The 227,189-nt window shown below is 47.9% G+C and carries 235 protein-coding genes, 7 pseudogenes and 2 riboswitches (2 of these 244 cut by a window edge); of the genes and pseudogenes, 111 read left to right on the forward strand and 131 right to left on the reverse strand.

Going from position 1 to position 227,189, the window contains the following annotated elements; translation table 11 throughout:
• A protein-coding gene (locus D6M16_RS11400; protein ID WP_120512032.1) for a DUF2813 domain-containing protein crosses the window boundary here: on the forward strand, positions 1-1,381 show its 3' portion. The gene continues 275 nt to the left of window position 1, outside the view; 1,381 of the gene's 1,656 nt are visible here — the last part of the coding sequence; its start codon lies beyond the left edge, outside the window; it ends in the stop codon at positions 1,379-1,381.
• 32 nt (positions 1,382-1,413) lie between these two features.
• On the opposite strand, the gene D6M16_RS11405 is transcribed toward D6M16_RS11400, so the two are convergent.
• From D6M16_RS11405 to ycaC, 17 genes are all read right to left on the reverse strand, one after another.
• Complete coding sequence (locus D6M16_RS11405) at positions 1,414-1,971, reverse strand: DUF3833 domain-containing protein (protein ID WP_120512033.1); 558 nt, start codon at positions 1,969-1,971, stop codon at positions 1,414-1,416.
• Positions 1,972-1,988: 17 nt separating this feature from the next.
• Positions 1,989-2,492, reverse strand: a complete 504-nt coding sequence (locus tag D6M16_RS11410; RefSeq protein ID WP_120512034.1) for a chalcone isomerase family protein — start codon at positions 2,490-2,492, stop codon at positions 1,989-1,991.
• A gap of 1 nt (position 2,493) precedes the next feature.
• Entirely contained in the window at positions 2,494-3,012 is a 519-nt protein-coding gene (locus D6M16_RS11415; RefSeq protein WP_120512035.1) for a DUF2878 domain-containing protein, read from the reverse strand.
• Positions 3,013-3,045: 33 nt separating this feature from the next.
• On the reverse strand, positions 3,046-4,281 hold the full coding sequence (locus tag D6M16_RS11420; protein WP_120512036.1) for an SAM-dependent methyltransferase: 1,236 nt from the start codon (positions 4,279-4,281) through the stop codon (positions 3,046-3,048).
• A gap of 8 nt (positions 4,282-4,289) precedes the next feature.
• Positions 4,290-5,123: a DUF1365 domain-containing protein gene (locus D6M16_RS11425; RefSeq protein ID WP_240435599.1), complete on the reverse strand. Its 834-nt coding sequence runs from the start codon at positions 5,121-5,123 to the stop codon at positions 4,290-4,292.
• The gene (locus tag D6M16_RS11430; protein ID WP_120512037.1) at positions 5,120-6,406 is read right to left on the reverse strand and encodes an NAD(P)/FAD-dependent oxidoreductase; all 1,287 of its coding nucleotides are present in this window, start codon (positions 6,404-6,406) and stop codon (positions 5,120-5,122) included. The genes D6M16_RS11425 and D6M16_RS11430 overlap by 4 nt, the downstream gene beginning before the upstream one ends.
• Complete coding sequence (locus D6M16_RS11435) at positions 6,403-7,134, reverse strand: SDR family NAD(P)-dependent oxidoreductase (RefSeq protein ID WP_120513135.1); 732 nt, start codon at positions 7,132-7,134, stop codon at positions 6,403-6,405. Before D6M16_RS11435 ends, D6M16_RS11430 begins: the two co-directional genes overlap by 4 nt.
• A 2-nt stretch (positions 7,135-7,136) precedes the next feature.
• The gene (locus D6M16_RS11440) at positions 7,137-7,544 is read right to left on the reverse strand and encodes a nuclear transport factor 2 family protein (protein ID WP_120513136.1); all 408 of its coding nucleotides are present in this window, start codon (positions 7,542-7,544) and stop codon (positions 7,137-7,139) included.
• Positions 7,545-7,646: 102 nt separating this feature from the next.
• On the reverse strand, positions 7,647-9,116 hold the full coding sequence (gene phrB / locus D6M16_RS11445; protein ID WP_120512038.1) for a deoxyribodipyrimidine photo-lyase: 1,470 nt from the start codon (positions 9,114-9,116) through the stop codon (positions 7,647-7,649).
• A gap of 4 nt (positions 9,117-9,120) precedes the next feature.
• Positions 9,121-9,936 (reverse strand): MerR family transcriptional regulator, encoded by an 816-nt coding sequence (locus D6M16_RS11450; protein ID WP_205576879.1) that lies wholly within the window; start codon positions 9,934-9,936, stop codon positions 9,121-9,123.
• 4 nt (positions 9,937-9,940) lie between these two features.
• Complete coding sequence (locus D6M16_RS11455) at positions 9,941-10,885, reverse strand: YbgA family protein (RefSeq protein ID WP_120512040.1); 945 nt, start codon at positions 10,883-10,885, stop codon at positions 9,941-9,943.
• 163 nt (positions 10,886-11,048) lie between these two features.
• Positions 11,049-11,480, reverse strand: a complete 432-nt coding sequence (locus D6M16_RS11460) for a YkvA family protein (RefSeq protein ID WP_120512041.1) — start codon at positions 11,478-11,480, stop codon at positions 11,049-11,051.
• Positions 11,481-11,699: 219 nt separating this feature from the next.
• The gene (locus tag D6M16_RS11465) at positions 11,700-11,960 is read right to left on the reverse strand and encodes a Rho-binding antiterminator (RefSeq protein WP_120512042.1); all 261 of its coding nucleotides are present in this window, start codon (positions 11,958-11,960) and stop codon (positions 11,700-11,702) included.
• A 55-nt stretch (positions 11,961-12,015) separates the two neighbouring features.
• Positions 12,016-12,414 (reverse strand): GNAT family N-acetyltransferase, encoded by a 399-nt coding sequence (locus D6M16_RS11470; protein ID WP_120512043.1) that lies wholly within the window; start codon positions 12,412-12,414, stop codon positions 12,016-12,018.
• A 220-nt stretch (positions 12,415-12,634) separates the two neighbouring features.
• On the reverse strand, positions 12,635-13,552 hold the full coding sequence (gene yddG / locus D6M16_RS11475) for an aromatic amino acid DMT transporter YddG (protein ID WP_120512044.1): 918 nt from the start codon (positions 13,550-13,552) through the stop codon (positions 12,635-12,637).
• Between the two features lie 80 nt (positions 13,553-13,632).
• Positions 13,633-14,187, reverse strand: coding sequence for a dihydrofolate reductase family protein (locus D6M16_RS11480; protein WP_162940997.1), 555 nt, complete (start codon positions 14,185-14,187; stop codon positions 13,633-13,635).
• Between the two features lie 292 nt (positions 14,188-14,479).
• Complete coding sequence (ycaC, locus tag D6M16_RS11485; protein ID WP_120512046.1) at positions 14,480-15,106, reverse strand: isochorismate family cysteine hydrolase YcaC; 627 nt, start codon at positions 15,104-15,106, stop codon at positions 14,480-14,482.
• 407 nt (positions 15,107-15,513) lie between these two features.
• On the opposite strand from ycaC, the gene D6M16_RS11490 reads away from it, so the two are divergent.
• The 3 genes from D6M16_RS11490 to D6M16_RS22235 all read left to right on the forward strand — a co-directional run bounded on the left by D6M16_RS11490 (position 15,514) and on the right by D6M16_RS22235 (position 17,740).
• Positions 15,514-16,827, forward strand: coding sequence for a molybdopterin-dependent oxidoreductase (locus tag D6M16_RS11490; RefSeq protein WP_120512047.1), 1,314 nt, complete (start codon positions 15,514-15,516; stop codon positions 16,825-16,827).
• Between the two features lie 4 nt (positions 16,828-16,831).
• Entirely contained in the window at positions 16,832-17,491 is a 660-nt protein-coding gene (locus D6M16_RS11495) for a c-type cytochrome (protein WP_120512048.1), read from the forward strand.
• 93 nt (positions 17,492-17,584) lie between these two features.
• A complete protein-coding gene (locus D6M16_RS22235) occupies positions 17,585-17,740 on the forward strand; it encodes a hypothetical protein (protein WP_162940998.1) in 156 nt (51 codons plus the stop codon).
• Between the two features lie 24 nt (positions 17,741-17,764).
• On the opposite strand, the gene D6M16_RS11500 is transcribed toward D6M16_RS22235, so the two are convergent.
• Positions 17,765-18,214, reverse strand: coding sequence for a hypothetical protein (locus D6M16_RS11500; RefSeq protein WP_162940999.1), 450 nt, complete (start codon positions 18,212-18,214; stop codon positions 17,765-17,767).
• A 349-nt stretch (positions 18,215-18,563) separates the two neighbouring features.
• The gene (locus D6M16_RS11505) at positions 18,564-18,953 is read right to left on the reverse strand and encodes a lysozyme inhibitor LprI family protein (RefSeq protein ID WP_120513137.1); all 390 of its coding nucleotides are present in this window, start codon (positions 18,951-18,953) and stop codon (positions 18,564-18,566) included.
• A 258-nt stretch (positions 18,954-19,211) separates the two neighbouring features.
• Between D6M16_RS11505 and D6M16_RS11510 the strand changes: the two are divergent.
• Positions 19,212-19,337: pseudogene (locus D6M16_RS11510) on the forward strand (IS110 family transposase); the annotation flags it as partial.
• Positions 19,338-19,443: 106 nt separating this feature from the next.
• Here D6M16_RS11510 and D6M16_RS11515 read toward each other — a convergent pair.
• Both D6M16_RS11515 and D6M16_RS11520 read right to left on the reverse strand, forming a co-directional pair.
• A complete protein-coding gene (locus D6M16_RS11515; RefSeq protein ID WP_120512050.1) occupies positions 19,444-19,959 on the reverse strand; it encodes a hypothetical protein in 516 nt (171 codons plus the stop codon).
• Positions 19,960-20,100: 141 nt separating this feature from the next.
• Entirely contained in the window at positions 20,101-20,415 is a 315-nt protein-coding gene (locus tag D6M16_RS11520; protein ID WP_120512051.1) for a hypothetical protein, read from the reverse strand.
• Positions 20,416-20,508: 93 nt separating this feature from the next.
• Between D6M16_RS11520 and D6M16_RS11525 the strand changes: the two genes are divergently transcribed.
• On the forward strand, positions 20,509-20,721 hold the full coding sequence (locus tag D6M16_RS11525; RefSeq protein ID WP_205576881.1) for a hypothetical protein: 213 nt from the start codon (positions 20,509-20,511) through the stop codon (positions 20,719-20,721).
• A gap of 286 nt (positions 20,722-21,007) precedes the next feature.
• Here D6M16_RS11525 and D6M16_RS11535 read toward each other — a convergent pair whose 3' ends face one another.
• Positions 21,008-21,571 carry a hypothetical protein gene (locus D6M16_RS11535; protein ID WP_162941000.1) on the reverse strand — a complete coding sequence of 188 codons (564 nt, stop codon included), beginning with the start codon at positions 21,569-21,571 and terminating at the stop codon, positions 21,008-21,010.
• Positions 21,572-21,818: 247 nt separating this feature from the next.
• Here D6M16_RS11535 and D6M16_RS11545 point away from each other — a divergent pair.
• Positions 21,819-21,944: pseudogene (locus D6M16_RS11545) on the forward strand (IS110 family transposase); the annotation flags it as partial.
• Positions 21,945-21,972: 28 nt separating this feature from the next.
• Here D6M16_RS11545 and D6M16_RS11550 read toward each other — a convergent pair.
• Positions 21,973-22,779 (reverse strand): hypothetical protein, encoded by an 807-nt coding sequence (locus D6M16_RS11550; RefSeq protein WP_120512054.1) that lies wholly within the window; start codon positions 22,777-22,779, stop codon positions 21,973-21,975.
• Between the two features lie 242 nt (positions 22,780-23,021).
• Between D6M16_RS11550 and D6M16_RS11555 the strand changes: the two are divergent.
• Positions 23,022-23,153 (forward strand): annotated as a pseudogene (locus D6M16_RS11555) (IS110 family transposase); the annotation flags it as partial.
• Between the two features lie 22 nt (positions 23,154-23,175).
• Here D6M16_RS11555 and D6M16_RS11560 read toward each other — a convergent pair.
• Both D6M16_RS11560 and D6M16_RS11570 read right to left on the reverse strand, forming a co-directional pair.
• Positions 23,176-23,712, reverse strand: coding sequence for a nucleotidyltransferase family protein (locus D6M16_RS11560; protein WP_120512055.1), 537 nt, complete (start codon positions 23,710-23,712; stop codon positions 23,176-23,178).
• Positions 23,713-23,843: 131 nt separating this feature from the next.
• Complete coding sequence (locus D6M16_RS11570; protein WP_120512056.1) at positions 23,844-24,314, reverse strand: GNAT family N-acetyltransferase; 471 nt, start codon at positions 24,312-24,314, stop codon at positions 23,844-23,846.
• Between the two features lie 140 nt (positions 24,315-24,454).
• Here D6M16_RS11570 and D6M16_RS22535 point away from each other — a divergent pair.
• A pseudogene (locus D6M16_RS22535) lies at positions 24,455-24,818 on the forward strand (IS4 family transposase); the annotation flags it as partial.
• A pseudogene (locus D6M16_RS11580) lies at positions 24,818-25,693 on the forward strand (IS110 family RNA-guided transposase); the annotation flags it as partial. The pseudogenes D6M16_RS22535 and D6M16_RS11580, both read left to right, overlap by 1 nt.
• Positions 25,694-25,810: 117 nt before the next feature.
• On the opposite strand, the gene D6M16_RS11585 reads toward D6M16_RS11580, so the two are convergent.
• The 4 genes from D6M16_RS11585 to D6M16_RS11605 form a co-directional block, all read right to left on the reverse strand.
• Entirely contained in the window at positions 25,811-26,569 is a 759-nt protein-coding gene (locus D6M16_RS11585; RefSeq protein WP_120512057.1) for a hypothetical protein, read from the reverse strand.
• Positions 26,570-26,673: 104 nt separating this feature from the next.
• Positions 26,674-27,567, reverse strand: coding sequence for a hypothetical protein (locus D6M16_RS11590; RefSeq protein ID WP_120512058.1), 894 nt, complete (start codon positions 27,565-27,567; stop codon positions 26,674-26,676).
• Between the two features lie 1,148 nt (positions 27,568-28,715).
• Positions 28,716-28,997, reverse strand: a complete 282-nt coding sequence (ppiC, locus tag D6M16_RS11600) for a peptidylprolyl isomerase PpiC (RefSeq protein ID WP_027251162.1) — start codon at positions 28,995-28,997, stop codon at positions 28,716-28,718.
• 106 nt (positions 28,998-29,103) lie between these two features.
• Positions 29,104-29,340 carry a hypothetical protein gene (locus D6M16_RS11605; RefSeq protein WP_240435600.1) on the reverse strand — a complete coding sequence of 79 codons (237 nt, stop codon included), beginning with the start codon at positions 29,338-29,340 and terminating at the stop codon, positions 29,104-29,106.
• A gap of 188 nt (positions 29,341-29,528) precedes the next feature.
• Between D6M16_RS11605 and D6M16_RS11610 the strand changes: the two genes are divergently transcribed.
• Positions 29,529-31,175: an ABC-ATPase domain-containing protein gene (locus D6M16_RS11610; RefSeq protein ID WP_120512060.1), complete on the forward strand. Its 1,647-nt coding sequence runs from the start codon at positions 29,529-29,531 to the stop codon at positions 31,173-31,175.
• A gap of 73 nt (positions 31,176-31,248) precedes the next feature.
• Here D6M16_RS11610 and gabT read toward each other — a convergent pair whose 3' ends face one another.
• Genes gabT through D6M16_RS11650 form a run of 8 tightly spaced genes read right to left on the reverse strand, consistent with a single transcriptional unit; the run spans position 31,249 to position 40,129 of the window.
• Entirely contained in the window at positions 31,249-32,520 is a 1,272-nt protein-coding gene (gene gabT, locus D6M16_RS11615; protein WP_120512061.1) for a 4-aminobutyrate--2-oxoglutarate transaminase, read from the reverse strand.
• A 12-nt stretch (positions 32,521-32,532) separates the two neighbouring features.
• Positions 32,533-33,966 carry an NAD-dependent succinate-semialdehyde dehydrogenase gene (locus D6M16_RS11620; protein WP_120513140.1) on the reverse strand — a complete coding sequence of 478 codons (1,434 nt, stop codon included), beginning with the start codon at positions 33,964-33,966 and terminating at the stop codon, positions 32,533-32,535.
• 28 nt (positions 33,967-33,994) lie between these two features.
• A complete protein-coding gene (aguA, locus tag D6M16_RS11625) occupies positions 33,995-35,098 on the reverse strand; it encodes an agmatine deiminase (RefSeq protein ID WP_120512062.1) in 1,104 nt (367 codons plus the stop codon).
• 28 nt (positions 35,099-35,126) lie between these two features.
• Positions 35,127-35,996, reverse strand: a complete 870-nt coding sequence (gene aguB / locus D6M16_RS11630; RefSeq protein WP_120512063.1) for an N-carbamoylputrescine amidase — start codon at positions 35,994-35,996, stop codon at positions 35,127-35,129.
• 22 nt (positions 35,997-36,018) lie between these two features.
• Entirely contained in the window at positions 36,019-37,296 is a 1,278-nt protein-coding gene (locus tag D6M16_RS11635; RefSeq protein WP_120512064.1) for an NAD(P)/FAD-dependent oxidoreductase, read from the reverse strand.
• A 12-nt stretch (positions 37,297-37,308) separates the two neighbouring features.
• A complete protein-coding gene (locus D6M16_RS11640; protein WP_120512065.1) occupies positions 37,309-38,796 on the reverse strand; it encodes an aldehyde dehydrogenase in 1,488 nt (495 codons plus the stop codon).
• Positions 38,797-38,820: 24 nt separating this feature from the next.
• Positions 38,821-39,375: an HTH-type transcriptional regulator PuuR gene (gene puuR / locus D6M16_RS11645; protein WP_120513141.1), complete on the reverse strand. Its 555-nt coding sequence runs from the start codon at positions 39,373-39,375 to the stop codon at positions 38,821-38,823.
• The gene (locus D6M16_RS11650) at positions 39,365-40,129 is read right to left on the reverse strand and encodes a gamma-glutamyl-gamma-aminobutyrate hydrolase family protein (RefSeq protein ID WP_120512066.1); all 765 of its coding nucleotides are present in this window, start codon (positions 40,127-40,129) and stop codon (positions 39,365-39,367) included. Before D6M16_RS11650 ends, puuR begins: the two co-directional genes overlap by 11 nt.
• Positions 40,130-40,330: 201 nt before the next feature.
• Between D6M16_RS11650 and D6M16_RS11655 the strand changes: the two genes are divergently transcribed.
• Positions 40,331-41,677 carry a glutamine synthetase family protein gene (locus tag D6M16_RS11655; RefSeq protein ID WP_120512067.1) on the forward strand — a complete coding sequence of 449 codons (1,347 nt, stop codon included), beginning with the start codon at positions 40,331-40,333 and terminating at the stop codon, positions 41,675-41,677.
• Positions 41,678-41,703: 26 nt separating this feature from the next.
• Complete coding sequence (locus tag D6M16_RS11660; RefSeq protein WP_120512068.1) at positions 41,704-43,179, forward strand: Na+/H+ antiporter NhaC family protein; 1,476 nt, start codon at positions 41,704-41,706, stop codon at positions 43,177-43,179.
• A gap of 127 nt (positions 43,180-43,306) precedes the next feature.
• On the opposite strand, the gene D6M16_RS11665 is transcribed toward D6M16_RS11660, so the two are convergent.
• The gene (locus D6M16_RS11665; protein WP_120512069.1) at positions 43,307-46,486 is read right to left on the reverse strand and encodes an efflux RND transporter permease subunit; all 3,180 of its coding nucleotides are present in this window, start codon (positions 46,484-46,486) and stop codon (positions 43,307-43,309) included.
• 2 nt (positions 46,487-46,488) lie between these two features.
• Complete coding sequence (locus D6M16_RS11670) at positions 46,489-47,607, reverse strand: efflux RND transporter periplasmic adaptor subunit (RefSeq protein ID WP_162941001.1); 1,119 nt, start codon at positions 47,605-47,607, stop codon at positions 46,489-46,491.
• 550 nt (positions 47,608-48,157) lie between these two features.
• Here D6M16_RS11670 and D6M16_RS11675 point away from each other — a divergent pair.
• The 4 genes from D6M16_RS11675 (at position 48,158) to D6M16_RS11690 (ending at position 51,591) form a co-directional block, all read left to right on the forward strand.
• On the forward strand, positions 48,158-48,838 hold the full coding sequence (locus D6M16_RS11675) for a DUF4336 domain-containing protein (RefSeq protein ID WP_120512071.1): 681 nt from the start codon (positions 48,158-48,160) through the stop codon (positions 48,836-48,838).
• Between the two features lie 159 nt (positions 48,839-48,997).
• Positions 48,998-50,050, forward strand: a complete 1,053-nt coding sequence (locus D6M16_RS11680) for a M14 family zinc carboxypeptidase (RefSeq protein ID WP_162941002.1) — start codon at positions 48,998-49,000, stop codon at positions 50,048-50,050.
• Positions 50,047-50,835, forward strand: a complete 789-nt coding sequence (locus D6M16_RS11685; protein ID WP_120512072.1) for an alpha/beta fold hydrolase — start codon at positions 50,047-50,049, stop codon at positions 50,833-50,835. The genes D6M16_RS11680 and D6M16_RS11685 overlap by 4 nt, the downstream gene beginning before the upstream one ends.
• A 201-nt stretch (positions 50,836-51,036) precedes the next feature.
• Positions 51,037-51,591, forward strand: coding sequence for a hypothetical protein (locus D6M16_RS11690; RefSeq protein WP_120512073.1), 555 nt, complete (start codon positions 51,037-51,039; stop codon positions 51,589-51,591).
• A 66-nt stretch (positions 51,592-51,657) separates the two neighbouring features.
• Here D6M16_RS11690 and D6M16_RS11695 read toward each other — a convergent pair whose 3' ends face one another.
• The 6 genes from D6M16_RS11695 to D6M16_RS11720 all read right to left on the reverse strand — a co-directional run bounded on the left by D6M16_RS11695 (position 51,658) and on the right by D6M16_RS11720 (position 56,959).
• Positions 51,658-52,332 carry a CAP domain-containing protein gene (locus D6M16_RS11695; protein WP_120512074.1) on the reverse strand — a complete coding sequence of 225 codons (675 nt, stop codon included), beginning with the start codon at positions 52,330-52,332 and terminating at the stop codon, positions 51,658-51,660.
• Positions 52,333-52,747: 415 nt separating this feature from the next.
• Positions 52,748-53,833: a molybdenum ABC transporter ATP-binding protein ModC gene (gene modC, locus D6M16_RS11700; protein WP_120512075.1), complete on the reverse strand. Its 1,086-nt coding sequence runs from the start codon at positions 53,831-53,833 to the stop codon at positions 52,748-52,750.
• Positions 53,833-54,531 carry a molybdate ABC transporter permease subunit gene (gene modB, locus D6M16_RS11705; protein WP_120512076.1) on the reverse strand — a complete coding sequence of 233 codons (699 nt, stop codon included), beginning with the start codon at positions 54,529-54,531 and terminating at the stop codon, positions 53,833-53,835. Before modB ends, modC begins: the two co-directional genes overlap by 1 nt.
• Before the next feature lie 32 nt (positions 54,532-54,563).
• On the reverse strand, positions 54,564-55,325 hold the full coding sequence (modA, locus tag D6M16_RS11710; RefSeq protein WP_120512077.1) for a molybdate ABC transporter substrate-binding protein: 762 nt from the start codon (positions 55,323-55,325) through the stop codon (positions 54,564-54,566).
• A 128-nt stretch (positions 55,326-55,453) separates the two neighbouring features.
• Entirely contained in the window at positions 55,454-55,669 is a 216-nt protein-coding gene (locus D6M16_RS11715) for an alternative ribosome-rescue factor A (protein ID WP_120512078.1), read from the reverse strand.
• Positions 55,670-55,789: 120 nt separating this feature from the next.
• Positions 55,790-56,959: a serine hydrolase domain-containing protein gene (locus tag D6M16_RS11720; protein WP_338048221.1), complete on the reverse strand. Its 1,170-nt coding sequence runs from the start codon at positions 56,957-56,959 to the stop codon at positions 55,790-55,792.
• Positions 56,960-57,386: 427 nt separating this feature from the next.
• On the opposite strand from D6M16_RS11720, the gene D6M16_RS11725 reads away from it, so the two are divergent.
• On the forward strand, positions 57,387-58,055 hold the full coding sequence (locus D6M16_RS11725) for a MaoC family dehydratase (RefSeq protein WP_120512080.1): 669 nt from the start codon (positions 57,387-57,389) through the stop codon (positions 58,053-58,055).
• A gap of 311 nt (positions 58,056-58,366) precedes the next feature.
• The gene (locus tag D6M16_RS11730) at positions 58,367-58,843 is read left to right on the forward strand and encodes a hypothetical protein (protein ID WP_120512081.1); all 477 of its coding nucleotides are present in this window, start codon (positions 58,367-58,369) and stop codon (positions 58,841-58,843) included.
• A gap of 46 nt (positions 58,844-58,889) precedes the next feature.
• On the opposite strand, the gene D6M16_RS11735 is transcribed toward D6M16_RS11730, so the two are convergent.
• The 7 genes from D6M16_RS11735 to D6M16_RS11765 all read right to left on the reverse strand — a co-directional run bounded on the left by D6M16_RS11735 (position 58,890) and on the right by D6M16_RS11765 (position 64,248).
• On the reverse strand, positions 58,890-59,144 hold the full coding sequence (locus D6M16_RS11735) for a hypothetical protein (RefSeq protein WP_205576882.1): 255 nt from the start codon (positions 59,142-59,144) through the stop codon (positions 58,890-58,892).
• 277 nt (positions 59,145-59,421) lie between these two features.
• Complete coding sequence (locus D6M16_RS11740; protein WP_120512083.1) at positions 59,422-60,582, reverse strand: tetratricopeptide repeat protein; 1,161 nt, start codon at positions 60,580-60,582, stop codon at positions 59,422-59,424.
• Positions 60,582-61,202, reverse strand: coding sequence for an energy transducer TonB (locus D6M16_RS11745; protein WP_120512084.1), 621 nt, complete (start codon positions 61,200-61,202; stop codon positions 60,582-60,584). Before D6M16_RS11745 ends, D6M16_RS11740 begins: the two co-directional genes overlap by 1 nt.
• On the reverse strand, positions 61,202-61,606 hold the full coding sequence (locus D6M16_RS11750; protein ID WP_120512085.1) for an ExbD/TolR family protein: 405 nt from the start codon (positions 61,604-61,606) through the stop codon (positions 61,202-61,204). Before D6M16_RS11750 ends, D6M16_RS11745 begins: the two co-directional genes overlap by 1 nt.
• Positions 61,603-62,151 (reverse strand): MotA/TolQ/ExbB proton channel family protein, encoded by a 549-nt coding sequence (locus D6M16_RS11755; protein ID WP_120512086.1) that lies wholly within the window; start codon positions 62,149-62,151, stop codon positions 61,603-61,605. The genes D6M16_RS11750 and D6M16_RS11755 overlap by 4 nt, the downstream gene beginning before the upstream one ends.
• Positions 62,151-63,482: a MotA/TolQ/ExbB proton channel family protein gene (locus tag D6M16_RS11760; RefSeq protein WP_120512087.1), complete on the reverse strand. Its 1,332-nt coding sequence runs from the start codon at positions 63,480-63,482 to the stop codon at positions 62,151-62,153. Before D6M16_RS11760 ends, D6M16_RS11755 begins: the two co-directional genes overlap by 1 nt.
• Position 63,483: 1 nt before the next feature.
• Positions 63,484-64,248, reverse strand: coding sequence for a DUF3450 domain-containing protein (locus D6M16_RS11765; protein ID WP_120512088.1), 765 nt, complete (start codon positions 64,246-64,248; stop codon positions 63,484-63,486).
• 249 nt (positions 64,249-64,497) lie between these two features.
• On the opposite strand from D6M16_RS11765, the gene D6M16_RS11770 reads away from it, so the two are divergent.
• Positions 64,498-64,959, forward strand: coding sequence for a hypothetical protein (locus tag D6M16_RS11770; RefSeq protein WP_240435602.1), 462 nt, complete (start codon positions 64,498-64,500; stop codon positions 64,957-64,959).
• Between the two features lie 238 nt (positions 64,960-65,197).
• Positions 65,198-65,839: a hypothetical protein gene (locus tag D6M16_RS11775; protein ID WP_120512089.1), complete on the forward strand. Its 642-nt coding sequence runs from the start codon at positions 65,198-65,200 to the stop codon at positions 65,837-65,839.
• Positions 65,840-66,134: 295 nt separating this feature from the next.
• Here the strand turns inward: D6M16_RS11775 and D6M16_RS11780 are convergent, their stop codons facing one another.
• Positions 66,135-66,623, reverse strand: a complete 489-nt coding sequence (locus tag D6M16_RS11780) for a hypothetical protein (RefSeq protein WP_120512090.1) — start codon at positions 66,621-66,623, stop codon at positions 66,135-66,137.
• 605 nt (positions 66,624-67,228) lie between these two features.
• Between D6M16_RS11780 and D6M16_RS11785 the strand changes: the two genes are divergently transcribed.
• Positions 67,229-69,817 (forward strand): family 20 glycosylhydrolase, encoded by a 2,589-nt coding sequence (locus tag D6M16_RS11785; protein WP_120512091.1) that lies wholly within the window; start codon positions 67,229-67,231, stop codon positions 69,815-69,817.
• Positions 69,818-69,889: 72 nt separating this feature from the next.
• On the opposite strand, the gene D6M16_RS11790 is transcribed toward D6M16_RS11785, so the two are convergent.
• A complete protein-coding gene (locus D6M16_RS11790; protein WP_120512092.1) occupies positions 69,890-70,240 on the reverse strand; it encodes a VOC family protein in 351 nt (116 codons plus the stop codon).
• 195 nt (positions 70,241-70,435) lie between these two features.
• Positions 70,436-70,533, forward strand: a riboswitch (TPP riboswitch).
• A gap of 99 nt (positions 70,534-70,632) precedes the next feature.
• Here D6M16_RS11790 and thiD point away from each other — a divergent pair.
• The 7 genes and pseudogenes from thiD to D6M16_RS11825 all read left to right on the forward strand — a co-directional run bounded on the left by thiD (position 70,633) and on the right by D6M16_RS11825 (position 77,010).
• Positions 70,633-71,517 carry a bifunctional hydroxymethylpyrimidine kinase/phosphomethylpyrimidine kinase gene (gene thiD / locus D6M16_RS11795; protein WP_120512093.1) on the forward strand — a complete coding sequence of 295 codons (885 nt, stop codon included), beginning with the start codon at positions 70,633-70,635 and terminating at the stop codon, positions 71,515-71,517.
• Positions 71,514-72,326: an ABC transporter ATP-binding protein gene (locus D6M16_RS11800; protein WP_120512094.1), complete on the forward strand. Its 813-nt coding sequence runs from the start codon at positions 71,514-71,516 to the stop codon at positions 72,324-72,326. Before thiD ends, D6M16_RS11800 begins: the two co-directional genes overlap by 4 nt.
• Positions 72,327-72,393: 67 nt before the next feature.
• A pseudogene (locus D6M16_RS11805) lies at positions 72,394-73,134 on the forward strand (ABC transporter permease); the annotation flags it as partial.
• Between the two features lie 28 nt (positions 73,135-73,162).
• Positions 73,163-74,104: an ABC transporter substrate-binding protein gene (locus tag D6M16_RS11810; protein WP_120512096.1), complete on the forward strand. Its 942-nt coding sequence runs from the start codon at positions 73,163-73,165 to the stop codon at positions 74,102-74,104.
• Between the two features lie 40 nt (positions 74,105-74,144).
• Entirely contained in the window at positions 74,145-74,807 is a 663-nt protein-coding gene (gene tenA, locus D6M16_RS11815; RefSeq protein ID WP_120512097.1) for a thiaminase II, read from the forward strand.
• A gap of 176 nt (positions 74,808-74,983) precedes the next feature.
• Entirely contained in the window at positions 74,984-75,646 is a 663-nt protein-coding gene (locus D6M16_RS11820) for a potassium channel family protein (protein WP_120513144.1), read from the forward strand.
• On the forward strand, positions 75,643-77,010 hold the full coding sequence (locus tag D6M16_RS11825) for a TrkH family potassium uptake protein (protein ID WP_120512098.1): 1,368 nt from the start codon (positions 75,643-75,645) through the stop codon (positions 77,008-77,010). Before D6M16_RS11820 ends, D6M16_RS11825 begins: the two co-directional genes overlap by 4 nt.
• Here D6M16_RS11825 and D6M16_RS11830 read toward each other — a convergent pair.
• The gene (locus D6M16_RS11830) at positions 77,007-77,609 is read right to left on the reverse strand and encodes a TetR/AcrR family transcriptional regulator (protein ID WP_120512099.1); all 603 of its coding nucleotides are present in this window, start codon (positions 77,607-77,609) and stop codon (positions 77,007-77,009) included. The genes D6M16_RS11825 and D6M16_RS11830 overlap by 4 nt on opposite strands.
• 104 nt (positions 77,610-77,713) lie before the next feature.
• On the opposite strand from D6M16_RS11830, the gene D6M16_RS11835 reads away from it, so the two are divergent.
• A complete protein-coding gene (locus D6M16_RS11835; protein WP_120512100.1) occupies positions 77,714-78,325 on the forward strand; it encodes a glutathione S-transferase in 612 nt (203 codons plus the stop codon).
• A gap of 152 nt (positions 78,326-78,477) precedes the next feature.
• On the opposite strand, the gene D6M16_RS11840 is transcribed toward D6M16_RS11835, so the two are convergent.
• The 5 genes from D6M16_RS11840 to D6M16_RS11860 form a co-directional block, all read right to left on the reverse strand.
• Positions 78,478-79,023 (reverse strand): YaeQ family protein, encoded by a 546-nt coding sequence (locus D6M16_RS11840; protein ID WP_120512101.1) that lies wholly within the window; start codon positions 79,021-79,023, stop codon positions 78,478-78,480.
• 35 nt (positions 79,024-79,058) lie between these two features.
• On the reverse strand, positions 79,059-79,523 hold the full coding sequence (locus tag D6M16_RS11845) for a hypothetical protein (protein ID WP_162941003.1): 465 nt from the start codon (positions 79,521-79,523) through the stop codon (positions 79,059-79,061).
• 51 nt (positions 79,524-79,574) lie between these two features.
• Entirely contained in the window at positions 79,575-79,889 is a 315-nt protein-coding gene (locus D6M16_RS11850; RefSeq protein ID WP_240435603.1) for a GIY-YIG nuclease family protein, read from the reverse strand.
• Positions 79,882-80,556 carry a YceH family protein gene (locus D6M16_RS11855; RefSeq protein ID WP_120512104.1) on the reverse strand — a complete coding sequence of 225 codons (675 nt, stop codon included), beginning with the start codon at positions 80,554-80,556 and terminating at the stop codon, positions 79,882-79,884. The genes D6M16_RS11850 and D6M16_RS11855 overlap by 8 nt, the downstream gene beginning before the upstream one ends.
• Positions 80,557-80,705: 149 nt before the next feature.
• Complete coding sequence (locus tag D6M16_RS11860; RefSeq protein ID WP_120512105.1) at positions 80,706-81,653, reverse strand: diguanylate cyclase domain-containing protein; 948 nt, start codon at positions 81,651-81,653, stop codon at positions 80,706-80,708.
• 266 nt (positions 81,654-81,919) lie between these two features.
• Here D6M16_RS11860 and D6M16_RS11865 point away from each other — a divergent pair, with 266 nt between their 5' ends.
• The 3 genes from D6M16_RS11865 (at position 81,920) to D6M16_RS11875 (ending at position 85,912) form a co-directional block, all read left to right on the forward strand.
• Positions 81,920-82,372 carry a DUF3069 domain-containing protein gene (locus D6M16_RS11865; protein WP_120512106.1) on the forward strand — a complete coding sequence of 151 codons (453 nt, stop codon included), beginning with the start codon at positions 81,920-81,922 and terminating at the stop codon, positions 82,370-82,372.
• A 163-nt stretch (positions 82,373-82,535) separates the two neighbouring features.
• The gene (locus D6M16_RS11870; protein ID WP_120512107.1) at positions 82,536-84,932 is read left to right on the forward strand and encodes a fatty acid cis/trans isomerase; all 2,397 of its coding nucleotides are present in this window, start codon (positions 82,536-82,538) and stop codon (positions 84,930-84,932) included.
• 164 nt (positions 84,933-85,096) lie between these two features.
• Positions 85,097-85,912: a DUF2797 domain-containing protein gene (locus D6M16_RS11875; protein WP_120512108.1), complete on the forward strand. Its 816-nt coding sequence runs from the start codon at positions 85,097-85,099 to the stop codon at positions 85,910-85,912.
• A gap of 75 nt (positions 85,913-85,987) precedes the next feature.
• Here D6M16_RS11875 and D6M16_RS11880 read toward each other — a convergent pair whose 3' ends face one another.
• The 4 genes from D6M16_RS11880 to D6M16_RS11895 form a co-directional block, all read right to left on the reverse strand.
• Positions 85,988-86,626, reverse strand: coding sequence for a putative ATP-dependent zinc protease (locus D6M16_RS11880; protein ID WP_162941004.1), 639 nt, complete (start codon positions 86,624-86,626; stop codon positions 85,988-85,990).
• A gap of 58 nt (positions 86,627-86,684) precedes the next feature.
• Positions 86,685-87,590: a phosphotransferase gene (locus D6M16_RS11885; protein ID WP_120512110.1), complete on the reverse strand. Its 906-nt coding sequence runs from the start codon at positions 87,588-87,590 to the stop codon at positions 86,685-86,687.
• Between the two features lie 189 nt (positions 87,591-87,779).
• The gene (locus D6M16_RS11890; RefSeq protein ID WP_120512111.1) at positions 87,780-88,022 is read right to left on the reverse strand and encodes a DUF3389 domain-containing protein; all 243 of its coding nucleotides are present in this window, start codon (positions 88,020-88,022) and stop codon (positions 87,780-87,782) included.
• Positions 88,019-88,456 carry a hotdog fold thioesterase gene (locus D6M16_RS11895; RefSeq protein WP_120512112.1) on the reverse strand — a complete coding sequence of 146 codons (438 nt, stop codon included), beginning with the start codon at positions 88,454-88,456 and terminating at the stop codon, positions 88,019-88,021. The genes D6M16_RS11890 and D6M16_RS11895 overlap by 4 nt, the downstream gene beginning before the upstream one ends.
• 105 nt (positions 88,457-88,561) lie before the next feature.
• On the opposite strand from D6M16_RS11895, the gene D6M16_RS11900 reads away from it, so the two are divergent.
• Positions 88,562-89,359 carry a M48 family metallopeptidase gene (locus D6M16_RS11900; RefSeq protein WP_162941005.1) on the forward strand — a complete coding sequence of 266 codons (798 nt, stop codon included), beginning with the start codon at positions 88,562-88,564 and terminating at the stop codon, positions 89,357-89,359.
• Positions 89,360-89,447: 88 nt separating this feature from the next.
• Here the strand turns inward: D6M16_RS11900 and D6M16_RS11905 are convergent, their stop codons facing one another.
• Entirely contained in the window at positions 89,448-90,434 is a 987-nt protein-coding gene (locus D6M16_RS11905; RefSeq protein ID WP_120512113.1) for an OmpA family protein, read from the reverse strand.
• Positions 90,435-90,849: 415 nt separating this feature from the next.
• On the opposite strand from D6M16_RS11905, the gene D6M16_RS11910 reads away from it, so the two are divergent.
• On the forward strand, positions 90,850-92,337 hold the full coding sequence (locus D6M16_RS11910; protein WP_120513146.1) for an FAD-dependent oxidoreductase: 1,488 nt from the start codon (positions 90,850-90,852) through the stop codon (positions 92,335-92,337).
• Positions 92,338-92,400: 63 nt separating this feature from the next.
• Here the strand turns inward: D6M16_RS11910 and D6M16_RS11915 are convergent, their stop codons facing one another.
• Entirely contained in the window at positions 92,401-92,793 is a 393-nt protein-coding gene (locus D6M16_RS11915; protein ID WP_240435605.1) for a cupin domain-containing protein, read from the reverse strand.
• Entirely contained in the window at positions 92,793-93,365 is a 573-nt protein-coding gene (locus D6M16_RS11920) for a chromosome segregation ATPase (RefSeq protein WP_240435606.1), read from the reverse strand. Before D6M16_RS11920 ends, D6M16_RS11915 begins: the two co-directional genes overlap by 1 nt.
• A 408-nt stretch (positions 93,366-93,773) precedes the next feature.
• Here D6M16_RS11920 and D6M16_RS11925 point away from each other — a divergent pair, with 408 nt between their 5' ends.
• Positions 93,774-94,640 carry a DNA ligase gene (locus D6M16_RS11925; RefSeq protein WP_162941006.1) on the forward strand — a complete coding sequence of 289 codons (867 nt, stop codon included), beginning with the start codon at positions 93,774-93,776 and terminating at the stop codon, positions 94,638-94,640.
• A gap of 46 nt (positions 94,641-94,686) precedes the next feature.
• Here D6M16_RS11925 and D6M16_RS11930 read toward each other — a convergent pair whose 3' ends face one another.
• On the reverse strand, positions 94,687-95,373 hold the full coding sequence (locus D6M16_RS11930) for a VC0807 family protein (protein WP_120512115.1): 687 nt from the start codon (positions 95,371-95,373) through the stop codon (positions 94,687-94,689).
• Between the two features lie 255 nt (positions 95,374-95,628).
• On the opposite strand from D6M16_RS11930, the gene D6M16_RS11935 reads away from it, so the two are divergent.
• Together D6M16_RS11935 and nagA are read left to right on the forward strand one after the other, a co-directional pair.
• The gene (locus D6M16_RS11935; protein ID WP_120512116.1) at positions 95,629-96,168 is read left to right on the forward strand and encodes a hydrolase; all 540 of its coding nucleotides are present in this window, start codon (positions 95,629-95,631) and stop codon (positions 96,166-96,168) included.
• Positions 96,169-96,299: 131 nt separating this feature from the next.
• Positions 96,300-97,439 carry an N-acetylglucosamine-6-phosphate deacetylase gene (nagA, locus tag D6M16_RS11940; RefSeq protein WP_120512117.1) on the forward strand — a complete coding sequence of 380 codons (1,140 nt, stop codon included), beginning with the start codon at positions 96,300-96,302 and terminating at the stop codon, positions 97,437-97,439.
• A 64-nt stretch (positions 97,440-97,503) separates the two neighbouring features.
• Here nagA and D6M16_RS11945 read toward each other — a convergent pair whose 3' ends face one another.
• A complete protein-coding gene (locus D6M16_RS11945) occupies positions 97,504-97,866 on the reverse strand; it encodes an NADH:ubiquinone oxidoreductase (RefSeq protein WP_120512118.1) in 363 nt (120 codons plus the stop codon).
• Between the two features lie 569 nt (positions 97,867-98,435).
• Between D6M16_RS11945 and D6M16_RS11950 the strand changes: the two genes are divergently transcribed.
• Positions 98,436-99,386: a chemotaxis protein CheV gene (locus D6M16_RS11950; protein WP_120512119.1), complete on the forward strand. Its 951-nt coding sequence runs from the start codon at positions 98,436-98,438 to the stop codon at positions 99,384-99,386.
• A gap of 161 nt (positions 99,387-99,547) precedes the next feature.
• Here D6M16_RS11950 and D6M16_RS11955 read toward each other — a convergent pair whose 3' ends face one another.
• The gene (locus tag D6M16_RS11955; protein ID WP_120512120.1) at positions 99,548-99,733 is read right to left on the reverse strand and encodes a hypothetical protein; all 186 of its coding nucleotides are present in this window, start codon (positions 99,731-99,733) and stop codon (positions 99,548-99,550) included.
• A 9-nt stretch (positions 99,734-99,742) separates the two neighbouring features.
• Complete coding sequence (gene pdsO, locus D6M16_RS11960; RefSeq protein ID WP_240435607.1) at positions 99,743-100,501, reverse strand: sortase-associated OmpA-like protein PdsO; 759 nt, start codon at positions 100,499-100,501, stop codon at positions 99,743-99,745.
• Positions 100,502-100,742: 241 nt separating this feature from the next.
• Here pdsO and pdsR point away from each other — a divergent pair, with 241 nt between their 5' ends.
• Together pdsR and pdsS are read left to right on the forward strand one after the other, a co-directional pair.
• Complete coding sequence (gene pdsR / locus D6M16_RS11965) at positions 100,743-101,429, forward strand: proteobacterial dedicated sortase system response regulator (RefSeq protein ID WP_120512121.1); 687 nt, start codon at positions 100,743-100,745, stop codon at positions 101,427-101,429.
• Positions 101,417-103,609, forward strand: a complete 2,193-nt coding sequence (gene pdsS / locus D6M16_RS11970; protein ID WP_120512122.1) for a proteobacterial dedicated sortase system histidine kinase — start codon at positions 101,417-101,419, stop codon at positions 103,607-103,609. The genes pdsR and pdsS overlap by 13 nt, the downstream gene beginning before the upstream one ends.
• 2 nt (positions 103,610-103,611) lie before the next feature.
• On the opposite strand, the gene D6M16_RS11975 is transcribed toward pdsS, so the two are convergent.
• Positions 103,612-103,908, reverse strand: a complete 297-nt coding sequence (locus D6M16_RS11975; RefSeq protein ID WP_120512123.1) for a hypothetical protein — start codon at positions 103,906-103,908, stop codon at positions 103,612-103,614.
• A gap of 234 nt (positions 103,909-104,142) precedes the next feature.
• Here D6M16_RS11975 and D6M16_RS11980 point away from each other — a divergent pair, with 234 nt between their 5' ends.
• The 4 genes from D6M16_RS11980 to D6M16_RS11995 all read left to right on the forward strand — a co-directional run bounded on the left by D6M16_RS11980 (position 104,143) and on the right by D6M16_RS11995 (position 106,715).
• On the forward strand, positions 104,143-105,054 hold the full coding sequence (locus tag D6M16_RS11980) for a polyprenyl-phosphate transporter (protein WP_120512124.1): 912 nt from the start codon (positions 104,143-104,145) through the stop codon (positions 105,052-105,054).
• Between the two features lie 152 nt (positions 105,055-105,206).
• A complete protein-coding gene (locus D6M16_RS11985) occupies positions 105,207-105,635 on the forward strand; it encodes a hypothetical protein (RefSeq protein WP_120512125.1) in 429 nt (142 codons plus the stop codon).
• A complete protein-coding gene (locus tag D6M16_RS11990; RefSeq protein WP_120512126.1) occupies positions 105,632-106,228 on the forward strand; it encodes an SCO family protein in 597 nt (198 codons plus the stop codon). Before D6M16_RS11985 ends, D6M16_RS11990 begins: the two co-directional genes overlap by 4 nt.
• Before the next feature lie 223 nt (positions 106,229-106,451).
• Positions 106,452-106,715 carry an Lpp/OprI family alanine-zipper lipoprotein gene (locus D6M16_RS11995; RefSeq protein WP_027251090.1) on the forward strand — a complete coding sequence of 88 codons (264 nt, stop codon included), beginning with the start codon at positions 106,452-106,454 and terminating at the stop codon, positions 106,713-106,715.
• Positions 106,716-106,843: 128 nt separating this feature from the next.
• On the opposite strand, the gene D6M16_RS12000 is transcribed toward D6M16_RS11995, so the two are convergent.
• The gene (locus D6M16_RS12000; protein ID WP_120512127.1) at positions 106,844-107,785 is read right to left on the reverse strand and encodes a L,D-transpeptidase family protein; all 942 of its coding nucleotides are present in this window, start codon (positions 107,783-107,785) and stop codon (positions 106,844-106,846) included.
• 293 nt (positions 107,786-108,078) lie between these two features.
• Entirely contained in the window at positions 108,079-109,203 is a 1,125-nt protein-coding gene (locus D6M16_RS12005) for a fatty acid desaturase (RefSeq protein WP_120512128.1), read from the reverse strand.
• A gap of 257 nt (positions 109,204-109,460) precedes the next feature.
• Between D6M16_RS12005 and D6M16_RS12010 the strand changes: the two genes are divergently transcribed.
• The 4 genes from D6M16_RS12010 (at position 109,461) to D6M16_RS12030 (ending at position 112,936) form a co-directional block, all read left to right on the forward strand.
• The gene (locus D6M16_RS12010; protein WP_120512129.1) at positions 109,461-110,144 is read left to right on the forward strand and encodes a cupin domain-containing protein; all 684 of its coding nucleotides are present in this window, start codon (positions 109,461-109,463) and stop codon (positions 110,142-110,144) included.
• Between the two features lie 129 nt (positions 110,145-110,273).
• Positions 110,274-111,284, forward strand: a complete 1,011-nt coding sequence (msrP, locus tag D6M16_RS12015; protein ID WP_120512130.1) for a protein-methionine-sulfoxide reductase catalytic subunit MsrP — start codon at positions 110,274-110,276, stop codon at positions 111,282-111,284.
• Positions 111,284-111,946 carry a protein-methionine-sulfoxide reductase heme-binding subunit MsrQ gene (msrQ, locus tag D6M16_RS12020; protein ID WP_120512131.1) on the forward strand — a complete coding sequence of 221 codons (663 nt, stop codon included), beginning with the start codon at positions 111,284-111,286 and terminating at the stop codon, positions 111,944-111,946. The genes msrP and msrQ overlap by 1 nt, the downstream gene beginning before the upstream one ends.
• 468 nt (positions 111,947-112,414) lie before the next feature.
• The gene (locus D6M16_RS12030) at positions 112,415-112,936 is read left to right on the forward strand and encodes a hypothetical protein (RefSeq protein WP_240435608.1); all 522 of its coding nucleotides are present in this window, start codon (positions 112,415-112,417) and stop codon (positions 112,934-112,936) included.
• A gap of 82 nt (positions 112,937-113,018) precedes the next feature.
• Here D6M16_RS12030 and D6M16_RS12035 read toward each other — a convergent pair whose 3' ends face one another.
• Both D6M16_RS12035 and D6M16_RS12040 read right to left on the reverse strand, forming a co-directional pair.
• Positions 113,019-113,858: an isopenicillin N synthase family dioxygenase gene (locus D6M16_RS12035; RefSeq protein WP_120512134.1), complete on the reverse strand. Its 840-nt coding sequence runs from the start codon at positions 113,856-113,858 to the stop codon at positions 113,019-113,021.
• A 229-nt stretch (positions 113,859-114,087) separates the two neighbouring features.
• The gene (locus D6M16_RS12040; protein ID WP_046221147.1) at positions 114,088-114,390 is read right to left on the reverse strand and encodes a hypothetical protein; all 303 of its coding nucleotides are present in this window, start codon (positions 114,388-114,390) and stop codon (positions 114,088-114,090) included.
• Between the two features lie 583 nt (positions 114,391-114,973).
• Here D6M16_RS12040 and D6M16_RS12045 point away from each other — a divergent pair.
• Entirely contained in the window at positions 114,974-115,351 is a 378-nt protein-coding gene (locus tag D6M16_RS12045; RefSeq protein ID WP_162941008.1) for a hypothetical protein, read from the forward strand.
• On the opposite strand, the pseudogene D6M16_RS12050 reads toward D6M16_RS12045, so the two are convergent.
• Positions 115,348-116,469: pseudogene (locus D6M16_RS12050) on the reverse strand (ISAs1 family transposase). The gene D6M16_RS12045 and the pseudogene D6M16_RS12050 overlap by 4 nt on opposite strands.
• Before the next feature lie 256 nt (positions 116,470-116,725).
• Between D6M16_RS12050 and D6M16_RS12055 the strand changes: the two are divergent.
• Positions 116,726-117,676 (forward strand): Imm49 family immunity protein, encoded by a 951-nt coding sequence (locus tag D6M16_RS12055; protein ID WP_162941009.1) that lies wholly within the window; start codon positions 116,726-116,728, stop codon positions 117,674-117,676.
• Positions 117,677-117,824: 148 nt separating this feature from the next.
• Entirely contained in the window at positions 117,825-118,865 is a 1,041-nt protein-coding gene (gene ltaE, locus D6M16_RS12060) for a low-specificity L-threonine aldolase (RefSeq protein ID WP_120512137.1), read from the forward strand.
• 86 nt (positions 118,866-118,951) lie between these two features.
• Here ltaE and nhaD read toward each other — a convergent pair whose 3' ends face one another.
• Together nhaD and D6M16_RS12070 are read right to left on the reverse strand one after the other, a co-directional pair.
• Positions 118,952-120,394, reverse strand: coding sequence for a sodium:proton antiporter NhaD (nhaD, locus tag D6M16_RS12065; protein ID WP_120512138.1), 1,443 nt, complete (start codon positions 120,392-120,394; stop codon positions 118,952-118,954).
• Positions 120,395-120,576: 182 nt separating this feature from the next.
• Positions 120,577-121,884: an endonuclease gene (locus D6M16_RS12070; RefSeq protein WP_120512139.1), complete on the reverse strand. Its 1,308-nt coding sequence runs from the start codon at positions 121,882-121,884 to the stop codon at positions 120,577-120,579.
• 425 nt (positions 121,885-122,309) lie between these two features.
• Between D6M16_RS12070 and D6M16_RS12075 the strand changes: the two genes are divergently transcribed.
• On the forward strand, positions 122,310-123,542 hold the full coding sequence (locus tag D6M16_RS12075; protein WP_120512140.1) for a D-alanyl-D-alanine carboxypeptidase family protein: 1,233 nt from the start codon (positions 122,310-122,312) through the stop codon (positions 123,540-123,542).
• Between the two features lie 19 nt (positions 123,543-123,561).
• Here the strand turns inward: D6M16_RS12075 and sgrR are convergent, their stop codons facing one another.
• Both sgrR and D6M16_RS12085 read right to left on the reverse strand, forming a co-directional pair.
• Entirely contained in the window at positions 123,562-125,259 is a 1,698-nt protein-coding gene (gene sgrR, locus D6M16_RS12080) for an HTH-type transcriptional regulator SgrR (protein ID WP_120512141.1), read from the reverse strand.
• Between the two features lie 289 nt (positions 125,260-125,548).
• Positions 125,549-126,223, reverse strand: a complete 675-nt coding sequence (locus D6M16_RS12085; protein ID WP_120512142.1) for a hypothetical protein — start codon at positions 126,221-126,223, stop codon at positions 125,549-125,551.
• A 310-nt stretch (positions 126,224-126,533) separates the two neighbouring features.
• Here D6M16_RS12085 and D6M16_RS12090 point away from each other — a divergent pair, with 310 nt between their 5' ends.
• The 3 genes from D6M16_RS12090 to D6M16_RS12100 all read left to right on the forward strand — a co-directional run bounded on the left by D6M16_RS12090 (position 126,534) and on the right by D6M16_RS12100 (position 129,271).
• On the forward strand, positions 126,534-127,388 hold the full coding sequence (locus tag D6M16_RS12090) for a lipase family protein (protein WP_120512143.1): 855 nt from the start codon (positions 126,534-126,536) through the stop codon (positions 127,386-127,388).
• A 101-nt stretch (positions 127,389-127,489) separates the two neighbouring features.
• Positions 127,490-128,005, forward strand: coding sequence for a hypothetical protein (locus D6M16_RS12095; protein WP_120512144.1), 516 nt, complete (start codon positions 127,490-127,492; stop codon positions 128,003-128,005).
• Between the two features lie 267 nt (positions 128,006-128,272).
• Positions 128,273-129,271 carry a sphingomyelin phosphodiesterase gene (locus D6M16_RS12100; RefSeq protein WP_120512145.1) on the forward strand — a complete coding sequence of 333 codons (999 nt, stop codon included), beginning with the start codon at positions 128,273-128,275 and terminating at the stop codon, positions 129,269-129,271.
• Between the two features lie 108 nt (positions 129,272-129,379).
• Here D6M16_RS12100 and D6M16_RS12105 read toward each other — a convergent pair whose 3' ends face one another.
• A complete protein-coding gene (locus D6M16_RS12105) occupies positions 129,380-130,561 on the reverse strand; it encodes an amino acid aminotransferase (RefSeq protein ID WP_120512146.1) in 1,182 nt (393 codons plus the stop codon).
• A gap of 235 nt (positions 130,562-130,796) precedes the next feature.
• Between D6M16_RS12105 and D6M16_RS12110 the strand changes: the two genes are divergently transcribed.
• Together D6M16_RS12110 and D6M16_RS22240 are read left to right on the forward strand one after the other, a co-directional pair.
• On the forward strand, positions 130,797-131,108 hold the full coding sequence (locus tag D6M16_RS12110) for a DUF3081 family protein (protein ID WP_120512147.1): 312 nt from the start codon (positions 130,797-130,799) through the stop codon (positions 131,106-131,108).
• A gap of 244 nt (positions 131,109-131,352) precedes the next feature.
• Entirely contained in the window at positions 131,353-131,514 is a 162-nt protein-coding gene (locus D6M16_RS22240) for a hypothetical protein (RefSeq protein WP_162941010.1), read from the forward strand.
• 117 nt (positions 131,515-131,631) lie between these two features.
• Here D6M16_RS22240 and gcvT read toward each other — a convergent pair whose 3' ends face one another.
• Both gcvT and D6M16_RS12120 read right to left on the reverse strand, forming a co-directional pair.
• Positions 131,632-132,750 (reverse strand): glycine cleavage system aminomethyltransferase GcvT, encoded by a 1,119-nt coding sequence (gcvT, locus tag D6M16_RS12115; protein WP_120512148.1) that lies wholly within the window; start codon positions 132,748-132,750, stop codon positions 131,632-131,634.
• Positions 132,751-132,973: 223 nt separating this feature from the next.
• Positions 132,974-133,603 carry a helix-turn-helix domain-containing protein gene (locus D6M16_RS12120; protein WP_120512149.1) on the reverse strand — a complete coding sequence of 210 codons (630 nt, stop codon included), beginning with the start codon at positions 133,601-133,603 and terminating at the stop codon, positions 132,974-132,976.
• A 571-nt stretch (positions 133,604-134,174) separates the two neighbouring features.
• On the opposite strand from D6M16_RS12120, the gene D6M16_RS12130 reads away from it, so the two are divergent.
• The 3 genes from D6M16_RS12130 to gcvP all read left to right on the forward strand — a co-directional run bounded on the left by D6M16_RS12130 (position 134,175) and on the right by gcvP (position 138,935).
• Positions 134,175-135,470, forward strand: coding sequence for a serine hydroxymethyltransferase (locus D6M16_RS12130; protein WP_120512151.1), 1,296 nt, complete (start codon positions 134,175-134,177; stop codon positions 135,468-135,470).
• A 100-nt stretch (positions 135,471-135,570) separates the two neighbouring features.
• The gene (gene gcvH / locus D6M16_RS12135; RefSeq protein WP_046221130.1) at positions 135,571-135,945 is read left to right on the forward strand and encodes a glycine cleavage system protein GcvH; all 375 of its coding nucleotides are present in this window, start codon (positions 135,571-135,573) and stop codon (positions 135,943-135,945) included.
• A 107-nt stretch (positions 135,946-136,052) separates the two neighbouring features.
• Positions 136,053-138,935 carry an aminomethyl-transferring glycine dehydrogenase gene (gene gcvP / locus D6M16_RS12140; RefSeq protein ID WP_120512152.1) on the forward strand — a complete coding sequence of 961 codons (2,883 nt, stop codon included), beginning with the start codon at positions 136,053-136,055 and terminating at the stop codon, positions 138,933-138,935.
• Positions 138,936-139,035: 100 nt separating this feature from the next.
• On the opposite strand, the gene D6M16_RS12145 is transcribed toward gcvP, so the two are convergent.
• A complete protein-coding gene (locus D6M16_RS12145; protein WP_120512153.1) occupies positions 139,036-139,671 on the reverse strand; it encodes a LysE family translocator in 636 nt (211 codons plus the stop codon).
• 273 nt (positions 139,672-139,944) lie between these two features.
• On the opposite strand from D6M16_RS12145, the gene D6M16_RS12150 reads away from it, so the two are divergent.
• The gene (locus tag D6M16_RS12150; protein ID WP_120512154.1) at positions 139,945-140,871 is read left to right on the forward strand and encodes a zinc dependent phospholipase C family protein; all 927 of its coding nucleotides are present in this window, start codon (positions 139,945-139,947) and stop codon (positions 140,869-140,871) included.
• On the forward strand, positions 140,868-141,269 hold the full coding sequence (locus D6M16_RS12155) for a hypothetical protein (protein WP_120512155.1): 402 nt from the start codon (positions 140,868-140,870) through the stop codon (positions 141,267-141,269). Before D6M16_RS12150 ends, D6M16_RS12155 begins: the two co-directional genes overlap by 4 nt.
• A 110-nt stretch (positions 141,270-141,379) precedes the next feature.
• Here the strand turns inward: D6M16_RS12155 and D6M16_RS12160 are convergent, their stop codons facing one another.
• Positions 141,380-142,510, reverse strand: coding sequence for an alpha/beta hydrolase family protein (locus D6M16_RS12160; RefSeq protein WP_120512156.1), 1,131 nt, complete (start codon positions 142,508-142,510; stop codon positions 141,380-141,382).
• An 83-nt stretch (positions 142,511-142,593) separates the two neighbouring features.
• The gene (locus tag D6M16_RS12165; RefSeq protein WP_120512157.1) at positions 142,594-143,628 is read right to left on the reverse strand and encodes a helix-turn-helix transcriptional regulator; all 1,035 of its coding nucleotides are present in this window, start codon (positions 143,626-143,628) and stop codon (positions 142,594-142,596) included.
• Between the two features lie 445 nt (positions 143,629-144,073).
• Here D6M16_RS12165 and D6M16_RS12170 point away from each other — a divergent pair, with 445 nt between their 5' ends.
• The 8 genes from D6M16_RS12170 to D6M16_RS12195 all read left to right on the forward strand — a co-directional run bounded on the left by D6M16_RS12170 (position 144,074) and on the right by D6M16_RS12195 (position 149,733).
• Positions 144,074-144,583: a hypothetical protein gene (locus D6M16_RS12170; protein WP_162941011.1), complete on the forward strand. Its 510-nt coding sequence runs from the start codon at positions 144,074-144,076 to the stop codon at positions 144,581-144,583.
• A complete protein-coding gene (locus D6M16_RS12175; RefSeq protein WP_120512159.1) occupies positions 144,568-145,779 on the forward strand; it encodes an MFS transporter in 1,212 nt (403 codons plus the stop codon). The genes D6M16_RS12170 and D6M16_RS12175 overlap by 16 nt, the downstream gene beginning before the upstream one ends.
• Position 145,780: 1 nt before the next feature.
• Entirely contained in the window at positions 145,781-145,939 is a 159-nt protein-coding gene (locus D6M16_RS22245) for a hypothetical protein (protein WP_205576883.1), read from the forward strand.
• Positions 145,929-146,579: a hypothetical protein gene (locus D6M16_RS22250; RefSeq protein ID WP_162941013.1), complete on the forward strand. Its 651-nt coding sequence runs from the start codon at positions 145,929-145,931 to the stop codon at positions 146,577-146,579. The genes D6M16_RS22245 and D6M16_RS22250 overlap by 11 nt, the downstream gene beginning before the upstream one ends.
• 172 nt (positions 146,580-146,751) lie before the next feature.
• The gene (gene cobT, locus D6M16_RS12180) at positions 146,752-147,789 is read left to right on the forward strand and encodes a nicotinate-nucleotide--dimethylbenzimidazole phosphoribosyltransferase (RefSeq protein ID WP_120512160.1); all 1,038 of its coding nucleotides are present in this window, start codon (positions 146,752-146,754) and stop codon (positions 147,787-147,789) included.
• Positions 147,790-148,569, forward strand: a complete 780-nt coding sequence (locus tag D6M16_RS12185; RefSeq protein ID WP_120512161.1) for an adenosylcobinamide-GDP ribazoletransferase — start codon at positions 147,790-147,792, stop codon at positions 148,567-148,569.
• A gap of 1 nt (position 148,570) precedes the next feature.
• Positions 148,571-149,125: a bifunctional adenosylcobinamide kinase/adenosylcobinamide-phosphate guanylyltransferase gene (gene cobU, locus D6M16_RS12190; protein WP_240435609.1), complete on the forward strand. Its 555-nt coding sequence runs from the start codon at positions 148,571-148,573 to the stop codon at positions 149,123-149,125.
• Positions 149,122-149,733, forward strand: a complete 612-nt coding sequence (locus tag D6M16_RS12195; protein ID WP_120512162.1) for a histidine phosphatase family protein — start codon at positions 149,122-149,124, stop codon at positions 149,731-149,733. Before cobU ends, D6M16_RS12195 begins: the two co-directional genes overlap by 4 nt.
• Before the next feature lie 112 nt (positions 149,734-149,845).
• Here D6M16_RS12195 and D6M16_RS12200 read toward each other — a convergent pair whose 3' ends face one another.
• Entirely contained in the window at positions 149,846-151,306 is a 1,461-nt protein-coding gene (locus D6M16_RS12200; protein WP_162941014.1) for an aerolysin family beta-barrel pore-forming toxin, read from the reverse strand.
• A 419-nt stretch (positions 151,307-151,725) separates the two neighbouring features.
• On the opposite strand from D6M16_RS12200, the gene D6M16_RS22690 reads away from it, so the two are divergent.
• The 5 genes from D6M16_RS22690 to D6M16_RS12225 all read left to right on the forward strand — a co-directional run bounded on the left by D6M16_RS22690 (position 151,726) and on the right by D6M16_RS12225 (position 154,506).
• Complete coding sequence (locus D6M16_RS22690) at positions 151,726-151,980, forward strand: GlpM family protein (protein ID WP_420812253.1); 255 nt, start codon at positions 151,726-151,728, stop codon at positions 151,978-151,980.
• A 214-nt stretch (positions 151,981-152,194) separates the two neighbouring features.
• A complete protein-coding gene (locus tag D6M16_RS12210; RefSeq protein WP_120512164.1) occupies positions 152,195-152,659 on the forward strand; it encodes a DUF3291 domain-containing protein in 465 nt (154 codons plus the stop codon).
• A gap of 101 nt (positions 152,660-152,760) precedes the next feature.
• A complete protein-coding gene (locus D6M16_RS12215) occupies positions 152,761-153,153 on the forward strand; it encodes a cupin domain-containing protein (RefSeq protein WP_120512165.1) in 393 nt (130 codons plus the stop codon).
• Between the two features lie 278 nt (positions 153,154-153,431).
• On the forward strand, positions 153,432-153,860 hold the full coding sequence (locus tag D6M16_RS12220; RefSeq protein WP_120512166.1) for a DUF2000 domain-containing protein: 429 nt from the start codon (positions 153,432-153,434) through the stop codon (positions 153,858-153,860).
• A gap of 13 nt (positions 153,861-153,873) precedes the next feature.
• Positions 153,874-154,506, forward strand: a complete 633-nt coding sequence (locus D6M16_RS12225) for a LysE family translocator (RefSeq protein ID WP_120512167.1) — start codon at positions 153,874-153,876, stop codon at positions 154,504-154,506.
• A 48-nt stretch (positions 154,507-154,554) separates the two neighbouring features.
• On the opposite strand, the gene D6M16_RS12230 is transcribed toward D6M16_RS12225, so the two are convergent.
• Positions 154,555-156,984 carry a purple acid phosphatase family protein gene (locus tag D6M16_RS12230; RefSeq protein WP_120512168.1) on the reverse strand — a complete coding sequence of 810 codons (2,430 nt, stop codon included), beginning with the start codon at positions 156,982-156,984 and terminating at the stop codon, positions 154,555-154,557.
• A 296-nt stretch (positions 156,985-157,280) separates the two neighbouring features.
• On the opposite strand from D6M16_RS12230, the gene D6M16_RS12235 reads away from it, so the two are divergent.
• On the forward strand, positions 157,281-158,720 hold the full coding sequence (locus D6M16_RS12235; RefSeq protein ID WP_120513151.1) for an aminotransferase-like domain-containing protein: 1,440 nt from the start codon (positions 157,281-157,283) through the stop codon (positions 158,718-158,720).
• Positions 158,721-158,794: 74 nt separating this feature from the next.
• A complete protein-coding gene (locus tag D6M16_RS12240; protein WP_120512169.1) occupies positions 158,795-159,019 on the forward strand; it encodes a hypothetical protein in 225 nt (74 codons plus the stop codon).
• A 53-nt stretch (positions 159,020-159,072) separates the two neighbouring features.
• Here the strand turns inward: D6M16_RS12240 and D6M16_RS12245 are convergent, their stop codons facing one another.
• The gene (locus tag D6M16_RS12245) at positions 159,073-159,690 is read right to left on the reverse strand and encodes a glutathione S-transferase family protein (protein ID WP_120512170.1); all 618 of its coding nucleotides are present in this window, start codon (positions 159,688-159,690) and stop codon (positions 159,073-159,075) included.
• 89 nt (positions 159,691-159,779) lie between these two features.
• On the opposite strand from D6M16_RS12245, the gene D6M16_RS22255 reads away from it, so the two are divergent.
• Both D6M16_RS22255 and D6M16_RS12250 read left to right on the forward strand, forming a co-directional pair.
• Positions 159,780-160,124, forward strand: a complete 345-nt coding sequence (locus D6M16_RS22255) for a hypothetical protein (protein WP_162941015.1) — start codon at positions 159,780-159,782, stop codon at positions 160,122-160,124.
• 112 nt (positions 160,125-160,236) lie between these two features.
• A complete protein-coding gene (locus D6M16_RS12250) occupies positions 160,237-161,157 on the forward strand; it encodes a M14 family metallopeptidase (RefSeq protein ID WP_120512171.1) in 921 nt (306 codons plus the stop codon).
• Between the two features lie 133 nt (positions 161,158-161,290).
• Here D6M16_RS12250 and D6M16_RS12255 read toward each other — a convergent pair whose 3' ends face one another.
• A complete protein-coding gene (locus D6M16_RS12255) occupies positions 161,291-161,989 on the reverse strand; it encodes an FMN-dependent NADH-azoreductase (RefSeq protein WP_120512172.1) in 699 nt (232 codons plus the stop codon).
• A 123-nt stretch (positions 161,990-162,112) separates the two neighbouring features.
• Here D6M16_RS12255 and D6M16_RS12260 point away from each other — a divergent pair, with 123 nt between their 5' ends.
• Entirely contained in the window at positions 162,113-162,991 is an 879-nt protein-coding gene (locus tag D6M16_RS12260) for a LysR substrate-binding domain-containing protein (RefSeq protein WP_120512173.1), read from the forward strand.
• A gap of 12 nt (positions 162,992-163,003) precedes the next feature.
• Here the strand turns inward: D6M16_RS12260 and D6M16_RS12265 are convergent, their stop codons facing one another.
• Positions 163,004-163,723: a glutamine amidotransferase-related protein gene (locus tag D6M16_RS12265; RefSeq protein ID WP_120512174.1), complete on the reverse strand. Its 720-nt coding sequence runs from the start codon at positions 163,721-163,723 to the stop codon at positions 163,004-163,006.
• Between the two features lie 84 nt (positions 163,724-163,807).
• Here D6M16_RS12265 and D6M16_RS22260 point away from each other — a divergent pair, with 84 nt between their 5' ends.
• A complete protein-coding gene (locus D6M16_RS22260; RefSeq protein ID WP_162941016.1) occupies positions 163,808-164,623 on the forward strand; it encodes an AraC family transcriptional regulator in 816 nt (271 codons plus the stop codon).
• A 15-nt stretch (positions 164,624-164,638) separates the two neighbouring features.
• Here the strand turns inward: D6M16_RS22260 and D6M16_RS12280 are convergent, their stop codons facing one another.
• Positions 164,639-166,057, reverse strand: a complete 1,419-nt coding sequence (locus D6M16_RS12280) for an MATE family efflux transporter (protein ID WP_120513153.1) — start codon at positions 166,055-166,057, stop codon at positions 164,639-164,641.
• Between the two features lie 630 nt (positions 166,058-166,687).
• Here D6M16_RS12280 and D6M16_RS12290 point away from each other — a divergent pair.
• From D6M16_RS12290 to D6M16_RS22540, 3 genes are all read left to right on the forward strand, one after another.
• A complete protein-coding gene (locus tag D6M16_RS12290; RefSeq protein WP_162941017.1) occupies positions 166,688-167,386 on the forward strand; it encodes a PEP-CTERM sorting domain-containing protein in 699 nt (232 codons plus the stop codon).
• A 76-nt stretch (positions 167,387-167,462) separates the two neighbouring features.
• Positions 167,463-169,634: a cytochrome-c peroxidase gene (locus D6M16_RS12295; RefSeq protein WP_120512177.1), complete on the forward strand. Its 2,172-nt coding sequence runs from the start codon at positions 167,463-167,465 to the stop codon at positions 169,632-169,634.
• Positions 169,635-169,889: 255 nt separating this feature from the next.
• Positions 169,890-170,426, forward strand: a complete 537-nt coding sequence (locus D6M16_RS22540; protein WP_120512179.1) for a hypothetical protein — start codon at positions 169,890-169,892, stop codon at positions 170,424-170,426.
• Positions 170,427-170,472: 46 nt separating this feature from the next.
• Here D6M16_RS22540 and D6M16_RS12310 read toward each other — a convergent pair whose 3' ends face one another.
• From D6M16_RS12310 to D6M16_RS12320, 3 genes are all read right to left on the reverse strand, one after another.
• Entirely contained in the window at positions 170,473-172,029 is a 1,557-nt protein-coding gene (locus tag D6M16_RS12310; protein ID WP_120512180.1) for a cytochrome-c peroxidase, read from the reverse strand.
• A 162-nt stretch (positions 172,030-172,191) separates the two neighbouring features.
• A complete protein-coding gene (locus tag D6M16_RS12315) occupies positions 172,192-172,509 on the reverse strand; it encodes an AzlD domain-containing protein (protein WP_120512181.1) in 318 nt (105 codons plus the stop codon).
• 1 nt (position 172,510) lies between these two features.
• The gene (locus tag D6M16_RS12320; RefSeq protein WP_120512182.1) at positions 172,511-173,284 is read right to left on the reverse strand and encodes an AzlC family ABC transporter permease; all 774 of its coding nucleotides are present in this window, start codon (positions 173,282-173,284) and stop codon (positions 172,511-172,513) included.
• A gap of 280 nt (positions 173,285-173,564) precedes the next feature.
• Here D6M16_RS12320 and D6M16_RS12325 point away from each other — a divergent pair, with 280 nt between their 5' ends.
• The 6 genes from D6M16_RS12325 (at position 173,565) to D6M16_RS12350 (ending at position 180,894) form a co-directional block, all read left to right on the forward strand.
• Positions 173,565-176,489 (forward strand): MHYT domain-containing protein, encoded by a 2,925-nt coding sequence (locus D6M16_RS12325; protein WP_205576885.1) that lies wholly within the window; start codon positions 173,565-173,567, stop codon positions 176,487-176,489.
• A gap of 1 nt (position 176,490) precedes the next feature.
• Positions 176,491-177,471 (forward strand): response regulator, encoded by a 981-nt coding sequence (locus tag D6M16_RS12330; RefSeq protein ID WP_120512183.1) that lies wholly within the window; start codon positions 176,491-176,493, stop codon positions 177,469-177,471.
• 400 nt (positions 177,472-177,871) lie between these two features.
• Positions 177,872-178,348, forward strand: a complete 477-nt coding sequence (locus D6M16_RS12335) for a hypothetical protein (RefSeq protein WP_120512184.1) — start codon at positions 177,872-177,874, stop codon at positions 178,346-178,348.
• A gap of 108 nt (positions 178,349-178,456) precedes the next feature.
• The gene (gene yegD, locus D6M16_RS12340; protein ID WP_120512185.1) at positions 178,457-179,809 is read left to right on the forward strand and encodes a molecular chaperone; all 1,353 of its coding nucleotides are present in this window, start codon (positions 178,457-178,459) and stop codon (positions 179,807-179,809) included.
• A 41-nt stretch (positions 179,810-179,850) separates the two neighbouring features.
• Complete coding sequence (locus tag D6M16_RS12345; RefSeq protein WP_120512186.1) at positions 179,851-180,312, forward strand: GNAT family N-acetyltransferase; 462 nt, start codon at positions 179,851-179,853, stop codon at positions 180,310-180,312.
• Positions 180,313-180,450: 138 nt separating this feature from the next.
• A complete protein-coding gene (locus D6M16_RS12350) occupies positions 180,451-180,894 on the forward strand; it encodes a YtoQ family protein (protein ID WP_120512187.1) in 444 nt (147 codons plus the stop codon).
• 48 nt (positions 180,895-180,942) lie between these two features.
• Here the strand turns inward: D6M16_RS12350 and D6M16_RS12355 are convergent, their stop codons facing one another.
• Positions 180,943-181,350: a VOC family protein gene (locus D6M16_RS12355; protein ID WP_120512188.1), complete on the reverse strand. Its 408-nt coding sequence runs from the start codon at positions 181,348-181,350 to the stop codon at positions 180,943-180,945.
• A gap of 109 nt (positions 181,351-181,459) precedes the next feature.
• Between D6M16_RS12355 and D6M16_RS12360 the strand changes: the two genes are divergently transcribed.
• From D6M16_RS12360 to D6M16_RS12375, 4 genes are all read left to right on the forward strand, one after another.
• Positions 181,460-181,762 carry a putative quinol monooxygenase gene (locus tag D6M16_RS12360; protein ID WP_120512189.1) on the forward strand — a complete coding sequence of 101 codons (303 nt, stop codon included), beginning with the start codon at positions 181,460-181,462 and terminating at the stop codon, positions 181,760-181,762.
• A gap of 810 nt (positions 181,763-182,572) precedes the next feature.
• On the forward strand, positions 182,573-183,001 hold the full coding sequence (locus tag D6M16_RS12365) for a hypothetical protein (protein ID WP_162941018.1): 429 nt from the start codon (positions 182,573-182,575) through the stop codon (positions 182,999-183,001).
• A gap of 79 nt (positions 183,002-183,080) precedes the next feature.
• Positions 183,081-183,800 (forward strand): L,D-transpeptidase family protein, encoded by a 720-nt coding sequence (locus tag D6M16_RS12370; RefSeq protein ID WP_240435610.1) that lies wholly within the window; start codon positions 183,081-183,083, stop codon positions 183,798-183,800.
• A gap of 127 nt (positions 183,801-183,927) precedes the next feature.
• Complete coding sequence (locus tag D6M16_RS12375; RefSeq protein WP_120512191.1) at positions 183,928-185,007, forward strand: threonine aldolase family protein; 1,080 nt, start codon at positions 183,928-183,930, stop codon at positions 185,005-185,007.
• A gap of 50 nt (positions 185,008-185,057) precedes the next feature.
• Here D6M16_RS12375 and D6M16_RS12380 read toward each other — a convergent pair whose 3' ends face one another.
• Positions 185,058-186,095 carry an AraC family transcriptional regulator gene (locus D6M16_RS12380; protein WP_120512192.1) on the reverse strand — a complete coding sequence of 346 codons (1,038 nt, stop codon included), beginning with the start codon at positions 186,093-186,095 and terminating at the stop codon, positions 185,058-185,060.
• Between the two features lie 234 nt (positions 186,096-186,329).
• Here D6M16_RS12380 and D6M16_RS12385 point away from each other — a divergent pair, with 234 nt between their 5' ends.
• Both D6M16_RS12385 and D6M16_RS12390 read left to right on the forward strand, forming a co-directional pair.
• Complete coding sequence (locus D6M16_RS12385) at positions 186,330-186,845, forward strand: 2,4'-dihydroxyacetophenone dioxygenase family protein (protein ID WP_120512193.1); 516 nt, start codon at positions 186,330-186,332, stop codon at positions 186,843-186,845.
• A gap of 75 nt (positions 186,846-186,920) precedes the next feature.
• Complete coding sequence (locus D6M16_RS12390) at positions 186,921-187,727, forward strand: SDR family NAD(P)-dependent oxidoreductase (RefSeq protein ID WP_120512194.1); 807 nt, start codon at positions 186,921-186,923, stop codon at positions 187,725-187,727.
• 88 nt (positions 187,728-187,815) lie between these two features.
• Here D6M16_RS12390 and D6M16_RS12395 read toward each other — a convergent pair whose 3' ends face one another.
• A complete protein-coding gene (locus tag D6M16_RS12395) occupies positions 187,816-188,826 on the reverse strand; it encodes an adenosine deaminase (protein WP_120512195.1) in 1,011 nt (336 codons plus the stop codon).
• Between the two features lie 104 nt (positions 188,827-188,930).
• Positions 188,931-189,030: riboswitch (purine riboswitch) on the reverse strand.
• A 164-nt stretch (positions 189,031-189,194) separates the two neighbouring features.
• A complete protein-coding gene (locus tag D6M16_RS12400) occupies positions 189,195-189,695 on the reverse strand; it encodes a sll1863 family stress response protein (protein ID WP_120512196.1) in 501 nt (166 codons plus the stop codon).
• A gap of 163 nt (positions 189,696-189,858) precedes the next feature.
• Here D6M16_RS12400 and D6M16_RS12405 point away from each other — a divergent pair, with 163 nt between their 5' ends.
• Together D6M16_RS12405 and D6M16_RS12410 are read left to right on the forward strand one after the other, a co-directional pair.
• Positions 189,859-191,403, forward strand: a complete 1,545-nt coding sequence (locus D6M16_RS12405; protein ID WP_120512197.1) for a bifunctional GNAT family N-acetyltransferase/carbon-nitrogen hydrolase family protein — start codon at positions 189,859-189,861, stop codon at positions 191,401-191,403.
• Positions 191,404-191,428: 25 nt separating this feature from the next.
• On the forward strand, positions 191,429-192,406 hold the full coding sequence (locus tag D6M16_RS12410) for a DUF2860 family protein (RefSeq protein ID WP_120512198.1): 978 nt from the start codon (positions 191,429-191,431) through the stop codon (positions 192,404-192,406).
• Positions 192,407-192,458: 52 nt separating this feature from the next.
• Here D6M16_RS12410 and D6M16_RS12415 read toward each other — a convergent pair whose 3' ends face one another.
• From D6M16_RS12415 to trhO, 4 genes are all read right to left on the reverse strand, one after another.
• Entirely contained in the window at positions 192,459-193,118 is a 660-nt protein-coding gene (locus tag D6M16_RS12415) for a DsbA family protein (RefSeq protein WP_120512199.1), read from the reverse strand.
• 109 nt (positions 193,119-193,227) lie between these two features.
• Positions 193,228-194,049, reverse strand: coding sequence for an arylamine N-acetyltransferase family protein (locus D6M16_RS12420; RefSeq protein ID WP_120512200.1), 822 nt, complete (start codon positions 194,047-194,049; stop codon positions 193,228-193,230).
• Positions 194,050-194,193: 144 nt separating this feature from the next.
• Positions 194,194-194,715: a peptide-methionine (S)-S-oxide reductase gene (locus D6M16_RS12425; protein ID WP_120512201.1), complete on the reverse strand. Its 522-nt coding sequence runs from the start codon at positions 194,713-194,715 to the stop codon at positions 194,194-194,196.
• Positions 194,716-194,975: 260 nt separating this feature from the next.
• Complete coding sequence (trhO, locus tag D6M16_RS12430; protein WP_120512202.1) at positions 194,976-195,956, reverse strand: oxygen-dependent tRNA uridine(34) hydroxylase TrhO; 981 nt, start codon at positions 195,954-195,956, stop codon at positions 194,976-194,978.
• A 360-nt stretch (positions 195,957-196,316) separates the two neighbouring features.
• Between trhO and msrB the strand changes: the two genes are divergently transcribed.
• A complete protein-coding gene (msrB, locus tag D6M16_RS12435) occupies positions 196,317-196,763 on the forward strand; it encodes a peptide-methionine (R)-S-oxide reductase MsrB (protein WP_120512203.1) in 447 nt (148 codons plus the stop codon).
• A gap of 29 nt (positions 196,764-196,792) precedes the next feature.
• Here the strand turns inward: msrB and D6M16_RS12440 are convergent, their stop codons facing one another.
• Entirely contained in the window at positions 196,793-197,077 is a 285-nt protein-coding gene (locus D6M16_RS12440; RefSeq protein ID WP_120512204.1) for a sll1863 family stress response protein, read from the reverse strand.
• Positions 197,078-197,406: 329 nt separating this feature from the next.
• Here D6M16_RS12440 and def point away from each other — a divergent pair, with 329 nt between their 5' ends.
• On the forward strand, positions 197,407-197,922 hold the full coding sequence (gene def / locus D6M16_RS12445; protein WP_120512205.1) for a peptide deformylase: 516 nt from the start codon (positions 197,407-197,409) through the stop codon (positions 197,920-197,922).
• Between the two features lie 60 nt (positions 197,923-197,982).
• On the opposite strand, the gene D6M16_RS12450 is transcribed toward def, so the two are convergent.
• On the reverse strand, positions 197,983-198,879 hold the full coding sequence (locus D6M16_RS12450; protein WP_120512206.1) for a DMT family transporter: 897 nt from the start codon (positions 198,877-198,879) through the stop codon (positions 197,983-197,985).
• A 141-nt stretch (positions 198,880-199,020) separates the two neighbouring features.
• Between D6M16_RS12450 and D6M16_RS12455 the strand changes: the two genes are divergently transcribed.
• The gene (locus tag D6M16_RS12455; protein ID WP_120512207.1) at positions 199,021-199,512 is read left to right on the forward strand and encodes a MarR family winged helix-turn-helix transcriptional regulator; all 492 of its coding nucleotides are present in this window, start codon (positions 199,021-199,023) and stop codon (positions 199,510-199,512) included.
• Between the two features lie 6 nt (positions 199,513-199,518).
• Here D6M16_RS12455 and D6M16_RS12460 read toward each other — a convergent pair whose 3' ends face one another.
• From D6M16_RS12460 to hisC, 13 genes are all read right to left on the reverse strand, one after another.
• Positions 199,519-200,835: a DUF2254 domain-containing protein gene (locus tag D6M16_RS12460; protein WP_120512208.1), complete on the reverse strand. Its 1,317-nt coding sequence runs from the start codon at positions 200,833-200,835 to the stop codon at positions 199,519-199,521.
• Positions 200,836-201,031: 196 nt separating this feature from the next.
• A complete protein-coding gene (locus tag D6M16_RS12465) occupies positions 201,032-201,565 on the reverse strand; it encodes an ASCH domain-containing protein (protein ID WP_120512209.1) in 534 nt (177 codons plus the stop codon).
• A gap of 26 nt (positions 201,566-201,591) precedes the next feature.
• A complete protein-coding gene (locus tag D6M16_RS12470) occupies positions 201,592-202,422 on the reverse strand; it encodes a patatin-like phospholipase family protein (RefSeq protein ID WP_120512210.1) in 831 nt (276 codons plus the stop codon).
• A gap of 75 nt (positions 202,423-202,497) precedes the next feature.
• Positions 202,498-203,217, reverse strand: coding sequence for an SAM-dependent methyltransferase (locus D6M16_RS12475; protein WP_120512211.1), 720 nt, complete (start codon positions 203,215-203,217; stop codon positions 202,498-202,500).
• 21 nt (positions 203,218-203,238) lie between these two features.
• Positions 203,239-203,760: a GNAT family N-acetyltransferase gene (locus D6M16_RS12480; RefSeq protein ID WP_120512212.1), complete on the reverse strand. Its 522-nt coding sequence runs from the start codon at positions 203,758-203,760 to the stop codon at positions 203,239-203,241.
• A 128-nt stretch (positions 203,761-203,888) separates the two neighbouring features.
• Positions 203,889-204,407, reverse strand: coding sequence for a hypothetical protein (locus D6M16_RS12485; RefSeq protein WP_120512213.1), 519 nt, complete (start codon positions 204,405-204,407; stop codon positions 203,889-203,891).
• A 95-nt stretch (positions 204,408-204,502) separates the two neighbouring features.
• Entirely contained in the window at positions 204,503-205,540 is a 1,038-nt protein-coding gene (locus tag D6M16_RS12490; RefSeq protein WP_120512214.1) for a S66 family peptidase, read from the reverse strand.
• 189 nt (positions 205,541-205,729) lie between these two features.
• On the reverse strand, positions 205,730-206,578 hold the full coding sequence (locus tag D6M16_RS12495; protein WP_120512215.1) for an NAD-dependent epimerase/dehydratase family protein: 849 nt from the start codon (positions 206,576-206,578) through the stop codon (positions 205,730-205,732).
• Positions 206,579-206,854: 276 nt separating this feature from the next.
• Complete coding sequence (locus D6M16_RS12500) at positions 206,855-207,313, reverse strand: NTF2 fold immunity protein (protein ID WP_240435611.1); 459 nt, start codon at positions 207,311-207,313, stop codon at positions 206,855-206,857.
• Positions 207,314-207,458: 145 nt separating this feature from the next.
• Positions 207,459-207,914: a hypothetical protein gene (locus tag D6M16_RS12505; protein WP_240435612.1), complete on the reverse strand. Its 456-nt coding sequence runs from the start codon at positions 207,912-207,914 to the stop codon at positions 207,459-207,461.
• Positions 207,915-208,047: 133 nt separating this feature from the next.
• Positions 208,048-208,530: a MazG-related protein gene (locus D6M16_RS12510; protein ID WP_120512217.1), complete on the reverse strand. Its 483-nt coding sequence runs from the start codon at positions 208,528-208,530 to the stop codon at positions 208,048-208,050.
• Between the two features lie 1,184 nt (positions 208,531-209,714).
• The gene (locus D6M16_RS12525) at positions 209,715-210,500 is read right to left on the reverse strand and encodes an ABC transporter substrate-binding protein (RefSeq protein WP_120512219.1); all 786 of its coding nucleotides are present in this window, start codon (positions 210,498-210,500) and stop codon (positions 209,715-209,717) included.
• Between the two features lie 33 nt (positions 210,501-210,533).
• Positions 210,534-211,619 carry a histidinol-phosphate transaminase gene (gene hisC / locus D6M16_RS12530; RefSeq protein ID WP_120512220.1) on the reverse strand — a complete coding sequence of 362 codons (1,086 nt, stop codon included), beginning with the start codon at positions 211,617-211,619 and terminating at the stop codon, positions 210,534-210,536.
• Positions 211,620-211,801: 182 nt separating this feature from the next.
• Here hisC and D6M16_RS12535 point away from each other — a divergent pair, with 182 nt between their 5' ends.
• On the forward strand, positions 211,802-212,686 hold the full coding sequence (locus D6M16_RS12535; protein WP_120512221.1) for a LysR substrate-binding domain-containing protein: 885 nt from the start codon (positions 211,802-211,804) through the stop codon (positions 212,684-212,686).
• Here D6M16_RS12535 and D6M16_RS12540 read toward each other — a convergent pair.
• The 3 genes from D6M16_RS12540 to D6M16_RS12550 all read right to left on the reverse strand — a co-directional run bounded on the left by D6M16_RS12540 (position 212,678) and on the right by D6M16_RS12550 (position 215,442).
• A complete protein-coding gene (locus tag D6M16_RS12540) occupies positions 212,678-213,766 on the reverse strand; it encodes a hypothetical protein (RefSeq protein ID WP_205576887.1) in 1,089 nt (362 codons plus the stop codon). The two genes, D6M16_RS12535 and D6M16_RS12540, sit on opposite strands and share 9 nt — an antisense overlap.
• 49 nt (positions 213,767-213,815) lie before the next feature.
• Complete coding sequence (locus D6M16_RS12545) at positions 213,816-214,865, reverse strand: hypothetical protein (protein ID WP_120512223.1); 1,050 nt, start codon at positions 214,863-214,865, stop codon at positions 213,816-213,818.
• Positions 214,866-215,163: 298 nt separating this feature from the next.
• On the reverse strand, positions 215,164-215,442 hold the full coding sequence (locus D6M16_RS12550; protein ID WP_240435613.1) for a hypothetical protein: 279 nt from the start codon (positions 215,440-215,442) through the stop codon (positions 215,164-215,166).
• Positions 215,443-215,651: 209 nt separating this feature from the next.
• Between D6M16_RS12550 and D6M16_RS12555 the strand changes: the two genes are divergently transcribed.
• Together D6M16_RS12555 and D6M16_RS12560 are read left to right on the forward strand one after the other, a co-directional pair.
• Entirely contained in the window at positions 215,652-216,230 is a 579-nt protein-coding gene (locus tag D6M16_RS12555) for a glutathione peroxidase (protein ID WP_162941019.1), read from the forward strand.
• Positions 216,231-216,393: 163 nt separating this feature from the next.
• Positions 216,394-217,371: a hypothetical protein gene (locus D6M16_RS12560; RefSeq protein ID WP_120512224.1), complete on the forward strand. Its 978-nt coding sequence runs from the start codon at positions 216,394-216,396 to the stop codon at positions 217,369-217,371.
• A gap of 93 nt (positions 217,372-217,464) precedes the next feature.
• On the opposite strand, the gene D6M16_RS12565 is transcribed toward D6M16_RS12560, so the two are convergent.
• Positions 217,465-217,917: an AraC family transcriptional regulator gene (locus tag D6M16_RS12565; RefSeq protein ID WP_162941020.1), complete on the reverse strand. Its 453-nt coding sequence runs from the start codon at positions 217,915-217,917 to the stop codon at positions 217,465-217,467.
• A gap of 168 nt (positions 217,918-218,085) precedes the next feature.
• Between D6M16_RS12565 and D6M16_RS12570 the strand changes: the two genes are divergently transcribed.
• Positions 218,086-218,466, forward strand: a complete 381-nt coding sequence (locus D6M16_RS12570; protein ID WP_120512226.1) for a PH domain-containing protein — start codon at positions 218,086-218,088, stop codon at positions 218,464-218,466.
• 45 nt (positions 218,467-218,511) lie between these two features.
• On the opposite strand, the gene D6M16_RS12575 is transcribed toward D6M16_RS12570, so the two are convergent.
• On the reverse strand, positions 218,512-219,180 hold the full coding sequence (locus tag D6M16_RS12575; protein WP_120512227.1) for an alpha/beta hydrolase: 669 nt from the start codon (positions 219,178-219,180) through the stop codon (positions 218,512-218,514).
• Positions 219,181-219,291: 111 nt separating this feature from the next.
• On the opposite strand from D6M16_RS12575, the gene D6M16_RS12580 reads away from it, so the two are divergent.
• Genes D6M16_RS12580 through D6M16_RS12590 form a run of 3 tightly spaced genes read left to right on the forward strand, consistent with a single transcriptional unit; the run spans position 219,292 to position 221,514 of the window.
• Complete coding sequence (locus tag D6M16_RS12580) at positions 219,292-220,041, forward strand: CPBP family intramembrane glutamic endopeptidase (RefSeq protein WP_120512228.1); 750 nt, start codon at positions 219,292-219,294, stop codon at positions 220,039-220,041.
• A 28-nt stretch (positions 220,042-220,069) separates the two neighbouring features.
• Positions 220,070-220,705 carry an HAD family hydrolase gene (locus tag D6M16_RS12585; protein ID WP_120512229.1) on the forward strand — a complete coding sequence of 212 codons (636 nt, stop codon included), beginning with the start codon at positions 220,070-220,072 and terminating at the stop codon, positions 220,703-220,705.
• 44 nt (positions 220,706-220,749) lie between these two features.
• On the forward strand, positions 220,750-221,514 hold the full coding sequence (locus D6M16_RS12590) for a class I SAM-dependent methyltransferase (protein WP_120512230.1): 765 nt from the start codon (positions 220,750-220,752) through the stop codon (positions 221,512-221,514).
• A 46-nt stretch (positions 221,515-221,560) separates the two neighbouring features.
• Here the strand turns inward: D6M16_RS12590 and D6M16_RS12595 are convergent, their stop codons facing one another.
• Both D6M16_RS12595 and D6M16_RS12600 read right to left on the reverse strand, forming a co-directional pair.
• A complete protein-coding gene (locus tag D6M16_RS12595) occupies positions 221,561-221,896 on the reverse strand; it encodes a tRNA-binding protein (protein WP_120512231.1) in 336 nt (111 codons plus the stop codon).
• 102 nt (positions 221,897-221,998) lie between these two features.
• Positions 221,999-222,709 (reverse strand): AraC family transcriptional regulator, encoded by a 711-nt coding sequence (locus tag D6M16_RS12600; RefSeq protein WP_120512232.1) that lies wholly within the window; start codon positions 222,707-222,709, stop codon positions 221,999-222,001.
• A 133-nt stretch (positions 222,710-222,842) separates the two neighbouring features.
• On the opposite strand from D6M16_RS12600, the gene D6M16_RS12605 reads away from it, so the two are divergent.
• A complete protein-coding gene (locus D6M16_RS12605) occupies positions 222,843-223,484 on the forward strand; it encodes a DJ-1/PfpI family protein (protein WP_120512233.1) in 642 nt (213 codons plus the stop codon).
• A gap of 1 nt (position 223,485) precedes the next feature.
• Here D6M16_RS12605 and D6M16_RS12610 read toward each other — a convergent pair whose 3' ends face one another.
• From D6M16_RS12610 to D6M16_RS12625, 4 genes are all read right to left on the reverse strand, one after another.
• The gene (locus tag D6M16_RS12610) at positions 223,486-223,818 is read right to left on the reverse strand and encodes a DUF1840 domain-containing protein (protein ID WP_120512234.1); all 333 of its coding nucleotides are present in this window, start codon (positions 223,816-223,818) and stop codon (positions 223,486-223,488) included.
• A gap of 11 nt (positions 223,819-223,829) precedes the next feature.
• Positions 223,830-224,408, reverse strand: a complete 579-nt coding sequence (locus D6M16_RS12615) for a rhomboid family intramembrane serine protease (protein ID WP_240435614.1) — start codon at positions 224,406-224,408, stop codon at positions 223,830-223,832.
• Between the two features lie 66 nt (positions 224,409-224,474).
• Positions 224,475-225,284: a crotonase/enoyl-CoA hydratase family protein gene (locus D6M16_RS12620; RefSeq protein WP_120512235.1), complete on the reverse strand. Its 810-nt coding sequence runs from the start codon at positions 225,282-225,284 to the stop codon at positions 224,475-224,477.
• Positions 225,285-225,387: 103 nt separating this feature from the next.
• The gene (locus D6M16_RS12625; RefSeq protein ID WP_120512236.1) at positions 225,388-225,903 is read right to left on the reverse strand and encodes a hypothetical protein; all 516 of its coding nucleotides are present in this window, start codon (positions 225,901-225,903) and stop codon (positions 225,388-225,390) included.
• A 109-nt stretch (positions 225,904-226,012) separates the two neighbouring features.
• Here D6M16_RS12625 and D6M16_RS12630 point away from each other — a divergent pair, with 109 nt between their 5' ends.
• Entirely contained in the window at positions 226,013-226,552 is a 540-nt protein-coding gene (locus D6M16_RS12630) for a DUF4136 domain-containing protein (protein ID WP_120512237.1), read from the forward strand.
• A 103-nt stretch (positions 226,553-226,655) separates the two neighbouring features.
• Here D6M16_RS12630 and aroG read toward each other — a convergent pair whose 3' ends face one another.
• Positions 226,656-227,189, reverse strand: partial view of a 3-deoxy-7-phosphoheptulonate synthase AroG gene (aroG, locus tag D6M16_RS12635; RefSeq protein ID WP_120512238.1) — the 3' portion only. 522 nt of this gene lie beyond the right edge of the window; the window shows 534 of its 1,056 coding nt (coding positions 523-1,056); its start codon lies beyond the right edge, outside the window; the stop codon is at positions 226,656-226,658.

Genomic DNA, 227,189 nt, shown 5'->3' on the forward strand with positions numbered 1-227,189 from the left:
TTACCGTTCTTTCAAGCCCGTATGGGTCAGAAACGGAAAAGACGGTAAGCAATTTTACTATCAGATAACCAGCGAGCGTGAAGACGATAAAGTGATCACTGAACGTCACTTTCTCGATGCCGGCGGCAATATCATCGACTGCCCGGACAATAATAAACTTGCCAGACAATTGATGGTCTTACACCCTATCGTGCGAATCCGCGATGCAAGGCAGTTGCGGCTTGAAACAGAACAGCAAGAAGAGATCGATCAGGAACAACGAAATCTCATCAACACCCGGATAGAGCGGCGGCTCGATAATACCTGCCGCCGCCTGATGACACGCCCCGGACATGTCAGCAGCGATGAAATCAAAAGTAGTATCCGGGCATTGCGAACGCTGGTTGATCATTATTTTGCGTTTACGCCACATCATAAAGCGCCTCGCAGGGATCTCAGGCCTTTTCCTGAACGCACTCACTATTCCCCTAACCCTCTGGAAATGCTGGCCCGCCCGGAAATGACCAAACAAAACAGACTGGTACTCATGGGGCTCATCAATGCCTACATCCGCGCCCGGGGGCCGGTAGAACTAAAGCGCATATCGCGTCCCATCATGATCCTTGAAGACCCGGAAGGCCGGCTCCATCCCATCATTCTTCATCAGGCATGGGCTTTTGTCGTTAATATGCCTATGCAGAAAATTCTCACTACCAACAGCCCGGAACTGGCATCCGTTGTGCCTTTGAACAGTATAAAAAAGCTCAACAGAGAGCCGGATAAAACCCGGGTTTACAGTCTGGACAGCCATAGCCTCAGCAGGGACGAGCTACGCAGAGTTGGCTTTCATGTACGGTTACACCGCCCCGGCGCACTCTACGCCCGGGCCTGGCTGCTTGTAGAAGGGGAAACAGAAGTCTGGCTGTTAAATGAGTTTGCTTACCGGTGCGGGTATAACTTTGCTTCTGAAGGCGTCCAGGTTATTGAATTTGCACAAAGTGGCCTGAAGCCGATTATCAAAATTGCAAGATTAATGGGCATTGAATGGCATGTCGTGACAGACGGCGATGCCGCCGGCAAGAAGTACGCGGAAACGGTGCGACATATGCTTGGCAGTGAATTGGATAAACACAGGTTAACCGTATTACCTGATCTCGATATCGAGCACTTTCTGTTCAACCACGGTTATGAACCTCTTTTCCGTAAACTGGCCAGAATATCGGATGATCACCCTGCGCCACCCAAGAAGATCATACAGAAAGCGCTCAAGCATCATGCCAAACCTGATGTTGCCCTGGCCATGGTGGAATTCACAGACAGCGAGGAAATTGATCATATTCCAACCTTGCTGCGCTGGTTGCTAAAGCGCATGGTTGCTCTGGCTCGTGCTTCAACCACCTGAGCCAGAGCATACACAACACAAAGGTGACGGCATCAATTAACAGACTTTTCAAAGAAAAGCGTTACCGTGCCAACGTGAACGCCCCATTTACTCATTCTGGCAACGTTAAACATACGGACATCATCCTGGAGGAACATCCAGTCATCAAAGGCGATGTCATAGGTGGTCTCCCCGACAGGCACCCTCAGCGTGTACTGCCAGTTAAGTGCATTGCCTGACACCTTACCGGTGGCATCGCCTACCACATCTCCCGCCGTTCCGGTGTAAACACCTTCGGACTGACGCTGGATTGTCCAGATCCTCTGCTGTTTCTCTCCGTCATCGAACACAAAGTCTTCTTTGAGCGTCAGCGTATTACCCTGAACGGTTCCGATAATATCAACGGAGAAACGCCTTGTCTGCTTGCCGGATCTGTCCTGAAGCATCCCCCAGGCTTTCACATTGCCATTGAAATAACTGAACAGATCCAGTTCAGGACGGTGATATTTGTGATCATCAACGGATGCAGAACAGCCACTGATTAACAGCACCACCATCAGCCCTGTCACTTTTAGCCAGTTAGCCCACCTGGTGTTGTACCTATGTATCATCCTGTTTCTCCCTTATGTCATACCCGTCCGATGAGCCGTTTTCGCAGCTCGGGATACCGAGTCTGTGGTGATAACCAGATATCCAGAAAGGCATTAGCCATTTCCCTGTCCCGTACTTCGCCAATCACAGTGTTGTCCCGGTAAAATGTCCCTCCACCAGCGTGAATCACAAATATCAGCCGATCGCCTTTACGTACATCCGGCCAGATATTATCAAGCACAAGCCGCCATTGCTGGCGTTTGGCAGCCGTAACTCCCAGTTTCTGCCATTGGTCATCCGTCGCATCCAGTAAGTCATCTTTATCAATATCCCGCTGATACTTGATCACCAGCGCGACCGAATCCGCCATCTTTGCATTGTAACGCCCAGACGGAGTACGAAGCTGAGAGTCATAAATCACCCAAGGGCCCCATTTTAAAGTGGCCTCTCCGACAACCGGCCAACTTTGCCAGGCGCCGCTGGCCAGTGACCAGGGCGAGACTAACAGCAACACAGCAGTGAAAATCGTTAGCAGACGCATCTCATACCTCCTTTTCGATACAGATTCGTATCCACAACAAAAGAAGTCCTGAAAAAACCAGCCAGCACACTGTGACTATCAAAATGGTCAGTGTGTCGCCAGCAGGCCAGGACACAGCACCCAGTTGTTTTCCCGCCAGGTAGCTGCCTGCACCACCGAGACTGCCAGCCAGTAACACCAATGAGGCCGGATACCTTGCCAGGTTATGGCGCAGGAACCAGACAAAGGTGGCAAACCCCAGCCAAAGCAGAATGAGCCAGGCTGGCATAAAGCTACTTTCAAACCGATAAATATCCGTATAGGTCAGTAATCCATCCATCAGGCAACCTGCCAGTGCAATAACCAGCACCTGTTTTACTGAAGCCGGATAACACCACCAGACTATGACCAGGATACACGCCAGCAGCGCGATCCAGTCATTTTGTCCCAGAACCGCCAGCAGCCAGAATCCGTTAAACAACAGACCGACGGCAACTAATGCCTTGGTCGTTAAGGTTTGTGTCCCGCATGGCGTTTTCATTTGCTTTACCCTTCTCGTTAGTAAACCAGTGAGTTATTGCCACTTTGGTCTGCTGGCTATCAATTGCACTGTGCTGATCGTTTTTTCTTTAAATCCACCTTCGCAATAGCACAGGTAATAACGCCACATACGAATAAAACGTGGATCAAAGCCTTGCTTACTGAGCTGTTCGGCACTGGCATTAAACAAGCGGTGCCAGTCGGCCAGTGTGCGTGCGTAGTCCAGTCCGATATCTTTCAGATCCCGGATAACAAAATCGCTGTATTGCGTCAGACTTTGCGCCAGCAGTGTCACAGACGGCAGAAAACCACCCGGGAAAATATGCTTCTGGATAAAATCAACGCCTTTGCTGTAACTCTCAAATCGCTGATCAGCGATAGTAATTGCCTGTATCGCCAGCAGACCACCTTCTTTTAACAGCGACTGACATTGCTTGATGTAGGTCGCCAGATAACGTTTACCTACCGCTTCTACCATTTCGACGGAAACCAGTTTGTCATATTGTCCGCTCAGATCGCGATAATCTTTGCGCAACAACGTAATACGATCCGACAGGCCTTCCTGTTCTACACGTGATTTGGCGTATTCATACTGAGCATCAGAAATGGTTGTTGTGGTCACCCGGCACCCGTACTGTCTGGCAGCGTGAATAGCCAGCGCCCCCCAACCCGTACCAATTTCCAGCAAGTGATCATCAGGCTGTAAATCCAGTTGACGGCACAAACGATCCATTTTATTTAACTGTGCCTGTTCTAATGATTCTGAAGGATCATGATAGATCCCGCAGGAGTACAGCATTTGCGGGTCCAGAAACGTCCGGTAAAAGTCATTTCCCAAATCATAATGCGCCAGAATGTTTTGCTTTGAGCCGGCTTTATTGTTGCGGCGGGTAAAGTGTTGCCACCCTTCAGCCAGACGCGTCATCCAACTGGTTTTTGACTCCAGCTTATCCAGCATGGATAGATTTCTCGCCAGCACCTGGACAACAGCAGTGATATCGGGGGAATCCCACCAGCCATCCATATAAGCCTCTCCGGCAGCAATACTGCCACCTTGTAACAGTCGCTGGTAAAGCCCTGGCTCTCTGACCAGAACATGCGCCTGACAATTCGATGTTTCATCCCCGAACCGATGTGTTTCGCCCTGGCTGTCTACCAGTGTCAGGCCGGCATGGCGTAATTGCGCCAGCAAAGCAAAGACCAGACGGCGAGCCATTGTGCCTTTTTCAGCTTGAGTGCTATAGCTGCTTTTCGTTTCTGTGTTCGACATCGTCTACCTCAGCGTTCCGGTTGTTTTCTTTTAGAAGGCTTGTCAGAAGTGAAGCCCTTAACTGTTTCTGTATGGAAATGTGCGTCCTTCGGGTAACCATGAAACGGCACTTTTTTCCACCATAGCTTCATGGCCTGCCAGTAAATGCCGGCGACCACCTTGAGTGTCTGAATCGGCGTCTGCCGCAGCAGACGCCAGAGTACCTGGGTGGTGAAAGCCTGTTTACGCAGTGCCATCGTCGCATCCATGACGGTGCTGCCCGTGTCGTTGCCAATAATGTCCAAATGCACAAATACTTGACTGACAGGCGGTTTCAGCCGCCAAAGATAGTGCTGAGCCATCGGATTGAAGGGCGACACGTGAAAAGCTTTGCCCTGTAACCACTGCTTTTCATGCCAATCCGACACTGCTGGCACAGCATAGTAATGGCGCTGATTCCATGGGGTATTACTCACTTCCGCCAACAGCCAGCGCCATTCACCCTGTTCATCAAAACAGTAATAAAGATTAAGCGGGCTAAAATAGAGCCCAAAATACCGTAACTGACACAGTTGCTTCACTTTTCCTGCGAGCCTTTCGCCGGTCAGCTCAAACAGCTTGTCCTGAACCTTTTGCTTGAGGGGCCCTTCTCCCTCCGCCCTCAGATAGTCTTCCCGTCGCCACCTTGCGGGGTGATACCAGCGACAGCCAAACCCCACAACCTGCTCGCTGAGTGAGGTCACTTCATCAAGATCAATCAAGGGCATAAACATGGGATAGCTAAACGCATGTTTCACCGGGGTAAAACGACGATGCCTCACCTGACCGACACACAGGCCGCTCTGTAAATCAGACATTGTCATGAGACTAATTCCATTCGCGGCAGGCGCTTGCCATTGCCTGACGCCTCAATCGCATTCACAACATCCAGTGCACTGCGCACACCGTCTTCATGAAACCCGTTGTACCAGTAAGCACCACAGAACCAGCAACCCTGTTGGCCGTTAATCAAACCACGCTGCCCCTGTGCGGCTATGGACTGTGTATTAAACACGGGATGTGCGTAGCTGAAACGACGGAGGATGGTTTGAGGATCGATATCGTCAGTGCGGTTGAGCGTAACGCAGAATGTCTCCGGTGAATCGAACCCCTGCAGAATGTTCATGTTGTATGTCACGCTGGCCAGCTGACGCTCACGACTTGCTTCATCCGGCAGATGGTAATTCCAGGCTGCCCAGGCACGTTTGGCTTTGGGCAGCATGTTCCGATCGGTATGTAACACCACCTCATTCTGCTGATAAGGGATAGCCCCTAATACCTGAGTTTCGTTGACCGTCGGGTCAGCCAGCATGCTGAGCGCCTGATCACTGTGGCAAGCGAAGATCACCTGATCAAAATACTGCTGTCCGCGGGCGGTAGTAACTTCTACCTTAGGACCTAACCGCTGCACACTCAGAACCGGCTGATTGAGATGAATCCTGTCAGCAAAGTCATGGGTCAGGCTGCGTACATACTCTCTCGATCCGCCCGGCACCACATACCATTGAGGTCGGTTCGTCACTTCCAACAAACCATGGTGACGGAAAAAACGGACGAAGAAAGGCAACGGAAAAGCCCGCATATCTGACAAGGTGGATGACCAGATAGCAGCCCCCATGGGCAATATGTAGTTCTGACAGAAATACTCATTGAATCTGTGGGAAGTGAGAAACTCCCCTAAAGTTGTTGATGCCAGTTGATCAAGATCCGCTTCCCTTGCCAGTTTGTTGAATCTCAGGATGTCACGGATAAAGCGGTAAAATTCAGGACGAAATAAATTGCGGCGCTGGGCAAACATAGAAAGCGCATCATGACCGTTATATTCCAGTCCGATAGCGTCGTTCTGCACACTGAAGCTCATCTCAGTCGGCTGGCGGCCAATACCAATCTCTTTGAGCAAGGCTTCGAACTGCGGGTAGGTTCTGTTGTTAAAGACAATAAACCCGGTATCAATCGCATAACGACCGCTTGCAGTTTCAACATCCACCGTGGCGGTATGGCCGCCAATATACTCGTTGGCCTCAAACACAGTGATGTCATGCTGTTCGTGCAGTTTCCATGCACAGGTTAATCCAGCAATGCCGGTACCGATAATCGCAATTTTCATTCTGTTTTCCCTGTCATTTTTTTTACGATCGCCAGCTGTAACGACATAGGTAACAGCGACAGTAGTTTGAGATACCCGCTGAACAGCGGCGGAAAGTGCACTTCTGAGCGGCGCTTGGCGATACCTTTCCGGATTTTTAACGAGGCATAGTCCGTGGTCACTCTCATTGGCATCGCAAAATCGTTCTTATCGGTCAATGGTGTTTTGACAAAACCTGGCGACACCAATGTCAATGTGACACCGTCACGGGAAAGATCCATTTTCAGCGTATTGACCAGATAACTGAGCGCGGCTTTTGATGAACCGTAGGCCTCAGCCCGGGGCAAAGGCACATAGCTGGCCGTTGAACCGACAATCGCAAGATGGGTTGTTTCGGTAAACTTGGGCTGCAAGGCTTCTATACAGTTCAGTACCCCGAACAGATTGACATCAAACACACGTCTGAACAGAGCCACATCCACTTTGCCCTGTTCGATGTATTCACAGGTGCCAGCATTCAATATGATCAGGTTTGGTCGTATTGATGAGTCACCCAAGGCGTCCCAGGTGGCCTGATGGTCAGTGACATCAAAGGCAAGCGGAATGATTTTTTCGCTGAGATCAGCAAGGTGCTGCAACTTATCAAGCGAACGTCCGCACGCAATAACCTGCCAGCCATCTGCTGCATAATCTTTGGCCAGCTGAGCGCCAATGCCAGAACTGGCACCTGTAATCAGTACTGTCGACATCATCACAAACCTGCCTTAATCATTTTCACCACACGGCCGAGAATCGGTATTGCTTCGTACAACATTTCGCCCAGATCGAAATAGTCCCTGTGTTTAATCACCCGGTTATCAAGAAAAGTCAGATGCGAGCACCCTTTCACTGTGCGGTATTCGCCTTTTGATAATTTCGGATGCGCAAATGTCATGGTCCACACCAGATACCCCTGATGAGCATCACTCATGCTCTCTTCAATCGTGAAGGAACAATGTGTGACATTCGCGAACAAACGTCTGAAATACTCCTCCAGTGCCAGCCAGCCTTCCACTTTGTGGGCGGGATCTTCAAACACCACATCCGTATGGTAGAGAGATTCGAGACTGGCAAGATTGTCCTTACCTAACTCACTGTATACACGGATAAACCTTTCCATAACCGATAACTCGGTACCGGTTGAATCGTTTGGTGTCTCTCTCAGTGGTACAGGTTCGCTATCCAGCTCTTTCATAATGTGGCTTCCTTCCTGTGTTTAGCATTAACCCGCTTCCGCTGTGGCTTTTGCCTGTTTAAATGCCTCTATGGCATCTAATCTCGCCAACTTGTGATCGACCATTGGCATGGGATACTCAAGGCTGGCTGCTCCGGGCCACTCATGGGGGGTGTGAATATATTTATCGGGTACTTTTTCGAGCTCTTTTACCCATCTACGTATGAACTCGCCGTTTGGATCAAACTTTTTTCCCTGCGTGGTCGGATTAAACACCCGAAAATAAGGCTGAGCGTCGGTGCCAGTAGAAGCGGCCCATTGCCAGCCACCGTTATTAGATGCCAAATCCCCGTCGATCAGATGAGACATGAACCACTTCTCACCCGCCTGCCAGTGGATCAGCAAATCCTTGGTTAAAAAGCTGGCGGTAATCATCCGCAGTCTGTTATGCATCCAGCCTGTGGCTTTAAGCTGCCGCATAGCAGCATCAACGATCGGAAATCCGGTTTCTCCCTGTTGCCATCGTGACAGAGCAGCATTGTCTGAATGCCATAGCACTTGGTTTGTCCAGCCGATAAATGGTTGGGCCCGGCTGACCTTCGGATAGGCTTCAATAAGATGGCGGTAAAACTCGCGCCAGATAATTTCATTGAGCCAGACAAAAGGGCCATCCTCCTGCTTCTCGAGTGCCTGCGGGTGCTCATGTAAAATCGCGGAGACACATTGCCGGGCGGACAAGGCACCGATGGCCAGATAAGGTGATAACTTACTGGTGCCTTCCACAGCAGGAAAATCCCGCTGCTCACCGTAGTCCGCGACATGCTCGATACAAAAACGCATCAAGGCATCGCGTATGGCATCTTCTTCAACAGGCCAGAGGTGGCTGTCGACCAGCGGGTAATCCATCCATGACTTGCCGAGGCTGGTCTCGATCACTGAGCCAAAGCTCTCCGCACAGTCACTGGGTGATACAGGTTGCGGCACAGCTTGTGCCAGCGCCGGGCTTTGCTGGAACTGACGTAACCATTCGCGGCGAAATGGCGTATAAACTCTGAAAGGCTCGCCCTGACGGGTCAGAATCGTGCCGGCAGGCAGCACGCAAGTATCTTCCAGTACACTGAATTTGATCCCCGCTTCTGCCAGCGCATGACCGACAGCCATGTCACGTTGACGCTCATTCCATTCATACTGCTTGTTACAGAACACATGCTCGACCTGCCAATCACGAGCCAGTGTAGCCATACAGTCAGGGACCGCGTTAAAGTCAGCAACTGCTTCGATGCGCATTGGAATATTAAGCTCAGCCAGCTGAGAACGGAGCACAGCTAACCGACGGCGAATAAAATCGATCTGGATGGGAGCTACATCGTGAGCCGCCCATTGATCAGGTGTTGCAATGAACACTGCCAGCACAGACTGGTACTTTTGGCACGCCTGAATCAGGGCGGTGTTATCGACTGTTCTCAAATCTGCCCGAAACCACATCAGGCATCGATTGCTGCTATTCGTCGCGGCCATGGCTTCAGGCTCCTTTTAACTGCTGTACCCAGTCTGCATGAATAGCGGCAATACTGCCCCTGAGCGAGACCGGACAATGAAACTCAGCGTTAATACGCGCGAGCTGCTTCAAAATCGCCGCAGGAAGTTTGCTCTCTCCAATGACGACCACAGAGTCAAACTCCTGCTGCGAGACCGCTGCTTCCAGACCATGCAATTTGCCGTTAAATGGCAGATTATCTAACAGCGTGACGCTGTAACCTTCATTACTCAGTGACAAAGCAGTGAGCCAGATATAATGCGTTATGCCATCTTGTGCCGGTTCAAAGCTCAGCAGCATGGCTTTCCGACCGCTTCGCTTACGTGTTTTGGCTACCAGACTGGCGCATTGCTCAATCAGGGTGGATTGCCACAGTGCTTGCTGAATTGCCCGCAACGGATTAGCCGGATCGTTAACCTGCGTGTCTACAGGTACTACTACTTTTTCGATGAACATTGGCAACGGGTATTCTTTCATCAGCTGACTCAGAAGCTGCTCGAGTTTTCCGCGCCGACAATCTGATAAAGCACCCAGTATCGGTGAAATCGCATCACAGTTTTCTTCCTGACTGGCGGCGTCACTCACCTGACCGTCAAGTAACGGTCTTACCTTGCTGATAGCGACACCTTTCTCAAGCCAGGACAGGATCAAGCGGATCTTTTCAATATCAGCCTGAGTATATAAACGGTGTCCTTTTTCTGTGCGCTGTGGCTTGATCAGCCCGTAGCGGCGTTGCCACGCGCGTAAAGTGACGGGATTCACACCCGTCATTTCAGACACTTCTCTAATAGCGAACAACATAACTTCAGAGGCCATAACGTAATTTCAACTCCTCCGGATACGGATTAAGAAAGGTCTGCAACTGCAGATACGGATCCGGGTATTCTTTCAGGTAATGTTTAATCAAGGCCAGAGGGACTAGAATAGGCTGATGGCCCAGGCGGTAGCTTTCAATTAGGCCCAGTAGTTCCTGCTTTTGTTCGCTGGTCAGGCTGCGTTTGAAATAACCCTGCAAATGCATCAGCACATTGGTGTTGTTGCTCCGGCGGGCATGTTTGCTCAGGGCATCCATGAACTGCTGACGGTATTCAACGAAAAACGCTGCCATATCCCAGTCTTTAATACCGGCTACTAATCGCCCCATCTCTCTGTACGCTGTCGGGCTGTGTGCCATTAAGACGAATTTATAGCGCGAATGAAATTTAACAAATGCATCCATAGTCAGACTCTTACCTACGTTTTGGTAAAAATCGTGCAGGGCATAAATACGAAAGACGAAATTTTCGCGTAACACTGGATCTTGCAGTCGCCCGTCTTCTTCGACGGGCAGCCAGGGCATAGCCGCCATCAGTTGTTTGGTAAACACCCCTACTGTTCCGCCCGGTACGGTATTACCGTTCGGGATATACAGCTTCACCCTTTCCATGCCACAAGTGGGTGATTTGGCACATACCACAAAGCCACACAGAGATTGAATGCCACTGATGTGCTTATCAGCAAACGTCTTCATTTTTTCGGTGAAATCGCTCTCACCGCCTTTGCTGTCGACAAGGCGCTCACCATTTTCATGCTGTACCAGCCTTATCGTTGGCCTTGGAACAGGCAAGCCGATTGCCATTTCCGGACAAACCGGTCGGAACTGTACAAACTTTGCCAGCTCGTCCGTCACAAAACGGTTTCGTTTGTGTCCGCCATCAAAGCGTACTTTCTCGCCAAGTACACATGCACTGATACCTACCGGGATACTCATCTCACACCTGTACAATAAATTATCTTGTACAATGATGTTAGCCAAGCTTAGTGAGTTGTACAAGAAAATAAAATGTATAAGTTTGTAACTACGGCTATTTCAGACACAAAAAAAGCTGCCTGATATTCACAGGCAGCTTTTTAGACTTTGAAATAAAAGAAGATTATTCGGTTTTAGCGTCTGGTTGTTTTTTACCTGCCAAGTCATTCCCTGCTCGCCAGGCTTCATAATCATCCAGATCCTGTTGTACAAGCTTAAGGCAGACAGCCAGAATCAGTGCGTCATCCGTCAGCCCCAGAAAGGGAATCACATCCGGCAGAACATCCAATGGGTTAAACACATAGAGCAAAGCCGTAACAATAGCAGCGATGGTAAACCAGGGGATCTCCCTGTATTCTCCTTTCCAGTACGCCTTGACCAGACCATACATGGATTTCACGACATTAAAATACTTTCGCAGCGAGCCACTTTTCTGCACTTTTTCTTCAATGTCCTGCTCTTTCTCCAACACGCGCTGAATGTCTTTATCCGTGACTTTTTTAGACGAGTTTTCCAGTTTCTCTTTGGCATCCTGTTCATTCATTGACTGACTCATCCTCCGCCTCAAGTAGGCTATCTCTTCTAACGTTAACTATGGCTTTTCGCCTCTCGTTTGTCATTAAGAGGACATAGCAGTGATCAACTCCAGAAGTAAAAGCGTTAAGATTGACAATTAGATGTGTCATTAAATCATCAGCTACAGCGTTGAATTAACTCCCCGGAGCAGGCTATGTCCAATAATCATCCTTAACGAAAGCTTCAAGCAATGATGAAATTACTGCTGACCAGTTTGCGTGAAATGCACACGTTCGAAATGCGGATTCGGGCGGGTGGCTTCCATGGTGTTCAACTGGTCAAGCACAACGATTTGTAACCCGGCGGACGTTTTCAGCGACATACACTCTTGTTTGTCTTCATGTCGCACTGTGTCCTGAGCGATGCCTTCAATCTCACTGCCATCTGCCAGACACAGTTTTACTGGCAACTTATACAAGCAGGCAATTTCGATATAGTCATATTGCTGGCAAGAAATCATCTTCACCTCTCCTTCGCGGTATGTCAGGTTCGCGAAACATCACAATTATCGGCTTTTACTTTTTCACCCAGTACATACCTTCCGAGTTTGGCCTGGACAGTTTAAAACCAAACTTTTCATACAATTCTGGTACGTCAGCCATCAGCGATACATAAGAGCGGGGAAAAGCAGCCTTGTCGAGATAGGCCATGATATGTTCCATGATTTGACGCCCGAGACCTTTTCCCTGATGGTCGGGATCAACAGCAACATCCACAATGTCAAAATTGATGGCTCCGTCACCCACCACTCTCCCCATGGCCACAGGTACACCGTCATAAAGAATATGTATACCGTAAAGGCTGTTTGGCAAGCCTTTCACTGCCGCTTCATAAGAACGGGACGATAATCCAGAAATGTCGCGTAAACGTAAAAAATCATCAGGGCCAACCACTTGCTCAATAACCTGATACATCAATTTTCCTTTAAACATCAATTTAGTAACAGTAAACCCGAATCACGTAAGCCAACAAGAACACTGTCTGAGAAATTCGCGTGCATCTTACTTTAATACTCAATCAATTTTATATGTCATTAAGAAAATCGTGATCGTCTGCAATGAAAATAAAGACCGGACATTGGAATGCAAGGATAGACGAATAAAAAACCCGCAATGTAGGCGGGTTTTGTGAAGATCAGGCTTCCTTTTCCTGCATCTGAGCTGGCGCTGTTTTTTCACGGGTGATCCACCAGCAAAGGACGGAAGCAAGGCTTACCATCACGACACCTTGCCAGAAGGTTGCGGTTAATGTCAGTCCCAGTAATTGCGCAGATAAAAAGGTCGAAAACACTGGGACAAAATAAGACAGCGTTGCTAACAACACCATATTGCCGCGCAGGATCCCGATATTCCATAATGCGTAGCCTCCGCCCATGGCAAGGCCGGCCAATAGCAAGTCTCTGATCACCGGGAGATCAAACTGCATTGGCGGTTCATCGCTAAACATAAATTTCACCCAAAGCGCGACGGCTGTTGCTACAAAAAACCAGGTGATGGCATTTTTACCACTGGCCATCACCCGGGTAACATTGCAATAAATTGCCCAGATGAACGCCCCACTCAGCGCCAGTGCATAGCTGACCGGGTTACTTTGCACATTGTCGATTAACCGGGAGACAGACAATCCACTATCACCCGCTACCGTCCAGGCAACACCAAAGAAAGAGAGTATTAAGCAGGGGTACAGCAGCCAACTGACTGACCGCCCAGAGAAAATGACCGCAAACAATACCGTCAGACATGGCCAGAGATAATTGATCAGTCCCATTTCAACCGCTTGCAATCGATCATTTGCCATCCCCAGCGACAACGCCAGACACATTTCATAACTGACGAATAGCAGTCCCCCCACAAGCAGGTATTTCCGGGAAAAAGAAGACAACTTGGGCAAACCAACCGTCAATATGAGTATAAAAGCGCTGACGCTGTAAATCATGGCAGCACCACCCACAGGGCCAAGCTGCTCGGTCACATTCCGAATGAGGGCAACCACACTGCTGAAAAGACAAATTGCGCCGCACCCGGCAAGGGTAAATTGATGACTGCGTACCACGGTTGACCCTGAAAATAAACATCTGAGAATCCACAACACTGCCTGAGAATGACAGCGAAAACAACCCGAAACCCTCTTGTTTATGGCCCCGGCGCATATCTCAGCAGCATGACATCCCGATTCAGTCTTTTGGCATCCAGCAACATCAACCTTTGCCATACTTTGGCACCGTCAAAAGCTTGCTTACCCTGAGTGCTGATAAAAGGCTCCAGTAAAAACTGATATTCATTGATCAATTTTGCATCGGCCAGCGAGGCACCCAAAGCAGGACTGCCAAACAGGACAACATTGCCGTTTATTTCAGACAAAAATTGCCGGGTATTTTCGATATCCGGCCCTTTCAAAATCTCAGTATTTTGCCAGGGAAACTCAAGCGGCCTTGTTGTCACCACTCGCTTGGGAATAGACTGCAATTCCATCGCCAGATACTGCATAAATTTGGGTAAATCCTTCCTCGTTGCAGCTTCAGGCCAGAAAGCCGCGAAAAGATCATAAGTATGGCGTCCCAAAATTAAGGCTTCTGAGCCATGGAGTAATTCAAGGGCGTATTCATGATGCTCCTTATCCACCACGGCGTCTTCGTGATGGCAGTGGCCACTCAATGTCATGTTTAACGAATAAATCAGGTATGCCATGGCAAATCCTCTTTTACGTGAAACGCACGCAGATACTCTCTGCAATACTGGTTTCATGAGTATTTGCAGAGAGACCGGGATTTGCCAGTTTTCGTATCAGAAAAAGGTGTGAATACGCTTGATTATTTGTTGATAAATCAATAACTACTGTTCAGCTCGTGCTAATAACACACCCATTGAGACAAACAGAGAACCAAAGACCCGGTTCAGCGCTTTCATAGTTGATGGGCTGGCCCCGGAAATTGACCGGTACAGTGATAGCCGCTTTTCAGCGCACTATCACTGTCATGCTTTATTTTTTTTCCTGAAGCGTAAAATAACTGTTCATCAAGTTTCGGTAATCAGGAATATGGTTTGAAAAGAGCGTTCCTAAACCTTCGATATCATTTCGCCAATCCCTGTGTAACTCGCAAGCAGCGCCGAACCAGGTCATCATCTGCGCCCCCGCAGCTGACATCCTGTCCCAGGCAGCATCACGGGTCATTGCATTAAAAGTACCGGAGGCATCGGCAATAACAAACACCTCATAGCCCGCTTCTATCGCAGATAAAACCGGGAATGCGACGCAGACTTCCGTTACCACGCCGGCAACTATGAGTTGCTTTTTACCGGTTGATTCAATGGCCTTCACAAAGTCAGCATTGTCCCAGGCATTGATTTGTCCGGGTCTGGCAATGTAAGGCGCATCAGGAAACATCTCTTTCAGCTCAGGAACCAGAGGCCCGTTAGGCCCTTGCTCAAAGCTGGTGGTCAATATAGTGGGCAGCTTGAAATACAGTGCCATATCGGCCAGGGCCAACACATTGTTTTTAAATTTGTCCGGATCTATATCCCTCACCAGTGATAAAAGCCCGGTTTGATGATCAACCAAGAGCACTGCAGCATTGTCTTTATCCAGTCGAACATATTGCATACTCATCAGTGTTCTCCTCATGTTCTGAAATTAAATCATCCATGAAAAAACAATGAAATAGAAGAATTGCGTCCCCAGATGACATGTTGAACAGATAACGTGACGAATTCGCTATCCCAAAGAATATAGTCCCTTTTGATGACTACCCCCATCGTAACTTCGCTTTGATTCAGGTTGGACAAACTACCTGCTCCTCCCGACAAGTGGGTTTGAGAGAAGTATCGTTGCCAACTACACTCATCAACATAGCTGCAACCTATGAGCACAAAGAATAAGCAATGTGTGATTCAGTGCTCGAATCTCCGTCCAGAAAGTGCCTTTGTCACCATTCTGTTTCCTGTTTGCATATGACAATCACAGGGTATGTGTTGAACCGGAGGCACCGGACAATTGGCCCGATTAAGGTGCGAATTATGGCTAAAGACAAGAAAAATACTCCAAGAGGTATCTTCGAGTTTTACGAGAAAAACCCGGAATCAGCAGATAACAAGGTTTTTGGCCGGGTCAGCTTTCCGGACAGACGCGGTTTTTTGAAAGGCGCGGGCTTAGCAACAATGGCTGCTGTGCTCGGCGGCGCGATTCCTTTTCACCGTAACATGCCTGCAGGTTTAATCCCCGCCGCGTTCGCTGAAGGCCTTGATGATGTGGTGATAGAGGGAAAAGAGGGCTTAACGGTACTGAACGACAGACCGATGAACGCAGAAACCCCGCCCCATCTCCTCAATGATGACATCACGCCCACTTCGCGACATTTTATTCGCAACAACGGTATCCCACCGACGGATGTCAATCCAGACGCCTGGAAGTTAACGATTGACGGCCTGGTCGACAAGCCAATGACGTTAACTATTGCTGATCTGAAGAAAAACTTTGAGGTTGTAGAACAACAATTAGTGCTGGAGTGTGGCGGGAATGGCCGCGCCTTCTTCGAACCCAAAGCCACAGGTAATCAATGGACATACGGCGCCGTGGGTTGTTCAGCCTGGACAGGCGTACGACTCGCCGATGTACTCAAAGCAGCTGGAGTGAAAGATAATGCCGTTTACACCGCGCATTACGGCGCAGATAAAGATCTGTCCGGCAAGGAAGGTAAGATACCCATCTCCCGGGGCGTACCCATAGCCAAAGCGATGAGCAGCGAAAACCTGATTGCTTTTGCCCAGAACGGTGAGTCGCTGCACCCGATGAATGGCGCTCCATTACGGCTGGTTGTGCCCGGCTGGCCTGGCTCCTGTTCACAGAAATGGCTGACACGGATTCAGATCAGAGAGCAAATCCACGACGGCCCTAAAATGACAGGCACCTCGTACCGTGTGCCGAACCGCCCTGTTGCACCGGGTGAAAAAGTGGACGAAAAAGATTTTGAGATCATTGAACGAATGCCGGTGAAATCTCTGATTACTTCGCCACAAACCAACACTACAGTGTCTGGCAGTGAAGTATCAGTCCGGGGACATGCATGGTCAGGCGATCGCAAGATAGAGAAAGTACAGGTTTCCATCGACTTTGGTGCAACCTGGATGGATGCCGATCTTGCTGCCCCGGCCAATGAAGGTGCCTGGCAGACCTTTACTACTAAGGTGAAATTCCCGCAGCCCGGATATTATGAAATATGGGCCAAAGCCACAGACGATCAAGGTATCAGCCAACCTTTTGCCATTGCGTGGAATCCCAAAGGCTATCTCAACAACACCTTCCACCGTGTTGCTTTGGTCGTTAACGGATAACCGCATGAAATGGACAACCTTCGTTGAGCGGGGTTTCCCGCTCTCATTTCTCCTAATGTTCTGTATCAGCCTGCCACTTAACGCCGATGAAACTCTGATTGCGGCAGGCGAACAACAAGCCTTGGTCTGCAAAGCCTGCCATCAGGTCGAACCGGATGGGGTGACGGCCATCGGGCCGCCACTCTGGGGTTTAGCCGAACGCAATATCGCCAGTGCTGAAGGCTTCCAATACAGCGATGCGCTAAAGCAGCATCAGGGACTGTGGGATGCCGCAAAACTTGATGCGTTTTTGACCTCTCCTTCCGACTTCGCACCCGGCACCAAGATGGTTTTTCCCGGCGTGAAAGACCCAGGTGCACGTGCAGCCATTATTGCCTGGCTGGCAACTAAAAACCCGACACCGCCGGATTGGATCACTGAGTCGGCTGGCGATCCGGTAAAATCGCCCGGTGAAGGTATTCTGGCACCGGGAGAAAACATGGCGCTGGTGGCGTCCGCCTGTTCCGCATGCCACTCTCTTCACCTCGTTACGCAACAAGGACTCAGCAAAGAAAGGTGGGGTGAGTTACTCACATGGATGGTTGAGGAACAAGGGATGGATGAGCTGGCGCCTGACGATCGCGAAGCCATCCTTGTGTATCTGTCGACCTATTACGGGATGTAGGTGTGATTGACCCTTTGGTTTAGTTCAGTCGCGGTATGTCGGAGTTTTGTCATATGTCGCGCTTGAGTCCGGAGTTTTTTTCATGACCTCGGGATGCGCGACAGTTACGCTTTGCCGGCACAAAGCGTCACCAGAAATGCCTTTGGTTCTCTGGTGTTGCCCGGGACGGTTGTCGTCGCTCTCAGCTCCGACTACCTGAAAATTCGTCCTGAATTTTCCCTGAGGTTTTGGGCAGCGTCGATTCATTAATCGTGATTAGACAGGCAGGTTATGTCACTTTGGCTCTAACGGCTTAATGCTTCTGATTATATGTAGCCCAAACAGGTTTCTTTGAACTTTCAACAACAAAGGGGAACCTATATGTTGTGATGACCACAGTTTTTCAGAAGTACTGCAACGTAAAACACCATAGCTTTCATCCCGAATAACTAAAATATGAGTGACACCTGCTTTATGTCGACTCTGGCGCTTATCGTCAACATAACCCGTGATCTCGAAAGGCTCACCGACAACGCCATACATCGAAGTTATACCTGCCAAAATAACACCTATCGCTGCATATACAAGGGGAGACTGTCTACGCAGAATATGTCGTTCATCTTGCCCTTCGTGATAAAACTTTAAGGGGTTCTTAGGCTGATAGGCGAGTAAACCAATCAACAAACTCGCTATCGCGACGACTGCGACAAACTCAAAACCATTAAATAAGTGATCGTCAATCACGAATGCAACCAACATTGCGATTATGTATAGAGCAACTTGGGTATATGTCTTATTCACCATTAACTAATGTAGTTCTCCTGAGTGGTATAACGAATGACATTCCCCTTCTTAGCCTGGAAAGACTGAACAAACAATCGAAAGTCATAACGCCGCCAACACATGCAGTTTTGTATTACAACGACAAAGGCGTCGCTGTGTTTGGCTTGGTTAATAACATGCATCAATCTTGTTTATTGTTCCAATGCTGACACCTTACCTAAACCATTGTGCCATAAAACAAAACCAGACTAGAAGTAAGAGCGCCAAGCGTTGTGAATCACTCTTCAATTTTTTGTTAGATGTCTTCCGTTCAGCCTACATATACACCTTTGAAGTATTCAACTCGCTCCAGAGTCATTCTTAACTTACATTCTTCAACTTGAACCCCTTGCCAAGGTGAAGGAGTTGAAGAAATGCCTGCAAATTGACACTCGGCATCTCTGTATTTTAACCAAGCCCGTTGAGCTTTTCTGAATGGTGCCACCAGTTCGGTTTTTGACCACGTATTCCGCAAGAATGCTTCTTCCTCACTGATTCTATCGATTGCTTCCTGATAGGTTTTATTGAGTTCAAAATCTGCGGTTTTCATTTTCTCTGCGACACACAGATAACCGGCGGTAACTCCTCCACCTTGTACATTACAGGGGTCTTCAACACTATCAGACGCCCAAACAAACGTAGATACAAACGCCAATAGCATAAATGATTTGTTCAAATTTACCTCCAAATACCTAACGAATGACATGGCCCCCCTCATCAAGCTTTGCCACACTTGGTATGTCTGATTGCGTAATCAATGAGGGCCACCCGATCACAATCTATTTATGGTATTGATTTAGCAATACATCGCTTCAGTATCCACGGTGAAGATCACCAGGCAAGGTGCTGATTCAAAAAATAATATTAAGCTCATAAGTTCTCTCGACATTTGCCAATATCCCGCCAGCCATTATCGTACTATCAACGACTTCTGGCTGAAAGAAAACCGAAAAAAGTAGCCATCTTTGCATGCGTCAGGAAGATGGTTATCATCCTCAATTCTTTGTTACGCGATGGCGTCTTATGGAATGAAAAATCAGCATGATTTTAACGATTGACGCCATAGTCGTTTGTTAGAATTTACCTATCACCATTGTATGAGATTTCAGATTTATCCATGCCTATATCTTTACGCATTGCATTGGTCAAGGTCAGAGCTTTAAACGAATTACTTCCCATTTTACGAATTGCCCATCAAATATTAATGCAAGCAGTTGGTCAATGAATGCATCATTTGCATCCATAACTTCTTGGGGGGCTATCATAGCCAAATAGCCATATATCTTAAGCCGCTCTGTTTCGAACTGTTCTGCTTCTTCTGGTGATAATTGCTGTTTGTTTTTAATGACAATCATCTCTACCTTTGCCGACATCGTGGCAACCATGTCAATTGTGGCACGGTAGATTGCAAGCTTATCGCTATGTTCTCTGAGCTGAGTTTGCTTATAAACTTCGATTTCGCTGTGAAATTTAGCTAACTCCTCTTGGTTTACTTTATATAACTGCGTTCTCAATTCTTCTAGTTCTCGATCATGCTTGGCTTTTTCCGTCGCCATTAATCTATTAGCCCAAAGCTTTCCGAGATAATTCGCCAAACATAGGATTATTGCACCGCTGCCACCTAGCGCCGTGATAATAGTTGCACTAATTTTCAGATATTCGTCCATATTACCTCGTAAATTCTAACGCCCGCCCTCAGGGGCAGGTAACGATCTACCACGAAACTCAAACACAACAGCCATAACTACCGCGGCTCAATGGGTGAGGTCCAAGTCCCTCTTGAGGCGTTTGTTATGTGGCTTTTATAGTTACACGCTTGGAAATAGTACCCAAATAATTGTGCTAACTAAGGCTAAAAAAAGTGCAAAACCTATAATATTTATAAGCCTCTGAACTGAAAGACTTTTATTTTGATAGTTAGGGTAAAAATTCTCTAAAGCAAAGCTACTAAGAAAACCTGCTATGGATATTTTCCCAATCCATACCAACAGGCTGTTATTATCAGTACGCAACATGAAAATTTGCTTGATCGTTTGACCAGTTTCAAAAGCTTCATATGCCCAAATCAGTCCGAAAAGGACTGGAGGTGCAATTAAAAAGAAAATTGGTGCTTTAAATTTCATTTTTCTCCAGCCACATAGCGAATGATATGGACTCCCCCACATCAGGCTTTGCCACACTTGGTAAGTCTTATCTTGTAACTACCGGAGGCCACCATGTCACAATCTATCTATGGCATTGATTTAGCCAAACATAACTTCAGTATCCTCGGTGAAGATCATCAAGGCAAGGTGTTGATCCACAAAACAATAACGCGGTCAAAAGTCCTTGAGACGTTTGCTAATATCCCACCCGCAATTATCGGCATGGAAGCCTACGGTGCCTCTCACTACTGGGCTCGAGACCTGGCTAAGGTCGGTCATACGTAAAAGATCATGGCATCAAAATATGTATTGCCTTTCAGCACAGCGAATAAAACAAGGAGAATGGCAACCGCACAGAAAGCGGAAGAACGCACTACAGCCGACAAGAAATCATGTAACAAACTGAATTTATTAGCCATATGATAGCTTACGGGCTTACTGTGCCTGATAAAAACAACCCGCATCACCGCACTCCAGCGCTCAACAAAACTATTTCCATAATAATGCCGCTTCGTGCTTGTCCAATACCCGGATAAGTCGGCTGCGCGACACTTATCCTTATTTGTTAGGCTTATTTTTCATACCAAATCTGCCTAAAGTTATGCGAAAAAAAGCTTCGACCAACAGAAGGACGTAACTTTTGAGAAAAGCCACCTAAGTTCGTCATAATTTCAAATCTGTGATAAGACTCCAACATTTCACCCGGAATAGATACATATATGTCTCTAGCATTCTCCACGTACATATTTTTGTACTCTTCATCTCGATATTTAATATGAAGGTCTTCGAGGTCAATCGTTGGCCACCAGATTGCTTTATTAATTTTTTCCCACTCCTGAGCATTAAGTACCTTATTAATCCAACCTTTACTTTCAATTTCTTTAAAAACTGCAAGACCGTGTAAGATTAAGCCTATTTCTGAGGGATTAAAAACCACCAAATGTATAACGTAACGGTCATCTAACTGAGTTACTTTTACAAAGTCTAGATATATATTTCCATTACGGGATAGCTCTCTATTTATAAGGTAAGACTTCCTTGTAACGCAATGACTTTTATAGTTAAAATAAAGGGCCAAAGCCGCGACTAATAAACTTATTACACTAACTAATATTGTGAAATTTTCTTGATTCATACTAGCACCTACAAACCTGGCTATTGACATGGGCGCCCCCTCATCAGGCTTTGCCACACTAGGTAAGTCTGACTACGAAATTACCGGAGGCCACCATATCACAATCTATCTCTGGCATTGATTTAGTCAAACATAACTTTAGTATCCACGGCGAGGATCACCAAGGCAAGATGTTGATCCACAAAACAGTAACGCGCTCAAAAATCTTCGAGACGTTTGCTAATATCCCACCCGCCATTATCGTGACTATCAACGACTTCTGGCTGAAAGAAAACCCAAAAAAGTGGCGATTATCGCCTGTGTCAGAAAGATGGTTATCATCCTCAATTCTATGTTGCGCGATGGTGTCTTATGGGATGCAAAATCAGCATGATTTTAATGATTACCGCCATAGTCGTTTGTTAGCTTTGTTTTGGAAGTAATACGAACTCATACTCCCCCCTTGGCATATACTTTGCGCTACAGTTATGGCAACCAAAGATATCCAAATTTCTAATTGTTGCTTCTGGTATAAAGATATCTTTTTCACATAATTGGCATTTAATGTCATAAGTATTGCAACTCAACTGAATGTTGTTTCTAGAACTATCAATCTTGACAGTGAATAATGCACCACATCGGAAATTACTACATTTTCGAGTTTCTCCGTCTCGCACATTTCTTAATGAAAAAGCTATATCTTGCTGACATGCTGGACATTGTTTAATGTCTATATTGTTGTAGCTGATTAAAAAATTACTTTTTACATATTTCTGAAGTTGCTCCGCAATCTCAAGCAATTCGTTCTTTATATCTTTAGGCGTTGTCTCACTCGCTTTCTGAGGTTCAACCAGATGCAAAAAACTTCCAAGTTTATTGTAAGTTTTGTTCAACCACCGCACTGTAGGAAGCCTTTGCTCACCTAAACGTAGCCATCCAGATTTTGGTGGCAGAGTAGAACTAGAAAAATTTACTTCGACGACACAGTCAGAAGAAGCAAAACTGTCAAACTCTACCAACATTTTTAGTGCTTTAGTGGGCTGCCATGTATTAACTATAGTCTTTGGTAGATTCTCAATACCATGAAGCAGTTTCTGATAGACAATAGCTTCAATACAGAATCGTAACTCTAAACAAGCATAAACATGCTCAACTGAGCTCTCAGACTCAAGTAGTTGCAATGCTTGCTGTAAATGCTTGTCTTTATTGTATATATGAAACACTGACATATATCTCCTAGAAGCTAACGAATGACATGCCCCCCCTCATCAGACTTTGCCACACTTGGCAAATCTGACTACGAAATTACCGGAGGTCGCCCTATCACAATCTATTTATGGCATTGATTTAGCAAAACATAGCTTTAGTATCCACGGTGAAGATCGCCAGGCTGGGTGTTGATTCAAAAAATAATATCAAGCCCAAAAGTTCTCTCGACATTTGCCAATATCCCACCCGCCATTATCGTGACTATCAACGAATTCTGGCTGAAAGAAAACCGAAAAACGTAGCCATCATTACATGCGTCAGGAAGATGGTTATCATCCTAAATTCTATGTTGCGCGATGGCGTCTTATGGGAAGAAAAAGCGACGTTAATTTAATGATTGACGCCATAGTCGTTTGTTATGGCGCAATTCTCAAAGAAGGCCAGCTTACTAACCACCCTTTTGAATTTACACGATTTTCAAAGGTTTCTCGTAACCTTTGGGGATTATATGTGACACAGTAACTAAACAACGATTCATAGCCAAAAGCAGCTATACACTCATACTGATTTGGCCCTATTTGACGAACAGCAACCGCTGTTTCTTTTTCTGGCCAGTAACTCATTGCATCCAAAGAACTTTGATAAGGTTCATCGCCATTACGCTCATGCATCGTAGCTTGATTACGTACTTGCCAATGAAGCTTGGGCATGCAAATTTTAAGACGTGCTTCGTAATCCAAGTAGGCATTGGCGTTATATTCAGTCGGATCAAAGTAGATTACATCGACATCATTTAAAGGAGTCGGTACGTTGAAGTCATGCAATGAATCCCAAACTAAGTTTCGAACAAAACCCGCTGCAATGTAGCATTGAGGCAAACCTAATTGGGACACATGATAAAGTGCCTCGATTCTGATTGGATCTTGTTTTATTAGTTCTACGATTTGGTCCATTTTCGCCCTGCACCATAACGCCCAATTAAGTAGCCTGAAACGAAACTACCAATTTTCCGCACAACACCGTAAACCCTAAACTCAACGCAAAACGAAAATGCCACGCGTTGAGGGTCTGCTTGAATTGTTTGTTAGCAAACAGTGCCAAACATCATCGGGATATCTACCATTCCTTCCCTGTTTCTGACACCATCTATACGCCTGAAACCAAAACTTAAATAAACGCTTTCTGCATTCACAGCTGAGTTCACAGTAAAATGTCCATTATTGCCGTTTTTCAATGCGTCGTCTTTTATGACTTCCCACAACTGGCGTGAAAGCCCCTGACCTTGATTATCATCACTTACAAATAGATGGTAAAGATGCGAATAATCTCGAATTCCAGCCACACCAACAACTTTCTCATTAACATTTATCGCTACAAAATAAGCGTAGTTTGTAGACAAATAAGTTTTAATACTCTCTTCTGACATAGAGTCGAGTAATAAGCTATGAACAGATAAATCACAAGTCGGGCAAACATACTTTCTTGTCAAAGGTAATATCAAATCACTGATTGCCTTCGCATCACTCATCATTGCTTTTCTAATTAGGATACTCATTATTACTCCTGTTTGCTAACGCCGCGTTCTAACAAATCCCATCATAATTTCTTTATAAAACAATGAGTAGACGCGAGTCGCTCATTCTGATCTAATGAATTTCGCCAAAAAGACACCGGATTTAATAGGGAACCCTAACGATGCGCGACGTTCACATTCTACAACAAATTCTTGAGAGTCAATGCCCCGACATTCACAAAAAACGACTTAGATCTCTGATACTTGCCACCAAAACGGTGCTCGATGGCTCCGATCTCACCCCCACAAAAAATAGGACGCGCCCTTGATACTGGTACCACGGTTAAACATGCCATCAAACGCATCGACCGATTGCTCGGGAATCAAAATCTTCACCGAGAAAAAGATGCCATCTATAAATGGCATGCTTCGTTTATTACCCGTGCCAACCCTTTTCCTGTCGTCCACGTTGATTGGTCTGATGTTCACGAACAACTTCGCCATATGACATTGCGCGCTTCAGTTGCCGTGAAAGGACGAGCTGTCCACTCGACATCTTTTTCTCGGTATCCAACGATGATAAAGGCATCAAAAAAGCTATCAAAACAATTCAACAACATTCACCGCAACGCATCGTTGTGGAAGCCACCGGCCGGTTGGAAATGCCTTTTATTTTGGCCTGCACCGAGGCCGGTCTGCCTTACGTGATTGCCAATCCCATTCACGTAAAACGCTTTGCCGGGGCCATTGGCCAACGCGCCAAAACGGACAACCTCGATGCCAAACTCATTGCCCACTATGCTGAGGCAATCAAACCAACACTAACCCAACTCAAACCAGAGTGCATGCGGTTGATGGCGGACTTAGTGATTCGCAGAAATCAGCTGCTTACCATGCAAACCATGGAAAAGAACCGGCTTCAAATCATGCCCAAACACCTAGCGATGACCATCAAACCCATCCTGACAACATTCAAAAATCAGATCGAGAAAATAGAAAATAAGCTCATTCAACTGATCGAAAGCTGTCCCGAGTATCAGGCTAAAAATGACATATTGCAAAGCATGCCGGGGATCGGAAAAATCGCCGCCGCTTCTTTTATTAGCAACCTTCCTGAACTCGGCTATATCACCAACAAACAAGCTGCCGCGTTGGTCGGCGTGGCTCCGATGAACCGGGAAAGTGGCCGATATAAGGGGCTAAGGAAAATACAAGGTGGTCGAGCTCAGGTCAGGACCGTTTTGTATATGGCGATGATGTCGGCCATGCAATGTAACCCGGTATTCAAGAGCATCTATCAGCGACTTCTGGCTGAAGGAAAACCGAAAAAAGTAGCCATAAATGCCTGTGTCAGGAAGATGGTTGTTATCCTCAATGCGATGCTTCGCGATGGCGTCAGGTGGGAAGAAAAAACAGCATGAAATTAATTATTGACGCCATAGTCGTTTGTTATGTGCGACTTAGTGATTGCTCGCATTTCACCCAAAGAGGTAACCAACTAAAATCTGCATGCACTAAAGACGCTGAGTGACAATCGCTTACTGGTAAATGGTTAAGTGTCTTAAAATGAGTAGACCCGGATTAAATGCAAACATTAGTAAGTCAGTAATCAAGTGATCATACTTTGACATTAATTCTTCAATTTTCTTCTTATCATCACCAACAGAAAACTCATAATTGTTGCCTGCTTTTGGTAGCATCAGATGCAATACACTATCCGCTGCTGGATGTGTTAGCTGGCATAATTCGGAATAACATTCATAAAAATCTTTCCCCGTTTGCTCCTTGAGGTTATTAACATAAAAAGCTGCACTTTTTGCTTTATGAGTTTCTGGAGATTCTTCTCCTCTTTGGAGCCGACGACCGTGAGAATAGTGGATGAGTAAATCTTCTAGTTCTTTGATGCTATAAACATTATTCGCTTTTTCAGCAATGCAATCTGAAATAATTTTGTGGTTGTCAGCCAAAGTCTTTGCAACGGCAATAAGGGCTTGCGAGCTATCACCTGTTGATTCAATTAGCGAGCGAAAAGAGGAAGCAAATGGTAACAACATACCATGCTCATATGCCACTGCCATACCCTTTACCCACTCCAGATTTCGGACGAGCGACGAAGTTCCACCAAAGTGCGCTCTATAAATAAGTTCTGACATGTAAGTGCTGTTAAGCGACTGAAGCGAACTAACGTCACTTACAAATGTATACTTTACCCCTTCGCTATCATTCAACGCGTTGATAATCAGAGGCTTATAGCCTTCAACTAGATCCTTGCCAAATAAATCATAATAGGTGTCCATATCTTCTCCATAATAAGAATTTTAAATTTTCCCCAAAGCACATAACGCCTCATTCAGGTGCGCCGTAGGCGTCACCTGGAATGACTTGTTATATTATTTTGCATTTAGTGCCATGTTTTAGATTTTGAATTATAGAACCCAAAGTTTTCATCAAACCGAGCCTCTACAAGGCATAGATTATGGTGCCCTTTGAACTTTGGATCGTTATTTATTTTTTTCATTACTTGATTAAGAGTAACGCCAGCCTTGAGGTAACTAGTAACATTGGAATATTTTTCAAGTTTGTTGTTTTTCTCTATAAAATTGAAATCGAATAAATCATGTAGTGAGTTCAACGCTTTCAGCCTAAGCCATACATATTCTTTTGTAGCATCATGAGTAAATCGGCACGACCACGAATAGATATTCTTCAATTCTGAAAATGAGCATGGAGTGTTAAGAAGATCACTATGCGAAAGAAAGTTAAGTATTTTATTTACTGGAAACTCTCTCGTATTTTTAAATGTTTTCTTTTTTCCTCTCACTACCTTTGTAATATCACTATATTCAAAACCAAGCATGGACTTGAGCTTATTTTCTATAGCTAGCCTTAAAATGAAAGAGATTGAATAATAGTTAAATTCAACTTTATTCATCAATAGGTCAATATCGTTATATTTATTTTTATATTGTTGAGAGCATGCTATGTGATAGAGAGCGTTACTAGTGATAACAGATTGGCCATAACTAGCGATAATTCTGCTATTGATATTGATTGATGCCTCTGTCAAAAATTGATGCACATCTGAAATAAACTGTTCTTTTAGCAGATCCAAGTCATCAAAACCTACATCGTTAATATTTGCACTTATCAGCTTTTCACCCTGTTCTACTATAATTGGTAGGTTTTTTTCGGGGTATCGAGTCAATGTAGACAGTGTGGGAAACTTGCCATTATAAGGCTTATACATTGGGTGCTTTTTAATCTCTATTAATAGATTTTCGAGATCTTCACTCACACTCTACTTCCTCTAAATAATATAACATTTTATTCAACGACACCATGTCGTATAACGCTGTCATAAAACTCTTTCAATTAGAAATCAATTAAGCGATTGATTATATTGAACTAAATGCACTCAACCAGATAAACCTATCATTAAGATACACGACATCATCTCGTATATCTTACTCAATCATCTGATACTACCCAATTGATATTATTTACTTTTTTGTATTTCATGACTTACCGCAAAAATCAACGACATATACGCTTGTGAGAAAAGCGACATCGGTCACTTACCCAGTACGAAGAAGCCACAGAATTGCACTCGCTGCATGGATTCCTGCTTGCACAGGAATGTGCCAGAGACCATTGAATCACAATAAATTTAACCAGGTTTGACGTGCGCTTTAAAAGCAGAAATGAAAAGATCGAGGCTTGCATCTCCCCCAGGGAAAAATTCAGGACGAATTTTTAGGTTGTCGGAGCCGGGAGCGCCTACAACCGACCCGGACCACACCAAAGAACAAAAAGGCATTTCTGGGTACTCTTTTTGCCTCAAAAGAGTACCTGGCGCGCATCAAACAATGTCAAATGAGTCACAGAACCCAATGCGCGACAAACCTACCCAACAACAAGAATTGCACTTACTGTAAAGATCGACAAAGCAAACAGAAATTTGGTTCAGTACCAACCCAGGGAAAAATTCAGGACGAATTTTTAGGTTGTCGGAGCCGGGAGCGCCTACAACCGGCCCGGACCACACCAAAGAACATCAAGGCATTTCTGGGTACTCTTTTTGCCTCAAAAGAGTACCTGGCGCACATCAAACAATGTCAAATGAGTCACAGAACCCAATGCGCGACAAACCTACAAAGCCACAAGATTTGCACTTGCAGTAAAGGAATTGCACTTAATGTAAGGATCGACAAAGCAAACAGAAATTTGGGTCAGTACCAACCCAGGGAAAAATTCAGGACGAATTTTTAGGTTGTCGGCGCCGGGAGCGCCTACAACCGACCCGGACCACACCAGAGAACAAAAAGGCATTTCTGGGTAATCTTTTTGCTGGAAAAGAGTACCTGGCGCGCTGAGTACACTGCGAAGGGATGCTTCAGACTCAAGCGCGACATACAAACGAATTCAAACGTGCCAATGCACCACTTACGTGCGGTATAAAACCTTAATCACATGATACCCAAACTTGGTCTTCACCGGACCGATCGGCTCAAGCACTTTGCCGGTGAACACGGCTTTATCAAATGCTGGCACCATCATGCCTTTGCGAAATTCACCGAGATCGCCGCCGCGCTTGCCGGATGGACAAGTCGAGTATTTCTTTGCCAGCGTCTGGAACTTGGCGCCTTTCTTCAGTTGCTGCAAAATATCGTCAGCTTGTTCTTTGTGTTTTACCAGAATGTGCAATGCTGCTGCGGTAGAGGCCATAATACCCGCCTTGTTTTGTCTGAATCTTGATGGGCGGCAAGTGTGTGACAAATCACATCATCTGGCAAGTTTTCGCTTTATGCCTGCGCGCTCAGCGCCACCACGATTATGGCCAGAAAACCAGATTCACCATTCTGAGGATGATCGCCAGAATGACAGCGGCAACCCCGGAACGGTAAAACTTGAATTCGACGGCTGTCATACTGACGCGCTTGTAGAACATCGTCATGACCCCACCCCAGTTACGGGTGCGGCGTCCGTATTGCACCATACTGGTCAAGATCAGGATCACGCCACTGAGCAGCAATAGCCATTCGGCCGACTTTGATGCCATTTCCAACATACTGACTCCTTGAATAGCAGGGAAAGTCTCTTTTCTCATCACAGTGACGAAAACCCGGTACGCGAACAATTAGACTAAGGTTTGAATGCCTGATAAGCGGGAGCTGGATCACCGAATAACATGCACATAACCGTGCTTTGGTGTACACTCCTGCCCCCAATGTTTATTGCCAGTGATATCGAGTGACCATGGACTTACTAGAAGCCAGACTCAAAAAAATTGACCGTCGTAATTACCGCAGCTATTCCAGCCTGCGTGGTCAGTACAACTTTGTTGATTACGATTTCTTTATCGATATCCCTCAGTCGGATCCGTTCGCACCCGCAACCCGTGTTCGCGCCCGGCGCCAGTGGTCACTCACGGATCTGGCCTGGCTGAAAGAGCAGTCGGCAGATTATCAGCGTGCGGCACGTGATTTTATCGCCCGTCAGTTTGCCGATCTGGCCAAAGAAGTGAATGAGATTCAGATCGACCGTCCGGGACAGGCGGTACTGGATCGCACTGCTGTCGTTTTCGATGACGATGCCATTGAACTGCGTTTCCGAGTTGATCTCCCTGCAGATGGCCGCACCATCATTGCCAGGAAAGCACTCAACCTGCTGACCTTTACGCTGCCGAAAATCATTCGTCGTGCAACGATTGCACGTGAACTGCCAATGGACGATCTGCGCCGCCATTGCGAAACGGTCGAAGATCAGGTTGCACTGCGCGCGCAACTCAAAGAGAAAAACCTGATTGCCTTCGTTGCCGATAACAGTGTGTTACCACGTCTTGCCGGTAACAGCGAGCAGCCAATGCCTGACGCCGTACCTTTTATCAGCCCGGAGAGTCTGGCGGTTACATTAAACGCACCTCACGCTGGTGAACTGCGCGGTATGGGTATCCCCGCCGGTATTACCATGATTGTGGGTGGTGGCTTTCACGGAAAATCCACCCTGCTGAATGCGGTCGAGAACGCCGTCTATGATCATATCCCCGGGGATGGCCGCGAATATGTGGTTGCCGATGAGACCGCCAGTAAAATTCGTGCCGAAGATGGCCGCTGTGTCCACAGTGTCGATTTGTCGCCCTACATCAATAATCTGCCTATGGGTAAAGACACCACCTGCTTTAGCACGCAAAATGCCTCAGGTTCGACCTCGCAGGCTGCCTGGTTGCAAGAGTCGCTGGAGGCTGGTGCTCAAACGCTGTTGATTGATGAAGATACGTCCGCTTCGAACTTTATGATCCGTGACGAGCGCATGCAGGCGCTGATTGCGAAAGAAGATGAACCTATTACGCCATTGGTCGATCGCATTGCTTTGCTGCGCAATCACCTGAATGTGTCTGTCATGCTGGTAATGGGCGGCTCAGGAGACTATCTGGATGTCGCCGATACAGTGATCCAGATGCACAACTATGAAGCGGTTGATGTCACCGCGAAAGCGAAAATCATCGTGCAATCGCACCCGACACAGCGCCAGCCGGAAGGCAGCGATACCATTGAACAGCCGCGTGTTCGCCAGTTGAACCGCTCCGGTCTTCAGGCGCAGCTGGAAGAAGGCAAGTTCCGCATCCAGGTCAAAAACAAGCAGAGCCTGCGTTTTGGCCGTGAGTTTGTCGATCTGCAGGCCTTAGAACAAATTGCCGATGCCAGCCAGCTTCATACCATTGGCTGGTTGTGGTGCCTGCTGGCACAAATCAAAGGCTGGGAAAAACAGCCTGTGACTGCCTTCCACAAGATGCTGCAAGATGAGTGGTTCCGTAGCATGCCAAACTATGGGGATTTGGCCAAACCGCGCGTTGTCGATGTGATGGCCGTTTTGAACCGGATGCGCAAAGCCGAGTTCAGATAACCGACCTGACAAAACAACAAAAGGGCATACTCTGGTATGCCCTTTTTACTATCCAATAAGCAGTGATGCGAATTTACACTAATGCCGCCAGTGCTTTTTTCACTTTCTCAATGCCTTCGGCAAGGATCTCGTCTTCAATCGTCAGAGCCGGCAGGAAGCGGATCACGTTTCCTTTCACACCACAAGACAGCAGAATGACACCTTCTTCCCGTGCCTGAGCCACCAGGGATTTAGTCAGATCAGCCATTGGGGCACCGGATTGAGGATCCACAAACTCGACGGCAATCATCGCGCCCAGATTACGTACCTCGCCAATCACAGGAAAATCAGACTGCAGCGAACGGAAATGACTGGTCATGACTTCGCCGATTTTCAGCGCTTTCTCGCACAGCTGCTCTTCATCAATGATCTTCAGAACTTCCAGACCTGCTGCGCATCCCAGTGGTGAACCGGCATAGGTGCCGCCCAGGCCACCAGGGCCAGCGGCGTCCATGATATCGGCTTTACCTACCAGCGCGGAGATTGGGAAGCCACCGGCAATGCCTTTTGCCATGGTCATCATATCCGGTTCAATTCCCAGATATTCAGTGGCAAACATTTTACCGGTACGGGCAAAGCCGGTTTGAATTTCATCAGCAATCAGCAAAATACCGTGTTTGTCACACAACTCACGCAGCGCCTGAGCAAACGCCGGCGGCGCCTGATAAAAGCCACCTTCGCCCTGAACTGGCTCAAAAATAATGGCAGCCACACGCGATGGTTCGATATCACAGGCGAACAGATCGTCAATCGCCTGCAGGCTGTCTTCAATACTGATGCCGTGGAACGCATTCGGATAAGGGGCGTGATAGATCTCGCCAGGGAATGGCCCAAAGCCTGCTTTATATGGCGCCACTTTGCCGGTCAGGCCCATGGTCATATTGGTACGACCGTGGAAACCGCCTTTAAATGCAATCACACCACTGCGTTTGGTGTGCGCACGGGCTACTTTAATTGCGTTTTCAACGGCTTCTGCACCAGTGGTCAGAAAAACGGCTTTCTTGGCCGACTTGCCAGGGGCGCGGGCTGTCAGTTGTTCCGCCAGTTCCACGAAGGACGTGTACGGGGTCACCATGGCACAGGTATGGGAAAAGTTATCCAGTTGCGCTTTAACTGCTTCGACAATACGCGGGTGCGAATGGCCAGTGTTATTGACGGCGATACCTGAGCCAAAATCAATATAACGATTACCTTCGATATCCCAGATTTCAGCATTCTTTGCAGTCTGAACGTACAACGGGTTCAGATTACCCATTCCCTGTGCGATCACTTGTTGCTTTCGTGCTTGCCATGCTTGATTGCTCATAACTTCCCTTCCTTATGCTTGAATGCCGCCAAAACAGAGGTATTTAATGTCCATGTATTCATCGATGCCTTGCTTGGCACCTTCACGCCCGATACCGGATTGTTTCACCCCGCCAAACGGGGCAACTTCGGTTGAAATCATGCCTTCGTTGATCCCCACCATGCCGTATTCCAGTGCTTCTGCCACTTTCCAGATCCGGTTGATGTTCTGGCTGTAGAAGTAAGAAGCGAGGCCATAAATGGTGTCGTTTGCCATGTCGATCAGCTCATCATCAGTGCTGAAACGGATAACCGGCGCGATCGGACCAAAAATTTCTTCCTGCACGATATCCATGTCATGCGTGACATTTGCCAGAATCGTCGGCTGCACAAACAAACCGTCCAGTTGCTGTCCGCCAGTCACCAGTGTTGCTCCCTGGGCGATGGTGTGATCGGTCAGGTGCATGATCTTCTCTTTGGCCGACACGTCAATCACAGGGCCGATCGTCACGCCTCCATCAAGACCGTTGCCCACTTTGAGCTTTTCAACCTCGGCTTTGAATCTGGCCACGAATGCATCGTAAACCCCGTTCTGGACGTAGAAGCGGTTAGCACACACGCAGGTTTGGCCGGCGTTACGGAATTTAGAAGCCACCGCACCTTTAACAGCCAGATCGATATCGGCATCGTCAAACACGATGAATGGCGCATTACCGCCCAACTCCATCGACGTGCGCTTAATGCTGTCGGCACATTGCGCCATCAGCAAGCGACCGACACCGGTCGAACCGGTAAAAGACAATTTGCGGATAAGCGGGCTACCGGTGAATACCTTGCCTACCATGCTGGATGACGCATTCACCACCAGTTGAAGCGCGTCGCGCGGTATACCGGCCTGATAACCTAATTCAGCCACCGCATAAGCAGACAATGGCGTCTGATTGGCAGGTTTACAGATAAAGGTACAACCTGCCGCCAGAGCGGGTGCCGCTTTACGGGTGATCATCGCAATCGGGAAATTCCAGGGGGTGATGGCACAGGCCACACCGATGGGCTGCTTGATCGTGACGATACGTTTATCCGTAGTCGGTCCAGGAATGGAATCACCATAAGTGCGTTTGGCTTCTTCCGAAAACCACTCAATAAAACTGGCACCATAGGCCACTTCGCCTTTGGCTTCCGCCAGCGGCTTGCCTTGTTCCAGGGTCATCAGACGGCCCAGATCGTCCTGGTTTTGCATAATCAGATCAAACCAGCGACGTAGAATAACAGCACGCTCTTTAGCGCTGGTTTTCGCCCAGGTCTTTTGCGCGGTATTCGCGCGTTCAATCGCAGAGTTAATTTCCGCTTCATTCTGAGTCGGAATATGACAAAGCACTTCACCATCAGCCGGATTGGTCACAGCCAGTGAGGTGTCGGATGGCTCGCATACAAAGGCGAGCAGAGTACGGTTCTTAATTTGCTGCATAATAAAACCTTTTGATTTGACCAGGCCTTCAGCCCTGTTTACTGGCAAGTGCGTCAGGGATCTGCTGAGTAATACAGTGGATATTGCCGCCACCAAGCAGCACTTCCCGGGTCGGAATGCCGATAATCTGATAATCCGGTAATGCCGCTTGCAGAATATCTCTAGCTTGCTGATCACAAGCTGAGTCCAGCAAGGGCAAAAACACGTTTTTGTTACACATCAGGAAGTTGGCGTATGAGCCGCCTAAGCGTTCACCGGCTTCACGTTTCATTCCACCCGATGGCTCAATGCCCGCCGCTTCCTCTTGTGTTAAATATAGCGGACCCGGAATCGGCAACTTGTGTACCTTGATATGCCGTCCTTTCGCATCGGTACTGCTCTCCAGTACATCAAGCGCCCGGCGTGAAATCGCATACTGAGGATCCTCAGGATCGTCGCACCAGCTCAATACCACTTCGCCCGGCGCGATCACGTGCAGCAGATTATCGACATGGCCATTAGTCTCGTCGTTAAACAAGCCATCCGGCAGCCAGATCACCTTGTTGATTGACAGATAATCGGCCAGAAACGCTTCGATCTCTGTTTTGCTGAGATGCGGATTGCGTCCGGCAGACAGCAGACATTCTTCCGTCGTATACAGGGTGCCTTCGCCGTCTGTGTGAATGGCGCCCCCTTCCAGAACGAAAGGTGCGCGATAGTAATCCAACCCTAAGTGATCGCAGATAGTTGCAGCCACCTGATCGTCGTCATTCCAGGGGGCATAAAGGCCATCGACTTCTCCACCCCATGCATTGAACTGCCAGCTGATGCCACGACGATCACCGTGATCGTTCACCACAATCGTCGGGCCTATGTCTCTCATCCACGCATCATTCAATGGCATTTCAACGATCTCAATCCCTTCAGGTAGCATGAGTGCTGCCGTCAGATATTGATCGGGGCTGACTGCCACACAGACCTTGGTATGTTGGCTGATGGCCATCGCGACCTGAGTAAAAGCGTGCTGCGCTGGCTTCGCAGTCTCACGCCAATTATCAGGCCGCTCCGGCCATGCCAGCCAAACCTGTTCCTGCGGCGCAAACTCCGCAGGGAAATAATAGCCGTGCTCTGAAGGGGTGCCCTGTCGTTCCATGGCAGTCTTCCTTTCCTTAATCCGTGTTTTACTTGCCCGTCAGGGAGTTAATGCGTGTGTACAAATCAGGACGTCGGTCACGGAACAGACCCCAGCTGTATCGGGCTTTGGCTGTCGCTTCCAGATCAATCGTGGCATAGATGATGGTTTCTTCATCACGGCCCGCTTCGGCCAGTTTCTTGCCGGTATGATCGGTAATAAATGACGACCCATAAAAGGTGGTTTCAATGCCATCGTCGGTTTCTACACCAGTGCGGTTAGCAGCAATCACTGGCACCAGGTTAGCAGCAGAGTGTCCCTGCATGGTTCGCTGCCAGTGATCACGTGAGTCCAGCGTCGGATCCTGAGGCTCAGAGCCGATGGCCGTCGGATAGAAAATCGCTTCCGCACCCGCCAAAGCCAGGCAGCGTGCCAGTTCAGGGAACCACTGATCCCAGCAGATCCCTACGCCAAACTTGCCGAACTGGGTTTCCCAGACTTTGAATCCGGTATCGCCGGGGCTGAAATAGAATTTCTCGCTGTAACCCGGACCATCAGGAATATGTGATTTGCGGTAATTGTCCATCACAGTGCCGTCAGCATCGATCATCACCAGAGAGTTAAAAAAGCTGTTACCTGAACGCTCAAAGTAACTCACCGGAATCACGACATTGAATTCACGTGCCAGCTGGCTCATATGAGCAATTAACGGGCTGTTATCGGTTTCTTCTGCCAGATCAAAATACTTGGCAACCTGCTCTTTGCAGAAATAAGGAGCAGCAAAGAGTTCTTGCAGCACCACAACATTCGCGCCATTGTCAGCGGCTTCTTTCACCGCCTGGCTGATCTTTTTCAGGTTATTATCGATATCCCACGACATCGAAAGCTGCACTGAAGCAAAAGTCACTGTCTTTGACATTGTTCTCTTCCTTTTCCGATCCTTAGATAGCGAGCTTGTCGCGTAAGTTGTAGTAAGCGGCCCCAAGCGCCGTAAACGGCACCTGGAAATGGCGCCCGCCCGGGAAGGCGTAATGACGCAGAGACGCAAATGCATCAAAACGCTCAGCATGACCGGTTAGCGCTTCAGCCAGCAGTTTGCCGGCAAGATGCGTGCAGGTAATGCCATGGCCGCTGTATCCTTGCAGGTAGTAAATGTTGTCAGCAAAACTGCCAAATTGCGGCATACGTGAATAAGTCAGCAGGAAGTTACCGGTCCAGGCAAAGTCCAGTTTCACGCCTTTTAACTGAGGGAATACTTTTTCCATCTTGGGACGGATCAGTTTCTCTACGTTTGCCGGATCTCGTGCGCCGTACACCACACCGCCGCCAAACAGCATGCGGTTGTCGCCGGTAATGCGGAAGTAATCCAGCAGGTAATTGCAGTCTTCTACACAGTAACGTTGCGGTAACAGCTCATCGCACAGTGCATCTGACAGTTGTTCCGTTGTGACCACCTGCGTGCCGCATGGAATGGCTTTATTGCTGATATTTGGCGCCAGACCACCCAGATAAGCATTACCGGCCAGTACCATATATTGCGCTTTTACCGAGCCCTGGCCCGTATGGGCAACAGGTTTGGCACCTTTTTCGATTCGGGTAACGGCTGACTGTTCAAAAATCTGTCCGCCCATCTGAATAATGGCTTCGGCTTCACCCAGCGCCAGATTGAGCGAATGAATATGGCCACCACGCATATCCAGCAAACCGCCTTCGTAGACGTCAGTGCCCACCATAGTTTGCAGTTCAGCTTTGTCGAGCAGCGTCAGTTCCTTGTTGCCGTAACGTTCCCAGTTAGCTTTATGGTGTTTCAGTCCTTCAAACTGCTTTTTGTTTACCGCGGTGAACAAACCGCCCTGGCGGTGATCACAGTCGATGTTAAATTCTTCAATCAGGCCGCGAATGATATCGCCACCCTCAAAAATCATGCTGCACAGTGCATCTGAGGTCTTTTTGTCGTAACGTTTCTCGATGACATCCACATCGCGGCTGTAACTGTTGACGATTTGGCCGCCGTTACGGCCAGTTGCGCCAAAGCCCACTTTGGCACTTTCGAGGACCACAACTTTAAAGCCTTTTTTCGCCAGGTGCAGCGCAGATGACAGGCCACTGAAACCTGCACCAACAATACAGACATCACATTCGATATTGTCAGTGAGCGTTGGAAACTCGCGGGTATAGTTCGCCGTAGCGGCGTAGAAAGAACCGGTATGATTAATCACAGTAAACTCCTTTTAGTACGACTCAAGACGAAGCCAAGTGGTTTTCACCTCTGTGAACTTCTCCAGGGCATGCAGTGATTTATCCCGACCATTGCCGCTTTGTTTAAAGCCGCCAAACGGAACTGTCATGTCACCTTCGTTGTAGTTATTAATCCAGACCGAACCAGCCTGAAGCTGACGGGCAACCCGATGCGCACGATCCAGATCGGACGTCCACAACGCGGCACCCAGCCCATAGGGGGAATCATTGGCAATCGCAATCGCCTCTTCCTCTGTACTGAACGGAATCACGCACAACACAGGACCAAAAATTTCTTCACGGGCAACCGCCATGTCATTGCTGACATCCCCTAATACCACAGGTGCAACAAAGGCACCTTGCCCTGCTATATCGCCGCCACACAGCACCTTGGCGCCAGCTGCTTCACCTTTGGCAACATAGTCCAGCACTTTGGCTTTGTGCTCCTGGTCGATCAGTGCACCCATCGACGACGCCGGATCGAGCGGATCTTTTGGGGAAAAAGCGTGTGATGCCTCGATGACTTTCGCGACAAACGCCTCTTTTATACTTTCATGTACCAGCAACCGCGTTGCTGCAACACAGACTTCGCCCTGGTTGTAGAAGCAGCCTGCTGCGGTTTCTGCCGCGGCTTTGTCCAGATTCTTGTAATCTGCAAACACGATGTTGGCATTTTTACCGCCCGCTTCGGCCCAGACACGTTTCATGTTGGATTCACCAGAGCACACCATCAGTTGACGGGCTACCCGGGTTGAACCGGTGAAGGTTATGCAATCCACATCTTCATGGCGCGCCAGGGCATCGCCCACTTCATGGCCGAATCCAGGTAACACTTGGAATACGCCATCAGGAATACCTGCTTGTTTCGCCAGTTTGCCAAGATGAATTGCGGTTAACGGTGACTTTTCTGATGGCTTGAGAATCACGCTGTTCCCTGCCGCGAGTGCCGGCCCCAGCTTCCAGCAGGCCAGCCAGAGCGGAAAGTTCCAGGGTACGATGGCGGCTACAACACCAATGGCCTGATGCGTGATATAGGCATGGACATTGACTTCCGTGGGGGCCACTTCGCCATAGGTTTTATCTATCGCTTCGGCGTACCAGCGAATGGCCGCAGCAGCGCCGGGAATGTCGGTACTGAAACTGTGACTGATAGGTTTACCGGTATCCAGAGTTTCCAGCAGTGCCAGGATTTCCCGCTCCTGGTCGATCAGGTCGGCGAATGCCAGTAACACCTTTTTTCTCTGTGCCGGGCTTTGATCCTGCCAGTCTCCGCGGTTAAAGGCACTTCTGGCCATCTCAACAGCAATTGCTGCATCCTTTGCATCACAGCGGGCAACATCAACAAGATGCTCATCTGTCGCAGGGTTAATGACAGCAAAGGTGTTACCACTCTGGGCATGCTGGTATTTCCCATGTATGAATGCCCTGGCTTCAATTTCTATCTGCTGTTTTAGTGCTGTCCATTGCTGTTGAGTGTTCATACGCCTTCCTTTTGGGTGTGGACGTCAGAAACTTGCTGGAGTATGTGCGCTGACAATCCGGCAAAGTTTGTCCGTTCTGTTGGTAAACTTGTGAGGAATACTGGTATCAAACAGGTAACTTTCCCCTTCGTGGATAACGTAGTTTTTGTCACCCAACGTCAGTTCTATTTCCCCTTCCAATACCGTACCGCTTTCCTCACCTTCGTGTTTAATACTTATCAGTCCTGTGCTCGAATGAGGCTGGTAGACCTCAATCAAAAAGCCCATTTGTCTGTCTTTGCGGCCGTCGCAGACCAATTTCATTGAAACTTGCTCGTTGCCCATTTCAATGAGCTGATCAGGCTTAATCACCACCGGACGCTCATCAAATGCCTGATCTTGTGTAAAAAATTCAGACAAGGACATATCAAACACTTTCACTATCTTATGTAATGAACTGACGGACGGGCTCACCTTGCTGTTCTCGATTGACGAGATAGCGCTGTGAGTGATATCGGCTTTTTCTGCCAGTTCACGCTGAGACAATTTGTATTCTTTTCTTAGCTGTGCGATTTTTTTACCAATTGAGTCAGTTTCCATCATAGAGGCTCCTTCGTTTTGAAGCCGATATCATAAACTGATCAAACAAAATTCGTGAAAAATGGTTTTCAGTCGCTTGCCATTCTGGGTGCCACTGCACACCGATGAAGAATGGATGCGCTTGTAAACTAAAGGCTTCAATCAAACCATCCGGTGCAACCGCTTCCACGGTAAGACTCGGCGCCAGTTGATTAACCCCCTGTCCGTGCAGAGAGTTCACTTCAATGTTATCCAGCGGTGCCAACCACTCAGCGAAGGTGCCGTTGTCAGAAATATTTACCGGATGAGCCGGTGAATACTTGATGACCATGTCATTCAGGGGACTTTCCCTGTGGTCGTTAAAGCCTTCAACTTCATGCACTTTCGGGTGCAGTGACCCGCCAAGCGCTACATTCATCTCTTGAAATCCGCGGCAGATACCAAGGATAGGCACGTTCTCTTTGATACAGGTGTCTATCAGTACAAATGACAAGGCATCCCGGCCTTCATCTTTCTTTGGTTCGTCATGCTCTGCACCGTAACGCGCCGGTGCAACGTTTGAGTGGCTGCCGGTCAGCAGTACACCGTCGACTAAGCCAATCAGTTGCTTGATTTCTTCAGCAGTAGAACCCGCCGGAAACAGTACTGGGTTGGCACCGAACTGCTTAATCGCATGAAGATAGAACTCATTAACACTTTGAATGCCATAGCCTTCCAGTGATTTTTTGCAGCATACAACGCCAATTACCGGTCCAGCTTTTGTTGAGTTCATCATGGTCTCTCCTGCCATCAGTGTTCGATTTATTGAACAAACCTAGCTTAGAGCACTAAGGGAAATCAACCTGCAATTTACAAAATTGTTACTAAAATTTGATCAACGTTCGATATTTCGAACATTTTGAACACAATTATTGCCATTTCTCGTTCATCTGTTAAATATAAGTTACAGGATGTATCCACACGAGGTGTTTCGTGAATGAACGGATTTAAAGAAGAAGTTAAAAATTTTAAACAAAAGTGGCCAGAGATCAGGTTTGTTGATTTGCTCTTTACCGACATCAACGCCACGCCTAGAGGCAAACGTATTCCAGTCGAAGCGGTTGAAAAAATTGAGAAAGGTGTTTACTTGCCTCTCTCGACTATCTCGCTAAGCATTGAAGGGAATGTGGTTGAGGAAGCGGGACTCGGCGAGGCACTGGGTGAACCAGACCATATCTGTTACCCGGTACCAGGCACACTGACCACCACCTTTAATCCTGAAGTCGGCCAAGTCATGCTGACAATGATGGATGAATCAGGAAACCGGCCGACGGATCTTTGTATACGCTCTGTGCTGGTGAACTTGCTTGAGCAGCTTAACCAACGCGGACAGTTCCCGGTCGTTGCGATTGAGCTTGAGTTTTATCTGCTGGATAAAAATCGCGGTACACATGGGGCAATCCAGCCACCTCTGAACCCAATCCACCATGACAGAGAATACCGTTCTGACGTATACAACGTAGAAAACCTGGATGATTATTCCGCGTTTTTACGAGATCTCAATGACGCTGCGGTTGCTCAGGGATTGAATACTTCAGGCGCACTGTCGGAATCGGCACCGGGTCAGTTCGAGATCAACTTTAACCACCAGCAAGATGTCGTTAATGCCTGTGATCAGGTCATTCTAGCGAAGCGGTTGATTCGTCAGGTCGCTCAGGCCCATGATTTCGATGTGACTTTCATGGCCAAGCCCTATGCTGACGAAGCCGGTAACGGCAAACACATGCATCTGAGTGTGGTCGATAAAGACGGCAGGAACCTGTTTTCCGATCAGGAAGGCGAAGCCAGCCCGTTTTATTATCAGACACTGGCCGCCATGCTGGCCATGATGCCGGATTCCATGGCACTGCTTTGCCCGAACGTGAATTCATACCGCCGTTTCTCGGCCTCTATGTACACACCCACACATGCCAACTGGGGAGAAAACCACCGCGGGGTTGCACTCAGAATACCAATGAGTGACAGCCACAACCGCCGTATTGAACATCGTATCGCTGGAGCAGACGTCAACCCGTATGTGCTTGCTTCAGTACTCTTGGCTGGCTTGCTTGCCAGCGAACGTTTTACTTTTGATCAATGCCCACCACAACTGGCAGACAATGCGGTAGAGTTACCTCTTCGCATGCCGGACGCACTAATAAAGCTTGCATCAAGCGAGCTAATGTCGATGTACCTACCGCAATCATTTATCTCGCTTTATCTAGCATGCAAGCAACGTGAACTGGCGGACTTTGAAAAAGCCGTCACGCCACTGGAAATTGAGTGGATGCTTCATTCAGCGTAACTGAAAGATAGGAAAGGAATTCTTGTATGACAGTGAAAACACCTGCATTAGATGCGCCGCAGAAGCCAAATGCGAAGAGCATGTCGGCTATTCTGGCCATTGCTGGCATCATCGGCACTTTTGCCATGATTGGTAACACCCATGAGACCGGAACGCCTTATGGCTGGTACAGTTTATTACCGACCCTTTTTGTTCTGGCTGTGGCGTTACTGACTCACCGCACCGTCGAGGCTCTGTTCAGTGGAGCAATCGCGGGTCTGATCATGATCGATCCTCAGCAAATCGTCGGTAATGTCGTCGATATGTCGATGACAGTCATGATGGATGAAACCATTGCCTGGCTGATTCTGGTCTGTGGCTTAATGGGCGGTTTGATTACCATGCTGGAAAAAGGCGGCAGTATCCTGAGTTTCAGTGAAGCTTTGGTCACTAAAGTCAAAAGCAAACGCCAGTCAATGGTGCTGACCTTCGTTTTGGGTATTCTGGTCTTCATTGATGACTACCTGAATGCGATTGCGATTTCATCATCGATGAAGCGCATTACAGACAGCTACAAAATCTCCCGTGAGAAACTGGCTTATCTGGTCGACTCCACTGCCGCACCGGTTTGTATCCTGCTGCCGATTTCCACCTGGGCTATTTTCTTCAGCTCACTGCTGGAAGATAACGACATTGCCGAAGCCGGCAAAGGGATCACGGCCTATATGGAGGCGATTCCTTACATGGCATACGGCTGGGTAACACTGCTGGTTGTATTCTTGGTGGCGACTGGAAAGATCCCTGATTTGGGCGCGATGAAGGCCGCAGAAAAACGAGCACAGAATGGCCAGGTGCAACCTGACGGTGGCGTTGACATTGCGCTGGGTGAAGATGTGAAAGCGCATCCTAACTCAACCATTGGCGTGCTGAACTTTGCCTTGCCTATGATAGTGCTGGTTGCCGCAAGCTGGTATTTCGATATTGATTTGCTGGCTGGTGTCTTCGTTGCCATGATTTTCACCATGTTCCTGTATGGCGTACAACGCCTGATGCCGGTGAACACCATGTTTGAGGCTGTCTATGACGGTATCAAAATCATGATGCTACCTCTGGCAACCGTTATCGCCGGTTTCATGCTGAAAAACGTCAATGACCAGTTGGGCCTGACAACGTATGTCATCGAAACCGTATCGCCTTACCTGTCGGCACAAATGTTCCCTGCAATCATCTTCCTTGTGATGGCAGCCCTGGTCTTTGCGACCGCATCATCCTGGGGGCTGTTTGCAGTCGCCATGCCGATTGTATTCCCGCTGGGTGCGCATTTGGGTGTACCGGTCTCTATCACCATCGGTGCCCTGCTGTCAGCGTCTGCAGCCGGCAGTCACTCATGCTTCTTCAGTGACTCAACGGTGCTTTCTGCACAAGGCAGTGGCTGTACCGCTATGCAGCACGCACTGACTCAGATCCCTTATGCACTGATTGGTATTGTTGCAACCGCTGTGTTCTTCCTGGTTATCGCCTGATAACCATGCACGCCTGATAACAATGCAACACCCTAGCCCAAGAAAAACCGCCACCCTTAACAAGGTGGCGGTTCTTTTTATGATTCGCAGATGAGCAAATCCGATCAGTACAGAACAAGCCGGATCGTTAACTGACTTTTTCCAGCGATTTCACTTCTTCATCGTCATCTATCATTGCATCATCAATGAAATGCGGTGAGTTATTGCTGTTTGCTTTGTCTTTCCTACGCTGCTGGCGATGAACGCCCAGCGCCAGCATGCAAGGGGTGATGACCAGCGTCAAAACTGTTGCAAAGGCCAATCCTCCCGCCACCGCAGTGGCAAGCTGTGCCCACATTTGCGTGGACGGCGCGCCGAACTCCACCTTACGCTGTATCAGATCTACATTTACCATCATTACCATAGGCATCAAACCTAAAATGGTGGTGACCGTTGTCATCAAGACAGGACGCAAACGCTGGGCACCGGTGCGAAGAATCGCTTCAATCGCCTCCATACCCTGGTTTCTGAGAACGTTATAAGTATCAATCAGAACAATATTGTTATTCACCACAATCCCGGCCAGCGAGATGATACCTATCCCGGACATCACTATGCCGAACGGCTGGTTAAACACCAGCATCCCAAGCAGTACGCCAACTGTTGAGAACAACACAGCAGTCAGAATCAGAAAAGCCTGGTAGAAAGAGTTAAACTGCGTCACCAGAATAATCGCCATCACGGCCATCGCAATCAGGAAGGCTTTACTCAGGAAGGCCGAGGCTTTTTCCTGCTCTTCATTCTCCCCTCTGAGCGTAATCTGCACCCTGGGATCCAGCCCCAACTCGGGTAGTCGCGCCATGACTTCGGGAATAACTTTACTTAAGTTGTAACCGGGCGCCATGTCAGCCGTCACAGACAGCGCCTGCCGTCCATCCACTTTCTTGATGGTATCCAGTTTGTTGGCAGCCTCAAGTGTACTGAAATTACTGAGCGGAATTTGCCCCTGCGCCGTTTTCAGGCGAAGCTCTTCCAGGCGGGTAATATGCCGGTACTGTTCCGGAAAGCGCACACGAATATCCATTTCATCATCAACGTCATCAGCCCGGTATTCGCCGAGCGTTAACCCTGTTGTGACAAACTGAACATTATTACCCACCAAAGTGGCATCTGCGCCAAACCGCGCGGCATCGGCCCTATCCACTTTGATCTGCCATTCGATACCCGGTTTAGGTCCGGTATCATCAATGTTGGTAAAGGCAGGGTTGGATTCCAGCTCCTTGCGTACTTTCGCAACAGTGTCTTTGAGCAGCTCAGGAAAACGCGAGCTGATTTGCAGGTTGATATCTTTATCACCTGTCGGAGGGCCAGCCTGATCTTGTCGCACTTCAATTTCCAGCCCGGCAAGCCCGCCCGTGCGCTGCTTAATCTCTTCGATCGTTTCCGCCGCCGGACGTCTGTCCTGCCAGTCAATCAGGTTAACCCGGAGCATACCAATCTGGTCATCGCCACCCGAACGCGCATACAGGGTTTCTACCTCTGGTAAGTTCACGATCTGGCGTTCCACCTCTTGGATCAGGCGATCTTTTTCTTCAATTGAGAGATCGCCCTGAGACCGAATGACTATATTAAACCCTTCAGGTTCTACCTCAGGAAAGAATTCCGTTCCATTGCCGGCTTTACCGTAAAGTAGAATAACCGCAAACGAGAACGCCAACGCGCCGAATAATACCCGCCATGGCCGCTTGACTGCCGCTTTAAGTACCCGGACATAATGACCGGTGAAACCTGGCAGGTGCTCAATATCCCCTTCTTCAGCTTCGATCAGCTGCTGACGTTTTTCAGCAGAGATGGGGCGCGGCTTACCAAACAAGCCCCCTAATGTCGGCACAAAAATCAATGCCATCGCCAAAGAGGCAACTAAGGTCATGATCAGCGTCAATGGCAGAAACTTCATGAACTCGCCCATGATGCCTGGCCAGAAGAGTAACGGTCCAAAAGCGGCCAGCGTTGTTGCGGTGGAAGCAATGATCGGCCATGCCATACGCTTCGAGGCCTTTTTATAGGCTTCATAGCGCGGCGTGCCTTCACTCATTTCACGGTCGGCGTATTCAGTGACCACGATGGCGCCGTCTACCAGCATGCCAACAGCCATGATCAGGGCAAAGAGCACCACCATGTTGACCGTATAACCCAGCACAGCCAATGCCAGAATCCCGGTCAGGAATGAGCCGGGGATAGCAATACCCACCAGCAATGCCGTTCGTGCACCAAGAATGGCGATAATGACAATAACTACCAGTAAAATGGCAGACAGCACATTGTTTTGCAGATCATTCAACATGGTTTTGACATGTTTTGACTGATCGCCGGTGTAATCCACCGTAATGGTTGGCGGCCAGAATTCGCGTTCTTGCTCAATCAGCGCTTTCACGCCTTCGACCGTCTTAATGATATTTTCGCCCGGCCGCTTTTTGACTTCCAGCGACACCGCAGGTTTACCGTTCACGCGGGCATAGGATTCTGCGTCCTTAAATGTCCGGCGAACGGTCGCCACATCACCAAATGTAATCACTTTATCGCCAGACACTTTAACCGGCATTTCCATCACATCTTTGATATTGTCAAAGACCGATGGCAGCTTGATCGGAAACCGTCCCTGTCCGCTGTCGAGCGTACCTGCCGCCACAAGCCGATTATTACGCGATATCAGATTATAAATATCTTGTTGATCCAGATCGTAGCTTTCCATCAGCAGCGGATCGACCAGAATCTCAATCATGTCTTCCCGATCACCACCGATATCCACTTCCAGCACTTCCCGCATGCTTTCAAGCTTATCTTTCAGATCGCGGGCGATAGTAATTAGCGCCCTCTCTGGCGCTGTGCCCGACAACATGACTGTGATGGCCGGGTTTTCAGAAGCCATGGTGACTTCATTAACCGTCGGCTCGTCTGTGCCGTCCGGCAATTTCGCCTTTGCCAGACTCACTTTCTCGCGGACATCCGCTAAAGCACTGTTGGTATCGGCCCCGGCCACAAATTCCAGCAATACCGAACCATGACCTTCACTGGCAGTTGAGGTCATCTCTTTCACGCCGTCTATGCCACGCAATTCCTTTTCCATTGGCCGCAGCAACAAACGTTCAGCATCTTCCGGTGAAATACCGCTATGAGATATCGAGACGTAAATAAAGGGAATGGTAATATCCGGTTCGGCTTCTTTAGGAATACTCTGGTAACTCATATACCCGGCAACCAAAAGAAGCAGCAGAATAAGCACAACGGTACGGGTACGATGCAATGCGGCATCTATCATCCCTAGCATTATCAGTTCTCCATCCTGATTGCTTCAACACGCTCACCCGGTCGTACAAAACCCTGGCCAACGGTTATCACATCCACCATGCCTGAAAATCCACCCAGCCAGGTACCGTCACCATCACTTTTCACGACGCGCACTGGTGTAAAGACCACATGATCTTTCTCTACGGTTTTAACACCGAGATTCCCGGCCTCATCCAGTGCCAGTACGGCAGGCGTCACTTTAATGGCTTCCGTTTCTTCAATCGGTACTACCAGCTCAGCGCTGGTACCTGCCAGTAAGTGCAATTCTTCATTGTCGAAAGCCACCTCAATACGAAACGTATTCGTGGCTTCATTGGCCACTTTCGAGAGATAACGTACCTTGCCTGTGGCAGAATGATTGCCAACCAATCTTGCCTCTGCTTGCTGGCCCAAGCGAATGTGCTGAATATCCGTTTCAGTGACATCCGCTCTGACTATCAGCGGGTCGATATCAGCAATGTCACCAACCGGATCGCCTTCCTGAACATAATCCCCCACTTCCACCATACGCTCATTCAATATTCCGCTCAGTGGTGCCCGGATGGTGGTTTTTTCCAGCTTCAGTGTTAACGTCGCTATGGTCGCCTGCGCATCGACAAGGTCGGCTTCCGTTTGAGCTAACAGAACACGCCCCTGAAAGCCTTTTTCATTGAGTCGCTTCGCACCGTCGTATTCAATCTGACGCTGTTTAAGTACCGCTTTCGCGCGCTTTAATTGCTCCGGCCAGTCATCCTGAGCCAGACGAGCAATGATCTGCCCTTCTTTCACTAACGAGCCACGCTGCGCAATGACATCAATCACCCGGCCAGACACTTCGGCCTTGATTGTCGCCTGGCGGCTGGGCTCTGTTTTGCCGTAGAGCGTCAGACTACGAAATACCGGTTCGGCTTCGAAGGTGGTGATTCTGACTTTGGGTACCGGCGCCTGAGCTTGAGACTGAGCAGACAAACTGTTTTCATTACCCGACGCCTGTACGGCGGCACTGTTTTCCTGAGACTGACCACCAGACAGCATCCAGCCAAGAATCAAAACGGTAATTCCAATGGCATATATATAAGGCCTGGCCGCTAACCACCGTAACACGGTGTGTAGTCCTTTCATCATATTCTCCTTTTTTATGACGAAACGTCACCAATCGGTACAACTCTAGTCTAATGCAATTTCGCGCGATTCATTTTGTTATTGAGTAATAACATGAAATTGCGACAGTGAGATTTAACATGAAAAAGCAACGAATTAATCAAACTGAATTCTACTTATATGTATAAAAGATAAAAAGCAGAGCTTACGTGTTTTAACTTCATTGTTCTGAATATGTTAACTCTGATAAAAAACGGGATAATTAGTGTGTCTGCATTTAATGAATTCACCCATGTGTCATATACCTTATTCATAGTAGGTACACGCATATAGCAAGTCACATACCAAAAAACATTCACCATTTAATTCAATGAGATAGTTAAAGCCCCCATTCACGAAATGGCGAAGGTTGCCGATAATTGGCGAAAAACCGACTGTCTCATTCATATTTTTATGCAATTTCACCCATCAACAGATGATTGCCGTTATCTGCTGTTAACTCTGTATATCCGCTGACTTTTCTCTGATACACTCCGCCGAAAATACAGGTGATGCTTTAAGGGATAAAGCGATGATCGAATGGAGTAAAGATCGAATCTGGTATCAGGATATGCCGTGGAAGCGTTATGGCGTGCCTGTTGGTTGCCGCATGACCGTAATACGGCTCAAAAACGATAATCTTCTTATCCACTCCCCGGTTCAGCTCACCACGGGTATTCAGCTCCAGTTAGCCAAACTCGGCCGTGTCACAGCCATAGTGACGCCTAACCTGAACCATCATCTCTTTTTGTCAGAGTGGTGGCTGGCCTATTCCCAGGCGACCTTTTTTGCCCCTCCCGGGCTTCAGTTCAAGCGCACAGATCTGGTTTTTGATGATGCATTGGGTGCTGAAACACCTGCGCTGTGGCGAGGACAATTATTACAGACGCTGTTAAGAGGCAGCGACAGAGTTGAAGAAGTGGTGTTTTGCGATCCCGAATCACAAACCCTGATCCTTGGCGATGCCATGGCCTGGCTGCGAAACAGTCACCACCCTGCAACTGTCGCACTGGCATTAGCCAATGGCTGCTATTTTCACCCTGCGATGCCCCTCTACTGGCGTCAAAGCTTCCACAATAAAACCCGGTTACGCCAGTCCTTGCAGGAAATTCTGACCTGGCCATTTGACAGAATCCTGTTTGCCCATGGGCAGGTAATCCCTGAGAACGGCAAGCATATCTTTTCTCAGGCTTTTCGCTGGGCACTGGCATAGCGCAATAACACGTTCCGTTGCAATAAAGCTGTCAGCTTTTCACTCCACTATGAACCATGATAAGTGTATACCTTAACTACTTGATGATGCAGGTAGGCTGCAACACCGCTGCAGCTTCAAGTGGGACAGGTATAGTGATGATGAAAACAGGGATTCAATGTGACTATTACTGAACGTTTGCCTGAACTGATACAACTTGAAACGCTGATTGAAAGTGAAGCGAAAATCAAACACCGTATTCGCCTGCAAGCCTGTGAGTTAATCCGGTTACCCTTCCAAGACCAGCATCTTCCCATTTATGAGTGCCGTTTAGGCAACGCCACCCCTGGTCTGCCCTGCCTGTTTCTGGTTGGCGGCGTGCATGGCCTTGAGCGTATCGGAACTCAGGTTTTGCTTTCGCTGCTGACCAGCCTGTGCCAGCGTCTGGCCTGGGACAATAACCTGCAACGCACGCTTGAGAACATGCAGATAGTGGCGATTCCGCTGCTTAATCCGGTGGGCATGGCCATGCAACGCCGCTCGAACGCCAGACATGTTGATCTGATGCGCAATGCCCCTGTTGACAGCCAGGAACGCACAGCATGGCTGGTCGGTGGTCACAGAATCAGTCCCCGCCTGCCCTGGTACCGCGGCCCGGTTGGACACCCTATGGAGGCAGAAGCACAACTGCTGGTTGATCAGGTGCTAAAACAAACCCGGCAAAGCCCGTTTACTCTGGCACTGGATTGCCATTCTGGCTTTGGGCTCAGAGACAGAATCTGGTTTCCTTACGCCAAAAGTACCCGTCAGCCTGTCTCTCGGCTCGGCAGTCTTTTTCGGATACGCGAAATGTTTTTTCAGGCATACCCTCATCAGAACTATGTATTCGAACCGCAGACAAAACATTACACCTGCCACGGTGACTTGTGGGACTTTTTGTATGATGAAGCAGAAGCCCAGGGAACGACTCTGCTTCCGCTCACGCTGGAAATGGGCTCCTGGCTATGGGTGAGAAAAAATCCTTTACAACTCTGGCATCCACTGGGGTTATTTCATCCCATTAAAAAGCACAGAGTGCAACGGACCCTCCGCAAACACCTCGTTCTGTTAGACTTTCTGATAAATGCGACCGAAGCTTATACCAACTGGTTCAGCCACAACGAAGATATTGCGGACTGGCACCAGGCTATGTTGCTCTGGTATTCATCAAACCATCAGGATAACTGCTCATGACTCACTGCCAACGACCTATTATCCTTTTGCGAGGCTTACTTCGCGAGCAAAGGCACTGGGGCAATTTCACCCAACAATTAAGATCACACTTTCCTTTCCGTAAAGTGATCGCGTTGGATCTGGCCGGTAACGGTCAGCGGTTTCTTGAGACGTCCCCCTCCACCATCAGTGCCATGGTTGATGACCTCCATCAGCAGTTACATTTTTTACACGCCCGGGAACTCGAAACGGAAAATAAAATAGAAGCCGGCACCTATGATCTGCTGGCGATTTCTATGGGAGGGATGATTGCGCTTGAGTGGGCAAGATTGTACCCGGAGGAAGTAAAATCACTGGTGCTGCTCAATACCAGTGATGGCAAACAGTCCCCCTTTTATAAGCGATTACGGTGGCGGCAGTACCCCAATATCATCAGATTGCTGATGAGCAAACCTGAAGAGCAGGAAAAATACATTCTTCGTATGACCTCAAACATGTACCCCGAAGATCCTGACACACTGAAAACATGGATTCGATGGCGCAAAGAATGTCCTATCCAAAGGAGTAATCTGCTCAGGCAACTGAATGCGGCTTTGAGCTTCAGATATAAAGATGTTCCGGATAAACCCGTATTACTGCTTGCTTCGCAGCATGACGAGCTGGTCGATGTTTCTTGCAGCCGTACGCTTGCCCAGTACTGGCAATGCCCCATACACATACACCCAAGTGCCGGCCATGACTTACCCCTTGATGACCCCGACTGGGTTTGCCGTTACTCACTGTCATTCTGGCAGGGTATAAAATAAAGGAGGGTTTATCGCGAAATTGACTCAGCCACCGTTCTGGCCAGCTTATTGTAAAGTCACACACTTCTTTGTTGAGTCCAGAAGAAGTCCTTGGCGTCTCAGTGTTGATACGTCACAAACGAGACGTTACCGATATTCTCAAAGATGACATTGCATACGTTGAGATTTATGCAGATGCATAACCATCGTAGGAGAATTTTCATGTCTTACAATCGCAGTATTTTCATCACATCCTTTACTGTTCTGGGCCTGATATTACTGCAAGGCTGCAGTTCCGGTGACGATGAAACCAGCACGCAAGCCCCTACAGCCTCGCCCATCGATAAGACGATGGACATTTATTTGCCGGCAAGAACCGATAAAAAGCCCAACACCAAAAATCCGGTCTTTCAATTTACCAATGTGGCCTATTTCCGTGAAAATCTGGAATACGATAATCCAGCTCAGTTTACAATTTTTGACGATGGTACTTGGGAATATTATGCCGAGCGTATCATCAATAAGAAAATAACTGGTGGTGAGGATAATTCCGGAGGCGCTTGGATCCAGACATTTTATGTGAAGTATTACAGTGACTGGGATCAGTATAAAAAAACCTGTGCCGGTTCTATACTCCATTCCAACAACTATGATTTAGCCACAGCTAAATACAATGTTGAGCTCAGAAATTATAAGCAAAGCGGTTTTGATAATGTGCTGAAAGATAAACTTCCCCAGATCCGCTGTATTGCGGCTTACCAGCAATGGCATCAATAGCATCAGCGAAAATAGCCAAACTTTGCCCGGTAATGTCCAGGCAAGTTTGGCTTTACTCTTTGCTATTTACTTTGGTGAAGCGAACACCTGAGTCCAGTAAATACCGTAGGTACTGCCTGAATTCGTATCAGACGCAGCGCCCATCTGCGTGAAGCTGCCGTTCATGATATTTCGGCAATGCCCTTCACTTTTCAGCCAGCCCTGCATGACCGCAGAGACGGTCTTCTGGCCCGCCGCAATATTCTCACCCACAGTTTTCCAGTTGTAACCCTGTTCGGTCACACGCTGGCTAGGCGATGAACCATCCAGGCCTGTGTGGCTGAAATAGTCATAATTGGCCATATCGCTGGAGTGCAAGAATGCCGTTTGCTCTAACGTGGCATCCCATGTCAGGGGGCCAACGGCTGGCATCCAAGTGCTGCCACAAGTCTGACCTTGAGCACGTGCAGCATTCACTGCTGCCAGCATTTCATCAGCCAAGGATTGATTTGATTCGCCTGCGCCAGCTTGATCTGTGCCACCTGTATTTGAGCCAGTGCCAGTACCCGTTCCGGTCGATCCTGAACCCGAAGAACCGCCTGTCGTCTGACCGCCACCTTCAGTGGTTGGCCGCTCTGAAGAACCACCATTAGAGACTGAAGAGCCGTTATGAGAAGTCGAGTTGTTACCTGAACCACCGTCCGAACCGCCACACCCGACAAGAGCAAACGTAGATAGAATCAAAACTGTAAGAATTCGCATGGGTACATCCACTTAATAATAATAAGATCCTGATTTATAACGCAGAGGCCAGAGTAATCAGTCGCCAAGGATAAGTCTCTGCAATGTGCAACCTTTACAGCTGCAAAGATAAAATCAGCCAACAACGGGAGAGGAATATACTGACTGCGAACATCTGCTAGCAATAGCTGGCGTTTAAAAAATGCACATCCTGACAATCATTTGACACAAAAATATGCCAGTTCTTGAGCACACTGCCGAACTTAATCTTCATGAAACAAGCAGATAAACCACCCGTACATTGTTCAAAATACACACAACACAAAGTGATTGTTTTTTGTTCAATTCTAACAAAAATCGCACACAGCAAATTGGTGCAAGCAAGATAACAACAAAGGCAGTGAGAAGAAGGATAGGACACCAAGGATTTGGCCACTCAGGCTAAATCCTGCTGGCTCAGGCTTACGCCTTTGATTTGCGCATACAGGTTATCACCGACATGAAGGTTAAGTTCATCTGCCGCCCAGGGCGTAATATTGGCCGTCAGTATCGACGTGCCAACAGTTAAACGGATCACCACGATATCAGAGTGATATTTGTGCTGCTCTATGCCTTCGACGGTGACAGGCAACACATTACGTATGCTGGTCTGCACGGGTTTGATTCTGGTAACGGAAATGTCATTGGCGTGAATTCTCACCCTGACCATTTCCCCGACAGGTCGGCGCACTCTGCTGACCCACAGCGGCAGATCGGGTCCGATACAAAGCTGGGTCAACGGATAGGAAGGATGATGTTCGGTGACTTTTAGCTGCAACACTGAGCTTTGTTCTCTGGCGCTGAGCCAGGGACGCATCACAGAGGAGGCCCATACATCTGTCAGTGCGCCATTCCCAATCACCTTGCCCTGATCCAGCACCACCATGTGATCTGCCAGGCGAAGTATCTCATCCAGGCTGTGGCTGACATAAAGTACAGGAATACTGACACTTTTAGCTAACGATTCCAGATAAGGCATTAGCTCTTGCTTTCGCGGTAAATCCAACGAGGCTAAGGGCTCATCCATCAACAACATATCGGGCTTACTCAGTAACGCTCGGCCAATGGCAACACGCTGCTTCTCACCGCCAGATAAACTGGCAGGATAACGACCTAATAAATGCGATATATCCAGCAGTTGAACGACTTCACTGAAAAGTTCCGGGTCTGGCTTTCCGTGGTTTCCGTAAAGCAGATTACCTTTCACCTTATAATGCGGAAACAATCTGGCGTCCTGAAAAACATATCCGATACGGCGCTTTTCCGGAGGTAAATGAACGCCCTGCCCTGTATTACAAAGCACATGCTCGCCAAATGCGATATGACCTTCATCCGGTTTACTTAAGCCGCTGACGATATTGATAAAAGAGGTTTTACCCGCACCTGAACGACCGAAAACAGCAATAATGCCCGAAGCAGGTAAACGCAAGTCAACATCCAGTCGCATTTGTCCGAGTTGCTTGACAAAATTCAACTCTAGCATCAGTTACCCAACCTGTTTCGTGCTGTCCGGGCCAGCCATTCCGCGATCACCAGAGACAGCAAAGCAATAATAATGGCTATTATGCACAAGCGGGCAGCTTCCACTTCGGCTCCCGGTGTTTCAATGAACGAAAACATGGCCAGAGGAATAGTTTGCGTTTCGCCGGGTATATTCGAGACAAAAGTAATGGTCGCGCCGAATTCGCCCAGCGCCCGGGCGAAGGCTAATACGGTGCCGGTGAGTATGCCGGGTAACATAAGCGGTAATGTGATGGTAAAAAAGACTTTAACCGGACTGGCCCCCAGCGTGCGTGCCGCCTGCTCTAATTTGGGATCGACATTTTCCAGTGCAAGTCGTATTGCTCTTACCATTAACGGGAAAGCAACCACAGCGACAGCCAGCACAGCCCCGCGCCAGCTAAACCCAAACGTGATGCCAAACCAATCGTAGAGATAAGCGCCAATCATTCCCTGCCGCCCCATCATGACTAATAGCAGGTAACCAACAACGACAGGAGGGAGAACCAATGGCAGATGTACCAGACCATCCAGCAGGGATTTACCCCAGAACTGCCCTCTTGCCAGCAACCAGGCACAGCCAATGCCTGCCGGCAGACTGACAATCACTGCAGTGAGCGCGACTTTCAAACTCAACTGCAGCGCAGTGACTTCGTAGTCAGTTAGGGTAAAGCTATCCATGGGAATACTCAGAATGACACACTTCCCGTTGGTTAATTGACTGAAAAGCCGTAGCGCTTGAACACCTCAGCCGCATCAGAAGACCGCAGGTATTCATAAAATCCCTGTGCCGCTTGCGAGGGTGTCTGCTGGGTTAACGCAATCGGATAAGTAATTGGCTGATGGCTTTGTTCAGGAAACTGGGCAACAATCTTGACGTTTTGTGCTATCTGAGCATCTGTCTGATAAACAATACCAAACTTCGCTTCCTGCCTTTCCACCAGCAAGAGTGCAGAACGAACATTGTTCGCTCTCGCCAGCAATGGTTCGGCTTGTTGCCAAAGTCCCAGTGATGCCAGGGCCTCTTTGGCATAAATGCCCGCCGGCACATGTTTGGGATCGCCAACAGCCAGTCGGCTACCGTTTAATGCCTCAGTGATGTCCCATGAGCCTTTTAGCGGCACTGAGTCCACCGATTCAGACTGATGCGTAACCAGGACTAACCGATTATGCAGTAAATCGTTGCGTGATTTGCTATTGATCACTTGCTGCTCTGCCGCATAATCCATCCACTTTGTATTTGCTGATAAATACAAATCGGCAGGGGCTCCCTGAGCTAACTGGCGGGCAAGCGTTGACGAAGAAGCAAACGAGAGTACAACCTCATTGCCGCTGGTATTCTCATAACTCTCCGCCAACTCATTCAATGCATTAGTCAGCGAAGACGCAGCAAAAACCAACACTTTTTCCTGCGCAGAAACCTGAGAAATAGTAGACAGGCAGAGAGAAAATAACACGAACAAGAGCTTTTTCATTACCAGACTCCATTCCAATTAATGAGTCAGAGATAGTAAATCAGATGACTATACCTGACAATTATTTTCTGACCACAGAGTCAGAAAATAAAGCTTATCAAAAAGAGCCCTGGGCAATCATGCTTAGATTAAGCAGCGATTGGCCAGGACTCTCGCCCTCCGTGTTTTGCTTTACGCTGAAAACTGCCTTTGCCTTTTCGGGCTTTTTCAACTCTGCTGCGGAAGACTTTACTGGTCACGACGGCTTTAAGCGCATTGTCCATGATTGTTCCGCGACCATGATCGGTTTCAAAACCAGTATTTGTGGCCTGCTCAGTGTGCTTGCAGCACTTATTCTTTGCCATGATATGCTCCTTGGTTAATCAGTAATTACCGGCAAATTTCAAGCGAAGTGTACGCCTGACAGTTAAAAATACAAGGGATTGCCAAGATAAATTTTAGACATCAGATTTCAAAAAAGCGCTTTAATTTCCTGATGTTGCCACTTCGGAAGCGGAAACACCGGGATCAATATACCGTTTGTATAAATCCAGGAATTCTAATACCACTTCTCTTGCCACATCTGTTTCGCAATTGGTCAAAAAAACCATACCTGTCTGAGTGGCCGGGTTAAAAACCATTTCTGTTCTTATCCCTTTAACCCAGCCGCCGTGATGAACAAAGCCGGTAATCCCCTGATAATCAAATGTCCGCCACCCTAATCCGTAATACACATTACTCAGCTTCGCCCGGTATCGATACTGATTCGCCCGTATCAGCGGCTTATGCAACAACCTAAGATTGTCTTCACTGAGTACCTCAGGATATTGACCAAACTGGGCCAGCATCCACTGTGCAAGATCCTGCGCGCTGGCATTAACGCCTGCCGCTGCCGGCACATCATAATAGTAAGGAGCAGGTTTAACGGCCGCATAACCTGACTTGGTTCTGACATGCGGAACAACCCTGTCATCGGCATTCAGAAAGCTCTTCAAGCCGAAGGTAGCAGTGTGCATGTGAAGTGGAATAAAAATATGCTCTGCCACGAACTGGCTGTAATCCATGCCAGATGCCATAGAAATCATGTCAGCACTCAGGTTATAGACAATATTCTGGTATCCGTAACATTCACCGGGATCACAAACAAACTTTACTCTGTTTAATATTGAAAGAATCCGCTGATAGCTCACATCATTTTCAAGCAGATCAGAATATGCCTGAGGCACCAAGCCTGTGGTATGCGACAAGACATTTCGCAGTGTGACTACTTTACCTAAATCGGGATCACTGAATGTGACATTTTCAAGATACGGGACAACGTGGGTATCCCATTCAATCAGACCACGGTCAACTAACAGTGCCGTTGCCGCTGAAGCAAAGGTTTTAGAAATGGATGCCAGAGGAAACAAGGTCGCAGAATCAATCTTTTTATCACCTCCCACTTTAGTGACACCGTAACCACGCAATAAGCGGATCTCACCGTTCACGAGCACAGCCATTGACGCACCAGGGATTGAACTTGTCACGGCTTGATTCACAAATTTATCCAGCGCAAAAACAATTTCATCGCCAGGGGCTGCACATGCACCCCGAATGCCTAAGATGAAAATACAGCACCATAACCAGGTTCGACAGCACACAACCCCACCTGACACCCTGTCCCCTGCACAAGCAGGTAATAGGGTAGGTATAATCTAAGAAGTTAAAAACAGGTATCAATCGCACACTATTCACTTCTTTTTCCTGCGACAATCTATACTCACAGGTAGACGGAAGGGGGGGTGTTTGCCACCAGTCAGGATTGACTGTCATTGAGTGCTCTCAATCAACAACGACGACCATTAAGCCAGTTCAACCCTGGATGAATCTTCACATTACAACAGAGTGACACAGATCACACTTTAGTGTTAAAGTATGATTTGACGCACACTTTACAGTGACGACATCAATTTGATTTATAATAATGAGAACTCATCCGATGAGTTATTTGAGAGCAAGGGCACATTTTGATCCTGCTGCTGCTAAGCCAAGATTCAATATGCCGCCTCAACATACTAAGAAAAACGATAAAGGTTGGTAAGCATGAAAGTGGTCGACTTTCTCAAACAGAAAAGTGAAATTTTGGCCAAACATCCATTTGAGCTGAAAGACTGGCTGTCGCCGTCAATTCGTGACTATTGGATTGAATTCCTTAACAAGGCTCACGTCACAGGTTGGGCTAAAGCTGAGAGTATTGTCTCGAATGGCGAATCTGTACAAAAAACGGCAGCTATCGAGATTCATCCTGAAGCCGCCAAACTAATGGAAGAATTGCTCGCTTCGCTGGGTGAAGAAATTCACGTTGGTAATTGGCTGACTGTCGATCAGGATCGCATTAACCGGTTTGCCGATGTCACGGACGATCATCAGTGGATCCACACAGATCCGGAGCGCGCTGAGCAAGAGTCACCTTTTAAAACAACAATTGCGCATGGATTCCTTACGCTGTCGCTGCTCTCTGTGCTGACAGATAGTGTCGATCCCAACAACCAGAAATTTCCTACCGCAAAAATGACCGTTAATTACGGTTTAAACCAGGTACGCTTCCCCTATCCGGTTAAAGAAGGTAGTCGGGTGCGAGCCCGTACAAAAATCCAGTCTGTTACCCCTGTTAAACGTGGTCTGGAAATTGTGCAGGAAATTTCCGTAGAAATTGAAGGCTGCCGCCGTCCTGGCTGTGTAGCAGAATCCGTCGTTCGACTGTATTTCTGATCAATATCTTATGTTATACCGCTCAAACCTTGACTCAGTTTGAGCGGTAAAGCTCAGTAATTATTCCTTTCTTAGACAGCGCCAGACAGTAACAAGATCACCATACAGGTATTATCTCCCTTCTGTTATTTTCACATGCCTTTTTCGTATATTCCCTGAAAATCAGGTGCTTTTTGTTGTTCAAGATCCCAACCTTAAACTCTATCAGTTTAATTCAGGTGCCATTTCCAGTTTGATGTTCGTCGGTTTGTTAGGCCATTCACGTATGAGTGGCATCCCACATTGGGGACTGATTTTTAGGGAGAGTCACTATGATTAAATCCAACCCATTTACTGAAACTGACAATGATCGCGCTGCTATCTGGGATATGCTGGTAACGCGTGATATCAAAGCTTATTGTGAGGCCGACTGGTCGCAGGTAGCAGAAGACTTCGTTGAAGATGAGTTTTATGCCATCAATGCCAATAAGTCAGATAATCCGGCTGCATGGACATTCGCTTTCTCCTCTCTGGCGGACTATCAGGAAGAGTGGCTGCGTCAGGCAAAGGTTGCACAAGAAACAGCATACAGTGAGCCATTAGAGCTGGCGGTTCATGCTGCTACCACCTTGAGTGAAATCACCATCGAGAATGGACGTGCAATTGCCCGTAAACAATTTTGCGGCAGCATCCAACGTGCAGATGGTGGTACCGATGAACTGCTATGGCAGTCACTCTACTACCTGAAACACACAGATGCAGGCTGGAAAATCTGTGGCTTTACCGGTTATTTACCCTATTCCGCATAAATTCTCCGCCAGTGCTATAGCTGCCCGCCGTGAAGCGGGTAGCTTCTCAATGAAATACCGATAATAAAATGCAGGCGAATAAAGGAAATAGACCCGATAAAAAGAAGGTGAAACCAAAATGGTAATTTGCTTGTATTTCTCTTTGCCTGTCTGCTTCTATCTCATGATCCGACACCATAGATACGGCTTTGATGACAGCTCGGTCATCATCAAATGATTGACTCTCTTTGCCGCCATTCCAGACAATGCCGGCCATCGCCCATTGCAATGCAAACATATAAAACAGCACATCACCGCTCACACTGAATGGCTGCTCGAAAAATTTATGGCCAACCCATACGGCACCAGCGGCCAGTATATTACTCAGCAATACGTATTTCAGAAAATTCAGCATCTTCTCGTTAAATGATTCAACATGAAAAAACGGTTTTATTCGTTGCGAGCCCACTTTAAAGCCTTTGTATTATTATGCAAGTGCACTCATTAGTTTGCTTATTTGAGTTGTAATGAATGTCAGATGCTCAGCAACAAAAAACGACGCAAGGCGCCGTTTTTATCTCTGCTTGCATTTCTTGAACTTAACTTTCCATATCACGCAATTGATTCAGATACTTAATCCAGCTTTGTGAAGCCTTTGTCGATTGTAAATTATCCGCTTTCTTTGCATGTACAATGGCCTGTTCAAGATTTTTTAATTTGTAATAGGCGCGTACTTTAGCCAGCTCAATATCCGCTTGCTTGCCTTTTATCTCTAGTTTATCCAGTTCATTCAGCGCAAGTTGATAATAGCCTTCCTGTAGCAAGAGCGTAGAAAGCTGCCAGCGATACTGAGTATCTAACTTAACGGCTTTACGCCACGTTTCTATCGCCTGATCCCATTCTTTTGCCATTTGCCAGTAAGTCGCCTGAGAAATCAATAAATCAAGATTACTGTCACTGTTTTCCAGTGATGCAAAAACTCGAGCTGCTTTTTCAGGAATTCCTTCCTGGGCGTATAGTTGGCCCAGGGTTTTCAGATCCTGCTGAGATAAGGCAACGCCCTGCCGCTTTGCCAGCGCTAACGTTTCAATCGCTTGTTTTCTTTTCTCCAACCGCATTTCGATGCCCGCCAACTGTCGCCACCACATGACTTTTTGCGGTTCCAGCGTAATCAGGCTGCTCAAGGTTGGAAGCGCTGACTTATACTGCTGCAGCTGTAACTGAGCACCAAGCTTGAGTGATAACGGCTGCACTTCTTTTTGTTTGTGAACACGCTCATAGTGCTGAATAGCTGACAGCACAGAGCGCCATTCTTCAAGCTGATAATTAGCCTGGGCAATTCTCAGCCAGAGCTCATCGGCTTTATCAGTTGCCGGAATCGATTTACTGAGTTGATAGTAATAGCTAAGTGCTTTTTGATATTGCGCCTGGGATAGCAATATATCGGCCAGCATACGTTGTGTGGATCTCAGGTATTCATCATCAAGCTGCCCGCTCTCAATGGCTTGCGTTAACCGTTGAATCGATAACGAAGGCTTGCCGTCCTGCCAGTAATAGACTCCCAGCATGCGGTTAACAAACGCTTTATCATACGCGCGGGAAATATCCATCTCCCTGAGCAAAACAATAGCTGCGCTTACCTTGTCTTCCAGCTGAAGTTTCTGTGCCTGCTGCACTTTCCCGGCCGTGTACTGAGACAACTGCGCCGACAGCGCGATAGGCGCAAACAAGATCGCCATTATAAAAGCTAATTTTTTCATCACTTACTCAGATTAAATTCCACTTTTACTTGCTGACCATACTGGGATAGCGCTTTACCGCCTTCAATCTTTGGTTGGTATTTCCAATTCTTTAAAGCGCGGATGGCTTCACGGTCAAAGACACGATTTGGCTGAGCATCAACTATTTTGATATCGGTTGGCCTGCCCTGCGGATCGATCGTAAATGACAACACCACATACCCTTCAATATTTCTTTTCAGGGCCCGAGCTGGGTATTTGGGCTCAACGCGATAGAGTGGCATGGCCTGCTGATCCCTTCCCACATCTGAAACGGTCGGTAAACTGATAGCCAAACCTTTCACTGAAGCATCCATGGCAATTGACGGCATTGTTGGCGACACCAAGGGAGTCACGGCACTTGCCTGAGTGCTTTGGGGCATAGCCTGTGGTGGCGGCTCAGGTGTTTCCGGTTTTTCTGGCACCGTCCGCTGCCGGCGCTGCGCTTCCTGTTCTTGTTCAACCATCACCATATTAAACGCAAGCGATTCTTTTGCTTCCGGCAGTTGACGATTTCCGTCATCAACCATCCAGGCCATAAAAGTAAACAAGCCCCCCGTAATCAACACTGCTAACGGAGCGGCTAATAGGAGCCTGAGCATCAGCGTTTCTCCGCCGCCAAGGCAATGTTTTTGACTCCGGCGCCTTTGGCCGCATCCATGACCTTTACCACAGTGCCGCTATATGCGTGCTCATCAGCCTGAATAACCAAAGACGCATCCGGTTGATCAAGCAGCAAGGTTTCCAATGTCGCCTGGACGCGTTCAACATCCACTACCCGTTTATCGATATAGACGTCATTTGCCGAGGTGATCGCAACAAAAATGCCGGCATCTTTCTGACTGACCACGTTGCTGGCTTGCGGACGATTCACTTCAACGCCGGCCTCACGTACGAAAGAGCTGGTCACGATGAAAAAAATCAACATGATAAACACGATATCCAGCATAGAAGTCAGATCAATCTGAGCTTCTTCACGTGCGACAGATGGGCGACTTAACCTCATCGTTGACTCCTCATCAATTTTTCTAGTTTTTGCTCACGCATCTTGCACGCTTTTGCAAGACGAGCATGAATAAACATGCCTGCCAGTGCGGCAACCATACCCGCCATTGTTGGCAAGGTAGCAAGTGAGATACCCGAGGCCATCAGTTTTGGCTGGCTGCTGCCTTGATTGGCCATGACATCAAATACAGAGATCATACCGGTCACAGTTCCCAGCAGCCCCAGCATAGGGCATATAGCCACCAGGACTTTAATCACATTCAGATTCTGGGATAAGGCAAGCTGTGCTTCACTGAGCCAACCCGCGCGTATGGCATGCGCATACCAGGACGTTTGATCTTCTCTGGCGTACCACATAGCCAGCCACTGCTGTTTTTGCTTGGGGTAGGTAAACGTCAGATACAGCAAACGCTCAGTGACCAGCAACCAGGAGAACAGCACTACACCGGCCAGCCACCAGAGTATTTGCCCTCCCTGTTGCATGAACTGCTGCAGGGAGATCCACCAGGTTTCGGCAAATTCGCTACTGAACAGTGTCACATCCATTACGCAGTGCTTCCTGTTTTTTCTGCTTCAGCAGCGACAAGACTGATTCCCTGCTTCTCAAGAATGCTACGGATTGCATCTGCCTGCGCGCTCAGCAGGTTATGTGCAAGAAGCAGAGGCATGGCTGATATCAGACCCAATACGGTTGTCACCAGTGCCATGGAGATCCCTCCCGCCATCACTTTAGGATCGCCATTACCGAACTGAGTAATCACCTGGAAGGTTTCAATCATACCGGTTACGGTTCCGAGCAGGCCCAGCATAGGTGCCAGCGCCGCGAGAAGTTTCAGCATAGATAAACCACGTTCCAGCCCCTGCTGTTCATCGACAATGGTTTCCAGCAGCCGTAGTTCCAACGCTTCAACAGAACGTTTTTGATCGGTGTCGTAAACCTTCAGAACACGACCAAGTGGATTGTTGCCCGGGTTTTCCGGTTTCTTAAGCTGGGCATTAATTTGTTGGCGGATCCAGATCAATTTGCAACCGCGGTACAAAGCGATGATGCCGCCGATCGCCAGCAGTCCAAGAATAATTTTACCCACAACCCCACCTTGGGACAGGCGTTCTGTCAGAGAAGGGGTATGTGCCAGTTGCTCAAGCATTTTGCCGCGCGACGGGTCAACAACAGCCATTTGAAGGCCCGTTTGCTGCGATGCTATCTGACTGGCTACCGGACCATTCTCAGGCTGCTTTAAATACGGTGTCGCCACTTGGCGAATGCCATTCCAGGCCAGATAGCCCTGTTCACCTATCAAGCCAATGCTGCCAAGACGGTAAGCATCCACAGTGGATTGGTAGCCTTCCCCGTTAATATAAGAGACAGACACTTTGCGCATTTCTGAGCTGGCCGTGATTTGCTCGTTCATACCTTGCCACAGCCCGTTCAGCTGCTTAAGTGAAGGCAATGCCTTAGCATCAACGATATCGTTCACAACAGCAGCATACTGATGGCGATCGGCACCAGTGACTGATGTTTCCAGCTCCGCCTGCAAGTCTTTGGCTGTCTGGCGCACCACGCCAAACAATTCGCCCAGACTACCAGACTCAAGCCTCAATTCTTCTTCCAGCTGGGCCAGTGATTTTTCATTTTGACTAAAAGTGCTGCTCAGGTTATCGATCTGTGTATTCAGCAATTTACGCTTGGCCAACAGCGCTTCTTTTTGAGCACGTATCTCTGCTTCTGTCTGCTTAAACCCAGCTTCGCGGGCTTGATTGTGGGCTTGCTCGGATTTTTGTTCCTGTCGGGTCTTTTCAACCAGGCCATCAACAGCCAGCACAGAAGTCGGCACCGAGACCAGGGTAAGAGCGAGTGCTAACGTTTTAAGTTTCATCTCAGTTAGCCTCCAGATTCACAGAAACAGGAAGAGAAATCAGTCCGGGAGCGATTTGTTTCGAGGCCATTGCAAAGGCTTTATCCAGCTCAGCGCCAGCCTGAGGCTCCAATGACTGCCATTGATGAGCACCGTCATCCCAGGCCCAGTAGCGCTGACCGTCGAGGCTTCGCGCCACGAAAGACACACGTCCGAGATACAGCAGATCAGCCTCAATATTGTCTGTGTCACTCAAGGCCAATTTACCCTGATAGACACCCAGCTTGGTGCCATAGTCCATTTCAATCTGGTAAGCCTCCAGAATACGGCGATACTTTTCGGCATCACTGATATCGGCCTGAGCCATCATGAACTCCAGTTTGGCAATCCGTGCCAGCCGTTGATCACGTTTGATTGGTTTGTCATCTTCTACCACAGTTTTCAGGCCAGCTATCATCTTATACATCAGTGGCACGACACCCTGGCGCGTTTCCTGGATGCCTGAAATCTGTTCACTTAAACTGCTTTTTTCTGATTCCTGGCTATCAACCAGACGAGTCAGGTGATCCCGATACACAATGAGGTTTTTCACTTCTTCCTGAAGGGCTTCAATTTCAGCCTTCATTGAAAGCGTTGCATCTGCGCTTTTATCGATCTTCTTCTGGCTTTGTTCAGCAGACTGATTGATTTTGCTCTCAATATTGCGGGCCGTATCAAGTGTATTGGCCCCTGCATTTATGCTCAGACCGAGTGCGATCACGGTCAGACTGGATTTCATCATGTTCATCTTGGAGCCGTTACCTTAAGCATCCTGTTCAAAAGCCAGCCATTGCGCTAACTTCCCATAACTAGTCAATTACTCATTAAGTGAGTAACTGGTCACACATCTTAATTGAAAACAAATCTCATTTAAACTATAAAATCCGGAAATTTTGCTTCCGCCAATCCCATAGAAGCACGGTTCCGAGCAGTCCGAATCACGCATGAAGAACAATCCGAATGCAAGACAGTGACCTGACGAAACGGGGAAGATATAATGCGCGGGATTATCAGTTATTCGGAAAGTAAAGTGTCCAATCTCTCCATTGAATCAATTCAACAACAACTGTCTGACTTAGGCTTCCGCCCGGAAGGGATCAGAATCGTGACGGTTTCAGCAATGACTCCTGAGTTATTAGAAACTTGCACGACCCAGGAAAACGAATGTTTCTATAACTCTTACATGAATGTCATTTATGGTAAGGGAGAACGCTACGTACTTGGCTTTCGCTGCGAAGATCCGATCGTCGATCATGCGATCATTCGTTCGGGAGATATGTATTTCGACCCGACATTACAGGCAAATGGCGACTTCACTTCCTATCAGTTTGCGATACTCACTGAGTTTACTGTTTTCGACATGATGCTCCATGCAAAGTCTAATAAAGACTTTCCGCCAGATGTCGACTACCTCTTCAGTAAAGCAAGCAAGTTCAAAAACGTTATCGCTGCCAAATAGAATAACGCTTAGCTTATTCTGGTGCTGGCCTCGCCTGCCCTTCTTCAGCAAATATTCAGTAAAACTTTGAGCTAATGCTCAAAGTTTTATTCTTCACCTTACTTTTTACCGTTAACCCATGAGATTTTGTGCGTTGTGTGGCATAAATATGCTTTGTGGCTCAGTTTCTCTGTGTCTGCGTATTGACTAGTTTTTAGATATTTATCAACTGTTAACGATTAATAGAAAGGAATAAAGCATGAAGCCTTTGGTTTACAGTCTGATCGGTTTATCCCTGGCTGGATGTAGCAAGGGCGTCATGGTATCTATTCCTGAAAACTTACAATCGGCAGAATTACCAGATACCGGTTTTTTGGTGGGTAGCATAGGCGCATCGACCATCTGGCCATCTACGGGTGAAAACTTAAAAACAACACTGTATTTTAGTCGAGCCGACTCAGAGCAGCATATCACTGTGACTAACAGCAATGATTCCAGTGATTTTCGCAGCCCTACTACTACAAGTTCTTTGTTTTCTGTGCCCCTGCCGTCAGGAAACTACCTGCTTCATACGATCACTTTTACAGGCACTGACGGCCGAAAAACCGTCCATACCCAAACCGGTAAACAACTGGATTTATCTTTTTTTATCCAACCGGGTGAAGTCACTTATCTGGGCGAGTTCATTGCCAGCAGTAAAGTGTCCAGAAGTTCACTCTGGAACACAGATTATCCCAACGGTAAAGGGTATCTGACGCATAGCTATGCGTTAGAAAGAGATCGCAATTTTTTCTACAAGCAGCACCCTGAGCTTTCTGGAAAGCACTTCAATACTGTGACCTTAAAAGTCAGCCATTCTCAGCTATTAAAATTGCAGCCTCTATCCGACCCTGAAAGCTGACCCTTGCTTACGCTCCCTTCTTTTAAAAAACATTTAAATACAATGTCTTAAATATAAAAACTTGCTTATGTTCAGGACAAAAAATTACCACAAAAATCCCACATTGAATGCTTGACATTGGCCAAGACGATACAGGTTCTGGGGTCCGGCCATTTCCCACAGAGTTATACACAGCTTTTGTGGATAACGGCTAGCGGTTGAAACATCAAAGACTTACTGTGTGTACTTTCGAACAGAATAAACAAAAGGGCCAGACATGATGTCTGGCCCTTTTGTTTGTTCTCAGCAATTCACTTTATTCAATTGCTGAGCATTCTGCATCTTCAATGCTCAAATTCGAATTCAAGCCAAATTGATCAAGATACTGTACGGCTGTTGGGTAGAAGCCGGCATTGATTGCATCTTCAATACTGCTTAAATCAATTTTATACGTCTTCAGACCAATTTCTGTCAGCTCAGTAGGAAGACAGCTTGAAGCATCGCCTTCTTTAAAACAAACGCCCGATGTTTCCGGAATTTTTGCGCAGCCTGAGTCAGTCACAGAGCCAACGGCATTGACCAGATCATCACGAGTGCCAAAAGGCGCATTCGCAGGTAAATCCACACTGTAACTTTGCAGTTCTGCCCATGTGTGGTAGCCATCAGGCACACCAGTCAGGTTTGTCGTGCTGGCACTGTGGATCGTAAATACTTCGACCTTACCCTCAACCAAATTTTCAATTGTTTCTTCATCACAGCCAGCCAGGGCCAGTAATGAGCATAAAAGTACTGCTGCTCTTGTCATTTTTTTATCCTTTGTCGTATCAGGTTGTTGCCGGGAGAGTATCTTCTACGGATAAGCGAAAATCCACTTCTATTAACGAAACTGATAGCTGGCTGCCATTTTTGCAAAGCGATTGATTTGTTAGCTGAATGGATTTAAATGTTACCGGTAAGTTGTCGCTTCTATAAACCGCATGTTGCTGGTAGCATTGTATATAAGCGGTTCAATACATTTCTAAAAGCGTCAAATATCCCCGAATGTCACGATGCTTTTGCATAAATTTTACCTCACTTTATATACCGGAATGATTACTCTGTTGAATCAATCTCTCATCAGCTTGAGAAAAAAGTGAGCAATATTTTATAACGCGCAATAACCACTAATCACACTCGTATTTCAGTAGCTATAGATGCCCTGCCGAAACTATCACTGTTTCCCGCCACGTTTAAACTGAAATCCCTGTCACGAACATCTGTTGGTTTTATGTACAGGATGTATGCTTTTCTAGGCATAGCTGCCATTTTTACTATCTTTTTTTGAATTATTTACTGTTGCTATTTTCATCAATCAGCTCTTGTAGTTAGGCTAGATATGTTTATTTCGCTCATCAAAAAAAGGAACCTAAGATGATAAAAACGTCAGTATTAGCACTTGCATTGTCAGCGGTATTGGCTGCCCCTGCGATGGCTATTCCTGCTGCAGACCTGGACCAGCTTGGCCAGGGGTTGGATGTGACTTACACTGTTTTGGATAACACTCAGGATGACTGGGTCACTTTCCGCGCTAAAATCGATTTCACAAACCAAAGCAGTAAAACATTGCCCGCGACAGGTTGGTCAATTTACTTCAGCCATATCCGTATGATTGAAAGTGTCTTAACCGACCAGGTGAAAATCAGCCATGTCAATGGCGATATGTTTAAGATAGAGCCAACCGAAAATTTTGTACCTCTGGCTCCGGGACAGTCGCTTGCCATTGAGTTTGACGCAGCTAACTGGCAGGTAGCGAAAACTGACGTGATGCCGAACTGGTATTTCGTATCCGAAGATCAGGGTCAGACCATCACATCACTGATCACCAGTACCAGTAACCGTTTCAATGGTCAGGTCCCCACCAAGCCATCCGAAGAACTGCCTTTCGTAGCGGATTTTTCAACGCCACAACAATGGAAACGTTATGGAAGTGCTGCCATAACCGACTTTTATGATCCTTTTACCGCGCAAGACAGATACCAGCGTAATGCTGATCTCAACGTCATAAACAATGCCAGTGGCGTTATTCCTACACCTGCCCAACTAACGCTTGGCAACGGTGATGTCACACTGGATTCAACCTGGGTCATCGTTTACGGCAACGGTTACGAAGATCAGGCCATGTTCCTGGCCAATCAGTTAGGTGTGACTGCAGTGCCCTGGTCGCCCACAACGCAAAAGCGTATCAATATGGGCTGGAGCCAGGTCAACATCAATGGCGAACAAAAATGGGAAGAGGCATACCACCTTAACGTAGACGCCGCTAGCGAGATCATCACCATAGGTGCCGCAGATCCAGCCGGGGCTCTTTATGCTTCCCAGTCTTTATTGCAATTAGTGGACGGTAATAAAGTCCCTGAGGTGCAAATTACTGATGCGCCTCGTTTTGCTTACCGTGGTTTTTCCGTCGATGCTGTCCGAAATTTCCGCACTAAAGATGCGATTATCCAGTTGCTCGATCAAATGGCCGCATTCAAGCTGAACAAACTTCACTTGCGTCTGGCCGACGATGAAGGCTGGCGTATAGAAATTGCCGGAATACCTGAACTGACAGATGTTGGGGCTACTCGCTGTCATGATCCGGAAGAAAAAACCTGTCTTTTACCTTTCCTGGGGGCCGGTCCGGACGGTTCACCTGAATCCAATGGCTACTACACAGCCTCGGACTATCAGGAAATTCTTAGCCATGCCGCTGCACTGAACATTGAAGTCGTGCCAGAGATCGATATCCCGGGACACGCCCACGCTGCGATCAAGGCAATGGAAGCCCGCTATGACCACTACGCGGCACAAGGAAACATGGCGGAAGCGAACAAGTATCTCCTGACCGATTTTAATGATACCACTCAGTATCTGTCGGTTCAGATGTTTACAGACAACGCCATCAACGTGTGTATGGAATCGTCTTATAACTTTGTCGATGCAGTAGTTAGCGGCCTTGTCAGTTTGCACCAGGGCGTTCAGCCACTCAAAACGTTCCACTTCGGTGGTGACGAAATTGCTGGCGCATGGATTAACTCTCCAGCCTGTCAGGATTTTATTGCCAACAATACTGATGGTGTAAACAGCGTATCGGATCTGAGCCGTTACTTTGTAGAGCGTATTTCTGTGATCACCGCCAACTATGGTCTGGATATGGCTGGCTGGGAAGACGGACTGATGCACGATGGTCAGGTTTATCCACGCTCACAAATGGCGAACAGCCAGCTCTGGGGTAACGCATGGCAGAATATCTGGGAATGGGGTGTGGCGGATCGCGCCTACAATCTGGCCAATAACGACTATAAAGTCGTCTATAACCATGCAACCCACCTGTACTTTGACCACCCTTATGAGCCAGATCCAAATGAGCGTGGCTACTACTGGGCACCACGATTTACCGACACCCGTAAAACCTTTGGTTTTATGCCAGACGACGTCTTCGCTAATGCTGACTTCACTCGCGCTGGTGCACCGATCACCAAAGCAGAAGTGGTCGCTTCAGCAGGTGTGAAAAAACTGCTCAAACCTGAGAATGTTCTGGGGCTTCAGGGATCGCTCTGGGCAGAAACTGTTCGTACAGAAGACCAGTTTGAAGGGATGATCTTCCCTCGCGTGCTGGGTTTAGCTGAACGTGCCTGGCACACCGCTTCATGGGAAGCCAATGACAACGCAGGCATTGCCCTGGATGAAACTGGACGTAATTCCGATTACAACCATTTCGCCAACCTGCTGGGTCAGAAAGTGCTGCCTAAACTGGAACAAGCGGGTATCGCGTTTAACCTGCCGGTTCCAGGCGGTGTGATTGAAAATGGTGTGCTCCAAGCTAATTCGACCTTCCCTGGTCTGACGATTGAGTACTCAACCGATCAAGGCTCGAGCTGGCAGTCGTATGATCATCTCAACCCACCCGCTGTCGCGGCAGGTGTTCAGCTGAGAACGGTTTCCGGTCTGCGAGCCAGCCGGGTAACAACGGTTAACTAAGAGTTATCACCTACTCACAGAGCTCCTGCGGGAGCTCTGTTTCATTTCAACCCTGTCTATCTGACCATGATCTTATTCTGACCATACCGCCAGTTCATTACCGCTTGGCTCAGTAAAGTGAAAACGTCTCCCGCCAGGAAAAGAAAAAATCGGCTTCACAATCACCCCACCTGCGGCGATCACAGCCTGTTCGGTAGCCTCTAAATTGTCGCTGTAAATGACAATCAGCGCACCGCCATTCTCAACCTGAGAAGACAATGGCGCTGCATAAAATCCCCCATCCAATCCCTGTTCTGAAAATGCGGCGTATTCATCACCATAGTCCATAAATGACCAGCCAAAAACGCGTTCAAAAAATGCCTTTGTCTTTGGTATGTGACTTGCTGGGAACTCAACATAGTTGATTTTATGGTGCTTTTTCACTGACTCTGCTCCTTAATGGCTAATTCAACAGACTTCAACAACAACAACGAAATCTTAGCTGAGTTTGTATCTGTCAGCTCGCCTGTCATCAATTTAGTGTAATTCTTTTGCTTTCTGAGAAACAACAAGGTTAGAATGACCAGCGCGAAAAATTGCTTAAGTGTTTAGCTTCAGCACATCGCATCAGATTAAAAGATACGTTAGTCGGGGAGCCGTAAGGCTGAGACCACAAAGTGGGACCCGTTGAACCTGATCCAGTTAATACTGGCGTAGGGAACTAGCAGAATTGCCTGTCACCTTCTCATCCGTAACGGATGCCCGCGAAGTGTAACCCGGCGACTGTTCGTCACCCCTGCGTAATCAAACGACGATTTTGATAGCAAGGGATGCCAATGAACACGTCCACAAGAACCAAACCTTCTCAGATAAATAGTGCTGTAGGTACCCCAATTACACTGACCATTGCCGGTTCAGACAGCGGTGGCGGTGCGGGCATTCAGGCAGACATAAAAGCGATTTCAGCAACAGGCGGATATGCCTGTTCCGTTATCACTGCACTGACGGCGCAAAATACGCAGGGTGTATCAGGCATCTTCCCTGTCAGTCCAGCCTTTGTTGAACAACAATTGGATGCGGTTTTCAGTGATCTCGACATCCGGGCCGTCAAGATAGGCATGCTGAGTGATGCAGGTATCATACAAGCCGTCGCAAAGAAGCTTCGTCAGTACCAGCCTGAATTTGTCGTTCTGGATCCTGTTATGGTGGCTACCAGCGGGGATCTTTTACTAGAAGAAGACGCTATTAGTACACTGAAAAGTGAACTCATCCCTTTAGCCACTCTGATAACCCCAAATCTACCGGAAGCTGTCACACTCACCCGCACGACGGGCCTGAATATAGATCCATCAGCCCTGCAGCATACCGATGTGGAAGGGCTTATCGAGCAACTCAAAACCATTAGCAGTAGTGCTGTATTGCTGAAAGGCGGGCATTGGGAACAGGACACATTCAGTACCGATTATCTAATCACAAACAGTGACACCGTCACTATCTCAGCCAAACGTATCGCAACCCGAAACACACATGGTACAGGTTGCACCTTATCCGCCGCTATTGCCTCCTACCTTGCACAAGGCTGCCCTCTCACAGAGGCGGTTCAGAAAGGCAAAGATTATCTGACACAAGCACTGTCTCATGCCGATCAGCTCAGCATTGGTCTGGGTCACGGGCCCGTTCATCACTTCTATGCATTTCACTCGTCAAGGGAACAGGGATGAACACGTTAAAGCCCTCAGTAAGTTATCCATTGGGAGCGCCTGACAGTCAATTTCTACGGCTTGGTGTTCACGTAAAACAGCTAACATTAACCTTTGCCGGTCAAACGACCCCTTTATTCAGCCAGCTGGATTTAACGCTCCAGTCCGGGCAATGGCATTGTATTCTGGGTCAGAGCGGTTGCGGAAAAACCACCCTATTGCGTCTGCTCGCCAATCTGTTGCCCAAAGATGTGGAATGGAGTGGTGAACTGTCTGCATCTGATAACCAAAGTATCAGTGATCGCGTGGCTTACATGGCACAGCAAGATCTGCTGCTGCCCTGGTTAAATGTACTGGACAATGTCTGTTTCAGTTTCAGGCTCAAACAAGGTAAAGCCAGTGATGCCGTACAGCAACGTGCAATCCAGCTCCTGCATCGAGTCGGCTTAGGTGATAAATTGCACGCCCGTCCATCACAATTGTCAGGGGGAATGCGACAGCGCGTCGCGCTTGTGCGCACCTTGATTCAGGATAAACCGCTGGTGTTAATGGATGAGCCGTTTTCCGCCCTAGACGCCGTGACAAGGTATAAACTCCAGGATCTCGCTGCTGAGTTACTGGCTCAGCGCACTGTGCTGCTTATTACTCATGATCCTCAGGAAGCATTAAGGCTGGGTCATCACCTCTTTTTAATACAAGGCAAACCGGGCTGGTTAAAGCGCTTATCCGTTCCCGAAGGTGCTCCGCCGAGAAGCATCAATGCAGAACTGGCTGTAAAACAGCAGGTCATTATCGAGCAACTTTCCGGTCTGGGTGAGCACAATGTCTAAAGAACTCACTGAAAAACCTGCTGTAACAACGGTGAATTTCCGCCCCTTTTTTCATCATTCCATTAGCCGACTGGCGATAAGCTCGGTGTGTCTGATCTGTTTCTGGCAGGGACTTGTCAGCCTGTTTCAGCTTCCCGGTTTTATTCTGCCGGCGCCGATCGCCGTATTCCGCAAATTAATTCAGCGTCATGATGTCTTACTCAGCCATGCGGCTGTCACTATCAGCGAAATTGTCCTGGGGTTAGCCTTCGGGCTTGGCATTGGTCTTATCTGTGCGCTCTTGATGCTGCTTTTTAATCCGGTCAGGCGCTGGCTGTTACCCCTGCTGATCGCCAGTCAGGCCATTCCCGTTTTTGCTATCGCCCCTATTCTCATGCTCTGGCTTGGCTATGGCATTGCATCCAAAGTAGTGATGGCTGCCATTATCATCTTCTTTCCGGTCACGACCTGCTGTTATGACGGTTTACGACACACCCCACAGGGCTATTTAGATCTCGCAAAGACAATGAATGCCACCACATGGCAATTGTTATGGCATATCAGACTACCGGCAGCACTGCCCGCCCTGGCATCGGGGATACGGGTTGCCGTTGTGGTCGCCCCCATTGGTGCTGTTGTCGGGGAATGGGTTGGCGCCAGCGAAGGGCTTGGCTACCTGATGCTGCAAGCCAACGCCCGCATGATGATCGATGAAATGTTTGCCGCCTTGCTGATTTTAGCCGGGCTCTCTGTGTCGCTGTATTTTGCGACAGATTACCTGCTTAAACGTGCTATCCCCTGGCTGCCAGAGAATGGCCAGTCACAATAAATTTTGTATTACATAAGGAAAATAATTAATGACCAACTTACCTGCCCGAAGTGCCATTGCCCTTGCCATTGCAAGTGTTGCAAGCCAGGCTCAGGCTAAAGAAATGACCTTAATGCTGGATTGGTTTGTCAACCCGAATCACGGCCCAATCATTATTGCGCAAAAAAACGGCTTGTTTGAAGAACAAGGCTTACAGATAAAGATTCAGGAGCCGGCAGACCCTTCCATGCCAGCCAAACTGGTCGCGGCAGGAAAAGTGGATTTGGCGATCTCTTACCAAACCAGCCTGACTATTGATGTTGCAGCAGGCCTGCCGCTAATCAGAGCGTCAACCTTAATCGCAACGCCACTGAATACCCTGATGGTACTTGATAATAATAAGATCAATACCATGGCGGATTTAAAAGGTAAGACAATAGGTATCGCCATTGCCGGTAATGAAGAGGCAACCGTCGGCACCATGCTGAAAACAGCAGGTGTCAACTTCACAGATGTTAAGATTGTTAACGTCGGATGGGCGCTTTCCTCGTCACTCGCCTCCGGTAAAGTTGACGCCATATGGGGCGGATTACGCAATTTTGAATCTAACCAGCTGGCGCTGGAAGGATATAAAGCAAAATCTTTCTTTCCGGAAGAACATGGCGTGCCTCCCTACGACGAACTGGTGGTGGTAGCCAATAAAAACCAGTATAACGCCGACGATCTGAAAAAGTTTAATCTCGCCATAGAGAAAGCCACGCAGTATCTCATCAATCACCCTGATAAAGCCTGGCAAACTTTCATTTCCTATTCGCCTGACACACTGAATAACGAGCTAAACAAACTGGCCTGGCGCGATACTTTACCTCGTTTTGCCCTCCGCCCTGCTGCCGTGGATCAGGAACGCTACAACCAGTTTTCCGCGTTTATGTATAAACACAAGATTATCGACAATGCACCTGCAGCAAAAGATTTCGTGCCTACCTTTTGATCTCGGCATTTACCCCAATTTGACAGGGATGGAATAACGAATGAAACATCACGATTTAATTCATGCCTGCCGGGATGACTGGCATGCTTACACTCATCACCACTTCGTTACACAACTAGCGCAAGGGTCATTAGATTCGGCGGCCTATCTGCATTATTTGAAACAGGACTTTCTGTTCCTGAAACATTATGCCCGTGCTTATGCCCTTGCCATCTATAAAGCAACAACGCTGGAAGACATGCGCCGCCCGCTACCCAGTTTACAGGCGCTTATCGGCAGTGAAATGCATCACCATGTAACCTACTGCCAGCAGTGGGGATTAACTGAGTCTGACATGGAAGCCGAAGCTGAAGATGTAGGAACCGTGGCCTATACAAGGTATGTGCTGGACACAGGTATGGCTGGTGATCTGACTGATTTATTTACTGCCCTGGCCCCATGTGCGATAGGCTATGCCATGATCGGCGAAAGGCTGATACAGGCGTCAGACACCCGTATTCAGGGCAACCCTTACGCCAGCTGGATTCAGTTATATGGCGGTGACAGCTTCCAGCACGATGTGCAATCCAGTATCCGGCATCTGAACGAATTGCTTGAACCTGTGCCACTGGCAAGTCCTCGGGGCCAGCAGCTCATTAACATTTTCCGAACGGCTACGCGTATGGAAATTGCTTTTTGGCAACAGGGGCTGGACGCCGCTTAATCTTGCCTTCGAAAGGGGCCGCTACCGGCTCCTCTTCATACACTGGTGTGAAGAATATTCGGTTTCGTGACAATTTCTCTTTTAAATTCAGATTACAAGACGGCCGGAACCACCGTTCTGGCCTATCTTGTATACATGCTTTTTTTCCGTGAACACACTATTTGCAGGGCATCAGCATGGCAGCAGAAAGTAAGCAAGTTGCAGTCATAGGATTAGGCCGGTTTGGTATGGCGCTTTGCTATGAACTCAATCAACAAGGTGCCGAGGTTCTGGCTATCGACATTAATGAAGATCTGGTGCGTAAAGCCGCAGATCATGTCACTCAAGCTATCGTTGCCGATTGCTCTATTGAAGATACAGTGTCTGAGCTCAAACTGGATGATTATGATATCGCCATGGTGGCTATTGGCGATAATGTGAATGCCAGCATTCTGACTACTCTGATTTTAAAAGAATCAGGCGTTAAACAGGTTTGGGTGAAAGCGAAAGACAGGTATCACGCAAAAATTCTGCATAAGATTGGTGCAGATCGTGTTGTTATGCCGGAAACAGAAATGGGTCAACGCATAGCGCGTATCATGCTGGATACCCGTATTTTCCATTACCTCGAACTGGGCAGCGGACTGGCCATTGCCGAAGTTGTGGTGCTAACCACTATGATGGGACACCCGCTTTCTTCTCATCCTTGCTGTCAGGGACAACACACTCAGCTTTTGGCATTAAAACGAGGGCCAGAACTTCGGCCCCAGCCCGCAAAAGACACCAGAATGGAAATCGGCGATATTCTGATCATCGCCGGGCCGGAGTCAGAACTCAGCGAATTATTTAAACGCATATGAAAGGCTTCATTGGCAAAGGTGGAATATTTCACCTTAAAACACCGCATAAGCAATCACCCTGGTCTGAACCGAAGATCATTATTGTCAGCTTTCTTTCGATTCTCTTGCCTGCCTCGGTATTGCTGACCTTGCCCCTCTTTTCTCAGACAGGCTTAAGTTTTGTCGATGCGTTGTTTACTGCAACGTCAGCCATCAGTGTTACAGGGTTAGGTGTTGTCGATACCGGTACGCATTTCACGCACAGTGGAAAAGTGCTGCTGATGATTCTTATGCAAATTGGCGGGCTGGGACAAATGACCTTGTCGGCAGTGCTGCTTTACTTGTTCGGCGCGCGGCTCAGTCTCAAGCAGCAAGCTGTCACAAAAGGCGCTTTAGGGCAAGAAAGCTCTATCAATATTCGTCGTCTGGTCATCCTCATCATGCTGTTTACGTTAATTGCAGAAATGATAGGAACCATTATTCTGGCTATCCGCTGGGTACCTGAATTTGGTTTGTCCGAAGGACTTTTTACTGCCGTCTTTCATGCCATCTCTGCTTTTAACAATGCAGGTTTTTCTCTGTTTTCTGACAGTATGACAAGGTATCAGGATGACACCCTGCTTCTGATGACTATCTCTTTGCTGTTTATCTGCGGTGGTCTGGGCTTTACTGTAGTTGCTGACTTGTTTAAGTGGTCAAAAACACGGCATCACAAACTGCGTTTACATTCTAAACTCATGCTGGTTGCCACTCCTGTGCTGCTTTTGTCCGGTACTTTGCTGTTCTGGGTACTTGAAAAGAATAATCCCGCCACGCTTGGTCACTTACCAACCGGTTTGCAGTGGATGAATGCATTCTTTCAGTCAGCAACAGCCAGAACCGCCGGATTCAACTCTGTGGACATCGCGCAATTTTCGCAACCTGCTCTTTTGGTCATGATGGCGCTGATGTTGATTGGCGCGGGGTCGACATCAACCGGCGGGGGGATCAAAGTGTCCACTTTCGTCGTGGCTATACTGGCAACAATCACCTTTTTGCGTCAGCAAAATAATGTTGTGTTGTTTAAACGGACAATCGCCTGGAACACAGTGCTGAAATGCCTGGCGATCATTGTTGTCAGCGGCTTAATACTCATACTTGCGATGTTTTTATTAATGCTGACTGAAAAGGCTTCGTTTGATCGGGTGATGTTTGAAACAATATCAGCTTTCTCAACTGCAGGGTTAAGTGCAGGATTGAGCGCGTCACTGTCGGAACCGGGCAAGGTCATTATGGTGGTTGTGATGATAACTGGCCGTATCGGTCCGCTTACACTGGCGTATCTGCTTGCAAGACCGACAACAACCCAACTGAAATACCCGGAAGATAACGTCTATGCAGGCTAGTGATATTTATTACCCGCCTGATTCTGCAATGCCAGCAGACTAAGCAACACATCGACGCCATTATCAACCAGTTCATACTGGCGGGCTTTCCCCAGTACCCTGATACCCTGCATTTGCATCACCAGAAAATGACTGAATTGCTTCGCATCTGTGTTCATACTCCATTCACCCTGTTCCTGCGCGTTTTGAATGGCAGTCTGAAACCGCCCGGCCAGTGTGTTGAACAATACGCCGCCCGTCGCCAGTACGCTCTCATCGCAGTGCGCGCGTTCAAGTAAGGCATTCTGCATAAAGCAACCACACGTCTGCTCACGCTGCAGTGACGCAAACCGTTTCAGATAAGCCACAATGTCCTCATACCCTGCTTTTTCATGCAGCAACTTATGAAGAGGAGGAAATGACACTTTCTTCAGGTAGTAATCCAAGGCTTCACTGAACAAGCTCGCTTTATCGGTATAAGTATTGTAAAGACTGAACCTGTTAATACCCAGGCACTCAACCAGATCTGATACAGATGTATCCGCATAGCCTTTCAGCCAAAAGAGCTCCATTGCCTGAATAAGCTTTTCTTCTCTGTCAAAATTTTTGGTCCTAGCCATATTCTTATCTCTCAGGGTGCTATTTTTGCACTGCCACACTTGACGTAAAGCACTTCAATAACTTAGATTTTATTCTAACTGATCATTCCGTTAAAGAGAAAACCATGAAAATCTACCAACTAGCCCCATCTCCAAGTGCTCGTCGTGTCAGTATCTTCCTTGCTGAAATAGGCATTGACGTTGAACGGATTTCAATTGATATTCGCGGCGGTGAAAACTTATCGGATAGTTTTCAGGCTAAAAGCCAGAATGGACTCATCCCAGTTCTTGAGCTCGATGACGGGACCACGATTAGCGAGTCTATCGCCATTTGTCGTTACTTCGATGAAACTCATCCCAGCGAACACTCTTTGTTTGGTAATACGCCGCTGGAAAAAGCGCAAGTGGAGATGTGGCAAAGAATCGTGGAATTGAAAGGCTTATTCGTTGCCATGCAAGCTTTCAGAAATCTTACCGGGGTCTATAAAGACAGAGAAACCTGTGTGGAATCATGGGGAGAAGTGTCGCGTCAACGTTTAATCGCATTTCTGCCATCACTGGATAGACGACTCTCTGAATCAAGGTTTGTCGCTGGAGAAAGGTTTACCGTGGCTGACATTACCGCATACGTTATGTGTAACTTCATGAAGAATTTAGATGTAAACCTGGATGCATCCTTACCGCACCTTCAGGCTTGGTTTGAAACGGTAAGCCAGCGGCCTTCTGTTCGTCAGTAATACTCCCTTATCATAGGGGTTTGGAACACTCTCATACATAAGGGTCACGAGTGCTGCCTTAGCCGGGCAGCATGGCAATTAAAGAATGAGATTGAATCTGACCGTATAAAAAGCAATGAGTGACGAATTGCCACTCATTGCTCATCAACAGGTCATTCCCCGCGCTGCCACCATTGCGGCACGATTGTGCAATTGGCTTTTTCGCTCGACAGCCAGCAGTGCTCACCTTCGATGGTCAACTGGAGCTGCATGCTTCGCTCTACCATGCCCTCTAGGCATTCGAGCACAGCATCTTCAATAAAAACCACGGATACATTTTTTAATTGGGACGCTTTGGATTTCATCGACTGCCACCAGACAGGGGCAGCGTGATCGCCATAAGCATAAATAACAACCTGACCAGCTTTCTGCGAGGCACGGCGAAGCCTTTTCTCATCTGGCAGTCCGAGTTCCAGCCAAAATTCAATGCCGCCATGCAGGTTTTTTATCCATAGATCGGGTTCATCGGTGTCACATAAACCTTTAGTAAAAGTTAACGCCTCGTCGGCATGTAAACCCCACGCCACTAAACGCAGCATTAAACGTTGCAAGGTTTCTGAAGGATGACAGGCCAGCGTATGTGAACCGTCCAGATAACGACCTCGGTCAAGATCGGCGACATTGATATGTGCTTTGTAAATGGTGGCTTTCAGAGCCATATATGGATTTCTCAGTAAAAAATAAAACGAAATATTCAGTATCGCAATGCGGCAAAGCGTTGATTCATCGCTTCCAGTGCATTGGCAACCTGTTGACATTCCAATGTTACACGTTCATCAGAGAATTCACTAAACCCATTTACATAATATTCTTGCGAATTGGCCAGTTTCGATTGCCAGGCAATCAAATCAACTTTAGGGAGTTGCTTTTTCACCACTAATCGCCCGGCCTGAATATATTCTAAGGCAAGACGGGAATATTCAATGTATTGATGATTAACCTGCATGCGCGTTTGTTCCATGCTTCGGGTGCATGCTTGCAACACGGCGTCTTTTAACATAAAAGTCGTGTACAAGTTGATTAAACGTTGTGCATTTTCGCTCAGTGGCTGGCCAGGTACCGGATGCGCTGTGATACCCGCCGCATAAGAAGGAACAGTAATGCTTGCTGCCAGTAAACTTACGCCCAGCAATCGATGATAAATCCATGATGATTTCACGAGAATCCCCTACTTCTGCACCAGAACAATAATCTCGGTACGCTCCTTGAATCAGAGCGCACCAACAAAGTAGTCGGGGAATAACTCAGCAATGGCGATTTGTTCAGCAGCCAGCGCCTCTTTTGTCGATTTAGGCAGTTGCTTTATTTTATATTCCAGCTGCATCGCATTGCGTTTATCCCCAACACATGTACACCAGGCAAGTGCCAAAGGGCCTTTTCCTTTAAGGAAACGCGCCCCTTTCTTGCCGGATTGGTGTTCGGATAAACGACGAAAAACATCCGTCGTTACTCCACAATATAGGCGATTACAGCGTGTACGTATTAAATAGACAAACCAGATTGGTGCAGGATCACGCTTATTCACATAACTCTCTGATTTTATCTTTCAGCGCTGATACTTCTTCTCTCAGGGTGACAATTTCACTCTCCAGCAACGCCAGCCTGTCTTCCAAGGCATCACTGTATGAACTGTCTGACACATGATTAACACTCTCGGTAACATCAGAAGAGACAGCAGCGTCATCTCCGCTAAACAGATGCATGTATCGGCTATCGCGCTTCCCGGCTTCACGTGGCAGTCTGACAACGAAAGGGCCTTTATTGCCTTCAGCCAGTGCATTGAGCACATTCTCCGCTTCCTTCACATCCGCGAAATGGCATAAGCGATTAGTGCGGGTACGAATTTCTCCTGCCGTCTGCGGGCCTCGCAGCAGCAAAACACAGATAATGCCCTTTTCTTGTTCAGAGAACTGTAGTGTGCTGAATTCAGTGTTACAAAAGCGGTGCTGGTATTTAGCCACACGACTGCCAAACCCTGTAATTTCCTGAATTAAGCGCTTGGATTTCAAGCTTTCAAGCGTGTCCATGACCTCTGCCTCATTAAGCGACATGACAGGGTCACGGTTACTTTTTTGATTACAGGCAGTCGTCAGCGCATTCAGGGTTAATGGATACTGATCCGGAGTCGTGACTTCTTTTTCCAGCAAACAGCCGATCACTCGGGCTTCAATGTGGGTAAGGGACATATCCATACTTTTCGATCCTTTCTTCTTATCAATATCTGGCAACTATGCCAACAGGCATGATGTGAAGAGAGATTAGCATGGTCAAATATTCCGACAAGCGGAAAATCCCCATCAGCTCAGAAGGTGTTCGAGTCAATGTATTCCAGGTTACGTGATCAGGTAAATTCAGCGGCAATGTAACAATTTCGTCCTTGCTCTTTGGCCTGATAAAGAACCTTATCAACAATTTGATAAACGTATTCAGGCGACTCCAGTCCGGTTGGTGTCCAGGAAGCCATACCCTGGCTGACAGTGATTATTTTTGCTGTTGGAGAATACTGATGCGGGATTTCCAAACTTTCTATACATTTTTTCAGCCGTTCGCATTCTTTCAATGCCCGGGACTGCTCACAATGGCTCAATAAAACAACAAACTCTTCGCCGCCATAACGGGCAACTAATTCACCGGCCCGGCTAAAGTTGTCTTTAAGCTCTTTCGCAACTAACTGCAGACAGCGATCGCCTTCTAAATGCCCATAATGGTCGTTATACGATTTGAAGTGATCGACATCAATCATGATCATGGTAAGCGCTTGATTATTCCTGCCATGCAGTGCAATAAATTCTGCCAGTTTCTGATCCAGATACCGACGATTAGCTATCTTAGTCAGCCCGTCTTCATTGACCTGTTCAGACAGTTTCTCGTTGGCCAGCGTGAGTTGCTCAGAGGCGGTTTTCAGCTGATGACGCATGTTTGCAATACGTTGCATTGCTTTGAGTTTAGAGACCAGTACGGTTTTATCAACCGGCTTTACCAGGTAATCATCCCCCCCCATATCAATGGCTTTTGCAATCATTTCAGGTTCTTCATGGCCACTCAAAAAAATAATCGGCACCCATTCAGTATGTTGGACACGAAGTTGCCTGACCACCTCGACGCCGTCCATATCAGGCATGCTGATATCCATCAGTACCAGATCAGGTTCAAAAGCAGGATAGCGCGCAATCGCTTCTACGCCAGACCCAACGGCTTCGACGCTATGACCAAGTCTTTGCAATCGCATTGCCAACTGCAGGCGCTCGACCTTAACATCATCTACCAGCAATATCCGCATTGCATCCATCAGGTTATCCTATTGAATTTGTTTAGCATTGTCTTAACACATTTATAGCACAGAGAGTTGGCTACGTGATTTATCATTACTCAACACCGGTCACAACCTCTCAATTTATTTCCACATCTCTGCTTGTCGGTTTTGGTCTGAATATCACATTGTAAATACCTCAGTCAGTATCTCTGCATGCAACGGGAAAAAGTCATCTATATTGACTTTTGGTGCCATGTCATTAGGATTCGCTTCCTTTACTTTTTACATGCTTAGGAATTTGTATGTCTGAGATTGAAAAACAAGACCTGGATCAGGTTGAAAACACAGAATACACGCTGGACGATTGTTCACCTGAACTGCGCCAGGTTGTTGAATTCGAAAAAGTGCCTGACGAACTGCTCAACATGCTGATCAATGTGTATAAAGTCTCTGAGACGACATCACGTGAAGCATGGGATGAGCTGCCTGGCAGCGCGCAAAACATTTTAGACAACTTTGAACAATTTCATGCGCTTGTTGCATTAAGCCAAAGCTATGCCGGAGTTGACTTTCTGACCGAAATGCAAGAAACACAGCTGCCGAATCACATGAGTGAAGAAGAGCAAAGCGAATACAAAGCAGTGCTTCTCGATAAAGTACTGCGCAATTGTGTTAAAGACCTGTGCAAACAATTAAAACAGGCTCGCCGTCACCCACCGATGAAGAAAGAATTCCAGGCTATCTTCAATCAGTAACCGCCAGGGGGCTTCATGCTCCCTGTTCTTCCTGTTTCCTCACAAAGTGCAAACCTGACCGCCATCTCAACAGGCTTCTCAATCGAACATTGTTTATATGAGTTCTTGAGATAACCGACTCTTTGCTTATACTTGTTGCTTTTATGGCAGATATTTATCTCATATGACTGTTCATTTATCTAAACTGACTCAACGTCCGTTGTTACTTTTGCTGGTGTTGATCGTATCCGGTTGTGCAACGTATGCAGGATATAATCTCGATCAGATGTACGGCAATCCAGCACCGCAGACAAGAATTCTGCCCGCCGAAACAAGCCTGGCTCAACGGTATCTCAATGAAGTCAAACCCTTGGTGGAAAATCGCTGCGTTGTTTGCCACGCCTGTTACGACGCCCCCTGCCAGTTAAAAATGTCGTCCGCCGAAGGTATAGACAGAGGATCAAACAAAGAAAAAGTCTATCAGGGCACGCGTCTGGTTGCCGCCAATACCACACGTATGTTCGTGGACGCCCACAGCACTGAAGAGTGGCGTAAAAAGGGTTTCTCTGCGGTACTTAACGAAAGAGTACAAAACGCTGAAGCCAATACCCAGCTCAGCGTTATCTCAAGAATGTTAATGCTGAAACAAAATCATCCCCTGCCTGATGAAAAGGTACTTTCAGGGAACTGGGATTTTTCCCTCGACAGAAACGAACAATGCCCGACCATTGAAGAAATGTCAGCTTACGAGCAAAGTTACCCATTGTGGGGCATGCCTTACGGACTTCCTAAGCTGGCAGATAATGAAAACCAGATTCTGATGGACTGGATTGCCGCCGGTGCGCCGATGGCAACGCAATATGAGACGCCTCAAGCCGTCAAACCTCAAATAGCGGAATGGGAAAGTTTTATCAATGGTGATGATTTCAAACATCAGCTTACCGCTCGCTATCTGTATGAACACTGGTTTGTTTCACATCTTTATTTTCCTGATGCTGAGCCAGCGTCTGATCAGACCCCATTTTTCAGAATCGTACGGTCGCGCACAGCACCAGGAAAACCAGTGGATGTCATTGCCACCCGTCGTCCCTTTGATGATCCGGGTGTCAAACGGGTTTACTATCGCATTCTGCCGGTTCGGGAAACCATTGTGGACAAAACCCACATGCCCTTCGCCCTTACCAACGAGCGCATGGCTCGCCTGAAAGCACACTTTATTGAGCCAAACTATACCGTAAGCGCTCTGCCAGGCTATACCCCAGAGCTTGCCGCCAACCCTCTGCTCGCCTTTGAACAACTTCCGGTGGGTGCCCGTTACCGTTACATGATAGATAACGCCCGGCACACTATTATGGGGTTCATCAAAGGGCCTGTCTGCCGGGGCCAATTGGCACTAAATGTTATCAACGACAGATTCTGGGTTGTCTTCGTCGATCCAGACATCGCTGATTCACCGCAAGTAGCGGCCTTTTATGCTACTCAGGCCGATAATCTCCGCTTGCCGGCAGAGAAAAACAGCACCACTTTGCCACTGCATAACTGGGTAACATACTCAAAACAACAAGGACGGTTTCTGAGGGCAAAAAATGCCTATCTCAATGATGCTTTCAAAAACGGCCAGCATCTGACAACCGATTTAATCTGGGATGGCGATGGCATTAACGACAACGCTGCACTGACCATATTCCGTCATTTTGACAGTGCAACCGTCGTTAAAGGCTTGGTGGGAGAGCAACCCAAAACCGCCTGGGTACTTGATTATTCTTTGATTGAGCGAATCCACTATCTGCTTGTTGCCGGATTTGATGTGTATGGCAACTTTGGTCATCAGTTACTGACCAGGATGTATATGGATTTCCTGCGTATGGAAGGTGAGTCAAACTTTCTGTCGCTCCTCCCGCCTGAGACGCGTCGTAGCGAACTTGCCAATTGGTATCAAGATTCCAATCAGAGCCTGTTGCACTACCTTGAAGGTGATATCAACGACTTCTCACAACCGTCAGGTATTGAGTATACAACGTCGAATCCTAAAGCCGAGCTGCTGGGAATGCTGCAGTCCAAACTCAAAGATGTCGATCAGAATAACACCCGTTACTCACTGGATAATGTGCAACTGAGTAAAGCCAGTCTCAACCAGTTACGTGCTTTGGCCCGGATTCAAGGCCGTCAGGCCACGCTGTTTCCTGAACTGACCTTTATTATGATTGAACCAACGAAGCCAGATACGCCCCCCCAGTTGCTGACTCTGGTACGTAACAGTGCGCACAAGAACATTTCCAGCCTGTTTGACGAGGAAAAAAACCGACTACCGTCCAACGATAGTCTGACTCTGGTCAACGGCTTGCTGGGCAGTTATCCAAGCGCCTTCTGGTATATCAGAGAAGCTGATCTGCCGGATGTCGTTTCGCAAGCGAAGCGAATTTACAGTGAAGAAGATTACCGGGCACTGCTGGATAACGTCGCCGTTCGTCGTACCGATCCTGCCTTCTGGGCATTCAGCGACAAGTTAAATCAAATCAATCGCCAGAACAGGCCAATTGAAAGTGGCTTGCTGGACTACAACCGCCTGGAAAACCGCTAATTCATACGGTTTGATAACCGGCCCAAGTGAAGCACTCAATTGCAGATAAAGTATGCAACTGACCCACTTCATCTGGGCCGTTTTTTCTTGTTGGAGACTGAGGTGGTACACTCTCACTACAGGGACAGAGATCCCATCTAAAGCAATGTAAGCAGAGAATTATCATGCAAGGTACATTAAGTAAAATGCGTTCATCGCTTGGCGATGTCGTCAGTTATCAGCTGCTGATTGGAGATCAAACTCTCGATCTGAACCCGCTGATTGGTCATCACTTGCAGCTCACTTTCAGCGGCAATATTTTCTGTGATGCCTGCGGAAGAAAAACTAAAAAGAGCTATTCGCAAGGTCATTGCTTTCCGTGTATGAAAAAACTGGCCCGTTGTGACATGTGTGTAATGAAGCCAGAAACCTGCCACTATGCACAAGGCACATGCCGGGAACCAGAATGGGGTGATTCACACTGCATGGTGCCCCACTATGTGTATCTGTCCAATACCTCTGGCCTTAAAGTCGGGATCACCCGCCATACCCAGATTCCGACACGCTGGATTGATCAGGGTGCCACACAGGCTTTACCGATACTAAAAGTGAAAAACCGTCATCTTTCAGGGTTAGTTGAAGTTGCATTAGCTGAATTTATTGCCGATAAAACCAACTGGCGTGCAATGCTGAAAGGAGATGCAGAGTCGATCGATTTAACAGCGGAAGCAGAAAAGCTGTTGCCAGCCATTGAAGAAAAACTACAGGACTTGCTGCTGCATTTTGGAGCAGATTCCATTGAACGTCTTAGTGAGGATATTGTAGAGCTTACCTACCCGGTAAGCACGTATCCAAAGAAAATACAGTCACATAATTTCGACAAAGAGCCTGTGGTGGAAGGGACACTGCTTGGCATCAAAGGTCAATATCTGATATTCGACACTGGTGTGATTAATGTACGCAAATTCACCAGCTATGAAGTCTCAGTACAAACCAGATAAGTATAATCACACTGAGCCAGGCAGCCACAGACTGCCTGGCTCAGTGACATCAAGATGGTGTCTTACTGCGTATTTTCATTTCTTCTTTTTAGGCTGAACAAAGTCACGAGTCGAATCGACAATCGCCACGTCTTTTGTAAAATTCTCGCCAAGCACAACCTCCCTACCTTCCACCAAAGCAAAATCGGTTAATGCGTTAAGATCACCAAGAATGGTTCTTACCTGGACTACGGCTGACAAAGTATCTTCTTTTCCCGACCATCGGGCCACAGGTAATTCGAAGTCCATACCGCGAGCAGTAAATTTGACCCATTCATTGCCGTCACGCTCAAAGGGAACCTGTGATGTCACGCCCAGGGTCGATACTTTTTGTTCATGGTTAATCCGTACTTTCACGAACTGCTTTGCCGGACTCAGCCATACCCACTCGTGCTGACCCAGTATCAACTTTCCATCACGGGTTTTCACTTTTTTGGGCTTCGGCTTAACAACAGGAGGTTGAGTGTTAACTGTTTGGGGCTTGGTTTTACCAGGCGTGGCAATAACAGGGGCAGATGGAGTTGCCTTGGCTGATTCAGATTGCGTCTCCGGCACTGACGAAATGGATGAATCAGTTTGTGCCGCATCCTCATTCTGAGTTGAGGTCTGAGTCAAGGTAGAAGACACACAACCCGACAAAAGGGTTATTGCAAACAAAACGAACATTTTTTTCATATGGTTGCCACTAAAGGTCGAGAATACGCGCATATTCTAAACAATTTGACGGCATCACTCAAAATATCCTGCCTGTCCTTTTAAATAAGCCATGGTATTTCTGCAGTTTATAAATGAAGCTTTGCTCATCATACCAGCCAATGTTAGATGCATGTTTTGCATCATCCCAAAGACTTAAATACCAACGCCTTATTTCATAACCTTCAGCAAGCGGGTATTTCTCAACATAACGGGCAATGAGATCCAATTCGGGACGAATATCATTTAAATGAAACACATCAAACTCTCTGTGCTTTATACCTGCATCAGCAGGATCAAGAATTGCCGCCACTTTAAAGGTTTTTTCATCAAAAAGGACATTCGCTAAATGACAATCATCATGCACAAAAGATGGCTGTTCATTCATAGGTGCCAAAACACAATGACGCTCATCCCAAAGTTTTTCGAAATAATTTTTCAGCTCCGCCGAGAAGGGCGATTGTCCGTCTAATACGTACTGTAGAACCGGTTCCATCCATGTTTCAAATGCCGGTATTATCTGAGAGTCATACTTATTCTCTGCTATTTCAAACCCTTCATAATGACGTTGATTATGCATATTAATAAGAAGCTCTGTAAAGTCATCAGAAAATACCTTCAGCGCATAAGGTTCATTCGGCAGTTCATGCGCCGGGACACCATCAACCCACTCCATAACAATGAATTCATGTCCTTCCTCACAGCCAAAAAATAAAATTTCTGGCACTTTACAATCAATCATTGATTTTAAGCGATTAACAGAATTAATTTCCTGGCTAAGCCGGCCGGCCTGGCGACAAAATTTAATCACCACTCGTCGTTTTTCTGTAGCAAGAAATGCTACCCAACCATAGAAAGTGGATTGTAAGTTACAAAAATCGGGGCAACGGCTGAACAGCGCACGAAAAGCGTTTACCGCAATTCTGTTAAGTTGAGGCTCTTGCATAGATATCCTTTCTTATAGCTACATTAACAAATAGCTAATTTGCAAGCTCTAAAACATATCGAAAAATCAAATATAATATTTTGATTTTGTAGAAAAATGATCAGGGATAAAAGCCATTAATTTTAACTTCGCGATATATCCCTCAAAAAATGGTAGCGGAGTGCTAATTGTTATAAAAAGAAATAATCTCTAATTATGATGAGAATCAATAGCAATACCCATACAGTCCGACAGGGCTTGCAGTTGTGCGTCATCATCCAAATGTATTGACCATTGCACACCACTCCCGGTGGCGGTAATAATATTTGGCTGTCTTAATAAGCGAATATCATCCGCTCTTGCCTGCAAAGTCACTTTACCCGTCCCTTCGAGGCGAATAACCAGCTCATGCTGATTAGCAACAATCCTGCCCTGGCTAAATGTCAGAATCATGCTTCATCCTTCTTTTTATATTTCAGTACCGCCATAGTTAGCCGGCTTGTACACACAAGATTATCCCGTTCGTCGGTGATAGTAATTTGCCAGACTTGTGTCGTTGCCCCTAAGTGGAGAGGGCTGGCTGTTCCTTTCACAAAACCAGTACGAACAACACGCATATGATTGGCATTGATATCAAGGCCAACACAGTACTTATCCTCACTGACACACATGTTGGCAGCAATCGAGCCTAATGATTCAGCCAGAACAACCGATGCGCCGCCATGCAACATGCCAAAAGGCTGGTGAGTTCTTGAATCTACTGGCATTATTGCCGTTAAGCTATTGTCATCAAAGGTACTGTATTCGATGCCGAGGTGTTGAACCAGGGTGTTCACTGACGTTTGATTTAAGTCGTTAAGATCGAACTTCTTTCGCCAAATCGACATTGCAATTCCTTATAACAGGTTAGGTAATGCCAGCATAACATCTATATAAATGGCTGATAAGCGATGTACAACATGGCATATACTAAAAAGCGAGGAGTGAGAACTATGATAGCATTTCGCCATTTACCCATTACCAGTTTGCTGGCAAGCGCCTTGCTGCTGACCGCTTGCAGTAATTCACCCACGGGCCGGCAACAGGTACTGCTGTTCTCAGAACAGGACATGTCTCAACTGGGTGCGCAGTCCTTTGAAGAGATGAAAACAAAGGAAAAGATCAATACTGATCCTCAGGTTAATGCCTATGTTCAGTGTGTCACCCGTGCTTTAACTGCATCCCTTGGTCGTCAGCCAGAAGCACCTAGCTGGGAAGTGGTTGTATTCGACAGTGAACAGGTTAACGCCTTCGCGCTGCCCGGCGGAAAAATTGGCGTGTACACCGGCCTGCTGAAAGTTGCACAAAATCAGGATCAGCTGGCCACGGTTATCGGCCATGAAATTGGTCATGTGCTGGCCAAACACAGCAACGAGCGCTTGTCCCGTACTCAGTTAGCCAACCTGGGTTTACAGATCTCCAGCGTCGCTCTCGGTGGCACTGAGTATCAGGAAATGGCCATGGCCGGACTCGGGCTTGGTGTACAGTACGGCATTCTGATGCCTTATGGCCGTGCGCAGGAATCGGAGTCCGATATTATTGGGCTGCGAATGATGTCACAAGCCGGTTTCGATCCGAATCAAAGTGTGGCGCTTTGGCAAAACATGAACAAAGCCAGCGGCGGCGGGCAACCCCCTGAAATTCTGTCGACCCACCCTTCCCATGCATCGCGCATTGATGATTTACGCCGTGAAATCGGCCGTTTGCCCGTTTCAACCGCAACATCCCCCAACTGTAAAACGCCCGGCTGATAATCTCGACATGCCATTATTGATGTTATTAGCAGAAAAAGCCTCCAATCAAGGAGGCTTTGCTGAGTAAAAGGTAAAAGTGCTGAAACTACTGATTGTTAGTCGTCATTCCCGGCATATAAGCTTCTACGCGACGGTTTTTAGCGCGTCCTTCTTCCGTATTATTGGTTGCAATTGGATCACGCTCACCAAAGCCTTTGATCTCAATTCTGTCCATACCAATACTGAAGTAACCCGCCAGATAACCAGCCACTGCTGCTGCACGCTCTTCAGACAGTTTCTGATTATAAGCCGGCGACCCCGACGCATCTGTGTGCCCAATTACCTGAAGTTTACTGTCAGGATAATTAACCAGGCGATCCGCAATGGGTTTCAACCGGTCAAAATCAACTTGCGTTAACTTACTACTGTCAAAATTGAAGGGTAATGCCACGCGAATGGGCTGGATCATCGAAGCGGGTAGCGGTGCTGGCTCTGGTAACGGCTCTGCCTCTTCAACAACAGCCGCGGCCGCTGGTGCTCCCCAGTGATATACTAGGCTCAACCCGTAAAAATGAATATCTGTCTTACCAGGTTCACTGCGCCCAACCTGATTGTAATATTGATATTCTAAACGCGTTGATACGTTGGGATTCATATAAAACTCAGCCCCAACCCCTGCAGTGCCCGATGTACCACTGTCATCTGCACCATTTACTGTGTTGTCAACATTAAAGAAAAAGCCGCCCGCTTTGGCATACAGGTCAACAACATCTGTCACAGGCCATGTCAGCTTGGCAACTAAATCCAAACCATAAGCTTCAAAACCACCACTGCCTAAATCATAATCGGCTTCACCAAGGTAAGTGTAACCGCCTTCTAAACCAACCAAAGGGGAGAACTGGTAACCCAGAAAAACACCCCCACCCCAGTCATCTTGCCCGTAATCACTTTTCTGACCATCGATAGCACCATCAAAATTATTGAAATGAGTACCACCCACGCGGGCACCGAAATACCACGGATTCTCTGTCGCTGCGACAACTGAACCAGACAAAAAAATCGCCAACGGTACAATTTTGATTATTCGAATCATAAATTTTTCCTTGTTATTAGTTCACCACTACCTCTATGGGTTTAGACAGGAATAGTAATTTTGGCAAGGTAATAAGCAGGTTATAGCGCGCCAATATCTTTATTAAGACATCCAGCTGGACCGATTTTTAAGCACAATCTATTGCAGAGTCAGGAAATGGAACTTTCTTAGTCATTCAAGTCAAAAAAATACCACTGACAACAGACAGAATGGCAGGCTTCGGGTCAGTATTTTTAACAGTCAGTCTCGCAACCCAAAGGTGCAATCGGGTGCGTAATGTTTACATTGTAAATTTTCACTGACAGAAAAATGAACAATCAATGCGTTTGTTTATGTTCACTGTTTCAAACGAAGCGCCAGACAAGTAAAATGTCCGGCATGAGAACTGATTACAAAAATGTTGAATTTACCGCTGATGACGACTGAAACTGGCACAAACAGACCTTTAAGCCATCTTAAAATTGGGGTTATTGGCGGAGGAATGGCAGGTTCTACCATTGCGCTTCGGCTTGCCGAGCAAGGTTTCTCTGTCAACCTTTTCGAAGAAGGGCCTAGCCTGGTGAATGGTCCTCCTATCTGCCACCTACACGCCGGCGGCAATCTGTATCGTGATATTTCAGATGAGCAGTGTCTGCAGCTGCTGACACAGTCTGTCGATACGTTAAGAGTCTATAAACACAGCGCTAATATTCGCCCCACCGTCATTGCTGTTCCGAAACAAGATCCCGGCCATCCAGACTTATTGCTACCCCGGCTGACTTTGCTTGAAGAACACTATAAAGCGTTGGTTCAGATTGATGCGGCGAATGCGGTATTGGGCAAGCCGGATGATTATTTCCGCCTCTATTATCGAGAAGATCTGGAAAGACTGGCTCAACGTGAAATGCCTGACCATGCAACAGCTCCTGATGACTGGATGGTGCCGGTCGCAAAACACCTTGACCTTGATCACTTTAAATTCCCCATCGTACTTGTTCAGGAGTACGGAGTAAGTGTCTTTCGCTTAGCCGCTACGGTGACTCTGGGTCTGGATGCGCTTCCCAACAGCCAGGTCAGAACACACACTAAAGTCACCCATATTGAGCAGGACAGTCAGACCCGTAAATGGCAAATTACTTACCGCTCTCATAATGATGGCAGTCGCGCACATGACAACTACAAAGAGGAAGTGGATTATCTGATCAATGCGTGTGGTTACCGAACCGGCACCTTAGACGATATGGCGCACTACAAGCGTAAACGTTTGGTCGAATTTAAAGCCGCCTATGTCACCCGATGGGAAGACAGTAAAGCAGAATGGCCTGAAATTATTTTTCATGGTCAACGTGGTACCCCGCAGGGAATGGCTCAACTGACTCCCTATCCGGACGGCTACTTCCAATTACACGGCATGACAGAAGACATCACACTCTTTAAAGATGGCCTGGTCAGCAGCACAGAACAAAGCGCTCAGCCCGTATTAAATCCGCTATACAAAAATATGCTGAGAAACGGTTGGCAACCCAGTGATATAGAACAACGAACACACAGAGCTATCGCGCATATTGCCAAACATCTGCCAGCGTATAAAACAGCCAGTGTAGGTGGCCCGCCACTGTTTGGGGCGCAACAGATCCCGGGGGAAGATCCCTCCCTTCGCGCGGCCGATGTTTCATTTGATGGCCACCACTATGCCCGCACCGAGATCGTGAAAGCGTCGTCCGCATTAACTGCAGCAGAGATCATTATTAAAAAACTGGTAGAGGACGGATTGATTAGCGCAGACCAAAGTGGCCTGACATTGCCTCTGGAATCACGCTTTACAGTTACTCAGCAACTTGACGCTGCGACTATCATCAAAAAAGCCGAAGCATTGGCGAGAGCACGTCAGTTTCCAGTCGCTTTAGCTTTACCGGTTGGCTAGCCTAATGTGGCCGAACAGTGAAAATCGGACCAGAACAGCATCAGTCTCTTCTTGATGCTGGTTTTATTCAGGCAGAATTGACAAGTCGTTACTGTCAGGCGGAAAAAATACGGCCAGCCAAATGGTATTCGCACCGGGGAGCGTCCAGCTGACCCGGTGACGACAATGTGCCGGGAGGTAGAGACATTGGCCTTCACCTAAACGAACGGGCAAGCGGCCATCATCGAATACCAGTTCGGCAGCCCCCTGAATAACCATTACCCATTCATCTTCATCTTGATCGTACCACTCGCCAGGCGGCGTCTGGTGGCCGCGGGAAATAATTCGCTCAATACGTACATCAGACGTATTTATCAGAGTCTGAAACAACTCTTCCGGCAGATTATCAGGTATGTCGGAAAACACATCCTGAATGCTCAGGCTGCCAGACTGACACTGGTTGATTGTCATGAACATTACTCGTCTTTTGGCAATGTAACATTGATTTTCTCATTCAGTTCATCAAGTTCGTTCTGAAGCGCCGTCCGTTCCACTTCAGCTTCAGCCACTTTAGATAATTTTGCTTCATACCGATCACAATCGGCCTGAGAAACCCAATTCCAACTCTTACCGGATTTAAACTCGTCGCAAGGTTTTTTGAACTCTTCTGCAACACGTCGTGCTTGCTTCACTTCAGCCTCTACCTGACTGAGCTGTTTTTGCAGCGCCAGTTGCTGCTGGTATAACGCTTTAGAGTTGGACAGTACAGTCTGCTGTTTCTGGGTTGCTTCAGTCAGCGTCTCAACTTTGGTGTCTAGTTGTTTTTTGGTCACCGCCAGCTGCTTTTTCTGTTGCTTTAGGGCTGCCATTTGTTTTGCATGATCTTCTCGTACTGATGATAACTCCAGCGTTTTCTGCTCAAGTTGTTGCTGTAACTCTTTAAATTCAATTGCTTTTTGAGTTTCCATTGACGCCATCGTTTCTAAACGCGAGCTCAGACTTTGTATTTGCTCCACCTGCTCAGTGTTTATCTCACGAAGCTGATCCATTTCCGCAACCGTTGGCTGATGCTGAATGTGCCCTATTGCCGATGCCAGTAGCATTCCTGCGATTAATCCGGCAACCAGAGTCACTTTCCAGTTCGACATCAACTCCATTCCTCTCTCCTAACAAACGACCCAGTTCAATACGTGATAAAGCATCGATAAACAGTCCGATATACCCAAATGACGTTACCCTAGCGACACAGACACAAACTACCACAGCCGTTGCTGACCGATGTCAGAGCTATATCAGGCTTCATTGAGGTTTCATTCGCAAAGTCTATGATAGCGATAGAAAATTAGCTATTCCGAATCACATTCCTGCCGCACTCTTCCACTTTTCTCCTCGGAAAACAATCAGGATATGACAGTGTCCGGTTACTTTTTGCCCTAGTAGCCCCGGAGGAAATGAACATGAAGCAATCTGAGCTGGCGATAATCATCACCTTAATGCTGAGCCCAATCAGTTATGCCAAAGAAACGCAAACCATGAGAGCCACTTCTGCTGTCTGGCAGGATGACTCGTTTCTGCTCCCTATCGGGACAAAAATTACCGATTATTGGATCAGCGAAAAATTAGATGGTATCCGCGCCCATTGGAACGGTAAGCAGCTACACACCCGGACAGGGCACGCTATTCAAGCGCCACAATGGTTCACGGAAGGCTTGCCGGATGAAATGTTAGAGGGCGAATTATGGGCCGGTAGAGATGCTTTTCATCTGGTATCACAAACAGTGCTGGATTCAGCGCCAAACCCTGAACAGTGGGAAAAGATTCGATTCATGGTATTTGATGCCCCCGCACATCCTGGTTCATTTGATGAGCGTCGACGCCATGTAACCGCACTGGTCAATGCACTAAATCATCCCTACACCCACATCATAGAACAACGAAAACTGCCCTCAATCGCCATGGTAAAGAGTTGGCTGTCTGAGATAGAAGCCGATGGCGGCGAAGGAATAATGTTACACCTTGCTTCGCAGCCCTATATCGCTGGTCGGTCAGACAGCCTGGTGAAAATAAAACGCTTTGAAGATGCAGAAGCTGTCGTTGTCGGCTATGAGCCCGGCAAGGGGAAATATCAGGGGTTAATGGGGGCACTTTGGGTAAAAATGGATGCTCTGCCACCCTTTAAGATAGGTACAGGTTTTTCAGATGCAGATCGTGCCATACCCCCTGAAATCGGCAGTATTGTTACCATCCGTTATAACGGGTTTACACATAACCAGATTCCACGCTTTGCCCGGTATCTGCGTACAAGACCGTCATCCACGCTGTGATACGCAGATGAAAAAAGGGCTTACTCGGTGGTAAGCCCTTTCTGAATTACTGCATCTTGAAAATCTGGTTAGCTTCAAGATTGGTCATTCGCCGGATAGAACGCCAGACGTAATAAAAAATGCCAAACATCATCAGCATGGACGGAATCGCGATCATCGGATAACTCAGCAGTGTCATTTCACCCAGCTCTTCATTAAAGGCCTCAGAACCTGCCGGGCTAGTCACTATGGTAGTGGCTAGTACGTAATTCATGATTGAGGAAAACACAAATGTGCTGGCAAACAAATAGTTAGACTGTGCCAGACATTTATTGAATTCAGTGAGTTTACCGTTTTGTGTCAATTTCTCTTTGATCAGGGAGAGGTTCAGAACGGCATCGTTGAAAATCATTTTGGTTACAACAGGATACTTAGTGAATGTTGAAACAAACACTACAAGTCCAATCAAACCAGGAATCAGGGCTTCTTTAATTGCAAGCCATTGATTATCAAGTTCAAGTAAACCTATTCCACCGGTCAGTAATACACTGACAAAGCCCAGTAACGAAATGAAGTTAAACTTCTTGTGCTTGATCAGTTCATAGCCGCCCAGCACAATCGGGAAAGCCAGTGCCAGTATCAATGCGTTGACCGGGCCTAGTTGTTCCTGGCCACTCAGCTTCATCAGTACCACAGACGGTACGATGACATTGAAGATAAGATCAGTAAAAGGATTCGATTTTTTTTCAGTCATGGTTTTTCAGGTACGTTTCAATATCGGGTCATTGTTCCGTCATTTACCCATAATGTAAAGATGAAACAAGTTACAAGGCTTTTCGCTTTGGTCAACTTCACCAAACTATTTTAGCTTATAGGGCAGACAAAATACCAAACCGACTTGACTTTATGGTCAGATCGAACCAAGGTCAGCCCTACAAATACCGAGCAATCACCGCTAAGCTTTTCATGTAAAAGCACATAACGGTGAATTTAAGATAAGGACATTCCTATGCTGGATCGCAATAAAACCGTGCTGGTGATCGTTGATGTTCAGGGAAAACTGGCCAGCCTGATGTCAGACAGTGACACCCTCTATCATAATCTGTCAGTCATGACTCAAGGCGCAAAAGCGCTTCAATTACCCATCATATGGTTAGAGCAGTTACCCGATAAGCTTGGACCCACTATTGCTCAGGTTGCTGATCACCTCACTGATCAGACGCCAATTGCCAAAAATTGTTTCAGCGGTTGCCAGTCGGTCGCATTTATGGATGCTTTAGTGTCCACAGGTTGCAAGAACGTGCTGCTGGTCGGTATAGAAGCGCACATATGTGTCTACCAAACTGCCATGGATTTACTTCGTAAAGGCTACCATGTCGAAGTCATTTCCGATGCTGTCTCTTCGCGAAACGCGGCGAACAAAACAGTCGCCCTGAATCGTATGCAACAGGCGGGCGCGTCTGTCTCGTGCACAGAAATGGTGCTTTTTGAATTACAAGGTGTCGCTGAAGGCGAAAGCTTCAGGCAGATCTTAAACCTCATCAAATAATTCAGTCACAAAGATGACATTATTCTCAATGATAAATTGATCCCGGATTCAATGCAGGCTATCTTATTTTCATAAAAAAAATAAGATAGCCATAGGTTATTCTCCTCTTCTGCATTTTCGGAGTCCGGCCCATGTACGCCATAACCCACATCAGCGTGTTCGATGGCAGCACGATTACTGAAGATCAAGCCATTTTTATTGACAAAGACACCATCTCAGACGTCATGCCTATGTCGGAAGCTAAGTCCCGGCAATTACTCCCGGCCGACTGCCTGGATGGGACAGGGCTGCTGGCCACCGCGGGTTTCATAGACATTCAACTAAATGGTTGTGGCGGCGTCTTGCTAAACACCCAGATTGCCAAATCCACTCTGGATACCATGAATGCCACCAACCTTCGCTACGGTACCACCCAATATCTTCCCACTTTTATCACCAGCGAAGCCGAACCACTCAACGAAGTTATTGAGTTAATTGAGAGCATTGATAGCCCGGAATTGGAAGGAGTGCTGGGACTGCATTTAGAGGGCCCTTTCATCAACCCTCAGAAAAAAGGGGCCCATCAGGAACAATGTATCAGGGATCTTGATGAAGAAATGGCTGAGTACCTCGTTCGCCATGCCCGCTGCATAAAAGTCATCACACTGGCGCCTGAATCTTGTGATCAATCGGTGATCAACAAACTGACAGAGGCAAACATTGTAGTGTCTATGGGCCATACCAATGGCCGGTATAGCGATTACACAGCCAAGCACGGCATCAGTATGGCCACGCATCTGTTTAATGCGATGAGTCCTCTGGACTCTCGTGAGCCAGGTGCTGTCGGCTATATCTTTGATCACAAGCCCTATACCGGCATCATTGTTGATGGCATTCATGTGAATTACGCCTCAATCAGAATCGCTCACCAGCTTCTGAGAGAGAAACTTTTTATGGTCACAGATGCTGTGACACCTGCTGGTACTGACCTCAAAGAATACGATATGGCAGGCACCAAGGCCTATGTCACTGACGGTAAATGCCATTATGCCGATGGCACCATTGCCGGCGCGGCCATCACCATGATTCAGGGTGTCCATAACCTGATTGATCATGTGGGTGTCAGTAAAGAAGAGGCATTGCGAATGGCGAGCCTTTACCCTGCCAAAGCGCTAGGGCTGGATACACAATATGGAAGGGTCAAAACCGGATATAAAGCCAATCTGGCATTACTGACTACAGATCTGCAAGTAAAAGGCGTGGTTCAGATGGGGTTGCGGCATAACGTGTAAAGCGGCGGTATTCAGTGTTCACAGTGTAAATGACAAGGGCCACTCATCTGTGGCCCTTTCTGCATTATGCGTTGGCAAACTTGGCCGTTTCAAGCCGGGTAAGTTGATATTCGCGCAGCTTGAAGTAGCCATAAGTCGCGACAATAGAAAAGAAAAGATATGACAGAGCAAACACCAGTGGTGAGTTAATCACCTGGTTTTCCAGCCCCCACATAACGCCTGCGACAGTGACACCCATCTTAGCCATTAACCCGGTTAGCAGCAGCATGAATGCCAGTTGAGGATAACGTGTCGCCCGGAATGCCAACCAATAGGCCGTACCTACCGCCAGAGAAGCTATGCCAAAACCAGCCATAAATGAATGAAGATGTTCCCCTGAGAAAACACCGGCAGCAACCGATACAGCGAGAATGATCAAGAACTTCATAAGAACCTCACTCAAAACCCTGACGTTAATGACAGTGGGCGCCAACTCGTTCACCAAATCGCCCTTTTGTGGCTATTGTTTCAGGTTTTGCGGAGGTTTAATAGTGATCGCTCTTCTCAGCATTGTTACTAAAATGTTTCAATTTCAGCCATTTACATTCTGAAACATTATAAATACCTAACAGGAAACAACTTCGGGCAAAAAGTTACAAAACAGTTAACAAATACGCCGCTAGCAGGATATCGCTGCAAAGACCATATCTGCAAAATAAAATTCAGAATTCGAGTGCCCATATCAGGGGAGATCAATGCTATAAGGCCATTTTTATCATGAAAAGCAGCAGCTAATACTGAATTTTCACTTTAGAACTCAACAAAGCGAAAAGTGTGACAAACCTGAGCCATCAGCAGCGGCAGCGGTAAAAACGAGCTGGATGCGCTCTTCTTTCGGCACATTCATTATGAAACTGGGATGTTGCTCTTACCTTTGTAACCTTCGTTAGGATTATTGGCTTCCTCTCTCTATAATTTGCTGAAATTCAGAACAAAAACCACATTTACGGGCATTTTATGACGACCATTCTTGATGCAGTCGATCTTCGTACACAGCTTGTTGGAGAGAACCGCCTTGAATTGCTGATTTTCCGGCTTCATTCTGCTCAATTATTTGCGATTAACGTATTCAAAGTGCGTGAAATCGTCAAACAGCCGCATCTGCATTCGCTGCCAGGCAGTCATTCCAGTGTCTGTGGCGTCGCCAACATTCGCGGACAATCGATTCCCATCATTGATTTACAAAAGGCTATTGGTGTAAGAGCAACGGAAGAAAGCACTGAAACCAACCTCATCATTACTGAGTACAATCGAAGCGTTCAGGGCTTTCTCGTCGGACCGGTCATGAACATTGCCAATATGACCTGGCAGGACATTCAGCCACCACCGAGTCAGGTCGGGAAAAACAATTATCTTACCGCCATTACACGAATCAAAAGAGAGGGTGTTGAGAGGCTGGTCAGCATAGTCGATGTGGAAAAGGTACTGGCTCAGATTGTGTCATACAACACAGACATTTCTGACGATATTCTCGATCAGCATTTAGTCAGTCAGTTTCATGGGCGCAAAATTCTGATTGTCGACGATTCTTCAACCGCGAGAGCACAAATCAGGGATACATTGTCTCAGCTAGGCCTGGAAATCATTGAAGCTATCAATGGGCAAAAAGCACTGGATATTCTCAAAGGCTGGTGTGATGAAGGAAAAAACGTGAATCACGAGATCCTGATGATGTTCACCGACGCTGAAATGCCGGAAATGGATGGTTATCGCCTGACTCACGAAGTCCGCAATGATGAGCGGATGAAAGATCTGTTCATTGCGCTCAACACCTCGCTCAGCGGAAGCTTCAACCAGGCTATGGTAGATAAAGTAGGTTGTAACCGTTTCATTTCTAAATTCCAGCCGGATCTTTTGGTTGAAGTGGTTCAGGACAGGCTGAGAGAAACCCTAAAGCAGCCCGTATAGTTCACCACGGGCTTACTCACAGCGTTTGGCAGACAAGAATGAAAAGCGCGTTGTCTGTTCAGCAATACACCAAACTAAGATGCAGTAATGTCAGCTTTAGCAGTGTTACCGTTCTGAGTTCAGGGGCCAGTCCAATCCGGCTCCCCTGATACTCAGTCAAGTTACTGATTAGGTGAAATACTGTCCATATCTTGCCAGATACCGTCATTGAATCCCTTCGCCTCAATCTGATGACTGACTGAAAATGTGCTCTCGTCACTTTTTATCGCTAACTGCATCGTAAACATCACCAGAACCGCTATCGGTATTAAGCAACTGCTGAGCGTAAAATGGGCCGTTGATTCCATATCTCCCCCTTAATGCGACTGTGCTGTCTGAACCGGTCCCTGCTGGCTACGCAAGGTGACACGACGATCAAAGAAGTCATACTCCCAGCTCTCATCCATTTTGAGCGGTTCTTCTTCCCCATAAGCAATGGTGACAAGTTGCAGTGGATTCGCACCCCGTGATTCCAGGTAATCCCTGACGGCAGTAGCACGCTCTTCAGAAAGCGCCTGGTTACGTTCCGCCCCGCCACGGCGGTCTGCATAGCCTGATAATTCCCAGTTAATTTCCGGCGATTGCTTCATCAGTTCTGCTATTTCATCCAGCTGTGCCTGAAAATGGGGTTCAATCACCGCAGAACCCGTTCGGAAGTGCACATTCATGGCTAGCGCCATATCATGCTTTTGTTGTGTCTCGCGCAGGCTGGCCATTTCATGTTGCATTTCCTGATAGCTGTTCAGTACAGGCTCTAGCTCGGCATTACGCTCATTCAAAGCGACAATCGTTTTTTGTTGCTCACTCAAACGCGCAGTCTGGCTGGCGATATAATCTTCCTGGCCGACGGCTGTGCCCATAATTCCGCCAACCATTGCACCAATCACGGCACCTACCGGACCACCCACCAAACCGCCGACAGCGGCACCGGACCCCATACCAATCCATTGTTCTTGCTGAGCAACCGGCTCAGAGTGTGCTGCACTCTGCTGGCCTGCATGAACCTGAGTGCTGGCACCCAAAATGGCTGTAGCGACCAAAAGGGAAAGCGCCTGTTTTTTCATCATGTCGTTCATCTGATTTTCCTCATCATTTCTGTGTTATCCGAAAAAGCATCTGAGGCCGTGAATGCAGCTCTCGTTTGCCGATGAGAGAATTAAAACAAAGTGTTCAGGCAATAAGAGGGAGAGAAAAAGGCAATGTGCTGATCAAATGTGGCAAGATTATGGCAATTGACGTTGAAGGCTGATTTGCACTTTTTTAGCCCGCCAGTTCAGGTATAGTCAGTCATCTCCCGGGTGAATGATGAAGCAATCAATGAAACATATAGCCATTGTTGAAGACGAAGCGGCGATTCGTGAAAACTACATGGATGTGCTGAAAAAGCACGGTTACAAAGTGCAGGGCTATGCTGACCGCCAGCAGGCGCAGCAGGCATTCGATATCAAACTGCCCGATCTGGCCATCATAGATATCGGTTTAGGTCATGAGATCGACGGCGGATTCGCACTTTGTCAGTCATTACGCGCACTGTCTCCCACTGTTCCCATTATTTTTCTGACTGCCCGTGACAGCGACTTTGATACGGTTTGCGGGTTGCGAATGGGGGCGGATGACTATCTCACCAAAGACATCAGCCTGCCCCATTTAATGGCGAGAATTGCCGCTTTATTCCGGCGCAGTGAACTGATGTCTGCTCCTGCAACAGAAGAGACCCTGCTACACAGGGGAGCGTTGACCATTGACCAAAACAAAATGCAGATCTTCTGGCAGGAACAGCACATAGATTTGACTGTGACTGAGTTCTGGATGGTATACGCGCTGGCAAAACGTCCGGGCCATGTCAGAAGTCGTCAGGATTTGATGGAGGATGCCCATGTCGTTGTCGATGACAGTACCATCACCTCTCATATCAAACGGATACGCAAGAAATTTGCCCAGCATGATGCCAGCTTTGATCATATTCACACTGTCTACGGAATGGGATACCGATGGGGAGCCTGACTGCACGACTCGCCGCCGGTCTTCGCGTTAAGATCGTTATCATCGCCAGCCTGTTGCTCACCCTACCCTGGTTTGGCTATCGGTTCGTTCTCGAAATAGAAAAACTGCTCCGTCAGGGACAGGAACAAACCCTGATTGGCACGGCCAGAGCCATCGCCACTGCGTTGAACGAACGCCCTGCGCTGTTCAGCCAGCAAGCCAGTTTCCTGCCACGGGTTCAGCATGGTCGCGATTTATACGTCTACGACCTGCCTAGTTCAATTACCATTGACGGAAGCCTTGCAGACTGGCCGGAGGATCTTGATGCCAAGATGCATTACTACGGGCGTCAGTATGTCAGATTCAGCCAGCGTCCCTACCAACAGGGGCAAACCGATTTCTATCTGATCACCGGGCGGCACAACCAGCAATTTTTTGCCGCCATGAAAGTCAAGGACAGACACACGGTTTTGCGCCGCTCAAACAGTCATCAGGTCGACCGGAACGATCATCTGATATTGGCACTGACAACCCCACAGGGTGATTTCCAGCGCTATCTGATTGCACTTGAAGAAGATGGCCTGACTTCAGCCTGGATGATCACCGATGAGCTTGACGAGCCAAACCTGTTTTCTCCCACTAACCTGATTACAGCGCAATGGCAACCCAGTCAGGATGGCTATTCGCTGGAAATCAGCCTGCCCTTGCCACAACTCGGACAGCGCTTGTCCGTTTCTGTTTATGATGTCAACCATGACACCCATCGCGATGTAGAGACCATCATAGGCACAGCCAACGCCAAAACAGCCGCTGATTTGGGCACAGTGCTGCTGCCCTCACCGGAAATCGAGCACATAGTTAAAGGCATGGGACACAGCAGTTCACGTATCTGGGTGGTGGATCGTCACCAGCGCGTACTGGCGCAATCCGGCGATATTCGACATTCAGACGGAGTGTGGGCAACGTCTGTGCGCTATGATGAAGAAGAGCATGGTTTAGGCTCCTGGCTGGATCAACACCTGCTGCGCCCGCTTTATTACACCTTTCTCTTATCAGAACCCGCCCCGTTTGACGACAAACCCGCCGATCCTGCTCTCATCACAGGCGTCAATGTTGATCAAGCTTTGCAGGGGCGCGGTTACGCCCACTGGCGGCCATCGAGTGACGGCAAAGCAATGATTCTGTCCGCCGCCTACCCCATCTGGCTGGATGACAAAGTGATGGGGGCCGTGGTCGCTGAAGAATCGACCCAGGGCGTTCAAACCCTGAAGAACCGGGCTCTGGAACAACTCTTTAACGTGCTACTGGCGATTATCATCATCGCTGCCATTATTCTTTTCCTCTTTGCCTCAAGCCTCTCAGGCCGTATCCGCCGGTTACGTGATCAGGCAGAGCAGTCCATTGATGCACAGGGGCGAATTCGAGAAGCGATCACTGCGTCTACGTCAAAAGATGAAGTCGGTGATTTATCCCGCAGCCTGGCAAACATGGTCAGCCGGCTCGGACAATATAATCATTACCTGGAAAACCTGTCTTCGCGCCTGTCACATGAACTGCGTACACCCGTTGCTGTCGTGCGCTCTTCACTGGATAACCTTTCTATGTCCACCCTCAATCCTGAGGAACAGCGTTATATCGAGCGGGCACAGGAAGGTATTCGTCGGCTGAGTACCATTTTATCCAGCATGACTGAAGCCACCCGCATTGAACAAAGTCTTCAAGGGGCAGACATGGAAGAGTTTGCGCTGAATGAATTGATCAGCGGCTGTATGCAAGGTTATCAGTTCGCCTTCACAGACCAGCACTTTCAGGTGCAGGTGCCAAAAAGCCCGGTCAGAATTACCGGTGCCCCCGACTTTCTGGCTCAGTTACTGGACAAACTGATCGCTAACGCCGTTGAATTCAGCCACCCGAACAGCCAGATAGAAGTCACACTGTCACAAACTGACAAACATGCGACGCTGACTGTCAGTAATCAGGGGCCACTTTTACCGGATGATATGGCAGACCAGCTGTTGCATTCCATGGTATCTGTTCGCAGCCAGGTACATCAGGACAAACCCCATCTCGGGCTTGGCCTGTATATTGCGCGGTTGATCGTGGATTATCACGCAGGGCAGATCGCAATCAGAAACCGCCATGATTGTCTGGGTGTCACTGTCGCCGTAACTCTGCCACTGAGAACGGCAACAAATACCTGAGTTTATTCCGGTTGCTCGGTATCAGTCTCAGGTACAGAGGATTGAGGCTCTGAAGAATCTGAAGAGGGCTCAGTACCCGGCAACTGTGTCTCAGCCTGGGCTGTCACCTCTTCGTCTTTGGCATACATAGTCAGATACTGATTTTCGCAGACACTGATGGTGGCCCTGTCGGTGCCATATGTTTCGGTGCACCGCTCCATATATTCGTCATAAGACATCAGTAATCCTTCCGACTGAACACTTGCGACGAATACTCCAGAAACCGCCAGCGCTGATAACATCACACTGTTCCATTTCATCTTGCTCACCTTTGTTCAAGTATGAACCGTACAGGCCCATACTTTAGAGTTAAGCAAATTAGCAGCAAATAATGATCGAATCTTGAGACAATTTACCAATTGCTGACAGCGACAGGCCTCAGAAAGACTCATCTGCCGTTACATTTTCCCTCTGAACTCAACAAAGTGCTCATACCGTTTTGACACTAAGTCGGTATAATGCCTTCACTTTCATAACAACTATACCTGAATCAAATGAGTAACGTTTTTACATTTCTTAAGGGATTGGCTATGGGTGCGGCAGATGTCGTTCCCGGCGTTTCCGGTGGTACAATCGCTTTTATAACCGGTATTTACGATACACTGCTGGAAAGTATCAGACGCATCAACCCCAGCCTGCTATCTTTGTGGCGCCAACAGGGCATCCGCGCAGTTCTTACCCATATTAACGCGGGTTTCCTGATTGTGCTTCTCACCGGTATTCTGACCAGTATTCTGACACTGGCGCGAGTGATCACCTGGATGCTGCATACGCACCCGATCCCGCTCTGGTCCTTTTTCTTTGGCCTGATCCTGATTTCCGCTGTCCATATGTTTAAACAGGTTCAGCACTGGAGAGCGTCACGGATTCTGTGCATTATTGCCGGTACAGCCTTTGCCTACGGTATTACTGTTCTTCATCCTATTGATATGGCGCCGACCAGTATCAACATAGTGATAGCCGGATCCATTGCGATTTGTGCAATGATTTTACCGGGCATCTCCGGCAGCTTTATTCTGCTGCTGCTGGGTATGTATGGCCCTATTCTGGCGGCGGCTAAATCACTGCAACTGGGAACTCTGGGGCTGTTTGCAACAGGCTGTGTGATCGGCCTGCTGTGCTTTTCTCATATACTGTCTTGGCTGCTGCGTCATTACCGCGATCTCACGCTGACCTTCCTGACTGGCTTGATGCTCGGCACACTGAATAAAGTGTGGCCGTGGAAAGAAACCATCAGTTGGCGCACTAACTCCAGCGGTGAGCAGGTTCCCCTTCTGGAACACAATCTGTCGCCATTCAGCTTTGAACAGGTCACCGGCCAGCCAGCGCTGCTTGCCTATGCAGTGATTGCCATGCTGCTCGGTATATTACTCGTGTGGGGACTGGAAAAATTTGCAGCGGACTAAATCTTGAGTGAATGATAAGGCTGCCACTGGCGGCCTTTATTCGCAGAACTGCGACCACCACAAAAAGCGTGATACCATATCGCAGTTTATTGAACACATGATACTTACGCGAGAAACCAATGTCCGACAAGCTTCTTTCATCGTATTGGACAATGCCGATAAAGCTCATCCTGATGTTCAGCCTGGGCTTTGCTGCCCTGGAGTGGCTACCAGCATTCTTCCGCTCAGAGACGATTTATGACAGCTCGCAAGCCTGCGAACTCAGTCAGACAAACTGTAACCAGAACAATGCCAGCATCATACTGAGCGACAATATTGTTCATCCGCTGCAACCCACCACAATGACCATCCGCTGGCCTGAACTGCCGGAAGAGACAAATACCCTTCTTCTCACCCTGGAAGGCCACGAAATGATGATGGGACAATATCAGCTACAATTAACCCGGCAACCGGATGACAGCTTTTCTGGTGATCTCATGCTGCCTTTCTGTACACAGGATGCTATGACCTGGCAAGGCAAGATCACCTCAGAATCCGGTTCCCATACACCTCTCTACGTTTCCTTAAGGATGACACAGTGAAATTTCAATGGATAATTCTGGCCGTAGCCCTGATTGCTGGCCTTGCTACCCGTTACCTCGTAGACAGTCATGATGTCAGCGTTGCAGAAGCTCAACAGTCAAGTGGTCAGCTCGAGAGCGGTCAGGAGACTGTCGATCTGTTCAATACCAATGATAACCGCCTGCGTGTTGTCTACTTTGGTTTCACGCATTGTCCGGATGTCTGCCCAACGTCTCTGGCTATTTTGGGTGCCGCTTTGAAAGCCATCTCCCAGGATGAATTAAATAAGGTTTGGCCCGTTTTTATTACTTTAGATCCAGAAAGGGATACACCTGAAAAAAGTGCTCAATACGCTCAATATTTCCATAAAGATATTACAGGTATGACGGGGACGATGGAACAAACCCAATTACTGGCGAAGAAGTATGGCGTTCTCTATATGAAAACCAAGCAGGAAGATTCAGCATTGGAATATTCCGTCGATCACAGTTCGTACTTTTATCTGTTAAAACCCGACGGCACCTTGTTAGAAAAAGTGCCTCACACCTTAAATCCTAATATCCTGGTAGACGCTATTGACAGGAATGAACGTCTCTTGAATGAGAAAGCGTGAAGAAGATTTGACATATCATTCACATAGCGTGCATTGACTCAAACGGCGAAAGGCCGCATTCTTGCTGTCGTTCACGGGCTTTTTCTCGTCTTTGAGAGAATTTTTTTTGGGAAAAAAGCTTCTTGGATGAGCAATTTGAATAACATATGCCATACTAATTCTGCCGACTGATAAATTTTTACACTCGGTCTGTAGTGGCAAAAACAAAGGAGAAGAAAGAAAAATGAACCGTTCATTATCTATCCTTACTGGTATCATTCTGAGTGCAACGTTGATTGGCTGTTCAAGCTCAGATGAAGTAGATCAGATGCAACAACTAACCAATAAAGTAGACATGCTTTCTGACCAAGTAGGTGCACTGCAAAGTCAGCAAGATCAGATGGCCGGCGCCGTTAACGACGCTCGTGCTTCTGCAGATGCTGCTTACCAGGAAGCAATGCGTGCTAACCAGCGTATTGACAACATGGCTAGTTCGTATCGTAAGTAATAAAAACGACAAAAAGAGTGGAGCTATTAGCTCCACTCTTTTTTTATGTCAGATTTCTGGCTTCACTTAAACAGGGTCGTGACGACAGATATCACACAAGCTGCCTGACAGCCCGTGTGAGCCTTTTATCAATCAATGGCAATAGGTACACCTTCTTGCGATTGTAAAGCCTGAGACAAGCGCGAGATAGCTTGTTTATCACTTTCTACAGCACTCACAAGCGCACGACTTGGCTTCACGACTTTAGCCTGACCCGCTTCAGCCTCTGATTTTGACAATGGCTGATGCACTTCCACATACAGGCTGCCATCCGGCTCACGAGTTTCTTTCAGCGGCTGATTGATGACCCGCACTTTAGTGCCTTTCGGTATCTGCGGGAACAACCACTCAATATCCCACGGATTCATACGGATACACCCTGAGCTGACACGCATACCAATACCGAAGTCTTTGTTTGTACCGTGTATCAGATATTCACCACGGCTGTGAGCTAGTCGCATCGCATACTCACCCAGTGGGTTATCAGGGCCCGCCGGAATGACAGCAGGCAGTTCAATACCACGTTCTTCCCGATACTCTTTGCGAATATTCGCTGTAGGTGTCCAGGTTGGCCCCACGATTTTCTGACTGATTGACGTTGTCATCACAGGTGTTTCCCGGCCGATCCGGCCAATCCCAATAGGAAACACATAGACAGAGTCTTTATCAGGCGGGAAATAGTACAAACGCAATTCAGCAAGGTTGATCACTATGCCCTCATGCGGAGCATCAGGCAAAATGAGTCGGGTCGGAATGGTCAGCATTGTTCCCGGTTCAGGCAAAAAAGGATCAACCCCTTTATTTGCTTCCATCACAGCCAAAAAGCCCACGTCGAAGTGGTTAGCTATGTCAGCGATACTCTCTTTTTCATTCTCGGGAACCTGGTAATACTCCACTTTGCCGACGAGCTTACTGCCGTCAGAAGGGAGTTGGTATTCAATAGCATTCGCACCCATTGAAGCCAGGCCAATCAGAGTACAAAGTAATGAGCGATACACGAAAGCCTCCAGATCGATGAAGTCTGTTGACATAAGCAACTGAGAGCCAGTTGATATTCCACCCAAAAAGTTGGGCAACAGAACCTTAATTATTATGGCAAAGTTTGATCTTTACTCAGTAAGTGACGGCGATTTTCTTATATATGACACAAAATCTAGCTTTGATCACTTTCTGAATTTGACAATCAGTGTACCCAGCTCCTGCAATTACCAGGTCAGGTTTACGTCAATTAAGTGGCGGTGGGCGGTAAGCAATGGAACTCATGTAGAACTATGGATGCAAAAAAAGCGGGCATTGCCCGCTTTTCTGTTCACTCAGTCCGGACTCAGACATATTGTGCTGTCAGTAATTTCCAGTCGCGGCGCTGTTGTTCCAGGCGGGCTTTGATTTCCTGGTACTGCTTCACAATATCCAGATTGTCATACTGGTCGCGAAGCGCCTGTCTTTTCACCTCAAGTAATTGTTTTCGGGTCGCGTAGTACTCAGAAATTTTCTGCATCAGTACGTCATACTCTGCTTCCACTTTTTGCAGCACGACCCTGCTATCCGGCCCGGTGCTCAGGCGGTTCTGAATGCGTTTAAGCATCATAGTCGCCTTCGCTTTTTCAATTTTATCTTCCGGGCAAGTGCGAAGATTGCTGGCAAGACCGAACCAGGACAGACTTCTTATTAACCACTTAGTCGGATCAAACTGCCACCAGCGGATGCCGTTCCGGTAGTCATTTTCAAAGATGTGATGGTAGTTATGATAGCCCTCACCAAAGGTAAGAAAAGCCAGAAAGCCATTGTCCCGCGCCGTATTTTTATCCGTATAGGGTTGCGAACCCCAGATATGGGCCAGCGAATTGATAAAGAAGGTAGTGTGATGACTGAGTACCAGACGAACAACCCCGACTAACAGCAACGCTCCCCAGACATCTCCGTGCAAAACACCGAACAGCAGCGGGATACCCACATTCGTCGCCACTGCCAGCGGTACGTAGTACTTGTGCTGCCACATGACGATCTTGTCTTTTTGTAAATCGCGGCAGTTTGAGTAATCCGTGTAGCGGTGTGCCTGATATTCACGAAGCATCCAGCCGATGTGGCTATAGAAAAAACCACGCTTGGCGGAGTACGGATCAACATCGTTATTGTCCACATGGCGATGGTGAATCCGGTGATCAGATGACCAGTGCAAAATGCTGTTTTGCAGCGCGAATGCACCGCCAATCGCATAGATAAAACGCACGACAGCATTTGCTTCATACGCCTTATGCGACCAAAGACGGTGATAACCCGCGGTAATAGACAGACCACAGTAGCTGAAAGCTGCCAGCAGCATCAGCCCTTGCTGCCAGTCGAACCCGACAAAGTAAGCATAAAGAGGTGCACCAATCGCAGCGATGGAAAAAGTAAGGGTAAAGATAATTACGTTGAGCCAGATGATTGGCGGCTTTGGATGTGACATGTCATTCTCTGTCTTTCGGCGTACAAGTGTTCGCTAGAATAGCAAGCATGCCGCTCAGGTCAATCGTAAAAGTCTGAGATTTACTGCTTTACATCACAGCTTGACATCTTGGGGGCAAAAATATGCGTTCAAAAAAGAAGCCAATCGCCATCAGCTATCACGATACAACACTGTGACAGGTTCAGCAGACTTTCCGGCTGCAGTGAATTAACTACACTTTAGTAAGCAGCTTCAAGCTTACGCATGGAGACAAAACCATGAGTTCCACCTCTGAGGCTCCTTTTGAGCCGATTAACATGAACAGAGATAAACGTGTTGTGATCAACACCCAGGCACAACACTGGCTGGCATCCCCGGCAACAGGCGTGTGGCGTATTCCGCTGGAGCGGGAGGCAAAAGAGTCGGGTGAAGTCACCAGTATTGTCCGTTATGAACCCAACACGCACTTTTCAACCCATTATCATCCAAACGGCGAAGAGATCTTTGTCGTCAGTGGCATCTTTCAGGACGAGTTTGGCCACTACCCGGCTGGCACCTATATCCGGAACCCGGCAAACACCCGTCATGCCCCCGCCAGCGACAGCGGCTGCACCTTGTATGTCAAACTGAACATGTTCCCGGAAGGTGATAGTGAACCACTGAGAATTGATACCCATAACGCCAGATGGCAACCCGGCCATTACCCGGGGCAGTCAGTGCTCCCCCTGCATGGTTATGGCTCAGACCGCACCGTCATCATGCAATGGCGTGCAGGTTCAACGCTACCACCACAAAATTACGAAGGTGGTCTGGAAATCTATATTCTTGCTGGCAGCTTTTATGATGAGTGGGGAGAATATGGCGAAGGTTTCTGGCTGCGAACTCCGCCGGGCAGCGCTCACCAACCCGCAACCAGAGATGGCTGTCTGCTGTTAGTAAAAACGGGCCATATCACTCAATAACAGACGGCGGTTTTCACAAACAGCGGTAACCTGGCTTTCCGTCTATTTACATCCGTGCAAATGAAATTTTTCTGATTGATTCAGGTCTTTTGTAGCATCAGTCAATTTGTACCGCACATAGGGATGCACATGCGTATTAAATCAACCCCGCCCTGGCAACTGAAGGAAAGTGATGTCACACCGGAGTCGGTTTATCACCAACGCCGCGACATTCTCAAAAAACTGGGGATTACCCTGGCAACACTGCCATTAGCCACGCAAGCCCAGGCCAGTGTCTTCGATATTTTTGGCGATGATGAGAAAGCACCGGATCGCCGACGGGCGCTCAAGGCCCCCGACTCCGCGCGCTTTCATCCGGATCTGTCTTTGACACCTGAAGACAAAATTCTGAAATATAATAATTTTTATGAATTTGGTACCGACAAATCTGATCCTGCACGCCGGGCAGCAAATTTTGTTACCGATCCATGGAAAGTGGATGTAAGTGGCCTGGTTGCCCGCCCTTTCACACTTGATCATGACGACATATTTAAACGCTTCCCAATTGAAGAGCGCATTTACCGGCTGCGTTGTGTTGAAGCCTGGTCGATGAACATACCTTGGATTGGCTTTCCACTGGCCTCACTGCTGAGGTATGCACAGCCAACCAGTAACGCAAAATTTGTCGCTTTCGAAACCCTGTATGACCCGAAACAAATGCCGGGACAGGCATCTCGCCGATTGGGCGGCGGGATTGATTACCCGTATGTCGAAGGCCTGCGCCTGGACGAAGCGATGCACCCTTTAACTCTGATTGCTGTCGGCTTATACGGGAAAACGCTGGCACCGCAAAACGGTGCGCCGCTCCGATTGGTTGTACCATGGAAATACGGTTTCAAAAGCATCAAGTCCATCGTCAAAATTACCCTGACGGATAAACAACCGCCAACAACCTGGAACCTGCTTGCGCCTCAAGAATACGGTTTTTATGCCAACGTGAATCCTCAGGTGGATCACCCAAGATGGAGCCAGGCAAGTGAACGCTTTATCGGCGAGGGTAATTTATTCAGCAGCCGTCGTCAGCCAACTCTGCCTTTCAATGGTTATGCCTCTGACGTCGCAAGTCTTTATAAAGGAATGGATTTGAGGAAGTTTTATTAATGACGTCAAGTTCATCCGCGCGCCAGAAAAAATACCGTCTCAGCCCTCGTCAGATCACCACCCTCAAGGTGGTGATCCATCTGGCGTCTTTGTTTTTCTTCGCCTTACTGATACTCCAGACGCTTTCAGGCCAGCTCGGAGCCGACCCGGTTCAGGGGCTCAGCCACTTCACCGGCAAAGCCGCCCTGAATACCTTGTTCGTCACGCTGTTGATCTCCCCCCTGGCACAATGGTGGAAACAAGGGAGCCTGGTGAAAGTAAGGCGTTTACTGGGACTGTACAGTTTCTTCTGGGCTGTTTTGCATCTGCTGGTTTATATCCTGCTTGACCTGAATCTGGACTGGGCATTACTGGCAAGCGAAATCGCCGAACGGCCTTATCTCACAGTTGGCGCTGTCTGCTGGCTGATCCTGTTTGCACTTGCCGTGACCTCAACACAAAGCATGCAGCGTCGGTTAGGTAAACGCTGGCAACAACTTCACTATTGGGTGTATCTGGCCGTACTACTGGCACCAGTGCATTACTTCTGGTCGGTAAAATCCGGTGTTGTTGAACCGCTAGTCTACATAGCCGGCGCCGTGATTTTACTGAGTTTTCGAAAAAAGACCTTCAAGCGATGGATGCCCAAATTTTCTCAGCACACCCCTTCTGAAGAGAGATGACGTAATATTTATGTCTTCAGCCCCCCGGATCTGGCCGCTGCTGGCAGCCAGATCTGTTGCTTTAACCTGGAATATCATCAAAACAGCTGAGCCGATCAGACACACTCGACACAACAGAACACAGAATCGTTGCCACAACTTTTCCTGCTTCTCTTACAACCCTTCTGACTACTTCAGGCTGTTCAATGCCGAAAAACGGATATAATTTCAAACTAAACGCATAAGTTTGATACAGGTTCAGATTATTCAGGCACATAACCCTTTTCTGCTATGCGCTCTGGCAATATCATAGAGGGGTATCCCCATTATCAATGTCGAGTCCGATCTCGTGAGGTTAAGCTGTTTTTGATCAGTGAGTTAGTTGCCGTCAGTATCGAACAATTTCAGGCGGACTGTTTACAGCTGTGTACACAACATTACCCCACGGTGCATAACCGAGGTATGCGCGATCGTCATTTAGGCAGGCTAATGTGTCGGCGGATTCTGGCAACACTGGAAAAAAAAGGCATAACAGCCACGCTTGAACAGGTGGAATGCGATGATGTGATGATGCCTCCTGTTTTTCTGATACGGACCAGCGAAGCGACCCTGTGGGTGATTGCACACCGCCTTCAAAGCGCTAACCTCGCACGCCGCTCAACACTTTTCCAGTCTATCGGCCTGACTTTAAAACAACTGACTGACTCCGGTGATCATCATTTATTGTTACTGTCTGACCATTGGTTCGACCGGAGCAAAGCCAGTAAACAGCTTCCCTCATGGTGGCTTGGTCAGATGCCGGATAATATTCAGGGCTACCTGCAGGACGGCATCAAACTACTACCCAGCGAATTATCTCTGAGCGGGCAACTGCAGACTCAGTTCGAACTCAGCCAGGGTGTTACTCAACTTCACCATCCACTCAAACGACTGCACACAAATACAACCTTGCATCGCTACGCGGTGATGACAGCCTACTACCCCAACATCCATGCAATCAAAGCCGGCTGATCTTAAATTCGATTCAGTCTCAGAGGTATCTGACAAAAACGCCAGCTCACTGAGCTGGCGTTTATTGGTTAAGGCGGGCAGATTAAATCAGACCCAACTCTTTCAGGCGCTCCATCAGGTAGCTGTCAGCGGTATGACGCTCTGACAGAACAACCTCTGGCTTCGGGTGCAAAAAAAGTGGCAGAGAAATACGCGATTTCGTTTTATCTGCCCCTTCAGGGTTAATCACACGGTGAGTCGTTGACGGGAAGTAACCGCCAGACGCTTCCTGCAGCATGTCGCCAATGTTTATGATCAGGTTTCCGAACTCACACGGTACATCCAGCCACTCACCTGTTTTGGCTTTTACCTGCAATCCTGGCTCATTGGCAGCTGGCAGCACTGTCAGCAGATTAATATCTTCATGCGCACCGGCGCGGATAGCGCCCAGCTCTTCCTCACCCTTCAGAGGCGGATAATGCAAAACGCGGAGCAAGGTTTTGTCACTGTTTTCAATCATGCTCGATAAAGACTGCGAATACAGGGCTGATACCTCGGCCGGTGAGTGCTTTTCTACCCAGGACAGCAAGGTCGATGCCAGCGCATTAGCCTGGGCATAATAATCCTGCAATTGATCTTTCAGCGCGTCAGGGCACTGACCCCATGGGTAATAGTGAAAAAACTCTTTGATATCTTTCTGATTATGGCCTTTCGCCGTTTCAGAAACGTCTGGCGGGAAAAAGCCATCTTGCGTGTTGGTATTGAAACGAAAAGCGTATTTTTCTTCGGAATCAAAAAATGCTTGCCAGTTATCATAGATGGAGCTGACCAGCTCCTGCTGCAAAGGATGGTTTTTCAGAACACCAAAACCCGTTTCGCGCAGTGATTCAACGAAACGTTCTTGTGCGTCATCAGCAGTAAAGTCAATGGCTTCTAATTTCATTATGTTCTTCTTTAATACGGTAGGGCGTAGATTTATGCGTTAATTGCATCTTGTGAAACGGATTTTAGACCTTCAATTCCGCCTGAACAACCCGCAAGCCTGAGCCTGACAGAAACAGAGTGTTGATGAAACGAAACGATTGCCCAACCGATTGCGTTTGCCAAGGCAAACAGACGAAAAACCCTGCCGAAGCAGGGCTTGTTTCGCAGAATTCGATGCTGATAATTCGTCATAGATCACGCATTAGCAACTCAAACTCATCCTCAGCAAGTTCGATCAGTTTAGCGAGCTCCCGGGCATCATCGTTCGCTAAATCCACTTGCCAGCGTACACATTCACCACCGACATGATCTCGACAAACTAACTCAGTTTTTTTGCCATTTGACTGAAACGAAAGTTCTTCAAACTCGGCCAAAAACTTATCGTGTTCTTCCATGATTTCAACTTCAAGAAAACCAGTAGGTATAACTTTCACATCCAAATGGTATCCTTTACCGCCTGGTAACAGGTACTGCCGGTGTTCAGCTAACATCCTCCTTTCCTCCACTCAGTTGACTCGCAACTAAAAGTGTAGTCAAAGATCCTGTTACACGAGTAAATTTTCCCCCGAATAAGCCCCACCCTAACTTCAGGAAAAATAATGTGTTTTCTTATGCAGCCAGAAATTGAACACCTTGTATCAATCACAATAATCGGCTGAATCTGCTTATCATTTTAAGTCATCATGTGCTCACTCAATACTTTGTTATCAGGCATCAGTTACTTATTCAAAATAATGCTCAGCGGTACATCCGCCATCTTGTTGCTGTACACATTTCGATGATCGACTGTCATCGTTTCTTCATATGAGTGAAGCCTGCCTTTCATAAAACAGCTGTCTCAATGTTTGGACAAATCGGTAAAGGTAGCCTAGCGGGCAGCATCATATTTAGCTTCAGAGCAAATATAAAGGCTGCAAATAACCTGAATTCAAATGAACCTGCTTGCTTATGTGTGAAATGATAAGTATTATCGCTTTCCTTTTTATGCCATAGAGAATCTGTATAGTTTTCATGCAGTTAAGTGAAAAATCAGACTAACAAATAATAAGCAATTAGTAAGGTTATATCCGCATTATGATAAGGAAATTCAACAGCAAGTGGGCAGCTATCATGTTGCTCTCGAGCACATTGTCACTGCCAGATTTAGCATTTGCATCACTCACCTCACAGAATACGAAAATCGTCATTTCAAAGGGCGCAGAAGCAAGTGAAAGCGAAACACTCATCTTTATGAGTCGTTTAAGTACAGATGGCACCGCTCATGTACAAGTTGACACTGATGGAAGAACAGTGAAACGGCTATTACTGGTCAATAATCCCATCCTGAACAAAGGAGTAAAAAACAAGCCCGCACAGGTTACTGTTATTCACAATATGTCGGCCAAACCACTGGCTATTGGTCAGGTTGAAGTATTAGGGCCATCCAGCCAGGGCGACCGCATGAGTGCTTAGTTTTTCATCACCTGACTAAAACCAGCACTTAATACTGCCTCAAGAATTGATGTATTCATCATGCATCGCTTTTGTTTTCCGACGATGCTGAGCTTGGTTGTCTCTGCCCGAAGCATATTCAAGCTCATATGGCGCAAGCAAGACAGATTCTCTGCCCCATGAGCTTTGTATATCTGGTAGGCATCTTCATTCATACTGACATCAAGCACCCAATGCATGGACTCTATACCCCAATTCTCTCTAACGGCCGTCGCAGCTTGCTCTGCGCTAAGCTCTTTGGAGCTAATGTAGTAACGATACTCTAGGTCGATGTCTTTTCCTTTTTCAAGGCGGAAGTTTTCAACCATCACAATGCTCTTCAAGTTTTTCCAGCGAGAGAAATCACCTTCTAACTCCGTACTATCAATAACATAGCATTGCCGAGACTCTATACGCCCGTGCCCTTCTTCAAACGAGATATCACCTGCAACATTTGCTCGCTGAGAGGAGAACGCATTTTCTATCGCTTGGCGGAGTGTTCCTTGATTACTCTTAACCGCAAGTAAGTAATCTCCTCCTTGTTCTACAATGGCGCTGGCTATCTTGGTTTGACAGGCCATCGCATCAATGGTCACTAAGGCTCCCTTAATGTCGAGCATCTTTATCAGTTCAGGGATCGCGGTTATTTCATTACTTTTTTGTTCGGTTTTGAGCTGCCCTAACACGAGCTTGTTTGATGAAGCATAAGCACTGATCATAAGAATGGTGCTCGCTCTGTCTTCACGATTGTATGAGCCCCGAAGCGTTTTGCCATCAATAGCAACGACTTGACCTTCGGTAAGAGTATGTACCGATGACATCCAGTTGACGAAGCATTCATGAAACTGCTCGGGTTCAATGGTTGATATTATGCGAGCAATCGTGTCATCAACAGGAATACAGTTCAAAAAGAGAGCATTGCGCTTAAACTAGTCATGGTGACCGAGAATATATTCACGAATATCAAACCACCCCTTCGCGCCAGCAATGACGGCACACAATGCTCCGAACATAACTTCAAAGAGGCAATAGGTCACTTTAGCGCCTTGCCGCTGGTCGATGATTGGCTGAAAGTGTTCTTTGAAGTGGTCAATGTGCATGGTGCTCTCCCGAAAAAGGGAGTATATGATCACAACCAGATGTGATCGTCAAATTGATAGTGATTTTGACTAAAAAACGTTCACGATCTCACCCTGACACGCTTGATACCATTAAGGCTATGAAAGAATGGAGCTTAGGTGCTAACCGATATTCTAATACCGTCGATCCAAATGAATTGGCATTGCACAACCAAACTGAACCCAGACGGCTCGCTGAAAGCCAATGGCACAACCGTGGATTATAAGGAAGACGCTTTTGAATAACATCAATGCTCTCAGCCATCATATTCTGGATAAAGTATCTGCTGATGTGAATGTCAGCGATCGTTTAAACTCCTGGCTTGACCCTTTAATTGCGAGGGATATGCCTTCCGAAGCTTTGGAAGGAATAGCACCAGAAGGGCATCAAAATATCCTTGGCATTAAGCAAGAAACCCTTCTATGGATTCTTGGCAGACTTGTCGTGAAACAGGCACCGAAGGATCAGATCGAATGGTTTTTGAAATCATTCAGGGATCATGGTCTGGCCTATTACCGTCTGGTGTTTAATCAGGGGGACTTTGTCCCCTTCAGTATCAACCAGCACCACTACGATGGGTTTGGCAAACCAACAGACTTTCGCCTGAATCTGGACGACTGGGTGCTGGTGTTTGCCTGCTGCCTGATTTTGCAGGACTATTCAGGGGCTTATGAGTTGTGTGAATTGAATGAAGCACACATTGATCTGGATGCAAGGCAAAACGGCCCTTCAAATCGGGCATTTGATAAAGCCATGCTTAACCTGCTGAAAGGCATTCTGTACCCCGATGCAGACATGAACGCTTTACTGGTGGATTCGGCCGAGAAAATATTCAAGCCTGAATGCGTCGGCCATGAAGAGCGGCAGGAAGTAGTCAATTACAAATTTTTACCCCTGATCCCACTCATTCATGCCATGTACAGCCCGAACAGGGAAACGGCTTATCCCGAAAAGCTTCAGGCTGCACTGCAAGATCACAAAGACTATTTCAGCCAGCATCATCCCTTTGATGCGCAGAACTGGTTTGCGATGACGATCATCGGTCTGGCTGCACTCGCCTATCACCGCTGGGGCCTTGAGCCCCAGATTGAGACGCTGTATATGCCCGAGTGGATTGTCAAAGAACCCAATATTGATTCGAAACGGAAAACCTACCGGGACGTTTTTGGTGATCAATATGATGATTAAGATGGCCGTTTCACTATAAACATCAGACTCCGGGAACTCCCCGGAGTCTTTTTTTGGCAGCAAACAACTCCCCTTGCTTCGGTCCCATGCTATAGTCATTTCTTCGGAAAAACCGCTTTCTGAGCGTACAGTTAATGGAAGAAGATAAATGACCGAGAGCCTTTCCATCCCCTCCCAGCAATACCTTGATTTTCGTTCTGATACTGTCACCCGACCATCGGCTGCCATGCGTCAGGCAATGGCCAATGCGGCCGTTGGTGATGATGTTTACGGAGATGACCCCACAGTCAATGAGCTGGAACAATGGGCTGCAGAACGTCATGGCTTTGAAGCCGCGCTTTTTTGTAGTTCCGGCACACAGGCCAACCTGCTCGGGCTGATGGCACACTGCGAACGTGGTGATGAATACCTGTGCGGTCAGCAGGCCCACAACTACAAATTTGAAGGTGGCGGCGCGGCGGTGCTGGGCTCAATTCAGCCACAGCCGATCGAGAACCTGCCCGACGGAACATTGCCTTTTGATAAGCTGGCGGCTGCCATTAAACCGGACGACAGTCACTTCGCACGTACCAGGTTGCTCAGTCTGGAAAATACCATTAACGGCAAGGTGCTTCCGCTGTCTTATCTGGCTGAAGCCAGAACTTTTGTCGACCAACACGGCCTCTCGCTGCACTTAGATGGTGCCCGGGTTTACAACGCGGTGGCTGCGCTGGATGTGGATATCACCGAAATAGTCAAATACTTCGATTCGTTCACGATTTGCCTGTCGAAAGGGCTGGGCGCACCGGTGGGGTCGCTGTTGCTTGGCAATAAAGAGTTAATCAAAAAAGCCAGACGCTGGCGCAAAGTGCTGGGTGGCGGTATGCGTCAGGCCGGTATTCTGGCTGCAGCGGGTAAAATCGCCCTACAGGAAAATACGGATCGCCTGAAGGAAGACCATGAGAATGCCCGTTATTTAGCGGAGCAGTTAAACACTGTGCCGGGATTCAGCACCAAGCCAGAATTAGTAGCAACCAATATTCTGTTCGCGAAAGTGGACGGCGGTATCAATCAGGCGCAATTACTTTCAACACTGAAAGAAAAAGGGATTCTCCTGAGTCAGGGTAATCCAATGCGTTTGGTTACCCATTTAGATGTCAGCCGTGATGATATTGATCGCTTAATTGCAGAGCTGAAATCCGCACTGTAAACCTCAGCCTGCCACCACAGTGTTACTGGTGGCAGGCAAATCTTCTCAATCAGATCGTCGCCGTATCGGTCAGTGCCCTGTTTGATCTAACCAAACTCAGCCGTATTTAATACCAGATGTACCGCAATACTTAATGCATACCCCAGTGCAATAACCGGTGCCCACTTGAGGTGACCGAAAAAAGTATATTTACCATGAGCCGCCCCCATCAGAGCGACTCCGGCAGCAGAGCCAATCGACAGCAAACTGCCGCCAACTCCGGCGGTTAATGTCACCAGCAACCAGTTACCAATCGACATATCCGGGTTCATCGTCAGCACAGCAAACATAACAGGAATATTATCAATGACTGCAGAAAGAACACCGACGGTAATATTGGCCCACATAGGATCCCATTGTGTGTACATCAGATTTGAGGCCACACTCAGATAGCCCAGTAAGCTTAACCCGCCGACACACATCACCACGCCATAGAAAAACAACAAAGTATCCCACTCCGCCATCGATATCCGCCTGAATACATCAAAGGGCACCACAGAGCCAAGCCGTTCCAGCGCCGCATTGTCATTATTGGCCATAGCAATTGCTCGTTTTTTCTCCAGTGAACGCGGCAAGGTTTTTTGCAGAAAAAAGCCAAACAAAGAGAGATACGCCAGCCCCATCATCATCCCCATGACGGGCGGAAAGTGCAGATAAGCATGGAAAGCCACCGCAGTCAGTATCGTCAGCAAAAACAGGATCACGATACGCCGCGCGCCCCGTTTCAGCTCCACATACTCGCTAATCGTTTCAGGTTTAGTGCGGGGAACAAAGAAAGACATGATTAACGCCGGCACAATATAATTCACCAGTGAAGGGATAAATAACTCAAAAAACTGGGTAAACCGTACCAGACCTGCCTGCCAGACCATCAGTGTTGTGATATCACCAAACGGACTGAACGCACCGCCCGCATTGGCAGCGACTACGATATTGATACAGGCAAGGTTGATAAAACGGGTGTTATCCCCGCCCACTTTCATCACTACAGCACACATAAGTAATGCCGTAGTCAGGTTGTCGGCCACCGGGGAGATAAAAAAGGCCAGAAACCCCGTCAGCCAGAACAGCGTTCGGAAGTTAAATCCTTTACTGACCATCCAGCCTTGAAGCGCATCAAACAATCGCCGCTCTTCCATGGCGCTGATGTACGTCATTGCCACCAGCAGGAACAGCATCAGCTCGGCGTATTCCAGTAAGTTATGCTCCAGCGCCATATGTGCTGTCTCGATCGCGCCCTGCTCTTTGTAAGCAAAACCAATCATGATCCAGATGATACCTGCTGCCAGCAGCATAGGTTTTGACTTGCGAAGCTGCAGATACTCTTCTGCCATCACCAACCCATAAGCCACCACAAATATCAGAATGGCGATATAGCCAATGGTCGTCCGGGTCAGATCTAACCCCGCACCATCAGTACTGGCACTGGCTAAAAAGGGACATCCGAGCAAGATCAGAAGAAGGACAAAGTAAGACACTTTTTTACGCATTCTCTACTCCATGAGACAACACACTCAACAAACAATACACTGTTGCATTTTTTATATTGTGGTTCAGGACTGCAATAATGCGATGAAATTACTCAAAAATTTGTAGTGCTTCACTTTTCACTGAGACACTCGGCCAATGAGAAAAAGACAGGGACTCAAACTGGTCCCTGACGGCGAGATGTTTATTGACCCCATATTTCTGTTACAAATTCCGGATAATCGACAAAGGGGTTGCGATTGCCCTGGAAACTGTAGGCGTCTTCGTTGCGATCCAACTCTTTCTGACTGACCGGATCCTCCTGGTGCCATTGCAGTAACATTGCCAGGAACCAATCCTCAAACACCTGATCACTGGTTCCGTTCAACACTGCATCGCCGTGTGTATCATTCGATTCCCAGCCGGAAATCACGTTTTGGTAACGGGTAGCCATATAAAAATACGCCCGGGCAAGATCACCTTTAAAGGCATCGACCGGCTCAAACACAGTACCAGAATAACTCAGGCCGGACGCCGCTGAACCCAGCTTTGAACCATTATCAGAAGTATAAGTCGCGCTGCCAACTTCACCGTAAGGGTAACTGCTCCGTCTGCCATTCACATAACCATCTGTCGGGAACACATGGTGCACATCGGTATTCATCGGTGCAACCGCCCCGCCAAACCAGCTACGAGGGAAAGAATGCTCACGGTTGTAACAATCGCCCTCACCACTATAGGAACCACACTGGTCATTCCCGGGTGTGAAGGTATAACTATCGGTCCCCGATGGGTTCTCTGAATAAATGTCCAGAATAGAGCCGTCATTCTCATAGCTTTCATCCAGTTCATTCGCGCCGTAAAACGTCCACAGATCGCTATAGCTCTGGGCACTGTGATCCTTAATGATATTGTACAGTTCCGTTTTCAGTGTGTATCCGGTCAAGCCTTCAGCCGTCTGATAGTAACTCGACAGATCACTCAGCCCGCTTCCTTCACTGGCTCCGCCTGAAGTGCCGCCCTCGCTAGGCTCAAACCGATCCACATAAACCACTTCTGAACCATCAAACCCCGGTTGGTCATAGAAACGTAGTCCTACTTCAATATTGGTGGTACTCCCGGCTGTATAGCTATACCTGAGTTGCTGCCACTGGCCGGTATTTGCCGGGATGGAATAATCCAGATAACCATCAACATACAAGCGTGCCGCCACATTTCCCTCTGTGTGGTAAATCCAGACACTGAAATCGTATGTTTCACCACGGGTCACACTGACAGTCTGACGAAAATCCGTTGAACTTTGGGTGCCAGTATTGACGGTTATTGCCGCCGCACTGCTTCCCGAATAAACCTGACTGTTGGTTTCACTGACACTGATCCCTGAATCAAGGATTGTCCAGTGCGCCGCACTCCCATTAGTCCAGCTTTCAAAGTCACCGTTACTGAGCTGAGCGACAGCCTCGCCCTGTACCCCGAATATTAAAAGCCCCAGCAGCGTTAGTGCTCGTTTCATTTGTCATCCCGTTGTCTTTGTTAATGATCTGTTAATAAAATAAAGTTGCACACAAATCTCGGTTTTTGAACAAAATTATGAATGCCTTGTCACTTTTTTGATAACTAAGTCAAAATAACAACAGAAGATGAAATAAACATGAAAGGGGCTCATTGACAGTACAGCAAGCCAAACCGCTGAGACATCCGGTAAAAAATATCCTCAGAAACAAAGTTTTTACTAAGCTGGAAGTAGTACTAATCAGAATCTACCGATGGTCAGATTTTCCATGAGGTAAAACAGTCAATGAAAAGGCAGGAATTGCCATAACTCTTGACGCCGAATACAAATTATCCGGCACAGTCACGAGTCATCAGAGCACACAATGAGCTGCTCTTTATTTTGATAGGTATCTCTCGGCGTCATCTGAATAGGGGCACTGGACTATGATAAAAACACTGTTTAGACCCGCGTTGTTATGCTGTACAACCGGCCTGTACCTTGCTTTGGTTCCCCCCGCTTTGGCAGAAGATCCACTGATACCCAGCCCCCCAGAGATAGCCGCCGATGCCTGGGTTCTGATGAGCTACCAGTCAGGGCAAGTGATCGCAGGTAGTAATGAACACAAAGCCCATGCCCCCGCCAGCCTGGTCAAAATTATGACAAGTTATGTGGTCGGGACTGAGCTGAAAGCCGGTCATATTCACGATGATGACAAAGTGGTGATTAGCGAAAATGCCTGGAGTCAAAAATTTCCGGGCTCATCCGTCATGTTTATCAAAGTGGGCGATGAAGTCTCCGTTGACGACCTTAATCATGGCGTGATCGTGTCTTCCGGTAACGATGCCACTGTCGCACTTGCCGAGCATGTTGCCGGACATACTTCAGCATTTATCGAAATGATGAACCAACAGGCTGAAAAGCTGGGTATGAACAATACCTATTTTACCAATCCACACGGTCTGGATAACGATCAGCAAGCTACAACCGCTTATGACATGGCGCTGCTGACGCGGGCTTTTATCCATGATTTGCCTGAAATGTATGAAATGTTCAAAATCAAATCATTCACTTTCAACAACATTAAACAAGGCAACCGTAACCCGCTTCTCTGGGACACCAGCCTCAATGCTGATGGCGTGAAAACGGGATATACAAAGGATGCCGGCTATAGCCTGGTTTCTTCCGCATCCCAGGATGATTTCAGGCTGATAGCCGTGGTTTTGGGAACAGAGAACGTGAATGCCCGCCGTAATGAAAGCAAAAAGTTACTGACCTGGGGTTTTCGTTTCTATCAGGATGTTAAACCTGATTTTGACAGTAACACACTGAAAAAAGCCAGAGTCTGGTATGGGTCGCCGTCAAACGTTCAGGTTGAAGTCGGTGATGGCGGCGTGATTACCGTGCCGCGCCGCCAGCGGAAAAGCCTGGAGCATAAAGTCTTCTATAATGCCGATCTGGAAGCCCCTGTCACCAAAGGCCAGCAGGTTGGTAAAGTTGAATGGTATCTCGACAAGCATTTACTGACAGTTCAGCCGATTCTTGCTGCTGAGACTTCAGAAAAAGCGCCATGGTACAAATCTATGATAGATACCGTCTGGCGGCCGATTGGTCGCTGGTTCAGTGATCAGGACTGGGACCCGAGAACCGAAAAAGCCATCACCGAAACCACGCAATAAATGACAAAGGCCACCGGGTCTATTCCAGACCCGGTTTCAGCCAGACGGATTTGAAATCAAACCATCCCATAGAATTAGGCGCCATACCTTGTACCGGACCAGCACTGTACACCCCAAGCCAGGCATGAAATAAAGGGATCACTTGTCCTGATTTGACCAGACTTGCGCCTATGTCATGGCTGGGGCACGTCCGGCCATTCTCTGAACGCCATGCCTTAACGCGCTGATTCAGTGAATCAAATTCATTGGCAGGCATTGCCCGTGAAATATGGTCGAAGCTGTACAGCCAGGCCAGAAAAGCATCATCCCTGTGATTACTCAGGCTCATGCCATTAAGCCAGATGTCGATTTTATCCGCGTATTTCCCCATTAACACATCTGTGTTACTCAGCTCCATCACTTTCAGCCTCAGTCCGTCTTCGGCAAGAACGCTTTCTATTGCCCGGGCCAGTTCATGGTAAACAGGATGATGCTGTGGAAACGCTAACGTCACCATGCGTTTAGCAGGAATAGCAGCTTTTATCGGTAGCGGATTGAGGTCGGTCCAGCCGGGTAACAGTCCAAAGGCATTGATCAGACGAATATCACCTATCTCAGCCGGGTTCATCCTCGACAGCAATGGCATTGGCCCAAGCCGGCTCTGAAAATACGCCAGCCACTCAGGATCACTGGCAAGGCCACTGACTCTGTTGAGCAACAGATAACTGCAACCTTCATCCAGTGTCAGTTGATCGTTCACATCCTTAATCTGCTCAACCACCCTGTCTGTGCCCGGTTGCAGATAGCAGGCAGTCACACCGGTTAATATCCAGATCTCGACCACATCTATCAGTGCCCGAAAGCCAAAATAGTGATCAAACGCTTCCAGCGTCAAACGTTGCTTGTCATTTTGCGTCACTTTATAGGGCCCGGTACCCACAGGAAACAAATCCGCTTCCTTTTCACTGTCCAGTTCGGCGGGCTGAATCACTGCCATGATGTTGGCCAGCAAATCAGGCAAGCGATAATCATCGTGGCTTAGACGAATATCAACAGTATTAGGGAATGGTGAGGAAATATGACTGAGATGACAAAACAACTTATGTTCTTTCAGGCGTTCGAGACTCATTACTACATCCTGACTGTCCAGCAGACTACCATCGTGGAACCGAACGGCAGGACGAAGATAGAACCGCCAATGGCGGGCAGAGAAAGCCTCCCAGTGATGAGCCAGATCGCCTTCGGTTTCCTCTTTTTCCTCATTAATCCGTGTCAGTCCGTTAAAAATCTGCCGGACAAGGTGCTGCTCAGAGCGACGGAGAGGACGAAGCGGATTGAGATTGGTAAACGCGCGGTAGTAAGGGACGCGAACAATCTGACGCCCTTTTTGCGTGGTCAGTCCAAGCTGTTCCTGTATTAGCTGTGCCAGCTTGTTGGCGTCGTGCCCCAGCGCTTCCAGAGCCGGTTCCAGTTTGCCATCGGCCACCAGCTTGCGGGCGTGATTGTACTGCAGCTCAGTATCCGTGCTATGAAAGACTAACCGTGACTGTTTGCCGCGCCCGATCGCCGGTTCCCAGTCTATCCATCCCTTCTCGACCATCTTATTGATGACCATACGTACATTGCGACGCGTGCAAAACAGCACATCAGAAATGTCCTGCAAATTGGTGTCGCTGTCCTGACCGGAAAAATGGTTATAAAGACGCTGGAACTGCGTTTTCAGACGCTGACCACTCATAGAAAAGGGGAACCTTTTAAATTAGGATTTTCAATTTTTTGTTTCCCTATTTTAATCTACATTCTAGTTACATGAAACCGCGGTATTGCGCTTCTGCTCATTATTCTCATACAGAATGAAGCACTTAGCGGGCTGACAAGAATACGGGTTTCATTTTCTGGCAACCGGATAAAAAGAAGACCTCCCCCAGTCTTCGGTGCCTGAGTGTTTGTCCGGTTGCCTTTTCCCCGCCTGATCAAAAAAGCGCCTTTCGGCGCTTGATGTACACGGCATTCGATTGACCCGATTTTCAGGACACGTCTGATGATTTGGTTTGTGATGCTTTAGTTTGAGACGCCAGTTGGGATTGTAATTCTTTCAGTTGCTTTTTCAGCGCATCATTCTCATTTTGCAGCGTTTTCTGTCCGGCCAGCAGTTCTGTCTGCGCTTGTTTAGCCCGCTTGTTTGCTTCTGCCAATTCCGCTTTCGCGCCCTTGAGCTCTTCATTCAGCGATGCCACCTTCTCCGCGCTGGCGTCAAGATCGGTTTTCACTTTACGCTGGTTACGCTGCGCCGTTTGCTTGGCTTTTTGTGCCTTTTCACACTCTGCGGTCATAAGCGCTAACGCTTCTTCCAGCTCAGCCACTTGTTGCGAATTGTCTGCAGCGGCGCTTTCCTGACCCGTTATCGCCAGCCAACCCGACAGCATGTTCTCACTGGCTAACTGCATCATATCGAACGGAAACACCAGTCCCTGCTCTTTGGTTTGCTGCACTTTCTCATTCAATACCTTGTCTGCTTGTTCAATCTGCCTGACGGTATTGTCGTAACTGTCGTGAGTTGCCCGAGTGAACTGCTTTGCTGCAATGGCTTCCCAGGCACGGTGAACCTGTATCCAGGTTTCAACGTGAGAAAAGTACAGGCTTGGGTCAAAAACCGGTGAAGACCATTGTTGTTGCAAAGCCTTATGTAAACCATTTTCCATTAGTCATTCTCCTAAAGTTGGCTTCAATTTAGCAATTGTCCTTGTGATTCCCTTTCGGGATATGCCCTAAACAACATGGCACACTGTGCGCACAATGCCAGATGCGCATAGTTTACTCACCCAAAATGACAGCATAAAGAACAAAAAACAAGCAGAGCTATGCTTTGATTATTGAATTAATGAATGTTTAGAGAAGCTTGAGAGACACGTTACAGCAATATGTCACTGTCATACTGTCATCAATTTGCGATGTTAACCCGCTAGCCTCAGAGAACACATCACATGCAAAAAGCACCCATTTGCCAACTGTATGAAGAAACTTAAACGTTATCAGTACGAACGCTACGCTATTTTATGCCGGCAGGCTTATCCCGCAGACTTCGACCATACCCAGTATGGCTTTGATCCTGCAGGTCGGCGAGATATTACCGACCGTTGGGGACGGACCATTATCCGGGTACTCTGGGGAGAGCAGAATGAAGCCATAGTGGTGTTCAAAGGCTCTCAGAATCTGTGGGACTGGCTGCTTAATTTTGCATGTTTTCCCCAAAAACTGCCGGGAAGACAAAAGCCTTATCGTGTCCACTGGGGTTATCATTTTCTTCTGGAACAGAAAAGTAAAATAGCCACAAATCGCTACGCGGAAGCCTTTCCGTCCTTGTCGGCTTCACAAGAAATTGATTATCTGCAGGCCGCTGATGCACAGCATTTCCAGGATGAGTCGCTCTATCAGCAGATTCGCTCAACCCTGTTACCCTTAATTAAAAACGGTAAACGCATTTCTTTTACCGGCCATTCCTCGGGGGGTGCCATGGCGGTGCTGACAGTGGAAAGGCTGGGTAACGAGTTCCCTGACGCCATCAAACGGGTTGTGACGTTCGGGCAACCGGCAGCCGGTTTCTGGAGTTTCAGGCAAGCCTACAGTTACCATCACTGCACTTACCGAATATGCTGCGATCTGGACATTGTCACCTTTCTGCCAGCCATTCCTTTGATGCACTGGCATGTAGGCAAAATGCTCTGGCTGCATAACGAGAAAATTTACGACAACATTTCGACACCGGTCAGACTGTACAAATCACTGGTGAGCTGGATATTACGCCCTGTCACCTACCACTATATGCACAAATACATCAGAAATAAGGACTACTTTGATAAACACTGATTCCTCACTTACTGAGAAACAGCGGAATGGTAAAAATTTAACATACCTTCTTTTGCCCGTTTCATGTATCGTTGAGGCTGAATCCAGCAGAAAACGAAGATATGCACTCTCAAATTACACAGTTGCTCGCACAAAAAAATGTCTGGATGGCCAGTCATATTACTGACGCTGAGTTCCCCACAACACTCAGCAAACAGGGTCTCGCCCTCTATCAAACAGCGCAGAATGAGCTGACAGTCAAAGCGGTTCAACCTTCTGATTCCGATGCACCTTCAGATTTGTTGAGTGTCTACCCTGTCGATTGCCACCCTCTCACCATCCGGTTTTCTCTGGTTCATGCCAGTCAGTGGCAAGACGAAGAATCTGAAGCTGTCATGGAGTTTCTGACGCAGATCATGCTGGAAACCAACAGCCCGGCCCAGCTGTTCGTGGGTTTCTATCAAGGAAAACCTGCAGCCTGCGGTATGTTGTTTACCGACCCGGGCAATCCGAAAGACACTTTAGTCAGCGACATCTGTGCGCTTCCGCTGCCAAATCATGATGAACTTGTGGCGGCTATGACACATTGGCTCATTCAGCAAGCATCTGATAAATCAGAAAATTTGTGGTTATGCTAAGCCCATCAGTCTGTACTTTTCTTGCCGGTACAGACTGAGCCACAGCGCCATTGCTGCTTACCTGCCCCTACACCTACTTCTACCCGATTTCAGCCCGGTAATTTCTGCTGGCTAAATTTTACTTTTTCGAGTTATTTCTCAATTCTTCTTATTTTTCTGGTGGTTAGCATTAACTTTCATCTCAAAGAAACAACTCCTTAACATAAGCAACCCTATCATTTCATCGGAAGAATGCTTCTCTATTATTCATTAACAAGGACACTTTCGATGAAGAAAACGATAGGAACAACTTTATTATTGTTGTCATCCTTCACTCAGGCAGAAACACTCAGTGTCATGGCGTACAACACGCTGTTACTGTCTTTTGGCGATTGGGATCAGGCCAATCGCGCACAGCGGATACCTGCTGCAATTTCTGCTCTGGAACACATACCCGATGTGCTGATCATCAATGAAGCCTTCAACCCAGATTCCGAAGTCATGCTTAATGAACTGGCGTCGATATATCCATATCAAACACCGGTTGTGGGTGAAGATTGCAGCGGTCAGGGGTGGGATGCATTAACAGGTGATTGTTCCAACTCAGTTGTGGTGGTACGTGGCGGCGTCTCTATTTTGTCCCGTTACCCGATTGTTAGCCAGAAAGCGCATGTTTACCACGCCAGCGACAGTAGCACCTGGGATTATTATGCCAACAAAGGCTTTGCTTACGTTGAAATTGACAAAAATGGTCAGCACTTTCATCTGCTTGGTACACACCTGCAATCCAGCACCGACAATCCTGACAAGGAACACCCGGTGCGCATGGCGCAACTGACTGAAATGCAGAATTTTATTGCAGCGCAAGCTATCCCCACCTCAGAACCAGTTATCATTGCAGGCGATCTGAATGTGGAGTGGAGCCGTCAGGATCAGATTGCAGACATGCTGGCAACAACACAAAGCCATTTATTCTTCCCCGATCCGGGCATCGGCAGCTTCTCGGCCAAATACAACTGGATCACAAAATCAGGTGCATACCGAGACGGTTACTCACTCAACTACAACGATACCCTGGATTATGTACTCTGGCACCAAGACTACCTGCAGCCTTCAGTGCCGGCGGCGATGAAAGTGGTGAAGCTGCAAGCCGATGAACAATGGTACTGGCATTACCTGAAAGGCAAATGGCCGTTACCTGAAGGCGAGTACTGGCATAATGGCTACTACAGCGATCTGTCTGATCATTACCCTGTTCAGGCTGAATTTGTGTTCCCTGATCAATAAAAAAACCAATCTCTGTAAACCGCCACCGTAGTCGCGCAGGTTTAGAGGGGACAATAAAAAGGAGCACCTGAGTGCTCCTTGTGTCTGAGTGAAATGTCGATTCGCCGATCAGCGGCTGACACTCAGCAAGGCTTTTGCCAGGTAATCCAGCTTTTGCTCCTGCAAACCTGCAATGTTAATCCGGCCGTCACCCACCGCATAAATGCCGAACTCATTACGCAACTGAATAATTTGATCCTGACTTAGACCTGTGACAGAAAACATCCCTTTGTGTTTTTCAATGAAATCAAACGCCTCGGAGCCATTGTCCCGCACGGCCTGAGTTAAACCTGCACGCAGGCTTCGCAAACGCTGGTTCATTTCTGTCAGTTCGCTTTTCCAGGTAGCAGTCAGAGACGCGTCATTGAGGACAGTCGCCACCAGAGCCGCACCGTGATCAGGTGGCATAGTATAGGACGCACGCGCCAGCTGCAGAATTCTGCCTTTCGCTTTCTGGGCTTCTTTCAGAGAATCACTGATAATAATCGCCGCCCCCGTACGCTCACGGTACAAACCAAAATTCTTGGAGCAAGAGGTGGCAACAATCATTTCTTCCACATTGTCAGCCAGATGACGTAAACCGGCAGCATCTTGCTCCAGACCGTCACCAAATCCCTGATAAGCGATATCAACAAATGGCAGGAAACCATTTTTATTCGCCAGCTCAGTGATTGCTTTCCAGTCATCAAATGAGATGTCCGCGCCTGTCGGGTTATGGCAGCAACCATGCAGCAGTACCACATCTTTAGGGCCGGCTTTAGCCAGCTCTGCCAGCATAGCTTCACTGTTAACCTGCTTGGTGGAGGTGTCGAAATAAGGGTAGAACTTCACTTTCAGGCCAGCCGCTTCCATGACAGGCTTGTGATTGACATAGCTGGGATTCGAAATCCACACAGTCGTGTCCGGTTGAGCCAAATGCATCAGATCGGCCAGCATACGCAATGCGCCACTGGCACCCGGGGTCTGTACTGCGGCGGCACGGCTATAAGCTGAAGTATCCTTAATGAGTAAGTCCATCATGGCCTGATTGAAGACTTCATCGCCCGCTAATCCAACATAAGCTTTGGTTTTCTGTGTATCCAACAGACGCTGCTCAGCCTGAAATACCGCCTGCATAATTGGCGTTTCACCTTGGCTGTTGCGGTATACACCGATACCCAAATCCATCTTCTCAGAACGGGTATCCTCGCGGAACATTTGTGTCAGGGATAAAATTGGATCGAGTTGTGCTTCAGTAAGCTGCTTGAACATCTGTGAAATTCCGTTTTGTTATTGCGACTTTCCTCAAATTATCATGCACCTTATCGAAGGTCACTACCCCAGCTCAGAAATAGTCCCGCCAGTGTTTATCCAGATTAACAGCACCATGTAATGAAATTGTTACAACCTGAATTGATCTGGATTAATCAAACACCAATAAAGCTTGCAAGGGGTGGCTCAGCACCTAAATTTAAAGCATGAGGGGTACATCCAACCGGAGGCCATCATGAAAAACAGCGTTGATGTTCGCGCCTTACTAACCGCCTATGAAAAAATAAAAACACTGGGAACACCCGTCGAAAACGGCAAACAGCTTGATGATATTACCTGTACAGAGAGTTACGACGGTTACAGCGTTAGCCTGTCAGACGGTAAAGTCAGTGTTGATGTTAACTTTCATAACACCTATCACTTTCATACCCTGAATGAAGATCCAGACACAGTCATTAACCAGACAACCACCGATTTTCATCACAACAACGAAACCCAGATTCAGGCATTTTTGAATAAATTAAACGATTTAAATACACGCTATTAATGTATTACCTAAAGTCGCTCTGCCGGCTTTAGGTTTTACCTTTTCCTGACATAATCACGCCACAGCTTGATTAAGCTGGAAACATAGACACAGTTGAAAGGTCTAATTAACCGGAAAAGCTGTCACGAACTTTGTGCCCCATCCAGTAACAAAGTGCATCAGCAGCGTTTTCTGTCAATGACTCACTAACCACATGCGGCGAACGAGTCATCACTCAAAACAACAAAAAGAAAGAGAGAAAAGAATGAACGCTGAAATATTGAATAAGCAAGAGCAGGAACGTGTAATTGCAGCCCTGAATGAATGTTACCGCCGCTTGGAAGCAGCTGAACTGACCCCACAGGAAATTTCGCAAGATGGCTTCAGCCTGATGTTTACCTCGGCCTACAAAATGATTGATTGCTAAGAGTTAACGCTAAACGTCCTCAGTTTCCCCTGCTGATGTTTACTGCAACGAAAAAGGAGCGCGATGCGCTCCTTTTTCGTATTCTGCCAGCAGGTTCACCCTGTCCGGCGCCATTCATCAGCCACGGTAGTAACGCTGTGGTACAAACGGCATTTTCTCCACTGTCATTGGCAGTTTCTTACCACGCACTTCCGCAAAAATCTCAGTGCCAATCGACGAGAATTCCGTTTTGACATACGCCATAGCAACCGGGGCTTCTTTGGTTGGACCATAAGTACCGCTGGTCACAATACCGATTTCATTATCATCCGCATCAAACAGTTTACTGCCTTCACGAACCGGTGCTTTTGACTGACCAATCAGACCCACACGTTTACGGGCTACATCTTTGGTCTCAATCTGATCCAGAATCAGCTCTGCGCCCGGGAAGCCACCGGCACGCTCACCATCCGCGCGACGGGACTTACTGATACCCCATAGCAGGCTGGCTTCTACCGGTGTAGTAGTGGTATCAATGTCATGGCCATACAGACACAGGCCACACTCAAGGCGTAGCGAATCCCGTGCACCCAGACCAATCCACTCAACTTCGCCGTATGCCAGCAAGGCACGCGCCAGCTCTTCTGCTTTACCTGACGGTACAGAAATTTCGTAGCCGTCTTCACCTGTGTATCCAGAGCGGCTGACATAACATTCCGCGCCCAGCAGGTCCAGTTTAGTGGCATCCATAAACAGCATATCGCTAACGGCAGGATTCAGACGCGCCAGCACCTCAGCCGCTTTAGGGCCTTGCAGGGCAAGCAGCGCACGATCGTCGATAATTTCCAGTGTCACATCAGCAGGAAGGTGCGCCTGGATGTGCGCAATGTCTTGCTCTTTACACGCCGCATTGACCACAACAAACAAGTGATCACCAAAGTTTGTCACCATCAGGTCGTCTAAAATGCCACCGTTTTCGTTAGTAAAGAAAGCATAACGCTGCTTGCCTTCCGGCAGATCGATGATGTCGACAGGAACCAGTGCCTCCAGGGCTTTCGCTGCGTTTTCACCGTGCAGACGTAACTGGCCCATGTGGGAAACATCGAACAAACCGGCAGATTCACGGCAATGAATGTGCTCTTTACGCACCCCCAGCGCATATTGCACTGGCATATCGTAACCCGCGAACGGAACCATTTTGGCACCCATCTCAATATGAAGGGCATGCAAAGGTGTAACTAGAAGATCCTGAGACATTGATATTTACTCCATTCACCGCACAGCGGCTGTTGCATCAATTTCTGTGGCAGATTGACTTAACCTGTCACTGTGTAGATGTTGCTAGCAAGTAGATAAACTGTATCTCTGTTTCCAATAGTAGATAAAGTTTCTCATCTCTCAACCTAGCCGATCTCAAAGTGCGACAGAGGCTGTGTTTCCCCCCTCTGCCATTGTGTCCGTTGCCGCGTTTACACGACAGTTATGACGCCGTTACCCAAAGAATAAGCGCGTCTTCATCACTGACTGAAACCAGCATGTGCCCCATGGTGGCATCGTAATACACTGAATCTCCTTCACTCAGGCGCACCGGTTCATAGAACTCGGAAAAAAAGGTGATTGTCCCCGACAGCACAAGTAAAAACTCTTCGCCGTCATGTCGTATCCAGTCTGAATAATCGTCAAAATGACGGGCACGAACCCGCGACTTAAAGGGCATCATCTTCTTGTTGCGCAGCTGGGTCGCCAGCAATTCATGCTCATAGGTCGTCGTAGGATGCGGCTTACCTTCACCTTGTCGCGTAATATCTCTGCGGCCGGTTGCAACCAGCTGCTTGGGCGGTGCAAATAATTGGGGAATATCTATCTGCAATCCGGTGGCCAGTTTCTGCATCGCCTGGAAAGTCGGCGAGATTTGTTCATTCTCAATTTTAGATAAGGTAGAACGCGCCAATCCGGTACGTTTACTCGCTTCTTCCAGCGTCAGGCCATGAGCCATACGTATTTCTTTTAGCCGCTTACCTAACTGCAACGGCTCTATATTCTCTGACTCCCGTTCCCTGGCGACAGTCAGTGATGGGTACGGATCGACTTGCTGTTCATCACTACTCATTTTGGCCTCCGAGGCACGTCTTTCAGTCATTCTTACACAAGCTGTTAACAAGTGGGAAGCCAGGCAAAGGCAAAACCATGACCCACACAACATATTTGAAATAAAGTTTCCAATAGGAAACACGAGATAAAGTCTGGCGTATTTTCCTGTACCAGACCCCCAGATTTTCCACCGCCATTATCGCTATGGTGACAATGAACAAGGCAGCATAATCGGCCATCAGAGCGCATTATTACTGGCATCAGACACTAAAAAGAATTAGAGCTAACACACATTTCTGCCACATAAGCACCGAAAATTTGGTCCCTATCATAGAAATTTACATGACAAGAAGCAAACGTTTGCGTAAGATTGCGACCACTAAAGTGAACGATAATCCACTATTGGAAATTCTGGTTTGATCCGTTATCAATAGAAACGTATGTAACGCACTTGTTAGGCAAATGCACTTCTGTGCTTCGCTTAAGCCAGGGAAGCGATAACAACGAGACATAACGACATATACCGCTCTGCGTACCGATATACCGTACAGCACGAACCGGTTCAGAGCGCGAATTGAGGATAACGTGAAATGAAAGCTTCATACCAAAACCACGACTTGGAAATGTTCTTCTCAACCAACCTTGCCGAGGTTGATGGCGCAGTGAATGCCGGTATTGCCGCAGAGCTGAACCGCCAGAATCAGCAAATTGAGCTGATTGCCTCTGAGAACATCGTCTCCAAAGCCGTCATGCAAGCTCAGGGCACCTGTCTGACTAACAAATACGCCGAAGGTTACGCAGGACGCCGTTACTACGGTGGCTGTGAGCATGTTGATGAAGTTGAGCGTATTGCCATTGCGCGCGCCAGACAGCTTTTCCAGTGTGAATACGTCAACGTTCAACCGCACTCAGGTGCACAGGCAAACGGCGCTGTCATGCTGGCACTGCTGCAACCGGGCGATACGATTCTGGGCATGTCTCTGGATGCGGGTGGCCACCTGACACACGGTGCGCGCCCTGCTCTGTCGGGCAAATGGTTCAACGCCGTTCAGTACGGTGTGCGTCAGGGCAGCTGCGACATTGATTACGATCAGGTACGCGATCTGGCACATGAGCATAAACCTAAAATGATCATTGCCGGTGGTTCTGCGATTCCTCGTCAGGTCGATTTCGAGCAATTCCGTGCCATTGCCGATGAAGTCGGTGCCTATCTGATGGTCGATATGGCGCATATTGCAGGGTTGATTGCGGCCGGTGAACACCCGTCGCCTCTGCCGCACGCGCATGTTGTTACAACAACAACACACAAAACTCTGCGTGGCCCTCGTGGCGGCATGATACTGACCAACCACGAAGACATTAATAAGAAGATCAATTCTGCCGTGTTCCCAGGCCTGCAAGGCGGCCCGCTGATGCATGTCATAGCCGGTAAAGCCGTTGCCCTGGGTGAAGCGCTGGAACCCGAATTCAAGCTGTACATCAAAAATGTGATTAGCAATGCCAAGGTTCTGGCAGAAACATTACAGGCACGCGGTTGTGACATTGTCACAGGTGGCACGGATACCCATCTGATGCTGGTTGACCTGCGCCCGAAAGGCCTGAAAGGTAATCAGGTTGAAGAAGCGCTGGAACGCGCCGGTATCACCTGTAATAAGAACGGTATTCCGTTTGATCCTGAAAAGCCGATGGTGACATCAGGTATCCGCCTGGGTACACCGGCAGGCACCAGCCGCGGCTTTGGCGAAACTGAATTCAAACAGATTGGTGAATGGATCGGCGATGTGCTTGATGGCCTGGCTGCCAATCCGGACGACAACAGCGAAACAGAACAACGCGTGAAGCAGCAGGTACAGAAACTGTGCAGCCGCTTCCCGCTGTACCAGTAAATACATTTTAATGTGACAGAAAATAGTCGGCAGGCAGCTTCAATGCTCACCTGCCCTCACAAATAACAAAGATGCAGAAACATTGCGCGAGGAGATTTACATGAGCAACTTAAAGTTTACTGAAAGCCACGAGTGGGTACGCGATAACGGTGACGGTACGATCACCATGGGTATCACGGATCACGCTCAGGGCCTGCTGGGCGACGTGGTTTTCGTAGACCTGCCAGAAGTTGGCGACAGCACTGAAGCCGGTGAGTCTTTCTCTCTGGTTGAATCTGTGAAAGCGGCCTCTGATATCTATGCCCCTGTCACCGGTGAAATCGTTGAAATCAACGAAGAACTGAGCGACAGCCCGGAACTGATCAACGAAGCCCCGTTCGAAGGCGGCTGGATTGCTAAAATCAAGATTGCTGATGTTGAAGAACTGAGCAAACTGATCGATGCTGACCAATATCAGGCGACCATCGAAGAGTAATGGAACACTGCGGCTTTCAACTTGAAAGCCGTTTTTCCACCCAAGAGAATTCTCGCCATTGCCCAGACATTGACTGGCAATGTGTAGTAACTGTTCAGGAAAGAACCATGACCGACATGAACCTTTTACATGCACTCAGTGACGACAAAGCTTTTGCTGCCCGTCACAACGGCCCTAATGACGCACAGCAGGCGAAAATGCTGCAGACCATTGGCGCCGACAGCATTGACAAGTTGATTGAAGAAACTGTACCGGCTTCCATCCGACTGAAAGAAGCGATGAAGCTGGACCAGCCACAAAGCGAAGCAGACATGCTGTCTGCACTGAAGACGGTTGCCCGTAAGAACGTCATCAACCGCAGTTTCATCGGTCAGGGTTACTACAACACCTTAACGCCGAACGTGATTCTGCGTAACGTGCTGGAAAATCCAGGCTGGTACACGGCTTATACGCCGTATCAGCCAGAAATTTCTCAGGGCCGTCTGGAATCGCTGCTGAACTACCAGCAGATGATCATGGATCTGACCGGTATGGAACTGGCGAATGCTTCCCTGCTGGATGAAGCAACGGCAGCCGCAGAAGCCATGACACTGTGTCAGCGTGCCAGTAAGAGCAAGAGCAAAGCTTTTTTTGTCTCTACCGATCTGCACCCGCAAACCATTGACGTGGTTGTGACCCGTGCTGAATACATTGGTATTGAGATCATCCGTGGCAAAGCTGAAGAGCTGGACAACCACGACGTATTCGGTGCACTGGTTCAATACCCGGGCACAACAGGTGCTATTGCTGATCTGACTGACATTATTGAAAAAGCGCACGCCAAGAAAACACTGGTCGCTGTTGCTTCTGATCTGCTGGCACTGACTATCCTCAAAGCGCCGGGCGAAATGGGTGCAGACGTAGTCATCGGCAGTGCGCAACGCTTCGGCGTACCAATGGGCTTCGGTGGCCCGCATGCCGGCTTCATGGCAACCAAAGATCAGCATAAACGTACCATGCCTGGTCGTGTTATTGGTGTATCGAAAGATGCCAAAGGCAATCAGGCGCTACGTATGGCGATGCAAACGCGTGAGCAGCATATCCGCCGCGAGAAAGCGACCTCTAACATCTGTACCGCTCAGGCACTGCTGGCCAATATGGCGGCCTTCTATGCGCTGTATCACGGTCCGGAAGGCCTGCGTAAAATCGGTCGTCGCGTTCACCACCTGACCGCCATTCTGGCTGCCGGTCTGCGTAACGCTGGTCTGGAACTGGTTAACGATACCTTCTTCGATACTGTGACCATCAACTCTGGCAAGCAAACCGACGCTATCTACAAGAAAGCCCTGGCGGCCGGTATCAACCTGCGCAAATACAGCGACAAGCTGGGTGTGAGCCTGGATGAAACCACCAAAGTGGCTGACGTCGAAGAACTGCTGGAGATCTTCACTGGTCAGGCACTGAAAGCCACTGCTTTCACCGATGACATTGCCGCAGACGAATTCGCAGCGATTCCGCAAAGCTGTCGTCGCACCAGCGAGTTCCTGACTCACCCTGTGTTTAACCAGTACCACAGTGAAACGCAGATGATGCGTTACATGAAGAAACTGGAAAACAAAGACTATTCCCTGACCCACGGTATGATCCCGCTGGGCAGCTGTACCATGAAACTGAATGCCGCAGCAGAAATGATCCCTGTGACCTGGCCTGAATTCGGTGGCTTGCATCCGTTTGCGCCCGCCGATCAAACTCAGGGTTATCAGGAACTGGCAAGCAAGCTGTCTGAAATGCTGTGTGAAATCACCGGCTACGATGCTTTCTCACTGCAGCCTAACTCTGGCGCACAGGGTGAATACGCCGGTCTGATTGCGATTCAGCGCTACCACGCGGCCAATGGCGACAGCCACCGTAACGTGTGTCTGATCCCAAGCTCGGCGCACGGGACTAACCCGGCTTCTGCAGCTATGGTGTCAATGAAAGTTGTGGTGGTTGGCTGTGATGCCAACGGCAACATCGATGTCGAAGATCTGAAAGCGAAAATTGAAAAACACCGCGATAACCTGTCGTGCATCATGATCACCTACCCGTCGACGCACGGTGTGTATGAAGAAGCGGTGCGTGAAGTGTGCGATTTAGTTCATGCTGCAGGCGGTCAGGTTTATCTTGACGGCGCGAATATGAACGCACAGGTTGGCCTGACCAATCCTGGCTTCATCGGTTCAGACGTGTCTCACCTGAACCTGCACAAGACCTTCTGTATTCCACATGGTGGCGGCGGTCCGGGTATGGGGCCAATTGGTGTGAAATCGCATCTGGCACCTTTCCTGCCAGGCCACGTTGAGTCTGTTAATGCAACCGAAGGTTCTCAGTACGCGGTATCTGCAGCTGAGCTGGGTTCAGCCTCAATTCTGCCGATTTCTTACGCTTACATCGCGATGATGGGATCGGAAGGACTGACACAAGCCACAAAACTGGCGATTCTGAATGCCAACTATGTGATGGAACGTCTGCGTGACCACTACCCTGTGCTGTACCGCGGCACTCACGGCCGTATTGCGCACGAGTGTATTATCGACATCCGTCCGCTGAAAGAAGCCTCTGGTATCTCGGAAGAAGATGTTGCCAAGCGCTTGATGGACTATGGTTTCCACGCGCCGACCATGTCGTTCCCGGTCGCCGGCACCCTGATGATTGAACCGACCGAGTCAGAAGATCTGACCGAGCTGGATCGTTTCTGTGATGCCATGATTGCCATCCGTCAGGAAATCGCCCGCGTTCAGTCTGGCGAGTGGACGCTGGAAGACAACCCATTGGTCAATGCACCGCACACTCAGGTTGACCTGATGGATGCCGAATGGACGCACGCTTACAGCCGCGAGCTGGCTTGCTACCCATCCGCGCACAGCAAAGGCGCCAAATACTGGCCAACCGTCAACCGTGTCGATAACGTCTTCGGTGACCGCAACCTGGTCTGTTCTTGCCCGGGTATTGAGAACTATATCGAGGATTAATTAATCCTGATGGCAAAGTAATACAAAGCGAGGCCATGAGCCTCGCTTTTTTGTTTATACCCCACACAGCAATGATTCACGCTTCTCTGCTTCATACCGGTTAGCTTTGTGAAGTGAGTAACAACCGTATCCCAAACACCCCAAACAGGCTTGCCGTAAACCGGGATAACCATTTCTTAGTCGCGAGATCCACGGACAATCTACGGCTGAGCGACGCCGACATCCAAGCAATCAAATGGCACCACAACATGCCATTCACGTTAAAAATCAGTCCCAGCACAATAAAAGCCAATGCCTTATTTTCGCTGGATGCAGAGATGAACTGCGGCATAAATGCAAGAAAGAAAACAGCGATTTTGGGGTTAAACAGGTTAGTGATAAAACCCTGATAATAAATTCGCTTTAACGATGCCTTTGGCTTTCGCATTACCTCAGTGTTACCGTCAGCACTGCTGCTTCTGAGCATACTGATTGCCATGTAAATGAGGTAGACCCCACCCAGTATTTTGACCACAGTAAATGCAGTCGCAGAAGAAGCCAGCACAGCGGATAAACCCAATGCCGCGGCGACAATGTGAATCATTGTTCCTGTACCTATCCCAAGCGCGGCCGCCGAGCCTGCTTTAAACCCCTGCGTTGCGGCTCGCCCGGCAATCAGCAACGAGTCAGGGCCGGGAATCATATTCAGTAACAAGCCGGAGACAACAAACAACCATAAATTCTCAATACCCAACACTTTTCTTTCTCTCCTCGCTTTACACCCGGGAAACTGCTCAACTCAGCAACACAACTACTGCAACCCAATGATCCGATGTCAACATTCTCTCAGGATGACCAGAAACCCGCACACTGATTAGCCGACGCACAATATACGGAAAGAGAAACGCAGAAAGAAGCACTAAATCACACCAAATCGCGACAGAACCACACTGTCATTGTATGAATCAGATCGCATAATTATTCATTCACACAGTCTACAATCTCTCCAGCCATATGAATGGAGAAGATTATGCCTGGTGCATTTGCTCATATATCAGCAGTCAATAAAGCCTCTGAGAATACTGCGCTCAGAAAGCTGAACGTTCCGAAACACGTTAAGAAAACGCTGTCTCAATACAAAGCGTTTTTAGAATTTGGCTGTGTCAGCCCAGATTACCCCTACCTTGCAGTCGGAAATCATGCTCAGAATAAATGGGCGGATGAGATGCACTACAACGAGGTAGGTAAATTCATAGCTACCCTGATCGATCTCATCAAAAGACTGGACGAAGACAATCAGCAAAAAGCATTCGCGTGGCTGTGTGGGTTTGTGGCTCATGTGGCTGCGGACATCACCATCCACCCGGTTGTAGAGCTGAAGGTTGGCCCTTACAGTGAGAACGCAAAAGATCACCGGATCTGTGAAATGCATCAGGATACTTATATTTGGTATAAGGTCATGAATTTAGGGGACATTGGTCTCGCAGACCGGGTCAAAGAAAATATTGGCAGCTGCGTGGATGAGAACAATGACGATTCCATCGATCTCATCATTCATGATGTCTGGCAGACAGCACTGGTTGCGGTTTATCCCCAGTATGCCAAGGCGTGCCCACCGGACATTAACCGCTGGCATCACGGTTTTCAATTCGTGGTTAATAACGCAGAAGAGTCCCACAAACTTTTTGCTTGGGCTCGCCATGTCGCCTCTTCACACGGCCTGACTTACCCGCTTTCAGAAGAAGTAAATCGTGAATTTATCGCAGAATTACAAACCCCACATGGCATCCAACACTATGACGAGGTATTCGACCGGGCCGTATCGACGATCCAATTATTTTGGGAGAAAACGGCTGAGGCTGTCTTTGGAGATGGTGCCACAGATTTTTTCAAGAACTGGAACCTTGACACTGGCTATTGTGAAAGCGGTGTATTAACCGCATGGGAAACAAAATGAAACTGTTAATCAAACTCTCGTTACTCATACTATTAACTGCATGTTCCGCTCAGGCAGAATATTCCGATGAAGCCATGTACGACCTGGCGTCAATCTTAAAAGATGTCGCGCAAGCCGTAGATGGAGAGGTTAAGTTTGGCGAGATACACAATCTGGCGGACGAGCAAATCATTGCAAACGCCATGTCTTCCGCGCCCGACAAACTGGCTAAACTCAGCGAGTATCAGGTGGTTTTAGAGATTCAGGGCGATAATGCCGTTATGTTGTTGTGCGACGGTGATGTGGCACTGATGGAGGATGCCGGTTGCAACGCTGCTTTTGACAATGGTTACTGGCATCAGCCTAAGCACAACACATGTAAAATTTCGCTCAATGCCAGTTCGGTCTGCACTGAGTAGATGTCCCTGAACGGGCCCCTCCCGCGCACGACCGAAAGTGAATGCCCTTAGAAGCCGCTCAAAGATGAGCGGTTTCTGATGTTGCTTTTTTATAGCGCCGACTTCCGTGCTTATTTCACTTTAATCGTTACTGCATCAGACTCCGGCCATTTGATCTCGGTATCATTCAGATAGTGATCAAAGAAAGTCCCCACACTTTGTTTTACAATTGCGTGCATCCGATCGCCTTCAATTCCAGATTGATAGCCAACCACCCAACGATTCTGATCCATAAAATCCCGGTGAATAGTATTGGCGATTGTCAGCAGAAACGTCTCATGCCCGTTGTCTTCAAAGGCCTGAGCAAGCACTTGTTTGGGTGTTTGCAACAGCAATAATGGTTTATTGAGTGGCTGTGTACGAACATCCCCCAGCAGCAGACCATCCATGTTGACACTGGCCACACAGTCCGCCATCTGAGCACAACTATTCATGGCTGCCGATCCGCCCAGACTGTAACCCAAAGTCCCGATACGGCTTGCATCCAGCTGATCATCAAAACGATCCGGTTGTCTGGACAACCACTGATAAACAGCGGTGACGTCATGCGTGATTTGCGGTGCGACAACCTGATCAAAATACGCAAAGCCTTTATCCGTTCCCACGTCTTTCGCATCTGAGGGCACATAAGTGCCCACCGAACTGCCATCCTGAAAACTGGCAACTCCCGAAATGTAGGTATGATTGATAGACACCACAACATAACCGCGGCTGGCTAGGTCTTCCAAAAGCTCAGTGTTATCAACCTCAAATAAAAACGCACCATGAGAATAGAAGAGTATCGGCCAGCCCCTTCCTGAGGTTGCCTGTGCAATTGCTGCATTATCTTGTGACCAGGAAGTGAGTTCAGCCAGATCAAATTGGTTGGGGTGCACAGGCACGTTTTTCGGCCGGACACGGTCAAGGTAGCCGACCTGATGACCCCATTGATCGAAGTAAGACTGGTATGTGCCGCTTTTTTCCTGCGTGGGGTAATACACCCTGACGGGCAGACGACGCGTTTGATTCGGCATCGGACTCATGCTGTCTGGCCCGGCATCCAAGATATCAATGCTGGTCACCCCAACCCGATAAGGACCGCTTGGCGATGGGTAAACATGGGTATACGCCGTTTTTTTACTGTCATTGTCGTCTGAATCACAGCCGGTCAGCCCTGCTAACATCGTGATAAAGGCTATCTTGCAAAGTTGTTTTAAGATCATGGTTTTCTCCTTATTCTGAACCTCCAGAATAAGAAGATCGGAGAATGATGCGTCCGGATACGGGAATCAGACGTCCGAATCGGCTAATTCGCACCTTGAAGCCGAGTCCTGTACTGCGATGGCGTACATTGCTGATATTTTTTAAATGCCGCGTTAAATGTGGATTTTGAGTTAAAGCCCGATTCAAAAGCCAGTTCCAGCAACGCGCTCGAAGGGCGTTTCTCCATCAGCGCACAAACATGTGTGATACGTCGCTGGTTGACCAGATCATAAAACTTGATACCCATTGCCTGATTCAACACCTGTGTCAGCAAATAAGGTTTAACACCCATTTCCCCGGCCAGTGACGACAGGCTTATCTCCGGTTTCAGGTAATATTGTTTATCATCCATCAGCATCAGAACCGTCTGACTCAGAGCCATCATTATATCGTCAGTCTGGGTGTCCACTGCCTCGTCAGGCAATTCAACCATCACTTCAAAATTCATCAGCGTCGGTTGAATCAGCAGGCAACAGGTCATAACAAACAGAAGCAAAGACACCGTCAGATACGGTAAAGGGAAATGCGTCTCCAAGATAGCCTGTGGTATCACCATGACCATGGCCAAGATCAGACTGGCGCATATCCCCCACAACACCAGCAAATTCGCGTTTGATAACTTAGCCTGAAACAGTGCCTGCCGTGACTGATAGCGCCACACGAGCCGAATACTTGCCAGGCAATAGCCCAGATATAACACAATCAGCAAAATCCCAGACAGCTGGTGCCTCGCCGAGATCACTGTCTCCCCTGGCGCGACAAGCAAGTCCGCACATAACAAGCTCAGTGCTGCTAGCGGTAACAAATGAACTGTATCCCGGCGAGTCAGTGATCTTTGGGTTAAACACAAACGTATAAAAAGGAAAAACAGCACCGGATAAATCAGCGGCCACATCATATTTATGCGGGATGTCAACCAGGTCTGATGCCAGGCAAGGTTGAGCGAAAGATCCAGTGCAAAACAAACATGGATGCCCGCCAGCAACCAAAACACATGCTGCTCTTTGCTTTTCATTGCTAAATAAACGCCTAGCACAATACTCTGAATCATACCCGCCAGCAGAATCGACGCTACCATGACACTCTCACTTCACTTTTATCCGGTCTCTATATAATTTTGAATAGAATTATCAATAACCTACACGTATAAAATCAGCAGTAGAACATATGCCGATAAATAATGGTAATCACTCTGTCAACCCACTTTTACATTGGCTTTATTAACGTTGATTTATTGCATGACACTGCAAGCTGTTAATCCAGAGATAAATAACCCCAACATTAACACAGAGCGAAACCATTAGTTTCAGAGGCGCAATCCACCAGTAAACTTTGTTAATCTTCCATGTAATTCGATCATGATCACACAGTTGCATATATAAGTACCACAGTGATTCCATTTCAGCGCTGAATGGGCAACTACCCCTGCCGAGTATACAGATTGATGAACCATATAAATCTTATTTCTTGGTTATTACATCTATCTTATTACTACAAACAAAAACAATCGTATCAATAAATAGGTGTTACAACAGAGTATCGTTATGTCAGCTCTCATTTTGTCCAGTAAAAAGTTTATATTGTCAATTCAGCGCCGCATCCGGGAAACATATTTTCAGGGAGACAGCATCTTAATCACAGAACAGTTATCTGCAGAAAACAGAAGCGAACTAACATCTCAATTTGGTGTAATCATCGAATTGGATCACTATTTTTCCCACCCAGCGACTGAGCTTTTACAGCGATTAACCGATAATGGGGTGCTGCCTGCTATTGAAACTGTCATCGCCTTTTCCGAAGGAGACATACTTAGAGCAGCGCACATCCGCGAAATTCTCGATATTCCCGGACAGCGTTTTGACCAAGCCATACTGTTCAGAGATAAAATCCTGATGAAACAACACGCCGCCCGTTATGGCGTGGTCACCGCAATGCCGCAGGAAGAGATTTTCCGCGACATTGCGCAATGGGCTGCCAGCGAATTCATCTGGTCTACAGAGACTGAGGAGCTGACATCATGCATGCAGAATTAATTGCGGTGGCAAGAAATCCGAAGTACCGCCATTTCTGGCTGGCGAACATCATGAGTAACAGCGCAATTTGGATTCAGAATACAACGTCTTCAATCGCTTTAACGCATTTGTCGACCTCCCCTGCTGTCAACTCGCTGGTACAGGTCGCTGCAACCTTACCCTTCCTGTTGTTTGGCATTCTGGCGGGTCAGGTTGGCGACAGATTCAGCAAGCCTCTGGTTCTGACTGTTGCTCAGCTCAGTCTTGGCCTGGTTTCGTTAACACTTGCAGCCGCTACCTGGCAAGGGCTGCTTTCCCCGGCATTGCTGGTTGGGATTACAGCTGCATTCTCTGTCGCAACCGTCTTCCGCATGCCCGTTGCACAGGCAGGCATTGCGCTGACCGTGCCCGGCGACCAGGTCAAACATGCGGCTGTCCTCAACAATCTGGGTTTCAATATTGCCCGTGCTGTCGGCCCTGCCGTTGCAGGAACACTGCTGCTTGTACTGGCTTACCATCAGGTTTACTTAGTCACGGCGGCTATGCTGCTTGCCGTTTCAGCCTATTTTTTCCGGGGATTTTACAACGAACGGACGACCAGTACCGACCAGCCCGCTTTTGTATCCATTCGTAATGCGTGGCAACAAATATCTGCCTCCGGGCTGTTTCGCCGCTGCACATTTGATGCCTGTGTTTTGTTCTTTGCTGGCAGTGTGATCTGGTCAATGATGCCTTTTATCGCCAAGTATCACTTAAACCAAAGCACGGCCGGACAAGGCTCCTTGATGGGAGCCACAGGTCTGGGCGCACTGTTAACGGTTATCGTATTACCGGCTGTGCTGAAATTTCGCCACAATCACCAGGGTTACTGGTTGTGCTATAGCCTGATGATCTCGTCGATTGCCACCATATGGCTAAGCAGTAATCTGACTATCATTTTCGCTGCTCTCATGGTTTTTGGGCTGAGTTGGAGCATGGCAGTCACCTTGCTCAATGGTGAGATTCAATCCTCTTTTCCACGGCAAATCCTCTCGCGTGTTATCGCGATATACCTGATTGTCATGTATTTGGCTCAGGCAACCGGTTCATTCTGGGCAGGCCTTATCAGTCAGTTCTTCGAGACAGATTCGGCCTTGCTTTTCTCGGTGGCTGTTTTAGTGCTGGGGCTGGGGCTACGAAGCTTACTTTTTACTTCCACTGATGCATGTGAGGAATAGAATGATGAAACGAATCACCTTAACTCTTGTAGGCGGCGGAGCGTCATCACTGGCCTTTCTTGATGCTTTTACTCGTCACTGGAACTGTCAGCCCAATCAGGATGTTGTGATTTTTGTCGTTGAGAAAAAAAGTGTCTGGGGTGTAGGTAATGCTTACTGATTTAGCTCAGTTATTCCAGCAAGAACTCAACCACTACCGAAAACATAATGAAGACACTCTGGAATCGCTGCAGTTCCCTACACCACCCGTGACCAATTTTCACCACTTTCTCAGCACAGAAATTGAACTCGCCAACGGGCCCAGAGGCTGGCAAGCGATTCTTTACAGCGCAAATGCTGCTTTAGATATTATCTGGCGCAAGCTGATCGAGGAAGATAAACAGCGTTTCTTCACTGATAGCTGGTCTAATGCCATGGCACTACGGGTATCTATTTCGAAAGAGAATGCAGTAAAATTATTGAACGCTGTCAAGTCCGGGCAATTAAGCTATCAGGTTGGTGTCAAAACGGTACCAATGAAATTCCCATTATCGACGGCACCTCCTATGCCGAAAATAATGTCGAGTATGTCGAATGTTTACACGAAAATATTGCTATGGGTGCGGCAAACCTATTACTGGCCAACCGACGAGGGGCAGCCTGCGTTACGCGGCCTGGCATGGGTGGAAGGTGCACTTCAGACCGCCCAGCTCATGCTGGCGAAGCTTGAGGCCCAACTGAAGCGTAAGGGAATGAATCACAGGCCAGGTATAATCTGGCCTGTGATGCGAATGACTGACAAAGCAGAGCCTTCTTTTTAGAGAAGAACCGTCCCGTCCAAAAATTTGAGCTCACCTGCATATTCCATTCTCTGCTCCGGCCATTTTGAAGTCACAATATCAAACACTTTGCTTTCACTGGATAGTGGCTCCACTGGCGAGTAAACTGCAATACATTGATTATGGAAAACACTGAACCGGAGCGTTAAAAATCATGTTAGACACTCGCCACGCAGCAGTTATTCAGGAACGCATAGATAACAAAACCAAGCCTCTGGGCGCGTTGGGGCAACTCGAAACTACAGCCCACCAGCTTGCTTTATTACAAAGTCAGGGACAGAAAGAAGCGGTTTCTCAAATTTCCTTAACTCAGCCCACCATGCTGCTGTTTGCCGGCGATCACGGCATTGCCAAAGAAGGCGTCAGTATTGCCCCCAGTGAAGTGACCCAGCAAATGGTGCTCAATTTCCTTGCCGGCGGTGCGGCTATCAATCAGTTCTGCCGCATTAACAACATTGACCTGAAAGTCATTGATTGCGGCATATTGCTACCGGTTGAAACCGATCATCCTGATTTCATTGTCCAGCGTCTGGGTGCCGGAACCCATAACCTCGCCCAGAAAGCTGCCATGAGTCAGCAGCAGGTTGCCGAGGGGCTGGAATTGGGCAGTTCAATTGCAAAACAGACCATCGACGCTGGCTGTAATCTGCTGATGTTCGGAGAAATGGGCATTGCCAATACCAGCAGTTCTTCCGCCTTGCTGTCGGCGCTGAGTATGACAGACGCGGCCTATTGCGTCGGTAAAGGTACAGGGATCAATGATGCTCAACTGAGCAACAAGATCAGTCTGATTCGTCAGGGTGTGGCCAGATACAATGAAAACGGAAAACCTGATGCATTGCGAGCGCTCGCTGAGCTGGGTGGGTTTGAAATTGTTCAGATGGTCGGCGCGTTTCTGGCTGCCAGTGACCAACGCGTGCCTGTTCTGGTGGATGGCTTTATCGTTTCGATCGCCGCTTATATTGCTACATTACTCAAGCCCGAAGCGCGGGATGTGATGATTTTTGCGCACCGTTCTGAAGAACAGGGACATCAAAAGGTATTAGCCCTGCTCGAAGCCCAACCTATGCTGGATTTAGGCTTGCGGCTGGGTGAAGGCACAGGTGCCGCACTGGCCTATCCCCTGCTTCGCGCCAGCGCAGAATTTTACAATCACATGGCCAGCTTCGCCGATGCCGGAGTCACGGTGTAAATGTTCAACCTTCGTTATCAGTACCAGTTATTCTGTCTGGCGGTGTCGTTTTTCAGTCGCCTGCCCATTCCTGCATCTACGCCCTATTCCGACGAACGTATGAATCGGGCCGGGCGATACTTTGCACTGGTTGGGCTGGTACTGGGGGCCTTGTGTGCCATTATTTACAGTCTGTCAGCAGCCTGGTTACCACCACAGTTAGCCGTCTTTATCACTATGGTGTTCAGCCTGCTGCTGACGGGGGCTTTTCATGAGGATGGTCTGACCGACATGGCTGACGGCATTGGCGGGGGCATGACGACAGAGCGCCGTCTGGTTATTATGAAAGACAGTCGGATCGGCACTTACGGTGCCGCCACCCTGATCATGGCCTTGCTGGGTAAATTTATCATGCTCAGCTATCTGGCAATGCACACTGAACTGACCGCTGTCCTGATTGTCGCCTACACACTCAGCCGAACCGTGGCAGCCTCACTGATTTTCGACATGCACTATGTCAGCGACACAAATACGAGCAAAAGCAAACCTCTGGCCAGTGCCCAGACTTTGCCTGAGTTACTCTTTTTAGTGGCGACCGGTGTTCTCGTCTGTCTGGCACTGACACCTGAACTGACACTGTTGCTGATAGTAGCGGCGGTTGTGTTTCGGGCGGGTTTCAAAACCTGGCTGAATGCACGGCTTGGTGGTTTTACAGGAGACTGTCTTGGTGCTGCCCAGCAGCTCATGGAACTGTTGATTTACCTGATCCTTATCGCCTCAGTTTACAACCAATGGGGATAAAATGACGATTCAAGCGACAATGAGCCTGATACTCGGCGGTGCACGATCCGGTAAATCGCGTTTTGCCGAGCAGCAGGCCAAAGGGCAAGCAACACAGGGCAAAAGACTGCATTATGTTGCCACGGCCACACCCTTTGATGATGAAATGCGCATGCGTATCAAACACCATCAAGATCAACGCGGCAATGACTGGGCCGAACATGAATGTGCAATGGAATTGGCAAACCTGCTGACTCAGTTTACCGCAGACGATGTGGTGTTGATTGAATGTTTAACCCTCTGGCTGAATAACATTATTTTTTCACTGGGAGAGGCATGCAGCAATGAAGCTCTGGAAGCACACATTACCGAGCTGGTGCAGGCGGCAAAAAACAGTCAGGCCCGGTTGATCTTTGTCTCGAACGAAGTCGGCATGGGGGTGGTACCGCTCGGTGAAGTGAGCCGCTATTTTGTCGACAACGCCGGCCGCATGAATCAGCAGTTCGCCGCCATTGCCGATGAAGTCACTCTGGTTGCAGCCGGCTTACCGCTCCAGTTAAAAGGGGTGGCCAGGTGAAAACCTTCACCGTTACATTAATCCGCCACGGCAAAGTCAATGGTGCGCCCGCTTTGTACGGCTCAACGGATATAGGCGTTTGCCCAGAGACCAATCAGGCCATCTGTCACTTTCTCACCAACGCTGATATTAACTATACAAAGGTTATCAGCTCTCCTTTGCGTCGCTGCTTATCACTGGCTGAATTACTGGCAGGTGAACGCCCTCTGGTGTGCGAGCCAGCATTAAAAGAAATGCACTTTGGCCAGTTAGATGGCACACCGTTTGAGGCAATAACCAACGGGAGTCAAGAGTGGCAACAGCTTGAGCAATTCTGGCGCAACCCTGCCAGCTCAGGCTTACCTGATGCCGAATCACTGGAAAACTTTTGCACGCGGGTAACCGGCAGTTGGAACAGGATAGTCAGCGAACTGCAAAACGATGTATTGATCGTGACGCACGGCGGCGTGATTCGCGCCATCATTGCGGATGTGCTTGGCCTCGACTGGAAAAATCCCAGATGGTATTCCAATTTAACGATTCGCAACGGCAGCATGACTCAAATCCAGGTCACGGTGATAGAGAACCAGCCCTATTTTGCCGTGAAACAAATTGGCTCAATCTACTAACGATTTGGTCTGACTGCCGGCCCGTTCCAATCTGAAATACAGAGACTTTCGAACCGAAAAAACCGGAAACCCCATCGGGATTTCCGGTTCTTTTATACCTGGCTACTGATGATTACACGCCGGTATTAGCTTTTCTGACTGAGACCTGAACATCCTTCAAGCCAGCATCTTCAAGTTGCCCCTGAATGCTTTTTTCCATTGAGGCAGTATTTGAGTCTCCCTGAGGCAGGGCAATCTCTTCGAAATACAGCTCGCCGGTGAACTGATCTTCAGCGTAAAACTGGCCTTTGACTCGTGCTTTCTTTGGCGCCAGCACTTTACCTAACCAATAGCGGGTGTCGTAAGAACCCGCTGTCTGTGCGATCCAGTTCCAGTCCCAGGTTTTGTTCATGCCCGTAATATCACGGTGATCCCACTGAAATTCCAGACTCTTTTCATTGCCGGCGAAACGGCCAATCGCAAAGCTGGTACTAAAATCAGGCCTGTCTTCCGGGTGCCACAGCAATCCGTTGCCCGACCAGCGCATGAAACCATCAAAGCCCAGCTCATAGGATACATCCGCGTCAAAAACATAAGGATAAGAAATATCAGCCCGGTACACGTTCAACAGCACTTTCAATGCACTATTGGCCGGCACAACCGGTCTTGCCTGAATTGTCACTCTGTTACTTTCTTCACCGCCGCTGGTGCTTCCCCATGCCTGAGTGGCACCAAAAGTCACAGATATTGATTTTTCAACGCCGCCTGTCACTTCAGGGCTCTTGAAAGTACTGGAAACCGCGATACTTTCACTGAAGCTGTAATCATTACTTTGTGACCAACTGGTGGACGTGTTGTAACTGATATCAATGACATACTGCTGCTCAATACTGGTTTTATTGATCGCCGTAGAGGAGATCGTATTCACCAGCTGACTATTGGAATTCACAATCGAGCCGTCGATTTTAAACGAAGCCGGATCCATGGTGTATGCAAAATTTTTCGCCTTGATGGTGGTCATATCCTGACAGCGGTAACCGTCACACGGACCGTCATTACCCCGAATCATCCAGGCGTTTTCATTATTGTCCCACCAGACTTTCATGTCGTCGCCAACCTGGCTTCCTTTCGGGCCACCTACCCAGGCATAACCCATATGGTGAGCCAGGTATGCGGCAGGCTTTACAAAACCGTCTTGATCATTGAGTAATGTCCATTCAACCCGCTCTTTAGAACCTTCATCAATGGAAATAGCAGGGAAAGATAAAATGTTTGTGTCTGCGTTAAGAGGATAGCAAGCGGTATGGCTGGCTGTTCCCTGCTTAATTTCCCCCATATAACCGGGCCCCATAATGATCCAGCCATCGGCTAAAGTCACATAAGACCACTTTCCGATTTTGTTCATTATCGAATCTCGAAAACGCAATGCTTCTGAACGCGTTACTGGCCTGAAATCGGCTTTACAGATTTCAGGACCGAGATTGTAATGAATTTCAACTTCCTCTGGATAAAACGCACTGGTTTCCAGTGCAGCAGCGGACGTTATATGACCAAAAGAAAATAAAATTAATAAAGGCGTTATTTGTTTTTTCATTGAGACCTTCTTATAGAAATGCTGGTTTGCATAAATGCGACAACACATGTAGCCAATAACAATATCATGCTCATATGCAACGCCGTTATAGCAATCTACTTAATAGAAAGTCAATGCGTTATTTTCACATATCCTTTATTCATTCAATTAAATATCCTGTAAAAAAGCCAACCAATATATCAATAAACCGCTATATTATGAGGTATGAGAACCTCACTCCAACATATAAAAACAACCTATAAAACAAAACGATAGATGCAACATCATAAATGTAATCGATAACAATTCATCAGCATCCATTTCAGTGGTTGACTCTTATTAATAATAAAAACGTTGATTTTTCATCATTATAAAAGCGATATATTACTTCATGCCGAATGAGCCATATAGATAATAATGTAATAAAATTATCTATACATATGGCTGACCCGTTATCAAATCTGATTTGTAGAATTATCAATCAAGAAAAAATACCGTTATCAATATTTTTATTGCTATGGTATATAATCTCTTTTTTTGATGGTTCGATACCTTTGTTTTCAACTTATTCCTTAATTAGCCACTCTATTATTGGTACAAAGCGAGCCATGTCGAACTTGCGAGTGGCTGCCCTGTTCAAACTGTACTCTTTAATTCCCCGTGCGGTTTATCTGATAAGCCGTGTACTTCTTTAGCTATCGGTTTAGCCTGTTCTGGACTCTGAATTTTGCAGCCCTGCCATAGGCAGGTTTCGCTGCTTGTCTGCTGCTCGGCTGGACCCGTTTTTACACCTGTATCGCCTTATAATGCCTGGCTCATCACACCTCAACATGCTGCTTATATGATTAAATTACCAACAGTATCAAAAACCAGCACACAGTCTTGACCAACCATCATCAAGGAAGAAGCATGAAACTCGCACAACTGAACATTGCCCTTGCGAAATACCCCATGGATGCACCTGAGATCAAAGATTTTGTCGATAATCTGGATCCTGTGAATACCACTGCAGAAAACAGCGAAGGCTTCATATGGCGGCTTCAGGATGAATCCGGCGATGCAACCAGTATTCAGGCGTTCGACGACCCCAATATCATTATCAACATGTCTGTCTGGGAGTCGGTGGATACGCTTAAAAACTTTATGTTCCGAACTCATCACCGTGACTTCATGCGTCGTAAGGCTGAGTGGTTTCATCGTTCAGCGGAAGATACTTATGTGCTGTGGTGGGTGGAAGATAATCATATCCCGACCATTGCCGAAGCCAGAGAGCGCCTTGATTACCTGAGAAATAAAGGTGACACCCCGTTTGCTTTTACGTTTAAGAGCAATTTTACACCTGACGATGCGCTGGCGTTTGAACTTGAAGCCTGATGACGTCCAGGACGCGTCTCAGGCCACATCATAGATATCTGCTATCTTTTTTGCATATAACCCCACAGCTTTGATACATATGCAGCAAGAAAGGATTCAGCATGACACAAAAACAGCCGCAACACCTTGCCAGCAGTTCCATCCGGCTGAAAAACGACGCAAGTATTGAGCTTCTTGAGATGAATGACACGTTCTGGCCTCGCTTAATGGCCGGCGAGCTTGGCGATTTTCATCATGAATTTCTGGTCAGCTTGCACGATTTTACGTCTGACTGGTCTGGCAGCGAAGCGCATCCTAAAGGGGATGAGATTGTCATCCTGCTGTCTGGATCGGCGACATTTCAACTGGAAATGCCGGAAGGGATACAGGAAGTCAGGTTGGAGTCCCCTGGTTCATACGTGTTTGTCCCCAAAGGGGTATGGCACACGGCAAAAATAAATCACTCGGCACGTTTGCTGTTTATCACAGCCGGTGAAGACACCCAGCACAAATAGCATGACAACTAGAATCGCGCGAATAAAACAGGGCATTCAATACGTGCCCTGCTATTACACTTCTGCTACTTCAATATCACGTGAAAAAAAGTAAATCCAGCAGAGAGATTGCTTTCTGCATCTTCCTGTAACCGCACAGCTTTTTTCCTTCGTGACCAGTAATTGCCAGCTGTTGGCTTGACGCTTAATCAGCAGATATGCATATTGTTTTGTTTATTTTTAAACAGAAAACAGCTTAAACCTTGCAGATATATATTGAGAAAGAAGGAAACGCATCAATGCACTTGCCAGACGAAGATCAGAAGCGATTTATCGCAGTATTAAGTAAAAAAATGGATACAGGCCGAACACTGAATGTACTGGCCCATCTGAGTGCAGGACTCTCTCATCTGGTCGATCAGCAAGGGACTGAATACATTGATTATTATGATGCTGATGGCAACTGCCATCCGAGTCTGTCTCACTATCCGTTTATTGTTCTGAAGGCGGATAACTCGAACAAAATTCGCAAAGTCAGGGAGGAAGCTATCAAGCACAATATTGCCTTTACCGATTTCACGCACACCATGACAGAAGGCGGATCCAACGCCCAGCAAGCATGGACAAAGGAAACCCCGGAGAGTGAATTAGACTACCTGGGGATCTGCCTGTTCGGTGACACTGAAACCTTGAAATCCTTTACCGGAAAATTCAGCCTATACCGATAAACCGGGAGAAAAAATGCAATCGTATGTTATCCTTTTACCCATTCTGACCTTGCTGACACTGGGCGCAATGACGCCCGGCCCCTCATTCCTGTTAGTTGCTCAAACGGCCATGTCTGGTTCCAGAAGGCAGGCGTTTTCTGTCGCACTGGGAATGGGAACTGGCGCTCTTATTTTTGCCTTACTTGCGTCATTTGGCTTAGTGACGTTATTCCAAACAGTGCCTGAGCTGTATCTGACATTTAAACTACTTGGTGGGTTATACCTGTGCGTGTTGGCGGTACGTATCTGGAAACAAGGAAAGCAACCAAGCGTTCACCCCATGACGCCAGGTAAAACGAAAAGTGTACATTCATCCTTTTTCTTTGGTTTAACCACTCAGCTCAGTAACCCTAAAACAGCCATGGTTTTCAGCAGCGTATTTGCCGCTTTACTGCCCGCCGAGGTGCCTTCACTCACTCCAGTATTGTTAAGTATGGGTGTTTTCCTGACAAACTTTGGCTGGTATGCCACAGTCGCTATGCTGCTTTCCACATCACGCGCCCAAAACGTGTATCTGAAAACTAAAAAAGGAATTTGCCGTGTTGCTGGCACTCTGCTGGGTTTATTTGGTGCCAAGCTGCTTGTGTCAGCGTCAGCCGGGCAATAACGGCATCATCAAGATGCCGTTTTGTGTTATCCGAGTTTCCGAAATACGTTAAGGCGTCGTCAGTGAAAGCTGGACGTTATCAATATGCACATCGGCCATGCTGCCTGCTTTTTTCACCGCTCGCAGTGTCAGTTTCAGCTCCCGGGTTGCCACAGGTAGTAACAGAGTCGATGTATTGCTCAGCCACTGTTGCTTTTTGCTTTCTGTCTTTATCACAGTCGGCTGACCTATGGCGTTCCCATTAATATCCATAGGCTGTAGCGTGACCAGTGCATGATCACCGTCACCCCAGCCATTGCTGTTAAAACTGAATCGAACGAATGCAGACGACTGATCAATCACACTGCTGAAAGCACTGACATCCAAAGTCTGGCTCAGATCATCATAGGGCGCATTACCCGCAGCGGAATCATTCGGACGGGCACTGAAATAATAGTCACCTTCTGCGGCCGTGATATTGTCGATTTCCTGCAGGACCCGCCAATAGCCCTGCTCGAGTGTCCAGCCTGAAAGATCCTGCGCTTCCGCACCACCATTATTAATAGGTAACGCGGTTGTCATCCCGGCATCAATGGATAATGTCGCCGTGTCACTCCAGTCAGACCAGCCCAGATTGTCATTGCGCACTCTGGCACGCCAGTACCAGGTGTCTCCCGGAAATAACGTCAATACCTGCGCCGAGCTGCCGTTGAATGGGTCACGGTACGAATCATGGGAATGTTCTGACGATCGTTTCTGCCATTTGTAAGTTTCATCATTGCCCATTTTGAGCTGGCCTGAGAAATCTGCCAGATTGATTGTCGTCAGATCAACGCCCGCCTGCGTATCTGTCGGCATCCCCTGAATACTGCCATCTTGCATCGGCCAGATGTTGTGCGCCCGGGTTTGATTCCCCCAGATATCAAAAACCGCTGAATCAAACTGGCTGGCTTTGCTCAGTTGCCATTGCACTTCATAAATGGCGCCAGGATCAGGATGGCTGATTGCCAGGTTCAACTGATTGAAAGCGTGATTACCGTTACCGGCCAGAACTTGTGGCGCCTCTGGCACAGCCGGACTGGCTTTCATGGTCAGGGTATCGGACACAGTAAAGGTATCATTCAGGCTGGCAAAACCGCCGCCTTTAGCGGCAACAGTGCCACTGTAGCGGGTCAGCTGCATGGAAGGTGAACTCTCTTGATTAAACGTCAGGAGGTTAAACCCGAATTCGCTCTGACTAATGGCAAAGGTGTCATAATCGCGGGTATCAGTCTGGTAATAGTTATCATCGTTAATTTTTTCACGATAACCTGCTGCCGTTGCCGCATTGAGCCAAAGGTGCTGAGTATCCATTGATTGCCCACGGGAATAAGCATGGGTATGCCCAAACAGGTGACCCGTTAACTTGCCGCTTGATCGCGAAAAATCTTCCATTTCCGCCACCATCTCGCAACTACCGATACTTTCGCCCGACAGCCAGAGTTCTGACAGACACGGATGATGGAACATGCTCAGTACATAGTCGACGTTATTGTCTGCTTGGGTGTTGATCAACAACTCACGCAGCCACTGCCGCTGTATGCCCAGAATCTCCGCGTTAAATTTACCGTGGTTCTTGGAAATCGGATAACTGTTAAGCCCAACCAGACGTAAGTTGCCGTAATCCAGTGAGTACCATTGTTCTTCATAACCCGCCGAGCCATTTTCAGGTTGCTGGAAGAAATGGCGGTAATTAGTCAGTTCAGGATTACCATAAAAATCATGATTACCGGGAACCGCCACCAGCGGAACATAAGGGGTAATGGCTTTCATCTGGTCAAAAAAGTCACGGCGCCACTGCAACATGCTATCGCCACTGTTGACTATGTCGCCGGAAATCGTAATCGCCGCGATCTCTGACGCACATTGCTCTGGCTGGCTATGACATACCGTTGGAATAATGCCTTTGGTAATGAGATCGTTCAGCGCACCCAGGGTGCTGTTATTTTGTGTATCACTGATGGCTACCACATTAAACGGGGCAGGTGTCATCCCGGCTGTCGGATAGGTTTTGAACACATAACGCTCAGAAACAGCCGACACGCCAGACGGGCTGCCATCGCCGCTGACCACGTAATACTCATAGCGCGTATCTGTGCTTAATCCGTTGATAGCCGCGCTGTATAAATGCGTGTTGTCCACAGCAACAGGCTCAACCACAGTAAATTCATCTTGCGTCTCTGCCGGCCTGACCCAAACCGTTGGTGCCGTGTTTTCCGTTTCAAACAACACAGCCATGTGATTTGCTGCAGGCTGCTGCAGATACGGGTGAATCGTAAACGTAACCTGCGTTAATGCGGCCGGAGGCGGAATAACCAGCTCCTTGCCAATCTGGCCTACACCACCATTACCTTTGTTATCATCCTGAGCCGTTTCAGCACTCTCATTACAACCCGCTAACAGAGTGCTTGTCAGCAAGATAGCCGTAGCACTGGCTGTACGCCTGTTTTTGATCGACATGTTTAATCCTTTTTTATCTCTATTCCATGAAACCAACTGGACTAGTCCAGTTATCAGTTGATGATGCTAATGGGTCTGTGTGACAGAGAATCTAAATATGGATGACACTTATCTATCAGTTTGTTGACAATGAAATATTGATCTTAGCCTTTGCAGTGTCGCCAGCTTCATTGTCCGGATTTTTTGTTGCCGGCCTCACATTGAGCAATGTGCCTAAGCTCAGGAAACGACAAACTGGCTTGCTTTGCCGTTTTGGCATGATATGTTCTGAACTTCGACTCGGCGCAGCTAACCAAATGAATAAATATCAATCACTTGCTAATAATCTCAGGCAACAAATCCGCCAACAGATTTGGCGCTCCGGTGAAAAAATACCGTCTGTGCGGGCAAGCAGCCAGCAAACCGGCTACGGTACGGCGACTGTGTTACAGGCGTATCAATTGCTGGAAAGTGAAGGATGGCTGATTGCTAAACCGCAGTCCGGGTATTTTGTCGCCCCTAACATTCAGGCGCTGACGACTGTACCACCGCAATCCACTCAGGCGCCGGTCAGGATCAATGATTTACTGTTTGATGTCTTTCAGCGCACCAAAGACAGCGACATCGTGCCTTTCAGTTCGGCGTTTCCCGACTCTAGCCTGTTTCCTCAGCAGGAACTGGTTCGCAGCCTGTCCAGTGCGTCGCGCAAGATGGACAACAGAAGTGCATTAGCGCACCTGCCGCCCGGCAACCATGACCTGCGCCGGATCATAGCGCAAAGGTACGTACAGCAAGGGCTGCAGATTGGACCGGACGATATAGTGATCACCTCTGGCGGCTTGGATGCACTGAATCTCAGCTTACAGTTTGCCACTCAGCCCGGTGATTATGTCGCCGTTGAATCGACCACATTTTACGGGGCGCTTCAGGCAATAGAGCGTTTGAAGTTAATACCGGTAGAAATACAAGCCAGTGCTGACGGCGGCCTGGATCTGACCGACTTAACAGAAAAGTTAACCGCTTATCCGATAAAAGCCTGCTGGCTGATGACAAATGTCCAGCACCCGCTTGGCTACACTCTCAGCCAAGAGCGCAAGCAGGCACTGGTTGACATTCTGCGCCAGCATAAAGTGTTTCTGGTGGAAGACGATGTGTACGCAGAGCTGTATTTTTCAGCGGAAAAACCGGTACCGGCCAAAGTTTTCGACCGGCAGGATCAGGTGTTGCTGTGTGGTTCATTCTCCAAATGTCTGTCACCAGGGTTTCGAATTGGCTGGGTCGTGGCAGGAAAACACAGTGAAGCCATTCAGAAACAGCAATTTTTATCGACTATATCAAGCAGTGTACCTGTCCAGCTCGGGATCAGCCATTACCTGCTGCATGGCGGGTATGACAACCATTTACGAAAATTGCGCAGTACGTTGCAAGACAGAAAAAGCGCGATGATACACGCCATACGGCGCTATTTTCCGAACAGTACGGCGGTGACCGATCCCGCAGGTGGCTATTTCCTGTGGCTGACGTTTCCGGCTCCGTTCGATAGTCACGCCTTTTATGAGCAAGCCCTGGAGAAGCGCATTGCAGTGGCTCCCGGGACGCTATTTAACAGCCGGCAAGACGATCTCAGGCATATCCGGCTCAACTATTCGTACGAGATGAATGAGGAAAACCTGATTGCGCTGTCCACCCTTGGTCAGCTGGCAAAAGCATGCCTGAGTGACAGCAGTAATCAGCAAAATGACTGTTCGGTAAAATAGTGCACCAACTGTATCAACAGGAAAAACCAGGGCTGTGGTGAAATAGTGACTCTCGCTAGTGAAAGGGTCACCACATGGTAAGAACTACTAAGGTTAAAGACGAAGTCAAATTCATATACATCGCCATTCTCTGCATCTTCCTGGTCGTGTTAGGTCATTTTGTTTTGATGAAAGATGTCGCTTATTCTGCCTGGGCAGAAGCAACCGCAGCGGCTATCCCCTTTCTGCTCATCGGGTTGGGCGTGGCCGCCGTTCGACGGGCCGCATCAATTGATAAAGAAAATACCCCGGCAGAATGAGTTGCACTGTGCTCCTCCGTATCGGTACAGAGGAGCACAGTTTTTAATCCGCGTTAGCCATGCACGGCTTCAATCTCATTCGATTTCAGGTACGCAGGATGAGTCACCAGCTGCTGTGCATAGGCTGCAATGTGAGGAAAATGCGCGAGTGCACCGCTGGTATGCAGGATTTCGACAATGAACGACATCATGATATCTGCCCCAGTCAGCGAATCCCCCACCAGATAGCGCTTGCCGGCCAGCGACTGATCGACATAAGCCATGACGTTGGCAATTTCCCCTTCCGCATAACCGGCAAGAAAATTGGTCTCACAGCCGTCTTTGTCAACGAACATTTTCAATAACAAAGGAAGAATGGCCGAACTCTCGGCAAAATGCATCCATTGCTGGTAGGCAACATAATCCGCGGTGCCACGCTCAGGAGCCAGTTTACCCTCGCCATACTTGTCAATCAGGTACTCAGTAATAGCCCCGGATTCAGTGACAATCAATCCATCATCCTCAATTACCGGAGACTTACCCAATGGATGAACCGCTTTCAGCTCTGGCGGCGCAAGAAATGTTGCGCTGTCACGTTGATAGGGGACGATCTGATAGTTCACACCCAGCTCTTCCAGCAACCAGATAATCCGCTTGGATCGTGATTTATTCAGGTGATGCAATGTGATCATAATGCTGTTGCCTCATTGGTCCGATTGAACTTAATAGTTTGTTTATTAAACACTTGAACTGTAAACATCGTCCAGACTAAACCATATCTGTGTCAGTCACCATCGCTCCTTTGGGAAAATTGGCAAACCTGATTAAAGAAACACTACAGCAATATCCGACAAAGAAGATTGAAATGCGAAGAGCAGGAATTGCAGATAAGCCCATTCGATTGATCTGCATCAAGCCGCTTTTTGCCGTTCAGGCTAAAGTGGAGCTCTCCATGTTTTTGGGAAATGCATGTGTACGTTTGCCCCTGACTTGCAGGGGCTTTTTTTCACCCCAGTCCTTCCCGGCTCACACTCCTTTACTGTCTCTTGTCTCTGGTTCGGCAATGTACCGGGCTTCCAGCTATATTTATGTCAATACTGACTGTCGCAAAGCACCGGATGAATGATTTAGCTGTTGTTTTGAATGAAGAATATCTTCCGCTGCCAGATGATTGAACGCGCGCTTCAGGAGGAGTAAGCTTCTGACGCCTGAACACAAAAAATGAATTAAGGACAGCTATGAGCAGTAAGCGTACCTACCCGATTGGCACTCCGGGTCAGAAATGGACCATGAAAGAAAAAGCAGAGTGGCTGGCTCAGCTCACCATCAAGCGCTCCTATCTGGATGAAGTGGTCACTAAAATTGACGCCCTGAAAGATCGCTTTGATGTTTCTCAGTATGGCGCTCTGTCTTATGACACTGAGAAATACCCGCTGTTCGTCATCAAATCCCGTCACTGGAATGTGCAAAAGCCGACCATTCTGGTCACAGGTGGCGTGCACGGTTATGAAACCAGCGGTGTACATGGCGCCCTGCAGTTTGTCGATGAAAAAGCGCAGCATTACAGCCAGTTTTTCAACATTCTGGTGGCCCCTTGTGTCAGCCCCTGGGGTTACGAGACGATTAACCGCTGGAACCCGAATGCGATCGATCCAAACCGTTCCTTCTACGACAACAGCCCGGCGGAAGAATCGGCGGCACTGATGAAGATGGTTAAAGACCAGGGTGTGGAGATTCTGGCGCACATCGATCTGCATGAAACCACAGACACAGACGAAACCGAATTCCGTCCGGCTTTGGCGGCACGTGATGGTGTTGAGTACAAACCCGGCAGCATTCCTGACGGTTTCTACGTGGTGGGCGACACCGACAACCCGCATGATGCTTTCCAGAAAGCCATCATTGATGAAGTACGCAAAGTCACCCATATTGCCCCGCCTGATGACGAAGGGAACATTATAGGTTCACCGGTTTCTCAGGAAGGCGTGATTGATTATCCGCTGAAAAAACTCGGCCTGTGTGCAGGTCTGTCTGACTGTCAGTACAGCTCCACCACAGAAGTGTATCCGGACAGCCCGCTCGTCACGCCAAGTGAGTGTAACAATGCGCAAGTCGCTGCCATTGTGGGGGCGCTGGAGTACATTCTGAAGCAGCAATAGCATGCATTTGCTAACTGCAAGGCATGCAATCAAAGTTACCGATCAAAACATTTGATTTTCTGAGCCACCTGTTAACAGGTGGCTTTTTTCGAGTTCCAGTCAACGCGTCAGCAAAAACACACCGATTGGGCGTTCAAATGTCTGCAGCCCTATTAAAAGAATGCTCTGACTCTCGGTGTGCCAGTGACCGCGCCAGTTTTTCAGCCTCTGAATAGGCCGCTTTCAGCGATGCCTGATGGCGGCTGTCACCAAATTCCTGGTAGCCGGCACTTATTTCATACATATGTTCCACACCCAAATAGTGACTCATAACACGAATATGCGGGCCAAGGTGGTTCATCGTTTCGCGTACTCCTCCGGCTTCAAAACCAAATTCACCGCTAGAGCTGATAAGTACCAGTGTTTTGCCGGCTAAAGTCGGCGACAAAGGAAAATCACCGCGCTCCAGATCAAATGAAAACGTTTTATTAACGCGTATTACCTGATCAAACCAAGCTTTCAGCGTAGCAGGCAGACCATAATTGTACATAGGTGTCGAGATCACTATGGTGTCCGCGGCTATCACTTCTTCAATAAGTTCATCAGACAATGCCAGCACGGCCCTCTGGGCAGTGGTCCGGTTCACCTCCGGCGTAAAAGCCGCAGCAATCCAGTCCTGGCTGATGAAATCGGGCGGATTCAGACCAATATCTCTTTTAATAACAGTTGTTTGAGGTGAATTAGTCAGCCATGCATCCATAAATGAAGCCGCGATTTGTTTTGAAATTGAATTATGACTGGGTACAAGGTTGTCTGTTCTTCGTGCACTGGCATCAATATGTAGAATTGTCATACGCCTAATCCTTCTGTTCCAAAGTAAGTGATGGTCAGGGAATAGTATCTGCCTGAGTGACAGGGATGACAAAAGGGATATACTTGGCTACAGATGAATAAAACTTACCTGTAGGAATATTGAATGTTCGCCCAGCTCCCCTCACTCAGCAGCTTTCGGGCATTTGAGGCTGCCGCGCGGCTGAGAAGCTTTAAAGAAGCAGCGGCTGAACTTTATGTTACGCCTACCGCCATTTCCCATCAGATTCGGCAACTGGAAGCACAGTTGGGGACTTTGCTGTTTGAGCGTAAAACACGCGCGGTTGAGTTAACTCAGGAAGGAGAGGCATTACTGGTCGCCACACATAATGCATTGAAACAACTTCAATCAGGCGTAGATAATATACGCCGACGAGCTGGCACCATCATCGTAAGCACAACATCTGCCTTCGCCAGTTTATGGCTGGTACCAAGACTGGAACGGTTTCGACAACAGTATCCTGATCTGGATGTCGTTCTGAAAACCGGTGAAAGTAAAGAAGATGTCGAACACGACAGACGCTTTGATGTGGCTATCCGTTATGGCTATTGTCCGGTTTCGGATCCACAATCCATCCTGCTTTTAAAAGAAACATTATGTTATGTGGCCTCACCTTCTTATTGTGAGCAGGTAAAAACAGCAGCAAACGCCACTATTTTTACCACCCGATGGAAAAATGCCGATTTACCCGTCGTTGAACCTTCACTTGAAAGTTTCACTCCTGACACTGCTGCGTCTGTGAAAATCAGGTATTTTGATCAGGAAAATCATACGGTACAGGCTGCATTAGCAAGCCAGGGCGTCGCCTTCATCAGCACGTTACTGATACAGCAACCAATGAGCGAAGCATGGCTGATACCACACCCTGCCTTTGCATCATTACAACAACCAGGGCTTGAGTATTACGCTGTCATCCCAGACCGACACAGACAAACTGCCGCGGTTCAGCAGTTTGTAACCTGGCTCAGGCAGATGCTCACTTAAACGATATCAATCTCACTCATTCTGCGATTCAGCCACCAGCGCATCCAGAAAGCTGAATAATGCGCGGTTCATTTCACTGTAATCGGCATTGCGCAGTTGTTCTGCTGTCTGAATAAAGGGCTTGTTCTCATGATTGTTGAGATCGTCACCAGAGTAACGGATAAGACCTTCCACCGAGTCGCGGGTAAATTCGGGGTGGCACTGAAATCCATAGGCTAACGGGGTGTATCGCACAATCTGGCGCGGGCAGCCCAGACTCGTTGCCAGCACCTGACAGTCCGGCGTCAGCCCCGGCATGTCATTATGCCAGTGGCCTACAACCAGCTCGTGCGGAAAACCTTCAAACTTACGGTCCAGTCTTGCATGTTTGTTAAGCACGATAGGGAAGCAGCCCACTTCCGGCTCCAGACTCCGGCTATACGGCGCACCTAACGCTTCCCCGAGAAGTTGTGCCCCCAGGCAGAACCCGACTACGGGCGTTTTGCTCGCGACGGCTTTTTTAATCAATGTAATTTCTGCTGCGGCATCAAAATGCGGGCATTCATGCGTCGTTGTTGCCGGACTTTGCGGGCCACCCAAAACAATCAGCAGATCCATATCATCGCCGCGCTCTGGTAATACCTCGCCCAGATAAACACGCGAATATGACGTCGAATAATTGCGTTGGTCAATCCACTGTAATAAAGCGCCCGGCCCTTCAAACGCTTCATGCATAACAAAATGTATTTTCATTGCTTTTCCTTCGCATTTTTGTCTTTGAGTTTCGATGACACAACCCATACTATGCGCGATACGTTCCGGTCAGGTAGCGACAGTATGACAAAAAATATCGACAAAAAGACATATGCAACACCCGATGGAAATACACTCATCGCAACCCATTCGTACCAGCCTCTTCTGATCAACACTCTGAATATGGTCAAAGGATTTCACGACCAACCGCATCAGCACCCATGGCATCAGATTATTTTTCCATCCAGGGGATTATTGAAATGCAGCACAGGTACACATCACTTCTATATTCCGCATCACAGGGCATTGTTTATCCCGGCACACACCCGGCATGAGTCCAGGGCGCTGCAAGACACTACATTTATAGCCGTGTACCTGAATCCAGAGTGTTTAACGCACGTACCTGCGTTCAGCCAACCAATTGAAGTGACGCCATTTTTCCGCGAACTGATCCTAAAACTCAGGCACTCCGTATTGCGCGATCAAGCACAGCCCCCTGGCATCTTACGCCTGCTGGCGGTACTGGAGGACGAGCTAAGCGCAGAAAAAGACAGTTCACTGGAACTGCCCATGCCACAAGACCGTCGGCTTGCGCCTATAGTCGATGAGCTGCTGAGTGATCCCGGCAGCACAAAAACACTGGCGCAATGGGCCCGCCAGGCCGGTGCAACCGAGCGGACATTGTCCCGGGTGTTTCAAAAAGAAATCCAGCTGACGTTTCCGCAATGGCGGCAGCGCCTGCGGCTCATGACGGCAATGACCCTGCTTGAGCAAGGTTTACCAGTGCAGGATGTAGCCCATCAAGTCGGTTACCAGTCTGTTTCCGCTTTCATTGAAGCATTCAGGCTGGCCTTTAAACTAACCCCACAGCAGTTTAAACAGCAACGTACCCTTGAATAGTGCCACGCTGCTGATCTACTGATTGCCTTTTTCAATTAAGGCTTCATCCGTGATATGAACTATCTGTTGCTCTTCTTCAGTCAGGCGGGTCTTTTTCCATGTTCCGCGTTTAAACCAGCAAAACGCAAATATGGCGACCACCACATTGGTAACGGCAAATGACCACCAAATACCGTTATCTTGCAACGCTGTATGTTTTGACAACACATACGCAAGAGGAAATTGCACCATCCATTGCGACACCAGTGCAACCATCATGGCGTTCTGCATATTGCCTGACGCCCGAAACGCGGAAACGACGCAAAGCTGTACACCTATACCACCCCAAGTCAGGCACATAGTACGCAAAAAGTGTGCACCTTCTTTAATCACCTCAGGATCATCGGGGATAAACACAGCAATCAAATGAGGAGCAAACAGATAGAATACGATCCCAATTACCGTCAGACCAAGAAAGCCCCATAGCGTGCCCAGCAAGGTGATTTTTTCTGCACGTTCCGTCTGGTTCGCCCCTATGTTCTGCCCCACCAAGGTCGACACGGCCATCGACAGCCCCATGGCCGGAATCATGACAAACTGCAGCAAGTTCGAACCCACGCCATAAGAGGCAATCGTCACAGTGCCGAAACTCGCTACCAGAAACGACAGGATGATCATCCCCAATGCCCTTGCAGACAACTCTACCGAGCCGGGTACACCAAGGAAAAACGCTTTTTTGATATAGGCAAAATCGGGTTTGAAGTTGTGCCATTCCAGCTGTATGCCATGCCGCCCCCGCATGAAGACCGTAAGGCCAAGCATTGCAGCAATGGATTGGGTGACCAGTGTTGCCAGTGCCGCCCCCATCACACCCAGCCCATCAAAACTACCAAGGCCAAAAATAAACAAAGGGTCGAGAAAAAAGTTGAGGATCACCGTACCGAAGACAATCATCAGTGGGATTTTTATCTGCCCGATCCCCCGCATCAGAGACTGAAACATGGCGAATAAAAAAACAAAAACCACGCCGATAAACGACACGTGCATGAACTTGAGTGCATCGTCATAGACCTTTTCGTTCACGCCCAGTAACGTCAGGAAATAGGGCGAGAGCAGATAACCGGTTAGTCCCAGCACCGCCGATGTAACCGCGACCATCAGCATGGTCTGAGCGGCAACATGATTCACTTTATCCCGCCGCCCGGCCCCCATGTATTGTGCCGATAGTGTTGCACCGGCCATGGCTAAGCCCGAACCTAATGCAATCACCAGAAAGGTAACAGGCATACTGACAGACACAGCAGCCACTTCCGACGCACCTAAACGTCCCACCCAGAATGCGTCTGTCAGCTGATAGGCCGACTGAAGAATATTGGTCAGAATAATGGGAACCGCTAACGAGATTAGTGCTTTGTTGATGGGACCTTCGAGAAACCGGTTTTGTCTGCCTGTCATCGCCATGCCTTATGTTCTTATCGTTGTCAATACGTCTTGAAGATGCGGATACTTAAGTCAATATAGTTAGTCCGCCTCTATAAGTATTCGTTTTTATGGTCTTTTTGTTACTGAATAAATGCATGTCAATCTGACAACCCGTTGATGATGACTCTAAACGTCACTTACTCAGCGCTTCAGCGACCCTTCCTTTTTCTAGTGAACAGCCCACAAAATAAGAAAAGTAGTAGTAATTATTATCAACAACACAATCAAACCAATTCGAAAATAATATCAATTAACCGAGAATACATTGATGCAGTCAATATAAATTACAACAAAGAAAAACAACAAAACACTCACACGCAACTGTACGATAAACACCCCGACAGAAACAAACCAGCCCACAGTAATCCCAACCCATTGTTTATGAATGATAAAAAATTATGTACTGCAGGGATTAATCACTACCGGGACATGATAGGTATTGAACCAGACTAACTGTCGGGAATAATTACACCTCAAAAAAAACACGATAACACCAAGACAAAAACCTTTTAAAACAACACATTAATCGGCATGAAAATTCGGCATGAATTTGGCATTAATTTATCGCGAGATAATTTAATACTAATAAAGCAGGGGTATATCATGAAGATTTCGTCTAAGTTTCGAACCATCCGCACTGGCTTATATATTTCAGGTCTCTTGTTATCAACAACCTCACAGGCAGGTCTGGTCGATATATTTTCATTTTCCAGCTTCTTTTCTCCCAATGGTACAGATGTTTATGTAGACACTCCACTCGACAATTACGGTATTGGCTACAGTGATGTTCCCTACCAGTTTGTCACTTCTTTCACCTCTTCGCTTGATAGTTATAATTACGGTACATTACGGTGGGATATCAAAAATAAATCAGGCAACACTTTTACTGATATCCACATTATTGGTGTATTAGATGCAGTCATTGATTTTTACGGTGATGACGATTATGCCTATAATGCCGGCAACAGTGCCGACAGCTGGGAGATAAATGACAGCTATGATCTTGCCGGAAACTTTTACTACTACGGCTTAACTCTCAATAATTCTGTAACTCAAGCTTTCTTTTCACATGGCCTCGCGCTGGGCTTTAACATCGGTGAGTTCTCACACGGCTCTGTTTTATCCTTTACCTACACCCTTAAAGATTATGGTCCTGGGTTGCATTTAACCGACAATTATTACACCGACTTATACTTCGACGGTACGTATCAAGTTCCGGAACCCGGCTCTCTGCTTCTGTTCACTACTATTTTATTTGGAGCAGGTGTGTCACTAAGAAGACGTCTTAAAATTAACTCATAGATTCATTTAACATTAGCCAATAATAAAATCTCTGAAGTAAGCATTGATTGTTGTTTATTAATGCGAGGGAAAAATAATGGGACAAAATAAAAAAGCAATGCGCTTTGGTGCGCTCTGTAGCACCATTGCTTGTTTTAGCTTGGGGGCTGTATTTTTTGCACAATCGGAAATACCTGCCGAAGAACCTGAACCAATAGAAAGTTTGATTCCTGAAGCACTCACGAATCTTCAGGCACCGCTGCCCGATTTAACCGGTATTGTCAGAGACAAAAACATCGCCATTAAACTTGGCAAAGCCCTCTTTTGGGATCAGCAGGTCGGCAGTGACGGACAAGCCTGTGCCAGTTGTCACTTCAAAGCTGGGGCTGATGGCAGGATCACCAATATCCTTACACCCGGCCTGTTACGAGTCGATACCAACGGCAATCCCGATCCTGATACTGAATTTGGTGGCACCGTCCCCCCCAGTCCGGCGGGAACGGCAGGCTTTACCGCCAGTAACCAAGTGGCCCGAGCGAATATCACGCTCACGCCGGATGATTTTCCGTTTCATCAACTCGTTGATAAGGATGACCGCAATTCAGCAATTATATACTCCACCAATGACTCCGCTACATCACCGGGAACCTTTGATGGTTCATTCGGCACTGTCATTCCCAGGGATCTGAATGAGTATTGCGGGGATCCGGAAGGCAACATTTTCCATACTCAATCCAATTTGGCGACCCGCAAAGTCGAACCCAGAAACACGCCAACGGTCATCAATGCTGTTTTTAACTTCAGAAATTTTTGGGATGGCCGCGCCAACAATATCTTTAACGGTACTGACCCGTTCGGACGACGTAATGAGCAAGCGAGGGTGATAATCCTTAACGGCCGTACTCCCGAACTTACCCGGATCGACCTCAACAATGCCAGCCTGGCTTCTCAGGCTGTCGGGCCTGCATTAAGCGATTTTGAAATGTCCTGTGCCGGCAGACAGTTTGCCGATCTTGGTCGACGCCTTGTGAGCTTGCAGCCGCTGGCCCAGCAAGATGTCGCTAACAATGACAGCCACCTGTCCGATTTGGTTCATCCCAGCGGCAAAGGTTTGCGAACCAGCTACGCTCAGTTGATCCGGATGGCTTTTGATCCAAAGTACTGGGCAGCCCGTGGCAACTTTGTCATTGATAACAGTGGCAGTGAGCCGGTACTTGTGAATAGCAGTCAAGGCTATACCCAAACCGAGATCAATTTTTCTCTGTTCTGGGGCATTGCTATCATGCTCTACGAAGCCGAACTCATTTCCGATGATACGGCGTTTGACCGTTTCAGAGGATGCCATGAACCAGCCTGTTCACCAGCCATTGAACCCAATGACAATGCGCTCTCTGAACAGGAAAAACAAGGGCTGATGGTGTTCATTGATAAAGGGAAATGTGTGAACTGCCACAAAGGCCCTGAGTTCACCTCTGCCGCGATTCATCTGCAAGCAGAAAATCAGGAGGAGGGGCTTGTTGAGCGAATGATCATGGGTGACAACCAGATCGCACTCTATGATAACGGTTTCTACAACATTGGGGTGAGGCCAACCAATGAGGATCTGGGCGTCGGTGCTGTTGACCCCTGGGGCAACCCACTGTCTTTTACCCGCCAGTATTTTGATATTTTACTTGGTAATAATGCGCCTGATCCGTTTAACGTCGATCCCTGTACCTTTGAGGTTCCTGTACTCCCTGATCTCCCTTGCGACTCCGCGCAGCAAACCAATGCACTAAGAGATCGGGTCATCGCAGGTCTGGAACGTGATGCTGTCGACGGTGCCTTTAAAACACCCGGACTGCGGAACATTGCGTTAACAGCACCGTATTTCCATAATGGCGGTGCCGCGACGCTTGAGCAGGTTGTCGAATTCTACAACCGGGGAGGAAACCGCAGAGGCACTGAGTCAAACAATAACTCTGGCTTTGGCAGTAATGATTCAAACCTGGATCCGGACATCGGGCCGCTGGGTTTAAGCTCTCAGGAACAAGCCGATTTAGTGGCTTTCCTGAAAACCTTAACCGATGAGCGGGTACGCTGTGCACAAGCACCATTCGACCACCCGAGCTTAACGGTTTCCAATGGCCATCTCGATCAGGACATCAACAATGATAATCGTGCTGATGACATACTGATCACCCTGCCGGCTGTCGGAGCGTCCGGTTTACCCTTCAGTCAATGCTGGGCAAATTCAGGCGACTTGTTCAATCAGGGAGGGCCGCTGTAACGCTTCGGCAATCAAGTTCAATATCACCAGTCAAGGCCAATACAGTTTGGCCTTGACTGGCCTTAATAAGCACAAGCTCCGGCACAAGATTCGCGACGCAATCACACTTCCCAACATAGAACATAGCATCAAACACCACGCCGATAAGCAACATAGTCCGTGCCGCAATATGACTCACAATAATCATCTTGCTTCAGGCAGACTATACTTTACAAGCTACCTGCTCAGCACCGTCATTCGAATAAGGATAACGGTATGAAACTCATCAGATATCTTCCTCTGGCATTGTTTGTTCTTACAGGAATACCTGCTGTCACCAACGCTGACGATAAACAGGCAATGTTAGATGATGCCCTGAGTGCCGCCCCTCCGTCACTCAGAGAGAAAGTCACCGTAATGGACTGGGAGAACAATGTTTTACAAAAAGGCTCCAGTGCTTACACCTGCTTTCCAACGCCTCCTCAACTGAAAGGAACCGCTCCTATGTGCATGGATGGTCCGTGGATGGCATGGGCACAAGCCTGGATGAAAAAAGAACCCGTTGAAACGAAAACGATAGGTATTTCTTACATGCTGGCTGGTGACGGCGGCGCGAGCAATATCGACCCTTATGCAGAAGGTGAAACTGCAGATAATCAGTGGGTGGTTGAAGGGCCACATTTAATGATTATCACGCCAGATAAAACCTTACTCGACTCGCTTCCCACCGATCCCAATAATGGCGGGCCATATGTGATGTGGAAAGGTACTCCCTATGAACACATCATGGTGCCGGTTGGGCCAAGGAAATAATCAATAACAAAGAAAAAAGCGAGATAAATATCTCGCTTTTTATTGCCTATTTTTTACTTTGTTTCGGCGGATTACTGCTTGATTTATAAGGCGCCGGTGGTTCTACTGTTGTGGTATCGGTTAAGGTTTTCAGGTAAGCCACAATAGCCTCTTCCTGGTGAGCCGATAATCCCAGATCCCCCGTGACACCACCAATACTCAGGAAGGGTGCGTCGGGTATTTCAGGCGCAGGCCAGCAATTATTGGCCAGTGCATCTTTTTCGGTCACGATACTTTCTGGGCAGCGCGTAATACCGAAATCCGCGGCGGTCTGTCCGTTAACGTCTGAGGTATTGTAGAAATGTACAATACTTTCCAGGCTCTTGAACCAGCCATTGTGCGTGTAAGCTTTGGTAAAACCTGTTCCCGGACGTTTATCGACATTGCGCAATGTGGGTGTTTTATGGGCACCAATAAAGGCATTCTTAATAGTAAAAAATGGGAATGTGATATCCGGACTCAAGCCCAAATTGACCAGAGTTGGATGTAGCCCGAGGTCGGGTAGCGGTGAACCGGGTAACTCATAGTTTCGCGGCACGCCAATTGCGTGATAGCTGTCATCGGTATACCGCTCCAGAGGATGAGTACCATTGGCACCATTACTGTTATGACAAATGACGCAACCTGCTGGGCCATAGAACAGGTCATGCCCTTCATTTTCAAGATCAGTTAAACCATCCAACGGAAATTGCTGATTATCATCTTCAGCAAGTGCAATATCGCGTTTTGAGTTAAAACGATTGTTATCTTCAGACATTTGCCATGCTGCTAAAGCTACAGCAAAACGCGCAAATGCTGTGGCAGCTTCGTCTTCAGACTGACAAGATAAATCCACTCCCCATGATTGGTAATACAGCTCTTTACCCCATTTGGTCGACTCTACCTGGTTACAGACATCTTCTTTACTCTTATGGTTTTGCTCGACAGGGTTCAAAAATGGGCTTGCAAAGGCCTGATCAGCAAGGGGGCCAAGGTATTTAGAATAAAATGCAGATTTCTGTCCACTGGCGTCATTCAGATTAAAAACCAAGTTCGTGTTTTCGACAATATCTCCGTTCGCACGTCCATTCCAGAAGGCACCACCGCAAGGAAAAAATCCACATGTCCCCTGCCCTGCAAGCTGGAGTAATTTCAGCCCTTTTGCTTCACCCTCATGTATAAAACTGACGTACTGATTTGTCGGTGGTTTTAAGCCCCCGGCATTTTTTACCGTCGTTTTTTCCTGCCCATCAGCTAAGTCTTGTGGCCTTAAATGTGGTCTGGCCCCCGTGACTGCGACCTGATGTAAATTCACACCGGAGACATTATAGGTTCCGCCGGTGTTAGGCGCGTGGCAGGTCGCACAGGACATTCGATTTGGATCAGAAATATTTTCAAAAAATAATCGCTTTCCTAATTCCTCTATGGGTTGTAAATCATAGTCATTCTCATTGTCACTTTTTGCTTGTGAATTAAATGAAAGCAACGCTGCCATTATCAGAACAGATGTTCCGATTATTTTTACCGGTTCTAAAAACGTACTGATATTATCAGGCTGTATGCCTTTTGATGCTTGCATGGCCATGGTTAACCTCTTCTTTTTTTCCACGCACAAGTCAGCCACCCATTAAATCAGGCAACTGTTCGGAGGATAAGACTTGATTAACCAACTATAACTTAAGTTTATAAAACCACATTTCTCAAAAAAGAGAAAACCCTTGCAATCAACAATATAGACAACAAATTCTTATTTTAGATAAAATGATACGCAAAAAAACACTACCATGCTGACCAGCGCCGTTAATAAAACATTCTTTGTTTTCATAGCGATTAAAACGGCAATCACAGCGCCGATTAAATATGGATTGCTAAACGTGATATTTATAGTATTTTTCTCAGGCAAAAAAACAATAGGCACCCAAATAGTCGTTAATACAGCCGGGCTTGAATAACTTAAAAAACGCTGCGTCTGGGCGTTTAGTTTTACAGGCAACCGAGGGTCTAAAAATAGATAGCGACTTGTAAAAATAATCAGCGTCATTGCAAATATAGTGAGCCAAATCATCTTATTTTTCCTGCTTTCTTACATTTTCATGACAATAAATCGATTTATTTCCAATCAATCGTTCAGAAATATATCCTCCTGCCATTGCCGCTAAACTGGCTATCATCAGCCCGCCTTCTATTTCCAGAGCCGCCATTAAAACCGACATCACCAACGCAATCAGTACTGTGATTAATACCGGCCAGCGCTGAATACTGGGTACAACGATAGCGATAAAAGTAGCGGCGATGGCAAAATCCAGTCCCAGGCTGTCCAGATTGGGAATAAATTTTCCTGCGAAAATCCCTGCTAATGTGGCGATATTCCAACTGATGTAAAACCACAGCCCAGCGCCCAGAGCATACCAAGGTTGAAAACGCTGTGGGGACTGGTTACCACACAAGGCAAACAGCTCATCGGTCAGAAGAAAGCCCAATCCCAACCGCCAGCGAAGCGGAAGCGGGCTGATCACATTGCGCATTGTGATGCTGTACAACAAGTGCCTGGAAGTAATGAAAAAGGTGGTCAGTAAGATAGTCACAATACCCACCCCTGCTTTCAGTAACCCGGTTGCTACCAGCTGTGCTGCCCCGGCAAACACTATCGCTGACATAGCGACACTCTGAAACACGTCCAATCCGGCATCAATAGCAAAGGAGCCCGCAAGTAACCCCCAGGGGATAACAGCCACACATAAAGGCATCACAGCAAGCGCACCTTGCTTGAACAACCGTCGTTTTTCTTTGCCAGTCAGTACAATGGCAGACGTTTCCTTTGATATTGCTTTATCTTTCATTGCCTTACTACTACCCACACCACGAAAACAGCGACTTTACGACAAATTATTATTTCAATCTTGTACAAATTTGTCTTTTACAACCATAAGGGCGCAGATTCATAACGTCATAACTAATTATTGATATTGTGTTGATTATTAGCACTTACTAACGCCCGAGTGGTTTACTCTTAACGACCGACAGGATAATGTGAGCGCCCATTGATACAAAAATACAACACTAGATTAACTCTAACTGGTTACCTCGCCTCATAGCCGAATAACTGGTCTTTGATAAATCATGATTGCAGATCTATTTTCACGTTTTTTTATCTCCGACAGTACCGATCCAAGCCTTATGGTCACTGGTGAATATAACTATTCACTGATTGCCATTTCTTTGCTTATCTCTGTCGGTGCCTCCTTACTGGCGCTTTCTTTAGCCGAATCGGCTAAGCAAAGTCATAACTGCATGCTGCGCCGCCTCCATATTCTGACAGGCGCTGCTTCGTTAGGAGTGGGTGTATGGGCCATGCATTTTATTGGTATGTTAGCGTTCGAGCTATGTACCACAGTGAATTACGACATCAGCACTACCCTGTTTTCCGCCATACCCAGCTTTCTTGCTTCTTGGGTAACGCTCCAGTTACTGATCAAACGAACGATAAGTAATGCGCGGCTGTTGCTGTGTGGGGTGACAGTCGGGCTGGGCATCGGCTCAATGCACTACATTGGCATGGCGGCGATGGTATTGGGCCCTGCACTGAAGTATGACCCTGTTTTATTTGCACTCTCCATTTTAGTCGCCGCCTCATTAGCCACACTGGCCTTATGGATCAGTTTTGGTCTGCGCAAACATCGCTCAATGCCTGGCTATCAGATCCAGCTCATTGCCAGTGTTGTCATGGGTCTTGCCATTGCAGGCATGCATTATACCGCCATGGAAGCGACCCGTTTTGTCGGCCAGCCCGATCCGGCATTCATTCCCGGCAGCCAGCGTCATTATTTATTGGCCATTACCATTTCCATTGTCACCGTATCCCTGAGCCTGATTATTGCAGCTATCAACGCCCTGACCCGCTACCGCTCATTACTGCAGCACAGTGAAGAAACCGCTGCTGAGCTGAAAGCCACCATAGATACCGCCGTAGACGGCATTATCAAAATGTCTCACCGCGGTATTATCCTGTCATTTAATGCCTCGGCTGAACGTATTTTTGGTTATCACGAGAGTGAGGTCATTGGCAGAAACATCAGCATGCTGATGCCAGAACCCTATCAAAGCGCCCACGATTCCTATCTGGAAAATTACCGCAAAACCGGCACTGCGCGCATTATTGGCATTGGCAGGGAAGTCACTGCGCTGCACAAAAATGGTCTGATGAAGCCGATTCGATTGTCTATCGGTGAGTCTAAACTGAATGGCGTCAGCACCTTTGTCGGCGTGATCACAGACATCAGCAAGCAAAAACAAATGGAAGCTGATTTACGCCGTTCCAAAGAAGAAGCAGAAATCGCGGCTCAGGCAAAAAGTACTTTTCTGGCCAATATGAGCCATGAATTGCGAACACCAATGAATGCCATTATCGGTTTTTCCGAACTCATGCTGGACGGCAAAATGAGTACCGATCAGCAAAGACACCTTGGCATTATCCGGCATTCGGCCAAAACCCTGCTCAACCTGCTTAACGATGTACTGGATTCTGCCAAACTGGAAAGCGGTTCCACACAGCTTGAATCAAGCCATTTCTCTCTTCGCCAAATCTGTGAGCAATTGATCGCGACCCAATCTCTGTTAGCCAACAAAAAAGGCATAGAGCTGACAATGCGCTATGACCCGCAGCTCAGTGAATATTTCCAGGGTGATCCGCTCCGCGTTCAGCAAATTATCCTGAACTTACTGAGTAACGCGGTGAAGTTCACCGAGCGGGGGTATGTCAGACTGGACATCAGTTCCAGCCGCATCAAAGGTATCACCATTCTGGTCGAGGACACAGGGATAGGCATTGCGTCCGACAGGCTGGATAGCATTTTCGCTCCTTTCTCGCAGGCAGACAGTACCATGTCCCGCCGTTTTGGCGGCACCGGCCTGGGAACAACCATAGCCAAACAGCTGGTTGAACTCATGGAGGGTAAAATTACTGTCTACAGCCAGCCTGGCAAGGGCTCAACCTTCCGTGTTGATCTGCCACTGCTGGCAGGCCAGTCCGCTCAGATTGATGACAGCACAAAAAACAATGTGCATATTCCACCAATGACTATATTGGTGGCAGACGATGTCGAACAAAATCTGGAGCTGATGACTGGATTACTGAAAAGAGATAACCATCAGTTAATCATGGCCAGAACCGGAACAGAAGCCATAGAACAATATAAGTCCAGGCACATTGATATTGTTCTCATGGATGTTCAAATGCCTGAACTGAATGGTCTGGAAGCCAGTAAAGCCATCCGTGCTTACGAAAAGGAACAAAAGTTAAAAGAAGTGCCTATTATTGCATTGACGGCGAGCGTACTTGAAAAAGACAGGCGTAATGCACTCGCCGCCGGCATGAATGGATTTGCCGTCAAACCAATCGATATCTATGCGCTGAAAGCAGAAATTGCTTACCTGAAAGGGATTATCAGCCAGGCACCGGTTCACCCGGAGAAGCCGGACGACAACCAGGATACCCTGATCGATCTGGAAAAAGGACGCCTGCTCTGGGGTAATGAACAATCGCAGCTCGCCGCCATACAGAAATTCATCAGCCAGCCACAGCACCACCCGGATTTTCTGGCTCGCTTACTCAGTGGCAGCCAGACAAAAGCGCTGTCGCATGTACACCGCCTGAAAGGTGTGACTGGCAACCTGTGCATGCCGGGTATCCACCACTGCATGAAAAAACTGGAACAAGCATTACAGCGTGACGAAAATACCGTTCCGCTGTTTACCCAATACCGTGAAATGTTTAATGCCATTACGCAGCTGCTGATGTCGGTTGAGGATTTCTCTGCTAAGCCTGAGCATCAAACGACAACAACCCTCAACCATGACGATATCAGCAAAATCATCCAGCAACTGGAACAGGGCGAAATGCCGGATTGCGCTTTTTCGGCGGTTAAATCCCAGCTACCTGCAGAACTGGCAATGGATGTGGAATCGGCCATGAGCGATTTTGAATTGGATCGAGCAGCCACGCTGCTAAATAACTATCTCGTCAGCCAGCAGACTGTGGAGGCATAACATGGATGAACGTAAAACCCTTCTGGTAGTGGATGATGAACCCGCCAATTTGCAAGTACTGAAAAACATTCTGGCATCAGATTACCGACTGCTTTTTGCCAGGGATGGCAACCGCGCCATTGCTCTTGCCAACACAGAAAAACCCGACCTGATCCTACTCGATATCATGATGCCTGGCCTGTCCGGCTATGAGGTTATTGAACAACTGTCTGCGGCACCAGATACAAAACACATTCCAGTGATATTCGTAACCGCACTGTCCGACACCAAAGATGAAACACAAGGTTTTGCGTTGGGCGCCGTCGATTTCATCACCAAACCCGTCAGCCCGCCCGTTGTCCGGGCCCGTGTGAAGAATCAGCTGTCGCTGGTCAAAATAGATGAGCTGAAATCAACACGGCTTTCCGTGGTTCAGAAACTGAGCAGAGCAACAGAATATAAAGATAACGAAACAGGCCATCACGTCATTCGTATGAGCCATTATGCGCACACCATTGCAAAAGCCGCAGGTTGCAGTCCGGCGTGGTCGGAAACCCTGCTGCATGCAGCACCTATGCATGATATAGGCAAGATTGGTATCCCGGATCATATTCTGCAAAAGAAAGGGGCACTGTCTGGTGAGGAGTGGCAAGTCATGCAGCGCCATACTCTGATAGGGGCTGAAATTCTGGGTAATGACACCTCCGAACTGATGCAGATGGCCAAAAACATCGCCGTCTATCATCATGAAAAATGGGACGGCACAGGATACCCCTACGGTTTAGAGGCTGACGCCATCCCCATTGAAGCACGCATAACAGCTATTGCCGATGTATTTGATGCGCTGACAAGTAAACGCCCTTACAAGCCAGCCTGGAGCGTTGAAGATGCGTCTGACTATATCCGTAAGCACAGTGGCACTCACTTCGATCCGGTACTTGTTGATGCCTTTAATCGCTGCCAGTCAGAATTAATTGAGTTGAAAAAGAAATGGCCTGATTAAAATCCGCAGACAAATAGATTCATAAAAACTGATCGATGTACTCTCTGATAAACAATAAGCAGTATATTGCATCACCATTAGGCAGAGAAAAGCCATAAAGAATATTGCCGACTGTTGCCACAGTAAATTTAGGTCATGCTAATTCACATAAGACTTAAATTTCATAATGTTATGTAATAGTGCTTTTAATTCACTAAAATGAGACCCCCACAGCATTTTCATCATTTCAAACGCCATAAAAGCGAAAAACTGACATTCAAATGTTAAAGAACACGGCATTATATGAAATTATATTTGTTGGGGAATGTTGTTAACTAATGAAACTTTGCATCTGTAAATTTGTAACTACAACTATCGCAATAACATGCGATGCGATAAACAGGCAAATGGTGCGTAAATAATGTACTGCGTACAATGCGGTGTTCGAACGCTGGATAAACCTGACGGTACTCCGGTAGAAATGTGTAAAAAATGTACTGAGGGCGAACAATCGCAATCTCAGGATTCTCTGCGCTCAAAATACTCACTCAAATTCAGGCTGGCGATAGGTTTTCATGCCCTTTACGCGATTATCTGGCTGATACTGGGGATCGTTTCAGGTTTTCAGGCCGCTATCGACGGCATCATGAACATTGAAACCAACAACTTCTCTATGGTGCTGCTGGCTGTGTTGATGATAGTACTTCACCTCTCTGCCGGATACGGACTATTGATCCTCCATCCCTGGGCTGAAAAAGCCACTATCTTGTTTGGTTGCATACTGTTTTTCTTCTACCCCTGGGGGACAGTGGCTGGCTCTACGCTCATTTATTCATTGATTCAGCTCCGATACGATTACACGCTCACGTCAAAATTCTTCCGTAAGCTTTATCGCTAGAAGCTGTTCTGCGACAAGCAATACAATTGTTAAGGTCAGCACTTCCTTTTCTTGTCTTAGGCCGAAATTTTCGTACACTGGTCGGCTTTTTAGTTGTCAGGAGGAAGTATGTACATAGGTTTCGACTACGGCACAGCCAACTGCGCTGTTGCTATTATGGAGAATGGTCAGCCAAGGTTGCTTCCCCTTGAAGGTGATAGCTTTTTCATTCCTTCAACGCTTGCCGCACCCACCCGCGAGGCCGTCAGCGAGGCGCTATTTCGTCACTATGACATCAAACCCGCTGATAAAATTGGCGAGCAATTACTGCGTCGTTCGATCTCCGCCAACAGAGACGATGACATCATCGTTGACGCGCACGCCTTACAGTTTGGTCAGCAAGCACTGGACACCTACCTCAATGATCCTGATGAAGTGTATTACGTCAAATCACCCAAGTCCTTTCTCGGCGCTTCCGGTTTACATGACATCCAACTGAGCCTGTTTGAAGATCTGGTCTGTGCCATGATGGCAAACATCAAGCACAAGAGTGAAAGCCAGTGTGGTGAGAGTGTTACGCATGCTGTTATCGGGCGCCCTATCAACTTTCAGGGAACAGGCGGAAGTAAAGCTAACCAGCAGGCCGAGAGTATTCTGCGCCGGGCAGCAACACGCGCAGGCTTCAAAGCGATAGAGTTCCAGTTTGAACCCGTGGCCGCCGGTCTGGAATACGAGAGTCAGCTGCAAGAAGACAAAACCGTACTGGTGGTTGATATTGGTGGCGGAACAACCGACTGTTCCGTACTGCAAATGGGACCGGGCTGGTTAAATAAAGAAGACCGAACCGAAGGATTACTGGCCCACAGCGGTAGCCGTGTCGGCGGCAACGATCTGGATATTGCCCTCGCCTTCGAACGCATTATGCCTCTGTTTGGCAAGCACAGCACCAACCAGCGCGGGCTGGCAGCCCCGATCAGCCAATTCTGGAACCCGGTGGCGATCAACAATGTGGCCGCGCAAAGTGATTTTTACGCCAGTGCTAACTTAGCCGTGTTGCAGCAACTCGTGCGTGACTCCGCAGAGCCTGCTTTGCTGCAAAGACTGTTGCAGGTCTATCACCATACATTGGGTCATCAGCTTGTACGCGAAGCCGAGCTGCTGAAAATCGCGTTGTCCGATGCATCCAGTGCCAGCACTGAGATCCGCATCGGACAGGAAACACTGCCCATCAGCTGTACAAATCATGAACTGGCAGAAGCGGTCAACAGCAATGCGGAGAAGATCAGCAGTCTGATCAATGAAGCCCTGTCTCAGGCTGACTGCGCACCAGACGTAATCTTTATGACAGGCGGTAGCGCCCGCTCGCCCATGTTACGACAGCTTATTGAGCAACGCCTGCCAGGTGTGCCGATTGTGGCCGGCGATTATTTTGGTTCGGTTACCGCTGGCCTCAGCCGCTGGGCTGAGTTCTGTTTCCGTTAATCGGCAATGATTCAAACCATCAATTAACAGAACGAAAACCGATGCAAATCAGACAGGCAACAGCAACAGAAATGGACTTACTGTATATGATGGGCTTCGACACCTGGGGCTGCGAAATGCCCCAGGCTGACTATCTGGCTGCCTGCAGGCACAGCCAGAAATATGCCGCCGGCCAGTGGTACGTACTGGCAGAAGCAGGCATACCTGTCGCTTCACTGATTCTGTATCGTAATCAGTTTGGCCTGAAAGACGGACAGGCTGGAATAGGATCGATAGCAACATCGCCGTCTCATCGCCGACAAGGTTTTGCCGGACGGTTGATTCTCGGCATTGTCCGTCATCTTTTTACAGCCACAGCGACAACAACAGTTTTTCTTCATAGCGATATCAACACCGTATTTTATCAAAAGCTCGGCTTTGAACGAATCTGCCTCGAAAACAATTGCATGTTCATCACTCGCACGCCGGATACTCCCCTGCGTACTATCCCGACCTACTTCTGATTGACCGCCACCACTCAGGTGTGCAATTTTAGGTGTAATTGTGTACAATAAATCCTTTAAACACTGATGTTTCTGTCTGTCTCTATACCGTGTATACATAGAGCGGCTGAGACATGCACTCATAAAAAGGAGTTAGCAATGACCTGGAATGTCTATCTTTCTGGCGAAATCCACACCGATTGGCGAGAGCAAATCATTAAAGGCTGCGAGGCGAAAGACCTCAATATTGTGTTTACTTCCGCCGTTACAGATCACGACAGCAGTGACGCCGCCGGTGATGGTTTAGGAGCGGAATCAGACAGCTTCTGGCGCGATCATAAATCGGCCAAAGTCAATGCCATCCGCATCCAGAACATGATCAAACAATGCGACATGGCCGTGATCCGCTTCGGTGATAAGTACAAACAGTGGAATGCGGCGTTTGATGCCGGATACTGTGCTGCACTGGATAAACCCTATATCACACTGCACAGTGAAGACATTGTGCATCCGCTCAAAGAAGTGGATGCCAGCGCGAAAGCATGGGCGACAAGCCCGGGGCAAATAGTTGAGATTCTGGACTATTTACTCAATCAGAAATAAAACTGTACCCAACGCAATCTTACCGGTTACGTTGGGTCAATCCCCTTTCTAACGCAGGCGCTGGCCTGAAACAGCAGGATGATAAATCGGCTGAACCACATTACCGGCCGGATCGGTACAGTGAAAACTGCGCGCACCATCACTGTGATCGTGCGGTGTATCCAATAACGGCACGTCTTTGGCTTTGAGAAAATCGAACCAGGCTTGTAGTTCTTCTTTACTGTCGACAATGAAGCCAAAATGGTCAAGTGACTGATTGCCATTCTCCTGCGGTTCATACGCCCTGCTAAGCGACAAATTGTCATTACCACAGGTAAGGTAAATCAGGTTATCGCTCGCTTTCCTTAGCACTTCCATACCCAGTATATCGGTATAGAAACGGATACACTCCTCAAAGGGATATACCGCTAACGCTAAATGTCGCAATCCGTTTAAAGGTTTTGGTCTCTCTGTCATTTTCAGCCACTCCGTGTGCAATAACCAAACACATTGTATACAATAAAGGACCATATATTCAAACGAAGAACGTGTTGTTCCTCAAACGGACAGAAAGGAAGTGCGCTTTATGTTTTGTATTGTTGTGAAAAATTCAGTCAAAGCAGGGTTTCGAGACCAGTATCTCTCCATCATGAAAGAAAACGCCAAGGCGTCAGTAGAGAATGAAGAAGGCTGCCTGGTGTTTGATGTGCTGTCATCTCAGGACAACGACCACTGCTTCTACCTGTATGAAATCTACACCAGTGAAGACGCACTTGCGGCGCACAAACTGACACCGCATTATCTTGAAAGTCGCAAGCACTTAGCAGGTTTAATCGACGATCAATCCGTCATTCGCTGTGATGTGGAACATCGTAATTTCCAGCCGTAATCTTATCAGGGTTGAGATCGTCATTTGTCAGCACCATCTTCTGGAGACAGGCATCTCAAGTGCCTGCCTCCAAACACCATGATCAGACTCAAAACTGCGCCAGCCAGAAAAATCCGCATATCGCCTTCATTTTGGTCGCCTTAGTAACACGCCCCATGAACTGACTAATAACGTAGAGAAGTAAGGTGGATTATGAAAAGCTTTACCCGTTTATCCCTCACTTTGATGTGTGGCCTTATAATATCGTCAGCTGCAAACGCTGGTTGCGGTGAAATGCAATCGCAGTGCATAGTGTTCGAGCACGGTGAGACAACGCCGGTCAGCTGCTCCATTTCGGTCTGTGCCAATACCACCGAATTTGATACCTATTGGACACTCAGCAACGGTTCTGAGATCTCCCATCACATCAACGCGAGCAAAACCACCATTAAGGTAAACGGTCAAACCGGATTCGCATTACCATCAGCGATATTACAAGACAAACTGAGTTGCTATAGCGCGCCAGGTATGAGCAGCATTTATTGTGCGAAAGACGTGTTACTTTAACCGTAACAACCAAAGAAGAACGTAAGGGCAATACCCCTGCTTTGTGCAGTAAGCCATCCACACTGCTGACAGCCATTTGCCCGCTTTTTCTGCTGTCTCTTGTCTGCTTTTTAATTGCTTATCCCTATCCCTCGCTTAAACCTATTGCTTACCTATCATTTTGTAATTAACCAGTTAATGACGCGTAGCGTTCTGACGCCATTAGATACTGTCATTGGTTGGGGTTGCTGACCCCTTTTCATCATTATAAGAATCAAGGTGAGTATGAAAAAGGCACTATCAATTATTCTTCTCTCATCGTTATCAGGCTGTACATCTATGGGGCAGCCAGATCCTGAGATCGGGTTTGAGTCTACCGTTAACCTGAACGGTTATTATTATTCAGAACGCAACGGTAATATTCTGGAAAATGGGCAACTGGTACAAAAGAAAACCTACTCCTACATTAAATTTAATAGCTTAGAAGAAAATCAGCTGACGTACATCCTAGCAACGTCTCCGGCTGTGAACGGCATTGTTCGGGGTGATGCAATCAACACCCGAGTCACCAGCAACTACCATGTTGAGAATAACCATGGCGACAAAGGTTACCGAATCAGTTTCTACCAGCAAAAAGGCAACATGCATATTGATTACGTGCTGAATGCAGACCTCAATGGCGTTATCGAAGATTTTACTTTCCAGCCACTGTGATCTGACACACTGCCAGCTTGCTGCTGATAATGTAATCGACACTTTTTGTTTAATGGACTAGATATGACGTTGGGGAATTATGCGCACTAAACACTTACCAGCCTTCTTTGCTGTTATGTCTTTACTGATGAGTGCTCATGCTCAAGGGCAGTCAATTTCAACCTCTATTTCCCCTTCGTCGCTGGGGAAGCGTACCGTTGATGACGTTCTCGCCACCTACGGCCACTTATCTGAAATGCGTCTGAAGTACAGATTTCGCCAGGCTGATGTGAGCTATCCGCCAGAGAAAATTGCGCTGCTCGGCCTGAAAGAAGAAAAAGCACTGGAACTGTGGGCATTTGATTCGCAGGGTCGCCGACATTTTGTATACAGTTACCCTGTCACGGCAGCGAGCGGCAAAGCAGGACCAAAACTCAAAGAAGGTGACCGTCAGGTACCGGAAGGTATCTACAAAATTATCGGTCTTAATCCGAACAGCCGTTTTCACTTGTCGATGAAGCTTAATTATCCCAACGACTTCGACCTGAAATACGCCGCGCTTGAAGGCCGGCAATCCCCGGGATCCAATATATTCATTCATGGAAAAGCCGACTCCATTGGTTGCCTGGCTATCGGCGACAGTGCGGTGGAAGAATTGTTTACCCTGGTGGGAAAAATTGGCAAAGACAATGTCGAAGTGGTCATTGCACCGCATGACCCACGAAAAAATCCGATCCGCCCTGTACCCGACACTTCCCCCGCTTGGATATCGGAATTGTATGCATCAATTGAAACTGAGTTTTCCCGTTTTGAATATTAAGACGACGATTGGCATTCCCGACCGACTCCCTGTCATAACCGGCAATGAAACCTGTTGCATTCGGTGATAGCCCACTATAAGCTTCTGGCAAAATATTAAATGTAAGTCGCTTATTTCAAGGAATACTATGAGCACGGAATTACGCTCTCAATGCACTCTCTCTATCCCCGGCAATCATGAATTGTCTCCGGCCGAGATCTTCCGGCAAATGGCAGACTGGTGTCAGGACAATCAGATCAAACATGATATTTACGGTCAGGGCGATGATCTGCAGCAGTTTGAAACCAAAGTCGCCGATCTCCTGGGCTACGAAGCTGGCCTGTTCGTTATTTCGGGTACAATGACCCAACCTACCGCACTACAACTGGCCTGTATCGCACGAAAAAACCCTATTGTGGCCATGCATCCTTCCAGTCATATTTATCTGCACGAAGCACAAGGCTATCTGCTGCAGCAACGCTTTACCGTTCTGCCTGTAGGTAACCCTTATAAAACCTGGTCTTTGGCCGATCTGCAAGAATGGCCGGACGACATTGCTGCCGTACTGTATGAACTTCCAATGCGCGAAATTGGTGGTCAACTACCTGAATGGGAAGATTTAAACGCGCTCAAAACCCATTGCCGCGAGCAGGGTATTCATCTGCACATGGATGGCGCCCGATTGTGGGAAACCAAAGCCTGGTATGGCCGTGAGTACAGCGAAATTGCAAACGGGTTCGATTCGGCTTATGTCTCTTTATATAAAGGCATTGGCGGATTGGGCGGCTCGATGCTGCTGGGCGATCAGGCATTCATTGAAAAGGCTCGCCTCTGGATGCAACGCCAGGGCGGCAACGTCTATCATCGCACACCGTATGCAGTTTCCGCGGCGATGCAGTTCGACCAGCGCCTGGCACTGATGCCGGCCTTGTTCGAACGTACTCAGCAGCTTTACCGTATATTGGAAGATTACCCGCTGTTAACGCCCAATCCGTCAGCACCGCAGGCAAATATGCTGCATCTGTATCTGCCGGTCAGCGCCGACAAGGCCTTAGCCATTCGTGACAAGCTAGCAACAGAGCAGAAGATCTGGCTGGGAAATCCGCAACAAGCCGCTCTGGCAGATCAGTCTTTTCTGGAATGGTATGTCGGCGACAACCTGGTCAACCTGAGCGATGAGAAACTGCGGGCAATATTAGACTGGTTTGTTGACGAACTGGCAGCCTGATTATTATTCACCCGGTTGGCGGATTCAAACTGACCGGGCCATTGACCCAATTACCTCACTCTGCGTTTCAGTCCTGTTCTCTTCTTTATGCCTTCTTGCTTTTGCCACTGTCTGGGCGTTAGGCCAAACCACGCGCAAAATGCCCGGGAGAAAGCAACATTATCAGCATATCCCAGCACTTCGGCCAACTGTGTCAAGCTCATATTGGATTCCCGCAGGTAACGCGTTGCCATTTTCTTTCGCGTCTCCTCCAGAATAATTTTGAACGATGTCCCTTCATCTTTAAGATAACGCTGCAAGGTCCGGGAACTTAACATCATGAATTGCGCGACATCCGTTAACGAGCCTTTCCCGTTCGGTAACAGGCCATACAGTACCCGCCTGACCTGTTCCGGTATTTTATCTAAGGTGACATCTTCAAGACGCTGAATATGCTGCTTCACGAGTCGGTGAAGTGAAGGATCGGCATTGACCAGAGGCTGTTTCAGCCACTGCCGCTCAAAGCCCAGGCCGTTATATAATGAATTAAAATCTGGTGTTTGCTGCAACACAGCATCGTACTCTGTTACAGAAGCCAAAGGTAAGTGCTGAAAAAAAATGTGCTTCGGTTTCCATTGTTTACCGAAGAACAGCTGCAACAGCCGCAATCCGACACCAATTGCCACTTCTGTGATAGGTGCTACATCATCATCAATTTCCAGGCTGGGGTTATAACAGAGCACGACCAGATCGTCTGTTTCTACCAGTCTGATCTCCGCGCCTTCAGAGTGCAGATAAAAATTGTTGATTAACTCGTGCAGCGCCTGCTCGACATTTTGTGCGTTGCTGATCAGATGAAATAACGGGCCAATCGCAGCTGTTCCCTGATACAGGCCGAACTTCAAACCTACCAACGGTATATTGAAGCGCAATTGAGCCAGCGTCATCAATCGCGTAAACCGCCGGAACAGAATCAGATGCTCAGGGTGGGTAAATACATCAGAAGGCAGACCAGCTTCTCTGATCAGCGGTCCAACTTTCACTTTGTGTGCCAAAGCAAACGCGTCAAAACGCGCAATGTTAACCGCTCTGACATACAAATCTTTCACTGCCCCTTTCCCCTCACTTTACCAGTTACGGATTAGTATCCATTAAATTCAAACGCAATCGACCACGCTATGAGAAAAATGAGATCCGAGTTAGCCATCCTTCATTTGGCGGAACATATCTTTTATTTGGCGTAAATTATCAATGTTAGCACCACCATATTGTTGCAAAGTTGTTACTCGCAATAACCAATAACGACAATATCACTTATCACTCAGTGAACAATGGAGCAAAGTATGGGCCTGCCATTTCTGGTTAACGAACATCACGAACTGCTGACTCTCAATAATAATGAACTGCCAATTTACAGAGATGCGCTGCCAGACATCCCGGGTGTGCATGTTCAGCCACAATTTCTGGACCCGGATAATGGCGTATGGGTATTACGCGTTCTGTTTGAGCCGGGTGTTGTGCTTCCAATGCACTATCATACAGGTTCAGTTCACTTATGGACGCTGTCTGGCTGTTGGCACTATGCTGAGTATCCTGATCAGCCACAAACGGCAGGTTGTTACCTGTATGAGCCTGGCAGTTCAATTCACCAGTTCCTTACCCCGGCGGATAATACCGAAGTCACAGACACCCTGATGGTAGTGACAGGTTCAAACATCAATTTCGATAAAGACGGCAATTATCTCGGCATGCTGGATGCCAACTCCATTATCGCCGTCATTGAGCACCTGATTCGCGAGCGCGGTTTGGAGCCAGCCACATACATTCGCCCTGAGCCAGCAAAATACACCACGAAATAATCACTTTCAGCGTTAAAAAGCCGGGGTGACCCGGCTTTTCATTGTGGCCTTCAACTGTTAGCCGAGAAAATTATTATGAGTAAAAATGTCTTCATTACTGGTGGTGCGAGCGGTATGGGCCTGCAACTTGCCAGGCAGTATTTGCGGCAAGGTAACAAAGTTGCCATTTTCGATCTCACGATCCCAGATTCAGTGTCAATCGAATTACCTCAGCTCAGTACAAACGATTTTGGTTTCTCAGAGCACTGCGCCAATGTCTGCGATTTGCCTGCTTTGCAGGCACAGGTAGAACAAGCGGTCGCCACCATAGGTAAGCCGGATCTTGTTATCCATTGCGCCGGGATTCTTCTGGCAGATCGCTTTGAGCATCACTCGCAGAGCGACTACGAAAAAGTTGTCTCAGTGAACCTGTTTGGCACACGAAATGTCGTTGAGGCCGTATTGCCTTACCTGAATGAGGGTGCTCATTTATCCATGATCTCATCCATGGCCGGCATCACAGGCAACTATACCTATGCTGCCTATTGCTCTTCAAAATTCGCCGTGATGGGACTGTCGAAAGTCTTACGGATGGAACTGAAACCTAAAGGTATCGATGTCTCTGTCATTTGCCCGCCAGAAGTATCAACCCCTATGGTGACGAAAGAACACCAAACAATTGATCCCATTTGCCTTGAACTCAAGATGGTGGCAGGGGTATTAAGCGTAGAGCAGGCAGTGAGAGACATCATGGCGGGTCTGGAAAAACGCAAACATATTATTGTGCCCGGATTTAAAGCCAAACTCATTTATCTGCTTAACCGCTACATGCCTGATGCCGTGATGTTTTCCATTGTCGACAGAGTGATTGCAAAAGGTCTCAAAAAGGTAACCAGTCAGTAACTCGCGCATTGTCGAGTCGCCCGACAAGGCGCGACTCGACCTCAATGCTATCTGGCAGAGGCATTTCTCTACCGTTGTTTCACCTACACTATGCCTGATAATTGTCCAGGTAATCCCGTGTCATTCTCGTCAGACGTTGCTTTTCTTCAACACTGATAAAACTGGCCTGAATCGCATTGAGGGTAAACTGCGCGATCTCTTCACGCGTCATTGGATGTGCATCGGCCACCGCCTGAAAATTCGCTGTCATATAGCCACCGAAATACGCCGGATCGTCAGAATTGATGGTGACACACAGACCTTTACGTAACAGCTCGACAATATTGTGGTCTTTCATATCCTCGAACACTTTGAGTTTTAAATTCGACAGCGGGCAAACAGTTAAGGGCACCTGCTCCTGCACTAAACGCTCAACCAGCACCGCATCGTCAACACAACGGACGCCGTGATCCACTCGGGTCGCCCCCAGCAGATCCAGAGTATGGGTGATATTTTCCGACGGCCCTTCCTCACCCGCGTGAGCCACGGTCAGAAAACCTTCAGCCAGCGCTTGCTGAAAGACCGCTTTGAATTTCTCCGGCGGATTGCCCTGCTCCGAAGAATCCAGCCCCACTCCTACAATTTTATCTTTATGTGGCAGCGCCTGATTGAGCGTGACAAACGCAGACTCCTGATCGAGATGACGAAGAAAGCACATGATCAGTTGACTGGAAATACCCAGCGTTTCCCTGCCCTGCTCCAGTGCGCGGTGAATCCCATTCACTACAGTATCAAAGGCAATGCCCCGCTCGGTATGGGTTTGCGGATCAAAGAAGATCTCTGTGTGTACCACATTATCGGCTTTACAGCGCAGCAGGTAGGCCCAGGTTAGATCGTAAAAGTCCTGCTCGTGAATCAGTACATTCGCGCCCTGATAATAAATATCCAGAAAAGACTGCAGATTATGGAACTGGTACGCAGCACGTACTTCATCTGGGGAGTGAAACGGAATTGTTATCTGGTTTCTCTCAGCCAGTGCAAACATCAGCTCAGGTTCCAGCGAGCCTTCAATATGCAGGTGTAATTCCACTTTCGGTAAACCAGTAATAAAGGATGTCATAAGGTGCTCTTAATCAGATTCTCAATACGTTGACTGGGATGATTAACAGCTTTTCTGCAGCAAAGGAGAATGGGATATTCTGACCATGACAAAGAGAAAAGCGATTAATCGACTTAACTCTTCGTAATCAGAATTTTACGGATTCTGGTAGAGACCCCCACACCCTATCAGTGGGGTTATACGAAGCGGGTTGTACCGGTTACTCGTTAACCGATGACCACAACGAGTCACACTTTCTCATATCAATTACAGGCTTGCAAGCCATGCAGGTTATCTTGACAGCCAGGTGCCAAAAAAACGTACTGTCGGTGACAGATAACAGCGCGCCCCTTGAAAGAGGCGCAGCGGTCTTCATATTATTTCTCGTCTTACTTTTGTTCTTGCTGTTCTTTTGAAAATTCTTCACTGGCCTTTTGCCAGGCATCGCTCAGGCTGTCATAGGCGCCAGAAAAGCCTTCCTTGACATGATCCCAAGCATCGGCAGAGCTGCTCTTCATACTGCCATACCATTCAGCCAGTTTCACACGCTGTTCCTGCATGGATTTCAGGCTTTCTCTTGATTTCTCGCGGGCAGCCTGATCCATATTGTCCCAGTCTTCTTCTATCTGGGTCTGCAATTGATCAATATGTTTATCCAGGCTGTCGATGCCTTCTTTTGTCGCCTTCATCGCTTCGTCTTTTTGCTCTGCGGAGTAATTTTTCAGTGACTCCAGCAAATCCTGCGTTTCTTTATTCACTTGTTCAGCGGATGTGGCTGCTTCTTCTTTTTCTTTTTCGTGATGGGCCGCACTGACCATTCCGGGCAACAGCCCGATGGACACCACAAGTGCACACACTGAGGCATAACGACGAACTAAACTCTTTTCCATATTTCCTCCTAGCGTAGTGATATGAATGAAGAATCAGACCTAAAGTATGGCCTATCCCTAATAAAATTGTGTTCACTCACTGTCAGGATACGGTTCACTGGCGAATCCTAACGGATGTTCCATACTTTATAGCACTGGTTTCAACAATGAAAAACAATAAGTTATGGATGAGAACAACAGCACTTTATTAAATCTGCGCACTATTGAGCCTTCAGACTTCAAGCAACTTGCTGCACTGGAAGATCTGGTATTCCCGGATGTTGGTGGTGCCTGGCCAAAGTCGACCATTCAGGGTCTGATCAAACATTTTCCCGATGGGCAAATCTGCATTGAGGACAAGGGAAAAATCATCGCCGCTGCACTGACCATTAAAGTCAGCTACAACCGCTATTCGCTGAACCACACCTATCTGGATATCGTTGATGCCAACAATGTAGCCTGCCACAACCCGAACGGGGATGCCTTGTATGGGTTAGACGTATTTGTCCACCCGGATTATCGCGGGCTTCGCTTAGGACGCCGTTTATACGAAGCCCGTAAGGAGCTTTGCCGGGCAAACAACCTGAAAGCTATTCTGGCCGGCGGACGGATTCCGGGTTACCACAAGTATGCGGATGAAATGCACGTGTCTGAATATATTGCCAAGGTTAAACGCCGTGAAATTCACGACCCGATACTCTCGTTTCAGCTTGCCAATGATTTCGACGTCAAACGCCTGATGAACCGCTATTTGCCTGAAGATGCTAAGTCCAAGGGCTACGCCACGCTGCTTGAATGGGACAATATTTTCTATGAGGAAGATATCTCGATCCATCAAACTGAGAAAACACTGATAAGGCTGGGCATAGTGCAGTGGCACATGCGTCGGGTCGTGTCGGTCGACGACCTGATGAACCAGGCCGAGTTTTTTGTGTCTTCGCTATCCAAATATCAGTCCGATTTTGCATTATTCCCTGAATTTTTTAATGCGCCACTGATGGGTTTAGCCAGAGACAAAGATTCGGTTGAGGCCATTCGCTACCTCAGTCAATTCACAGAAGAAATCCGTCAGCGTTTCTCTCAGTTGGCTGTCACTTATAACATCAACATCATTGCTGGCAGTATGCCCTACCTGAAAGGTGACAAACTATATAACGTGTCGTATCTGCTGCACAGAGACGGTGATATTGACGAACAATATAAAATTCACATCACACCGCACGAAGTCAGAGACTGGGTCATAGACGGAGGAGATAAAGTCAAAGTCTTTGAAACCGATGCAGGCCGCATTGGTATTCTGATTTGCTACGATGTGGAATTTCCTGAACTGGGCCGGCTTTTAGCTGATCAGGGAGTCCAGATTCTGTTCGTCCCTTTCTGGACTGATACCAAAAACGGGTATCTGCGGGTGCGTATTTGCGGCCAGGCACGGGCTATTGAGAACGAATGTTATGTCGCGCTGGGTGGCAGCGTTGGCAACCTTCCCCGGGTCGATAATGTCGATATTCAATATGCTCAATCAGCCGTATTTTCGCCTTCTGACGTGTATTTTCCGCATGATGCCATCATCACGGAAGCCAATGCGAATACCGAAATGATTATTTTCGCAGATGTCGACTTATCCAAACTAAAACTATTGCACAACGAAGGCTCTGTCACTAACCTAAAGCATCGACGCTTGGATCTTTATAAAATGAAGACCAAAAAACGTAACAAAAAGAAACATTAACCGATGCTTTTCACAGGAAGTGGCCATGCTACGAACTTTTCGACAGACAGTGCTCATTCTTGGGGCGCTGTCTGCTTTTTCAGTTTCCGCTCAGAGCACAGTCAAACCCGGCTTGTCAGGTAATGTCAGTATCAACCTGGGCTGGTTTAAGAACGATTCTCTCCTGAGCACGGAGCAATCGTCCGTACTCAATTCACTGGATGAACCAGGCACGGATGAAGAAAAAACCCTGCCCCTGCCGATGTGGGATCTACAGCTGGGTGTTGCCCCAAATACCGAGCTGTATTTCAAATCAGCACTGGGGGGAATGGCGAGCAGTTTCTATATGCAAGCGGGCCTTACTCAGTATTTGAGCGACGGCTCCAGCATAGGCATTGGTGTTATTCCCGGCTTTTTTGACAACAAAGTATGGGACGACCCTTTCCTGACTGGCACACCAAGACAGGAAACCAAACGTTCCATTCGGGGCGCGGTTCTCGACTTCAACCGCATTGCAGGAACCAATGTGTCGTTGGAGCTGGCCGCGGGTAAACGAAAAATCGACGATGAGCGCAGCGGCTCCACCTACAGTACAGCGGCTCAAGACGCACTTAAACGTGAAAGTGATCTTTTCTATGCCGCACTGAGCCAAAAGCTGGATTTAACTCGTCAGTTTGGCATTGACTGGAAAGTTCACTATATCGATGACAGTGCGGAAGGTGGTGCGATAGCGAACAATCGCTATGGTGTTGAACTAACGGCCCGGCAACGCCTCGACCGCTATATTGTGATGCTGGGTGCCAGCGCAGCATGGATTGACTATGACGAGGCTCATCCTATTTTTAACCAGATCCGGGATGACAACCGATACGGTTTTTCCGCGACCTTGATCTACCTGGCCCCGTTTAACTGGCGAAACGCCAGTGCCGTTGCCCGTGCTGGATTTGACAACCTGACGTCCAATATTGATTTTTATGAAGAAACTCAGAACCTGTACAGTATAGGACTGGCCTACACGTTTTAATCATATTGCACACGATGGCAGTCCGCACTGCCATCGTGTGATTCATAAACGACTAACTTTTTTTCACAAACCACCCTTTCATTACCGACTTGGCGTTTGCCCATTTGATCTTATCCTTGATGTCATTGAGCGTAGTCAGTTCATTCTGGTAGGCAACTGCAATCGGCCAGTGCTGGCCATCCACTTCCAGCACCAGAGAAGGAAAACCCGACACGCCCAGCGCCGCTGCTTTGTTTAGATCCTCCTGAAGTAATAGCTCAACGTCCTCACTGATAAGGTCTTCCATGAACTGTACAACATCCAAACCGAGCTCATCTGCCAGCGTTGCGTGCGTATCATAATCAGAGGGATTCATGGCCCGCAGGTAATAGGCCTGCTGAATCGCCTCTGTCATTGCATGTTCCTGTCCCTGCTTTTTTGCGGCGAGAACAGCCCGGCAGGCAGGGTAAGTTGACCGGCGCGGCTGACACTGTGTCCAGAAGTCATGATTAAATTCCGTGCCTAACTGGCTGGCTATCCGGCGCCAGGTCAGCTGCAACATCTGCTGCATTTCTTCAGGCATAGGCTGATCGCTGTCAGGTGCCAGACCACCCAACACGCAGCGGATTTCCACATCAGCCGGCAACTGAGTTTTGAGCCGCTGAAAAGCAGGGCGATAACCCCAGCACCAGCTACACATGGGATCATGAACATAATACAAAATAGCGCCCACACATTTCTCCAGACTGAGGCTTTAAATAGAATTTCTAACCGTTCATTCTATATATATCATGGCTATACACCAGCTTTAGCGCAATGATTGTCCCCCGCTTTTGCTGCTGTTACTGCTGCTGACGTATCTTAGCCCTTTGATGTGAAAACAAGGTTGCAGCATCCTGTTCCGTTAACTGCAAATTAAATTGCGTGGTCAGGAGTTGGTACAGCATGGTGGCGTCACTGATATCGACTGATCTCTCCTGCCCTGTCTGATCATCATATTCAAAGTAGGTCAGGTTCCGAATCAGATAACGCCGAGTCTCGAGAATCCGGGATACCACCAGATGATTCACAAATACGGCATCAGGAGCCTGATGACTGTAAAAATGACTGATAGTACAATCGGATTCCAGATATTCCGCAAAATCAAAGCGATACAGTGTCACCACTTCATCAGAGTTTGTGGCAATTACCAGCATGCCGCCCCGGTTGTCAGACTCCACGCTGTACTGGTATCTGATATCAGCCTGAGGCAGATTGGTGTCCAGAGAAAGAATCTGTCTTGGGTTCATAACTCCGAATCCGGCATCAATCAGATACTGCTTATCGTGCAACGTCAGTAAGGTTAACCGGTGCGAGCGGCCATTGTCCGGATTACCGTTGAGCATCACACGGCCAATCAGGGGGCGAACATCAAAGCCCAGCTCTTTCAGCACCAAAAAAATGACCTTGTTATGCTCGAAACAATAGCCGCCACGGCGCTGCACGACCAGACGCTTTAACAAAGCCTCTGGCTCCAGGCTTAACTCATGCTTCAGAATGACATTTGTACTGGAAAACGGATAACGTGCCAGATGGGCAGCTAGCAGAGATTGCAGCCAGTCCAGATTAATTTGCGGATCGTTAACACCCAGACTTTGCAGATATTGATCGATAAGTTTTTTCATTATATTGCTCCGTTACATCTGATGAGATAACGCAACGATAAAACCTCAGGTTAACTTGAGGTCAAGCATTAATTTATTAAAAACCTCTTAATGGTACGTATCACAAACGGCTGTAACGGTTTGTTTATTAACCAGCCTTTGTTCTCACTTTATCTCTACCGGCAACTGTTCCAGCACATGCCGTTTAGCATCGTCAACGCGATCACTGAACTGATTCAGTAAAATGCTGAGTTTCGGGCTGATACGCATCTGGCAAAATGGCTTCTGTGGGTTGCGGTAAAAATAATCCTGAATTTCATGCCGTGATGGCTGAAACGAATTAAAGCGCAGAGCCTGCGTTAAGATAGGTTGTTCGAATTCCGATTGAAGAGCTTTAAGACAAACCTGCGCAGCACGTTGCTGATCAGGACTGAATGTATAAACAGCCGAGCGGTATCTGTGTCGCAAGGCATGGTTCGACGTGCAGCTGTGGGTATAGAGGTGGATCTGAATCAGGGTATATAGATCGATTCTGGCAGGATCAAAGCGCAATAAAATCCCTTCAGACATCTCTTCGTATCCCTGAGCTGACAGCCAACCCTGATCGACTTCGCCAACGCCTTTCAAGGAACGAAACACAGCTTCAGTACACCAATGGCAGCTACCACCCAGACCGACAGTTTCCATCCTCCGCCTCCTGCTTTATCCATTCGACTTTGGTTATTTGACTCCTTACGGCAGGAAATGGTTTCACCGACGGTTGTATCTGACCGATTTACCGGCTCAATTTATGTAATCAAATGTTGCACACGTTTAACACAGCCAGCGAAATATTGGTGCTATTACCGCACTTAGCTTTCGTCGAAAGAATGCTTTGTGTCTCTGAGAAGGGCTTGGAAAGCCTTCCCCGGGAAGGGCTCCCCGGGGATGTTTGTTTGCTAACGCGATTAACGCTGTTCGCGCTGCTGTTTCTTGCGTATCAGCTTTTCCTGACGACGGGCTTCGATAATACTTTTGGCATCCCCGCCAACATGTTGTTCACCACGTTGTGCTGCCAGTTGAACCTGCTTCTCGCGCTCGCGGAAGCGGGCTTTCTGCTCGTCAGTATGTTTATCAAAACATTTCGGGCAGCTTACGCCTTTTTCAAATTGCGCACTCTGCATGTCCTGTTCGGTAATTGGCAAACGGCATGCGTTACACATATCGTAAGAGCCTTTTTCCAGCTGGTGATTCACAGTAACACGGCCGTCAAAGACGTAGCATTCACCTTCCCACAGGCTCTCTTCGGCAGGCACTTCTTCCAGGTATTTAAGAATGCCGCCTTCGAGATGATAAACCTCATCAAAGCCCTGCTCTTTCAGGTAAGCCGTGGATTTTTCACAGCGGATACCCCCGGTACAGAACATCGCCACTTTCTTGTGTTTAGCCGGGTCCAGGTTCTCTTTGACATAATCCGGGAACTCGCGGAAAGTCTCTGTTTTCGGATTAACGGCATGCTTGAAAGTACCGACTTCAATTTCATAGTCATTACGGGTATCGACGACGAAAACCTCAGGATCAGCAATCAGCTGGTTCCAGTCTTTTGGCTTCACATAGGTGCCGACGACATGGCGCGGATCAATGCCTTCGACTCCCATAGTCACTATCTCTTTCTTCAACTTCACCTTGGAACGGTTGAACGGTTGATGATCGTCGAATGACTCTTTGTACACTATGTCTGTTAAACGAGAATCCGTATTAAACCACGCCAGCAGGGCGTCAATACTTTCACGCTTACCGGCCACTGTGCCATTAATACCTTCTTTAGCAAGCAGTAACGTACCGCGAACCTGATTCTCTTCCATCAGGTTCTGTAATGGCTCACGAAGGGCTTCAAAATCTTCCAGTGCAACAAACTTGTACAGTGCACAAACTACATATTGGGACATCGCTTTTCCTCAGTGCGGACTGGATCGTAAATCCAGAGCATTGTTTTATACATAAACGGGTAATCTCTGCTGAGCCTGCGACGTGATCTCGCCGTTTACCAAGCAAGCCTGTTTTCAGGCCGATACCGGTTGGCCCAACATCCCCGTCATTCACAGTTTTTACTACGATTGCACCTATGGGCAGCATACAAAAGTGAATAAGCGCGGCATTATAGCCAAGTCTGGTCGTATAAAACACACATTTAGAATAGGGTTAAAGTATGCAGTTTTCTCGGGGCTGTACCTTTGAGAACCGCTTTTCTTGAAATTTTTAGCCTGTGACCCTATCTATAACACCATACTTGTTAGTTGGAGAACGACATGCTCACTTGGGAAAAAGTTATTGAACACGCTGCCAAAGGCGATATCGTGCCTCCCCGCCGTGTTGAAAAGAGCGAAGAAGAATGGCGCCAGCAACTGACTGACGATGAATATTACATTACGCGCCAGAAAGGCACGGAAAGGCCGTTTAAGTCAGAAATGTGCGAATTGTTCGAGCCAGGAGAGTACGCCTGTGTCTGTTGCGGCAATATGCTGTTTGACGCCAGAGAAAAGTTTGATTCAGGTTCAGGCTGGCCATCCTTCACACAACCGGTAGACATCAATGCTATCAATTATCTGATGGACACCTCGCATGGTATGCAGCGAATAGAAACCGTTTGTTCCGTCTGCGATGCCCATCTGGGTCATGTCTTTCCTGATGGCCCGGCACCCAGCGGACTACGATACTGCATGAATGCCGTTGCGCTTAAAAAAGTCAGCCTGTAAACGCACTTGCCCGATGTCTGTCGGGCAAGTTATTTATATTTATCCCTGGCTGCTTTGAATGCTTTTTTCATTGTTTCGAACGCTTCTTCCGCACCCTGACGCAATTCTCCCCATGCGCTTTCGCTGGCATGTTTCACTTCATCCAGTTTTTTATCTGCCTCCGCTTTTCTGGTTTTCAGTTGCTCAATTTCATCACGATATTTTTCTTTCAGCTCCGCACTGGAATGCTGAGCTTTTGCTTCCAGCTTGTCGATTTCAGCATTGATCTCTTTCATCTGTGCGTTGAGCTTCTCTACAAATGCTTTTCTGTCCATCTCATACTCCCTCAAAGTGTGTGAATCACAGGCGTACCCGTGAATTGTGCATAAACGCATTGCAGATATAAGCATAGCTGCTTAGTCGTGGTCTGAAAGTGTCATTCCGGAATATAAAACAGGAATACTTGTAGTACATGCCTGATAACGCTATACCTGTCCTACTTGAAGTTGCAGCGGTGTTGGCTGCGTTCATTCACTGGAACGCCAGCCCGGCCCAATCACATAGTTCAGCTATGCTCATGGGGATTCACTCACTTGCCGCCTACCTGCATCATCAAGTAGTTTAGGTATATTACTCACCCATAGACGACTAAGGGAGAACAAGGATGATCATCGCGCAGTTAGGCAATCCGATCTTGCGCCAGCAGGCAAAAACGCTGTCGACTGACCAATGGAAAGAATACGCTGCCTTTTTTACCGACCTGGAAGCCCTGATGCTCACTCATCAGGGAGTGGGTATTGCTGCCCCGCAGGTCAGTGAATCACTGCGTGCTTTTATTGTCGCTTCTTCACCAAACGCCCGTTATCCGAACGCTCCTGCTATGGCACCCACGCTTATGCTCAACCCTGAGATTTACTGGATGAGCGAAGAGAAAGAAAAGGACTGGGAAGGCTGCCTGAGTATCCCAGGTATACGTGCACTGGTACCACGTTCCACCAAAATCAGCGTCGGCTACGAGCAGCTTGATGGTCAGAAAGTCCGCTGTGAATTATCCGGCTTCATCGCACGGATTTTTCAGCATGAATTAGACCACTTAAACGGTATTGTCTTTCTTGATCGCGCTGACTCACACGATTACGTCACTGAAGCAGAATACCGCCGGCAACTGGGCCTGAACTGAAAGAAGCGGCTGTAGCCGCTTCTTTCAATTACTATCTTCTCGCCAACTGCTCTTACTTCCTTAGCTATGACCTCTGGCGGACACCGAACTGTTGTCTTGCTGTCCGTCCTGCACAGTGGCTGCAGCCCAGGTTGGCTTGGTAGGTTTCTTCATTAGTAGTAACGCCATCATAATCAAACCAATCCCTGCCCACTGCAGGATCCCAAGGCTTTCTCCGACCAATCCGATACCCAGCAAGACAGCGGTAACCGGGTTCATCAATGAAAACATCGACATGACATTCGGTCCGAGTTTTTTCACTGAACGTACCCAAGCCCAGTAGCCAAACGCGGTATTGAGCAATACCAGCCATAATAAGCCGGGAACAGCCTCCGCAGACAAGGCGACCGGTGCGCCGGCAACAAACCATGCGAAGGGAATCAGCATGATGCCACCGAGAACAAGCTGCCAGGCGGCAAAACTCAGCGCATCGTTGACCGGCCAGCGTTTCATCCAGATAGCGGACTGTGAAACCAGTGCCGTACCAGCCAGGGCAGCCAGGGTGCCAATCGGATCTAAGTCTGCTGACGGGTTCAGCAATAAACCCACCCCAATTAACCCCAGTACCGCTAACACCACTGAACGAGGGTCAGGCTTTTTGCCTTCTCCCAGCCACTGCAACAGCATCATCTGCAGAGGCATAGTGGCGCCTAATGTGCCAGCCACTGATCCTGGCAGTCGGTAAGCTGCAATAAACAGCAACACAAAAAAAGCGGCAATATTGCAAAAACTCAGCAGTGTCATACGGCTCCAGCTCAGCGGCGGTAGCTTAGGACGTAATAACAGCAATACCAGTCCGGCAGGTAATGCCCGCCACACGGCAACCCAGTAAGGAGACATGTCTTGCAGAAACAGGCTGACAGCAGCATAAGTACTGCCCCACAGCATGGGGACTAATAACGCGAGCAGATAGTTCATTTCACTTTCCTTCAAGAATCTTTTCTTAAGATATCTTTTGTTAAAGATAAATTAGTGGCTATTTGTCTTTTAATCAAGTATCTTTTTCAAAAAGTTAATTATGTAATTTTGGCTTAATCACGAACGGACAGGCCTAACCCTATGCAAGATCATGTCGATAAACTATTGATTCAATGGCAGGAGCACCGGCCAGATTTGGATTGTTCCCCTATGGGGATCATTGGCCGTATGTATCGTGCCCACAGAATAATGACAGACAGTATCAATGCTGTTTTCAAAGACTACGGACTGAGCCAGGTTGAGTTTGATATTCTGGCCTCACTGCGCAGAGCCGGCGAACCCCTTACACCCACCCAGCTTTATCACACCGTGATGCTGTCTTCTGGTGCGATGACAGCCAGACTGGATAAGCTGACCGACAGAGGATTGATCTATCGTCAGCCGAGTGACGATGACAGGCGCAGCTGTAAGGTATGGCTAACAGATGAAGGGCAGGCACTGGTTGATAAAGCCGTCACGGCCCATGTCGCCAATGAACATCAGATGCTGACGGCATTGGATAAAGACGAACAGGCACAGCTGGCAGGTTTACTGCGAAAATGGCTTTTGGCTAATGAATCGGCATTGAAATAACATCAGTCAGCACTGTCGTATTTCATCAAGAATCGCCTGATACCGCTGTTCAACATCAGCCAGATCCTGTGCTTCATTCAGACTATCATGACTGGATCGCAGGATCATATCAGCCTGGCGACGAACAGCATGCTGCTGCTCACTCGTTCGGCAATGACTGGCAATCCGGCTAAGGCTTTCAAGCAGCCGGATAGTCACCGCCGTATCCGATTTGCCATGCTGACGAATCTGATCAAAGGCGGCATTGAGTATCCCGGTAAACGTCAGAGGCGGTTCTTCCAGCCGCAACTGTCCCTCATCGTCAAACCAGCGTGCAGAATGAAATGACCGGCCTGTCAGTGAGCAAAGTATTGCACTGAGTCTGTCGACGCAGGTCATGGCTGTAAAGGGGTCATTGATACCCGGCGACAATGCTCTGACGGCCACTTCAACCAATTGATAAACTGCAAATTCGGGGTCTTGTTCCGGAGTGCGCAATTTACCGACAATCATACAATCGCGAAGCTGCGTATCCAGATCTTCTTCCGGCTCAGTATCAGAGTGCACAACCGCGATTGAACCATCTTTGACGATAAACTCCCCGGCCCGGTAACCCAGCTCAATCCGGCAATCAAACTGCTGCGCGAGCTGACATAAACATTGTCTGTCTAGGGCTTGCAGGTAACCTTCACTGTCTGCCGTGACCACATGATGAAAGATCCTGGTTAGATTGCGATCAGTCTGAAAGGGTTCTGGATCAGATTCACCAAGCTCATCTGGAAAAAATTGTTCAATGTACTGATTCAGCTCCTCATACACGCTATTTACGACATTATCCGCCTGAATCGAGGTGGCCACATGGTGAATGAAATAAATCAGAACTGCGACATTCAACATGGCCAGTAACAAGGCCAGATTGACCGCAATGCGGGGAACGAACTCATTGCCATTGGAATAGGTCACACTGCTTAAGACAAGCAGGCAATAGATAAACGTCGCTATGAAGGTGCCAAGCACATACTGATTGCCGGGATCGCGCATAAAATTTCGCAGCAAGCGGGGACCAAACTGAGACGAAGCCAGCGTCAATGCCACTATGGTGATTGAAAAAGCCACCCCGGCTACCGTCACCATGGAACCCGCAATCGTCGACAGCACGCTGCGGGCGCCCTCTGCACCTCCCGTAAAGCCAATATCAGGCAAAACCAGAGAAAAGTGCACCAGCTGCTTATCCAGGGTAACAACAATCCGCGCCAGCCCGATGGCAATGATCACCATCATAGCAGGGACGAACCAGAAACTGCTCCTTACCGCTTCCCAACGATTTAACCAGTGTGTTTTCATGCCTGCCCTGCCGTAAAGATGAAGCACCTGACTGGCCAGACAACTCAATGCGCGTATCAGAAACAACTTTGAGATCGGCTGGCATTAAAGGCGGGCAGAGATATTTGCCCGCTGTGATAAAGATAGCAGAGCAGAAAAGTAAACCTCTGATAACAGGCTTAAAGCCAGCGCGGCTTAAGGCTGATCGTTGCAGAGATCAGGCAGGTTGTGTCCAAACGGTTCGAAAATGCTCCAGAACCAGCACAGTGTCCTCGCTCATCTCAATACCCAGCTCTTCGCACTCGGTGCTGAAAAACTGCCAGTGCGCATCACGCCACCAGCGCAACGATTTGTCACCCTCTCCTTCAGCGGCCGCAAACTCAGCGGTCACATCGCTGAACCGGGCTTCTGTCACCCGGGTAATTTGCGTGATAGCAACTGGCGCTCCTTCCCAGTCAGTGACCACCTGTAAATGACCGACCTGCGGCATTGGTTCTGGCCCTTGTTCACCGCCGGTCTGATACCAGTATTTCATACTGCAGCTGGCTTGTTTTTCCCCTTTTCGTACCAGTTCAGCACAAATGTCTGCATTGTCTTTGTCTGTACAGAAATAATCTGCACTGACACTTGGGATGACCGGTATTTCAGCTTCCGGTAAAGTCACCAAATACGCCGACAGGCAGTCGGCCGCCCGGGAAGAAAGCTGAAATTCTTTCGCTAATGTTGCCGGTGCAAAGTTGCTAAAAATCATGATTTCCCTATCGTGATAAACGTTGCTTATCGCCCGGCGAGCGCCGCCGCCAGGCCCATCTGATAGCCGGTATCTAACCGTTTTTTGTCTGTGGTAATACGCCCGACATCAAACTCTGCCGGCGGTGCTATCACATGAATTCGGCAGTCTTCAGGCGGATTCTCAATAAACGCAATGGCGTTATTGTAATTGTCGGCGCGCTTCATCATCACCCGCGCCAGCTCAGGGGTATCTGCCAGCATACGGCGGAGGAACCAACCCGTTTTGCTGGGTTTCTTCCGGTAACCTAAAGGACGTGACAAAATCACCGTGATTTCCCGGGCACCCATTTGATAGGCTTGAATGACAGGAATGGAGTCGGCTACCCCGCCGTCTGTCATGGCATCGCCATTCAGCAACGGATAATCCCGGTACGCTACCGGCACAGAGCAAGAAGCTTTCAGCAGTTGTTCAAGATTAGCTGCCGTGGCTTTCGTATAAACCGCCTCTCCTGTTGAGACCTGAGTAGTGACTACGTACAAAGGAATGGGTTGTGCGTCAAATGCATCCAGATCCAAACGGATTTCATTGATAGTGATCTCCCACAGCCAGTCGAGATCCAACCAGTGTCCGCCGCGCACAAATTTACGCAAACTGATAAATTCAGGGCGGCAGGAGTAATCTGTGATCACTGTGTAATTTCGGCCATGCTGATTGGCCAGCCAGGCCGCCAGATTGGTGGAACCCGCCGAGACACCGATGCAAAAATCAAAGGGACGATAATGCTGCTCTAAAAATCCATCCAGCACCCCGGCGGCAAAAATACCCCGCATCGCGCCGCCTTCAACAACCAGTGCATGAGGTTCAGCCGCTGCCATTCTTCTCTCCTCTCAGACCAGATCTGACTAAGCACAGGCTATAACAACAGCCAGTGCTTATGCCACAGGTTCGGATTAGCCCTTGTTCTTGATGAACAAATAGAATCCAAATCCCATCGTGTCGCGGCCAAACTGGTGGTAATAAGCATTCCACTCACGAACCGCATCACGCTTTTGACGGGCTGCCTCATCCTCAGGATTGGCCATCACAGCACGTTCTGCTTTGAGTCGAAAACAACCTTCAAAATGATCCCACTCATCCTGGTTACTGGTGGCGGCATACACAGTTGCCAGACCATGAGATTCAGCCAGAGACATATTGCCCTGGTGATCGTAATAGATCCCGATCGGTTCACCAATGAAGTCCAGATACGCCTGGGCCGGCGGTTGCTTCCAATAGGCTTCGCCAATCAGCAACTGACCATGGGGTTTCAACCATTGCTGCATTTGAGTCAGTGCTGCCGGATAACCAGCATCCCCTTCACCAAAGGCATGGGTCGATCCCATACAGATAGCCACATCATATTGAGTCGCTATCGGGTACGCTTTTGCGTCAGCCACTTCAAATGTCACTCTATCGGCCAATCCCATCGCCTCTGCTTTCGCATTGGCGGCAGCAATGCAGGTCTCCGAAATGTCCAGTCCCAGACAGTGTGCCCCTGTCGCGCTGGCAAGACGAAGTAATAATTCCCCTTCCCCACAGCCAATATCAATCACATGACTGTCCGTATGAAGATTCAGTATCTCGATCAGTCGATGTGCTTTTTCTAAACTGAGCGGGCTGTTAAATAACATGCAATGTCCTTATATCACTATTTACCCTGAAACAGGCTGTTTCGGGGTATCTAATACCAGCTGGTAAAAATCCAGATCCAGCCAGCGCTCAAACTTGTAGGCTGCTTGCTTTATCGTGCCCGAGTATTCGAATCCCAGCTTTTTATGCAGGGCGATACTGCCGGTGTTTGTCGAATCTATCCCGCCCACCAGCACATGGTAATTCTGCTCACGGGCCGCCTGAATCAGGGCATCCATCAGCTTGCGTCCCAAGCCTTTGCCTTGGTGCTGCGGGTGTATATATACAGAGTGTTCGACAGAATATTTAAATGCAGCCCATGCACGGAAGGTACCGTAACTGGCAAACCCCATTAACTCACCGGCATCATTTTCAATCCCAATCACAGGAAACTGATTGGCCGTTTTGGTGGCAAACCAGGTTTGCATGATGTCCATCGTACGGGGCTGGTATTCGTAAAGTGCGGTGGTGTTAAGAATGGCATCGTTGAAAATAGCCAGAATGGCTTCGCCATGTTTTTCATAGGTACAATGAACAAACTGCATCATCCCTCCTGATGATCACAATACTCGGCAATCATTGCCTTCAGTCAGGCAGATACTTTACCACTAACTTTTCCCGGGTTAAGCGAAAATTTCAGAAAAACAGCCAGGTTACAGGCAAAAGCCATTGCTTAATGCCCCACGACAAGATAATTGGCCGCCAGTAAAAGCAGTAAAGAGATCGCAATTAACCAGGCAGAGAACACGATTTCATGATAGGCCTTAGTCAGCAGATCATTTTTATGCTGATTGCTCTGATACACGCGTTGCCATGTTTCGTAACAGCGCACCACGGCCAGGTGAAGATTGTCATTCGCACCTTGTTGCTTTATTTCTTCCAGCCAGTTATTCGGTAAATGCACACCATACACATCTGTTGGCCTGAGCAGGCGAAACAAAAAGCTCCAGGCGGAAATCAAACCCAGGTAGGTAACCGCCACGGCGATAGCTGCGAGCCAGGCAATGGCGTGCTGAGGAGGGACAAACAAAGAAGAAGCAATAAACACCAGAACCGTAAACCCTGTGATGACAGCAGAATGCAATCCAAGCAGACGGGCCGCTTTTTCTTCAAGATACCGGGCGCGGCACTGTTCATCTGATAAAGCCGTGCGAACATGGTGATACAACACGGCCATGTTGTCTTCTCTCATAGCATCAAGGCTTACCTGTTGGCTGTCAATCCGTTCCTGAGAGTATAGACGCTATAGCAGGGTAAAAAGTATCAGTCACTTGCCGCTCTTCTGTATTACTTCAGTGTCTGTTGCACCCAAGCTTTGCCATCAGTGATATGCACTTTTGCATAAGCGCCGTTCATTAATGGCATGTTCGGTGCCAGATGGCCAATATCCGCGTCAAGGATGACAGGTACAGCCAGATCGCCCAGCACTTGCTGAATAACCTCAGAGTGTGACAGTGATTTACCGTGACCGAGCGGCGAACCATCCCGGCCGAAAATAACCCCATTGACGGCATCAAACACACCATTGAATGTCATTGCCATCAGCAGGCGAGCCATCGCAGTGGGTGATAACTCGGCATTTTCCAAAAACAGAATCAGGCCATCCTGAGCATACTGCACTTTCATCTGCGGCAGATTCAGATATTCGGTACCCGATAGCAGGCCAACCGTATCCAGACAACCGCCTATCAGCCGGCCCGAAAACGCAACTGATTCCGCCGCATCATTGACCGATAACGCCGTCCATTGTGTAGGCTGAGTGAAAGAGAAGCTTGCCTCGGGCTCTTTGGCATAATTGGCCGATGCCACTTCATAGCAAGACGATTGCTGGAGCGTAAGAGATTCACCGGCAGGCAGACTGAGCAAAGAAAAAATCGCGCTATTGAGCGGATCTGTCACACCAGCATGAAGCTGCATCAGGTTCGCACAATGCAGGCTGGCCCAATCACAACGTGCCGTTAGTACAGACGAGATAGTACTGATATCTGAAAAGCCAATCAGCCACTTAGGTTTGGCATGGCGCAGTAAGTCCAGATCCAGCAATGGCAACAGTTCCATCGCCAGTTCGCCTCCCCAGGGCGGCAAAATGGCATCAACGCGATCATCTAACAAAAACGCCATCAACTCTTTGGCTCGTATTGTCGCCGGTGCACTGACATGGCCGGTATTTTCCCGCAAGCATTGCCCTTCCAGCACTTTAAATCCTCTGTCACGCAAACCCTGGATAACCAGATCAAGGCGCACATGAAAATCGTCAGGGACACCTGCCGATAATGCTGTTACTGCTATTGTACAACCGGGAACCAGTGGGGAAGGATAACGCATAGGGCCTCTCTTAACCGCATTGAACAGAAGCCCACACACTACGACAGAAGAAAATTAAATCAAGTCAATTCAATAACTAATAAATAACACATTAATACTTTATCCCATTGCTACCCTGTTCGCAGGCGCCCAAAAAACCATGTGTTTACATGTCGTCGGCATCACTTTGTTGTGCTGGTAATACAGACATCAGGGGTGGTCATGAGCAGGCGTGATCCGCGTCTGGGACAGGTACGCTGACAAGCGGTTTATCGGTTCAAAATCCGGGGTTATCGGTACACTTACATTCATGGTTTCCACTTCCAGCACCTCTTCGCCGTATTGTTTAAGAAAAGTGGGTAATGACAAGCATTTCACGCCCTCTGCCCAGCCATACTTCACCAGCATGTCAGCCAGATCTTCAGGGCTGTAGCGTTTTTCCTCAGCCAAAAAATAAAACGGTGCCAGCGTATCCTGTTCAATTAAGGTCACGTGAAAAGCGGCCAGATCATCAAGATGGGCGGCATAATACAGACCGGAAGACGGGATCAAAACAGGAATGCGAAGACTTTCACGACGGTTCAGAGAGGTATGGATCGGACATTCCTGCCCACCGTACACCAGCGTCGGCACAAAAACCGGCGTCCAGCCCAGTGCTATGGCTTCTTTCAGCGCAGGTACATCTTTTTCTGCCGCCGACAGGGGTTCAAACTTTAGTTCATCGGAAGAGCATTGATCCGCACAGCCAAACACTTCGATACCCGATGTATACAGCTTTCTGGCATTAGGCTTTGCAAAGCGCTCAAGGCTGTCCATCAGTTCAGAGAAATCCGGTGGCTGCTTTTCCTGCGCATAAGGTGCCATGACAGGTCTGGCACAACAGATCACGGCATCAAACTTCCCGGCCATGTGCTCATCCTGCAGAGCAAGCGGGATGGCCAGCGGGTTATCCTGCTCAGGATGCTGGCTAAGTGCAAAAACCTGATAACCATGATCAATAAGATGCCGTACCACATAGCGTCCGAGCACCGAATTTCCCCCTGCGACTAATACCTTCATCTCTCCTCCTGACAGTCAGACGTCCCATGCATGCCAGTCTACACACTCTGAAAAAAGCTGTCTGTTTTCTTGTCCTTAAGTTATAAGCATAGACGGTTGGGGGAAAGGTTTTGGCTTTGGGGAACTGGGAAAATTTATCCTTCACTTCCGCGACAAGCGGGAATCCATACAGCGAGTATGATTTTTAAGGCTGGGTTACATAGTGAAGCGGTAGCACAACAAGCAAAAAGCCGACGAAGTTTTCAGCGCTCCCCTTGCCGCAACTTGTTAGGTGCTTTACAACCCAGGGTATTTCCCTTCGGAGTCTACATAGTCAACTGCTTCTAAGTACCATCTTCCTTCATACTTAGTTAGACGATACTCATAGTCAGAAACAAACCCAAATGACCCCGTATGCTTTGTGGTAATAAGTGCTTTATTGCCTTCAACTTTTTCAGAGTGAATTACTTCATTTTCTGGGTCGTGAGATGAGTCCGAGCCAAAGGCTATGGGTTCGCCTACAAAACCCTTGAAACAGTACTTAGAAAGTATGTTGTTTTGATAAAGCTCTTTTGCCTTTTTCATAGCTTCGCCGGTGTATTCGACTTCTGCCTCTGAAAGGCTATGTGCTTCGTCATTCCATTTTTCGAAATCAGCAATAAAAGATTGAACTAGAGATTTAGGTGAGTCCATGTTGTTTCCGTATGACAATGTAGAGAATAGTGCCATAAATATTGTGAGAATTTTATTCGACATTCGGATTATCCTGACGTGCTCATGCATCTAACGCCCGCTTAAGTGGTGAGCAACTCTACCACAACACTCAATTATTACACCGTAGACACTAAAGCCGACTCAAACCAAAACCGCCGAGCGTTGCGAATCCGTCTTAAAGCGTTTGTTAAATGCACAGTTTCGATGCACTTTCAGTGTTCTCATCGTACTCCCAAAGCTCGACATCATTTGGGATTAAGTGCTTATAAGTACGGATATAATATTGGACTAAAGTTTCGTTTCTCTTGGCACTGAAATCACGAAGAACAAACATGATTTTTCTGAAATCGGCTGGAGCCGTATAAAAGTAATACATTGCTTCATTCCAAACCGTCAATTTCGCACTAGGAACATTACCACCTGTTGTCCATTTATGAGCCTTACACTCGACAATGATCTGTTGTTCAATACAACCGAGGTCGAACGCATGTTGTTTCTTCAAGTTTGAAACTCCGACTTCAACTTTCAGGTTGGGAACAAGTTCTATGCCTTGGCTCAGAAAATATTTTGATGCAGCAGATTCGAACTCACGACCTACGTGAGCATTGGATTTTGAGCCTATTCTCTGAAACGGTTTATCCATAACTTCCTCGTGCATTTAACGCCCAATTAAGGTGTGAAGCACGCGACCACGACACTTAATTTGACCGCCGTAAACACCAAACTTAACCCAAACCAAAAATTCCAAGCGTGCTGAATCACTCTTAAATTGTTTGTTATGGCGCTCCACTCAACGTTAGCTCTTGTATGTCAATTTGGTCTACTTCCCTGCCCAATATCCGCTTGTACTCTACTAAACGATGAACTGGGATAACTGGCAACTCGATACCTTGATAATCTTTAATAACTGATTCTGAAAAGTAAATTTCAAGCTGGTGCCAAGAGCCATCTTGATGTGATTGTATCTTAGTATGTTCAGACAAACCGATTTCAATTTTTTGATTTTGGTAAACCAATTGGAAATACTCTAGATCCCAACCATATTCGGCATAATGAGTTAACGGTTTGGATATGTATTTTGCTACATGCGGTAGCACTTTGTCTGCGTCTGAGTTTCTAATATAAAGATCTATATCTGCGATTTCCCGACTTCCACCATGAATAGTTGCCGCTAATCCACCTACTATTTGATACTCCACACCCTCTGCATCCAAGATCTCTTTGAGCCAATGCAAGGCTACTTTAACTTTATCACTCATCTAGTTCCCTTAGCTGAATTTTGCCCTGCGCCATAACGCCGCGTTAAGTAGTGAGCAACGCTACCACCTAACCTAAACCGTTGCCCCGTAAACACAAAAACTGACTTGAATTAAAAATGCCAAGCGTTGTGAATCTGCCTTAAACGCTTTGTTATGCATATTCACACTTATCACCTAGAAAATCACCCTTGGCATTCCACGCAAGAAAATTGCTTTGTAATTTAGAGAATTCGTTAAACAAAGCGCCCAGCCGATTCAAATCTCTAGGCTCAAGCTGTATGCAAAACTCTGATATATGACTGTAGGGTAAAGGAGAATTATTGCAGAACCTAATTTGAAGTGCACATTGCCCTCGAGGACTCACCATAAATGCCCTAAGACGAAAATAATGCGCAAAGTTGTCCTCTTCTCTTTCCGAGCCTACTTCATACAGAAAAACGTCTTGTGGATGACGCGGAAAGCCTCTAGACCTTTAGCGATTTCCATCAGATCAGAGGCATTATTATAGAGTTCAAACCTTGTGCTTTGCGTACCATTTGAAATATCCCACAAAAGCTGTAGGTGATATGGTTCTTCATAAGGAACTCTTTCTATTTTTAAGAAATATTCCATTTTTACCCTTATATGCATAACATTTTATTCAACGACACCATGTCGTATAACTCTTTCAATCAAAAATCACTTAAGCATTTGATTTTATTTAACTAACCACACTTAACCAGATAAGTATATCAGTAAGATACATGACATCATGTTGTGTATCTTACTCAATTGCCTGATGCTACCCAATTGATATTATTTGTTTTTCTGTATTTCATGACTTACACCAAAAATCAGCCACGTATAAGCTAATGAGAAAAACGACATCGGTCACTTACCCAGCACAAAGAAACCACAGAATTGCACTCGCCGCATGGATTTTCGCTTGCGCGGGAATGAAAATAAATCATTGAATTACAATTAATTTAATCAGGTTTGACGTGTGCTTAAAAAGCAGAAATGAGAAGTTCGATACTGCCTCTCCCCCAGGGAAAAATTCAGGACGAATTTTTAGGTTGTCGGCGCCGGGAGCGCCTACAACCGGCCCGGACCACACCAAAGAACAAAAAAGCATTTCTGGGTACTCTTTGGGCTGACAAAGAGTACCTGGCGCGCGGAGTTCAAGGCTCATTGTTGCCACAGATTTAAAGCGCGACAAACTCACCGTAAATATCAAACTTAAAGTACTTACCGGCAATCCGGTCATACGTGCCATTTTCGCGGATGGTCTGAATGGCCTTGTTGAATTTATCCGCCAGTGCTTTATCTGTTTTACGCAGGGCCAGGGCAGTTCCTTCACCAATGTAGGCTTTGTCTGTGACCGCTTCACCGACAAACTCGTAATCCTTACCCTGCTCTTTGTCCAGGAAAGCCAGCGCAAGCTGATCGGAGTTACCAAATGCCGCATCAAGACGGCCGGTCGACAAATCCAGATACACTTCGTCCTGACCGGTATAGCGTTGAATTTTCGCTACATCGCCATACATGTCGGTGACGTATCTGTCATGAATAGTACCCAACTGAACACCGATTTTTTTCCCTTCCAGGCCGGCTTTATCTATGCTGATGCCTGCATCGTTACGCGCCACAAACCGGGCCGGAGTTTGGTAGTACTTATCGGTAAACAATACGCGTTGCTTACGCTCTTCTGTAATACGCATGGATGCCATAATCGCATCTGATTTACGGGCTAACAGCGAGGGGATCAGGCCGTCCCAGCTCTGCGTGACCCACACGCAGTCCAGCTTTGCTTCCTGGCAGAGTGCATCGGCGATTTCAATATCAAACCCTTTTGGAGTGCCGTTCGCATCTTTGTAGTTAAATGGCGGGTAAGTAAAATCGGATGCTAAACGTACCGGTTTTTCTGCTGCCTGTACGTTCGCCATCATTGCTGTTGCCAGGATCAGACCCAGACCTAGTTGCTTTTTCATTGTTATCCCCTCTTACACTGTCGTGTTTATTCTTTAATTTAATGGATACGCTTTTAGCGCATCCAGTGTTTCTTGCATGCTGGTTCGGGTACCGATAGAAATACGGACACAGCGAGCCAAGCGCGGATCATGAGCCTGATTACGGGTTACTATGCCTTTTTGCAGCAGATACTGGTAGAGGCAGTCATCGGTACTGAATTTAACCAGCACAAAATTGGTTGAAGACGGATAGACCTTCTCGACAAAAGCCAGTCCGGACACTTCTTCAGCAAACCAGTTGCGAATGGAAACGAGTTCATCCGCCTGACGGCGCATGGCGGCCAGCCCGTCTTCCTGCAGCGCTTTTTTAGCAACCAACGCACTCGGATCCGCAATCGGGTAAGGAGGAATAAGCCGCGCAACATAATCCATCACACTTTGGTCAGCCAGCAAAAATCCCACTCGGATCGAAGCCAGTCCGAACGCCTTGGACATAGTGCGAATCACAACCAGATGCGGATATTCAGCAATCAGATTGACCACACTGGTGTGCGGTGCAAACTCAATATAGGCTTCATCAACCACCACCAGGGTGGAGTCTTTGCTCGCCTCAAGCAAAGCCACAATTTGCTCATGAGGAATCACGTTACCTGTCGGGTTATTCGGCGAGCATAAAAACAGAATTTTACTGTCTTTCAGGTGAGGGGTAATCGCCTCCACATTCAGGCTGAAATCTTCTGTCAAAGGCACTTTCACTGTGTTCACTGCAATCGAATTGGCACAGAACTCATACATCGCATAGGTGGGAGGACAGACAATAATTTGATCATTACCCGGCTGGCAGAACGTCCGAATCAATAAATCGATGCCTTCATCGGCACCACGCACCGCCAGCGACTCGCATGGCAGCGCTGCGCCACCCATAACATTCTCGCTGTATTGCAGATAGGCTTTTTCAATAACGTGCGGAAGAAAATCAGGATAACGATTGTAACTCTCTGATTCGCCGTAACGCTCACTCTGTTCCAGCTCGTTAGCATTCAGCCAGATATGTCCTTTACCGCCGATGCGGCGAGCAGACTGATAGGGTATGAGGTTTTTTACTACCTCTGGAACTAATTTCGTAGCTAGCGACGTCACAACACACCTCTTCGCAATGCATGAATAACAAAATTAAACCCAGATTTACGATTAAACATTCAACCTGAGAGTCTTTATATTTTCCTTTTACATAAATTAAACAAATAAATTTGAAATAAGAATCGAAAAGTCGGCATACTAGCTATGAGAAAAACGCATGGCTTAAGAGGTTTGATTGACTGATGCGCTTACCATCCACCCGTGAACTTCAGGCTTTCCTGATAACCGCTGAATACTTAAACTTTACAACGGCCGCCAAGCACCTGAATGTTACACAGGGTGCCGTCAGCCGCCAGATTCTGGCATTGGAAGAACAATTGAAAGTCAGACTGTTTCAGCGCCATGCCCGCGGGCTGACGCTGACAAGCAAAGGGCATGCATTTTTACCTATGGTGCAACATGTCATGACCCAACTGCAAAAAGCCGTCGATCAGGTATCCAATGAAAAGCAGCAAATCAAACTCAAAGCACCCAGCTGTATTACCTCCTGGTTGCTGCCAAAACTGATGTCATTTCAGCAGGCCCATCCTGATATTGATGTCGAGTTAACTTCCGCCATCATGCACAGTGTAAACTTCACGACAGAACCATTCGATGCCGCCATTTGTTACGACGAGCAGCCGCCCCACAAAGAAGTAAAAGCATTCCGCCTGTTTGATGAATATTTATCCCCTATGTGCTCGCCTGCGCTGTTTCAGCACGACCAGTTGCCTGTGTCGCCCGAACAGCTGAGCCAGCACACCTGGCTGCATGCCACACCACAGCATACTGACTGGCGACTCTGGCTGACGCATATGAGTTATACGGGCAGGCACGCTATTCAGAATCAGCGGTTTGCCACCCTGGACCTGACGGTAAGTGCTGCCATTCAGGGTTTCGGTATCGCGGTCGGCGACGTGGAACTGGCCAGGCAGGATTTAGATACCGGCCGGTTAATCATGCCCTGCCCGCAAAGCGTGGCGTCGGGTAAGCGTTACTATCTGGTTCGTCCGAACGTCACCCCTAACGCCTCCCTGTCCTTGCTGTTTGACTGGATACTCAGTGATATTCCGTCAGCCTCAGTCTGAGGCGGCGGACTGCAAAAACTGCATGCGCTGCTGCTCTTCTGGTGAGGGTGTGTATGGCTCATCACTCAAAAGAGACGCCTCTATAGTGCCCAGAGACCAGATAGGTTTCTGGCTGATGCCGTATTCAGCTTGTTCTCCGGGAAAGCCCGACATTTTTTCAATCTGAAACGTTCGCAGCTCATAGTCATGCGCGCCAGACAGGACACTGTTGTGCGCTTTCAGTGTGATCGTATGCTCCCCTGTGGAAAGCGTTTGCCTCGTGCTCAGAACGGCAACAGGCTTACCGCTCACTGTATAAAGATTGGCTCTTACCCGGTATATCCCATCACGTTTGACAGACAAAGTGACCGGAATATTCACATCCGCACGATCTGAAGCAGGTTTGGCAACGGCAACGACTTCTGCAACCGGCACGTAATAACGAAAGTCAGCGGTGAGGATGTCAGAGCCGGTTGCGAAGTGAATGTTAGCTCTGGCACGAATTTCTGACGGCCAGCTCTCGTCAGGTTCAATGAGTATTTTATTACCCAGGGATTGTTCAGCGGCCAGCGTTTGATGAGTGTTGACATCAATCAGCTCTACAGACACCGACTCAATCGGCAGACTGCTCTGCACAGTTAATTGAACAGGGTCAGGATAAAAATGCCGGAAGGAATTCAGAGTTAACGATGCAGTATGATTGCCGTCCATGACGGGAGCCTGCACAGGTAAATACCGATTCGGCTCAAGCCATTGGGTGTCCTGAGCCGACAGCGGCCTGGAATATGGCGGATACACCAGCTCCGAGGCATATGCGCTTGAAATCAGCGCAAACTGCTCACTCATATCAACAGGCAGCCTTATCTTTTTCTGCTCAGTGGCCGCTTCACTGCCGCTCTGTGCCTGTAGGTGGGGTTTCACTGATTCTGACTGGGCCGCGGCCGTCACAGACATGACCTGAATACCGGCCTTAGCCGTTGGCCTGACGGCAATCTGTGCAGATTCTGCATGCGTATGCTGAGCCGGCCAATCGCTATAGATGATAAACAGCAAAGCTGCTGTACCTGAAAGCACAGCAGCAAAAATCCTTTTCTTATCCATATCCAACCTGCTGAGAATGGCTTTGGCCTGCGCCAAAGCCATGACAAGATCATAAGAAGGAATGCACTATTTCTGACATAGTCAGGGTGTCTGATCCATCGACGTAACGGTAATAGGCGCCATTAAGCCAGTACCACTCATCGGTAGCACTTACGCGGACAACTTTTCCATCCAACAGGCTGACCTGATCCGCAGCCGTTGTAACTTGCCCTTCATGCTTATTGTTAATCAGGCCGCTGTGGCTATAGCCCTCCCCCATCAGTAACGGGTAGTGATAAGGCATAAACTGGCTGACGCCCCGAGACTGGGTAGCCAGCTTGCCGTTGTAGCCCACATTCACCGAGCAACTGTTGAAGTCCCCCGCGTTACTGGCACCACAGGAAGAATGGCTGGCCACAACCCCGTCATCATTGCCGGGCAGATAGCCTGACGTGACACCCAGGTAATCGCTGCTGTCGCCTGTAAAGCGGATTCTGGGTACGCGACTGTCCGGCAAAGCCGCAAGCTGGCGCGCATTGGCAACGCGGAGATCATTCAATACGCCCGTATTATTACTGCTGGGCGTTTCTCCCAGCCATAAAGATACCGCGTATTTCAGCATGCTGTTCCACGTACCGCCGCCTTCAGCAACATTCACCGCAATATCACCTAATTCAGAACCGCCTCCGGCACCTGCAAAATCAAGTGTGGCAACAATGTTAAGTGGTTCCAGGCCGGCATTTTCCAGCCAGTTCGCCTGGTTATCAATCAGATAGCGTGTCACCAGATCACCCGTTGAATGAGTAACAAACACGCATCCCGGTTTACACAAACCTTGCTGCGAGAAAGCTTTCAGCTTAGGCCACACGTAATCCGTCGATATTTTACCCGTAATCCGTTCCTGGGAAGGCCAGTCAATCCGGGCATCAGCACGGGATTGCCAATATTCCTCCCAGTACGAGGCACCGTCCAGCGTAACCTGTTCACTACCGGGTTTAGATTGCAACTGGCCAGGCTGGAAACCATGAACCAGAACGAGTTTGTAATCGCTCATCGCAGCCTGGGCAGAGCCGGCTGCAAGTAGCGATGCAACGGTGAGGTAGATAGAAAGTGTCTTCATAGTCATTCTTCATAGTTATCAATATTATGCTTGCATGTGATGCAACCATCAGTTCAGTTGCACAGCATCTAGTATTTGCGACTACGAGCATTTTTTTATCTTTCTAGTGTTATAAATTTGATCTAAATCATAACTTTTTTATAACAAAACAAACAGAAAACGCATAGAAATGCGCACTTTCGAAAGTTAAAGTGTTTGATAGTTTTTGAATTTGACTTATTTTTCAGAAGATTAAAGAAGACAAGGTGATTTAAACAGCGTTTGTCCTTGTCGATATCAGAAGACAGTGAAAAACAGATTATTTCACGCGCATTAAACGATGCTGGCAATCGCCTACTGTAAATTCAAGAACCTGAGAGCGCTTCATCAGCTCTACCTTACTCAGCATCTCTTCACTGTAACCTTTCTTGTTCATCCACTGGAGCGGCGTTGTAAAGCTATCTTCACTGACAATGAACGATTCATCCTGAAAGCGGCTTTCGCGAACATTAACGACCCAGATTCTCTGTTGAAAGTCCATCGCGGACCGAAAAGCAGCCAACAGACGATGCCACCGGTTGTTTGTTCGGGTATTCATACGACCTTCCTTAAATATTGTTTCTATCAATAACTGCCACACGGTAAAGCTTGTCTGCCGGATTGCAAGACTTAGTGCATCAATTCTTACTGCATGCCAAATAAACCTGATGAATGTCTCGCAATGCTGCGATAAGACGTTAGAATTTATCAACATACAGCTTTAAATAGTCCATCGGCTGTGGCTGATTCACACGACAGGATTCACTTATGCTCCGCTCAATGACTAAACACCTGATTTTGGCGACTGTTATTAGCTCGGCGGCAGCGACCTTCACTACTGTGCAAGCCGCTGAACCGCAATGCCCGCCTCTGTTAAACCACCAGTTCACTAAACTGAACAGTACTGATTCCGTAAATTTATGCCAGCAATTTCAGGGACAGGTTCTGCTGGTAGTGAACACCGCCAGTCAGTGTGGCTTCACCCCTCAGTACGAAGGGCTTGAAACTTTGTATCAGACTTACAAAGATCAGGGGTTTGCCGTTATCGGTTTCCCGTCTAATGACTTCTTTCAGGACAGAGGCAATGAAGAAAACACGGCAAAAGTCTGCTATCTGGATTACGGGGTGACGTTTCCCATGATGAATCGCAGCGCTGTGCGTGGCAGCGATGCAAACCCTGTTTTTAAGCAACTGACTGAGGATTCAGGCATCACGCCCAAATGGAACTTCTACAAATATCTGGTCGATCGTAATGGCAAAGTATTCACTGTTTTTGCCAGCACCACCAAGCCAGACGATCCTAAGCTGACGCAAAGTATTGAACAATTACTGACGCAAACTCAGTAACCAGACTGTCTGTTTCTGGCCTGCTGCAACTTTTTTCTATGACCCGTATCGCAGCAGGTCAACGCTTTGCCATTTTCCTGCTTATTTTTGATTTCACCCCTTGTTCTTTCACGAACAACCTGCGATCTTATCGCCATTAATTACGTTCCATCGCACCTTAACCATGTCAGGACACACCATCAAAGGCATCCCTTTAATTCAGGCTTCAGCCCTGTCTCTCATTACGCTTTCCGTTATTTACCCGTTATCTGCACTGGCTGGCAATCGCTCAGAACTCAGTACTGAACAGATGTGTTCACAAGTGGGTCATATTGAGCTGGCAGCATTAACGCCGGCAGACCGGGAAGCTTACCTGCTAGCTCAGGCTGATAACACACTGTATCAAGTGTGGGAAATAGCAGAGAAGGTATCAGCGGGGTCAACTTACCACCTGACAGAAAAAAATCAGCTTACGCTGCAGCTCATCTGCGAAGGCGGATTCGCGCCAGCAGAAGAGATGTATGCCGTGCAGGATGCGTTCGATCATTGGCAAAATAACCAGCCATTCACCTTTGATTTGTGCCAATACATCACTAGCGGTGTTGGCTCGGCATTCTGTGCCAATCGGTTTGCCGGTGAACAACAAATTGAAAGAAAGCAGCGACAGGATTCCGCTATCCGGCAGCTTTCTGTTGCTCAGCAGCAGACCATCAAAAATGCGGTCAGAATGGCAGAGGACTTCTTTGAGCACAGAGCCATGCACGAAGAGCTTCACAGTGGCAGCAGTCATACGGCTTTTCGCATTGAATCAGTGGCGAATCAAAACGACAGATACCTGTCACAAATTCTGGACACCTTAGCGGGAAGTCAGCCAGAAGACATTCCATCGTTAGATGAAGCCGACTCCACATTAAGCCAGACTTATGACAGCCTGATTCAGCGCCTCAAAATGGGCCCGATTGAAGACTTTAACCTTCAAGTCACCGCTAAAGATGTTGAAAGTGTTCAGCGAGCCTGGCTGATTTACAGAGAACAAACCGCCAGCATGCTGGCTTCTCTTAACGCTAATCTGTCCGTTCAGGACTGGCTGGGGATACTGACGGCAGAACGCAACCGGCAGTTATCTGAAATACTGGAATATATGGATTTAGATACGCACTGATCTGTTCTGATTCATTGCCGGCCGATATTCAGTTCCAGCCACCAGCCCCGAGATTTCATCGGGGTTGGTAGCTGAGATCCCATCAGTAGTAACCTACTTAACCGGAATGCAGAAACTGGTGTCACAAATATCATTTTCTTCATCAACACTGTGGTATAGCTCAAAACACGGCCGTTCATAATCGAATTGGATATGGTTATCTGCCGCTATCTCCTGATGCAGTTGTTGCCAGTACATGCCGTATTGCGTCTTATCCGTGACCTGTTTACGTAACGTTGCGTAATCGCCACCCGGTAAATGAGTCAGTGCAATCGCGCCTTCCACTTGGGTGCCTTCAGGCACAGTGATACCAACACGGGTGCGGCATTCCTGCGGTGGCGTATTCTCCACATCATCAAGGTAGACAAAAATACACTGCCCTCCTTGCAGCCCTTGCTGAGCCGCCCAGCCAAACAAGGTACCTAATGCAGGATCATAATTCTCACCGTATGGCCCCTTTACCTCGACATAAGCCAGCCAGTTCGCAGACAATTTTTCCTTTTGCATTATCATTCTCCAATTAAGGAATAACAAAAAAGCACTGTATAAATATACAAGTCGATTATGACCTGTCAATGTGCCGAACTGGTATATTTCTGCTTTGATGCGTATTGTTTAATCAGTGTCACACCAAGCACGTTACTGACTAAATCAATGATAAAAAAGGAAAACACAATGGGTCTACTGGATAAACTACTGGGCAATGCCGGCGAAATGGCGATTTCTGAAGCGACGGAAGAGCTTCAGATCATTCTGGGGCCCAATGAAAAGATTGAGCTGGCCTACAAACTCATAAGAGACATGTTGATCCTGACAGACTGCCGTTTATTGCTGATAGACAAACAAGGAATGACGGGGCGAAAAGTGGAATATCGTTCAATACCTTATAAAGCGATTACCATGTTTCTGGTTGAATCGACCGGCAACTTTGATTTAGATGCAGAGTTAAAAATCTGGATTTCAGGTCAGCATGATCCTTTGGGTATGGAATTTGGCAGCAAAACCAATATCTACCAACTACAAGGGCTGCTTGCCAGTAAAATTGCCGGGAAATAGTCCCGGCTCAGTCAGATCAATAACAGGCCGGGCGAATGAGCCAGGTTAACTATTCATCTTTAAGGTGTGCTTCAGCCAGTCTGCAATATCTTTCACCTGTTGCATGCACACCTGATGTTCCATGGGGTAAACCCGCCACTGAGGCTGAAAGCCCAGCTCCTGTAAATCTTCTACTGCCGCTTTCCCCATGGATGGCAGTACGACAGGGTCAAAACTGCCATGCATCACTTCAATCGGCAGGTGGCGATTAGCAAGCGCGACATCAATACTTTTCGAGGTTGGAAAGTAAGTAGACAGCGCCAGTAAACCGGCCAGCGGGTGGGGATAAGTTAATGCGGCCTGATAAGCCACCGCCCCTCCCTGAGAGAAACCGGCCAGAATAATCCGATCACTCGGAATGCCCCGCCCACGTTCTCGATCAATCAGATCCGCCACTTTTTCGGCAGATTCCAGCAGTTGTTCTTTGTCCAATCTCCTGCCGATACCCATTTCGAGAATATCGTACCAGGCCGGCATCACCATGCCGCCATTCACTGTCACAGGCAGTGATGGCGCATGAGGAAAAATAAAGCGAACTGGCGACGAAGCAGGTAACTTTAATTCAGGCAGAATGGCTTCGAAATCATGGCCATTTGACCCTAATCCGTGCAGCCAGATGACGGAAGCTGTGGGTTTGACCTTAGGGTTGACTTCAACACAGTCTAATTGAGGCATGATAAATTCCTTATCAATCAGTTCTGTTGCCCATGTTACGCAAGTTAGCGAATGCTGACCAGCACGCATTTATCATATACAATCAGATGCAAAAATTGAGCGAATGCAACAATGAATCCAGATAAAAATGGCTCACACGGTGACGATTTTCCTTTTTATAACGACAAACCCGTTGCCTTCAGCCCTCGCCAATGGCTGCTCCTTGTCATATTGGTCTTTGCCGGATTTGCGGTATTGATTACTCCGCTCCCTCTTTTTGCTACGCCTTCAGGGCAATTCATTCCTGCCATCCTGTTTTTTGCCATTCCCCTGTTGTACCTTGCCCGGATAGCACCCAACCGCTGGCGCGAAATCTTTCGCCCGATATCGTTCAATCACCTCAAATGGATGCTCGGTATTGGTCTGTTGAATGTGCTGGTCAGCGTTTTGATCGGCTTTATGGTCGTCAGACTTTTTGGCGCCAACCCTAATCAGGCCATGGCACAGTTGTCGGATATGTCGAACCTGGAAAGGGTTCTGTTTTATCTAAAAACCTTGCCGCAGCTATTTGGCGAAGAAGTATTCACAATCCTGCCTTTTCTGGCGCTGATGTATATTTTCTATTCCCACTGCCACTTATCAAGAACGCGCTCGATGATTCTGGCATGGGTGATCACCGCCGTTATGTTTGGTCTGGCGCATTTACCCACCTATGGCTGGAATATCTTACAATGTCTGCTCGTAATAGGAACAGCTAGGCTCGTGCTCTCCCTTGCTTACCTCAAGACCAAAAGTATCTGGGTATCGACCGGTGCCCATATTATCAATGACTGGATACTGTTCAGCGTAACGCTGTTTCTCGGTATATCCCCCCCTTCCTAAAACGCGATAGGTTCAGGAGACTGTATTAGTGAAACATGACATTCTGATTTTTGACCTCGACGGCACCCTCAGCGATCCCAAAGAAGGCATCGTTAAATCATTCAATTATGCCCTCGCTCATTTCGGGCGGCCTGAATTGCCCGAGGAAGAGATAGCCAGATACATTGGCCCGCCACTGGACAAAACCTTTATCGCGCTAACGGGCAGCCATGACTCACAGTTCATCGCCGATCTGGTGGCCCGCTACCGTGAGCGTTACGCCGACATAGGTTATTCGGAAAACCGGCTTTACGACGGCGTAAAAGACACCCTGCTTGCCCTGCACAACCAGAAAATACGTATGGGTATCTGCACATCAAAACGTGCTGATTTTGCGAAACAAATTCTGACGTTGTTTGGCCTGGAAGGCCTGTTTGAATTTATCAATGGTGGTGATGTCGGGATTGAAAAATGGCAGCAACTGCAAGACTTGCGGCAGCGATACACTATCAGTCAGCATTCGCTCATGATTGGCGACAGAGCGGTTGATCTGACAGCGGCTCACAAAAATGGCCTGCAGTCTGCCGGTGTGCTCTGGGGCTATGGCTCAAGAAAAGAGCTGGAAACTGAGCATCCCGCTTATATGTTTGAAACGCCAGCACAATGGCTGCAACTGATTCAATAACCGATAATCCTATTAGTATAGGCAAGTGCAAGGAATCATCTGCTATGACAGGGAATACAGAACGCTTTTCAGACCGGGTTGATGACTATCTGAAATATCGCCCAGGTTACCCACAGGCGTTGATCGAGACGTTAGTATCTCAAACCCATCTCGGTAGCCAGTCACAAGTTGCCGATATCGGTGCAGGTACCGGCATACTGACAAAGTTACTGCTTGAGCAAGGACTACAGGTGAGCGCCATTGAACCCAATGACGCCATGCGGCAGGCTGCTGATCACCAACTCGCCGATTACTCCGGGTATACCAGCTTTGCAGCACCTGCTGAACGCACAGGATTAGCTGATGCGTCGGTCGATCTGATCACCGCCGCCCAGTCTTTCCATTGGTTTTGCAATGCGCAAACCCGCACCGAGTTTCAGCGCATTGCAAAACCGGGGGCGCATCTCGCGTTAATCTGGAATCAGCGCAAGCTCTCCACGCCTATTCAGCAGCAGTATGATGAACTGCTGACCCGGTACGGCACGGATTACACCAGCATCAATCACATGAATCTGACCGACGGCGATCTCCGCCATTTCTTTGCCGATGGCCAGATGCAAACACTGACCTTTGCCTACCGGCAATATTTCGACTTAGACGGTTTTATCGGCAGAGTACGTTCCGCATCTTATTGTCCGCCACAAGACAGTACCGCTTTCCATGCGCTAACGGATGCCCTAACCGCATTATTTAACGCTCACCAGATCGGCGGGCAGATAATGTTTGACTACGACACCAATCTCTATCTGGGTAACATTCACAAACCATAAATCATCCACACGGCGGATACTGTATCCGCTGTCTGTCCCGAGCGCTTTATCCGAGCCGTGCACCAACAGGGATATCCTGATCCGGCACTGCCAGTACGACAGAACCATCCTCACGGTAGAATCCGGTCACCAGGCATTCTGACATAAAGGGGCCGATCTGCTTGGCCGGAAAGTTGACCACTGCCATTACCTTTTTACCCAGCAGTGTTGATGCGTCGTATAAGTCAGTAATTTGCGCACTGCTTTTGCGCTTGCCTATGTCCTCACCAAAATCCAGCCAGAGCTTAAACGCCGGCCGCCTTGCTTCCGGGAAAGCTTCAACGGCGATGATCTGTCCGACTCTGAGATCCACTTTTTCGAAATCCTGCCAGCAAATATCCATACTCTTTCCTGCCTAACTGTTTAAAAGAGGTTAGAAAGTACCGCAGAATGGTGTCGCCGTTTTTGCTGAAAAGCCGGTTTAGTGTTGCCAGAAGCCGAACTGTTACCGTCGGCGGATCTGTCGGGGAGTCTCCTTCCAATAAGCAGAAAAACGGCGGCTGAATGCTGACAAATCCGTAAAACCGACCCGTTCGGCAATCAAAGAAACGGGCAAGTCTGAATGCGCCAGCAGGGCCTTGGCTTTCATCATTCGCTGAGTGAGTAAGTACTGTCCGGTCGTCATCCCCACGTGCTGCTTGAACAGCGTCTTGAACTGGCTGAGACTGAGACAGGCCAGTGCTGCCAGTTCACCAAGGGACGGTGTCCGGCTGATGTCTTCGTTAAGAAAGCGGACGGCTTCACTGATTCGGGCGTCGCGACAAGCGGGAATAACCTGATTCTGCAATAAGTTATAAAACAGCGCTGACATGGGTTCTATCAAACCAGGCTGTGTCGATTGCGTTAGCTGCAGCTCCAAAAACTGACAATAGGCGACAAGTTCAGGTGACGTTGCAAACACAGGTCGGGCTAACTGCTGCAAGCTCTCCGGTAAGTAATCCAGGTCAGCGACCAGAAAGCGACATTTTTCATCCGCTTTAAACTCATGCATCATTTCAGCGCCAATAACCACACACTGCCCTGGCCCGACTTTTCCTGAAAAATCAGGCAATGTCAGGGTTATGTTGCCATGGAGGGGGAGCACTAACTGATGATAAGCGTGACAGTGAGCGCGCATTACCAGGGAGTAACTTCGAATGGATAATCTGACCGTCATTTGAGCGATGTCTCTGTCTCAAGGGCTGCCTGACCATAAAGAAAATCTTACATTCGGTCTGGCAGGATTTTTTTGGATAACCAGTTAAACAACTATGCTTTACGTTAGGTTGAGCAATTTAAAGTGTGACAGAATGACAGAAGCCCTTGCCCCAGACAAACAGCGTGGAATCAGTATTGTGATCCCCTTGTTTCCGGAATTTTGCCTGCTGGATGTCAGTGGCCCGCTGACGCTGCTGAACGCGCTTGAAGAAGACATCACAGTCACTCTGGTTTCTGAGAGCGCATCAGCCGTGCTCAGTGAGCAGGGTGTCAGCTTAATGGCCGAGGCCGACTTTGACGACGATCTGTTCTGCGATTTGTTACTGGTGCCTGGCGGTAAAGGCGTCAAAGCCAGTCTGAAGAATCCTCAGCTGATTCAATGGATAAGCCGCCAGGGCCGCAAAGCCAGAATTCGCTGTGCCGTCTGTACCGGTTCTGCGCTGCTGGCTCAGGCCGGACTGCTGGATCACAAAGCCGCAACCACCAGCAAACATCAGTATCATTGGGTCAGTGAACTCAACCCTAACGTGAAATGGCAACCTGTCGCCAGATGGGTTCAGGATGAGAACACATTTACCTCATCCGGTACTGCCGCAGGTCTGGATATGACGCTTGGTCTCATCGCCTTTTTGATGGGAGAGGAAGCGGCACGTAAGGTTGCCATAGACGCAGAATACTTGTGGCGCAACGATCCGGACGATGATCCTTTTGCCCCGCTTCATCTGGTTGACTGAATCAGCTGTCTGATTCCCACATCACCACGACCTCATCCGCGATGGCTGATTCCAGCATCTCAATCAGCGGTCTGGCTCTTGTCATCATACTGATGTGCGGTTCTTTATCTTCCCAGGGGTCATCTTCAGCCTCTGTTTCGGCCTGCTGGGCAGCGTCTAGTTTTTCCGCTTCTGCCAACTTGGTTTGCAGATTCAATAAAGCTTGCGGCACGTCATCGACATCAATAATACCGGGAATATTTTCGCAGTATCCCATCATATGAATCAGTTGTTTTGCCACATCGCCAAACATAGTGATGTTGGCACTGGCTTGGGAGTGAAAGGTAATAAGCATAGGTCGTCCTCTTATTGTTCAACATTTGCCAGTGCTCTGGCTTTATCTCGCCGGGCAAACACATAGCCGGCCATCACACCGGCCAGCGCACCGGACAGATGGCTTTCGTAACTTATCCAGCTATGTGCGGGAATAATCCCCGTCAGCATCGGGCCGTAAAAAAACATCACAATCAACGCGATTGCCAACGACTTAAGACTACGCCTGAGCACAGCATACACCAGCAGGTACGCCCAGAGTCCGTAGATAATACCGCTTAACCCGATGTGATAATGCATGCGGCCAAATAACCACACGCTTACTCCACTGACCACCCAACTGATCATAAACACAGCAATCAGTCTGCCCGCACCTGAACGTGACACCAGATAAGCCAGGGCTGAAAATGACACCATGTTACTGACTAAATGCGCCCACGAACCATGGATAAACGGATAAGCTAACAAACCTATCGCATGGTTAAGATGTCTTGGCAGCAAGCCGTAATCCAGCAGATAGCCATTCAGCAGTACATTGACAAGCTGCACGGCAATACAAACCAAAACTATCGCACCAATAAAATAGATAGTGTATTTGTTACTTTGATCCAACAGGCTCTCCTTCAGAGGGGTCTTTAGAAAGTATAAGCCTGCCAAGCAGATAAACCCATGGATTAATTACCAAAATGACTGCCGTTGCCGATAGGGTTTATCCGCCTTGTTGCGCTGCCTGTATCCGGCGATGTGAAAATTTTTCCCCATGATCAATCTCAGCTGGCTGACGGTTTCTCTGGCCAGCAAATACCGTTCGCTGCGTGACCAGCTTCGGGTTGTGGTTGATTTGATGGCAGCAATCGCATCTGGCGACGCCTGACAAAGCTGCTGAGCCAGTACTTGTGCGGCCTGACGCGGGTTATCATGAATTTCCGTCACCAGGCCAAGTTGCTGTGCACGAGAACCGGATACGATTTCACCCGTCATAGTCAGCTTCATCGCCACATCTTTTGCCACCAACTCGCGCAGTGACAGCAAGCCTGCCATATCCGGCACCAGGCCCCAGCGTATTTCCATGATAGACAGTTCAGATTCTGGTGTGGCAAAACGAAAATCGGCCCCCAGCACTATCTGCATGCCACCGCCATAACAGCGGCCTTCTATCGCTGCAATAACAGGCACGGGAATGCGGCGCCAGTTGCGCGATACCCGCTGGGCCAGATTGGCATTACCCGGCATCCATTTCTTCAGTACACCCAAGACCATACTGGGTGAGGTCGCAACACTCTTAACATCCAGGCCACTGCTAAAGTTACCGCCCTCGCCAGTCAGAATAATGGCACGAATATCTTTTCGCTTTCGCAATGACAGGCTGACGCTATCCAATTCTTTGAATAACCTGATATCCAGCGCATTCAGTTTGTCAGGACGATTTAAAGAGACGGTGACAATACCCTCTTCTTCCGTTACCAAAAGTCGTTGCCAGTGAGACATGTTACATCCTTGTTTATTATCTGGTCAGTCCAGATTAGTGTATCTGACTGATGGATAAAATCAGCTGGTATATGATGAAACTCTGCCCGGTGCCACACTGGATCTATTTCTTTGCCGCCTGATAACCCATCACATCAGCAAATCGCTGCCAGTCGGCAGAGTCCGCACTGGTAAGTGGCTGATAAACGTGTACAACCGCTGTTTCGCCACCCGGTGTACACTGCTGTCCCGTCATGGCAATGGAAGCACTGAAGAGCGGCATAGCCACATCTGCCGCTTGACACCATTCCCCTTCCATCCGGCCCTTTTGGCGACGGCAAAGCGCCTGAATGCGCGTTTGGTAGTCTTCAACAGAGTAATCACGGGACAAGCACCAGATACGCTCATACTCTGCATAGTCGTCAACCGGATGAAAAAGAAGGCCGGGTATCTCTGTGTTATCCGAGCGCTCTGCCCGGGCTGATGTGGCCTCGCCCACTCCGGTCTGGCCGATAAAGTGAACAGACAGGCTGATAATGTCTGTCTCAGTGCCCTCTGCCACGGAATTTTCCGCCAACAGCCGGCTACCAGCAGCAGCAACGATGATTAACACAGCAAAACAACCACCTGCGACTTTCATTCTTATTCCCGGATGAAAAGTGTCACTCTCAGATGTATTGATTATAGAAGCCGGCAAACCGCTATACTCAAAGCAACCGGGATCCAATCCGCTAGCGAGGGTAAATGGCATGAGAGCTTTACTGATACTTATCCCCAGTGTCCTGATTCTGCTGAGCGGATGCAGCGCCAAAGTATCCACTGACTACAATGCAAACGTAGACTTCAGCCAATACAAAACCTTCCAGTTTGCTGAACCCGGAAATACGTCGATTGTCAGTCTTGATAAAGCGCGGCTGGAAGACACTATCAAACGGGAATTAAGATACAAAGGCTTACAGCCGGCACAGGACGCAGAGCCAAAAGCGGACATCACAGTTAACCCGTATATCCGGGAAATGACAGATTTTGATTCTTACGGCACCTCAGTTGGATTCGGTGTGGGATACGGTTACAGCAGCATTGCCTATTCCGCCCCTGTCAGGTTTCGTGAATACACCTATGGCAAGCTGATCGTTGAATTAATTGATAACAAAACCAATAAAGTCATCTGGCGTTCTGTTTCCCGCCGCCAGCTGACAGAAAGCATGACCCCGACGGCCAGAGACCAATTTATTCAGGAACAGGTCAGCGAAATGTTCACACAATACCCACCCGGTCAGGGCGGTTAATACCACCGCAAACGCCTTATCTGATGCGAAAAAAAGCGAGAGCCCGGTCAGACTCTCGCTTTTTCAGTTAGCACTGGCACTGAGTGTCAGTGCCGCTACCCAATCATGATTTCTGACGACGCTGTTCGACTTTCTCTGCCAGTTCACGCAACACGCTTTCCGTGTCTTCCCAGCCAATACAGGCGTCCGTGATGCTCTGGCCGTAAGTGGCAACCTTGCCATCAACAATATCCTGGCGACCTTCAACCAGATGACTTTCAATCATCACACCGAAGATCGCTTTGTTACCGCTGGCAATCTGCTGACCCACGTCTTCAGCAACCAGAATCTGGCGCTTGTACTGCTTCAGACTGTTGGCATGGCTGAAGTCGATCATCACTTTCTGACGATGACCGGCATTTTCCAGTTGTTCAACCACTGCATTGACATGTTCTGCACTGTAATTCGGCTCTTTACCGCCACGCAGAATGATATGGCAGTCTTCATTACCCGCCGTCGATACTATCGCTGAATGGCCAAACTTGGTGACCGAAAGGAAATGGTGTGGCGCACTGGCGGAACCGATAGCATCGGTCGCAATTTTGATATTGCCGTCTGTACCGTTTTTAAATCCAACCGGACAAGACAAACCTGAGGC

The sequence above is a fragment of the Photobacterium salinisoli genome, assembly GCF_003614885.1.
GTDB lineage: Bacteria > Pseudomonadota > Gammaproteobacteria > Enterobacterales > Vibrionaceae > Photobacterium > Photobacterium salinisoli.

What these genes read in the sequence shown, in the direction of transcription:
- D6M16_RS11775 (WP_120512089.1), top strand. Translation starts at nt 65,198, where the DNA reads ATGAAGCCTTTGGTTTACAGTCTGATCGGTTTATCCCTGGCTGGATGT.
- D6M16_RS11920 (WP_240435606.1), bottom strand. Translation starts at nt 93,365, where the DNA reads ATGGATCAGCTTCGTGAGATAAACACTGAGCAGGTGGAGCAAATACAA.
- D6M16_RS22245 (WP_205576883.1), top strand. Translation starts at nt 145,781, where the DNA reads ATGATGAAACGAATCACCTTAACTCTTGTAGGCGGCGGAGCGTCATCA.
- D6M16_RS12120 (WP_120512149.1), bottom strand. Translation starts at nt 133,603, where the DNA reads ATGAGTAGTGATGAACAGCAAGTCGATCCGTACCCATCACTGACTGTC.
- D6M16_RS11515 (WP_120512050.1), bottom strand. Translation starts at nt 19,959, where the DNA reads ATGGACGAATATCTGAAAATTAGTGCAACTATTATCACGGCGCTAGGT.
- D6M16_RS11950 (WP_120512119.1), top strand. Translation starts at nt 98,436, where the DNA reads ATGACGACCATTCTTGATGCAGTCGATCTTCGTACACAGCTTGTTGGA.
- D6M16_RS12000 (WP_120512127.1), bottom strand. Translation starts at nt 107,785, where the DNA reads ATGTCAACAGACTTCATCGATCTGGAGGCTTTCGTGTATCGCTCATTA.
- D6M16_RS12440 (WP_120512204.1), bottom strand. Translation starts at nt 197,077, where the DNA reads ATGGACAGAAAAGCATTTGTAGAGAAGCTCAACGCACAGATGAAAGAG.
- cobT (WP_120512160.1), top strand. Translation starts at nt 146,752, where the DNA reads ATGTTAGACACTCGCCACGCAGCAGTTATTCAGGAACGCATAGATAAC.
- D6M16_RS12030 (WP_240435608.1), top strand. Translation starts at nt 112,415, where the DNA reads ATGTGTCGGCGGATTCTGGCAACACTGGAAAAAAAAGGCATAACAGCC.
- D6M16_RS11800 (WP_120512094.1), top strand. Translation starts at nt 71,514, where the DNA reads ATGAACACGTTAAAGCCCTCAGTAAGTTATCCATTGGGAGCGCCTGAC.
- pdsS (WP_120512122.1), top strand. Translation starts at nt 101,417, where the DNA reads ATGGGGAGCCTGACTGCACGACTCGCCGCCGGTCTTCGCGTTAAGATC.
- D6M16_RS11505 (WP_120513137.1), bottom strand. Translation starts at nt 18,953, where the DNA reads ATGCTATTGGCGTTTGTATCTACGTTTGTTTGGGCGTCTGATAGTGTT.
- D6M16_RS11860 (WP_120512105.1), bottom strand. Translation starts at nt 81,653, where the DNA reads ATGGATGCAATGCGGATATTGCTGGTAGATGATGTTAAGGTCGAGCGC.
- D6M16_RS11730 (WP_120512081.1), top strand. Translation starts at nt 58,367, where the DNA reads ATGATTAAATCCAACCCATTTACTGAAACTGACAATGATCGCGCTGCT.
- D6M16_RS12225 (WP_120512167.1), top strand. Translation starts at nt 153,874, where the DNA reads ATGCAATCGTATGTTATCCTTTTACCCATTCTGACCTTGCTGACACTG.
- D6M16_RS12310 (WP_120512180.1), bottom strand. Translation starts at nt 172,029, where the DNA reads ATGGCCATGCAAGCATCAAAAGGCATACAGCCTGATAATATCAGTACG.
- D6M16_RS11665 (WP_120512069.1), bottom strand. Translation starts at nt 46,486, where the DNA reads ATGCTAGGGATGATAGATGCCGCATTGCATCGTACCCGTACCGTTGTG.
- gcvH (WP_046221130.1), top strand. Translation starts at nt 135,571, where the DNA reads ATGAGCAACTTAAAGTTTACTGAAAGCCACGAGTGGGTACGCGATAAC.
- D6M16_RS12100 (WP_120512145.1), top strand. Translation starts at nt 128,273, where the DNA reads ATGAAGAAAACGATAGGAACAACTTTATTATTGTTGTCATCCTTCACT.
- D6M16_RS11460 (WP_120512041.1), bottom strand. Translation starts at nt 11,480, where the DNA reads ATGAGTCAGTCAATGAATGAACAGGATGCCAAAGAGAAACTGGAAAAC.
- D6M16_RS11560 (WP_120512055.1), bottom strand. Translation starts at nt 23,712, where the DNA reads ATGGACCAAATCGTAGAACTAATAAAACAAGATCCAATCAGAATCGAG.
- D6M16_RS11865 (WP_120512106.1), top strand. Translation starts at nt 81,920, where the DNA reads ATGTCTGAGATTGAAAAACAAGACCTGGATCAGGTTGAAAACACAGAA.
- D6M16_RS12625 (WP_120512236.1), bottom strand. Translation starts at nt 225,903, where the DNA reads ATGAAAGTCGCAGGTGGTTGTTTTGCTGTGTTAATCATCGTTGCTGCT.
- D6M16_RS22250 (WP_162941013.1), top strand. Translation starts at nt 145,929, where the DNA reads ATGCTTACTGATTTAGCTCAGTTATTCCAGCAAGAACTCAACCACTAC.
- D6M16_RS12580 (WP_120512228.1), top strand. Translation starts at nt 219,292, where the DNA reads ATGAATCCAGATAAAAATGGCTCACACGGTGACGATTTTCCTTTTTAT.
- D6M16_RS11915 (WP_240435605.1), bottom strand. Translation starts at nt 92,793, where the DNA reads ATGTTCATGACAATCAACCAGTGTCAGTCTGGCAGCCTGAGCATTCAG.
- D6M16_RS12290 (WP_162941017.1), top strand. Translation starts at nt 166,688, where the DNA reads ATGAAGATTTCGTCTAAGTTTCGAACCATCCGCACTGGCTTATATATT.
- D6M16_RS11945 (WP_120512118.1), bottom strand. Translation starts at nt 97,866, where the DNA reads ATGAAGTTCTTGATCATTCTCGCTGTATCGGTTGCTGCCGGTGTTTTC.
- D6M16_RS11605 (WP_240435600.1), bottom strand. Translation starts at nt 29,340, where the DNA reads ATGTTGGAAATGGCATCAAAGTCGGCCGAATGGCTATTGCTGCTCAGT.
- D6M16_RS11975 (WP_120512123.1), bottom strand. Translation starts at nt 103,908, where the DNA reads ATGAAATGGAACAGTGTGATGTTATCAGCGCTGGCGGTTTCTGGAGTA.
- pdsR (WP_120512121.1), top strand. Translation starts at nt 100,743, where the DNA reads ATGAAACATATAGCCATTGTTGAAGACGAAGCGGCGATTCGTGAAAAC.
- D6M16_RS11750 (WP_120512085.1), bottom strand. Translation starts at nt 61,606, where the DNA reads ATGAGGTTAAGTCGCCCATCTGTCGCACGTGAAGAAGCTCAGATTGAT.
- D6M16_RS12395 (WP_120512195.1), bottom strand. Translation starts at nt 188,826, where the DNA reads ATGACATCCTTTATTACTGGTTTACCGAAAGTGGAATTACACCTGCAT.
- D6M16_RS12075 (WP_120512140.1), top strand. Translation starts at nt 122,310, where the DNA reads ATGATAAAAACACTGTTTAGACCCGCGTTGTTATGCTGTACAACCGGC.
- modA (WP_120512077.1), bottom strand. Translation starts at nt 55,325, where the DNA reads ATGAAAAAGCTCTTGTTCGTGTTATTTTCTCTCTGCCTGTCTACTATT.
- D6M16_RS11955 (WP_120512120.1), bottom strand. Translation starts at nt 99,733, where the DNA reads ATGGAATCAACGGCCCATTTTACGCTCAGCAGTTGCTTAATACCGATA.
- D6M16_RS11840 (WP_120512101.1), bottom strand. Translation starts at nt 79,023, where the DNA reads ATGGCTCTGAAAGCCACCATTTACAAAGCACATATCAATGTCGCCGAT.
- D6M16_RS11650 (WP_120512066.1), bottom strand. Translation starts at nt 40,129, where the DNA reads ATGATGAACTCAACAAAAGCTGGACCGGTAATTGGCGTTGTATGCTGC.
- D6M16_RS12220 (WP_120512166.1), top strand. Translation starts at nt 153,432, where the DNA reads ATGCACTTGCCAGACGAAGATCAGAAGCGATTTATCGCAGTATTAAGT.
- D6M16_RS12105 (WP_120512146.1), bottom strand. Translation starts at nt 130,561, where the DNA reads ATGTTCAAGCAGCTTACTGAAGCACAACTCGATCCAATTTTATCCCTG.
- D6M16_RS12130 (WP_120512151.1), top strand. Translation starts at nt 134,175, where the DNA reads ATGAAAGCTTCATACCAAAACCACGACTTGGAAATGTTCTTCTCAACC.
- D6M16_RS12160 (WP_120512156.1), bottom strand. Translation starts at nt 142,510, where the DNA reads ATGATCTTAAAACAACTTTGCAAGATAGCCTTTATCACGATGTTAGCA.
- D6M16_RS12600 (WP_120512232.1), bottom strand. Translation starts at nt 222,709, where the DNA reads ATGACGGTCAGATTATCCATTCGAAGTTACTCCCTGGTAATGCGCGCT.
- D6M16_RS12350 (WP_120512187.1), top strand. Translation starts at nt 180,451, where the DNA reads ATGACCTGGAATGTCTATCTTTCTGGCGAAATCCACACCGATTGGCGA.
- D6M16_RS12410 (WP_120512198.1), top strand. Translation starts at nt 191,429, where the DNA reads ATGCTACGAACTTTTCGACAGACAGTGCTCATTCTTGGGGCGCTGTCT.
- D6M16_RS11870 (WP_120512107.1), top strand. Translation starts at nt 82,536, where the DNA reads ATGACTGTTCATTTATCTAAACTGACTCAACGTCCGTTGTTACTTTTG.
- D6M16_RS22240 (WP_162941010.1), top strand. Translation starts at nt 131,353, where the DNA reads ATGAACGCTGAAATATTGAATAAGCAAGAGCAGGAACGTGTAATTGCA.
- D6M16_RS11690 (WP_120512073.1), top strand. Translation starts at nt 51,037, where the DNA reads ATGTCTTACAATCGCAGTATTTTCATCACATCCTTTACTGTTCTGGGC.
- D6M16_RS12590 (WP_120512230.1), top strand. Translation starts at nt 220,750, where the DNA reads ATGACAGGGAATACAGAACGCTTTTCAGACCGGGTTGATGACTATCTG.
- D6M16_RS11785 (WP_120512091.1), top strand. Translation starts at nt 67,229, where the DNA reads ATGATAAAAACGTCAGTATTAGCACTTGCATTGTCAGCGGTATTGGCT.
- D6M16_RS12215 (WP_120512165.1), top strand. Translation starts at nt 152,761, where the DNA reads ATGACACAAAAACAGCCGCAACACCTTGCCAGCAGTTCCATCCGGCTG.
- D6M16_RS12005 (WP_120512128.1), bottom strand. Translation starts at nt 109,203, where the DNA reads ATGTCACATCCAAAGCCGCCAATCATCTGGCTCAACGTAATTATCTTT.
- D6M16_RS12535 (WP_120512221.1), top strand. Translation starts at nt 211,802, where the DNA reads ATGCGCTTACCATCCACCCGTGAACTTCAGGCTTTCCTGATAACCGCT.
- D6M16_RS22235 (WP_162940998.1), top strand. Translation starts at nt 17,585, where the DNA reads ATGCGCGACAGTTACGCTTTGCCGGCACAAAGCGTCACCAGAAATGCC.
- D6M16_RS11640 (WP_120512065.1), bottom strand. Translation starts at nt 38,796, where the DNA reads ATGAACACTCAACAGCAATGGACAGCACTAAAACAGCAGATAGAAATT.
- D6M16_RS12150 (WP_120512154.1), top strand. Translation starts at nt 139,945, where the DNA reads ATGCCTGGTGCATTTGCTCATATATCAGCAGTCAATAAAGCCTCTGAG.
- D6M16_RS12325 (WP_205576885.1), top strand. Translation starts at nt 173,565, where the DNA reads ATGATTGCAGATCTATTTTCACGTTTTTTTATCTCCGACAGTACCGAT.
- ltaE (WP_120512137.1), top strand. Translation starts at nt 117,825, where the DNA reads ATGACCGAGAGCCTTTCCATCCCCTCCCAGCAATACCTTGATTTTCGT.
- D6M16_RS11755 (WP_120512086.1), bottom strand. Translation starts at nt 62,151, where the DNA reads ATGGATGTGACACTGTTCAGTAGCGAATTTGCCGAAACCTGGTGGATC.
- D6M16_RS12240 (WP_120512169.1), top strand. Translation starts at nt 158,795, where the DNA reads ATGGTAAGAACTACTAAGGTTAAAGACGAAGTCAAATTCATATACATC.
- D6M16_RS11885 (WP_120512110.1), bottom strand. Translation starts at nt 87,590, where the DNA reads ATGCAAGAGCCTCAACTTAACAGAATTGCGGTAAACGCTTTTCGTGCG.
- D6M16_RS11765 (WP_120512088.1), bottom strand. Translation starts at nt 64,248, where the DNA reads ATGAACATGATGAAATCCAGTCTGACCGTGATCGCACTCGGTCTGAGC.
- D6M16_RS12595 (WP_120512231.1), bottom strand. Translation starts at nt 221,896, where the DNA reads ATGGATATTTGCTGGCAGGATTTCGAAAAAGTGGATCTCAGAGTCGGA.
- modC (WP_120512075.1), bottom strand. Translation starts at nt 53,833, where the DNA reads ATGCTAGAGTTGAATTTTGTCAAGCAACTCGGACAAATGCGACTGGAT.
- D6M16_RS12165 (WP_120512157.1), bottom strand. Translation starts at nt 143,628, where the DNA reads ATGGTAGCGTCGATTCTGCTGGCGGGTATGATTCAGAGTATTGTGCTA.
- aguB (WP_120512063.1), bottom strand. Translation starts at nt 35,996, where the DNA reads ATGTCAAAGACAGTGACTTTTGCTTCAGTGCAGCTTTCGATGTCGTGG.
- D6M16_RS12280 (WP_120513153.1), bottom strand. Translation starts at nt 166,057, where the DNA reads ATGACAGGCAGACAAAACCGGTTTCTCGAAGGTCCCATCAACAAAGCA.
- D6M16_RS12565 (WP_162941020.1), bottom strand. Translation starts at nt 217,917, where the DNA reads ATGCAAAAGGAAAAATTGTCTGCGAACTGGCTGGCTTATGTCGAGGTA.
- D6M16_RS11570 (WP_120512056.1), bottom strand. Translation starts at nt 24,314, where the DNA reads ATGAGTATCCTAATTAGAAAAGCAATGATGAGTGATGCGAAGGCAATC.
- gabT (WP_120512061.1), bottom strand. Translation starts at nt 32,520, where the DNA reads ATGAGCAATCAAGCATGGCAAGCACGAAAGCAACAAGTGATCGCACAG.
- D6M16_RS11550 (WP_120512054.1), bottom strand. Translation starts at nt 22,779, where the DNA reads ATGTCAGTGTTTCATATATACAATAAAGACAAGCATTTACAGCAAGCA.
- D6M16_RS11895 (WP_120512112.1), bottom strand. Translation starts at nt 88,456, where the DNA reads ATGTCGATTTGGCGAAAGAAGTTCGATCTTAACGACTTAAATCAAACG.
- D6M16_RS11495 (WP_120512048.1), top strand. Translation starts at nt 16,832, where the DNA reads ATGAAATGGACAACCTTCGTTGAGCGGGGTTTCCCGCTCTCATTTCTC.
- D6M16_RS12360 (WP_120512189.1), top strand. Translation starts at nt 181,460, where the DNA reads ATGTTTTGTATTGTTGTGAAAAATTCAGTCAAAGCAGGGTTTCGAGAC.
- D6M16_RS12210 (WP_120512164.1), top strand. Translation starts at nt 152,195, where the DNA reads ATGAAACTCGCACAACTGAACATTGCCCTTGCGAAATACCCCATGGAT.
- D6M16_RS12475 (WP_120512211.1), bottom strand. Translation starts at nt 203,217, where the DNA reads ATGTTATTTAACAGCCCGCTCAGTTTAGAAAAAGCACATCGACTGATC.
- msrQ (WP_120512131.1), top strand. Translation starts at nt 111,284, where the DNA reads ATGACGTCAAGTTCATCCGCGCGCCAGAAAAAATACCGTCTCAGCCCT.
- D6M16_RS11585 (WP_120512057.1), bottom strand. Translation starts at nt 26,569, where the DNA reads ATGGACACCTATTATGATTTATTTGGCAAGGATCTAGTTGAAGGCTAT.
- gcvT (WP_120512148.1), bottom strand. Translation starts at nt 132,750, where the DNA reads ATGTCTCAGGATCTTCTAGTTACACCTTTGCATGCCCTTCATATTGAG.
- nhaD (WP_120512138.1), bottom strand. Translation starts at nt 120,394, where the DNA reads ATGCGTAAAAAAGTGTCTTACTTTGTCCTTCTTCTGATCTTGCTCGGA.
- D6M16_RS11855 (WP_120512104.1), bottom strand. Translation starts at nt 80,556, where the DNA reads ATGGATATGTCCCTTACCCACATTGAAGCCCGAGTGATCGGCTGTTTG.
- gcvP (WP_120512152.1), top strand. Translation starts at nt 136,053, where the DNA reads ATGACCGACATGAACCTTTTACATGCACTCAGTGACGACAAAGCTTTT.
- nagA (WP_120512117.1), top strand. Translation starts at nt 96,300, where the DNA reads ATGTACGCCATAACCCACATCAGCGTGTTCGATGGCAGCACGATTACT.
- D6M16_RS12320 (WP_120512182.1), bottom strand. Translation starts at nt 173,284, where the DNA reads ATGAAAGATAAAGCAATATCAAAGGAAACGTCTGCCATTGTACTGACT.
- D6M16_RS11695 (WP_120512074.1), bottom strand. Translation starts at nt 52,332, where the DNA reads ATGCGAATTCTTACAGTTTTGATTCTATCTACGTTTGCTCTTGTCGGG.
- msrB (WP_120512203.1), top strand. Translation starts at nt 196,317, where the DNA reads ATGCTCACTTGGGAAAAAGTTATTGAACACGCTGCCAAAGGCGATATC.
- D6M16_RS11655 (WP_120512067.1), top strand. Translation starts at nt 40,331, where the DNA reads ATGAACGGATTTAAAGAAGAAGTTAAAAATTTTAAACAAAAGTGGCCA.
- D6M16_RS12610 (WP_120512234.1), bottom strand. Translation starts at nt 223,818, where the DNA reads ATGCTTATTACCTTTCACTCCCAAGCCAGTGCCAACATCACTATGTTT.
- D6M16_RS12405 (WP_120512197.1), top strand. Translation starts at nt 189,859, where the DNA reads ATGGATGAGAACAACAGCACTTTATTAAATCTGCGCACTATTGAGCCT.
- D6M16_RS12365 (WP_162941018.1), top strand. Translation starts at nt 182,573, where the DNA reads ATGAAAAAGGCACTATCAATTATTCTTCTCTCATCGTTATCAGGCTGT.
- D6M16_RS12425 (WP_120512201.1), bottom strand. Translation starts at nt 194,715, where the DNA reads ATGGAAACTGTCGGTCTGGGTGGTAGCTGCCATTGGTGTACTGAAGCT.
- D6M16_RS22690 (WP_420812253.1), top strand. Translation starts at nt 151,726, where the DNA reads ATGGCTGACCCGTTATCAAATCTGATTTGTAGAATTATCAATCAAGAA.
- pdsO (WP_240435607.1), bottom strand. Translation starts at nt 100,501, where the DNA reads ATGAACGACATGATGAAAAAACAGGCGCTTTCCCTTTTGGTCGCTACA.
- D6M16_RS11480 (WP_162940997.1), bottom strand. Translation starts at nt 14,187, where the DNA reads ATGGCATACCTGATTTATTCGTTAAACATGACATTGAGTGGCCACTGC.
- D6M16_RS11985 (WP_120512125.1), top strand. Translation starts at nt 105,207, where the DNA reads ATGCCGATAAAGCTCATCCTGATGTTCAGCCTGGGCTTTGCTGCCCTG.
- D6M16_RS12550 (WP_240435613.1), bottom strand. Translation starts at nt 215,442, where the DNA reads ATGAATACCCGAACAAACAACCGGTGGCATCGTCTGTTGGCTGCTTTT.
- D6M16_RS11980 (WP_120512124.1), top strand. Translation starts at nt 104,143, where the DNA reads ATGAGTAACGTTTTTACATTTCTTAAGGGATTGGCTATGGGTGCGGCA.
- D6M16_RS11875 (WP_120512108.1), top strand. Translation starts at nt 85,097, where the DNA reads ATGCAAGGTACATTAAGTAAAATGCGTTCATCGCTTGGCGATGTCGTC.
- D6M16_RS12490 (WP_120512214.1), bottom strand. Translation starts at nt 205,540, where the DNA reads ATGCGTTATCCTTCCCCACTGGTTCCCGGTTGTACAATAGCAGTAACA.
- D6M16_RS12560 (WP_120512224.1), top strand. Translation starts at nt 216,394, where the DNA reads ATGTCAGGACACACCATCAAAGGCATCCCTTTAATTCAGGCTTCAGCC.
- D6M16_RS11685 (WP_120512072.1), top strand. Translation starts at nt 50,047, where the DNA reads ATGACTCACTGCCAACGACCTATTATCCTTTTGCGAGGCTTACTTCGC.
- D6M16_RS11820 (WP_120513144.1), top strand. Translation starts at nt 74,984, where the DNA reads ATGGCAGCAGAAAGTAAGCAAGTTGCAGTCATAGGATTAGGCCGGTTT.
- D6M16_RS12095 (WP_120512144.1), top strand. Translation starts at nt 127,490, where the DNA reads ATGCACTCTCAAATTACACAGTTGCTCGCACAAAAAAATGTCTGGATG.
- D6M16_RS12510 (WP_120512217.1), bottom strand. Translation starts at nt 208,530, where the DNA reads ATGAGTGATAAAGTTAAAGTAGCCTTGCATTGGCTCAAAGAGATCTTG.
- sgrR (WP_120512141.1), bottom strand. Translation starts at nt 125,259, where the DNA reads ATGAGTGGTCAGCGTCTGAAAACGCAGTTCCAGCGTCTTTATAACCAT.
- D6M16_RS11890 (WP_120512111.1), bottom strand. Translation starts at nt 88,022, where the DNA reads ATGATTCTGACATTTAGCCAGGGCAGGATTGTTGCTAATCAGCATGAG.
- D6M16_RS12505 (WP_240435612.1), bottom strand. Translation starts at nt 207,914, where the DNA reads ATGGATAAACCGTTTCAGAGAATAGGCTCAAAATCCAATGCTCACGTA.
- D6M16_RS11675 (WP_120512071.1), top strand. Translation starts at nt 48,158, where the DNA reads ATGATCGAATGGAGTAAAGATCGAATCTGGTATCAGGATATGCCGTGG.
- D6M16_RS12040 (WP_046221147.1), bottom strand. Translation starts at nt 114,390, where the DNA reads ATGTTAGCTGAACACCGGCAGTACCTGTTACCAGGCGGTAAAGGATAC.
- D6M16_RS11425 (WP_240435599.1), bottom strand. Translation starts at nt 5,123, where the DNA reads ATGACAATGTCTGATTTACAGAGCGGCCTGTGTGTCGGTCAGGTGAGG.
- D6M16_RS12385 (WP_120512193.1), top strand. Translation starts at nt 186,330, where the DNA reads ATGGGCCTGCCATTTCTGGTTAACGAACATCACGAACTGCTGACTCTC.
- yegD (WP_120512185.1), top strand. Translation starts at nt 178,457, where the DNA reads ATGTACATAGGTTTCGACTACGGCACAGCCAACTGCGCTGTTGCTATT.
- D6M16_RS12450 (WP_120512206.1), bottom strand. Translation starts at nt 198,879, where the DNA reads ATGAACTATCTGCTCGCGTTATTAGTCCCCATGCTGTGGGGCAGTACT.
- D6M16_RS12245 (WP_120512170.1), bottom strand. Translation starts at nt 159,690, where the DNA reads ATGATCACATTGCATCACCTGAATAAATCACGATCCAAGCGGATTATC.
- D6M16_RS11930 (WP_120512115.1), bottom strand. Translation starts at nt 95,373, where the DNA reads ATGACTGAAAAAAAATCGAATCCTTTTACTGATCTTATCTTCAATGTC.
- D6M16_RS11715 (WP_120512078.1), bottom strand. Translation starts at nt 55,669, where the DNA reads ATGGCAAAGAATAAGTGCTGCAAGCACACTGAGCAGGCCACAAATACT.
- D6M16_RS11935 (WP_120512116.1), top strand. Translation starts at nt 95,629, where the DNA reads ATGCTGGATCGCAATAAAACCGTGCTGGTGATCGTTGATGTTCAGGGA.
- D6M16_RS22540 (WP_120512179.1), top strand. Translation starts at nt 169,890, where the DNA reads ATGAAACTCATCAGATATCTTCCTCTGGCATTGTTTGTTCTTACAGGA.
- D6M16_RS11415 (WP_120512035.1), bottom strand. Translation starts at nt 3,012, where the DNA reads ATGAAAACGCCATGCGGGACACAAACCTTAACGACCAAGGCATTAGTT.
- D6M16_RS12185 (WP_120512161.1), top strand. Translation starts at nt 147,790, where the DNA reads ATGTTCAACCTTCGTTATCAGTACCAGTTATTCTGTCTGGCGGTGTCG.
- cobU (WP_240435609.1), top strand. Translation starts at nt 148,571, where the DNA reads ATGACGATTCAAGCGACAATGAGCCTGATACTCGGCGGTGCACGATCC.
- thiD (WP_120512093.1), top strand. Translation starts at nt 70,633, where the DNA reads ATGAACACGTCCACAAGAACCAAACCTTCTCAGATAAATAGTGCTGTA.
- D6M16_RS11745 (WP_120512084.1), bottom strand. Translation starts at nt 61,202, where the DNA reads ATGCTCAGGCTCCTATTAGCCGCTCCGTTAGCAGTGTTGATTACGGGG.
- D6M16_RS12570 (WP_120512226.1), top strand. Translation starts at nt 218,086, where the DNA reads ATGGGTCTACTGGATAAACTACTGGGCAATGCCGGCGAAATGGCGATT.
- D6M16_RS11440 (WP_120513136.1), bottom strand. Translation starts at nt 7,544, where the DNA reads ATGGAAAGGTTTATCCGTGTATACAGTGAGTTAGGTAAGGACAATCTT.
- D6M16_RS11830 (WP_120512099.1), bottom strand. Translation starts at nt 77,609, where the DNA reads ATGGCTAGGACCAAAAATTTTGACAGAGAAGAAAAGCTTATTCAGGCA.
- D6M16_RS12605 (WP_120512233.1), top strand. Translation starts at nt 222,843, where the DNA reads ATGACAGAAGCCCTTGCCCCAGACAAACAGCGTGGAATCAGTATTGTG.
- D6M16_RS11465 (WP_120512042.1), bottom strand. Translation starts at nt 11,960, where the DNA reads ATGATTTCTTGCCAGCAATATGACTATATCGAAATTGCCTGCTTGTAT.
- D6M16_RS12255 (WP_120512172.1), bottom strand. Translation starts at nt 161,989, where the DNA reads ATGACAATTCTACATATTGATGCCAGTGCACGAAGAACAGACAACCTT.
- D6M16_RS11620 (WP_120513140.1), bottom strand. Translation starts at nt 33,966, where the DNA reads ATGCAGCAAATTAAGAACCGTACTCTGCTCGCCTTTGTATGCGAGCCA.
- D6M16_RS11925 (WP_162941006.1), top strand. Translation starts at nt 93,774, where the DNA reads ATGAAGCAATCTGAGCTGGCGATAATCATCACCTTAATGCTGAGCCCA.
- D6M16_RS12470 (WP_120512210.1), bottom strand. Translation starts at nt 202,422, where the DNA reads ATGGCAGCGGCTGAACCTCATGCACTGGTTGTTGAAGGCGGCGCGATG.
- D6M16_RS11880 (WP_162941004.1), bottom strand. Translation starts at nt 86,626, where the DNA reads ATGAAAAAAATGTTCGTTTTGTTTGCAATAACCCTTTTGTCGGGTTGT.
- D6M16_RS12545 (WP_120512223.1), bottom strand. Translation starts at nt 214,865, where the DNA reads ATGAAGACACTTTCTATCTACCTCACCGTTGCATCGCTACTTGCAGCC.
- D6M16_RS12045 (WP_162941008.1), top strand. Translation starts at nt 114,974, where the DNA reads ATGATAAGGAAATTCAACAGCAAGTGGGCAGCTATCATGTTGCTCTCG.
- D6M16_RS11825 (WP_120512098.1), top strand. Translation starts at nt 75,643, where the DNA reads ATGAAAGGCTTCATTGGCAAAGGTGGAATATTTCACCTTAAAACACCG.
- phrB (WP_120512038.1), bottom strand. Translation starts at nt 9,116, where the DNA reads ATGGCCGCGACGAATAGCAGCAATCGATGCCTGATGTGGTTTCGGGCA.
- D6M16_RS11905 (WP_120512113.1), bottom strand. Translation starts at nt 90,434, where the DNA reads ATGATTCGAATAATCAAAATTGTACCGTTGGCGATTTTTTTGTCTGGT.
- D6M16_RS11610 (WP_120512060.1), top strand. Translation starts at nt 29,529, where the DNA reads ATGGACTTACTAGAAGCCAGACTCAAAAAAATTGACCGTCGTAATTAC.
- D6M16_RS11900 (WP_162941005.1), top strand. Translation starts at nt 88,562, where the DNA reads ATGATAGCATTTCGCCATTTACCCATTACCAGTTTGCTGGCAAGCGCC.
- D6M16_RS11430 (WP_120512037.1), bottom strand. Translation starts at nt 6,406, where the DNA reads ATGAAAATTGCGATTATCGGTACCGGCATTGCTGGATTAACCTGTGCA.
- D6M16_RS12525 (WP_120512219.1), bottom strand. Translation starts at nt 210,500, where the DNA reads ATGAAAAAGCAACTAGGTCTGGGTCTGATCCTGGCAACAGCAATGATG.
- D6M16_RS11535 (WP_162941000.1), bottom strand. Translation starts at nt 21,571, where the DNA reads ATGAATCAAGAAAATTTCACAATATTAGTTAGTGTAATAAGTTTATTA.
- puuR (WP_120513141.1), bottom strand. Translation starts at nt 39,375, where the DNA reads ATGGAAACTGACTCAATTGGTAAAAAAATCGCACAGCTAAGAAAAGAA.
- aguA (WP_120512062.1), bottom strand. Translation starts at nt 35,098, where the DNA reads ATGGAACGACAGGGCACCCCTTCAGAGCACGGCTATTATTTCCCTGCG.
- D6M16_RS12235 (WP_120513151.1), top strand. Translation starts at nt 157,281, where the DNA reads ATGAATAAATATCAATCACTTGCTAATAATCTCAGGCAACAAATCCGC.
- D6M16_RS11910 (WP_120513146.1), top strand. Translation starts at nt 90,850, where the DNA reads ATGACGACTGAAACTGGCACAAACAGACCTTTAAGCCATCTTAAAATT.
- D6M16_RS11670 (WP_162941001.1), bottom strand. Translation starts at nt 47,607, where the DNA reads ATGAAAGGACTACACACCGTGTTACGGTGGTTAGCGGCCAGGCCTTAT.
- D6M16_RS12355 (WP_120512188.1), bottom strand. Translation starts at nt 181,350, where the DNA reads ATGACAGAGAGACCAAAACCTTTAAACGGATTGCGACATTTAGCGTTA.
- D6M16_RS12175 (WP_120512159.1), top strand. Translation starts at nt 144,568, where the DNA reads ATGCATGCAGAATTAATTGCGGTGGCAAGAAATCCGAAGTACCGCCAT.
- D6M16_RS11405 (WP_120512033.1), bottom strand. Translation starts at nt 1,971, where the DNA reads ATGATACATAGGTACAACACCAGGTGGGCTAACTGGCTAAAAGTGACA.
- D6M16_RS11660 (WP_120512068.1), top strand. Translation starts at nt 41,704, where the DNA reads ATGACAGTGAAAACACCTGCATTAGATGCGCCGCAGAAGCCAAATGCG.
- D6M16_RS11455 (WP_120512040.1), bottom strand. Translation starts at nt 10,885, where the DNA reads ATGAGTATCCCGGTAGGTATCAGTGCATGTGTACTTGGCGAGAAAGTA.
- D6M16_RS11525 (WP_205576881.1), top strand. Translation starts at nt 20,509, where the DNA reads ATGTCACAATCTATCTATGGCATTGATTTAGCCAAACATAACTTCAGT.
- D6M16_RS12155 (WP_120512155.1), top strand. Translation starts at nt 140,868, where the DNA reads ATGAAACTGTTAATCAAACTCTCGTTACTCATACTATTAACTGCATGT.
- D6M16_RS12295 (WP_120512177.1), top strand. Translation starts at nt 167,463, where the DNA reads ATGGGACAAAATAAAAAAGCAATGCGCTTTGGTGCGCTCTGTAGCACC.
- D6M16_RS12315 (WP_120512181.1), bottom strand. Translation starts at nt 172,509, where the DNA reads ATGATTTGGCTCACTATATTTGCAATGACGCTGATTATTTTTACAAGT.
- D6M16_RS12500 (WP_240435611.1), bottom strand. Translation starts at nt 207,313, where the DNA reads ATGTCGAATAAAATTCTCACAATATTTATGGCACTATTCTCTACATTG.
- D6M16_RS11725 (WP_120512080.1), top strand. Translation starts at nt 57,387, where the DNA reads ATGAAAGTGGTCGACTTTCTCAAACAGAAAAGTGAAATTTTGGCCAAA.
- D6M16_RS11450 (WP_205576879.1), bottom strand. Translation starts at nt 9,936, where the DNA reads ATGTTGTTCGCTATTAGAGAAGTGTCTGAAATGACGGGTGTGAATCCC.
- D6M16_RS12085 (WP_120512142.1), bottom strand. Translation starts at nt 126,223, where the DNA reads ATGGAAAATGGTTTACATAAGGCTTTGCAACAACAATGGTCTTCACCG.
- D6M16_RS11780 (WP_120512090.1), bottom strand. Translation starts at nt 66,623, where the DNA reads ATGACAAGAGCAGCAGTACTTTTATGCTCATTACTGGCCCTGGCTGGC.
- D6M16_RS12420 (WP_120512200.1), bottom strand. Translation starts at nt 194,049, where the DNA reads ATGAAAAAACTTATCGATCAATATCTGCAAAGTCTGGGTGTTAACGAT.
- D6M16_RS11740 (WP_120512083.1), bottom strand. Translation starts at nt 60,582, where the DNA reads ATGAAAAAATTAGCTTTTATAATGGCGATCTTGTTTGCGCCTATCGCG.
- D6M16_RS12230 (WP_120512168.1), bottom strand. Translation starts at nt 156,984, where the DNA reads ATGTCGATCAAAAACAGGCGTACAGCCAGTGCTACGGCTATCTTGCTG.
- D6M16_RS11490 (WP_120512047.1), top strand. Translation starts at nt 15,514, where the DNA reads ATGGCTAAAGACAAGAAAAATACTCCAAGAGGTATCTTCGAGTTTTAC.
- D6M16_RS12090 (WP_120512143.1), top strand. Translation starts at nt 126,534, where the DNA reads ATGAAGAAACTTAAACGTTATCAGTACGAACGCTACGCTATTTTATGC.
- D6M16_RS12330 (WP_120512183.1), top strand. Translation starts at nt 176,491, where the DNA reads ATGGATGAACGTAAAACCCTTCTGGTAGTGGATGATGAACCCGCCAAT.
- D6M16_RS12460 (WP_120512208.1), bottom strand. Translation starts at nt 200,835, where the DNA reads ATGAAAACACACTGGTTAAATCGTTGGGAAGCGGTAAGGAGCAGTTTC.
- D6M16_RS11470 (WP_120512043.1), bottom strand. Translation starts at nt 12,414, where the DNA reads ATGTATCAGGTTATTGAGCAAGTGGTTGGCCCTGATGATTTTTTACGT.
- D6M16_RS11435 (WP_120513135.1), bottom strand. Translation starts at nt 7,134, where the DNA reads ATGTCGACAGTACTGATTACAGGTGCCAGTTCTGGCATTGGCGCTCAG.
- trhO (WP_120512202.1), bottom strand. Translation starts at nt 195,956, where the DNA reads ATGTCCCAATATGTAGTTTGTGCACTGTACAAGTTTGTTGCACTGGAA.
- D6M16_RS12375 (WP_120512191.1), top strand. Translation starts at nt 183,928, where the DNA reads ATGAGCACGGAATTACGCTCTCAATGCACTCTCTCTATCCCCGGCAAT.
- D6M16_RS11410 (WP_120512034.1), bottom strand. Translation starts at nt 2,492, where the DNA reads ATGCGTCTGCTAACGATTTTCACTGCTGTGTTGCTGTTAGTCTCGCCC.
- D6M16_RS11835 (WP_120512100.1), top strand. Translation starts at nt 77,714, where the DNA reads ATGAAAATCTACCAACTAGCCCCATCTCCAAGTGCTCGTCGTGTCAGT.
- D6M16_RS12070 (WP_120512139.1), bottom strand. Translation starts at nt 121,884, where the DNA reads ATGAAACGAGCACTAACGCTGCTGGGGCTTTTAATATTCGGGGTACAG.
- tenA (WP_120512097.1), top strand. Translation starts at nt 74,145, where the DNA reads ATGAAACATCACGATTTAATTCATGCCTGCCGGGATGACTGGCATGCT.
- D6M16_RS12200 (WP_162941014.1), bottom strand. Translation starts at nt 151,306, where the DNA reads ATGAAAAAACAAATAACGCCTTTATTAATTTTATTTTCTTTTGGTCAT.
- D6M16_RS12335 (WP_120512184.1), top strand. Translation starts at nt 177,872, where the DNA reads ATGTACTGCGTACAATGCGGTGTTCGAACGCTGGATAAACCTGACGGT.
- D6M16_RS12345 (WP_120512186.1), top strand. Translation starts at nt 179,851, where the DNA reads ATGCAAATCAGACAGGCAACAGCAACAGAAATGGACTTACTGTATATG.
- D6M16_RS12455 (WP_120512207.1), top strand. Translation starts at nt 199,021, where the DNA reads ATGCAAGATCATGTCGATAAACTATTGATTCAATGGCAGGAGCACCGG.
- D6M16_RS12485 (WP_120512213.1), bottom strand. Translation starts at nt 204,407, where the DNA reads ATGAGAGAAGACAACATGGCCGTGTTGTATCACCATGTTCGCACGGCT.
- msrP (WP_120512130.1), top strand. Translation starts at nt 110,274, where the DNA reads ATGCGTATTAAATCAACCCCGCCCTGGCAACTGAAGGAAAGTGATGTC.
- D6M16_RS12575 (WP_120512227.1), bottom strand. Translation starts at nt 219,180, where the DNA reads ATGCCTCAATTAGACTGTGTTGAAGTCAACCCTAAGGTCAAACCCACA.
- D6M16_RS12265 (WP_120512174.1), bottom strand. Translation starts at nt 163,723, where the DNA reads ATGAAAATACATTTTGTTATGCATGAAGCGTTTGAAGGGCCGGGCGCT.
- D6M16_RS12370 (WP_240435610.1), top strand. Translation starts at nt 183,081, where the DNA reads ATGCGCACTAAACACTTACCAGCCTTCTTTGCTGTTATGTCTTTACTG.
- def (WP_120512205.1), top strand. Translation starts at nt 197,407, where the DNA reads ATGATCATCGCGCAGTTAGGCAATCCGATCTTGCGCCAGCAGGCAAAA.
- D6M16_RS12110 (WP_120512147.1), top strand. Translation starts at nt 130,797, where the DNA reads ATGAAAAACAGCGTTGATGTTCGCGCCTTACTAACCGCCTATGAAAAA.
- D6M16_RS11760 (WP_120512087.1), bottom strand. Translation starts at nt 63,482, where the DNA reads ATGAAACTTAAAACGTTAGCACTCGCTCTTACCCTGGTCTCGGTGCCG.
- D6M16_RS11770 (WP_240435602.1), top strand. Translation starts at nt 64,498, where the DNA reads ATGCGCGGGATTATCAGTTATTCGGAAAGTAAAGTGTCCAATCTCTCC.
- D6M16_RS11995 (WP_027251090.1), top strand. Translation starts at nt 106,452, where the DNA reads ATGAACCGTTCATTATCTATCCTTACTGGTATCATTCTGAGTGCAACG.
- D6M16_RS11810 (WP_120512096.1), top strand. Translation starts at nt 73,163, where the DNA reads ATGACCAACTTACCTGCCCGAAGTGCCATTGCCCTTGCCATTGCAAGT.
- D6M16_RS12465 (WP_120512209.1), bottom strand. Translation starts at nt 201,565, where the DNA reads ATGATTTTTAGCAACTTTGCACCGGCAACATTAGCGAAAGAATTTCAG.
- D6M16_RS12390 (WP_120512194.1), top strand. Translation starts at nt 186,921, where the DNA reads ATGAGTAAAAATGTCTTCATTACTGGTGGTGCGAGCGGTATGGGCCTG.
- D6M16_RS12035 (WP_120512134.1), bottom strand. Translation starts at nt 113,858, where the DNA reads ATGAAATTAGAAGCCATTGACTTTACTGCTGATGACGCACAAGAACGT.
- ycaC (WP_120512046.1), bottom strand. Translation starts at nt 15,106, where the DNA reads ATGAGTATGCAATATGTTCGACTGGATAAAGACAATGCTGCAGTGCTC.
- ppiC (WP_027251162.1), bottom strand. Translation starts at nt 28,997, where the DNA reads ATGGCCTCTACCGCAGCAGCATTGCACATTCTGGTAAAACACAAAGAA.
- D6M16_RS12010 (WP_120512129.1), top strand. Translation starts at nt 109,461, where the DNA reads ATGAGTTCCACCTCTGAGGCTCCTTTTGAGCCGATTAACATGAACAGA.
- D6M16_RS12620 (WP_120512235.1), bottom strand. Translation starts at nt 225,284, where the DNA reads ATGTCTCACTGGCAACGACTTTTGGTAACGGAAGAAGAGGGTATTGTC.
- D6M16_RS12540 (WP_205576887.1), bottom strand. Translation starts at nt 213,766, where the DNA reads ATGGATAAGAAAAGGATTTTTGCTGCTGTGCTTTCAGGTACAGCAGCT.
- D6M16_RS22260 (WP_162941016.1), top strand. Translation starts at nt 163,808, where the DNA reads ATGACAAAAAATATCGACAAAAAGACATATGCAACACCCGATGGAAAT.
- D6M16_RS12480 (WP_120512212.1), bottom strand. Translation starts at nt 203,760, where the DNA reads ATGCAGTTTGTTCATTGTACCTATGAAAAACATGGCGAAGCCATTCTG.
- D6M16_RS12260 (WP_120512173.1), top strand. Translation starts at nt 162,113, where the DNA reads ATGTTCGCCCAGCTCCCCTCACTCAGCAGCTTTCGGGCATTTGAGGCT.
- D6M16_RS11420 (WP_120512036.1), bottom strand. Translation starts at nt 4,281, where the DNA reads ATGTCGAACACAGAAACGAAAAGCAGCTATAGCACTCAAGCTGAAAAA.
- D6M16_RS12400 (WP_120512196.1), bottom strand. Translation starts at nt 189,695, where the DNA reads ATGGAAAAGAGTTTAGTTCGTCGTTATGCCTCAGTGTGTGCACTTGTG.
- D6M16_RS12555 (WP_162941019.1), top strand. Translation starts at nt 215,652, where the DNA reads ATGCTCCGCTCAATGACTAAACACCTGATTTTGGCGACTGTTATTAGC.
- D6M16_RS12495 (WP_120512215.1), bottom strand. Translation starts at nt 206,578, where the DNA reads ATGAAGGTATTAGTCGCAGGGGGAAATTCGGTGCTCGGACGCTATGTG.
- modB (WP_120512076.1), bottom strand. Translation starts at nt 54,531, where the DNA reads ATGGATAGCTTTACCCTAACTGACTACGAAGTCACTGCGCTGCAGTTG.
- D6M16_RS12250 (WP_120512171.1), top strand. Translation starts at nt 160,237, where the DNA reads ATGAGCAGTAAGCGTACCTACCCGATTGGCACTCCGGGTCAGAAATGG.
- D6M16_RS12630 (WP_120512237.1), top strand. Translation starts at nt 226,013, where the DNA reads ATGAGAGCTTTACTGATACTTATCCCCAGTGTCCTGATTCTGCTGAGC.
- D6M16_RS11520 (WP_120512051.1), bottom strand. Translation starts at nt 20,415, where the DNA reads ATGAAATTTAAAGCACCAATTTTCTTTTTAATTGCACCTCCAGTCCTT.